Source organism: Bradyrhizobium sp. 41S5 (genome assembly GCF_011516665.3).
GTDB classification, from domain to species: Bacteria; Pseudomonadota; Alphaproteobacteria; order Rhizobiales; family Xanthobacteraceae; genus Bradyrhizobium; species Bradyrhizobium quebecense.
The window spans coordinates 5,994,255-6,224,940 of the sequence record NZ_CP083721.1; the positions used below are offsets into that span (position 1 = coordinate 5,994,255).

General features: G+C 64.7%; 203 protein-coding genes and 1 pseudogene (2 of these 204 only partly in view). 89 read left to right on the forward strand and 115 right to left on the reverse strand.

The window, feature by feature from the left end; all coding sequences use genetic code 11:
* The 3 genes from HAP47_RS28915 to HAP47_RS28925 all read left to right on the forward strand — a co-directional run.
* Positions 1–444, forward strand: the 3' portion of a protein-coding gene (locus HAP47_RS28915; RefSeq protein ID WP_173641673.1) for an acyl-CoA dehydrogenase family protein. 831 nt of this gene lie to the left of the window's left edge; only the last 444 of its 1,275 coding nucleotides appear in the window; the start codon falls outside the window, past its left edge; its stop codon occupies positions 442–444.
* Positions 445–584: 140 nt separating this feature from the next.
* Positions 585–1,202 carry a flavin reductase family protein gene (locus tag HAP47_RS28920; protein WP_173641672.1) on the forward strand — a complete coding sequence of 206 codons (618 nt, stop codon included), beginning with the start codon at positions 585–587 and terminating at the stop codon, positions 1,200–1,202.
* A 9-nt stretch (positions 1,203–1,211) separates the two neighbouring features.
* The gene (locus tag HAP47_RS28925; RefSeq protein WP_173641671.1) at positions 1,212–1,487 is read left to right on the forward strand and encodes a GNAT family N-acetyltransferase; all 276 of its coding nucleotides are present in this window, start codon (positions 1,212–1,214) and stop codon (positions 1,485–1,487) included.
* A 99-nt stretch (positions 1,488–1,586) separates the two neighbouring features.
* Here HAP47_RS28925 and yghU read toward each other — a convergent pair whose 3' ends face one another.
* A complete protein-coding gene (gene yghU / locus HAP47_RS28930; RefSeq protein ID WP_173641670.1) occupies positions 1,587–2,465 on the reverse strand; it encodes a glutathione-dependent disulfide-bond oxidoreductase in 879 nt (292 codons plus the stop codon).
* A gap of 279 nt (positions 2,466–2,744) precedes the next feature.
* Here yghU and HAP47_RS28935 point away from each other — a divergent pair, with 279 nt between their 5' ends.
* Positions 2,745–3,878: a nitronate monooxygenase gene (locus tag HAP47_RS28935; protein WP_173641669.1), complete on the forward strand. Its 1,134-nt coding sequence runs from the start codon at positions 2,745–2,747 to the stop codon at positions 3,876–3,878.
* Between the two features lie 143 nt (positions 3,879–4,021).
* Complete coding sequence (locus HAP47_RS28940) at positions 4,022–5,533, forward strand: acetyl-CoA acetyltransferase (RefSeq protein WP_173641668.1); 1,512 nt, start codon at positions 4,022–4,024, stop codon at positions 5,531–5,533.
* A gap of 116 nt (positions 5,534–5,649) precedes the next feature.
* Here HAP47_RS28940 and HAP47_RS28945 read toward each other — a convergent pair whose 3' ends face one another.
* The 6 genes from HAP47_RS28945 to ltnD all read right to left on the reverse strand — a co-directional run bounded on the left by HAP47_RS28945 (position 5,650) and on the right by ltnD (position 15,236).
* A complete protein-coding gene (locus tag HAP47_RS28945) occupies positions 5,650–6,852 on the reverse strand; it encodes an efflux RND transporter periplasmic adaptor subunit (RefSeq protein ID WP_173641667.1) in 1,203 nt (400 codons plus the stop codon).
* Positions 6,839–10,018, reverse strand: coding sequence for an efflux RND transporter permease subunit (locus HAP47_RS28950; RefSeq protein WP_173641666.1), 3,180 nt, complete (start codon positions 10,016–10,018; stop codon positions 6,839–6,841). Before HAP47_RS28950 ends, HAP47_RS28945 begins: the two co-directional genes overlap by 14 nt.
* A gap of 375 nt (positions 10,019–10,393) precedes the next feature.
* Complete coding sequence (locus HAP47_RS28955; RefSeq protein ID WP_173641665.1) at positions 10,394–12,085, reverse strand: methyl-accepting chemotaxis protein; 1,692 nt, start codon at positions 12,083–12,085, stop codon at positions 10,394–10,396.
* Positions 12,086–12,255: 170 nt separating this feature from the next.
* The gene (otnK, locus tag HAP47_RS28960; RefSeq protein WP_173641664.1) at positions 12,256–13,533 is read right to left on the reverse strand and encodes a 3-oxo-tetronate kinase; all 1,278 of its coding nucleotides are present in this window, start codon (positions 13,531–13,533) and stop codon (positions 12,256–12,258) included.
* A complete protein-coding gene (gene otnI, locus HAP47_RS28965) occupies positions 13,530–14,312 on the reverse strand; it encodes a 2-oxo-tetronate isomerase (RefSeq protein WP_173641663.1) in 783 nt (260 codons plus the stop codon). Before otnI ends, otnK begins: the two co-directional genes overlap by 4 nt.
* Before the next feature lie 12 nt (positions 14,313–14,324).
* Positions 14,325–15,236: an L-threonate dehydrogenase gene (gene ltnD / locus HAP47_RS28970; protein ID WP_173641662.1), complete on the reverse strand. Its 912-nt coding sequence runs from the start codon at positions 15,234–15,236 to the stop codon at positions 14,325–14,327.
* A gap of 168 nt (positions 15,237–15,404) precedes the next feature.
* On the opposite strand from ltnD, the gene otnC reads away from it, so the two are divergent.
* On the forward strand, positions 15,405–16,061 hold the full coding sequence (otnC, locus tag HAP47_RS28975) for a 3-oxo-tetronate 4-phosphate decarboxylase (protein WP_173641661.1): 657 nt from the start codon (positions 15,405–15,407) through the stop codon (positions 16,059–16,061).
* A gap of 33 nt (positions 16,062–16,094) precedes the next feature.
* Positions 16,095–16,361 carry a hypothetical protein gene (locus HAP47_RS28980; RefSeq protein ID WP_173641660.1) on the forward strand — a complete coding sequence of 89 codons (267 nt, stop codon included), beginning with the start codon at positions 16,095–16,097 and terminating at the stop codon, positions 16,359–16,361.
* 172 nt (positions 16,362–16,533) lie between these two features.
* On the opposite strand, the gene HAP47_RS28985 is transcribed toward HAP47_RS28980, so the two are convergent.
* From HAP47_RS28985 to HAP47_RS29010, 6 genes are all read right to left on the reverse strand, one after another.
* A complete protein-coding gene (locus tag HAP47_RS28985; RefSeq protein ID WP_092125049.1) occupies positions 16,534–17,238 on the reverse strand; it encodes an ABC transporter ATP-binding protein in 705 nt (234 codons plus the stop codon).
* Positions 17,222–17,968 carry an ABC transporter ATP-binding protein gene (locus HAP47_RS28990; RefSeq protein ID WP_173641659.1) on the reverse strand — a complete coding sequence of 249 codons (747 nt, stop codon included), beginning with the start codon at positions 17,966–17,968 and terminating at the stop codon, positions 17,222–17,224. Before HAP47_RS28990 ends, HAP47_RS28985 begins: the two co-directional genes overlap by 17 nt.
* On the reverse strand, positions 17,965–18,951 hold the full coding sequence (locus tag HAP47_RS28995) for a branched-chain amino acid ABC transporter permease (protein ID WP_173641658.1): 987 nt from the start codon (positions 18,949–18,951) through the stop codon (positions 17,965–17,967). The genes HAP47_RS28990 and HAP47_RS28995 overlap by 4 nt, the downstream gene beginning before the upstream one ends.
* Positions 18,951–19,784 carry a branched-chain amino acid ABC transporter permease gene (locus tag HAP47_RS29000; protein ID WP_231169009.1) on the reverse strand — a complete coding sequence of 278 codons (834 nt, stop codon included), beginning with the start codon at positions 19,782–19,784 and terminating at the stop codon, positions 18,951–18,953. The genes HAP47_RS28995 and HAP47_RS29000 overlap by 1 nt, the downstream gene beginning before the upstream one ends.
* Positions 19,785–19,926: 142 nt before the next feature.
* Positions 19,927–21,174 carry an ABC transporter substrate-binding protein gene (locus HAP47_RS29005; protein WP_173641656.1) on the reverse strand — a complete coding sequence of 416 codons (1,248 nt, stop codon included), beginning with the start codon at positions 21,172–21,174 and terminating at the stop codon, positions 19,927–19,929.
* 87 nt (positions 21,175–21,261) lie between these two features.
* Positions 21,262–22,080: a putative hydro-lyase gene (locus HAP47_RS29010; protein ID WP_173641655.1), complete on the reverse strand. Its 819-nt coding sequence runs from the start codon at positions 22,078–22,080 to the stop codon at positions 21,262–21,264.
* Positions 22,081–22,200: 120 nt separating this feature from the next.
* Between HAP47_RS29010 and HAP47_RS29015 the strand changes: the two genes are divergently transcribed.
* Genes HAP47_RS29015 through HAP47_RS29025 form a run of 3 tightly spaced genes read left to right on the forward strand, consistent with a single transcriptional unit; the run spans position 22,201 to position 25,340 of the window.
* On the forward strand, positions 22,201–23,133 hold the full coding sequence (locus tag HAP47_RS29015; protein ID WP_173641654.1) for a LysR family transcriptional regulator: 933 nt from the start codon (positions 22,201–22,203) through the stop codon (positions 23,131–23,133).
* Between the two features lie 14 nt (positions 23,134–23,147).
* Positions 23,148–24,398 carry a Zn-dependent hydrolase gene (locus HAP47_RS29020; RefSeq protein WP_173641653.1) on the forward strand — a complete coding sequence of 417 codons (1,251 nt, stop codon included), beginning with the start codon at positions 23,148–23,150 and terminating at the stop codon, positions 24,396–24,398.
* A 30-nt stretch (positions 24,399–24,428) separates the two neighbouring features.
* The gene (locus HAP47_RS29025) at positions 24,429–25,340 is read left to right on the forward strand and encodes an NAD(P)-dependent oxidoreductase (RefSeq protein WP_173641652.1); all 912 of its coding nucleotides are present in this window, start codon (positions 24,429–24,431) and stop codon (positions 25,338–25,340) included.
* Positions 25,341–25,573: 233 nt separating this feature from the next.
* On the opposite strand, the gene HAP47_RS29030 is transcribed toward HAP47_RS29025, so the two are convergent.
* Positions 25,574–26,650: a tartrate dehydrogenase gene (locus tag HAP47_RS29030; RefSeq protein ID WP_173641651.1), complete on the reverse strand. Its 1,077-nt coding sequence runs from the start codon at positions 26,648–26,650 to the stop codon at positions 25,574–25,576.
* Positions 26,651–26,820: 170 nt separating this feature from the next.
* On the opposite strand from HAP47_RS29030, the gene HAP47_RS29035 reads away from it, so the two are divergent.
* Positions 26,821–27,597 (forward strand): SDR family oxidoreductase, encoded by a 777-nt coding sequence (locus tag HAP47_RS29035; RefSeq protein WP_173641650.1) that lies wholly within the window; start codon positions 26,821–26,823, stop codon positions 27,595–27,597.
* 141 nt (positions 27,598–27,738) lie between these two features.
* Here the strand turns inward: HAP47_RS29035 and HAP47_RS29040 are convergent, their stop codons facing one another.
* Positions 27,739–28,590: an alpha/beta hydrolase gene (locus HAP47_RS29040; RefSeq protein WP_173641649.1), complete on the reverse strand. Its 852-nt coding sequence runs from the start codon at positions 28,588–28,590 to the stop codon at positions 27,739–27,741.
* Between the two features lie 88 nt (positions 28,591–28,678).
* On the opposite strand from HAP47_RS29040, the gene HAP47_RS29045 reads away from it, so the two are divergent.
* Positions 28,679–30,100 (forward strand): amidase, encoded by a 1,422-nt coding sequence (locus HAP47_RS29045; protein WP_173641648.1) that lies wholly within the window; start codon positions 28,679–28,681, stop codon positions 30,098–30,100.
* Positions 30,101–30,107: 7 nt separating this feature from the next.
* Here HAP47_RS29045 and HAP47_RS29050 read toward each other — a convergent pair whose 3' ends face one another.
* Positions 30,108–30,740, reverse strand: a complete 633-nt coding sequence (locus tag HAP47_RS29050; RefSeq protein WP_092125037.1) for a TetR/AcrR family transcriptional regulator — start codon at positions 30,738–30,740, stop codon at positions 30,108–30,110.
* Between the two features lie 177 nt (positions 30,741–30,917).
* On the opposite strand from HAP47_RS29050, the gene HAP47_RS29055 reads away from it, so the two are divergent.
* The 5 genes from HAP47_RS29055 (at position 30,918) to HAP47_RS29075 (ending at position 35,754) form a co-directional block, all read left to right on the forward strand.
* The gene (locus HAP47_RS29055) at positions 30,918–31,124 is read left to right on the forward strand and encodes a ferredoxin (protein ID WP_016842874.1); all 207 of its coding nucleotides are present in this window, start codon (positions 30,918–30,920) and stop codon (positions 31,122–31,124) included.
* A 74-nt stretch (positions 31,125–31,198) separates the two neighbouring features.
* Positions 31,199–32,425: a cytochrome P450 gene (locus HAP47_RS29060; protein WP_173641647.1), complete on the forward strand. Its 1,227-nt coding sequence runs from the start codon at positions 31,199–31,201 to the stop codon at positions 32,423–32,425.
* A gap of 85 nt (positions 32,426–32,510) precedes the next feature.
* Positions 32,511–33,833, forward strand: a complete 1,323-nt coding sequence (locus tag HAP47_RS29065) for an MFS transporter (RefSeq protein WP_173641646.1) — start codon at positions 32,511–32,513, stop codon at positions 33,831–33,833.
* 13 nt (positions 33,834–33,846) lie between these two features.
* Complete coding sequence (locus HAP47_RS29070) at positions 33,847–34,509, forward strand: sulfite oxidase-like oxidoreductase (protein ID WP_173641645.1); 663 nt, start codon at positions 33,847–33,849, stop codon at positions 34,507–34,509.
* Between the two features lie 24 nt (positions 34,510–34,533).
* A complete protein-coding gene (locus tag HAP47_RS29075; RefSeq protein ID WP_173641644.1) occupies positions 34,534–35,754 on the forward strand; it encodes a bifunctional alpha/beta hydrolase/OsmC family protein in 1,221 nt (406 codons plus the stop codon).
* A gap of 208 nt (positions 35,755–35,962) precedes the next feature.
* On the opposite strand, the gene pdxR is transcribed toward HAP47_RS29075, so the two are convergent.
* Entirely contained in the window at positions 35,963–37,420 is a 1,458-nt protein-coding gene (gene pdxR, locus HAP47_RS29080; protein ID WP_173641643.1) for a MocR-like pyridoxine biosynthesis transcription factor PdxR, read from the reverse strand.
* Between the two features lie 81 nt (positions 37,421–37,501).
* Between pdxR and HAP47_RS29085 the strand changes: the two genes are divergently transcribed.
* Complete coding sequence (locus HAP47_RS29085) at positions 37,502–38,410, forward strand: DMT family transporter (RefSeq protein ID WP_173641642.1); 909 nt, start codon at positions 37,502–37,504, stop codon at positions 38,408–38,410.
* A gap of 488 nt (positions 38,411–38,898) precedes the next feature.
* On the opposite strand, the gene HAP47_RS29090 is transcribed toward HAP47_RS29085, so the two are convergent.
* Genes HAP47_RS29090 through HAP47_RS29100 form a run of 3 tightly spaced genes read right to left on the reverse strand, consistent with a single transcriptional unit; the run spans position 38,899 to position 41,130 of the window.
* A complete protein-coding gene (locus tag HAP47_RS29090; RefSeq protein WP_173641641.1) occupies positions 38,899–39,840 on the reverse strand; it encodes an HlyD family secretion protein in 942 nt (313 codons plus the stop codon).
* Entirely contained in the window at positions 39,837–40,082 is a 246-nt protein-coding gene (locus HAP47_RS29095; protein ID WP_173641640.1) for a DUF3302 domain-containing protein, read from the reverse strand. The genes HAP47_RS29090 and HAP47_RS29095 overlap by 4 nt, the downstream gene beginning before the upstream one ends.
* Positions 40,083–40,092: 10 nt before the next feature.
* Entirely contained in the window at positions 40,093–41,130 is a 1,038-nt protein-coding gene (locus HAP47_RS29100) for a DUF1254 domain-containing protein (RefSeq protein ID WP_173641639.1), read from the reverse strand.
* 101 nt (positions 41,131–41,231) lie between these two features.
* On the opposite strand from HAP47_RS29100, the gene HAP47_RS29105 reads away from it, so the two are divergent.
* Entirely contained in the window at positions 41,232–42,746 is a 1,515-nt protein-coding gene (locus HAP47_RS29105; protein WP_173641638.1) for a DUF1254 domain-containing protein, read from the forward strand.
* 244 nt (positions 42,747–42,990) lie between these two features.
* Here the strand turns inward: HAP47_RS29105 and HAP47_RS29110 are convergent, their stop codons facing one another.
* The 16 genes from HAP47_RS29110 to HAP47_RS29185 form a co-directional block, all read right to left on the reverse strand.
* Entirely contained in the window at positions 42,991–44,046 is a 1,056-nt protein-coding gene (locus HAP47_RS29110) for a YeeE/YedE family protein (RefSeq protein WP_173641637.1), read from the reverse strand.
* A gap of 240 nt (positions 44,047–44,286) precedes the next feature.
* On the reverse strand, positions 44,287–45,717 hold the full coding sequence (iaaH, locus tag HAP47_RS29115) for an indoleacetamide hydrolase (protein WP_173641636.1): 1,431 nt from the start codon (positions 45,715–45,717) through the stop codon (positions 44,287–44,289).
* A 36-nt stretch (positions 45,718–45,753) separates the two neighbouring features.
* The gene (gene paaK / locus HAP47_RS29120) at positions 45,754–47,085 is read right to left on the reverse strand and encodes a phenylacetate--CoA ligase PaaK (RefSeq protein WP_173641635.1); all 1,332 of its coding nucleotides are present in this window, start codon (positions 47,083–47,085) and stop codon (positions 45,754–45,756) included.
* Positions 47,086–47,104: 19 nt separating this feature from the next.
* A complete protein-coding gene (gene paaI, locus HAP47_RS29125) occupies positions 47,105–47,560 on the reverse strand; it encodes a hydroxyphenylacetyl-CoA thioesterase PaaI (protein ID WP_173641634.1) in 456 nt (151 codons plus the stop codon).
* A gap of 94 nt (positions 47,561–47,654) precedes the next feature.
* Positions 47,655–48,731: a 1,2-phenylacetyl-CoA epoxidase subunit PaaE gene (gene paaE, locus HAP47_RS29130; RefSeq protein ID WP_173641633.1), complete on the reverse strand. Its 1,077-nt coding sequence runs from the start codon at positions 48,729–48,731 to the stop codon at positions 47,655–47,657.
* Positions 48,732–48,733: 2 nt separating this feature from the next.
* Positions 48,734–49,237, reverse strand: coding sequence for a 1,2-phenylacetyl-CoA epoxidase subunit PaaD (gene paaD, locus HAP47_RS29135; protein WP_173641632.1), 504 nt, complete (start codon positions 49,235–49,237; stop codon positions 48,734–48,736).
* Positions 49,231–50,007 carry a 1,2-phenylacetyl-CoA epoxidase subunit PaaC gene (paaC, locus tag HAP47_RS29140; protein ID WP_173641631.1) on the reverse strand — a complete coding sequence of 259 codons (777 nt, stop codon included), beginning with the start codon at positions 50,005–50,007 and terminating at the stop codon, positions 49,231–49,233. The genes paaD and paaC overlap by 7 nt, the downstream gene beginning before the upstream one ends.
* Positions 50,008–50,153: 146 nt before the next feature.
* Positions 50,154–50,441: a 1,2-phenylacetyl-CoA epoxidase subunit PaaB gene (gene paaB / locus HAP47_RS29145; RefSeq protein WP_024579339.1), complete on the reverse strand. Its 288-nt coding sequence runs from the start codon at positions 50,439–50,441 to the stop codon at positions 50,154–50,156.
* A gap of 14 nt (positions 50,442–50,455) precedes the next feature.
* Positions 50,456–51,448 carry a 1,2-phenylacetyl-CoA epoxidase subunit PaaA gene (gene paaA, locus HAP47_RS29150; protein ID WP_173641630.1) on the reverse strand — a complete coding sequence of 331 codons (993 nt, stop codon included), beginning with the start codon at positions 51,446–51,448 and terminating at the stop codon, positions 50,456–50,458.
* A gap of 76 nt (positions 51,449–51,524) precedes the next feature.
* Positions 51,525–52,394, reverse strand: coding sequence for a phenylacetic acid degradation operon negative regulatory protein PaaX (paaX, locus tag HAP47_RS29155; RefSeq protein WP_173641629.1), 870 nt, complete (start codon positions 52,392–52,394; stop codon positions 51,525–51,527).
* 102 nt (positions 52,395–52,496) lie between these two features.
* Entirely contained in the window at positions 52,497–53,267 is a 771-nt protein-coding gene (locus tag HAP47_RS29160; protein ID WP_173641628.1) for an esterase/lipase family protein, read from the reverse strand.
* A gap of 202 nt (positions 53,268–53,469) precedes the next feature.
* Positions 53,470–54,753 carry a DUF445 domain-containing protein gene (locus HAP47_RS29165; RefSeq protein ID WP_173641627.1) on the reverse strand — a complete coding sequence of 428 codons (1,284 nt, stop codon included), beginning with the start codon at positions 54,751–54,753 and terminating at the stop codon, positions 53,470–53,472.
* Positions 54,754–54,969: 216 nt separating this feature from the next.
* A complete protein-coding gene (locus HAP47_RS29170) occupies positions 54,970–55,446 on the reverse strand; it encodes a phasin (RefSeq protein WP_173641626.1) in 477 nt (158 codons plus the stop codon).
* 181 nt (positions 55,447–55,627) lie between these two features.
* Positions 55,628–56,224, reverse strand: a complete 597-nt coding sequence (locus tag HAP47_RS29175; protein ID WP_173641625.1) for a GNAT family N-acetyltransferase — start codon at positions 56,222–56,224, stop codon at positions 55,628–55,630.
* The gene (locus HAP47_RS29180; RefSeq protein ID WP_173641624.1) at positions 56,221–57,303 is read right to left on the reverse strand and encodes a PHA/PHB synthase family protein; all 1,083 of its coding nucleotides are present in this window, start codon (positions 57,301–57,303) and stop codon (positions 56,221–56,223) included. The genes HAP47_RS29175 and HAP47_RS29180 overlap by 4 nt, the downstream gene beginning before the upstream one ends.
* Entirely contained in the window at positions 57,300–57,683 is a 384-nt protein-coding gene (locus HAP47_RS29185; protein WP_173641623.1) for a hypothetical protein, read from the reverse strand. Before HAP47_RS29185 ends, HAP47_RS29180 begins: the two co-directional genes overlap by 4 nt.
* Positions 57,684–57,856: 173 nt before the next feature.
* Between HAP47_RS29185 and HAP47_RS29190 the strand changes: the two genes are divergently transcribed.
* On the forward strand, positions 57,857–58,783 hold the full coding sequence (locus HAP47_RS29190) for an alpha/beta fold hydrolase (protein ID WP_173641622.1): 927 nt from the start codon (positions 57,857–57,859) through the stop codon (positions 58,781–58,783).
* Positions 58,784–59,071: 288 nt separating this feature from the next.
* A complete protein-coding gene (locus HAP47_RS29195; protein ID WP_371821824.1) occupies positions 59,072–59,467 on the forward strand; it encodes a nuclear transport factor 2 family protein in 396 nt (131 codons plus the stop codon).
* Positions 59,468–59,539: 72 nt separating this feature from the next.
* On the opposite strand, the gene HAP47_RS29200 is transcribed toward HAP47_RS29195, so the two are convergent.
* The 6 genes from HAP47_RS29200 to HAP47_RS29225 form a co-directional block, all read right to left on the reverse strand.
* The gene (locus tag HAP47_RS29200) at positions 59,540–60,214 is read right to left on the reverse strand and encodes a spermidine synthase (RefSeq protein WP_173641620.1); all 675 of its coding nucleotides are present in this window, start codon (positions 60,212–60,214) and stop codon (positions 59,540–59,542) included.
* 42 nt (positions 60,215–60,256) lie between these two features.
* Complete coding sequence (locus HAP47_RS29205) at positions 60,257–63,490, reverse strand: bifunctional cytochrome P450/NADPH--P450 reductase (RefSeq protein WP_173641619.1); 3,234 nt, start codon at positions 63,488–63,490, stop codon at positions 60,257–60,259.
* 133 nt (positions 63,491–63,623) lie between these two features.
* Complete coding sequence (locus HAP47_RS29210; protein ID WP_173641618.1) at positions 63,624–64,619, reverse strand: alpha/beta fold hydrolase; 996 nt, start codon at positions 64,617–64,619, stop codon at positions 63,624–63,626.
* Positions 64,620–64,630: 11 nt separating this feature from the next.
* On the reverse strand, positions 64,631–66,181 hold the full coding sequence (locus tag HAP47_RS29215) for a WS/DGAT/MGAT family O-acyltransferase (RefSeq protein ID WP_173641617.1): 1,551 nt from the start codon (positions 66,179–66,181) through the stop codon (positions 64,631–64,633).
* Between the two features lie 58 nt (positions 66,182–66,239).
* Positions 66,240–66,974: an alpha/beta hydrolase gene (locus tag HAP47_RS29220; protein ID WP_231169011.1), complete on the reverse strand. Its 735-nt coding sequence runs from the start codon at positions 66,972–66,974 to the stop codon at positions 66,240–66,242.
* Between the two features lie 65 nt (positions 66,975–67,039).
* Positions 67,040–67,297 carry a DUF6489 family protein gene (locus tag HAP47_RS29225; protein ID WP_173641616.1) on the reverse strand — a complete coding sequence of 86 codons (258 nt, stop codon included), beginning with the start codon at positions 67,295–67,297 and terminating at the stop codon, positions 67,040–67,042.
* A gap of 421 nt (positions 67,298–67,718) precedes the next feature.
* Between HAP47_RS29225 and HAP47_RS29230 the strand changes: the two genes are divergently transcribed.
* The 13 genes from HAP47_RS29230 (at position 67,719) to HAP47_RS29290 (ending at position 82,512) form a co-directional block, all read left to right on the forward strand.
* Entirely contained in the window at positions 67,719–69,317 is a 1,599-nt protein-coding gene (locus HAP47_RS29230; protein WP_173641615.1) for an ABC transporter substrate-binding protein, read from the forward strand.
* Between the two features lie 105 nt (positions 69,318–69,422).
* Positions 69,423–70,403: an ABC transporter permease gene (locus tag HAP47_RS29235; protein ID WP_173641614.1), complete on the forward strand. Its 981-nt coding sequence runs from the start codon at positions 69,423–69,425 to the stop codon at positions 70,401–70,403.
* 11 nt (positions 70,404–70,414) lie between these two features.
* Positions 70,415–71,377 (forward strand): ABC transporter permease, encoded by a 963-nt coding sequence (locus HAP47_RS29240; RefSeq protein WP_173641613.1) that lies wholly within the window; start codon positions 70,415–70,417, stop codon positions 71,375–71,377.
* Positions 71,374–72,357, forward strand: coding sequence for an ABC transporter ATP-binding protein (locus tag HAP47_RS29245; protein ID WP_173641612.1), 984 nt, complete (start codon positions 71,374–71,376; stop codon positions 72,355–72,357). Before HAP47_RS29240 ends, HAP47_RS29245 begins: the two co-directional genes overlap by 4 nt.
* The gene (locus HAP47_RS29250; protein ID WP_173641611.1) at positions 72,354–73,349 is read left to right on the forward strand and encodes an ABC transporter ATP-binding protein; all 996 of its coding nucleotides are present in this window, start codon (positions 72,354–72,356) and stop codon (positions 73,347–73,349) included. The genes HAP47_RS29245 and HAP47_RS29250 overlap by 4 nt, the downstream gene beginning before the upstream one ends.
* 100 nt (positions 73,350–73,449) lie before the next feature.
* Entirely contained in the window at positions 73,450–75,255 is a 1,806-nt protein-coding gene (locus HAP47_RS29255) for a gamma-glutamyltransferase family protein (RefSeq protein WP_173641610.1), read from the forward strand.
* 9 nt (positions 75,256–75,264) lie between these two features.
* Positions 75,265–75,975, forward strand: coding sequence for a DUF1028 domain-containing protein (locus HAP47_RS29260; protein ID WP_173641609.1), 711 nt, complete (start codon positions 75,265–75,267; stop codon positions 75,973–75,975).
* The gene (locus HAP47_RS29265; protein ID WP_173641608.1) at positions 75,972–76,961 is read left to right on the forward strand and encodes an ABC transporter ATP-binding protein; all 990 of its coding nucleotides are present in this window, start codon (positions 75,972–75,974) and stop codon (positions 76,959–76,961) included. The genes HAP47_RS29260 and HAP47_RS29265 overlap by 4 nt, the downstream gene beginning before the upstream one ends.
* Positions 76,958–78,076, forward strand: a complete 1,119-nt coding sequence (locus HAP47_RS29270; protein ID WP_173641607.1) for an ABC transporter ATP-binding protein — start codon at positions 76,958–76,960, stop codon at positions 78,074–78,076. The genes HAP47_RS29265 and HAP47_RS29270 overlap by 4 nt, the downstream gene beginning before the upstream one ends.
* Entirely contained in the window at positions 78,073–79,584 is a 1,512-nt protein-coding gene (locus tag HAP47_RS29275; RefSeq protein WP_173641606.1) for an ABC transporter substrate-binding protein, read from the forward strand. The genes HAP47_RS29270 and HAP47_RS29275 overlap by 4 nt, the downstream gene beginning before the upstream one ends.
* A gap of 31 nt (positions 79,585–79,615) precedes the next feature.
* Positions 79,616–80,557 (forward strand): ABC transporter permease, encoded by a 942-nt coding sequence (locus tag HAP47_RS29280; protein WP_173641605.1) that lies wholly within the window; start codon positions 79,616–79,618, stop codon positions 80,555–80,557.
* Positions 80,558–80,561: 4 nt separating this feature from the next.
* Positions 80,562–81,452: an ABC transporter permease gene (locus HAP47_RS29285; protein ID WP_173641604.1), complete on the forward strand. Its 891-nt coding sequence runs from the start codon at positions 80,562–80,564 to the stop codon at positions 81,450–81,452.
* Positions 81,453–81,546: 94 nt separating this feature from the next.
* Entirely contained in the window at positions 81,547–82,512 is a 966-nt protein-coding gene (locus HAP47_RS29290) for a hypothetical protein (protein ID WP_176396280.1), read from the forward strand.
* Positions 82,513–82,534: 22 nt separating this feature from the next.
* Here the strand turns inward: HAP47_RS29290 and cnbZ are convergent, their stop codons facing one another.
* The 6 genes and pseudogenes from cnbZ to HAP47_RS29320 all read right to left on the reverse strand — a co-directional run bounded on the left by cnbZ (position 82,535) and on the right by HAP47_RS29320 (position 89,825).
* The gene (cnbZ, locus tag HAP47_RS29295; protein ID WP_173641601.1) at positions 82,535–83,278 is read right to left on the reverse strand and encodes a 2-amino-5-chloromuconate deaminase CnbZ; all 744 of its coding nucleotides are present in this window, start codon (positions 83,276–83,278) and stop codon (positions 82,535–82,537) included.
* Between the two features lie 190 nt (positions 83,279–83,468).
* A complete protein-coding gene (locus HAP47_RS29300; RefSeq protein WP_173641600.1) occupies positions 83,469–86,570 on the reverse strand; it encodes a multidrug efflux RND transporter permease subunit in 3,102 nt (1,033 codons plus the stop codon).
* Between the two features lie 174 nt (positions 86,571–86,744).
* Entirely contained in the window at positions 86,745–87,938 is a 1,194-nt protein-coding gene (locus HAP47_RS29305; protein ID WP_173641599.1) for an efflux RND transporter periplasmic adaptor subunit, read from the reverse strand.
* 1 nt (position 87,939) lies between these two features.
* The gene (locus HAP47_RS29310) at positions 87,940–88,641 is read right to left on the reverse strand and encodes a TetR/AcrR family transcriptional regulator (RefSeq protein WP_173641598.1); all 702 of its coding nucleotides are present in this window, start codon (positions 88,639–88,641) and stop codon (positions 87,940–87,942) included.
* 64 nt (positions 88,642–88,705) lie between these two features.
* Positions 88,706–89,295 (reverse strand): annotated as a pseudogene (locus HAP47_RS29315) (thiamine pyrophosphate-dependent enzyme).
* Positions 89,292–89,825, reverse strand: coding sequence for a thiamine pyrophosphate-binding protein (locus tag HAP47_RS29320; RefSeq protein ID WP_092124983.1), 534 nt, complete (start codon positions 89,823–89,825; stop codon positions 89,292–89,294). The pseudogene HAP47_RS29315 and the gene HAP47_RS29320 overlap by 4 nt, the downstream one beginning before the upstream one ends.
* A 205-nt stretch (positions 89,826–90,030) precedes the next feature.
* Between HAP47_RS29320 and HAP47_RS29325 the strand changes: the two genes are divergently transcribed.
* The 3 genes from HAP47_RS29325 (at position 90,031) to rocD (ending at position 93,278) form a co-directional block, all read left to right on the forward strand.
* The gene (locus HAP47_RS29325) at positions 90,031–91,254 is read left to right on the forward strand and encodes a cytochrome P450 (protein WP_173641597.1); all 1,224 of its coding nucleotides are present in this window, start codon (positions 90,031–90,033) and stop codon (positions 91,252–91,254) included.
* 4 nt (positions 91,255–91,258) lie between these two features.
* Entirely contained in the window at positions 91,259–91,936 is a 678-nt protein-coding gene (locus HAP47_RS29330; protein ID WP_173641596.1) for a potassium channel family protein, read from the forward strand.
* 127 nt (positions 91,937–92,063) lie between these two features.
* Positions 92,064–93,278, forward strand: coding sequence for an ornithine--oxo-acid transaminase (gene rocD / locus HAP47_RS29335; RefSeq protein ID WP_173641595.1), 1,215 nt, complete (start codon positions 92,064–92,066; stop codon positions 93,276–93,278).
* Between the two features lie 33 nt (positions 93,279–93,311).
* Here rocD and HAP47_RS29340 read toward each other — a convergent pair whose 3' ends face one another.
* From HAP47_RS29340 to HAP47_RS29385, 10 genes are all read right to left on the reverse strand, one after another.
* Entirely contained in the window at positions 93,312–94,457 is a 1,146-nt protein-coding gene (locus HAP47_RS29340; RefSeq protein ID WP_173641594.1) for an alpha-hydroxy acid oxidase, read from the reverse strand.
* A 112-nt stretch (positions 94,458–94,569) separates the two neighbouring features.
* Positions 94,570–95,433: a sugar phosphate isomerase/epimerase family protein gene (locus HAP47_RS29345; RefSeq protein WP_173641593.1), complete on the reverse strand. Its 864-nt coding sequence runs from the start codon at positions 95,431–95,433 to the stop codon at positions 94,570–94,572.
* Positions 95,433–96,626: a dihydrodipicolinate synthase family protein gene (locus HAP47_RS29350; RefSeq protein ID WP_173641592.1), complete on the reverse strand. Its 1,194-nt coding sequence runs from the start codon at positions 96,624–96,626 to the stop codon at positions 95,433–95,435. The genes HAP47_RS29345 and HAP47_RS29350 overlap by 1 nt, the downstream gene beginning before the upstream one ends.
* Before the next feature lie 14 nt (positions 96,627–96,640).
* Positions 96,641–97,792 (reverse strand): Gfo/Idh/MocA family protein, encoded by a 1,152-nt coding sequence (locus HAP47_RS29355; RefSeq protein ID WP_173641591.1) that lies wholly within the window; start codon positions 97,790–97,792, stop codon positions 96,641–96,643.
* Positions 97,789–99,192, reverse strand: coding sequence for a hypothetical protein (locus tag HAP47_RS29360; RefSeq protein ID WP_173641590.1), 1,404 nt, complete (start codon positions 99,190–99,192; stop codon positions 97,789–97,791). Before HAP47_RS29360 ends, HAP47_RS29355 begins: the two co-directional genes overlap by 4 nt.
* Positions 99,193–99,206: 14 nt before the next feature.
* The gene (locus HAP47_RS29365) at positions 99,207–100,055 is read right to left on the reverse strand and encodes an ABC transporter ATP-binding protein (RefSeq protein WP_173641589.1); all 849 of its coding nucleotides are present in this window, start codon (positions 100,053–100,055) and stop codon (positions 99,207–99,209) included.
* 151 nt (positions 100,056–100,206) lie between these two features.
* On the reverse strand, positions 100,207–101,205 hold the full coding sequence (locus HAP47_RS29370) for an ABC transporter substrate-binding protein (RefSeq protein WP_173641588.1): 999 nt from the start codon (positions 101,203–101,205) through the stop codon (positions 100,207–100,209).
* Between the two features lie 60 nt (positions 101,206–101,265).
* On the reverse strand, positions 101,266–102,075 hold the full coding sequence (locus HAP47_RS29375) for an ABC transporter permease (RefSeq protein ID WP_092124973.1): 810 nt from the start codon (positions 102,073–102,075) through the stop codon (positions 101,266–101,268).
* A 299-nt stretch (positions 102,076–102,374) separates the two neighbouring features.
* Positions 102,375–103,031, reverse strand: a complete 657-nt coding sequence (locus HAP47_RS29380) for a TetR/AcrR family transcriptional regulator (RefSeq protein WP_231168459.1) — start codon at positions 103,029–103,031, stop codon at positions 102,375–102,377.
* 334 nt (positions 103,032–103,365) lie between these two features.
* On the reverse strand, positions 103,366–104,223 hold the full coding sequence (locus HAP47_RS29385; RefSeq protein ID WP_173641586.1) for a VOC family protein: 858 nt from the start codon (positions 104,221–104,223) through the stop codon (positions 103,366–103,368).
* 222 nt (positions 104,224–104,445) lie between these two features.
* Here HAP47_RS29385 and HAP47_RS29390 point away from each other — a divergent pair, with 222 nt between their 5' ends.
* Both HAP47_RS29390 and HAP47_RS29395 read left to right on the forward strand, forming a co-directional pair.
* On the forward strand, positions 104,446–105,339 hold the full coding sequence (locus HAP47_RS29390) for a sugar kinase (protein ID WP_173641585.1): 894 nt from the start codon (positions 104,446–104,448) through the stop codon (positions 105,337–105,339).
* A 21-nt stretch (positions 105,340–105,360) separates the two neighbouring features.
* Entirely contained in the window at positions 105,361–106,350 is a 990-nt protein-coding gene (locus HAP47_RS29395; RefSeq protein ID WP_173641584.1) for a ribokinase, read from the forward strand.
* Here HAP47_RS29395 and HAP47_RS29400 read toward each other — a convergent pair.
* Positions 106,295–107,512 (reverse strand): NAD(P)/FAD-dependent oxidoreductase, encoded by a 1,218-nt coding sequence (locus HAP47_RS29400; RefSeq protein ID WP_173641583.1) that lies wholly within the window; start codon positions 107,510–107,512, stop codon positions 106,295–106,297. The two genes, HAP47_RS29395 and HAP47_RS29400, sit on opposite strands and share 56 nt — an antisense overlap.
* A 258-nt stretch (positions 107,513–107,770) precedes the next feature.
* On the opposite strand from HAP47_RS29400, the gene HAP47_RS29405 reads away from it, so the two are divergent.
* A complete protein-coding gene (locus HAP47_RS29405) occupies positions 107,771–108,562 on the forward strand; it encodes an enoyl-CoA hydratase/isomerase family protein (protein WP_173643064.1) in 792 nt (263 codons plus the stop codon).
* A gap of 8 nt (positions 108,563–108,570) precedes the next feature.
* On the opposite strand, the gene HAP47_RS29410 is transcribed toward HAP47_RS29405, so the two are convergent.
* The 4 genes from HAP47_RS29410 to HAP47_RS29425 all read right to left on the reverse strand — a co-directional run bounded on the left by HAP47_RS29410 (position 108,571) and on the right by HAP47_RS29425 (position 113,522).
* Positions 108,571–109,911: a TRAP transporter large permease gene (locus HAP47_RS29410; protein WP_173641582.1), complete on the reverse strand. Its 1,341-nt coding sequence runs from the start codon at positions 109,909–109,911 to the stop codon at positions 108,571–108,573.
* Positions 109,908–110,492, reverse strand: a complete 585-nt coding sequence (locus HAP47_RS29415) for a TRAP transporter small permease (protein ID WP_173641581.1) — start codon at positions 110,490–110,492, stop codon at positions 109,908–109,910. The genes HAP47_RS29410 and HAP47_RS29415 overlap by 4 nt, the downstream gene beginning before the upstream one ends.
* A gap of 160 nt (positions 110,493–110,652) precedes the next feature.
* A complete protein-coding gene (locus tag HAP47_RS29420) occupies positions 110,653–111,654 on the reverse strand; it encodes a TRAP transporter substrate-binding protein (RefSeq protein WP_173641580.1) in 1,002 nt (333 codons plus the stop codon).
* A 164-nt stretch (positions 111,655–111,818) separates the two neighbouring features.
* Entirely contained in the window at positions 111,819–113,522 is a 1,704-nt protein-coding gene (locus HAP47_RS29425) for an IlvD/Edd family dehydratase (protein ID WP_173641579.1), read from the reverse strand.
* 172 nt (positions 113,523–113,694) lie between these two features.
* On the opposite strand from HAP47_RS29425, the gene HAP47_RS29430 reads away from it, so the two are divergent.
* Together HAP47_RS29430 and HAP47_RS29435 are read left to right on the forward strand one after the other, a co-directional pair.
* A complete protein-coding gene (locus HAP47_RS29430; protein WP_173641578.1) occupies positions 113,695–114,387 on the forward strand; it encodes a GntR family transcriptional regulator in 693 nt (230 codons plus the stop codon).
* A gap of 34 nt (positions 114,388–114,421) precedes the next feature.
* A complete protein-coding gene (locus tag HAP47_RS29435; protein WP_173641577.1) occupies positions 114,422–114,991 on the forward strand; it encodes an invasion associated locus B family protein in 570 nt (189 codons plus the stop codon).
* On the opposite strand, the gene HAP47_RS29440 is transcribed toward HAP47_RS29435, so the two are convergent.
* Positions 114,992–115,813: an NAD-dependent epimerase/dehydratase family protein gene (locus HAP47_RS29440; RefSeq protein ID WP_173641576.1), complete on the reverse strand. Its 822-nt coding sequence runs from the start codon at positions 115,811–115,813 to the stop codon at positions 114,992–114,994.
* Positions 115,814–115,938: 125 nt separating this feature from the next.
* Between HAP47_RS29440 and HAP47_RS29445 the strand changes: the two genes are divergently transcribed.
* Complete coding sequence (locus HAP47_RS29445) at positions 115,939–116,901, forward strand: SMP-30/gluconolactonase/LRE family protein (RefSeq protein WP_173641575.1); 963 nt, start codon at positions 115,939–115,941, stop codon at positions 116,899–116,901.
* Positions 116,902–117,129: 228 nt separating this feature from the next.
* Here the strand turns inward: HAP47_RS29445 and HAP47_RS29450 are convergent, their stop codons facing one another.
* Both HAP47_RS29450 and HAP47_RS29455 read right to left on the reverse strand, forming a co-directional pair.
* Entirely contained in the window at positions 117,130–118,563 is a 1,434-nt protein-coding gene (locus tag HAP47_RS29450; protein WP_173641574.1) for an aldehyde dehydrogenase family protein, read from the reverse strand.
* Positions 118,564–118,892: 329 nt separating this feature from the next.
* A complete protein-coding gene (locus HAP47_RS29455) occupies positions 118,893–121,259 on the reverse strand; it encodes a transketolase (RefSeq protein ID WP_173641573.1) in 2,367 nt (788 codons plus the stop codon).
* A gap of 131 nt (positions 121,260–121,390) precedes the next feature.
* Here HAP47_RS29455 and HAP47_RS29460 point away from each other — a divergent pair, with 131 nt between their 5' ends.
* The 3 genes from HAP47_RS29460 (at position 121,391) to HAP47_RS29470 (ending at position 124,252) form a co-directional block, all read left to right on the forward strand.
* A complete protein-coding gene (locus HAP47_RS29460) occupies positions 121,391–121,852 on the forward strand; it encodes an Lrp/AsnC family transcriptional regulator (RefSeq protein WP_024579268.1) in 462 nt (153 codons plus the stop codon).
* 880 nt (positions 121,853–122,732) lie between these two features.
* Complete coding sequence (locus HAP47_RS29465; protein WP_173643063.1) at positions 122,733–123,473, forward strand: carboxymuconolactone decarboxylase family protein; 741 nt, start codon at positions 122,733–122,735, stop codon at positions 123,471–123,473.
* Between the two features lie 17 nt (positions 123,474–123,490).
* Complete coding sequence (locus tag HAP47_RS29470; protein WP_173641572.1) at positions 123,491–124,252, forward strand: glucose 1-dehydrogenase; 762 nt, start codon at positions 123,491–123,493, stop codon at positions 124,250–124,252.
* Positions 124,253–124,319: 67 nt separating this feature from the next.
* Here the strand turns inward: HAP47_RS29470 and HAP47_RS29475 are convergent, their stop codons facing one another.
* The gene (locus HAP47_RS29475) at positions 124,320–125,213 is read right to left on the reverse strand and encodes a LysR family transcriptional regulator (protein ID WP_173641571.1); all 894 of its coding nucleotides are present in this window, start codon (positions 125,211–125,213) and stop codon (positions 124,320–124,322) included.
* Between the two features lie 283 nt (positions 125,214–125,496).
* On the opposite strand from HAP47_RS29475, the gene HAP47_RS29480 reads away from it, so the two are divergent.
* From HAP47_RS29480 to HAP47_RS29490, 3 genes are all read left to right on the forward strand, one after another.
* Complete coding sequence (locus tag HAP47_RS29480) at positions 125,497–125,892, forward strand: (R)-mandelonitrile lyase (protein ID WP_210285341.1); 396 nt, start codon at positions 125,497–125,499, stop codon at positions 125,890–125,892.
* Between the two features lie 13 nt (positions 125,893–125,905).
* Positions 125,906–126,664 (forward strand): SDR family NAD(P)-dependent oxidoreductase, encoded by a 759-nt coding sequence (locus tag HAP47_RS29485; protein WP_173641569.1) that lies wholly within the window; start codon positions 125,906–125,908, stop codon positions 126,662–126,664.
* 307 nt (positions 126,665–126,971) lie between these two features.
* The gene (locus tag HAP47_RS29490; protein ID WP_305879362.1) at positions 126,972–128,627 is read left to right on the forward strand and encodes a Spy/CpxP family protein refolding chaperone; all 1,656 of its coding nucleotides are present in this window, start codon (positions 126,972–126,974) and stop codon (positions 128,625–128,627) included.
* Positions 128,628–128,705: 78 nt separating this feature from the next.
* Here the strand turns inward: HAP47_RS29490 and HAP47_RS29495 are convergent, their stop codons facing one another.
* Complete coding sequence (locus HAP47_RS29495) at positions 128,706–129,101, reverse strand: hypothetical protein (RefSeq protein WP_231168460.1); 396 nt, start codon at positions 129,099–129,101, stop codon at positions 128,706–128,708.
* A gap of 166 nt (positions 129,102–129,267) precedes the next feature.
* Positions 129,268–130,440: a fumarylacetoacetate hydrolase family protein gene (locus HAP47_RS29500; RefSeq protein ID WP_173641567.1), complete on the reverse strand. Its 1,173-nt coding sequence runs from the start codon at positions 130,438–130,440 to the stop codon at positions 129,268–129,270.
* A 147-nt stretch (positions 130,441–130,587) separates the two neighbouring features.
* On the opposite strand from HAP47_RS29500, the gene ppk2 reads away from it, so the two are divergent.
* Together ppk2 and HAP47_RS29510 are read left to right on the forward strand one after the other, a co-directional pair.
* Positions 130,588–131,535, forward strand: coding sequence for a polyphosphate kinase 2 (ppk2, locus tag HAP47_RS29505; protein WP_173641566.1), 948 nt, complete (start codon positions 130,588–130,590; stop codon positions 131,533–131,535).
* Positions 131,536–131,689: 154 nt separating this feature from the next.
* Positions 131,690–132,568 carry a transporter substrate-binding domain-containing protein gene (locus HAP47_RS29510; RefSeq protein WP_173641565.1) on the forward strand — a complete coding sequence of 293 codons (879 nt, stop codon included), beginning with the start codon at positions 131,690–131,692 and terminating at the stop codon, positions 132,566–132,568.
* Between the two features lie 128 nt (positions 132,569–132,696).
* On the opposite strand, the gene HAP47_RS29515 is transcribed toward HAP47_RS29510, so the two are convergent.
* From HAP47_RS29515 to HAP47_RS29550, 8 genes are all read right to left on the reverse strand, one after another.
* Positions 132,697–133,365 carry an amino acid ABC transporter permease gene (locus HAP47_RS29515; protein ID WP_097670409.1) on the reverse strand — a complete coding sequence of 223 codons (669 nt, stop codon included), beginning with the start codon at positions 133,363–133,365 and terminating at the stop codon, positions 132,697–132,699.
* A 70-nt stretch (positions 133,366–133,435) separates the two neighbouring features.
* Positions 133,436–134,695 (reverse strand): NAD(P)/FAD-dependent oxidoreductase, encoded by a 1,260-nt coding sequence (locus tag HAP47_RS29520; protein WP_173641564.1) that lies wholly within the window; start codon positions 134,693–134,695, stop codon positions 133,436–133,438.
* A 4-nt stretch (positions 134,696–134,699) separates the two neighbouring features.
* Positions 134,700–135,458, reverse strand: a complete 759-nt coding sequence (locus tag HAP47_RS29525; protein WP_173641563.1) for an SDR family NAD(P)-dependent oxidoreductase — start codon at positions 135,456–135,458, stop codon at positions 134,700–134,702.
* A gap of 85 nt (positions 135,459–135,543) precedes the next feature.
* The gene (locus tag HAP47_RS29530; protein ID WP_173641562.1) at positions 135,544–136,626 is read right to left on the reverse strand and encodes a zinc-binding dehydrogenase; all 1,083 of its coding nucleotides are present in this window, start codon (positions 136,624–136,626) and stop codon (positions 135,544–135,546) included.
* An 88-nt stretch (positions 136,627–136,714) separates the two neighbouring features.
* Positions 136,715–137,668 carry a DMT family transporter gene (locus tag HAP47_RS29535; protein ID WP_173643062.1) on the reverse strand — a complete coding sequence of 318 codons (954 nt, stop codon included), beginning with the start codon at positions 137,666–137,668 and terminating at the stop codon, positions 136,715–136,717.
* Between the two features lie 244 nt (positions 137,669–137,912).
* Complete coding sequence (locus tag HAP47_RS29540; RefSeq protein WP_173643061.1) at positions 137,913–138,710, reverse strand: aldo/keto reductase; 798 nt, start codon at positions 138,708–138,710, stop codon at positions 137,913–137,915.
* A gap of 297 nt (positions 138,711–139,007) precedes the next feature.
* Positions 139,008–139,910 (reverse strand): SMP-30/gluconolactonase/LRE family protein, encoded by a 903-nt coding sequence (locus HAP47_RS29545; RefSeq protein WP_173641561.1) that lies wholly within the window; start codon positions 139,908–139,910, stop codon positions 139,008–139,010.
* 232 nt (positions 139,911–140,142) lie between these two features.
* Complete coding sequence (locus HAP47_RS29550) at positions 140,143–141,057, reverse strand: dioxygenase family protein (RefSeq protein WP_173641560.1); 915 nt, start codon at positions 141,055–141,057, stop codon at positions 140,143–140,145.
* A 143-nt stretch (positions 141,058–141,200) separates the two neighbouring features.
* Between HAP47_RS29550 and HAP47_RS29555 the strand changes: the two genes are divergently transcribed.
* The 3 genes from HAP47_RS29555 to HAP47_RS29565 all read left to right on the forward strand — a co-directional run bounded on the left by HAP47_RS29555 (position 141,201) and on the right by HAP47_RS29565 (position 145,530).
* Positions 141,201–142,475 (forward strand): serine hydrolase domain-containing protein, encoded by a 1,275-nt coding sequence (locus tag HAP47_RS29555; RefSeq protein WP_173641559.1) that lies wholly within the window; start codon positions 141,201–141,203, stop codon positions 142,473–142,475.
* Positions 142,476–142,651: 176 nt separating this feature from the next.
* A complete protein-coding gene (locus tag HAP47_RS29560) occupies positions 142,652–144,109 on the forward strand; it encodes a sensor histidine kinase (protein ID WP_173643060.1) in 1,458 nt (485 codons plus the stop codon).
* A 101-nt stretch (positions 144,110–144,210) separates the two neighbouring features.
* Entirely contained in the window at positions 144,211–145,530 is a 1,320-nt protein-coding gene (locus HAP47_RS29565; RefSeq protein ID WP_173641558.1) for a dicarboxylate/amino acid:cation symporter, read from the forward strand.
* A 51-nt stretch (positions 145,531–145,581) separates the two neighbouring features.
* Here HAP47_RS29565 and HAP47_RS29570 read toward each other — a convergent pair whose 3' ends face one another.
* On the reverse strand, positions 145,582–145,836 hold the full coding sequence (locus HAP47_RS29570) for a hypothetical protein (protein WP_050629647.1): 255 nt from the start codon (positions 145,834–145,836) through the stop codon (positions 145,582–145,584).
* Positions 145,837–146,462: 626 nt separating this feature from the next.
* On the opposite strand from HAP47_RS29570, the gene HAP47_RS29575 reads away from it, so the two are divergent.
* On the forward strand, positions 146,463–146,858 hold the full coding sequence (locus HAP47_RS29575; protein ID WP_094194089.1) for a helix-turn-helix domain-containing protein: 396 nt from the start codon (positions 146,463–146,465) through the stop codon (positions 146,856–146,858).
* Between the two features lie 434 nt (positions 146,859–147,292).
* Positions 147,293–147,604 (forward strand): hypothetical protein, encoded by a 312-nt coding sequence (locus HAP47_RS29580; RefSeq protein ID WP_173641557.1) that lies wholly within the window; start codon positions 147,293–147,295, stop codon positions 147,602–147,604.
* A 49-nt stretch (positions 147,605–147,653) separates the two neighbouring features.
* Here HAP47_RS29580 and HAP47_RS29585 read toward each other — a convergent pair whose 3' ends face one another.
* Entirely contained in the window at positions 147,654–149,420 is a 1,767-nt protein-coding gene (locus HAP47_RS29585; RefSeq protein WP_173641556.1) for a carbamoyltransferase family protein, read from the reverse strand.
* A gap of 247 nt (positions 149,421–149,667) precedes the next feature.
* Between HAP47_RS29585 and HAP47_RS29590 the strand changes: the two genes are divergently transcribed.
* Genes HAP47_RS29590 through HAP47_RS29605 form a run of 4 tightly spaced genes read left to right on the forward strand, consistent with a single transcriptional unit; the run spans position 149,668 to position 153,935 of the window.
* Entirely contained in the window at positions 149,668–150,744 is a 1,077-nt protein-coding gene (locus HAP47_RS29590) for an LLM class flavin-dependent oxidoreductase (RefSeq protein WP_173641555.1), read from the forward strand.
* 11 nt (positions 150,745–150,755) lie between these two features.
* Positions 150,756–152,363: an amino acid adenylation domain-containing protein gene (locus tag HAP47_RS29595; RefSeq protein WP_173641554.1), complete on the forward strand. Its 1,608-nt coding sequence runs from the start codon at positions 150,756–150,758 to the stop codon at positions 152,361–152,363.
* Positions 152,360–152,638: an acyl carrier protein gene (locus tag HAP47_RS29600; protein ID WP_173641553.1), complete on the forward strand. Its 279-nt coding sequence runs from the start codon at positions 152,360–152,362 to the stop codon at positions 152,636–152,638. Before HAP47_RS29595 ends, HAP47_RS29600 begins: the two co-directional genes overlap by 4 nt.
* Before the next feature lie 49 nt (positions 152,639–152,687).
* Positions 152,688–153,935 (forward strand): hypothetical protein, encoded by a 1,248-nt coding sequence (locus tag HAP47_RS29605; protein ID WP_173641552.1) that lies wholly within the window; start codon positions 152,688–152,690, stop codon positions 153,933–153,935.
* Between the two features lie 103 nt (positions 153,936–154,038).
* On the opposite strand, the gene HAP47_RS29610 is transcribed toward HAP47_RS29605, so the two are convergent.
* From HAP47_RS29610 to HAP47_RS29645, 8 genes are all read right to left on the reverse strand, one after another.
* A complete protein-coding gene (locus tag HAP47_RS29610) occupies positions 154,039–155,121 on the reverse strand; it encodes an isocitrate/isopropylmalate dehydrogenase family protein (RefSeq protein WP_173641551.1) in 1,083 nt (360 codons plus the stop codon).
* A 119-nt stretch (positions 155,122–155,240) separates the two neighbouring features.
* On the reverse strand, positions 155,241–156,311 hold the full coding sequence (locus HAP47_RS29615; RefSeq protein ID WP_173641550.1) for an alcohol dehydrogenase: 1,071 nt from the start codon (positions 156,309–156,311) through the stop codon (positions 155,241–155,243).
* A 122-nt stretch (positions 156,312–156,433) separates the two neighbouring features.
* Positions 156,434–157,402 (reverse strand): ABC transporter ATP-binding protein, encoded by a 969-nt coding sequence (locus tag HAP47_RS29620; RefSeq protein ID WP_173641549.1) that lies wholly within the window; start codon positions 157,400–157,402, stop codon positions 156,434–156,436.
* Positions 157,399–158,385, reverse strand: coding sequence for an ABC transporter ATP-binding protein (locus HAP47_RS29625; protein ID WP_173641548.1), 987 nt, complete (start codon positions 158,383–158,385; stop codon positions 157,399–157,401). Before HAP47_RS29625 ends, HAP47_RS29620 begins: the two co-directional genes overlap by 4 nt.
* On the reverse strand, positions 158,382–159,251 hold the full coding sequence (locus HAP47_RS29630; protein ID WP_173641547.1) for an ABC transporter permease: 870 nt from the start codon (positions 159,249–159,251) through the stop codon (positions 158,382–158,384). The genes HAP47_RS29625 and HAP47_RS29630 overlap by 4 nt, the downstream gene beginning before the upstream one ends.
* Positions 159,238–160,188 carry an ABC transporter permease gene (locus HAP47_RS29635; protein ID WP_173641546.1) on the reverse strand — a complete coding sequence of 317 codons (951 nt, stop codon included), beginning with the start codon at positions 160,186–160,188 and terminating at the stop codon, positions 159,238–159,240. Before HAP47_RS29635 ends, HAP47_RS29630 begins: the two co-directional genes overlap by 14 nt.
* A gap of 6 nt (positions 160,189–160,194) precedes the next feature.
* Positions 160,195–161,736 (reverse strand): ABC transporter substrate-binding protein, encoded by a 1,542-nt coding sequence (locus HAP47_RS29640; protein WP_173641545.1) that lies wholly within the window; start codon positions 161,734–161,736, stop codon positions 160,195–160,197.
* A 177-nt stretch (positions 161,737–161,913) separates the two neighbouring features.
* The gene (locus HAP47_RS29645; protein ID WP_210285340.1) at positions 161,914–163,125 is read right to left on the reverse strand and encodes a CaiB/BaiF CoA transferase family protein; all 1,212 of its coding nucleotides are present in this window, start codon (positions 163,123–163,125) and stop codon (positions 161,914–161,916) included.
* Positions 163,126–163,329: 204 nt separating this feature from the next.
* Here HAP47_RS29645 and glgA point away from each other — a divergent pair, with 204 nt between their 5' ends.
* Positions 163,330–164,730: a glycogen synthase GlgA gene (gene glgA / locus HAP47_RS29650; RefSeq protein ID WP_371821825.1), complete on the forward strand. Its 1,401-nt coding sequence runs from the start codon at positions 163,330–163,332 to the stop codon at positions 164,728–164,730.
* 190 nt (positions 164,731–164,920) lie between these two features.
* The gene (locus tag HAP47_RS29655; protein WP_173641543.1) at positions 164,921–165,979 is read left to right on the forward strand and encodes a class I SAM-dependent methyltransferase; all 1,059 of its coding nucleotides are present in this window, start codon (positions 164,921–164,923) and stop codon (positions 165,977–165,979) included.
* An 80-nt stretch (positions 165,980–166,059) separates the two neighbouring features.
* Here the strand turns inward: HAP47_RS29655 and HAP47_RS29660 are convergent, their stop codons facing one another.
* The 5 genes from HAP47_RS29660 to HAP47_RS29680 all read right to left on the reverse strand — a co-directional run bounded on the left by HAP47_RS29660 (position 166,060) and on the right by HAP47_RS29680 (position 173,798).
* The gene (locus tag HAP47_RS29660; protein ID WP_231168461.1) at positions 166,060–167,604 is read right to left on the reverse strand and encodes a L,D-transpeptidase; all 1,545 of its coding nucleotides are present in this window, start codon (positions 167,602–167,604) and stop codon (positions 166,060–166,062) included.
* 245 nt (positions 167,605–167,849) lie between these two features.
* Positions 167,850–169,079, reverse strand: a complete 1,230-nt coding sequence (locus tag HAP47_RS29665) for an MFS transporter (RefSeq protein ID WP_371821677.1) — start codon at positions 169,077–169,079, stop codon at positions 167,850–167,852.
* A 97-nt stretch (positions 169,080–169,176) separates the two neighbouring features.
* Positions 169,177–169,692: a PRC-barrel domain-containing protein gene (locus HAP47_RS29670; protein ID WP_210285339.1), complete on the reverse strand. Its 516-nt coding sequence runs from the start codon at positions 169,690–169,692 to the stop codon at positions 169,177–169,179.
* 45 nt (positions 169,693–169,737) lie between these two features.
* Positions 169,738–171,939: an amylo-alpha-1,6-glucosidase gene (locus tag HAP47_RS29675; protein WP_173641540.1), complete on the reverse strand. Its 2,202-nt coding sequence runs from the start codon at positions 171,937–171,939 to the stop codon at positions 169,738–169,740.
* Between the two features lie 95 nt (positions 171,940–172,034).
* Positions 172,035–173,798 (reverse strand): ABC transporter ATP-binding protein, encoded by a 1,764-nt coding sequence (locus tag HAP47_RS29680; RefSeq protein WP_173641539.1) that lies wholly within the window; start codon positions 173,796–173,798, stop codon positions 172,035–172,037.
* Between HAP47_RS29680 and HAP47_RS29685 the strand changes: the two genes are divergently transcribed.
* From HAP47_RS29685 to HAP47_RS29715, 7 genes are all read left to right on the forward strand, one after another.
* Positions 173,790–173,978: a hypothetical protein gene (locus HAP47_RS29685; RefSeq protein WP_173641538.1), complete on the forward strand. Its 189-nt coding sequence runs from the start codon at positions 173,790–173,792 to the stop codon at positions 173,976–173,978. The two genes, HAP47_RS29680 and HAP47_RS29685, sit on opposite strands and share 9 nt — an antisense overlap.
* Positions 173,979–174,107: 129 nt before the next feature.
* Positions 174,108–175,175: a glycosyltransferase family 4 protein gene (locus tag HAP47_RS29690; RefSeq protein ID WP_173641537.1), complete on the forward strand. Its 1,068-nt coding sequence runs from the start codon at positions 174,108–174,110 to the stop codon at positions 175,173–175,175.
* A 289-nt stretch (positions 175,176–175,464) separates the two neighbouring features.
* On the forward strand, positions 175,465–176,718 hold the full coding sequence (locus HAP47_RS29695; RefSeq protein WP_173641536.1) for an ABC transporter substrate-binding protein: 1,254 nt from the start codon (positions 175,465–175,467) through the stop codon (positions 176,716–176,718).
* A 16-nt stretch (positions 176,719–176,734) separates the two neighbouring features.
* Positions 176,735–177,604, forward strand: a complete 870-nt coding sequence (locus HAP47_RS29700; protein ID WP_173641535.1) for a branched-chain amino acid ABC transporter permease — start codon at positions 176,735–176,737, stop codon at positions 177,602–177,604.
* The gene (locus HAP47_RS29705) at positions 177,604–178,590 is read left to right on the forward strand and encodes a branched-chain amino acid ABC transporter permease (RefSeq protein ID WP_173641534.1); all 987 of its coding nucleotides are present in this window, start codon (positions 177,604–177,606) and stop codon (positions 178,588–178,590) included. Before HAP47_RS29700 ends, HAP47_RS29705 begins: the two co-directional genes overlap by 1 nt.
* A 10-nt stretch (positions 178,591–178,600) precedes the next feature.
* Complete coding sequence (locus HAP47_RS29710) at positions 178,601–179,350, forward strand: ABC transporter ATP-binding protein (RefSeq protein WP_173641533.1); 750 nt, start codon at positions 178,601–178,603, stop codon at positions 179,348–179,350.
* Positions 179,343–180,047 (forward strand): ABC transporter ATP-binding protein, encoded by a 705-nt coding sequence (locus HAP47_RS29715; protein WP_173641532.1) that lies wholly within the window; start codon positions 179,343–179,345, stop codon positions 180,045–180,047. Before HAP47_RS29710 ends, HAP47_RS29715 begins: the two co-directional genes overlap by 8 nt.
* Positions 180,048–180,187: 140 nt before the next feature.
* On the opposite strand, the gene HAP47_RS29720 is transcribed toward HAP47_RS29715, so the two are convergent.
* From HAP47_RS29720 to HAP47_RS29730, 3 genes are read right to left on the reverse strand one after another with little or no spacing between them, the layout of a single operon-like run.
* The gene (locus HAP47_RS29720; protein WP_173641531.1) at positions 180,188–182,131 is read right to left on the reverse strand and encodes an alkyl/aryl-sulfatase; all 1,944 of its coding nucleotides are present in this window, start codon (positions 182,129–182,131) and stop codon (positions 180,188–180,190) included.
* Positions 182,132–182,181: 50 nt separating this feature from the next.
* A complete protein-coding gene (locus HAP47_RS29725) occupies positions 182,182–184,002 on the reverse strand; it encodes a flavin-containing monooxygenase (protein ID WP_173641530.1) in 1,821 nt (606 codons plus the stop codon).
* Between the two features lie 49 nt (positions 184,003–184,051).
* On the reverse strand, positions 184,052–185,296 hold the full coding sequence (locus tag HAP47_RS29730; RefSeq protein ID WP_173641529.1) for an acyl-CoA dehydrogenase family protein: 1,245 nt from the start codon (positions 185,294–185,296) through the stop codon (positions 184,052–184,054).
* Between the two features lie 103 nt (positions 185,297–185,399).
* Between HAP47_RS29730 and HAP47_RS29735 the strand changes: the two genes are divergently transcribed.
* The 10 genes from HAP47_RS29735 to soxA all read left to right on the forward strand — a co-directional run bounded on the left by HAP47_RS29735 (position 185,400) and on the right by soxA (position 195,222).
* A complete protein-coding gene (locus HAP47_RS29735; RefSeq protein ID WP_173641528.1) occupies positions 185,400–186,188 on the forward strand; it encodes an IclR family transcriptional regulator in 789 nt (262 codons plus the stop codon).
* 96 nt (positions 186,189–186,284) lie between these two features.
* Entirely contained in the window at positions 186,285–187,265 is a 981-nt protein-coding gene (locus tag HAP47_RS29740; protein ID WP_173641527.1) for a Bug family tripartite tricarboxylate transporter substrate binding protein, read from the forward strand.
* A 403-nt stretch (positions 187,266–187,668) separates the two neighbouring features.
* A complete protein-coding gene (locus HAP47_RS29745; protein WP_173641526.1) occupies positions 187,669–189,081 on the forward strand; it encodes an MFS transporter in 1,413 nt (470 codons plus the stop codon).
* A gap of 153 nt (positions 189,082–189,234) precedes the next feature.
* Positions 189,235–189,684: a (2Fe-2S)-binding protein gene (locus HAP47_RS29750; RefSeq protein ID WP_092124908.1), complete on the forward strand. Its 450-nt coding sequence runs from the start codon at positions 189,235–189,237 to the stop codon at positions 189,682–189,684.
* 10 nt (positions 189,685–189,694) lie between these two features.
* On the forward strand, positions 189,695–191,893 hold the full coding sequence (locus HAP47_RS29755) for a xanthine dehydrogenase family protein molybdopterin-binding subunit (RefSeq protein ID WP_173641525.1): 2,199 nt from the start codon (positions 189,695–189,697) through the stop codon (positions 191,891–191,893).
* A gap of 52 nt (positions 191,894–191,945) precedes the next feature.
* A complete protein-coding gene (locus tag HAP47_RS29760) occupies positions 191,946–193,217 on the forward strand; it encodes an NAD(P)/FAD-dependent oxidoreductase (protein WP_173641524.1) in 1,272 nt (423 codons plus the stop codon).
* A 13-nt stretch (positions 193,218–193,230) separates the two neighbouring features.
* The gene (gene soxX, locus HAP47_RS29765; protein WP_173643057.1) at positions 193,231–193,659 is read left to right on the forward strand and encodes a sulfur oxidation c-type cytochrome SoxX; all 429 of its coding nucleotides are present in this window, start codon (positions 193,231–193,233) and stop codon (positions 193,657–193,659) included.
* Between the two features lie 8 nt (positions 193,660–193,667).
* Positions 193,668–194,132: a SoxY-related AACIE arm protein gene (locus HAP47_RS29770; protein ID WP_173641523.1), complete on the forward strand. Its 465-nt coding sequence runs from the start codon at positions 193,668–193,670 to the stop codon at positions 194,130–194,132.
* A complete protein-coding gene (gene soxZ / locus HAP47_RS29775) occupies positions 194,132–194,452 on the forward strand; it encodes a thiosulfate oxidation carrier complex protein SoxZ (protein ID WP_173641522.1) in 321 nt (106 codons plus the stop codon). The genes HAP47_RS29770 and soxZ overlap by 1 nt, the downstream gene beginning before the upstream one ends.
* Positions 194,449–195,222, forward strand: coding sequence for a sulfur oxidation c-type cytochrome SoxA (gene soxA / locus HAP47_RS29780; RefSeq protein WP_173641521.1), 774 nt, complete (start codon positions 194,449–194,451; stop codon positions 195,220–195,222). The genes soxZ and soxA overlap by 4 nt, the downstream gene beginning before the upstream one ends.
* Positions 195,223–195,376: 154 nt before the next feature.
* Here soxA and HAP47_RS29785 read toward each other — a convergent pair whose 3' ends face one another.
* On the reverse strand, positions 195,377–196,150 hold the full coding sequence (locus tag HAP47_RS29785; protein ID WP_173641520.1) for a ferredoxin--NADP reductase: 774 nt from the start codon (positions 196,148–196,150) through the stop codon (positions 195,377–195,379).
* Positions 196,151–196,323: 173 nt separating this feature from the next.
* Here HAP47_RS29785 and HAP47_RS29790 point away from each other — a divergent pair, with 173 nt between their 5' ends.
* From HAP47_RS29790 to HAP47_RS29800, 3 genes are all read left to right on the forward strand, one after another.
* Positions 196,324–197,520, forward strand: a complete 1,197-nt coding sequence (locus HAP47_RS29790; RefSeq protein ID WP_173641519.1) for an amidohydrolase family protein — start codon at positions 196,324–196,326, stop codon at positions 197,518–197,520.
* A 235-nt stretch (positions 197,521–197,755) separates the two neighbouring features.
* Entirely contained in the window at positions 197,756–199,156 is a 1,401-nt protein-coding gene (locus HAP47_RS29795; RefSeq protein ID WP_173641518.1) for a selenium-binding protein SBP56-related protein, read from the forward strand.
* A 2-nt stretch (positions 199,157–199,158) separates the two neighbouring features.
* Positions 199,159–199,827, forward strand: a complete 669-nt coding sequence (locus HAP47_RS29800; protein WP_173641517.1) for a hypothetical protein — start codon at positions 199,159–199,161, stop codon at positions 199,825–199,827.
* Positions 199,828–200,019: 192 nt separating this feature from the next.
* Here the strand turns inward: HAP47_RS29800 and HAP47_RS29805 are convergent, their stop codons facing one another.
* The 8 genes from HAP47_RS29805 to HAP47_RS29840 all read right to left on the reverse strand — a co-directional run bounded on the left by HAP47_RS29805 (position 200,020) and on the right by HAP47_RS29840 (position 208,398).
* Positions 200,020–200,475, reverse strand: a complete 456-nt coding sequence (locus HAP47_RS29805) for a MarR family winged helix-turn-helix transcriptional regulator (RefSeq protein WP_173641516.1) — start codon at positions 200,473–200,475, stop codon at positions 200,020–200,022.
* 16 nt (positions 200,476–200,491) lie between these two features.
* Positions 200,492–201,196 (reverse strand): ABC transporter ATP-binding protein, encoded by a 705-nt coding sequence (locus HAP47_RS29810; protein WP_173641515.1) that lies wholly within the window; start codon positions 201,194–201,196, stop codon positions 200,492–200,494.
* Complete coding sequence (locus HAP47_RS29815) at positions 201,193–201,984, reverse strand: ABC transporter ATP-binding protein (RefSeq protein WP_173641514.1); 792 nt, start codon at positions 201,982–201,984, stop codon at positions 201,193–201,195. The genes HAP47_RS29810 and HAP47_RS29815 overlap by 4 nt, the downstream gene beginning before the upstream one ends.
* Positions 201,981–203,870 carry an ABC transporter permease gene (locus tag HAP47_RS29820; RefSeq protein WP_173641513.1) on the reverse strand — a complete coding sequence of 630 codons (1,890 nt, stop codon included), beginning with the start codon at positions 203,868–203,870 and terminating at the stop codon, positions 201,981–201,983. Before HAP47_RS29820 ends, HAP47_RS29815 begins: the two co-directional genes overlap by 4 nt.
* A 228-nt stretch (positions 203,871–204,098) precedes the next feature.
* Positions 204,099–205,313 carry an ABC transporter substrate-binding protein gene (locus HAP47_RS29825; RefSeq protein ID WP_173641512.1) on the reverse strand — a complete coding sequence of 405 codons (1,215 nt, stop codon included), beginning with the start codon at positions 205,311–205,313 and terminating at the stop codon, positions 204,099–204,101.
* 28 nt (positions 205,314–205,341) lie between these two features.
* The gene (locus HAP47_RS29830; protein ID WP_029078203.1) at positions 205,342–205,926 is read right to left on the reverse strand and encodes an amino acid synthesis family protein; all 585 of its coding nucleotides are present in this window, start codon (positions 205,924–205,926) and stop codon (positions 205,342–205,344) included.
* A 16-nt stretch (positions 205,927–205,942) separates the two neighbouring features.
* A complete protein-coding gene (locus HAP47_RS29835; protein WP_231168462.1) occupies positions 205,943–206,953 on the reverse strand; it encodes a UPF0280 family protein in 1,011 nt (336 codons plus the stop codon).
* Positions 206,950–208,398 (reverse strand): 6-hydroxynicotinate reductase, encoded by a 1,449-nt coding sequence (locus HAP47_RS29840; RefSeq protein WP_173641511.1) that lies wholly within the window; start codon positions 208,396–208,398, stop codon positions 206,950–206,952. Before HAP47_RS29840 ends, HAP47_RS29835 begins: the two co-directional genes overlap by 4 nt.
* A 276-nt stretch (positions 208,399–208,674) precedes the next feature.
* On the opposite strand from HAP47_RS29840, the gene HAP47_RS29845 reads away from it, so the two are divergent.
* The 5 genes from HAP47_RS29845 to HAP47_RS29865 all read left to right on the forward strand — a co-directional run bounded on the left by HAP47_RS29845 (position 208,675) and on the right by HAP47_RS29865 (position 216,166).
* A complete protein-coding gene (locus HAP47_RS29845; protein ID WP_173641510.1) occupies positions 208,675–209,142 on the forward strand; it encodes a (2Fe-2S)-binding protein in 468 nt (155 codons plus the stop codon).
* Positions 209,142–212,675, forward strand: a complete 3,534-nt coding sequence (locus HAP47_RS29850; RefSeq protein WP_173641509.1) for a molybdopterin cofactor-binding domain-containing protein — start codon at positions 209,142–209,144, stop codon at positions 212,673–212,675. Before HAP47_RS29845 ends, HAP47_RS29850 begins: the two co-directional genes overlap by 1 nt.
* A gap of 61 nt (positions 212,676–212,736) precedes the next feature.
* Positions 212,737–214,041: a nicotinate phosphoribosyltransferase gene (gene pncB, locus HAP47_RS29855; RefSeq protein WP_173641508.1), complete on the forward strand. Its 1,305-nt coding sequence runs from the start codon at positions 212,737–212,739 to the stop codon at positions 214,039–214,041.
* Between the two features lie 45 nt (positions 214,042–214,086).
* Positions 214,087–215,382 carry an O-acetylhomoserine aminocarboxypropyltransferase gene (locus HAP47_RS29860; RefSeq protein ID WP_173641507.1) on the forward strand — a complete coding sequence of 432 codons (1,296 nt, stop codon included), beginning with the start codon at positions 214,087–214,089 and terminating at the stop codon, positions 215,380–215,382.
* Between the two features lie 4 nt (positions 215,383–215,386).
* A complete protein-coding gene (locus tag HAP47_RS29865) occupies positions 215,387–216,166 on the forward strand; it encodes an alpha/beta fold hydrolase (protein ID WP_173641506.1) in 780 nt (259 codons plus the stop codon).
* 718 nt (positions 216,167–216,884) lie between these two features.
* Here HAP47_RS29865 and HAP47_RS29870 read toward each other — a convergent pair.
* Positions 216,885–217,391 (reverse strand): hypothetical protein, encoded by a 507-nt coding sequence (locus HAP47_RS29870; RefSeq protein ID WP_173641505.1) that lies wholly within the window; start codon positions 217,389–217,391, stop codon positions 216,885–216,887.
* Positions 217,392–217,712: 321 nt separating this feature from the next.
* Between HAP47_RS29870 and HAP47_RS29875 the strand changes: the two genes are divergently transcribed.
* The gene (locus HAP47_RS29875) at positions 217,713–218,114 is read left to right on the forward strand and encodes a hypothetical protein (RefSeq protein ID WP_173641504.1); all 402 of its coding nucleotides are present in this window, start codon (positions 217,713–217,715) and stop codon (positions 218,112–218,114) included.
* A 179-nt stretch (positions 218,115–218,293) separates the two neighbouring features.
* Here the strand turns inward: HAP47_RS29875 and HAP47_RS29880 are convergent, their stop codons facing one another.
* The 9 genes from HAP47_RS29880 to HAP47_RS29920 all read right to left on the reverse strand — a co-directional run bounded on the left by HAP47_RS29880 (position 218,294) and on the right by HAP47_RS29920 (position 227,871).
* Positions 218,294–219,088, reverse strand: coding sequence for a hypothetical protein (locus HAP47_RS29880; RefSeq protein WP_173641503.1), 795 nt, complete (start codon positions 219,086–219,088; stop codon positions 218,294–218,296).
* A gap of 235 nt (positions 219,089–219,323) precedes the next feature.
* Entirely contained in the window at positions 219,324–219,608 is a 285-nt protein-coding gene (locus HAP47_RS29885) for a hypothetical protein (RefSeq protein ID WP_173641502.1), read from the reverse strand.
* Between the two features lie 16 nt (positions 219,609–219,624).
* Positions 219,625–220,413, reverse strand: a complete 789-nt coding sequence (locus HAP47_RS29890) for a Crp/Fnr family transcriptional regulator (RefSeq protein WP_173643056.1) — start codon at positions 220,411–220,413, stop codon at positions 219,625–219,627.
* Positions 220,414–220,645: 232 nt separating this feature from the next.
* A complete protein-coding gene (locus HAP47_RS29895) occupies positions 220,646–221,185 on the reverse strand; it encodes a hypothetical protein (protein WP_173641501.1) in 540 nt (179 codons plus the stop codon).
* Positions 221,186–221,390: 205 nt separating this feature from the next.
* Positions 221,391–222,083: a hypothetical protein gene (locus HAP47_RS29900; protein ID WP_173641500.1), complete on the reverse strand. Its 693-nt coding sequence runs from the start codon at positions 222,081–222,083 to the stop codon at positions 221,391–221,393.
* 1,103 nt (positions 222,084–223,186) lie between these two features.
* Positions 223,187–224,221, reverse strand: a complete 1,035-nt coding sequence (locus tag HAP47_RS29905; RefSeq protein ID WP_173641499.1) for a S1C family serine protease — start codon at positions 224,219–224,221, stop codon at positions 223,187–223,189.
* A 293-nt stretch (positions 224,222–224,514) separates the two neighbouring features.
* Positions 224,515–224,964: a hypothetical protein gene (locus HAP47_RS29910; RefSeq protein WP_173641498.1), complete on the reverse strand. Its 450-nt coding sequence runs from the start codon at positions 224,962–224,964 to the stop codon at positions 224,515–224,517.
* A 17-nt stretch (positions 224,965–224,981) separates the two neighbouring features.
* Complete coding sequence (locus tag HAP47_RS29915; protein ID WP_173641497.1) at positions 224,982–226,583, reverse strand: GMC family oxidoreductase; 1,602 nt, start codon at positions 226,581–226,583, stop codon at positions 224,982–224,984.
* A 64-nt stretch (positions 226,584–226,647) separates the two neighbouring features.
* Positions 226,648–227,871 carry a cytochrome P450 gene (locus tag HAP47_RS29920; protein WP_173641496.1) on the reverse strand — a complete coding sequence of 408 codons (1,224 nt, stop codon included), beginning with the start codon at positions 227,869–227,871 and terminating at the stop codon, positions 226,648–226,650.
* Positions 227,872–228,105: 234 nt separating this feature from the next.
* Here HAP47_RS29920 and HAP47_RS29925 point away from each other — a divergent pair, with 234 nt between their 5' ends.
* Positions 228,106–229,740 carry a flavin-containing monooxygenase gene (locus HAP47_RS29925; RefSeq protein ID WP_173641495.1) on the forward strand — a complete coding sequence of 545 codons (1,635 nt, stop codon included), beginning with the start codon at positions 228,106–228,108 and terminating at the stop codon, positions 229,738–229,740.
* A gap of 202 nt (positions 229,741–229,942) precedes the next feature.
* Here HAP47_RS29925 and HAP47_RS29930 read toward each other — a convergent pair whose 3' ends face one another.
* Positions 229,943–230,686: the 3' portion of an acetyl-CoA carboxylase family protein gene (locus HAP47_RS29930; protein WP_173641494.1), read on the reverse strand. It continues 2,571 nt past the right edge of the window; 744 of the gene's 3,315 nt are visible here — the last part of the coding sequence; its start codon lies off the right edge, out of view — the gene reads right to left on this strand; the stop codon is at positions 229,943–229,945.

Here is a 230,686-nt window from a genome sequence, read left to right on the forward strand (position 1 = left end):
GTCCGCCTCGGCCCGGGCCGCATCCATCATTGCATGCGCACCATCGGCAAGGCCGAGAAGGCGCTCGACATGATGGTGCAGCGCGGCCTCACCCGCGAAGCGTTCGGCAAGAAGATCGCCCATCTCGGCGGCAACATGCAGATCATCGCCCAGGCGCGCTGCGAGATCGAGGCGATGCGGCTGATGGTGTTGAAGGCCGCCAAGGCGATGGACGTGCTCGGCAACAAGGAAGCCCGCGTCTGGGTTTCGATGGTCAAGGCCATGGTCCCCGAGCGCGCCTGCAAGGTGATCGACCAGGCGATCCAGATGCACGGCGCCACCGGCATCTCGCAATGGTCCCCGCTCGGCGAAATGTACCAGGACGTCCGCCATCTTCGCTTCGCCGACGGTCCGGACGAGGTCCACTGGATGGTGGTCGGCCGCCACGAGCTGAGCATGACGTAAGCTTGTCGTCTCCTGCCCGCGTGCAGGGAGACGAACAAAATCGTAAGGCGGGTTAGCGCAAGCGTAACCCGCCTTTTGCTTTCTTGTCCGCTCGCGGCGGGTTACGCTTCGCTAACCCGCCCTACGTTTTCGGACATCCCATGGAATATTCCCCAAGCGACCTCAGCCAGCGCGAACGCTACAAGGTGCTGACCTCCTTCGTGCTGCCGCGGCCGATCGCCTGGGTGACGAGCCTCAGCGCCGACGGCGTGGTCAACGCAGCGCCGTTCTCGTTCTTCAACGTGTTCTGCGAGGATCCGCCGCTCTGCATGTTCGCGGTCAACCGCAGGCCCGACGGCCGCGAGAAGGACACGCTGGTCAATATCCAGCGCCTGGGCGAGTTCGTGGTCAACCTGACCGACGAGGCCTTGGCGCGCGCGATGCACGAGACTTCGGGCGACTTCCCGCCGGAAATCGGCGAACCCGAATATCTCGGCCTCAAGCTCGCGCCCGCCAGCAAGATCGCGGTGCCCTGGCTGGCCGACGCGCCGTTCGCGATGGAGTGCAAGACCTGGAAGCTGATCGACGTCAATGGCGACCGCCAGCTGATCATGGGCGAAGGCATCCACTTCCATATCCGCGACGATTTGTGGGATCGTGACGCGATGCGCGTCCACATGGAGCGCTACCACCCGATCGGCCGCATGTTCGCCGATCGCTACTGCCGCACCGACGACCGCGTGGTGTTTCCCGCAGCTGAGGGCGCAAAGAAGAAATAGGACAAGACAATGACCGACGCATTCCGCGACAACCCGGCACAGAGCCGGTTCGAACTCACCGTCGATGGCGCAATCGCCTTCGTGGTCTACCGCAAGACGCCGGATACGATCACGCTGGTTCATACCGAGGTGCCGCCGGAGCTCGGCGGCCGCGGCATCGGCTCCGAGCTCGCCCGTGCGGCACTCGACGCCGTCCGCGCGCAGGGCATCAAGCTCGTCGTGAAATGCGAGTTCATCCAGGGCTTCATGAAGAAGCATCCGGAGTACGACGATTTGTTGAGGTGAAGCGGCAATGCGCAGAGCGGGTTTGCGCAGCGTAACCCGCCGATCTGCCGGGCATGAGGGCGGATTACGCTTCGGTAATCCGCCCTACAAGCTGCGGAGCTACGACGCCGCCAGTTCGCCGATCTTGTCCTGCGTCCTGGTGTCGAAATCGCCGGCGTCATGGCGCTCGTGGAGCTGGCTCGACGGCTCGCCCCAGGTGCGGTTGACCATGCGGCCGCGCTTCACCGCGGGCCGTGCCGCGATCGCGTCGGTCCAGCGTTGCACGTTCTTGTAATCCTGCACCGAGAGGAATTCGCCGCCGCCGTAGAGCAGGCCCTTGGCAAGGCTGCCGTACCACGGCCACACCGCCATGTCGGCGATGGTGTAAACGTTGCCCGCGAGATACTCGTTGTCGGCGAGCCTGCGGTCGAGCACGTCGAGCTGGCGCTTCACCTCCATCGCAAAGCGATCGATGGCGTATTCGATCTTGGTCGGCGCATAGGCATAGAAGTGCCCGAAGCCGCCGCCGAGATAAGGCGCCGAGCCCATCTGCCAGAACAACCACGAGAAGGTTTCCGCGCGGGTCTTCACATCGGTCGGCAGGAACACGCCGAACTTTTCCGCGAGGTAGACCAGGATCGAGCCCGACTCGAACACCCGGATCGGCTCCGGCCCGCTGCGGTCCATCAGGGCCGGGATCTTCGAATTCGGATTGACCGCAACGAAGCCGCTGCCGAACTGGTTGCCGTCGATCTTGATCAGCCAGGCGTCGTATTCCGCGTCCTTGTGGCCGGCCGCGAGCAGCTCTTCCAGCATCACGGTGACCTTGACGCCGTTCGGCGTCGCCAACGAGTAGAGCTGCAGCGGATGACGGCCGACCGGCAATTCCTTGTCATGGGTCGGACCGGCGATCGGCCGGTTGATGCTGGCGAAGCGTCCGCCGCTCTCCTTGTTCCAGGTCCACACTTTCGGCGGCTCGTAGGCAGAGGTGTCAGTCACGTCGTTGGCTCCCGGTTTACGTTTTTCCAAAGGCTGGGCCGGCGACCGTCGTGCCCACCCGCATGCTCGCACTAGATGGTGGGCGCGCTCCGCTTTGCCCAGCCTTGCCGTTGCTTTTTCTACCCTGCGGAATGCACAGCAGGGGCAACGGCTGAGCAGCGCCTGCACGCAAGATCGCTATCGCCGAAACCCGCTTGGCTTCGCTGACTGTCATGCGCTAGCGTCGCAGGGGCTGATGCCAACAAGCACAAGAAGCAGCCGCCGGGAGAAAACCAACCCATGAAATCACCGATCTGCGACATGCTGGGAATCGACTTCCCCCTGCTCGCCTTCAGCCATTGCCGCGACGTGGTGGCGGCGGTCAGCCGCGCCGGCGGCTTCGGCGTGCTTGGCGCGACCGCGCATTCGCCGGAGACGCTGGAGCAGGAGCTGAAATGGATCGACGCGCATGTCGACGGCAAGCCCTACGGCATCGACGTACTAATCCCGGAAAACATCTCGACCGCGGGCGAGAAGAACGTTACCTGGAAGAGCCTCGAGGCGCGCGTCTCGCAGGAGCATCGCGACTTCACCCGCAATCTGCTGAAGAAGTACGACATCGAGTTGACCAGCCGAAACGTCGCCGACAACCAGCCGCAGCCATTCGACGCCGAGACTGCGCTGCAATTGCTCGAAGTCTCGTTCCGCCATCCGATCCGGCTGATCGCCAACGCGCTCGGCGTGCCGCCGAAGACGATGATCGAAATGGGCCGAAGGCACGGCGTGCCGGTCGCGGCGCTGGTCGGCTCCAAGGAGCATGCGCTGCGCCAGGTCGCGGCCGGCGTCGACATTCTGGTTGCGCAGGGCACCGAGGCCGGCGGCCATTGCGGCGAGGTCTCGACCATGGTGCTGGTGCCCGAGGTGATCAAGGCGATCAGGAAGGTCCGCGACGTGCCGGTGCTCGCCGCCGGCGGCATCATGACCGGAAGCCAGATGGCGGCCTGCATGGCGATGGGTGCGGCCGGCGCGTGGACCGGCTCGGTGTGGCTTGCCACGGTGGAATCGGAGACCTCGGAGATCTTCCGCGAGAAGATGATCGCGGCATCCTCGCGCGACGCGATCCGCTCGAAGGGGCGCACCGGCAAGCCGGCGCGGCAGCTCCGCTCGGTCTGGACCGACGCCTGGGACCGCTCGCCGGACAGCCCCGGCGCGCTGCCGATGCCGCTGCAAAGCATCATCAGCCGCGACGCCTTCAACGCGATCGACCGCGCGGCTGCGGCCGGTAACGAGAAGGCCCGCGATCTGGTCAGCTATTTCGTCGGCCAGGGCGTCGGCCTGGTCGATAGCGTGAAGTCGGCGGGCGCCGTGGTGCAGGAATTCAAGGAAGACTTTGTCGAGGCCGTCGAGCACATGAACGCGCTGGTGGCGGAGTGATAGCCCTTCCCGCCGTCATTGCGAGCGAAGCGAAGCAATCCATCTCGCCCCGGCGGAGGGATGGATTGCTTCGTCACTTCGTTCCTCGCAATGACGCCTAGAACAACCATCGAGCCCAATACTGCAGAGAGTGCACAACAAGAATGTCAAACAGCGTCCCCGAAGACCGCATTCCCGTCATCGTCGGCGTCGGCGAGATCGTCGATCGTCCAAAGGACATCGCCGCCGGCCTCGAGCCGCTTACCCTGCTGGAAGAGGCGCTGAAGCGCGCCGAGGCGGATAGCGGCGCCAAGCTGCTCTCCGACGTGCAATCGCTCGACGTCGTCAACTTCCTGAGCTGGCGTTACCGCGATCCCGAGAAGCAGCTGGCGCAGCGGCTCGGCATCGCGCCCGCGCACCTCTACTACGGCCCGGTCGGCGGCGAGAGCCCGATCCGCTATCTGCACGAGGCGGCGCAGCGCATCGCGCGCGGCGAATGCAGCGTCGCCGCGGTCTGCGGCGCGGAGGCGCAGTCAACGGCGACCAAGGCGCAGCGCGCCGGCGTCGAATTGCCGTGGACGCCGTTCGCGCACGACGTGGAGGAGCCGAAGCGCGGCGCCGCATTCCAGAAGCCGCTTGCCGTTGCGCTCGGCGTGTTCCGGCCGATCACGGTCTATCCGCTCTACGAGTCCGCAACCTCGGCGCATTGGGGCCAGACGCCGCGCGAGGCGCTGAAGGAATCCGGCGAGCTGTGGTCGACCTATGCGCGCGTCGCCGCCGACAATCCGAACTCCTGGCTGAAGAAGCGCTTCACCGGCGACGAGATCACGACTGCGACGCCCGACAACCGGATGATCGCCTGGCCATACACCAAGCTGATGGTGGCGAACCCGACGGTGAACATGGGCGGCGCGCTGATCCTGACCAGCCTGGCGAAAGCGCGCGCGGCCGGCGTGCCGGAAGATAGGCTGATCTATCCGCTCGGCGGCGCCTCGGCCGAAGAGCCGCGCGACTACCTCATCCGCGACCAGTTCGTCGAGAGCCACGCGCAGAATGCGGTGCTGAGGGCGGTGATGGATCTCGTCGGCGGTGACGGCCGGAAGTTCGACGCGATCGAGCTCTATAGCTGCTTCCCCTGCGTGCCGAAGATGGCGCGCCGGACGCTCGGCTTGGGTGCCGACGTGCAGCCGACCGTGACGGGTGGGCTGACGTTCTTCGGCGCGCCGCTCAACACCTACATGACGCATTCGGCCTGCGCGATGGTGCGCAAGCTGCGCGGCGGCGGCACGCTCGGCCTGCTCTACGGCCAGGGCGGCTTCGTCACCAAGCATCATGGCCTCGTGCTGTCGCGCGCCGCGCCGACGGCCGCGCTCGATCAGGACACCAGCGTGCAGGCGGAGGCCGACCGCAACCGCCGCAACGTGCCTGATTTCACCGCGGAGGCGACGGGGAAAGGCAAGCTCGAGGCCTTCACCGTGATCTATCGCGCCAACGGCGAGGTCGAGCACGGCGTCACCATGCTGCGCACCGAGGACGGCCGCCGCACGCTCGGCCGCATCCCGGCGAGCGACACGGCAACGCTGACGTATCTGCAGAACCTCGACCGCACGCCGGTCGGCACCACGGGCGACATCGTCACGGCCAGTGACGGCGTGCGGGAATGGCGGGTAGCTTGAACCACCAACACCGTCATGGCCGGGCTTGACCCGGCCATCCACGTCTTTGCGCAACAAGAGGAAGTCGTGGATGCCCGGGACAAGCCCGGGCATGGCGTGATGAGCGGGGCTACGGCCTACCCCTTCACATCCTGCTTTTCGGAGGCCGTTGTCGGCTTGCTCTTGGCACCCGCACCGGTGACGCGGACTTGATCGCCGTCGGCGAGGCCGTCCGGCGGGGCGGTGATGATGCGGTCGTCGGGGGCGAGGCCCGAGGCGATCTCGATCTCCTTGCCGAGGTCGCGGCCGATCTTCACGGTCTTGAACAACACCTTGTCATCGGGGCTGACGGTTGCGACCCGCAGGCCGTTGCTGTTGAAGATCAGCGCGCTGGCGGGAATGCTGAGCGGCGCGGCCTCGCGCTGCAAATTGAGCTTCACGCTGGCATAGCTGCCCGGCATCAGCTCGCCGGAGGAGTTGTCGAGCCCGAGTTGCATCCGCGTGGTGCCGGAGGCGACATCGACCGCCTGCGAGGAGGCTTCCACCGTCGCCTGGAACGTGCGGTTCGGGTAATCCGGCATCACCAAGGAGGCCTTGGCGCCGATCTTGATCGCCGGAACGTAGTTCTGCGGCACGTTGACGTAGACGCGCAGCTTGGTGATGTCCGAGATCGTGAACATCGCGGGACCCGAGTTGCCGCCGGCATTGATCAGCGCGCCGACGTCGGTGTCGCGCGAGGTCACCACGCCGTCGAACGGCGCCGTGATCTTCTTGTAACCGGCGAGCGCTTCCAGCCGCTCGACATTGGCCTGGCCCGACCTGACCGCACCGTTCTTGTTGGAGAGGTCGGCGGTGCGCTCGTCGATCTCCTGGGCGGAGACGAAGTTCGAGGCGACCAGCGTCTTGCGCCGGGTCAGCGTCGCCTCGGAGAGCTTGGCTGAGGCCTGGGCGCTGGCGAGATCGGCGCGCGCCTGCAGCAATTGCTGGTCAAGGTCGGGCGCCTCGATCTCGGCAATCACCTCGCCGGCCTTGACGCGGGCACCGATGTCGGCGTCCCAGTTCTTGAGATAGCCGGACACCCGGGCGAAGATCGGCGCACGGGAATAGGCCTCGAGCCGGCCCGGCAGGTCGATCGTGGGGCTCAGCGCCTTGGCATTCGGCAGCGCCACGGCGACCGTCGGAATGGCCTGGTCGTCGGTCCATTCCTTCAGCCTTGTGCCCTGCTCCTCGCGGGCGCGGATGCCGGTGCCGACGATCAGCCCCGCGCCGACCAGTGCAACCACGCCGAATATGCCCAATCTCCGGCTGGACACCGGTGGGCGCTGTTCAGTGGGCTGCATGCGGAATCTCCGATGAGGCGGCGGCTTTGCCGCCTTGTTTCTTGTGTACCATACTGAATACCACGGGAACAAACATCAGCGTCGCGAAGGTTGCAAAGATCAGGCCGCCGATCACGGCGCGGCCCAGCGGAGCGTTCTGCTCGCCGCCCTCGCCGAGCCCCAGCGCCATCGGCGCCATGCCGATGATCATGGCGAGCGCGGTCATCAGCACCGGGCGGAAGCGGACAAATCCGGCCTCCAGCGCGGCCGCGACGGGATCGCCAAGTTCCTCATAGCGCTCGCGGGCAAAGCTGATCACGAGCACGCTGTTGGCGGTCGCAACGCCCATGCACATGATGGCGCCGGTGAGCGCCGGAACCGACAGCGTGGTCTGGGTCGTGAACAGCATCCAGACGATGCCGGCGAGCGCTGCGGGCAGCGCCGTGATGATCACGAACGGGTCCGACCAGGACTGGAAGTTCACCACGATCAGGAAGTAGATCAGCACGACCGCGCCGAGCAGGCCGAACAGCAGGCCGGTGAAGGCCGAGTTCATCGTCTGCACCTGGCCGAGCAGCACCACCGAAGAGCCCTTCGGCACTTCCTTTGCGGTGTCGGCAATGAGCTGGCGCACGTCGGTCGCGACGCCGCCGAGATCGCGGCCTTGCGTCGTGGCGTAGATCTGCACCAGCGACTGGATGTCGTATTGCGACACCACCGCGCTCGAGGTCGCGCGCTTGATGTCTGCGATGCCGCCGAGGATCGGCGCTTGGGTGTTCCCGGTCGCGGTGATCGGCAGCGTCTGCAGCGCGCTCAGCGAGTCGATCTGATATTGCGGCGTCTGCATCACGATCGAGTAGGACACGCCGTTGTCGGGATTGAGATAGTAGGTCGGCGCGACCTGCGAGGAGCCGGCAAGGTTGACGACGAGCGAGTTGGTGACGTCGCGCTCGGTCAGGCCGACAAATTGCGCGCGGGTGCGATCGACATCGATGTTGAAGGTCGGATTGTTCGGCGACTGCTGGATCCGCGCGTCGGCAATGCCGGGGATGCGCTTGATCTTCGCCAATAGCTTGTTGGCGTAGGCGAAATTGGCATCGAGGTTGGCGCCACGGATCTGCAAATCGATCGGCGCCGGCGCGCCGAAGTTCAGGATCTGGCTGACGATGTCGGCCGGCAGGAACGCGAAGCTGGTGCCCGGAAACAGCCGCGGCAACTGCTCACGCAGCGTGCGGACATGCTGCTCGGTCGGCTTGTGGCCTTCCTTGAGGCGGATCTGGATGTCGCCGTCCTGCGGACCGATCACGCCGGTGTTGTTGTAGGTCATGTTGATGCCGGAGATCGGCATGCCGATGTTGTCGGTCATGGTCTCGATCTCGCCGGGGACCAGCTTGCGGATGGCCTTCTGGATGTCGGCGAGTTGGTTGGCGGTCTCCTCGACACGGGTACCGACCTGGGTGCGGACATGCATCAGGATGTTGCCGGCATCGACCGACGGGAAGAAGTTGCGTCCCAGAAACGGCACCAGCACGAACGACGCGGCAACTACTGCGAGGAACCCGCCGACGAACACCTTGCGGTGGCCGAGCGCCATCTCGAGCAGGCCGCGATAGCCGCCGCGGATGCGCTCGAACCGCGCCTCGAAGCCGCGCTGGAACCAGACCAGCGGATTGCGCGACTTCGGCGGCGCGCCCTCGTGATGGACATGCGCCTGCAGCAAATAGTTCGCCATGGTCGGCACCAAAGTACGCGACAGGATGAACGACCAGATCATCGCGAACATGACCGCTTCGGCCATCGGCACGAACAGGAAGCGCGCGACGCCGGTCAGGAAGAACATCGGCACGAACACGATGCAGATACAGAGCAGCGAGACGAAGGCCGGCGTCACGATCTGGTTGGCGCCGTCCAGGATCGATTGCTCGACCGGTTTGCCCTGCTCGAGATGGTAGTTGATGTTCTCGATCGTCACCGTGGCGTCGTCGACCAGGATGCCGACCGCGAGCGCAAGGCCGCCGAGCGTCATGATGTTCAGCGTCTCGCCGATCAGGGACAGCATGATGATGGCCCCGAGCACCGACAGCGGGATCGACACCGCGATGATGACGGTCGAGCGCCAGCTGCCGAGAAACAGCAGGATCATCACACTGGTTAGCAGCGCGGCGATCACGCCCTCGAAGGCGACGCCGGTGATCGCACCGCGGACGAACACCGACTGGTCGCCGATGAAGCCGATCTTCAGCGCGTCCGGCATCTGGTCCTTGACGTCGATCACCTTCTGCTTGATGCCGGAGATGATATCGAGCGTCGAGGTGGCGCCGGCTTTCAGCACCATCATCAGCACCGAGCGGTTGCCGTCGACATGGACGATGTTGGTCTGCGGTGGATTGCCGTCGCGGACGGTGGCGACGTCACGCACATAGACCATTGCGCCGTTGACCTGCTTGATCGGCAGGTCGCCGAGTTCCTCCATCCGGAGCGGCGAGTTGTTCAGGTTTACGGTGTATTCGAAATTGCCGATCTTCTGCGTGCCGACCGGCGTGATCAGGTTTTGTGCCGCGAGCGTGTTGGCGACGTCCTGGCCGGACAGGCCACGCGCCTGCAGCGCGGTCGAATTGAGATCGATCTGGACCTGGCGCTGCTTGCCGCCGAACGGATACGGGATCGCAGCGCCAGGCACCGTGACCAGCGGCGTGCGCAGCTGATTGATGCCGATGTCGGCGAGGTTCTGCTCGGTCAGGCCGTCGCCCGACAATGCGACCTGGATGATCGGAACTGTCGAGGCGCTGTAGTTCAGGATCAGCGGCGGCGTCGCGCCCGGCGGCATCTGCTTGAGCAGGGTCTGCGAGATCGCGGTGACCTGCGCGTTGGCGGTGCGGATGTCGACATTGGGCTGGAAGAATATCTTGATGATGCCGAACCCGTTATACGAGTTGGCCGTGATGTGCTCGATGTCGTTGACCGTCGTGGTCAGCGCGCGCTGGAACGGCGAAGTGATGCGGCCGGCCATCTGGTCGGGCGGCAGGCCGGTGTACTGCCAGACCACGCCGATCACGGGGATACGGATGTCGGGAAAGATGTCGGTCGGCGTGCGCAGTGCGGCCAGCGGTCCGATAATCAAGAGCAGGATCGCGAGCACGACGAAAGTATATGGCCGGCTCAGCGCGATACGGACCAGTGCGATCATAAAAGCAGCATTCCCGAAATAAAGCCCGCCCAGGCAGAGGAATCGACATTGCAAAAGCCGTTCCGGTAGCGGCGGATTTACCCGATGCCGGGCAAAACGCCAACCTGCGGAGCCACGGCAGACTTCACTTCCTTGGCATAGTTCGTGAGGCTGCGTGCTCAGGCCGGCCGCGCCGGGCGCAGCGTGGCCGATCAACGTCGCGTCTTCATCAAAAAGAGACAGCCCAACTCCGAAACCGAGCCGGCCGAGGACGCCATTTCCGCCGATGGAAGGCTAACGCAACGCTGCTCTGCAAAAATGCAAAACGTGGTGAGCCGGTCGGCCCACCACGTTTGTGTTTCGCTGCCCGATGCAGGCCGTCCGGGCGCCGCCGGATCAGGCCGCGCGGACGGCGTCGAGGAATTTGCCGACCTCGAGCTTGAGGCGGTTGCTGTCACCCGAGAGCGACTGCGCCGCCGACAGCACCTGGGTCGAAGCCGAGCCGGTTTCGTTGGCGCCGTGCTGCACGTCGGTGATGTTGGCCGAGACCTGCTGGGTACCCTGCGCCGCCTGCTGCACGTTGCGGGAAATCTCCTGCGTCGCCGCGCCCTGCTCTTCGACTGCAGCGGCGATGGTGGAGGAGATCTCCGACAGCCGCTCGATGGTTGACGAGATTTCCTTGATCGCGCCGACCGATTCCTGGGTCGCGGTCTGGATGCCGGCGATCTGCTGGCCGATCTCGCCGGTCGCCTTCGCGGTCTGCTCCGCCAGCGCCTTCACCTCGGACGCCACGACCGCGAAGCCGCGGCCGGCTTCACCGGCGCGCGCCGCCTCGATGGTGGCGTTCAGCGCCAGCAGATTGGTCTGGCCGGCAATCGTGTTGATCAGTTCGACGACGTCGCCGATGCGCGCGGCGGCCTTCGACAACTCGCTGACGCGATCGTTGGTGGTGCGCGCCTGGCCGACGGCGTCGCCCGCCATCCGCGCCGACTCCTGGACCTGGCGGCTGATCTCGGTCACCGACGACGACAGCTCTTCGGTCGCCGACGCCACCGACTGCACGTTGGTCGATGCCTCCTCGGACGCTGCGGCAACCGAGGTGGTCAGTTCCTGCGACCGCCGTGCGGTCGATGACAGCGTGCTGGCCGAGGCTTCGAGCTGAGTCGAGGCCGACGACACGGTCTGCACGATCTCACCGATCATCTGTTCGAAATTGCGGGTGATGGTATCGACCCGGCGGCCGCGCTCGATCTTGGCCTCAGCATCGGCGGCCGCGGCCTCATCGGCGGCCTTCTTGGCGACCAGGGCTTCCTTGAACACCTGCAGCGTGTCGGCCATCGCGCCGATCTCGGTCTTCTCGCCCTGGTGCGGCACGATTGCGGTGAGGTCACCGCGGCCGAGCGCCTGCATCGGGCTCACGATCGAGGCGATGCCGGAAGTCACGTCGCGGATCATCAGGAAGCCAATACCGGCGCCCACGATGATGACGGCGCCGAGCATGATCGCAAGCAGCATGAATGCTGATGCGTAGCTGTTCGCAGCGTCCTGCGCCGCCTTGTCGGCACCGGCGTTGTTGAGGTCGATATCCTTGCGCAGGATCTCGTCCGCCTCGAGGCCGATCTTGTTCACGGTCTTGGCGTTCAGCTCATGCGCTTCGTGCGGGACCTTGCCGACCTCCTTGCGCGACAGCGCCATCACCTCCTCGGTGCCCTTCTTGTAGCGGGTCCAGGTGTCGACCCATTGATTGTAGAGCGTCCGCTCTTCCGGCGAGGTGATCATCGGCTCGTAGATCGCGCGGACCTTGGTGTTGGCTTCGACCACCGACGCCAGGGTCTTCTCCTGCGCGAGCTTCTCCTCCAGCGTCTCGACCAGCATGTGCTCGCGGATCACGTTGCGGTAGGTGATGACGCCGGCGCGCAGATCCCCAAGCGCACGCACGCTCGGCAGCCAGTTCTTCGTGATATCCACCGTGTTGGCATTGATCGACCGCATGCTCGTGACCGACAGCAGGCCCATGCCCGCCATTGCGACAAGCAGGAAGGACACCACGGCAATGATCTTGGCGCGGATCGAGAATTTGGCGAACATCTTGAGGTCTCTTGGATATCGGGCTCGCGAGGCCCGATCGAATGGCTGGGGGCGCGGCGGAACGCCGTAGACATCAAAGCCAGCCCCCCTCCTTAAGTAGGGTTAATTTGGTTCACCGTTGAACTACGGAGATATCAGTCATCAGACTGACATGGTGCGCGAGAGGCGCATCAAGGCATCAATGCCAGCGCGTCCGAGAAGAACTCCGGCCCGCCGAAATTGCCTGATTTCAGGGCAAGCACCATCTCGCCCTTTCCAGCGCCGACCGCGCGCAGAACCGGCACGCCCGCAGCGATTTCCGCCCCGACCAGGAATCCCGGGATACCCAGGCGATCGACCACGGCGCCTGAAGTTTCACCACCGGCGACCACCAGCCTGTGCACACCCGACCGCACCAGCCCCTCCGCGAGGTCGGCCATCGCCTGCTCGATCGCATGTCCGGCTGCATCACGGCCATGACGGGATTGCAGAGCAGCCACCTCCTCCGGGGTAGAGCTGCTGGCGATCAGGATCGGCCCCGTGCCGAGCCGCTGTTTGGCCCAGGCGAGCGCGCGCTGCGCCGCGTCCCTGCCGGCGATCGCCTGCTCGGGGTCGAGGTGCAGGACCGGCATCACCTTCTCGGCGCAGGCGATCTGGCGCAGGGTCGCCTGCGAGCAACTGCCGGCGAGGCAGGCGGCCGGCCCGCCGATCGCAGCGCTGGTCACGGCATTCACGGCAGCCGATTTGGCCTTGCCTGCGGCGACCAGCGTCCGCGCCAGTCCAAGCCCGATGCCGGAGGCGCCGACCGAGAGACCGTGATCCAGCGCGACCTGCCCGATGGTTTCGAGGTCGCGGTCGAACACCGCGTCGACGATCGCAGCACCGATGCCGCTGCGCGCAAGCTCGGCGAGCTTTGCCCGAACGGCCTCGGTGCCGCGGCTCAGCGTCGCCAGATCGACCAGGCCGACCTTGGTGGTGCTCTGGCGCGCCAGCACGCGGACCAGATTGGAATCATGCATCGGGTTGAGCGGATGGTCCTTCAACGGGCTCTCGTTCAGCGGCACCGAGCCGACGAACAGATTGCCCTGGTAGACGGTGCGGCCGGTTTCCGGGAAGGCCGGCGTTACCAGCACGATGCTGTCCCCGGAATCGGCACGCAGCGCGTCCATCACCGGGCCGATATTGCCGGCATCGGTGGAATCGAAGGTCGAGCAGATCTTGAACAGGATATGCTGAGCGCCGCGGTCGCGCAGCCAGGTCTCCGCGGCGCGCGAACGCGTCACCGCAAGGCCGGCCTCGATCGAACGGCTCTTCAGCGACACCACGACGGCATCGACCTCCGGCAGCGCGAGATCGTCGGCGGGCACGCCGATGGTCTGCACCGTGCGCAGGCCGGCACGGGTCAGCGTGTTGGCGAGGTCGGAGGCTCCGGTATAGTCGTCGGCGATGCAACCGAGTGCGAGTGTCACGGCTTCACTCCGGCATAGGGCTTGAACCAGGCGAGACCGTCGGTGGTCTTGCCGCGCGGATTATATTCGCAGCCGACAAAGCCGCCGTAACCGAGCCGGTCGAGCTCATCGAACAGGAACGGATAATTCAGCTCCTCGCCGTCGGGCTCGTTGCGCGAGGGGATCGAGGCGATCTGGATGTGGCCAATGATCGGCATCATCTCGCGCAGCCGCATCGTGACGTCGCCATGGATGATCTGGCAGTGATAGATGTCGAACTGCAATTTCAGGTTCGGGATCTTCAGCTCGCTGATCAGGTCGTACGCGAAGTTGAAATCATTGAGGAAGTAGCCGGGCACGTTGCGCGGATTGATCGGCTCGATCACGACGTCGAGGTCGTGCGGCGCGAAGAACTCCGCGGCGTTCGCGACGGATTTGTAGAAGGCTTCCACTGCGCGTCGATCACTGCGATCGGCGATCCCGGCCATCAGATGCACGCGCTTGACGCCGGTCGCTTGCGCATAAGGCAGCGCGGTCTTCAGGCTCTGCTGCAAATCGGCGAAGCGATCCGGCAGCGCGGCAAAGCCCTTCTCGCCGGCGTTCCAGTCGCCCGGCGGCAGGTTGAACAGCGCCTGTGTCAGCCCGGCAGCCTTCAGCCGCTTGCCGACCTCCTCGGCCGGATGGTCGTACGGAAACAGGAACTCGACCGCGGTGAAGCCCGCTTTCGCCGCCGCCTCGAAGCGGTCGAGGAACGGGACCTCGTTGAACATCATGGTGAGGTTGGCGGCAAAGCGGGGCATTGCAATATCCTCTTATTTCGCTCCGGGAAGCTTGGTGCCGGTGACCTGCGCATACATCCGCGCCACCGACGCATCGTCGTCGCGGCCCATGCCGGCGGCCGATGTCATCAGGAACATCTGCAGCGCCGCGGCCGAGACCGGCACCGGGAAGCGCGCATTGCGCGCCATGTCCTGGATGATGCCGAGGTCCTTGACGAAAATCTCGACCGCGCTGCGCGGCGCGTAGTCGCCGTCGAGCACATGCGGGATGCGGTTCTCGAACATCCAGGAATTGCCGGCGGAGGCCGTGATCACCTCATAGACCTTCCTGATGTCGAGGCCCTGCTTGGCGGCAAAGGCGATCGCCTCCGAGGCGGCCGCGATATGCACGCCGGCCAGTAGCTGATTGATCATCTTGAACGCGGCGCCCTGCCCTGCGGCGTCGCCGAGCTCGTAGAGCTTTGCCGCCATCGCATCCAGCGCCGGCCGCGCCTTCGCGAACGCCGCCGGGGTGCCCGAGGCGAGGATCGTCAATTCACCCTGCGCCGCGCGCTGCGCGCCGCCGGAGATCGGAGCATCGAGATAATGCCGGCCGGTCGCCTCGAGCTGTTTCGCAAGGCGCCGCGCGATATCGGGGTCCATGGTCGCCGAGGAGATGAAGACCGCGCCCTTCGCCAGGGTCTCGGCTGCGCCGTCCTTGCCGAACAGGATGGCTTCGGTCTGCGCCGCATTGACGACGACGCTGACGACGATGTCGGCATCCCTGGCCGCTTCGGCCGGCGAGGCGGCACCCTTGCCGCCGTCGGCCACGAAGCGCGCGACGGCATCGGCCGAGACGTCGCAGCCGGTCACCACAAGGCCGGCGCGCTTGAGCGAGGTCGCCATGCCGTAACCCATCGAGCCCAGTCCGATGACGGCGACCTGCGGTGTTGCGGAACTGGACATGCGGCGATCCTCAAATTCTTACTTGATTGCACATGAAACGGTTTCCACTCTTCCGGATCACGCGCGTTGCTGCTTGCCTATCACGGCTTGGCCGTGCTGCCAAAGCATGAGACAAAGCGGAAAACGGATAGCGCCAAACAGACGGACGAACCGGGTGGGCAAGAGCGGATGAGCGAAACAAGGCTTCGTGAGGATATCTGCCGCTTCGGCCGCTCACTGTTCGAGCGTGGGCTGACGCCGGGCTCCTCGGGCAATATCAGCGTCCGGCTCGACGACGGCGGCTGGCTGGTGACGCCGACCAACGCCTCGCTCGGTTTCCTCGATCCGGCGAAAATGTCGCGGCTCGACGCCGACGGCCGCCTGATCTCCGGCGATGCCCCGACCAAGGAAGTGCCGCTGCACACCGCGCTCTACCAGACGCGGACCAACGCCGGCGCTGTGGTGCATCTGCACTCGACCCATTCGGTCGCGCTCTCGATGCTGCCCGGGATCGACCCGCGGGCCGTGCTGCCGCCGATGACGGCCTACTACGTCATGAAATGCGGCCAGACCGCGCTGGTCCCCTATTATCGCCCCGGCGACCCCGCGGTGACCGATGCGATCCGGGGGCTGGCCGGGAAATATTCATCGGTGCTGCTCGCCAATCACGGACCGGTGGTCTCCGGCAACACGCTGGAAGCGGCGGTGTTCGCAACCGAGGAGCTGGAGGAAACCGCCAAACTCTATCTGCTGCTGCGCGGGCTGAATCCGCGCTATCTCTCACCCGAACAGGTGGCGGATTTGACCAGGACGTTCGGGCTCGTGCTGCCGGATCACCCTCACTAGATGGAGCAAAGGTGAGATATGCGGAGGACGGTCATGATGAAGTTCACCGGATTGGCATTCACTGCACTACTCGTCAGCGGCTTGGCGGGATCGACTGCACAGGCCGACCAGACCTTGCCCGACCTGCTGGCGGTGCAGCTGCGCGCGCAGGGCTACGCCTGCGACAAGCCGCTCAAGGCCGAACGGGACGACAAGCTCTCGAAGCCCGACAACGAGGCCTGGACGCTGACATGCAGCAACGCGACTTACCGCGTCACCCGCGTACCGGACCTTGCTGCAAAGGTCGAGGTCATCAAGTAGGCGGCAGGACTGCACGGGCTGACTCGATTGTAGCCCGCATGAGCGAAGCGATATGCGGGACTTGCCGGTTCCCGGTCATCGCTTCTCTCATCCGGGCTATAAGCCGGATGCGCTCGCCGCACGCGCCGACGTTATCCGGACGTGCGGATGCGTGCGTGGAGACATCTTGCCGCTACAGCCCCAGATACGCCTTGCGCACGTCGGGATTGCCGGTGATTTCGGCGGCGGTGCCCTGCATCAGCACGCGACCGGTCTGCAGGATGTAGGCGCGGTCGGCGATCTCGAGGCACTCGGCCATGCGCTGCTCGACGATCAGGACCGTCATGCCGGCGTCGCGGATGCGCTTCACGGCCTGGAAGATCTCGTCGACCAGCTTCGGCATGATGCCCTGCGACGGCTCGTCGAGCATCAGAAGCCGCGGCCGCGTCATCAGCGCGCGGCCGATCGCGAGCATCTGCTGCTCGCCGCCGGACAAGGTCTCCGCGCGCTGCTCCAACCGCTCGCCGAGCCGCGGGAACAGATTGAACACCAGATCGAGCGGCGCGTCGCGGTCGGATTGGCTGCGATAGAGATAGCTGCCGAGCCGCAGATTGTCGCGCACCGAGAGCCGTGGGAACAGCCGGCGGTTCTCCGGCACGAAAGCAATACCGCCCGCCGTGATGACGTGCTGCGGCTGGCCGTCGATCCGCTTGCCGTCGAAGGTGACGGTGCCTGCGCGCGGCCGCTCGGCACCCGCGATCGATTTCAGCAGCGTCGACTTGCCCGCGCCGTTGGCGCCGGCGACGCAGACGATCTCGCCCTTGGTGACGTCGATCGACACCGAGGAGATCGCAACCAGGCCCTGATAGGCGGTGGTGACTTCACGCACCGACAGCATGACGATCCCCGAGATAGGCAGAAATGACTTCTGGATTGCGGACGACCTCGGTCGGCTCGCCCTCGACCAGCACCTTACCAAGATTGAGCACGATAGCGCGGTCGACCAGCGGCATCACGATCTCCATCACGTGCTCGACCATCAGCACGGTGACGCCGGTCGCCCGCACCTTGCGCACCAGCTCGACGCCAGTCTGCGCCTCGACCGGCGTCAGCCCGGTGAGGACTTCGTCGAGCAGCAACAGCTTCGGTTCGGTGGCCAGCGCACGGGCGACTTCGAGCCGGCGCTTCTCGGACGGGACGAGATCGGCGGCAAGCTTGTCGGCGCGCGCGGCAAGTCCGCAGAACTCCAGGACCTCATAGGCCTTCTGCCGCGCGACACGCATCTTCGTGTTGCGGATCAGCGCGCCGACGATGACGTTGTCGATCACCGTCATGGTCTCGAAGCTCTTGACCACCTGGAAGGTGCGCCCGACGCCGCGCTGGCAGCGCTCCGCCGCCGGCAGCTTTGTCACGTCCTCGCCGTCGAACATGATCGAGCCTTGCGTGGGCGGCAGCACGCCCGCGATCAAATTGAACAGCGTCGATTTGCCAGCGCCGTTCGGGCCGATCAGGCCGACGATCTCGCCGCGCCCGACCGAGATCGAGACGTCGCTGTTGGCGACGAGGCCGCCGAAGCGCTGCCAGACGCCACGGGTTTCCAGGAGTGGGGTCTCCAGGAGTGCCGTCATCGCGTGGCCTCCTTGCGCCCGGAGAGTATGCTGAATACGCTGACGAGCCCCTTCGGCAGTGCCAGCGAGATCGCGACGATCAGCGCGCCATAGACGATCAGGTCGACGCCGCGGCCGGAGCCGCCGACAAAGGACCGCGTCAGCTCGGTCAGCGGGATCAGGATCACGGCACCGAGCACCGGCCCCCACAACGTGCCGATGCCCCCTAGCACCGCGGGCAGCGCCATCAACAGCGAGAACTGGAAGCCCATCACGCTCTCGGGGTCGATGTAGGAGACGAACTGGGCGTAGAAGCTGCCGCCGACGGCAACGAGGAAGGCCGAGACCGCCGCCGCGCCCATCTTGGAATTGAACACGACGACGCCGAGGCTTTCGGCAGCATCCGGATTGTCCTTCACCGCGCGCCACCAATAGCCCCATTTGGAATCCTCAAGCCACCAGGTGACGAGCCAGGCGACGCAGGCCAGCGCCAGCGCGAAATAAAAGTACGGCAGCTTGGAGCGGGTGAACTGGAACTTCAGCCAGCTGTCGCCGCGTACCGGGATATCGATGCCGAGGGCTGCGCCCGCCCAATCCCAGTTCTGGATCAGGAGCAGCGCGATCTCGGCGATCACGATGGTGGCGATCACGAAATAATGCCCGCGCAGGCGGAAGCAGGGATAGCCGAGCGCCATCGCGATCACGGCGGAGATCGCCCCGCCCGCCAGCATGCCGAACCACGGCAGCACGCCGAACTTGGTGAACAGCAGCGCGGTGGTGTAGGCGCCGAGCCCGAAATACAGCGCATGGCCGAGCGAGATCTGTCCGCAATAGCCGGACAGGATGTTCCAGCTCTGCGACAGCGCGGCATACATCAGGGTCAGGACCATGATGTTCTGGACGTAGACGTCCTTGACGAACAGCGGCACCAGCGCGGCGATCACCGCAAGGCAGGCCGCCACGATCAGGTCACGCCTGCGGCGTTGGGCGAAGTGGGTGTCCATCACATCGATCCGAACAGGCCACGCGGGCGGATGAAGACGACCAGGAGATAGACGGCGTAGATGCCGACCGATTTCAGCGACGGCGGCAGGATCAGCGCGGTGGTCGCCTCGACCAGGCCGACGATGATGCCGCCGGCAAAGGCGCCGAACACGCTGCCGAAGCCGCCGAGCGCCACGGTGACGTAGGCGATCAGCGCAAACGACGCGCCGACGTCGGGATAGACGTAGAAGAAGATCGCCATGATAGCGCCGGCAAGTCCGACCAGCGCGGCACCAAGGCCCCAGCCGAGCGCGAACACCCGGTTCTTGTCGATGCCGACCAGTGCGACCGCGCCGGCGTCCTCGCGCGTCGCCTCGAGCGCGCGGCCGAAATCGGTGCGATTGATGAAGAAGTAGAGCGCGACGAAGGCCGCGATCGACAGCATCGCGCCGATCAGCTGCGGCTCCGGCAGATAGATGCCGGCGATCGAGATCGTCTTGCCGCCGACCCAGGAGTTGGTGACGCTGCGGTAGTCGGGCGTGAAGAAGAACTGGGCGAGGCCCCGCATCACGATCGCAAGGCCGAAGGTGGAGAAGATCTGCACCATGCCGGCATTGGCCTTGGCGCGCATCGCGAAGCGGACCACCAAGAGGTAGACCACCGCGCCGAACACGAACAATGCCGCGGCGACCAACGGCGCCGCAAGCAAGGGGTCGATCGCGAAGAACGCGAACAGGAAGAAGGTCGCGTACATCGCGATCATCAGGAACTCGCCGTGCGCGAAATTCACGACGTCCATCAATCCGAAGATCAATGCGAGGCCGGCGGCGATCAGTCCGTAGAGCAGCCCCATCAGGAGGCCGCTCGCCAAACTCTGGATAATGGTCTCGGCTGTCACCGCTGCGCCCCAATCATCGCAAAACGCCTGCCTGTGCTAATGGGTCCCGGGTTGCGCTTCGCTTGCCCGGGACGACGGAGAGAAAGCGCCCGACCGATCAGCTGTTCATCGGCCAGATCGCCTCGGAGACGGCGGCCTGTTCCGGGAAGATCGTCACGAAGTTCTTCGCGGTATATTGCAGCAGCACCGGATCGGCGAAGTTGTTCTGCCCCATCTCGTCGAACTTGACGCGCCGCCACGGCATGATGGTCACGTCGCCCGGCATGTCGGTGGCGACCAGCGCCTCGCGGATCTTCTCGCCGTCGGTCGACTTGGCGCGGTTGATGGCGTCGGCCATCACGATCAGGCCCATGAACTGGCGCGAGGTGTAGTCGTTGAAGTCCTTGCCCGACTTGGCGCGGTACATCTCGTTGATGAGACCGACCATAGGCCGCTTCTTGGCCAGGTCGAGCGAGAAGCTGCCGCGCGAGATCACGCCCTCGAGCTTGTCGCCGACCGCGTCATAGGTCGCCTTCTCCGAGAAGCCGGCATCCTGCGCCATGATGTTCTTCGGCTTGTAGCCGAGCTCGGCCATGGTCTTGACCAGCAGGATCGAGTCGGTGGTGTAGCTCGACGGCATCAGGACGTCGGCATTCGCGGCCTTGAGCTGCTGCACCTCGGCGGTCAGCGACGGCGAGTTGGCTCGGTACTTGATGTCGGCCACGATCTTGTAGCCGCGCTCGCCGGCGAGCTTGGTCTGCGCGTTCGCCGAATCGGTGCCGAAGATGGTGTCCTCGTGGAACAGCGCCAGCGTCTCGATCTTCTGGCCCTTCTTCTTCATCGCATCGAAGAAGTCGAACATCGCGGCCGAGAACATCTCGTCGTGCGGCGAGGCGCGGAAATAGTATTTCAAACCGCGGCGATGCAGGCTCGGCGAGGAGTTGTCGGCCGAGATGAACGGGACGCCGTACCGCTCGCAGGTCTGGCTGACCGTGACGGCGACCGCGCTCTGATAGGTGCCGACGACGGCACAGACCTTCTCCTGCGTGATCAGGCGCTCGGTCTCGGCGCGGCCCTTCTGCGGATCGGCCTGGTGGTCGGCGAACACGAGGCGAACCTTGGCGCCGCCGAGGCCGGACAAGCCCTCGCCCTTGGCGAGCGGCAGCGCGAAATCATAATTCTTGTTGATGATCTCGGCCGCGGTATTGAAGGCATGCTGCGCGTCGACGCCGATCGCGGCGCTGGAGCCGGACAGCGGATAGATCACGCCGATTGCAACTTCGCTTGTCTGCGCGCGCGCGGCCATCGGACCGAGCGCAGCGGCGGCAGTGGCACCCAGCAACACGTTACGGCGAGAGATCGTCATCGAAATTCCCCTTAGGTCAGCTTGTTATTATCGATGTGATGCTTGTAGCGCGCAGTAAAGCCTCAATGAATTGCACGAATTGCCTATTCAGAGCACAGCGAGCTGCTTGTTCCTGAGATCGGTCACCAGCATCAGGCCCGGCGAATGCGTGATCGCGAACGGCAGCTTCGCACTTGCGATCACCGATTGCGGCGTGACGCCACAGGCCCAGAACACCGGGATCTCGTCATCGGCCACCGGCACCGGATCGCCATAGTCGGGCTTGGCGATATCCTTGATGCCGATCGCATGCGGATGACCGAGATGAACCGGTGCGCCATGCACCGACGGGAAACGCGATGTGATCTGCACCGCGCGGATCGCATCCGCCGGCTTGAATGGGCGCATCGACACCACCATCGGTCCGGCGAACGGCCCCGACGGCTGGCAGGCGATGTTGGTCCGGTACATTGGCACACGCAGGTTGCGTTCGATGTGACGGATCGGCAGTCCGTCCTCCAGCAGCGCCTCCTCGAACGAATAGGAGCAGCCGAGCACGAAGGTGACGAGATCGTCGCGCCAGTATTTGGTGATGTCGGTCGGCTCGTCGGCCACCTCGCCGTCGCGCCAGACCCGGTAGCGCGGCACGTCGGTGCGGATGTCGAGGTCGAGGCCGAGCGCGGGGATCCTGACATCGCCGACGTCGGACATGCCGATGATCGGGCACGGCTTGGGATTGAGCTGGCAGAACCGGTGGAAGGCGCCGGCGAGCTTCTCCGGCAGGATCGCGAGGTTGCCCTGGACGAAACCATTGGCGAGCCCGGCCGTGGTGGCCGAGGCCATGCCGTTGCGGCAGGCGCGCCGCGCTTCGACGCTCGCCAGCACGGGTTCCCCCTGAGATCGCTGCACTGCCGTAAAAACAGTCATGGGGTTCTCCTGCCCATAATCTCGACAAGGACAAACCAACACCAAGCGTGATATAATGTCTAATCGTCCTTTCTAATCAAAATCGATAAATATGATTTATCGATCGAGGATATGCTTCCAATGACGGACTTCCGCTCGATCGAAACGTTCCTCTGGGTCGTCAAGCTCGGCAGCTTCCGCGGCGCCGCCCAGCGGCTCAACACCACCCAGCCGGCGATCTCGCAGCGCATTGCCCAGCTCGAGCGCGAGATGGGCGTCAAACTGTTGAACCGCGATCACCGGGTGGCCTCACCGACGCCGAGCGGGCGGCTGATGATGACCTACGCCGAGAAGCTGATCGGCCTGCGCTCGGAGATGATGGCGGAGGTCGGCGACCGTTCGGCGATGCGCGGCGCGCTGCGGCTCGGTGTCGCGGAGACCATCGTGCACACCTGGCTGCCGCGGCTGGTCAAGAGCGTCAACGAGATCTACCCGAACCTGTCGCTGGAGATCGAGGTCGACATCACGCCGAACCTGACCCCGCGACTGCTGGCGCAGGAGATCGAGCTCGCCTTCGTGCTCGGACCGGTCTCGGCGTCCGGCGCGCACAATCATGTGCTGTGCGATTACCCGATCGGCTTCCTGGCGAGTCCGTCGCTCGGCCTCGCCTCCGGCCCGGTGGCGCGGCGGGATCTGGCGCGGTTTCCGATCATCACATTTCCGCGCAAGACCCAGCCCTATGAGACCGTGCGCGCGCTGTTCAACGCCCCCGACCTGCCGCCGATCCGGCTGCACGCCTCGACCTCGCTCGCGACCGTGATCCACATGGCCAATGAGGGCCTTGGCATTGCGGTGATTCCGTCGGCGATCGTCGAGAACGAGCTCGCCGACGGCCGCTTGCAACTGCTCGACACCGACCTGAAGCTGCCGCCCCTCACCTTCACCGCGAGCTGGCTCGCCTCCCCCGATGCGGTCGCCATCGAGCGCGTCGCCCATCTCGCCAGGCAGATCGCGCAGGCGAGCGTGGCAGTTGACGCGATGGAAGCGGCGCGTCATGAAAAAACGGTCGCGTAAAGGGAAGAGCCGCAATGAGCCGAGCCGCCACCAACCTGCAGATCGATTCCGCCCGCCTCTGGGGCACCATCCACGAAACCGCGCAGTTCGGTGCAACGCCAAAGGGCGGCGTGCGGCGGCTGACCCTCAGCGCCGAGGACAAGCAGGTGCGCGACTGGTTCCGCAAGGCGTGCGAGAGCGCCGGCCTCGAGGTGCAGGTCGATGCGCTCGGCTCGATGTTCGGCTTGCGGAAAGGACGGGACATGTCGAAGCCGCCGATCGGCGTCGGCTCGCATCTCGACACCCAGCCGACCGGCGGCAAATATGATGGCATCCTCGGCACACTGGCCGCCCTCGAAATGGTGCGCACGCTCAACGATGCCGGCATCGAGACCGAGTTGCCGATCTGCATCTGCAACTGGACCAACGAAGAAGGCTCGCGCTTCGCGCCGGCGATGATGGCCTCGGCCGCTTATGTCGGCGACTTCACCACCGACGACATTCTGTCCCGCAAGGATGCCGAGGGCGTCACGGTAGCGCAGGCGCTGGACTCGATCGGCTATCGCGGCGATGCCCCGGTCGGTCGCCAGAAGTTCACCAGCTTCGTCGAGCTGCATATCGAGCAGGGCCCGATCCTGGAGGCCGAGGGCAAGACCATCGGTGTGGTCGATTCCGGCCAGGGCGTGTTGTGGTACGACGGCAAGATCACGGGCTTCGAGAGTCACGCGGGATCCACTCCGATGCCGCTGCGCCGCGATGCGCTGGCAACGTTGTCGGAGATCGTGCTGGCGATGGAAAGCATTGCGAAGAAACGCGGCCCGAAGGCGGTCGGCACCATCGGCGAGGCCGTGATCGCTGCGCCCTCGCGCAACGTCATCCCTGGCGAGATCGCCTTCACGGTGGATTGCCGCAGCGCCGACGCCGCGATCATGGACGCGCTGGATCGCGACCTGCGTGCAGCCGTCACCGAGATCGCCGCGCGGCGCAAGGTCGAGGTCCAGCTCGACCTGGTCTGGCGCAAGGCGCCAACGCATTTCGACCCGAAGCTCGTCGACGCGGTCGAGAAGGCGGCTCAACAGCTCGGCTATTCGCATCGCCGCATCACCTCCGGCGCCGGCCACGACGCCTGCAACCTCAACACGGTGATGCCGGCCGCGATGGTGTTCGTGCCCTGCAAGGACGGCATCAGCCATAACGAGCTGGAAGACGCCACGCAGACCGATTGCGCCGCCGGCGCCAACGTCCTGATGCATACGGTGCTGGCGCTCGCCGGCGTTGCATCCTGATCATCACATCATCCTTCGATGGAGGCTCTCGTGCGCGCAGTGTTTGTCGACGCCAATGAATCGCTCGCTGTCATCACGGAGCGATTGGAGAAGTCAGGCGATCCCAAGATGCGGATCAACCGCAACCCCGACATCAAGTCCGAGGACTATCCGGCGGTGCTCGACGGCGCCGAGATCGCGGTCGTCGATCACACCGCGTTGCCGACCGACGTCGCAAGGAAATGCGCCGGCCTGAAGCATGTCGTGTTCCTCGGCACCGGCGCGCGCAGCTACATGAATCCGGAAGAGCTCGCCGAGCTCGGCATCTCCGTGCATCTGATCAAGGGCTATGGCGACACCGCGGTCGCGGAGTCCGCGATCGCGCTGATGTGGTCGTCGGCGCGGGTGATCGCGCAGATGGACCGCGAGATGCGCGCCGGCAACTGGCTGCGCGAAGACGGCATGCAGCTCACCGGCAAGACGCTTGGCCTGGTCGGCTTCGGCGGAATCGCCGCCGAGGTCGCCCGCATCGCGCTCGGCAGCGGCATGAAGGTGATCGCCTGGAACCGGTCGCCGAAGAGCCATCCGGGCGTCGAATTCACCGAACTCGACACCGTGCTGGCGAACAGCGACGTGGTCTCGATCCATCTGCTATTGAACGACGAGACCCGCGGCCTGATCACGCGTGACAAGATGGCCAAGATGAAAAAGGGCGTGGTGCTGATCAACACCGCGCGCGGCGCGATCGTCGACGAGCAGGCGATGATCGATGCGCTCAACTCCGGCCACATCCGCCACGCCGGCCTCGACGTCTACAACATCGAGCCGCTGCCGAAGGACCATCCGCTGACCAGGATCCCGAACGTGACGCTGTCGGCGCACTCCGCCTTCCGCACGCCCGAGGCAAGCGAGAACCTGATCCACGCGGCATGGGAGCATTGCCGGCGGATCGTGAAGGGGTAATCTCACCGTCGTCCCGGCCAAGCCAACGGGTCGGCGCAAAGCGCCGCCCGATGACAGGCTCCGCGCGAGCCGGGCCCCATAATCACCGCTCCACATTGTCACGAAGGCTGGGGGCACAGCGAGCCCCAACAACAAGACCCTGTGGTTAGGGGTCCCTGCTTCCGCAGGGACGACAGCACGGGGTTAGGCGACGAGCCACCCTCTCCCACAAGGGAAGAGGGTGACAGCGCAGCCTAATCCACCATCTCCGCCACCGCCTTGCCGCAGGCCGTCGTGTCGGCATTGCCGCCGAGGTCGCGGGTGCGCAGCGTGCGTTCGCCGAGCGTGCGCTCGATCGCACCAACGATGGCGCTGGCTGCCTGCTTCTCGCCGAGGTGCTCCAGCATCATCGCGCCCGACCAGATCATGCCGATCGGATTGGCGATGCCCTGCCCGGCGATGTCAGGCGCCGAGCCATGTACCGGCTCGAACACCGAGGGGAAATCGCCTTCCGGATTGATGTTGCCCGACGGCGCGATGCCGATGGTGCCGGTGCAGGCCGGACCAAGGTCGGAGAGGATATCCCCGAACAGATTGGAGCCGACCACGACGTCGAACCAGTCCGGATGCAGCACGAAGTTCGCGGTGAGAATGTCGATGTGGTACTTGTCCCACTTCACGCCGGGATACTTCTTGGCCATCGCCTCCACGCGCTCGTCCCAGTAGGGCATGGTGATGGAGATGCCGTTCGACTTGGTCGCCGAGGTCAGATGCTTCTTCGGCCGCGACTGCGCGAGATCGAATGCGAATTTCAGGATGCGGTCGACGCCAATGCGGGTCATCACCGTCTGCTGCGTGACGAATTCGCGGTCGGTGTCCGGGAACATACGGCCGCCGACCGAGGAGTATTCACCTTCGGTGTTCTCGCGCACCACCCAGAAATCGATATCGCCGGGCTTGCGGCCTGCCAGCGGCGACGGCACCCCGGGCATCAGCCGCACCGGGCGCAGATTGACGTACTGGTCGAACTCGCGGCGGAATTTGATGAGCGAACCCCACAACGAGATGTGATCCGGGATCTTGGCCGGCCAGCCGACCGCACCAAAGTAGGTCGCGTCATGCTTGCCGATCTTGTCCTTCCAGTCGGCCGGCATCATCTCGCCGTGCTTCTCATAATAGTCGTAGGAGGCGAAGTCGAAATGATCGAACTTCACGTCGACGCCGTGCTTCTTCGCCGCCGCCTCGATGACGCGCAGGCCCTCCGGCATCACTTCCTTGCCGATGCCGTCGCCGGGAATGACCGCAATCCGATACTGCTTTTTGCTGCTCATCGAGAACACCCTTGTGATTTGCCCGGCCCGCAATGCCGCCTATCCTGATGGTCCTGCAATGAACCAAACTTCGCGCGAGCGCAACGCTGCAGTGCAGTGTTGACCGCGGCGCGACCCTGCCCCACCAATTTCTCGGACATCCCACTCCTCATACCAAAGCGAGACATCCCATGGATCTCCATCTGCGCGGCAAGCGTGTCCTGATCACCGGCGCCTCCAAGGGTATTGGCGCGGCCGCCGCCGAAGCCTTTGCCGAGGAAGGCGCCAATCTGCTGCTCGCCGCCCGCAACGGCGAGCAATTGAAGGCGCTGGCCGAACGTCTCCGCTCCGCGCACCAGATCGATGCCGCGATCAGCGTCGTCGACCTGCGCAAATCCGAAGATCTGGCGCGGTTGGCAAAAGAGGCGGCCGACATCGACATCCTGGTCAACAATGCCGGCGACATCCCGGGCGGCTCGATCGACAAGATCGACGAAGCCACCTGGCGGCATGCCTGGGAGCTCAAGGTGTTCGGCTATGTCAATTTGACGCGCGCGGTCTATGCCCAGATGAAGGCTCGCGGCGGTGGTGTGATCGTCAACGACATCGGCGCGGCCGGCGAGAAGTTCGACGCCAATTACATCTGCGGCAGCGCCGGCAATGCGGCGCTGATGTCGTTCACCCGCGCGCTCGGCGGCAAGAGCCTCGCCGACAACATCCGGGTCGTCGGCATCAACCCCGGCCCGGTCGGCACCGACCGCCACGTCACTCTGCTCAAGACCCGCGCCAAGAACCAATTCGGCGACGAGAGCCGCTACACGGAATTCCAGAAGGGCCTGCCGCTCGGCCGCCCCGCGCATGCGCGCGAGATCGGCGACCTGATGGCGTTCCTGGCCTCCGATCGTGCAGGCTATACGTCGGGCGTGATCTACACGGTGGATGGCGGGCTGACGTCGGGATGGGGTTAGGTACGCTCGCTCCCCGTCATTGCGAGCCACCCGGTCGGCGCGAAGCGCCGCCGGATGACAGGCTCCGCGAAGCAATCCATGCATCGGCATATGCGGAGCGCATGGATTTTGCTTCGTCGCTTCGCTCCTCGCAATGACGAGTTACGCCGCCGTCCGCTCAAACAACTGCCGGATCAGCGTGGTGATGCGCCCCTGCGGCGCCAGCATCTGGTTCATGATCGAGAAGTGGTCGGCGCCGGCGATCTCCTCATAGGTCACTGGCAAGCCGTAGCGGGCACGATGGCCGGCGAAATCGGCGGTCTGCTTGCGCAGCAGCGGCAGTTCGGCGCTGCCGACCACCAGCGACAGCGGTTTTGCCGTGCCGCCTTGCTGCATCATGGGCGAATTGCGCCGTGAGGCGGTTTCGTCGAGCTTGAGCTTCTCGTCGAGATAGGAGTGCCTGATCGGCTCGAGGTCATAGATGCCCGAGATCGCCATGCCGGCCCGCACATGGGCGTTCGACAACGCCATCGATGTCAAATGGCCGCCGGCCGACCAGCCCGATACGACGATGCCTTCGACAGCGGCGCCGAGCGCGGGCAACTGCCCGGCCAGAAAATCGATGCCTGCGTGAATCTCGGCGACGATGTCGTCGAGCGTCGCATCCGGCGCCAGCGTGTAGCCGATCAGCGCCACATTGAAGCCGTGCGCCATCGGTCCCTCGGCAAAGATCGTGAACACCTCCTTGGCGCGGGTCTGCCAATAGCCGCCGTGGACGAACAAAAGCGTCGGCGCGCCGTCGCGCGCCTTCAGGAAATCGATCCGGTTGCGTTCACGCGGGCCGTATCGGAGGTCGAGATGCTCGGGATGCTTCTGCCGCATCGCCGCGGAGCGCTGCTCCCAGCCGGCGGCGATCTCGGCGCTGCCCTTGACGGCAACGCCATTGTTCAAGCCGAGGTCCCGCTCATGCTGGCTCATCGCGCGCCAGTCCAGCGCGGAAAACAACGCTGCCATCACTGCCTCTTCGGTTCTCGTCGCATTGCCACGACGGCAGGAAATGTTCTACAGCACAAGCAAACGGAAGACATAGGAGCAACGGCGCATGGCTGATCAGGGCTTGGTGAAGGAAACGGCGTGTGCCGTCGTCGAGAAACTGAAAGCCGGAGACGTCACGCCGCTCGACCTGCTCGATGTGCTGGAAAGGCGCATCGCCGAGGTTGACGGCAAGGTCAACGCGCTGCCGACACTCTGCTTCGACCGCGCCCGCACCCACGCCAAGGCCCTGATGCAGAAGCCGGCCAGCGAACGCGGCTTGCTTGCGGGCCTTCCGGTCCCGATCAAGGACCTCACGGCCGTCTCCGGCGTGCTGACCACGCTGGGCTCGCCGATCTTCAAGGACAATGTCCCGGCGAAGTCGGACATCCTGGTCGAGCGCCTCGAACAGAACGGCGGCGTGATCTACGCCAAGTCGAACACGCCGGAATTCGGCGCCGGCGCCAACACCTTCAACGAGGTGTTCGGCCCGACGCGCAATCCCTGGGACACATCGCGCTCGGCTGCCGGCTCCTCCGGCGGCGCCGCGGCGGCACTCGCCAGCGGCACCGCGTGGCTCGCCCACGGCTCCGACATGGGCGGCAGCTTGCGCAACCCGGCGAGCTTCTGCGGCGTCGTAGGCCTCCGGCCGTCGATCGGCCGCGTCGCGCAGACGCCGAAATTCAGTGTCGACCGCACACTCGGCCAGCAGGGACCGATGGCGCGCAATGTCGAGGACCTCGCGCTGCTGCTCGACGCGATGAGCGGCGAGCATGCTGCCGATCCGCTGTCGCTTCCGGTGCTGCCGACATCGTTCCTGTCCGCGGCGCGCTCGAACCAGAAGCCGAAGCGCATCGCCTACTCGCCCGATCTCGGCATCACGCCTGTTGATCCCGAGGTCAAGGCCGTGACCCGCAAGGCGGCGGAGCGTTTCGCGGAGGCCGGCGCGATCGTCGAGGAGGCGCATCCCGACTTCCGCGAGGCCCATGAATGCTTCCACGTGCTGCGCGCATTCGATTTCGCGATCAGCAAGGCCGAATTGCTGCGCACCAAGCGCGACCTGCTCAAGCCCGAAGTGATCTGGAACATCGAGGAAGGGCTGAAGCTCACCGTCGAGAAGCTCGAGCGCGCCGAGGCGCAGCGCGTCGCGATGACCGCGCGCGCGCTCGAATTCTTCGAGAGATACGATTTGCTGCTGGCGCCCGCGACCATCGTGCCGCCATTCCCGGTCGAAAATCGCTATGTCGCCGAATGCGACGGCAAGAAGTTCGACAATTACGTCGAATGGCTCGGCATCGTCTATGCAATCACGCTGGCCTGCTGCCCGGCGTTGTCGCTGCCCTGCGGCTTCACCGCGTCGGGCCTGCCGGTCGGCCTGCAGATGGTGGCCAAACCCCGCGCCGAGGCGCAGCTTCTGGCCGGTGCGAAAGTGCTGGAGGACATTCTCGGCGTGCGCGGTACCACCCCGATCGACCCGCGGTCGCCGAGGTAAAGGCGTCCTACGCCTTCTCTTCCGTCGCATGCAGCGCGACGGTGAGTGCGAGCTTGGTCTGCTCGACGATCTCGTCCATCAGTTCCTCGCGGCTGATCTGGCCGACCTCGCCGGTGAGCAGGCCCTGTTCGGCGAGCATCACGATGCCGTGCAGCCCGGCCCAGATCTTCAGCGCCTGCCGTTCGCGCAACAGCCCGACGGCCGGCGCCTCGAACGACTCGATCAGCAGCGCCAGCGTTTCCATCGCCGCGACGTGCAACTCGCTGCCGACGGGCGCGCAGGCCATGGTTCTGGACGCGAACATCAACCGGTAGATGCCGTGGCGCTCGAGCCCGAAGGCCAGCGCAGCCTGCGCGAAGCGCGACAGTTTCGAGCCCTTGCCGGGCTGCTCGATCGCCTCGCGCATGATCACATTGAACTGCCGGAATGCTTCCGCGGTCACCGCCTCCAGTAACGCCTCGCGGTCGGCGAAATGCCGGTACGGCGCCGGCTGCGAGACGCCGAGCTGCCTGGCCAGCGCCTTGATGCTGATCGCTTCGGGGCCACCGAGCTCGACCTCGCGCAACGCCGCCTGAATCAGGGCTTCGCGGAGGTCGCCATGGTGGTAGGTTTTCAACGGCTTACGAACGATTTGTCCCATTGCGGCAATGATCGCTGAATTTTCGCTTGACGCGCAAGCACGACGATAATGTAATATGCTATAACTTGGCGATCCGGTTAAGAGGCCGGCCGCCTAAGCAAGCTGGAACTTGCATAAACTAAAATGAGGAAACCCGGCGCGCCCACCTGTGCGCCAGAGCCGAGGGAGAGTGCTTGCATGTCCAAGCTCAGAATCCGCGTCGACCAGGACAAGTGCCAGGGTCACGCCCGCTGCAAATCGCTCGCCCCTGAACTTTTCGAGCTCGACGAATACGGCAACGCCCATGAAGTTGGCGACGGGACCGTTCCGGCCGGGCTTGAGGACAAGGCCTGGCTCGCGCAAACCAACTGCCCGGAAATCGCGATCGAAGTCACCGAGGAATAGCGCCGGCCAAGGGACGGCCGCGCGCCGCCCGCTGTGCCGAACTGCGTTTGATCGAACGAGAAGGAAACGAGCCGATGTCCGATTCCCCGTCCGCAAGCTATCTGCCCGCACATCCCCCGGTCACCGACTGGGTCCATGATTTCGACCATACCGATCCGGTCTGGACCGACGACCCGTTCCCGATCTGGGAGACGCTGCGCGCGGCCTCGCCGGTCGTCCATACCGAGCGCTTCCTCGGCTGCTACATGCCGACCACCTATCAGGCGGTGAAGGAGATCGCCTACGACACCGAGCACTTCTCCTCGCGCCGCGTCATCGTGCGCGACGTCCGCCCGGAGATCTCGGCCCGCGCGCCACCGATCACCTCCGATCCGCCGGAGCACAAGCCCGCCAAGCAGGTGCTGCTGCCGCCGTTCACGCCGGACGCGATGAAGCGGCTGGAGCCGCGGGTGCGCGCGATCTGCAACGAGCTGATCGACGAATTCATCGCCGACGGCCGTTGCGACGCCGCGGCGCGCTACACCAAGCACATCCCGGTGCGCGCCATCGCCCACATGCTGGGAATTCCCGAGAAGGACGGCGACCTCTTCATCAAGTGGATCCACCAGATCCTCGAGCTCGGCATCAGGAACGAAGACGAGCTGATGAACGGCGTGCGCGAGATGACCGGCTACTTCATGGCCCATCTCGAGCAGCGCAAGCTTGAGCCGGGCGACGATCTGATCTCGCAGTTGCTGCGGGCCAAGGGCCCCGGCGGCCAGCCGCTGACCGACGAGCACGTGCTCGGCTCGCTGCGGCTGCTCCTGATCGCCGGCATCGACACCACCTGGAGCGCGCTCGGCTCCTCGCTCTGGCACCTCGCCAAGACGCCTGCCGATCGTGAACGCCTGGTCGCGGAGCCGACGCTGATCCCGACCGCGATCGAGGAATTCCTGCGCGCCTATTCGCCGGTGACGATGGCGCGCGAGGTGATGAAGGAGACCACGATCTCCGGCTGCCCGGTCAAGGCGGGCAACATGGTGCTGCTGTCCTTCCCCGCGGCCAACCGCGACCCCGCGATGTTCCCCGACGCGGACAAGGTCGTGATCGACCGCAAGGAGAACCGTCACGCCGCCTTCGGCCTCGGCATCCACCGCTGCGTCGGTTCCAACCTGGCGCGGATGGAGATGCAGGTGGCGATCGAGGAATGGCTGAAGCGCATTCCGGATTTCCGCCTCGACCCGGCCGGCAAGGTCACCTGGTCGGAAGGCACGGTGCGCGGCCCGCGTCAACTGCCCGTTCTGTTCGGCAAGAACGCCTGAAGCAACAGGACAGCAGTTACACCGCACCACGCAAATGAGATAGGTTGCCCCGGAATCGCGCCAGAGAATCCGGGGAGGCTTGCCAATGTCCGAACAAACTGCTCGATCCGCGAGCGACCGTCTCGACATCCATGACGTCGAGCGGCGGGTCAAGGCGATCTTCATCGGCTCGGTCGGCAATCTCGTCGAGTGGTACGATTTCTACGCCTACACCGCGTTCGCGCTGTATTTCGCGCCGGCGTTCTTCCCGAACAGCGATCCGGTGGTGCAGCAGCTCAATGCGGCCGTGCTGTTTGCCGCGACCTTCCTGATGCGCCCGCTCGGCGGCTGGCTGTTCGGCTACATCGCCGACCGCTATGGCCGACGGCTGTCGCTGACGCTGTCCGTCGTCTGCATGTGCTTCGGCTCGCTGATCATCGCGGTGACGCCGACCTATGCCACCATCGGCATTGCCGCACCCGCGATCCTGGCGCTCGCCCGCGTCATCGAGGGCCTCAGCCTCGGCGGCGAATACGGCGCCAGCGCCACCTATCTCAGCGAGGTCGCCGATCCCAAGCATCGCGGCTTCTATTCGAGCTTCCAGTACGTCACGCTGATCGGCGGCCAGCTCACCGCAATCATCGTGCTGCTGTTGCTGCAGAAGGTGTTCCTGACGCCGGACGAACTGAAGGCCTGGGGCTGGCGGATTCCGTTCGTGATCGGCGCCATGCTCGCGATCTTCGCGGCGGTGATGCGGCGCGGCCTGCACGAGACCGAGGCGTTCGAGGAGGCCAAGAAGGTCTCCAAGCCGACCGGCTCGATCGTCGGTCTCCTGAACTATCCGCGCGAACTGCTGCTGGTGGTCGGCCTCACCGCCGGCGGCACCGCGGCGTTCTACACCTTCACCACCTACATGCAGACCTTCGTGAAGCTGTCGGTCGGCCTCACCGAGGACCAGACCACCTTCGTGATCTTCGGCTCGCTGATCTTCGCGACCTTCCTGCAGCCGATCTATGGCGCGCTGTCCGACCGTATCGGCCGCAAGCCGCTCTTGATCTTCTTCGGCGTCGTCGGCACGCTGGCGACGATCCCGATCCTGACCGCCCTGAAGGAGACCAAGTCGCCCTTCATCGCTTTCCTCCTGATCTGCGGCGCCTGGATCTTCGTCGCCGGCTACACCTCGATCAATGCGATCGTGAAAGCCGAGCTGTTCCCGACCAATGTCCGTGCGCTCGGCGTCGGCCTGCCCTACGCCATCACGGTGTCGATCTTCGGCGGCACGGCGCCTGCGGTCGCGCTCTATTTCAAGAGCATCGGGCACGAGGACTGGTTCTACTATTATCTCAGTGGCATGATCTTCCTGTCGCTCCTGATCTATTCGACCATGCGCGACACCAAGCACGACTCCGCAATGCACCGCCACGAATGATGGCACAACGCCGATGACCGACGACGCCGAGTCACCCGAGAGCAAGTTGACGCGCAGCAAGCAGCGCTGGGCGCGCGAGGGCAAATTCCTCACCGGCAAGATCACCCGCCCTGAGGCGCAGCGCCTGCCGCCGGGCCAGCATCTGACGGCGGACTGGCCGGTGCTCGATCTCGGGCTGATGCCGAACGTGACGCGGGAGCGCTGGCGGCTCGACGTCCACGGCGCGGTCGAGCAGACGATCTACTGGACCTTCACGCAATTCATGGCGCAGCCGCAGACCCAATTCGTCTCCGACATCCACTGCGTCACCACCTGGTCGCGCTACGACAATCAGTGGGAGGGGCTCTCGACCCGCGACCTGCTCGCCGCCTGCCAGCCGCGCGAGGACGCGCGGTTCGTCGCGCTGCATTCGTATGACGGCTATACGACAAACCTGGCGCTCGAGGATTTTGCCGCCGAGGACGCGCTGCTCGCCCATAGCTGGTCGGGCAAGCCGCTGGAGCAGGAGCATGGCGGCCCGGTGCGGCTGGTCGTGCCGCATCTCTATTTCTGGAAAAGCGCGAAGTGGCTGCAGCGCATCGAATTTTTACCTGCGGATGCGCCCGGCTTCTGGGAGGTGCGCGGCTATCACAATCGCGGTGATCCTTGGGCCGAACAGCGCTATTCTGGCGACTGACAGATCAACACAAGGAGCCTGCCCGTGCCGCACGAACGCTTTCAATTCACCGGTGTGGGCGGCCATCAGCTTGCCGCCGCGCTTGATACGCCGGACGGCCCGATCAAGGCCTATGCGCTGTTCGCGCACTGCTTCACCTGCGGCAAGGACGTGCTGGCGGCCAAGCGTATCGCGGTTGCGCTCGCCGCCAAGGGCATCGCTACGCTCCGGTTCGACTTCACCGGCCTCGGCTCCAGCGAGGGCGATTTCGCCAATTCGACGTTCACGTCGAATGTCGCCGATCTCGTCCGCGCCGCCGACCATCTGCGCGAGACGCGCAAGGCGCCCGCGATCCTGATCGGCCACAGCCTCGGCGGCGCCGCGATCCTCGCGGCAGCTGGCCGGATACCCGAGGCGAAGGCGGTCGTTACCATCGCGGCGCCGTCCGATCCCGTCCATGTCACGCACTTTTTCAGGGACCGCATCGAGGACATCCGCGCGCAGGGTGAAGGCGAAGTGTCGCTCGCCGGCCGCCCCTTCCGCATCAAGCGCGAATTCCTCGACGACGTCGCCGAGCAAAACCTGATGGCGCAGGTAAAGCAGCTGCACAAGGCGCTACTGGTCATGCACTCGCCGACCGACGACACCGTCGGCATCGACAACGCCACGCACATCTTCACCTCGGCCAAGCATCCCAAAAGCTTCGTCTCGCTTGCGGGCGCGGATCATCTCCTGAGCGGCAAGCAGGATGCCGCCTATGTCGCCGACGTGATCGGCGCCTGGGCCGAGCGCTACGTCGACCTCGCGCCGCAGCCGGTGGCCGACACTGGCAGCGCGCCGCGCAACGTCGTGGTGCAGGAGACCCGTGCCAGCAAATTCCAGCAGACCGTCACGACGGGTCCGCATCGGATGCTGGCCGACGAGCCGGTTGCCGTCGGCGGCCAGGATTCCGGCCCCGGGCCTTACGATTTCCTGCTCACGGGTCTCGGCGCCTGCACTTCGATGACGATGCGAATGTATGCCGACCGCAAGTCGCTGCCGGTCGATCGCATCACCGTAACGCTCCAGCACAACAAGATTTATGCGAAGGATTGCGAGGAGTGCGAGACGCGCGACGGCATGCTCGACCAGATCGACCGCGTGATCAGTATCGAGGGCGACCTCGACGCCGATCAGCGCAAGCGGCTGATGGAGATCGCCGACAAGTGCCCGGTGCACAAGACGCTGACGTCGGAGGTGCGGATCGTCACCAAGGCAGCGGATTGAGCCCTCGACGCGGCGAGACAGGCCGAACCGTAGCCGCATGTCGGCTGCATCCGCCTCCCGCTTGCGGGCCGTCGCAGGGGCGCGCTGAAAAATATCGAAAACAACCCCATGCAAAGGTGCCGGCCGCGCGTGCCTGCACCATGGCAGCTTGACACGTCGGGCAACTCAGGGATATTCTTCCAATATTCCGAAATCGTGAGCGCGCCCCTTAGCCACGCGCCGGCCGCTGCCCCGTCAGACAGTTCGCCATGATGCGGACCGCGGCGCCGATCTCGTTCTCGCGCCAGGCCGCGAAGCCGAGCAACAGGCCGTGGTCGTGCGGCCGCTCCAGTGCGAGGCTCGACAGCGCGCGCACCTCCACCCCGGCCGCGACCAGCCGCGTCACGGCGCTCTGGTCCGCGGCGCCATTCCTGAAACGCGCGATCAGCTGCATGCCGCCCGGCGGGACTTCGGCCGTGAGCACCGGCTCGAGCTGCCTTGCCAGCGCCGCCGCGAGGTGGTCGCGGCGCGCGCGATAGATCCGCCGCATCCGCCTGACATGCGCCAGGAAATGCCCGTCGGCCATGAAGCCGGCCAGCGCGTCCTGGACGTGCACGGAGGCGACCAGACCGAGATGGCGCTGCGCGATCTCCATCGTCCGAGCCAATGACGGCGGCACCACCAGATAACCGATGCGGATATCGGCGGTCATCGCCTTGGCGAAGGTGCCGAGATAGAGCACGCGTCCCTCGCGATCGAGCCCTTGCAGCGCCGGCATCGGGCGACTGTCATAGTGAAACTCGCCGTCGTAATCGTCCTCGACGATCCAGGTCTTGCCGGGCTCGGCCGCCGCGAGCAGCTCGGTGCGGCGCGCAACCGGCATCACCCGCCCGGTCGGATGCTGATGCGAGGGCGTCGTGAAGATGAGCTTCGGCGCGCGCGCTTCGCGCGTCCGCATCATGCCCCATTGATCGAGCCTGACGCCGACGACGTCGGCGCCGGCGGCGCGAAACGCCGCCGCGGCGCCGGGATAGCCGGGATCCTCGGTCCACACCGCATCACCAGTCACGATGGTGGTCGCGGCGATCAGCGTCAGCGCCGCCTGCGCCGTCGGCAGGATCAGGATCTGATCGGCCTCGGCGCGCACGCCGCGGCTGATTTCGAGGTAGTCGCGCAAGGCCTCGCGCAGGCTTGACCGGTTGATGACAGTCTGGTCGTTGAAGCGACGGCGCAACGCGCTGCGGCGCAAGCAGCGCGCCCAGATCTCGTGCGGAAACTCGCGCGCATCCGCAAGCCCGGGACGAAGCGGCCGGAAATCGGCCTGGTAGGACAGCGGCCAATCCGTGTCGGAGAGCTGCAAGGCCCAAGGCGACAGCTGCGGCTTGCGGGCGGCATCGCGCCGCGGGGCCGGCACGGCCCTTGCGAAGCGCGCCTCGATATCGTCGGTGACCACCGGCCGCCGCCGCGCGGCGACGCGCAGATACCCCTCGGCCGCGAGCTGCTCATAGGCGTGCGTGACCGTGTTGCGCGACACGTCGAGCTCGGCCGCAAGCGTGCGGCTCGACGGCAGTACGGCCCCGCTCCTGATCCGGCCGCCCGCCATCAGCCCACGCAGCTGCTGCGTCAGCTGCGCGGTCAGCCCGGCATCATCGGCATGCTTCAGCGCGAGCAATTCGGCGAGGATCAATCTGGCTCTCTCGGTCTGACAAATCTGGCTCTTTCTATAGAGCCAGCGCGATCCTATTCACAACCGGTATCGCCTGCAAGGATGCCGCCCGTGAACTCATCGCTCTCCCCTGCCAAAGCCGCCGCCTTGTTCATCGTCGTGGTGCTGGCCTGGGGCATCAACTGGTCGGTGACGAAATCGCTGGTCGAGGCGGTACCGCCGCTGTGGACCGCATCGATCCGCAGCGGGGTCGCCCTGATCGCCCTGCTGGTGATCCTGCGCGCCAGCGGCAATTTGATCATTCCGCGGATCGCCGACGTCCCGGTGGTACTCAGCGTCGCGCTCTTGCACATGACGTTCTTCTCGACACTGGTCGCCGCCGGCCTGCGCTATCTGCCGGCCAGCAAGGGCGTCGTGCTCGGCTACACCACGCCGCTCTGGGTCGCGCTGGCCGCGGGCGCGGCGCGAACCGAACGGCTCGGCGCGCTCAAGCTCGTCGGCGTCGCGTTGGGACTCGCCGGGCTCTGCGTGATCCTCAACCCGGCATCGCTCGACTGGAGCAATCTGCATGTCATCGCCGGCGCCGGCATGATCATCATCGCCGCGATCTGCTGGGCCGCTAACATCATCTATATCCGCTCGCACCGCTGGATCGCGACGCCGCTGCAGCTGTTGCTGTGGCAGGTGCTGGTCGCGACGCTGGTGCTGACCACGACGGCGCTGGTCACCGAGGGCGTGCCCACGGTGACCTGGTCGCCGCACCTCGTGCTGCTGTTCCTCTATTCCGGCTTCATCGGCACGGCGCTGGCCTATTGGGCGATGTCGATGGTCAACAAGAGCCTGCCGGCGCTGACGACCTCGCTCGGCACCACCGCGACGCCGATCGTCGGCATCGTGACCGCGGCGCTGCTGCTCGGCGAACCGATCGATCTTTCGCTGGCGATTGCCGCGGCGCTGATCGTCGGCGGGATTGCGCTGAGCTCGCTCGCCGACGCGCCGTCGCGCGCCTGAAGCGGAATGAGTTTTTGGTTGAATCGGCTTGCGGCGGTTTCGTTTCACCTCTTCCCATCGGGGAGAGGTGAACCTTCGACGCCGTTCCGGGCAGGCCCCGATTAGACGCTTACAGGGTGGAAGCGGACGTCAGCCAGCCGACAATCTCCGCTAAGACCGTCGAAAATGACCCATCTCGGACCTTCTGCCATTCGCTATCGGCGCGGCACGCCCATACTTGGCGATGCGCCGAACGACAGAAACGCTATTTCGTGACCAGATGCTTGGTCGGTGTCACGGTGCTGTCGGCCGGAGCCGATGAAATTGAGAACGTCAACCAGGTATTCCAGCCCGACGTATGATTTATGATTTACGGGTCATCGCGTGACCTTCGGTCAGCAGGCCATAGCCAGTGCAGCAAGTCCGTGTCACATCGGTAACAGCTCGAAATTATTGGTGGTTACGACGCGCGGCTAGGAAATGGTACGCGAGTCAGCATCACACCGCGGTCAAAACGGATTGACGTAATTCGTGATCGCGATCTGGCGCAATAATACCTTTCGGATCACATGCGCGGCCTTCACGTGATCCGTGAATATTGCAGCCGTTCCGGTGCTGCCGGCCGGCAGGCGATCCGCAAGCGCGGCATCGTCGAGCCTGACGCGCGCGACAAACGGCGCGGCCTCAATGCCCTTCGACTGAACGGCCAGACCGGAGGTCTGCACCTGGCCGGTCGCGATCGCCTGCAGCACGGTCTCCACCCTGCCGGTAAATACCTGGCCGGGAAGATATTTGAAGGTGACCTCAACATCCTGCCCCGGCGCGACATAGCGGGCATCGATCTGGGCGAGTTCGACGCCAATCAGGGTGTTCGACGTATCAATGAACGCCATCACCGGTGCCAGCGGCAGATTAGCGACGCGCGCGCCCTTGCGCAGCGCGAGGTTGGTGACGTAGCCATCGGCCGGCGCACGTATTGTGGTCTTGTCCAGATTCCACTGCGCGCCTTCAAGCTGCGCCTTGAGCTGATCGACTTCGGATTGTCGCTGCTCGACGTCAAAGCCGCGGCCCGAATCGCGTTCGAATAATTGCGTCATCTGCGCCAGGCGCGTCGCCGAAAGCTTCAACTGCGCCTGGATCGCCTTGACCTGCGCGTCATAAGGGACGGGATCGATACGGAACAGGATGGCGCCGGCCTTGAGCGGCGCGTTGGCCGTGACGGGTACATCGATCACCTCGCCGGCGACATCGGGGACGATCGCCACGGAGTTGCGCACCACCACGGCGGATCCCTGCGGCGCGCCCCATCCCATCGGAATGAACAACCCGACCAGCAAAAGCAGGAGCACGATGACCGGCGAACTCTTCCAGAACAGATTGAAGCGGACGACGTTCAGCTTCACCAGCAGGAAAAGAATGACGAGATAGACGTTGAGCAGGACCACGATCATCGCGCGGTCTCCCGTTGCCGCGGGGCGGGCACATCGACATAGGCCCAGATCAGCGCAACCGGCCACAGCGCAAAGCCGCAGATCAAAGTGATCCAGCCTGCCGCTCTCACCGCGTCGGCCCAGGGATGTCCACGCGTCCTGGCGATATGGCCGGGAAACCAGCCGGCGATGCAGAACATGGCGATCGCGCTGGCGGCCAGAACGATCAGGACGATCCAGGCGAAGATATCGAGGCCGTTCATCGCCGTCCCCTTAACTCACCGGCTGCGGTTCGGGAAATTTCCACTTGCCATTCAGGATTTCGGGGCGCGGACGATAGAGCCGTACGGTGTAATTCCAGCCTTTTGTGACAGGCAAACAATTCGGCACTTTGCCATCGCAACCGCCAAACTGGATGGCGATGGCACCGTCGCCGCTCTTCTCGGCTGTCAGATTGTTAAGCGTGTAGGCATCATACGAGTTCTTTTCGAAGTACCCCGCCTCGTTGTACACGCTGACCGACCAGAACGCGTCAACCGGCACATCTTTGACGTTGAGCTTGTAGACTGTCGTTCCATCGTTCCGGGCGGGTGTGATATTGAGATACGTCGCGTCCTTGTCGGGATTGCCGCCCCAAGCCGCGGCCGTCGCGACCAAGTGTCGCACTGGATCAACCTGCTCCTTCGTTCCGAAAGCTCTCTTAAAGTCTGGTATCGTCGAACCGAGCACCAGAAGCGCGTCGCGAACCTTCTTCTGGCTTGCGGCATCCCACTTCGGTGTCTCAAATTTGCCGATGCTCTTTTGGCTTACCTTGATCGCGTCCTGCAAAGCGTGAACCTGCTTAACATCTTTTGGGTCAGCAGGATTCACCAGGGTGCGAATGGCGAACACGACATACCGTGTACCGATTTTTTCCTTTGTGACGGTATGGGAGCCTCCTCCGTAGAACACTGGCGGTGCATAATGATCTTCATTGATGACCAGCAACGACATGAAACGCTTGCCTGCATCGGGAAGCGTAATGGTCACGGGACCGCCGTCTAGATCGAAAACGCCCGACGAATACAGCGTGTCTCGATTGAGACGAACTACAGTCTGGCTATCTATCGACGCGGGTTCGCGGCGGTGAATGAGCTTTCCAAAGCCTCCATCTTTGACGATATTGCCCATATATAAGTCAGTCTCGGCGCGGATGAAGTTATCGACCGTGACCGGCATCTCGCCCATCGACGACTGCTCAGCAGATTGTGCATGACCTATGCTGATAGCGAACGATAAGATCACAGCGCGAACGACGGATTTGACTTTCATTTTCCTCGTTCCTTTTTATTCTTCTCAAGGTGGCAGCCTCACAACTATACTCGAAAATGGTGACCTAGCTATCCGAACTTCATCAGTCATGAGGATACGACATGCGTAAGTTGCTGTTTGGGGCCCTTTCGTTGCTGACTGCCGCAACCTTGATACCCGCCTACGCACAAAGCCAATCGGATCCGAAGTACTCCGCCAAAGTCCCGCCCTACATAACGACGCCCGACAAGGTTGAGACCAGCATCGGCACTCTCAAATTCTTCGACGGCCTGCCTGATGCCGAGACTGCGCAGAAAGTCTACGACAACCTGGACCGCGCTCGCGGAATGGAGGCGTTTCTATCTGGTATGCCGGCCGCCTCGATTTACGCGATGTGCGAAGGTCTCAGTCAAATCGGCGTGAAGCGCAACGAGGTAATTGGTATCTTCGCAGACCTGATGGACGCTCGTTCGCTCTTTCTGACCGCGAACACCACCACGATCTACGTCAGCGCGTGCATGGACCTCAAGGATGGGCCAATGGTCCTGGAAGTACCGCCGGGCGTTCTGGGTCCAGTTGACGACGCCTATTTCCGCTGGGTCACGGACGTTGGATTGACCGGCCCCGACAAGGGACAGGGTGGCAAATATCTATTCGTTCCGCCGGGCTACAGCGGCAATCTGCCATCCCAAGGATATTTTGTTATCAAGTCCCCTACCTACAGCAATTGGTTGCTATCCCGCGCCTTCGTCGAGGGCGGGGATATGGCCGCCGCCTCAAACGGCGTCAAGGCAAGGGCCAAAATCTATCCGCTAAGCGCTGCCGGCAATCCACCGCAGCAAAAGTTCGTCGATCTGTCGGGAATGCAATTCAATACGATCCACGCCAACGACTTCCATTTCTACGAAGAACTAAACGAAGTGATCCAACACGAACCGGCAGATGCTTTTGACCCGGAGATAGTTGGCTTGTTCGCGGCGATTGGCATCAAGAAAGATAAACCGTTCGCGCCAGATGCTCGGTTGAAGAGCATTCTTGTTGATGCTGTCGCAATTGGTAATGCGACCGCACGCGCAATATTGTTCGCTCCACGAGATCAGGAAGTAAAATTCTATTCAGATCGGGAATGGGGCAACGGGTTCGTGGGCGGCAGCTACGAGTTCTTGAACAATGGAGAGCGCATGCTCGATGTTCGGACGCGATTCCATTACTATGCGACGGGCATCACACCCGCGATGGCATTCGCAAAGCCGGGAACCGGGTCAGCGTATGCGTTTGCTGGTCGGGACGCGAAGGGCGAGTATCTGGACGGTGGAAAGACCTACAAGGTCACGCTGCCCGCTCCAATACCTGCGGCGCAGTTCTGGTCGTTTACTGTCTACGACGGACAAACCCGTTCGATGCTGGAAACCGACCAAAAGCTCGCCGGCCTCGATAGTACCCAGAAGGACATAAAGAAAAATTCCGATGGCTCCGTGACGGTGTGGTTTGCTCCAAAGCCACCAGCCGGACATGAAACTAATTGGGTTCAGACCATGCCAGGAAAAGGTTGGAACACTCTCTTGCGCCTATACGCGCCGCTGGAGCCTTGGTTCGATAAAACTTGGAAGCCGGGAGATTTTGAACGGGTTGATTGATGTTGGAAAGAGCGTGCAGCGATGTCCCTTAATGGCCCATCGCGACATACTGCGCTGCCGCACGAACCTGGTCGCCATAGGAGCAAAGCGGACGTAGTCACCAGTCACATGACGCCGCCGGGTTTATAGGCACACGGCCTAATCTCATCACGCTTTAGACCATGATTCGGAAAAGCGTGAAGCGACTTTCCGTCGCGACAAACGCGGAATGGCTTTGCGCGGAGATCATGCTCAAACAAGAGCTTCAGGCCGTCGCAAGCGGCCTGACCCGCAGCGCGCCGCGCAGGCCGGCGCCGGTGCCGAGCATGATGCCGGCGATCGCGATGAAGGATGACAGCGACAGTGTCGACAGTCCGGTGAGCCCCTGCCCGACCGAGCAGCCGAACGCCATCACGCCGCCCGCGCCCATCAGCGCGGCGCCGCCTGCCGAGCGCAGCATGTGCTGCGGCGACCGGTAGCCTTCGAGCTGGAAGCGCCCGGTGGCGAGCGCCGTGACCGCGCTGCCGGCAAACACGCCGAACACGGTGACGATGCCGAAATTGAGCGTCGAGCCGGTCGACAGCATCACATATTGCAACGCGTCGGCGATCGGCGCGATGAAGGTGAGCGACGTCACCGGCACCGGATTGAAATCATCGGCACCGAGATAGCCGGTCGAGTACCAGCCGCCCGCCACCAGCACGCCGACAATCAGGCCGGCCGCGATCTGGCCGGGCGACTTGCGGAACGGCGCATGAGCAAAGGCGAAGATGATCAGGACGGCTGATAGCACCGAGGCCGCCACCATCCGCGCCGGCACAGGGCCGAGGCCGATGCTTGCCAATAGCGCCGGCGCCGAATTGGCTGATACCGTGGCCTGCGATGCCTGCACCATCGCGATCCGCATGGGCGCGATCAGGCCCTTCAGTGTCATCTCGGCAAAGATGCCGAGCACGATCACGACCACGAAGGAACGCAGATTGCCGCGCCCGAGCAGCACCAGCGCCCGCGAGCCGCAGCCATTCGACAGCACCATGCCGTAGCCGAACAACAGCCCGCCGAGGAACATCACCGGCGCCGAGAACGACGGTTGCAGATAGATCGACTTGCCGAGATCGACGAGACCGGCCGCTGCCAGGACCTGCGATGCCGCGATCGCAACCCCCATCGCCAGCGCGTAGGTGCGCACCAGCCGGCCATCGCCGTCCGCCCACCAGCCGCGCAGGCCGCTCATCATGCAGAAGCCGCTGACCAGCCCGACCGAGCCATAGATCAGGCCGATGACCAGGGCGGCGAGGATGACGATCGTGGCGGGGTCCATGACAATCCTTCAATTGCCTTCGTCATTGCGAGCGAAGCGAAAAGCGCGCCGCAAGGCCCGCGGATCGTGGCGGCCAAGTGGCCTCAGGCCATGACTAGTCGACTGGCCGATCAATTCAAGGGGCTTGTTGCGGGAGGCCTAGAGCCCCGTTCCGATCGAATCGGAACGGGGCTCTGGATTCTTGTTTCGACGCGTTTTCTTCACGCGAACCGGTAGCCACTTCGCTTGAAAACGCTCTACTCAGAGCTGCGGCGGCGGGGCCGTACCCAGAAGCGCTTCGATCGACAGGCCAAGCCCGAGCAATCTGGCATCGCTGCCGACCGGACCGTCGAGCTCGAGCCCGACCGGCAGGCCATCGGGCGTCATGCCGGCATAGAGCGACAGCCCGGGAAGGCCGGCATTGCTGCCGGGATCGGTGTTGCGGATCATGGTGCCGAAGGTCAGCACCGGCTCGCCGCCATTGACCGACATCTCGCCGGACCCGGTCTTCTCGTCGATGACAGGCGCAGGCGCGATCGTGGTCGGAAACAGGATGGCGTCCAGTTTGTTGTCCCTGAGATACGCCGCATAGATCGCCTGCAGCGCCGGCCGCTGCACCTTGATCGCATCGTCATAGGCGGCACCGAAGGCGTCCGCCGTGATGGCGCCGAAAGCGCCGACGACGTCGGGACTGGCGACGCGGGCCGCGATATCGGACAGCGTGATCCCCTCGATCCCGGAGGCCTTGAGCCAGGCCGGGATATCGGCGATCGGTTCATGCAGCGCGACCACGAACGACACCTTGCCGTTCTGCTCGAACAGCTCAGGCATATCGACATCCACCAGCACCGCGCCGGCCGCAATGAGCCGCGCGCAGGCGGTGCGGGCAACAGCTTCGACATCGCGATCGAGGCCGCTCCAGAAACAGCCGGGAATGCCGAGACGCACGCCGTGTAGCGGAATGGCTGACGCCAGCGGCGTGCCTGTGATCACGGCATCGAGCAGCGCGACATCGGCGACCGTGCGTCCCATCGGGCCGACCGTGTCGCGGGTATGGCTGATCGGAACCACCTGGTTGTCGTCGTGATAGCGCCGCTCGGCACCGCCATTGCCGACCGAAGGCCTGAGGCCCACGGTCCCGGTCAGCGCGGCCGGCACGCGGGTCGAGCCGCCGGTGTCCGACCCGAGGCCGCAGCTGGCGATACGCGCAGCGATCGCCGCCGACGTTCCGCCGGACGACCCGCCCGGGATCCTGTTGGTGTCGTAGGGATTGCGCACCGGTCCCGCGAACGGCGCGAGGTTGGTGCTGGTGATGCCGAAGGCGAGCTCGTGCAGATTGGTCTTACCGATGACGACGGCACCGGCATCGAGCAGCTTCTGCAGCGACGGCGCATTGCGCGCAGGCCGCGCGTGTTGCAGCGCCGGGGTGCCGCCCGATGTCGGCAGGTCTGATGTGTTGATGTTGTCCTTCACGACGATCGGAAGCCCGGCCAGCACGCCCGTGCGCGTGCCGGCATCGACCTGGCGCGCCGCAGCCAGCGCGCCGTCGCGGTTCAGCAAAATGAAGGCGTTGAGGTGCTTGAGCCGCTCCGCGCGATCGAGCGCCGCCTCGACGACGCTGACCGCCGTCACCCTGCCGTCGCGGATATCAGCCACGATTTTCGCAGCGGTTGCTTCGTTGGTATCGGCCATGGAAACCCCGCGCCCTTTTGGATTGCGGGCGAGAGGCTATTCTTTCGGCCGCTTGTCGTAAACACGTTTCGCCTTGCCGAGCGAACGTTCCAATGTCTCGGGCGCGACGACGCGGACGCGGGTCGAAATGCCGATCGTGTTCTTGATGAAGGCGGAGACTTTCTCGGCGTGCGCGGTGAGCCCCTCGCCGTCCCAGCTCTCGGGCCGGGCTTCGGCGAGCACCGTCATCTCGTCCATGCGGCCCTCGCGGGTGAGTTCTATAACAAAGTGGCCGCCGCACCAGTCGGTCGCAAGCAGCGCTTCCTCGATCTGGGTCGGGAACACGTTGACGCCGCGCAGGATGATCATGTCGTCGGAGCGGCCGGTCACCTTCTCCATCCGCCGCATGCCGGGCCGCGCCGTGCCGGGCAGCAGCCGCGTCAGGTCGCGGGTGCGGTAGCGGATGATCGGGAAGGCTTCCTTGGTCAGCGAGGTGAACACCAGTTCGCCCCTCTCGCCGTCGGGCAGCACCTTGCCGGTCAGCGGATCGATCACTTCAGGATAGAAGTGATCCTCCCAGATGTGCAGGCCGTCCTTGGTCTCCACGCATTCCTGCGCGACACCGGGGCCGATCACCTCCGACAGGCCGTAGATATCCGTCGCATCCATGTCGAAGGCCTGCTCGATCTCGACGCGCATCGCGTTGGTCCACGGCTCGGCGCCGAAGATGCCGAACTTCAGCGACGACTTGCGCGGGTCGAGCCCTTGCCGCTTGAACTCGTCGAGGATCGCCAGCATGTAGCTCGGCGTCACCGTGATGATGTCGGGCCGGAAGTCGTTGATGAGCTGCACCTGCCGCTCGGTCATGCCGCCGGAGATCGGGATCACCGTGCAGCCGAGCCGCTCGGCGCCGTAATGCGCGCCGAGGCCGCCGGTGAACAGGCCATAGCCATAGGCGTTATGCATTAACATGCCCTTGCGGCCGCCGGCGGCGCGGATCGAGCGCGCCATCACGTCCGCCCAGGTATCGATGTCGGCCCTGGTGTAGCCGACCACGATCGGCTTGCCGGTCGTGCCGGAGGAGGCATGGACGCGCACCAGCTGCTCGCGCGGCACCGCGAACATGTTGAAGGGATAATTGTCGCGCAGATCCGTCTTCACCGTGAAGGGAAATCTTGCGAGATCGGAAAGCTGCCTGAAGTCGGAAGGATGCACGCCAGCGGAGTCGAACGCCTTCCTGTAGTGCGCGACATTGTCATAGGCGTGCTTGAGCGACCAGGCCAGCCGCCTGGTCTGCAGCGCCATGATCTCGTCGCGCGAGGCGCGTTCGGCCGCATCGAGCTCGGCGTGATAACCGCCGTCCTTGACCTTGAGCTTTGCCGTTGCCATCGACGTTTCCCCTGAAGCCTTATGCCTTGATGTCCGTGTCCGGCAGCCAGCTGCCTTGTATCACGCGCGAATGCCCACGAAACTCGGCGATCACGCTGTCGCCGGCGGTGACGCGCACGTCGTAAATTCCCGAGCGGCCGCTGCGCGAGATCTCGCGCGCGGTCGCCACCAGACGGTCGCCGAGCTTGCCGGGCCGGATGAAGGTGACGTTGCCCTGCGCCGCCACCGCGCGATCGTTGCGGCTGTTGCAGGCAAAGGCGAAGGCTGAGTCAGCGAGCGTGAAGATGTAGCCGCCATGGCAGATGCGCTGGCCATTGACCATGTGCGGCTGCACCGTCATCGCCATCACCGCCTGCCCCGGCTTGATCTCGACCAGCTCCATGCCGAGACCCTTGCTGGCGTCGTCTTCCTTCCACATCGCATCCGCGCAGGCGCGGGCGACATCCTGGGGCGATAGCGTGGCCTTCACATTCACCTCGAACTCCCTCTGCGCGGGCCCGTTGCGACGGGCTTCTTGCTGTCACGTCAGTGTTGGGCGCGACACCGGAGGTGTCAACGCGCGAATAGAACTAGACGTGGTCGTAGTCGACCACGACCTTACCGGAGCACGGCTTGGCCTGGCAGGTGAGGATGAACCCCGCCTTCAGCTCCCACGGCTCCAGCGAATAGTTCAGATCCATCGGTGCCTCGCCTTCGACGAGCTTGGCGCGGCAAGTCGAGCACATGCCGCCCTTGCAGGCGAACGGCAAATCCATGCCGGCGCGCAGCGCGGCATCGAGGATCGACTCGCCGTCGGCCACCGGGACCTCGCGGCGCTTGCCGTCGATGATCAGTCCGGCGATCGCCTTCGGCGGCGCGCCGGCCGGCACGACCACTTTCGCTCGCGGCTTGCCGCCGAATTCCGACACGAAGCGCTCGACATGAATGCGGTCGGCGGCGATGCCGATCTCGCGGCAGGTCGCCTCGATCGTCTCGCTCATCGCGGCCGGGCCGCAGACGAAGACATGATCGACCGTCGCGGCCGGCACCAGCGAGCGCAGCAGCACCCGCACCTTCTCGCCGTCGAGCCGGCCGTGCAGGATCGGGATGTCCTGCTCCTCGCCCGAGATGACGTGGAACACCGACAGCCGCTGCATGAAGCGGTCCTTCAGCTCCTCCAGCGCCTCCCGGAACAACATGCCCTCGGTGGAGCGGTTGCCGTAGAACAGGAAGAAGCGGCTGTCCGGCTCGCGCGCCAGCACGCCCTTGATGATCGAGAGGATCGGCGTGATGCCGCTGCCGGCGGCGAAGCCGACATAGGTCCGCGCCTCGCCGGGCGCATGCGCGACGCCGAAACGGCCGGTCGGCGTCATCACGTCGAGCTCGTCGCCGGCCTTCAGCTCGTCGGCGGCCCAGTTCGAGAAGGCGCCGCCATCGACCTTCTTCACCGCGATGCGCAATTCGCCGTCGTCGGGGCCGGAGCAGATCGAGTAGGAACGGCGGACTTCCTCGCCGTCCATCGTGGTGCGCAGCGTCAGATACTGGCCCGGCGTGAAGCGGTAGTCGTCTTGCAGATCGTCAGGGATCGCAAAGGTCATCGAGATGGCATCCGACGCCTCGCGGCGCAGATCGCTGACGGACAGACGGTGGAATCGCGGGGTCGACATGGTCAATGACACTTGAAGTAGTCGAAGGGTTCACGGCAGCACTTGCAACGCCACAGCGCCTTGCAGGAGGTCGAGCCGAATTCTGACAGCAGTTCGGTATCGCCTGATCCGCATTGCGGGCACGCCACCCGCTGCTCGCCGAACAGCGCGCGGCGGGAGGAGCCCGGCAGCGGCGGCGCGATGCCATACTCCTTCAGCTTGCGGCGGCCGTCCTCGCTCATCCAGTCGGTGGTCCAGGCCGGCGACAGCACGGTGCGGACCTTCGGCTGATGAATGCCCTCGCGTTCCAGCGCAAGCTCGATCTCGAGCGCGATCATGTTCATCGCGGGACAGCCGGAATAGGTCGGCGTGATCGCGACCTCGACATGGCCGTCGTGGACCGCGACATCGCGCAGCACGCCGAGATCAGCGATCGTCAGCACCGGGATTTCGGGATCGACCACCTGCGCAGCCGCGCTCCAGGCGCGCCGGCGCAGATCGGCATCGCTGAGCGCAGCCGTCACCATGTTGCCCCCGGGAAGGTCCGCTGCATCGACTGCAGCTCGCTGAGGAGATGGCCGAGATGCTCGCTGTGGCTGCCGCTGCGGCCGCCCTGCTGCATCCAGTTGCCCGATGGCAGCGCCAGCGTCGCCTCGTTGACGATGCCGGTGACCGTCTTCAGCCAGCGCGACTTGAGCGCCGCTGGATCGATCGCGATGCCGGCATCGATCAAGCTGCGCTCGCTGTCGTCGACCGCGAACATCTCGCCGGTATAGGCCCAGAGATCGTCGATCGCATCCTGCGCGCGGTGGTGGCTCTCCTCGGTGCCGTCGCCGAGGCGGACGATCCATTCCGACGAATGCCGCAAATGATAGGCGCTCTCCTTCTCCGACTTCGCCGCGATCGCAGCGAGCGTCGGATCGGAGGAGGCCATCATCGCGCGCCAGTAGAGATCGGCGAATGCCGCGTAGAAGAACTGCCGCACCATGGTGCGGGCAAAGTCGCCGTTCGGCTGCTCGACCAGCAGCAGATTGCGGTACTGCCTGACGTCGCGCAGATAGGCGAACTTGTCTTCGTCGTTATCCTTGCCTTCGACCTTGGCCGCGTAGGTGTAGAGCTCGCGGGCCTGGCCGAGCAGGTCGAGACCCATATTGGCGAGCGCCATGTCCTCTTCCAGCGCGGGCGCATGGCCGCACCATTCGGACAGCCGATGACCGAGGATCAGCGCGTCGTCGGCGCGGCGCAGCGCATAGAGCACCAGCGGCGTTTCTGAGACTGCGATATTGGCGGTTGCCATGTTCTCTATTCCACCTGCATCCACTTGCTCGACGTCATCCTGAGGAGCCTGCACAGCAGGCGTCTCGAAGGATGGCCGCGGTTACGATCGGGGCGTCATGGTTCTCCTGGCGATGCGAAACGTCGTCCAGCCATGACGGGTGAAAGTCACATATGCCCGACTTCGTCGGGGACGTCGTAGAAGGTTGGGTGACGGTAGATCTTGGATTCCGCCGGCTCGAACATCATGCCCTTCTCGGACGGGTCGGACGCGGTGATCGCGTTCGAGGGCACCACCCAGATCGACAAGCCCTCGCCGCGGCGGGTGTAGATGTCGCGCGCGGCCTGCAGCGCCAGCGTCGAGTCCGCCGCATGCAGCGAGCCGACATGCTTGTGCGCAAGGCCATTGCGGCTGCGGATGAAGACTTCCCAGAGCGGAACGTTCGGCGTGGCCATCTCTAGCGCTCCCTCTATTCTGCGGCTTGCGCGAGCTGGCGGCTCTTGCGCTTCTCGGCATAGGCCATCGCGGCCTCGCGTACCCAGGCGCCTTCCTCATGCGCCTTGCGGCGCGCGGCGAGGCGATCGCGGTTGCAGGGGCCGTTGCCGGCGAGCACCTGCTTGAACTCGTCCCAGTCGATCGGGCTGTGCACCCAATTGCCGTTCTCGTTCTGCTTCATGCCGGGATCAGGAATCGTGAGCCCGAGAAACTCGGCCTGCGGCACGGTGGCGTCGATGAATTTCTGGCGCAGCTCGTCGTTGGAGAAGCGCTTGATCTTCCACTTGGTCGAGGTGTCGCTGTGCTGACTGACCTGGTCCGCCGGGCCGAACATCATCAGCACCGGCCACCACCAGCGATCGAGCGCGTTCTGCGCCATCGCCTTCTGTTCCGCGGTGCCGCGGCACAGCGTCACCATGATCTCGAAACCCTGGCGCTGGTGGAACGACTCTTCCTTGCAGACGCGGATCATGGCGCGCGCATAGGGGCCGTAGGAGCAGCGGCACAACGGGATCTGGTTCATGATCGCGGCGCCGTCGACCAGCCAGCCGATGGTGCCGATGTCGGCCCAGGTCAGGGTCGGATAATTGAAGATCGAGGAATATTTCGCCTTGCCCGAGAGCATCGCGTCGACGAGCTCCTCGCGCGAGGTGCCGAGCGTCTCGGCGGCGGCGTAGAGATAGAGCCCGTGACCGCATTCGTCCTGCACCTTGGCGAGCAGCGCGGCCTTGCGGCGCAGCGACGGCGCACGGGTGATCCAGTTGCCCTCGGGGAGCATGCCGACGATTTCGGAATGGGCGTGCTGGGAAATCTGCCGGGTCAGCGTCTTGCGGTAAGCCGCCGGCATCCAGTCGTTCGGCTCGATGCGCTCGTCGGCATCGATACGGGCCTGGAACTGATTGGCACGGGCGACATCCTCGACGGCGCGATCGTCGCCGTCGGATGAGTTTAGCGCCTGCGTATACATGGCCAACCTCCCAGTGTGTTGTTGGGAAGGAATATATAACACAAATTTCTAAATGCAATATATTTCTGTAATATGTTCAGACGCCCTCGAAGCGACGCGCCACGGCCCCGTTGGGCTTCGGCAGCGGCCCGTCCTCGTTGGTTGCACGGTCGTCAAGCCATTGTTCCGACGGCGAAAGCAACCCGCGATAGATCTCACCGCAGAGTTTCCGGGCTGCCCGGCCCGGCCAATCCTTCGGCAACAACTGATACGGCAACAGCGGATCGCGCAGCACGACCCGGCGGTAGTGATGGATCAGCAGAATGCGTGCGGTGAAGGCGTCGGCGTCGCTCAGCTTCTCGCCTCTGACGATCCAGCCGTGCAGCGGCTCGAACGTCTTCATGAACTTCAGATAGGCGTCCGCGGTCCGATCGAGCGGCCAGCTCTCGCTGAGCAACCTGCGCCCGCTGTCATCCTCCGCGGAGACTTCCAGACGGATCGCGCGCGATGCCTCGCCGGGGATAGGCACGCCCGACGGCGCAACCCATACGCCGGGCAGCGGGCTGCCAAAGCCGGCATTCTTCAACGCCTCGCGCGCGGCATCGCGATCCTCGGCATTGCCGATCAACAGCAGCTCGAAGCGGCCGGTCCAGTCCGACGGCGGCGGATCGTAGATGTGCCTGGTCGCGGTGTCGAAGGTCTGCCGCCCCTTCGCATTCAAGCGATAAAAACTGTTGCGGCCGACCTTGCTGCGCTCGAGCCAGCCATCGGCGGCGAGCCGCGACATCGCGGTGCGCACCACATTGCCGTCGATGTCGAGCGACTTGAAGAATTCGAGCAGCGTGCCGAGCCAAACCGAGCCGCCGCGCGGCACGATGGAATCGCCGAACACGGTGATGATGATCGAGCCCGTGCGTGACGGCTCGCGCTTCAGCTGATCGACGATGCGGGCAAGCGGCTGTGGCATGCGCAACGCATAGCGCGTTTTATCGATTCACGACAATGCGGGCGCTCTCGCTTCTGCCTCTCCCCGCAAGCGGGGCGAGGTGAACAGAGATCTTCGCAACGCCTATCGATTGGGATCCGGATAGACCAAGCTGCGCCAGCCGCTGCGATCGAACGGCGCCCACTCGCTGTCCTTCTGCGCGAGGCGATCGGCGACCGCATAGACCACGGCCGGATGATGGCCCATGCCGCAATGGCTGCTCTCGACCTCGATGCTGTCGGTCATTGACGAGGCCTGCTCACGGCAACCCTGCCAGGCGCAGACGCCGTCGGTGCGGCTGAAGATCGCGGTGGTCGGCACCGGCGGTGCGCTGGCGAGCGAGCCGCCGAAACGCTGGTCCTCTTCGTCGGCACGGCGCCCGCTGGCCATCTCGTAGACGCGCCAGGCATTGGTCGACTTCGGGCCGGCGGCAAACGGGCTGCCGAGGGTGATCACCTGGCGCACGCGCTCCGGCATCATCTTGGCGAGCTGGCGCGCATAGAGACCACCGAGGCTCCAGCCGATCACCGAGACCTTGCTTCCGCTGGTCTCATTCATCTCCTGCAGCAGATCGACCATCCCGTCCTGCACGCCGGCGCGAAGCCCGAGGTTGCGGCCCTGGCGCCAGCCGCTGACGCCATAGCCCTTGCTCTTGAGGAAGTCGCGCAGCGGGCGCGTGGACATGTCGGAGGCAATCAGCCCGGGCAGCACCAGCACCGGATGCCCATCGCCGCGCGGCGCGAGGCTCAGCAGCGGCAACGCGCCAAGAAAGGCACCGAGCTCGTGAATGGCGCGGCCTTCCAGAAACATCAATGTCCTGGACGGCGGGCTTAGCGTCTGCGCAGCAATGGACATTTCAACTCCTCTTCGGCACGGCCTTTGACGTCTCGGCGGCCGGCAACGGATCAACAGGATGGGTCAGTAGAGTTGACGCAAACCCGGCGGAATCGTTCCGCAACGCAACAATCAATCTTGAAAAGTTAGGGAACCGATCACTTTCGCGCAAGCGGTCCACGTCACACTTGCAACAACTAAACTGATCTCCGTGCCCAATCGGTCACAGCAGCCGCAGCACATATTCGAGCGTGTAAAGCGCGAGCCCGGCAAGCCCGCCGATCAGCGAGCCGTTGAAGCGGATGTATTGCAGGTCCTTGCCGACATTGACCTCGATCAACGAGATCAGTTGCTCCATGTCCCAGCTCTTCATCTGGTCGGCGATGAAGGTCGAGACGCCGCTCTTCTGCTCGGCAACGACCGTGCGCAGAACCGCGACCAGGCCCTGGTTGATTTCGCCGCGCAGCTCGGCGTCGCCGTCCAGCGCGTCGCCGGCCTCGACGAGCATTCGCGCCAGCTGATGCTGCAGTACCTGCGACTCGCCCGAGGCGCTGCGCTCGATGAAATCCTTGACGTTGGCCCAGATCGTGCGCCCGAGATTGGCGAGCTCCGGCCGCGCCATCAGATCGCGCTTGAGACCGTCGATGCGATCGGCGAACGCCTTGTCGCTGCCGAGCCGGTCGACGAACGACAGCAGCATCCGGTCGAACTCGCCGCGGAACGGATGTTGCGGGTCGTTGCGCACTTCCTCGAAGAATTTCGTGGCCGAGGCGATGATCCGGTTCACCACGAACTTGTCGGCGCGATAGAGCCTCAACAGCGTCGGCATCTCCGCGCGGACCTTGTCGCGGATCACGGCCATGGTCTCCTGCTGCGTCAGCGTCTGGTGCAGCACGCGCAGGATGTCGTCGAGCAGGCCGCCATGCTTGCCCTCCTGCACGAAGCCGCGCAGCGCGCCGGCCGCAATCGGCGCAAGATCGATCGAAAGCACCTGCGTCGTGACGCGGCGGCTGATGAACTGCATCAGGCCCGAGCTCTCGGTCGCCGCAAACGCTTCGGGCAGCATCCGCAGCACGAAGCGGGCGAGATCCTCGGAACGTTTGCGGTCGCGCAGCCAGTCGGCGATGAAGCTGCCGAAATCGATCTCGCGCAGCTTGGCCTCGACCGGCCCGGATTCCAGGAAATTGTTCTCGATGAATTCGCCGAGCTTCTCGGCGATGCGTTCCTGATTGCTCTGGATGATCGCGGTGTGCGGAATCGGCAGCCCCAGCGGCCGCTTGAACAGGGCGACGACGGCATACCAATCGGCCAGCCCACCGATGGTCGCGGCCTCGGCAAATGCCGCAATGAAGCCGAAGGCGGGATGCACCGGCAGCAGCGCCTTCGCTGCGATGAAGATGATGAGGGTTGCCGCCAGCACGCCGGTCGCCAGCCACTTCACGCGCCGCAGCTCGGCCGCGCGTTCGGCATCGACGGGCGTTGCAATGAGGGCGGCGGGAAGGGTCATGGGGATAGAGCAAGCTTTCGCACTGGCCGCACACTAGCCGTCATCGCGAGCGAAGCGAAGCAATCCATTTCGCCGCTCGCGCAGAGGTGGATTGCTTCGTTTCGCTCCTCGCACTGACGGCAGGCGCGACGTCAACGATGTATGAGAAGCACCGCAAAAAAGAAGGCCCGCAAAATGGCGGGCCTTCGAAAAGGGCAGTGGTCAGCGCAAGCGCGATCAGGCGGTCTTGCTGTAGACCTTGGCGAAGTTGTCCTGCGCGGTCTTCGCACCGTCGGTGACGAGCTTGCCGAGATACTCGGTGGTGGCCTTCGCCCGCGAGACGAACAGTTCGCCACGCGCACGGACCAGGTCCGACTGGATCTGGGCGGCTTCGCTCAGCGACTTGGCGGAAGCGAGCTTGTCGATACCGGCGAAGAACGCCTCGGCGTCCTGGTAGAGCGCCTGCTGGATGTTGCGGCTGATCTTGGCGGCTTCGGTCACCGAACCGGCAACGGCGGTCTCGATCACGTTGGTCACCTTCTCGGAGCCGGCATACGCGTCGGCGGCGCGGGTCTTGGCGGCCTCGGCCTGCTTCTTCACGAACTCACGGGCGGCTTCCGGAACTTCCATGTTCTGGAGCTTGGTGAACGCCTCGGTGACGGGCGCGAAAGCATCCTTGACGTTGTTCAGCACGGAATTGGTTTCGGTGGTCATTGGGGTCTCTCCATCCTCACGTTTGAGCTATGGGCTCACCCCGTCCGGATTGGCCCGGGGCGAGGCTGTTGTGTCACAATTCATGGTGCGCCGCAACATCAATGTTGCAGCGCGATATCACGAGCCTGTGAAGAAGATGAATATCCGGCCGATTGCCTAAGGAACCAGCGATTTACGGTTGCTAATTACCGCCAACTGCCTCGGACACCCCGTATGCCTCCATCTGCGCCCGGACTTGCGCCACGTTGTGCCCGAGCACGACGATGTCGTGGGTCTTGCCCTCGACGTCGCGGACATGGTCGCGCAGCAGGGCCTCCGCCTTGAAGCCGAGGCTTTCGAACAGCGCGATCGCCGCCCGCTGGTCGACTGTCATCTGCACCGAGAACTTCTCCAGCCCGGCGCCGAGCGCGATGGCGAAAGTCTCCTGCGACAGCGCCCGGCCGACGCCCTGCCCGCGCACGTCGAGCGACACCACCATCCGGATCTCGCCGACATGCGGCGACCAGGAGTGCGGATCGCGCACCAGGGTGCCGCAGCCGACCACCTTGCCGTCCTTGATCGCGAGCAGGCTCGTGATATCGCCGCGCTCGATCTCGTTGATCCAGGCCGACAGCACCTTCGGCTGGCTGATGTTGCGCGGCAGGAACAGCAGATCGTGCGTCGGCAGCTGCTGCGCAAAGGCCAGCACCGCGGCCTCGTCGGCCCGCTTCATCAGGCGAAACTCGATGTCGCCCGCCTCGGTCTTGACGTGGCGCGGATAGGAACGTTGTTCGGTCATGTCGATCTCTTGCTCAACCAGGAGTCCAGTTTCGGCCACAGCCGCTTGATTGCATTGGCGCCGGCGACCAGCGAGACGTGACCGCCCTTCAGCATCACCTCCTCCTTGTCCTCGGAGCCGATCTTGGTGATCAGGTGCTTTGCCGCGTCATACGGCACGATGTGGTCGTGCTCGGCGACCGCGTGCAGGATCGGCACCTTGATGTCGGCGAGCTTGGCCGCGCGGCCGCCGACCGTCATAGTGTCGTTGTAGAGCTTGTTGTCCCACATCAGGTCCTTGGTGATGGCACGGAAATATTCGCCCGCCAGCGGCAGCGTGTCGGTCGCCCAGCGGTCGAACATCCGGTACGACTTGACGAACTCGTCGTTCCAGATGTTGTCCCAGAGCTGGATCTGGCCGACGACGCGCGCGGCCGGCCGCAACATGTCGAACGATTGCAGGATCAGTTCGGGCGGCATGTTGCCGGTGCTGTCGATCAGACGGTCGACGTCGAAATAGCGGCGGTCGGCGAAATTCGAGAACAGCTTCATCTCGCGAAAATCGATCGGCGTGGTGAAGCAGATCAAATTCTTCATCGGCCCGTCGTTGAAGATCGACCCATAAAGCAGCGACAATACGCCGCCGAAGCAATAGCCGATCACGGAGAGGTCCTTCTCACCGGAGTCCTGCTGCACGCGGCGGACCGATTCCGGAATGAAGTCGAGGACGTAGTCCTCCATCCGCAGCGATTTCTCCTCGGGCTTCGGCGCGGTCCAGTCCAGCATGTAGACGTCGAAGCCGCGCTTGAGCAGGAACTCGATGAAGCTCTGCCCGGGTACGAGGTCGAGGATGTAGCCGCGGTTGGTGGTCGCCATCACGATCAGGACCGGCACGCGATAGACCTCACTGGTCTGCGGCCGGTAGTGATAGAGGTTCATGGTGCCGCGCGAATACAGCACGTCCTTTGGCGTCGAGCCGAGCTCGGGGCCGGAGCTCGAGAAATACTCGACGCCCTTGATGCTGCGCTGGATCGCGCGCTGCACCTCGGACTGGACTCGCTCGGAGATCGAGGCGAAATCAAACCCGGTGGGAGCATTCATTTGCTGTCTCCCTCCGATGGCGGGCGCCTGGTGCGCGGCGGCCGTGGCGTTGCGCCGTAGCCGTCGTTCGGCGCCAGCGAATTGTGGTGCACCTGCTGCAGCAGCGTCTTGATCTCGTTGAGCTGGGTCTCCATCGACTGCAGGCGCTCGGCCATGCCGACGAGCTGGGCCCGGCTCGGCAGGTTCATCGCCAGCAGATATTTCTCCATCAGCTCGCCGAGCTGCTTCTGCGCGCCCGCCGCGGCGCTGCCGGCCTGATTCATCACCTTGGAGAATTCAGGCGAGGTCATCAACTGGTTGCCGAAGGAGTTGAACCCCTTCTCCATCTCGCCAATCATCGTCTGCCAGATCACGGCAGGGTCGTTGCCCTTGTCGGCCATGCGGCCCTCCTCCACGTCAATTCCGAGCGCTTGTCGCGCTTCCGTTTGTTTGTGCCATACGACACTGTTGCCGCTGATCGGTCAACAGTGCGGCGTCCGGCGACGTTGACGCTCTTCTGCGCTGCGTCAATCTATGGCAGCGTGGAGGTTCCTGACCGCGAATCCAGGAGAGGATGCCCGTGACCACGACCGCCCATCAGCCGCCGCAGCTCGCCCGCGCCAACGGCATCGACATCTGCTACGAGATTTTTGGCGATGCGAATGCGAAGCCGCTGCTTCTGATCATGGGCCTCGGCGCCCAGATGATCCATTGGGACGACGAATTCTGCTGCCGGCTTGCTGCGCGCGGGTTTCGCGTGATCCGGTTCGACAACAGGGATATCGGCAAATCCTCCCGGATGAGCGGCGGCAACCGGCTGACCGCGCTGGAGCTGCTGAAGCTGCGCTTCCTGAAGATTCCGGTCGCAGCGCCCTACCGGCTGGCCGACATGGCGCGGGACACGATCGGTCTGATGGACACGCTCGGCATCCGCACCGCGCATCTGGTCGGCGCGTCGATGGGCGGCATGATCGCGCAGGAGGTTGCGATCACCTTTCCCGAGCGCGTGCGCTCGCTGACCTCGATCATGTCGACCACGGGCAATCCAAAGGTGCCGGGACCGACCCGCGCGGCGACCGCGGTGCTGATGGCGCCGCCGCCGAAGAGCAAGGAGGAGTACTTCGTGCGTTTCGGCCAGACCTGGAAGGTGCTGCGCAACGGCTCGTTCCCTGAGGATGAGGCACTGGACCCGGAACGTGCGCGGCGCAGCTTTGAGCGCGGCCTCAATCCGGAAGGCGTCGGCCGCCAGCTCCGCGCCATCCTCGCCTCCGGCAGCCGCAAGGAGCGTCTGGGCAGCGTCAAGGCGCCGACGCTGGTGATCCACGGCACCGTCGATCCGCTGGTGCATCCCGAAGGCGGCAAGGACACTGCGGTCTCGATTCCGGGCGCAAAGCTCCTGATGATCGAGGGCATGGGCCATGCGCTGCCGATCCCGATGTGGCCGCAGATCATCGACGCCATCGACAAGCACGCGCATGGGGCGGCGGTGAAGGCGGCGTGAGGCTAGAGCGTTTTCAAGCGAAGTGGATACCGGTTCGCGTCAAGAAGACGCGTCAAAACAAGAATCCAGAGCCCCGTTCCGGTTCAATCGGAACGGAGCTCTGGTATCTCCCGGTAACCATGTGAGCCGGGAGTGCGTTCTTCCGGGCACGGCATGGAGGCTGTAGAGAGCGCAATGCACCGCGCAGATCGCGCGCCATTAGCCTCCGGGAGTCACCAGATGAAGACCATCCTCCGGCCGCGGACAGCCGTCGCCGCTCTCTTCCTCGCGCTCGCATCTTCCGCCGCGATGGCCGCCACCAGCGACGCGCAGCAGGAAGCCAACCGCAAGGCGGTGCTGGCCTTCTACGAGAAGGGGCTGAACCAGAAGGACGCCGACGCGGCGCTCGCCTATGTCGGCAACCGCTATGTGCAGCACAATCCCGGCGCGGCCGACGGTCCCGAAGGCTTCCGCAAGTTCATCGGCTTCCTGCGCGAGAAGTTTCCGAACTCGCACAGCGAGATCAAGCGTTCGTTCGTCGACGGCGACTACGTGATCCTGCACGTCCACGCGGTGCGCGAGCCCGGCACCCGCGGCAATGCGATCATCGACATCTTCAAGCTCGAGGACGGCAAGATCGTCGAGCATTGGGACGTGGTGCAGCCGGTTCCGGAGAATCCGGCGAATAACAACACGATGTTCTGAAAGTACCCACATGCCCCGGCCTTGCGCCGGACATGGCACACAGTCAGGTTCGCGAGCTCGCCGAGATGCCTGCTACTCCTTGACCGCGATCCAGATCACGTGGCGCACGCCGCGGCCACGGCCCGTGGCACGGATGGCGACTTCGTTGACCGCGAATCCGGCGTGGGACAGCGATTTCGGGAACTTGGCGTTCGGACCGGACGACCAGACGGCGAGCACGCCGCCGCGCCGCAGCGCCGTGTGGGCGATCTTGAGTCCAGAGATGTCATACAGTGCGTCATTGGCCTTGCGGGTCAGGCCTTCCGGGCCGTTATCGACATCGAGGAGAATGGCATCGTAGGTGCGCGGATTGCGCTCGATCACATCGGCGACATCCATCTCCTGGATGCTGACGCGCGGATCGTTCAGGCTGTCGCCGAAGATCTCGGCCATCGGGCCCCTCGCCCAGGCGACCACGGCCGGCACCAACTCGGCCACCACGATCTGCGCCTCGGGTCCAAGCACGGTGAGCGCCGCCCGCAGCGTGAAGCCCATGCCGAGGCCGCCGATCAGAAAACGCGGCCGTTCGACCTTATCGATCTTCTTCGCCGCGAGTGTCGCCAGCGCGGCTTCCGAGCCCGACAGGCGGCTGTTCATCAGCTCATTGGTGCCGAGCATGATCGAGAATTCGCGGCCTCGCCGCATCAGACGCAGTTCACCCTCAGTGCCGGGAATGCGCGCGGTCTCGATCTTCTCCCATGGAATCATGGGATGGCTTGTAACATGGCCGGCACCTTTGCCGAAGGCAGGCTAGCCGCCGGCCCAGACGTCGAGCACGTAGCGGTTCCTGGTTCCCATGTCCTCGATCCAGCGCGCGGTGGCGCCAGTGTCGGCACCGGTGCGGTCGCGATAGATCGACATCAACGTCGCCTTGACGTCGGGCTCCATCTTGCCGCCATCGCCGCAGACATAGACGATCGCGCCCTGCTCGATCAGTTCCCAGACCCGATCCTTCTGCGCGGCGACGAGATGCTGCACGTAGGTCTTGGGCCCGTCGGCGCGCGAGAAGGCGGTGTAGAGTTCACTGATGCCACCGGCTGCGAACGCCTTCAGCTCATCCGCATAGATGAAATCCTGCTCCGGATGCCGGCAGCCGAAGAACAGCATCGCGGGGCCCAGCGTCGCGCCTTTTGCCTTGCGCGCGGCGCGCTCCTGCAGAAAGCCGCGGAACGGTGCGAGCCCGGTTCCCGGCCCGATCATGATAATCGGCACGGCGTTGTCGTCGGGCAGGCGGAAACCGGCCTTGGTCTCCTTGATCGTGGCATGGATGGTGTCGCCCGCCCGGCGGCGCGCCAGATAGTTCGAGCAGACGCCCTTGTATGTGCCGCGGCCCGAGCTTGCAGGCGCTTCCACCACGCCGACGGTGACGCTGCAGCGCAGCGCATCGCCTGCAGGAGACGACGAGATCGAGTAATAGCGCGGCGCCAGCAGCGACAGCATTTCAAGGTAGAGGTGGAACGGCAGCTCGCAGGCCGGATATTCCTCGAGCAGATCGAACACCGATTTGCGCCTGGCCAGCACGTCGGTGCGATAGCGCTCGGCCGCAGCATCGTCGTCGCCGACATAGGCCATAAGCTTCGGCTTGGTCACCGGGCAGCGGGTGTGCTCGGCCATGATCTGGATCTGCTTGCGGGTTGCAACCTGCTGCAGCTCGACGAACTCGGTGAGCAGCCGGCCGACCGACACGGCGTTGCCGACCGGCAGCTGCGCGCGGCGGCCTTCCGAGACCTGCAGGCGGATCTGGTCGGCCGGCAGGAAGCCGAACCGGCGCGCAACGGAATCGACCAATGTAGGATCGTTGCGCGGCACCACGCTGAGATGATCGCCGACGCGATATCCGAGACTGGCCGGCAGCTCGACCTCGATATGGCGGGTCGAGCGCTCCGACGGATGGGCGCCTTCCCTGGTCTGCAGCTCGTTGTTGGCAAGCACCTTCATCGGCACCGCGCCGCCCTGCGTCACGATGGTGTTGACCGCGCCCTGCGCCACCGGCTCGATCGCGTAGAGCGGCTCGTCCTCGGCGGTGCGGGTGAAATTCCAGTCGATGCCGAATTCCTTGGTCGCGACCTTCGCGGCCTCCGGGAACCATTTCTGGAACTGGCCGTCGAGATCGCTGCGCGCATCGCCCTCGCCGCGCGGATAGACCGCGCGGGCGCCGTGCTTGGTCAGCTGCTCGTCGATGAAGCGCGGCACCGACTGATAGGTCGCCGCCCAATCGCTGTTGCCGCAGCCGAACACAGCATAGCGCACCTTGGCGAAGGCGTCCTTCGGCAGGTCGCTTTCGAGCCATTTGACGAATTGCGTCGCATTGTCGGGCGCCGCGCCATTGTAGGAGGCGCAGATGATCAGGACGCCGCCCTCCTCCGGCAGCTTGCCGACATAGTCGTCCAGCGGGCCAAGCCGGGTGGCAAAACCATTGATCTCGGACAGATCGGCCATGCGGGTCGCCAGCTCCTCGGCCGAGCCGAGGTTGGAGCCGTAGAGCACCAGCATCGGCGTGTTGTGGCCGGGGCGCGTGGTCGGCGCGCGCGGTGCCTTCGGCGCGGCCGCAACGGCGCCGGTGCTGCCGGCGAACGCGCCGCGATCCCTGTCGTCGCGCGGCCGCACCTTGATCCTGAAGCCGTCGGGCTTGACGGTCAGCGTCTCCTTTAGGTGCATCTGGTAGCGATGCACGTCGAGCAGCCTGAAGCGTTGCAGGATCATGCCGATCGCGAGCGCCGCCTCGTGCATGGCAAAGCCGCGGCCGATGCAGGCGCGCTGGCCGTTGCCGAACGGCTTCCAGGCGTTGATCGGGCGCTTGGCCTCCGCCTCGCGGCTGAAATTCTCGGGATCGAACACGTCGGGGTTCGGGCCCCAGACGGAGGGATCGCGATGCAGCGCCATCACCAAGATGGTGATGAAGGTGTTCTTCTTGAGCTTGTACTTGCCGCCGATCGTCTCGTCGTTGAGCGGCGCGATGCCATAGGCCGGCGCCGGCGGCCACAGCCGCAGCGCTTCCTTCAGGCATTGGGTGATATAGGTGAGCTGCGTCACCTGCTGATAGGTCGGTCTCGCGTTGACGTCGGGACCAAGGACGCGATCGACCTCCTCATAGGCCTTCTTCAGCACCTCGGGATGCTTCAACAGCGCATAGATCGTGCACGACAGCAGGCCAGAGGTGGTCTCGTGGCCGGCAATCAGGAACGTGTTGATCTGGTAGCGGATGTTGACGTCGTCGAGCTGCTCGCCGGTGGCGCGATCGACGCCGGTCATCATCGCGGCCAGCATGTCCTTCTTGTCGCTGGTCACGTCGGTATTGCCGCGACGTTCGGCGATGATCTCGTCGACCATCTTGTTCATGAAGGCGACGTCGTCGGCCAGCGTCTTCCGCCGCTTCTGCATCCAAAGACCCTCGAGCGGCAGGCCGCGGGTCATCATGATGGTCTCGAGCGAGCGCACCAGCGATTCCACGAAGGGGTGGTAATCGCGACGGTAGAACGAATTGAAGCGGTAGTCGAAGCCGCACAGCCCGATGGTGTCGAGGGTCAGCGCCGTCATGTCGTGGACGACCTCGATCTCCTCGTCGGCGTTGAGGCGCTCCCATTTCTTGACCAACTGCTCGGCGATATCGACCATGCTCGGGTGATACGACTGCATGGCGCGGTTGCCGAACGGCTGCATCAGGATGTTGTGCGCCTTGCTCCAGTTCGGCTCCTTGGTGTCGGCGGTGAACAGCCCGTCGCCGCCGACCGCACGCACCCGACGCAGCGAGCCGCGCACCGCCTTGTCGAAGCGCTTTTCGTCGGAGAGCTCGTCGACCAGATCGTGACCGGAGACGATCACGATCGGCGCACCCATCATGTCGAGCCAGAAGATCGGCCCGAGCTCCTTGGAGAGCTTCACCAGATGCTGCACCGGCGCGGTCGAATCCAGCGACAGCATGTTGCCGACCACCGGCTTCGTCGGCGGATGCGGAATCGGACTCAGTCTGTTCCCGGACGCCATCTTCGAAGTGCCCCCTCACTACGTCGTCATCCTGAGGAGCGCGCACCGCGCGCGTCTCGGAGGATGGCCGCTTGCTCCAGTCCCTCTCATCCTTCGAGGCGCGCCGAAGCCGGCGCGCACCTCAGGATGACGCCTAGCCGAATCTTCGCCTACGCCACTCAATCAGCTTGGCGCTGACCTCGTCCGGCTTTTCCTGCTGCGTCCAATGGCCGCTGTCTCGGACCAGATACTTTTCGAGGTCCGGTACCAGCTTCTCCATGCCGTCGGCGGCCGAGGGCGGCAGCACCGCATCGTTCTCGGCCATGATCATCAGCGACGGCACGCGCACGTGATGGTCGAGCCCCGCCGAGCGTTCCCAGTTGCGGGTGAAGTTGCGATACCAGTTGATACCGCCGGTGAACCCGGTCTTGCTGAAGGTGTCGACGAACACCTTCTTCTCCTCCGCCGACAGGATCGGCGTCCGCGGATCGTGCTTGGCGTCGTAGTTCGCGATCATCTGCGGGAACGCCAGGTTGAGCCGCGCCGAGGCGCCGACGCCGGCGATCGGCTGCTCCTCCGGCGTGCCCGGCGGGCGCGCCGCCGGCTTGCGCATGAAAGCGTCGAAGGTCTGCTCCACGCGGCTGCCGAAGATCCGGTCGGGCTCGCGCGCCGGATCCTGGAACTGGACGATGTACATCTGGTCGCCGAAACGCTGGCGGAACAGCGCGATCGGGTCCATCGGCGCGCGGTCCCAATGCGGCGTGTTGACGCCAACGACGCCGGCGACCCGCGACGGATGCCTGAGCGGCATCTGCCAGACGACAAAGCCACCCCAGTCGTGACCGACGAAGATCGCCTTGTCGATCTTGAGATGGTCGAGCAGGCCGACCAGGTCGCCCGTCAGGTGCTCCATGTCGTAGGCCTCAACCGGCTCCGGCCGGTCGGTCGCGCCATAGCCGCGCTGATCCGGGGCGATCACCCGGATGCCGGCCTCGCCCAGCGCCTTGATCTGATGGCGCCAGGAGAATGCCAGTTCAGGCCAGCCGTGGCACAGCACCACGGGCGGCGCGTCGGTCCTGGGGCCAGCTTCGTAAAACCCCATGCGGATGCCGTTTGTCTCGGCGAACTGCAGCGATGGCATATCGATCATTGACAGGATTCCTATTCGGCCGCGCCCTTGATGTCGGCAGGCGGCGGCGCGAACGCCGCCTCAAGTGCATCGAATTCGAGCGGCAGCATGTCGCACATCACCTGCACATGGGGGATGATGTTGGCACCGACGATGAAACCGAAATCGAGCTGATCGCGGTAGCTCTGCACGGTGATGTTGAGTGCGATCCCGTGGGTCGAGATCGAGACCGGGAAGATGTGCAGCAGTTCCGCGCCAGCCGCGTACAGCGTCTGCCGCGGACCCGGCACGTTCGACACCGTGATGTTGGTGGCCGGCGGCAGCACATTGGACAGGTCGGATCGGCTGTAGAGCAGCGCCATGACCTGCACCAGGATCGGCGCGCCGAGCAGCGAGATATTGGAAACCTGCGGCACCAGGGCGCGCAGCGGATGCGACATCTCCTTGGACTTGGTGGACTGCGCGATGATGGTCTCCAGCCGCTTCTTCGGGTCCTCGACGTCGGTCGCGATCGAGCAAATCATGCCGAACACCTGGTTGTTGGATTCGGCGTTGCCTTCCTCGCGCAGCGAGATCGGCACGCCTGCCGTCAGCGACTTGTTCGGCAGCGCGCCCTGGCTGATCAGATAGCGCCGCACCACGCCGGAGGCGAGCGCCAGCACGACGTCGTTGAGCTTGCCGCCCGAGGCTTTCGCCAGCGCCTTGGCGCGCGACAGCGAGATCGAGGTGCCGGCAAAGCTGCGCTCCGACGAGATCGCCTTGTTGAGGATGGTCGGCGGCGAGGACATCGCCTGCAGACTCTCGCGCGACCTGGGATCGGCGATCTTGGCGACGACGTCGGACAGGCTCTTGAGCACGGTCGGCATGGAGCCCGCGAACTTCACCGCGCTCTCGATCTGGAACATGGCATTGTCGAACAGGATCGAGCCGAGGTCGCTCTTGCCGGAGCGCGGCAGTTCCAGGCTCTTTTGCGCGGTGGCGGCCGCCTCGAACGGCTGGGTCCAGAGCTGCTGATAGGCGTCGATCAAATTGGCCGCGATGTCGCGCGGCTCCTGCGCGACCTTTTTCGCGCTCGGCGGATCGATCTGCCGCGGCACCGGCGTGAGGTCGTAGATCATGCTGGTGAGCGCCGCGCCGGCGCCGCCGTCGATGCAGGCGTGGTGCATCTTGGAATAGAGCCCGATCTCGTTGTCCTTCATGCCCTCGAAGACGTAGAACTCCCAGAGCGGGCGGGCGCGGTTCAACAGCTTGGCGTGCATCCAGCCGACGATGCGTTCCAGCGTCGCGCGGTCGTGCGGCGCAGGCAGGCTGGCGCGAAAGATGTGGCGGTCGATGTCGAACTGGTCGTCCTCGACCCAGGACGGGTGATCGATGTCGAGCGGCGCCTTCTGCAGGCGCGCCTTGAGGATCGGCGCGATGTGCAGCCGCGAGGCGATCATCGCCTTGAACTCCTCGAAGAAGTCGCCCTTGTAGCCGTCGGGCAGCCGGAAGATCGCCATGCTGCCGACATGCATCGGCATTTCCGGCGTTTCCAGATACAGAAACGATGCGTCCAGCGAGGACAGCTTTTTGGCGTCGCTCATGGTCTCCTCCCGAGAGCCAACTTACGCGGGCGCCTTGGCGGCGCTTCTCGTCGTCTGGTTAGGATAGTGCCTGTTCTGCCGGCCCATAGGCAATGGCAAAGGGGCCCGAGCGGTCAAAATGCCGGAACTCCCCTTCCGGCTGTGCCAGCCGGTCCGCGATCGCCCACAGCGCCGCGGGGTTGACGCCGAGGCCGAGATGGCTGGCGAGATGCACCTCGATGTTCTCCGCGCTCGCCGACGGCCGCACCCGTGAGGTCCGCCAGTTCACGATGCCGTCGGTGCGGGAATAGATCGAGGTTGCCGGCACCGGCATGTCGCCGGCGATCGCCACGCGAATCTCGGGAATATCGTCCACCCCCTCGCCGGACAGCAGCTCGTACAGCCGGGTCGCGTTGGTGGCGCGAATATCGTCGGCGAACGGGCTGCCCAGCGTGACGATGGAGCGCACCAGCTCAGGCATCTGCGACGCGAGGTCGCGCGCATAGACGCCGCCCAGGCTCCAGCCGATGATCGAGACCTTGCGCCCCGACGCCTCATGGACCCGCTTCAGCAGGTCGCGCAGCGCACTCCGCCTGCTGGAGATCCCGCCGAAATTGCGGCCCATGTTCCAGGCGTAGGCGTCATAGCCGAGCTCCTTCAGATAGCGCCGCATCGGCGCCATCGAAAGGTCGCTGGCGAGGAAGCCGGGCAGCGCCAGCACCGGATGACCGTCGCCCTTCGGCGCCTGCATCAGCAGGGGCGACAGCAGCAGGCTCGAATTCAGCTCGAGCACGCCGCGCGCTTCCGCCAGCATCAGGAACAGGCTGGGCGGACGCAACCGGCGTTCGGCCCCATCGACGCTCCCTTTCGCGGCCGCCACTATTTCTTGTCCTTCTTGCCCGCGCCGCCGCCGAAGCCGGCCATCGCCACGAACATGTCCTGGAAGCGCTCGGCGAGCTTGGGATCGAAGGTGAACCAGCTTTGCAGCAACGCTTCCGGCGAAACCTTCTCGATGTTCGACAGCATCTGCTGTTGCAGCCTGTCCATCACCGCGTTCTGCATCGGTGCTACGTCCGGCAGGCCGAAGAACTGCCGCGCTTCAAGGGGCGTACAATCTATCTCGACGTTGACCTTCATATCCGCCTCCTCAAATGCGCCTGGCCCGCCTCAGTATCGCCGGGACGGGGTCGGTCACGCAAGCGAGCCGTACCTGCCCCGATGTATGGTCGGCCTCAATCATCCGTTATGGTCAACCAAACCGCTTGGAACGACGGCTCCAAACTGTTTGGAGCGACCGCTCCAAACCACTTGGCGGGACCGATATCAGCCGGCTCGCCGGCGATCATTCCGGTGATCGGCAAGCAGCACTCCGAAAGTCGAATGTCACGCGCCCGCACCAACCGCCTACTCTCCTATCGCGTTCATTGCGCTGCACCCGCGCGAACCGATTAACCCTTTGGCAAATCGCGCTTGCGCGGCCGGTAAACTCTGGCAACATGCATCAATAATACCAGCCGGACAAAGCAGCCGGCGGACAAAAACGGGGACGCTGGATCACATGTCGGTACGTTGGAGTTTGTTTGCGGCGACTGCCGTCGCGCTGGTCGCCCTTGCCTTGCCGGCATCGGCGCAAACACTGAAATATGCCAACCAGGGCGAGCTGAAGTCGCTGGATCCGTACACGCTAAAGGAAACCACGACGATCGCGCACCACGCCCACGTCTACGAAGGCCTCACCGCGCGCGACAAGGACCTCAAGATCATCCCGGCGCTGGCGGAAAGCTGGGAGACGCTGAACCCGACCAAATGGCGCTTCCATCTGCGCAAGGGCGTGAAATTCCACAATGGCGATCCTTTCACCGCCGACGACGTGCTGTTCTCCGCCGACCGCGTCCGCGCCAAGGGCTCCAATTTCCTCAGCAACGTCCCGGCCGACGCCAAGTTCACCAAGGTCGACGACTACACCGTCGACGTGACGCTGGACTCGCCCAATCCCATCCTGACCTCGCAGTGGGATAGCTGGTACATCATGGACAAGAAGTGGTGCGAGGAGAACAACGCCGTCGCACCGACGCCGGCCTCCGCGACCACGCCGAGCTACGCGGCGCTGCACGAGAACGGCACCGGTCCCTTCACGATCGAGAGCCACCAGCCCGGCGTGAAGACCGTGTTCAAGGCGTTTCCAGGCTATTGGCGCAAGCCCGAGCATAATCTCAAGGAGATCATCTTCACCCCGATCGGCTCCGACGCCACCCGCGTTGCGGCGCTGCTGTCGGGCGAAGTCGATGTCATCGAACCGGTTCCGCTGCAGGACATCCAGCGCGTCAATTCCAGCGGCGTCGCCACCGTCATGACCGCGCCGGAGATCCGCACCATCTTCATCGGCATGGACATGGCGCGCGATGAGCTGCTGTACTCCAACGTCAAGGGCAAGAATCCGTTCAAGGACATCAAGGTCCGCGAAGCTTTCTACAAGACGATCGACGTCGACCTGATCAAGACCCGCGTCATGCGCGGCATGTCGACGCCCTCGACGCTGATGATCGCGCCCGAACTCTATCCGCTGTCGAAGGAGTTCACCCGGCCGAAGCTCGATCCCGATGGCGCCAAGAAGCTCCTGGCCGAGGCGGGCTATCCGAACGGCTTCGAGGTCACGATGGATTGCCCGAACGACCGCTACGTCAACGACGCCGCAATCTGCCAGGCGGTGGTTGGCATGCTGGCCCGCATCGGCGTCAAGGTGAACCTGCTGGCGCAGCCGAAGGCACAGTATTTCGCCAAGGTGCTGAAGCCCGGCGGCTACCAGACCTCGTTGTTCATGCTGGGCTGGACGCCTGCGACCTCGGATTCCCACAACGTGCTGCACGATATCCTCGGTTGCCGTGACGATCCGAAGGACTCCACCCGGGGTGAAGCCAATCTCGGCGGCTACTGCAACAAGGAAGTCGACGCGCTCGCCGACAAGGTCCTGGTCGAGACTGACACTGCGAAGCGCGACCAGTTGATCAAGCAAGCCTACGAGATCGTCATCAAGGATTACGGCTACATTCCGCTGCATCAGCAACCGCTGGTGTGGGGCGTGTCGAAAAAGGTCAAATTGACCCAGCGCGCGGACAATCAGGTGTTGCTCTACTGGGCGACCAAGCAAGGTGAATAGTGGTTGCAGCGAATTGGGTCCCGGAAGCGCAGGCTTCCGGGACCTCTCGTTTTCCGGCCGCGCAAAGCCGCGCGCGCCAAACGTCAAAAGCAGTCAAAGGTAGAGATGCTCGCTTTCACTCTTCGCCGCGTGCTGCAGGCGATCGGCGTGATGCTCGCCGTAGGCGTCATTGCGTTCGCGATGTTCCGCTTCGCCGGCGATCCGGTGAGTCAGATCGTCTCGATCGATACCTCGGCCGCGCAGCGCGCTGAAATCCGGCGCTCACTCGGCCTTGACGATCCCGTGCTGGTGCAGTTCGGCCGCTACTTCATCAATGCGCTGCAATTCAAATTCGGCGTGTCCTACCAATTCCGCCTGCCGGTCTCATCGCTGCTGGCCGAACGGCTGCCGGCGACGCTGGAGCTTGCGATCTGCGCCACGGTGTTCGCCATGGTCGCCGGCATCCTGATGGGGGTCTACTCGGCGCTGCGCCGCGACACCGTGCTCGCCAAATTATTCCAGGCGGTATCGCTGATCGGCATTTCGCTGCCGACCTTCCTGATCGGCATCCTCCTGATCTATCTGTTCGCGGTGACGCTGGGCTGGCTGCCCTCCTTCGGCCGCGGCGAGGTGGTGAGGCTCGGCTGGTGGTCGACCGGGCTGCTCACCATCTCCGGCCTGAAGGCGCTGATCATGCCGGCGATCACGCTCGGATTGTTCCAGATGACCCTGATCATGCGGCTGGTGCGCGCCGAAATGCTGGAAGTGCTGCGGACCGACTATATCCGCTTCGCCCGCGCCCGCGGACTGACCACGCGCGCGATCCATTTCGGCCATGCGCTGAAGAACACCCTGGTTCCGGTGATCACGGTCGCCGGCCTGCAGTTTGGTTCGGTTATTGCTTTCTCGATCATCACCGAAACCGTGTTCCAATGGCCGGGCATGGGACTTCTGTTCGTGCAGGCCGTGCAAAACGTCGATATCCCGATCATGGCCGCGTATCTGTTGATGGTCTCGCTGATCTTCGTCACCATCAATCTCGTGGTCGACATCCTCTACACCGTGGTCGATCCGCGCTTGCGCTCGACCATCGGCCGCGCGGCGTGAGGGGGCAACCGATGTCCAACGCCGTCGTCCCCCATCGCTCCGAAGATCACCCGCAGGCACCCGCCGGCTGGTTCGGGTGCACGCTCGACAGTGACATCCTCTATTCGTTCCGCCGTTCCAGGCTGACGATGGTCGCCGCCGTGGTCACGCTATTGTTCTTCCTGCTGGCGATCTTTGCGTCATGGCTTGCGGTGCAGAACCCGTTCGATCCGGCGCAGCTGCAGCTGATCAACTCGCGGATCGCGCCGCTGTGGACCGCCGACGGCCAGAGTCCGTTCCTGCTCGGCACCGACGAGCAGGGCCGCGACGTGCTCTCGGCGATCCTCTACGGCCTGCGCATCTCGCTCGCGGTCGGCGTTGCCGGCGTGGTGTTCGCCGGCGCGCTCGGCATCGCCCTCGGGCTGGTCGCCGGATATTTCGGCGGCGTGGTCGACAGCGTGATCATGCGGATCGCCGACGTCCAGCTCACCTTCCCGGCGATCCTGATCGCGCTCCTGGTCAACGGCGTCGCCAAATCGCTGCTCGGCAACCGGCTCGACGAGATGAGCACGTTCGGCGTGCTGATCGTCGCGATCGGCCTCAGTTTCTGGGTGCAATATGCCCGCACCGTGCGCGGCTCGGTCATGGTCGAGAAGAACAAGGATTATGTGGCGGCGGCGCAGCTGATCGGCCTGCCGGCGCCGACGATCATGCTGCGGCACGTGCTGCCGAACACGATGGGCCCGATCCTGGTCATCGCCACCATCAACCTCGCACTCGCGATCATCACCGAGGCGACGCTGTCGTTCCTCGGCGCCGGCATGCCCGACACCATGCCCTCGCTCGGCACTCTGATCCGGATCGGCAACAACTATCTGTTCGCTGGCGAATGGTGGATCGTCGCCTTCCCGGGCATTGCGCTGGCGGGCCTGATCCTCTCCATCAACCTGCTCGGCGACTGGCTGCGCGACGCATTGAACCCAAGGCTCCGATGACCCAGCCTGTTCTCTCCGTGCGTAATCTCGAGGTGGAATTCGTCACCCGCCGTGCGACGCTGCGCGCCATCAACGGCGTGTCGTTCGACATCGCCAAGGGCGAGGTGCTCGGTGTGGTCGGCGAGTCCGGCGCCGGCAAATCGGTCACCGGCCTTGCGGTGATCGGGCTGATCGATCCGCCCGGCCGCATCTCCGGCGGCCAGATCGAGCTGTCGGGCACGCGGATCGACCATCTTCCGCCCGAAGAGATCCGCCGCGTCAGGGGCAAGCGGATCGGCATGATCTTCCAGGATCCGCTGACCAGCCTCAATCCGCTCTACCGGATCGGCGACCAGATCATCGAGACCATTCGCACCCACACCAATCTGAGCGAAAGCGCCGCGCGCCGGCGCGCCATCGATCTGCTCGCCGAGGTCGGCATCCCCGCGCCGGAGAAGCGCATCGACGGCTACCCGCACGAATTCTCCGGCGGCATGCGCCAGCGCGTCGTGATCGCGCTTGCGATCTGCGCCGAGCCCGAGCTGATCATCGCCGACGAGCCGACCACCGCGCTCGACGTCTCGGTGCAGGCGCAGATCATCGCGCTGATCAAGCGGCTCGGCCGCGACCACGGCACCGCCGTGATGCTGGTGACCCACGACATGGGCGTGATCGCCGAGACCTGCGACCGCGTCGCGGTGATGTATTCCGGCCGCATCGCGGAGATCGGCCCGGTGCAGGAGGTGGTGCGCAACCCGCTGCATCCTTACGCCAGGGGCTTGATGGGCGCGATCCCGACGCTCGCAGGGGAGGACAAGCGCCTGGTTCAGATCCCGGGCTCGATGCCGCGGCTGTCGGCAATTCCGCCCGGCTGCCCGTTCAATCCGCGCTGCGCGTTTGTGTTCGATCGCTGCCGCGTCGAACGCCCCGAGCCGATCCAGCAAGGCACCCAATCCGTCGCCTGCCATCTGTTCGAGCCGGCGAAGGAGACGGCGGCATGAGCGGGACTTTGATCGAGGTCAAGAACCTGCGCCGCGTCTTCGACGTCTCGAAGCCGTGGCTCAACCGCGTGATCGAGGGCGGTCATCTCGAATTCCTGAAGGCCGTCGACGGCGTCAGCTTCGACATCAAGCGCGGCGAGACGTTTGCGCTGGTCGGCGAATCCGGCTCCGGCAAGACCACGGTTGCACGCATGGTCGTCGGCCTGTTGCCGCCGAGCTCGGGCGAAGTCGTCATTGACGGCGTCTCGATGACCGATCCGCGGCAGGGCCAGGCACGCCGCCGCTTGCGCCGGCGCATCCAGATGGTTTTCCAGGACCCCTATGCCAGCCTCAATCCGCGCTACCGGGTCGCCGCCATCGTGGCCGAGCCGATCCGCGCCTTCGACCTGATCGCGGGCGAACGCGACATCAAGGCCCGGGTCGGCGAACTGCTTTCGCTGGTCGGCCTGCACCCCGACGACGGCCAGAAATTCCCGCACGAATTTTCCGGCGGCCAACGCCAGCGCATCGCGATCGCCCGCGCACTGGCGTCGGAAGCCGAGTTCATCGTCTGCGACGAGCCGACCTCGGCGCTCGACGTCTCGGTGCAGGCGCAGATCCTCAATCTGATGCGCGACCTGCAGGACAAGTTCGGCCTGACCTATCTCTTCATCAGCCACAATCTGGCGGTCGTCCGCCACATGGCGACCAGGATCGGCGTGATGTATCTCGGCCGCATCGTCGAGATCGCCGAGGGCCGGAAATTGTTCGAGAACCCGCGGATGCCCTACACCAAGATGCTGCTCGGCGCGGTTCCGGACCTTGCGATGTCCGGCCGCCAGCGCATCCCGGTCAAGGGCGAGATCCCCAACCCGATCGATCCGCCGCGGGGCTGCTCGTTCAACCCGCGCTGTCCCCTTGCCTTCGATCTCTGCCGCGAGAAGGCGCCGGAACTGATCGACGGCGTCGCCTGCCACGCCGTCAACAGCCCTGCCGCCGCCGTTCCGGCATGATCACGCGGATGGGAGCGGCCATGTCCACCAAGCGGTTGGCATGCCAGCCCGCCTGTGATCAAGTGCGCGCGCCACAAGACCTAGCCGGAAGCGCAGCCCCATGAGCAACGTCAACCCCGATCCATTCACCACAAGGCCCGAGATCGAAGGCACCTTCGGCGTCGTCACCTCGACCCACTGGATCGCGACCGCGGTCGGCATGGCAGCGCTGGAGAAAGGCGGCAACGCCTTTGACGCCGGCGTTGCGGCGGCGTTCACGTTGCAGGTGGTCGAGCCGCATCTGAACGGCCCCGGCGGCGACGTCCCGCTCATCGTGCACGACGTCAAGCGCGGCAAAACCGAAGTGATCTGCGGACAGGGACCGGCGCCGGCGAAGGCGACGATCGCGCATTATCGCAGCGAAGGCCTCGAAATGGTGCCCGGCACCGGCCTGCTCGCGGCCTGTGTGCCCGGCACGTTCGAAACCTGGATGCTGCTGCTGCGCGACTACGGCACGATGAAGCTGCGCGACGTGCTGGAGCCGGCGATCGCCTATGCCCGCGACGGCCATCCGCTGGTCGAGCGCGCCTCGGCCACCATCAAGACCGTCGAGCAGCTGTTCCGGAAATACTGGCCCACGTCGGCCGAGGTCTACCTGCCTGATGGCGAGGTGCCGAAACCCGGCACCATCTTCACCAACAAGAAGCTCGCGGAGACCTACGCACGCATCCTGACCGAGGCGGAGAGCGCAGGCGGCGACCGCGTCGCGCAGATCGAGCGCGCGCGGCAGGCCTGGTCGAAGGGCTTCGTCGCCGAAGCGATCGACAGATTTTGCGGCACCCAGGAGGTGATGGACGTCTCCGGCTCGCCGCATCGCGGCGTGCTGTCGGCCGACGATATGGCGCGCTGGCAGCCGACCATCGAGGCGCCGCTGACCTACGATTACGGCCGCTACACCGTGCAGAAGTGCGGCGTCTGGAGTCAGGGTCCGGTGATGTTGCAGCAGCTCGCGCTGCTGAAGGGTTTTGAGCTCGACGGGCTCGATCCCGCGGGCCCCGACTTCATCCATCTGCAGATCGAAGCCGCCAAGCTTGCCTATGCCGATCGCGAGACGTTCTACGGCGATCCCAAGTTCGCCGACATCCCGATCGAAACGCTGCTGTCCGATGCCTACAACGACGAACGGCGCAAGCTGATCTCGAAAGACAAGGCGTCGCTCGATTTCCGCCCCGGCTCGGTCACAGGCTTCGGCGGCGTCGTGAAGCTGCGCCACGCCGAAGGGCATCGCGAGGCGGTCGGCGCCATGGGCGCGGGCGAACCGACGGTCGGCCGGTTCGGCGAGGTGCGCGGTGACACCGTGCATTTCGACATCATCGACAAGGCCGGCAACATGATCTCGGCGACGCCGTCCGGCGGCTGGCTGCAATCCTCGCCGGTGATTCCCGAGATCGGCTTCTGCCTCGGCAGCCGCGCCCAGATGTTCTGGCTGGAGGAGAACCACCCTGCCTCGCTGGCACCAGGCAAGCGGCCGCGCACCACGCTGTCGCCGACCATGGCGCTGCGCGACGGCGAGCCGTATCTCTCCTGGGGCTCGCCGGGCGGCGACCAGCAGGATCAGTGGATCACGCAGTTCTTCCTGCGCCATGTCCACGCCAAGCTCAATTTGCAGGAGGCGATCGACGCGCCGGCCTGGCACTCCGAGCATTTCCCGATCTCGTTCTGGCCGCGCACCTCGCGCCCCGGCGTGCTGGTGCTGGAGAATCGCGTGCCGAAGTCGACTATCGACGAGTTGAAGCGCCGCGGCCATGTGGTGGAGATTGGCCCCGATTGGTCGGAAGGCCGCCTCACCGCGGCCTCAAAGGTCGGCCCGCGCCGCCGCGCCGCCGCCAACCCGCGCGGCATGCAGGGTTACGCCGCGGGCCGTTAGAGGTTTGGGATGACCTGGTCGATCATCGCCCGCGACAGCGCCACCGGCCAGCTCGGCATCGCCGTCGCAACGCGGTTCTTCGCGGTCGGCGCCCTCGTGCCGCACATTGCACCGGGGATCGGCGCCATTGCGACGCAGGCGCTAGTCAATCCCTATTACGGCATCGACGGCCTCACGCTGCTGCGCGACGGCAAGAGCCCGCACGAGGCGATCACGGCGCTGCTCGCGCCCGACGGCGGCCGCGAGAGCCGGCAGGTGCATGTCATGGACAGCAAGGGCCGGATCGCCGCCCATTCGGGCAAGGATTGCATCGACTGGTTCGGTCATATCGCCGGCGACGGCTTCTCGATCGCCGGCAATATGCTGGCCGGGCCCGCCGTACTCGACGAGACCGCGCGCGTCTATGCCGCGAACGAGAAGCTGCCGTTCGCGGAGCGGCTGATCAAGGCGATGTTCGCCGGCGAAGCGGCCGGCGGCGACAAGCGCGGCAAGCAATCGGCGGCCCTTCTGATCCACGGAACCGAGCAATGGCCGTTGCTCGACCTGCGGGTCGACGACAACGCCGATCCCTTGCGCGAGCTGGAACGGCTGGAAGCGGTCAGCGGCGAACACTGGGTGCCGTTCCGGAGCTTCATGCCGACCCGCGACAACCCGGCCGGAATCAGCGACCGCGCCAAGATCGACGCCGGCATCGCAGCGGCATCGAACAGCCGCAAATGACCGCCGGTCCGCTGATCGAAATCGAGGGCCTGCGCGTCACCTTCCACGGCGACGACGGCCGCGTGACGCATGCCGTGGACAGCGTGGACCTTTCCGTCGCCAACGGCGCCACGCTCGGCCTGGTTGGCGAGTCCGGCTGCGGCAAGAGCGTGACCTCACTTGCGATCATGGGGCTGTTGCCGAAGCAGTCGGCCGCGGTCTCCGGCGCGATCCGCTTCGACGGCTTCGACCTGCTCGACGTGCCGGACGCGACCCTGCGCGACCTGCGCGGCAATCGCCTCGCGATGATCTTCCAGGAGCCGATGACCTCGCTCAACCCGAGCTTCACCATCGGCGACCAGATCGCCGAAACCATTTTGCGTCACCGTGGCGGTTCACGGCGCGCGGCGCGCGAGCGCACCATCGAGCTGCTGCGCCGCGTGCATATCTCCTCGCCCGAGAAGCGCATCGACGAGTTTCCGCACAAGCTCTCCGGCGGCATGCGCCAGCGCGTGATGATCGCGATGGCGCTGGCCTGCGATCCCCAGCTGCTGATCGCCGACGAACCGACCACCGCGCTCGACGTCACGTTGCAGGCCCAGATCCTCGATTTGATGCGCGAGCTGAAGGCCGCGAGCGGGGCGGCGATCATCCTGATCACCCACGATCTCGGCGTCGTCGCCGAGGTCTGCGACGAGGTCGCGGTGATGTATGCGGGCGAGATCGTCGAGCGCGCGCCGGTCGACGAGCTGTTTGCCAATCCGCAGCATCCCTACACGGTCGGCCTGCTCGGCTCGATCCCGCGGCTCGACCGCCGCACCAGCCATCTCGCCACCATCGAAGGCATGGTCCCGAACATGGCGAACCCGCCGGTGGGCTGCCGCTTTGCCGCGCGCTGTCCGTTCGTGGAAGATGCCTGCAACCGGTCGCCGCCGCCGCTCGCGCTGCTGAGCGCGACCCACGCCTCGCGCTGCATCCGCGCGCCCTTGGAGCGGCTGGTATCATGACTGCGCTGCTCGAGGTCGAAGGGCTGGTGAAGCATTTCGTCGCCGAGCGCTCGGTGTTCGGCCGGCCGACGGCTCATGTGAAGGCGGTCGACGGCGTCAGCTTCACGGTCGACGCCGGCAAGACGCTGGCGCTGGTCGGCGAATCCGGCTGCGGCAAATCCACCGTCAGCCGCCTGGTGCTGCGGCTGATCGAGCCGGACGCCGGACGTATCCACTTCGAAGGCCGCGACCTCGGCGCGCTCAATTCCGAGCAATTGCGCGCGTTCCGCCGCGACGCGCAGCTGATCTTCCAGGACCCCTACGCCTCGCTCAACCCGCGCATGACGGTGAGCCAGATCCTGACCGAGCCGCTGGCGCTGCACAATCTCGTGCCGGCGGCGCGCCGCCGTGAGCGGGTCGAGGAGCTGTTGCGCCTGGTCGGGCTCGAGCCGCGCTTCGCGCGCCGCTATCCGCATGAATTCTCCGGCGGCCAGCGCCAGCGCATCGCGATTGCGCGCGCCCTTGCGGTCGAGCCGAAGCTGATCATCTGCGACGAGCCGGTGTCGGCGCTCGACGTCTCGATCCGCTCGCAGATCCTGAATCTGCTGCGCGACCTGCAGGACCGGCTGAAGCTCGCCTACATCTTCGTCTCGCACGATCTCGCCGTGGTGAAGCACATCGCCGACCGCGTCGCCGTGATGAATCTCGGCACCATCGTCGAGACGGCCGAGGCGCAGGCGCTGTTCGCCGCGCCGCGCCATCCCTACAGCCGCGCGCTGTTGTCGGCGATCCCGGTGCCGAAGCCGCGCGCCAGGCGCAGCCGCATCGTGCTGGAGGGTGAGCTGCCGAGCGCGCTCAATCCGCCCTCCGGCTGTCGCTTCCATACCCGCTGTCCCTACGTGATCGCGCGCTGCCGCAGCGAAGTGCCGCAGTTGCGCGAAGATGGCACCGGATATGCAACGGCCTGTCACCGGACGGGCGAGCTGCCCGGCGCGGAGGCGATCGTGCCGTCCGATGGCGGGTTCTCGCCGACACTGGAAAAGCTGGTGGCTGCGTTCAATGCGACGGAAGCCTCGGGGCGGCCCGGGTTATTTCGTAGGGAACAAATGCGTAGGGAATTAAGGGGTAGGCGATGAGATTTTGGCGCTTGGCGATCCTGATGGCGGCCCTCGTGACCTGGTGCGGAACGAGCGCGCGTGCCGAGACCACACTTCGCATCGGGCTCGCCGAGGATCCCGACATCCTCGATCCTTCAATCGGACGCACCTATGTCGGCCGCATCGTCTTTTCGGCCTTCTGCGACAAGCTGTTCGACATTGACGAGAAGCTGAATATCGTTCCGCAACTCGCGCTGTCCTACGAGAACTCGGCTGACGGCAAGGAGATGACGATCAAGCTCCGTCCGGGCGTCAAGTTCCACGACGGTGCGCCGTTCGACGCCGAAGCCGCCAAATTCTCGCTGGAGCGCCATCTCACGCTGCCGACCTCGTTTCGCAAACCCGAACTGGCCGCGCTCGACCATGTCGACGTCGTCGATCCCCTGACCATCAAACTGGTACTCAAGACGCCCTACTCGCCGCTGATCGCCCAGTTGACCGACCGCGCCGGCATGATGGTCTCGCCGAAGGCGGTCAAGGAGGCGGGCGACAAATTCGGGCTGCATCCCGTCTGCGCCGGTCCCTACAAGTTCGTCGAACGCGTGCAGCAGGACCGCATGGTGTTCGAGAAATTTGCCGATTACTGGAACAAGGACAACGTCTTCATCGATCGCATCGTGTTCCTTCCTATCGTCGACGCCACGGTGCGGCTCGCCAATCTGAAATCCGGCGGGCTCGATCTGATCGAGCGCGTGCTCGCCACCGACATCAAGGACGTCCGCGCCGACAAGCGGCTTGTGCTGTCGACCGCGCCCGAACTCGGCTATCTCGGCCTCACCATCAACATCGGCAACGACAAGAGCAAGGGGCCACTCAGCCAGTCGGAAAAGGTGCGCCAGGCGCTCGACCTGTCGATTGACCGCGAGGCGCTGAATCAGGTCGTCTTCAACGGAGAGTTCACGCCCGGCAATCAATGGGTCAGCCCGACGCATCCCTACTATCAGAAAGCTTTTCCGGTTCGGGGACGCGACGTTGCCAAGGCCAAGGCGCTGCTGAAGGAGGCCGGTGTCACGTTGCCTGTCGCCATCGACTACATGGTCCCCAAAGGGGCCGAGAACGAAGCCGTGGCCCAGGTCGTGCAGTCGATGGCGGCCGAAGCGGGCTTCGACATCAAGATCCGCGTGGTCGAATTTGCGACGACTTTCAAGCAGGCCCAGGCCGGCGAATTTCAGGTGTTTCAGATCAACTGGAGCGGCCGGATCGATCCCGACGGCAATTCCTATGTCTTCCTGCACACCAAGGCGCCGCAGAACGACGGCGGCTATTCCAACGCGGAAGCCGACAAGTTGATGGAAGATGCGCGGCTGATCAACGATCCCGCCCAGCGCAAGGCGATCTACGAGAAGATGACCAGGATCGTGCTCAATGACGAGCCCATCATCTACATCTATCACCGCACGCTTTTGATCGCGCACACCGCCAAGGTCGAGGGTTATCGGCAGATGCCGGATGGATTGGTGCGCGTGGTCGGGCTGAAATTGAAATGATCGCGACAGCGCTGGGCATGCGGGGCCGACCATGCTGAACTTCCTCGCCAAGCGGCTGGTTCAACTGGTCCCGACGCTGTTCTTCGTCTCGCTCCTGATCTTCTCGCTGCAACATTTGCTGCCCGGCGATCCGGCACTCGTGATGGCCGGCGAGGAGCGCGATCCGGCCGTGATCGAACAGATCCGGCAGCAATACCACCTGGATCAACCGATCCCGGTGCAATACGCCTATTGGGTCAAGGGCGTGCTCATGGGCGACCTCGGCGAATCCCTGCGCAACAAGATGCCGGTGTCGAGCCTGATCGCGCAGAAGCTGCCGGTTACGATGCAGATCGCCGGCATGGCGATCGTGGTCGCCTTCCTGATCGGCATTCCCGCCGGCATCATCTCGGCGGTGAAGAAAGGCACCGCCTGGGATTACGGCGCCAATCTGTTCGCGCTGTGGGGCATCTCGACGCCGAATTTCTGGCTCGGCATCATGCTGATCTTCCTGTTCTCCGTCGAACTTGGCTGGCTGCCGGCCTCCGGCTACGTGCCGCTCAGCGAAAACTGGCGCGCGAGCCTCGCCGCATCCGTCATGCCGGCCTTCGTGCTCGGCAATGCGATCGCCGCGATCCTGATGCGGCACACCCGAAGCGCGATGCTGCAGGTGCTCGATAGCGACTATGTCCGCACCGCGCGCGCCAAGGGCCTGTCCGAGCGCACGGTGATCCTCAAGCATGCGATGCGCAACGCGCTGACGCCGATCATCACACTCGGCGCGCTCGAGCTCGGCACGCTGCTGTCGGGTGCGGTCCTCACCGAGCAGATCTTCTCGATCCCGGGCTTCGGCAAGCTGATCGTCGATGCCGTGTTCAACCGCGACTACGCGGTCGTACAGGGCGTGGTGCTGACAACGGCGACGATCTACATCACGCTCAACCTGATCGCCGACATCGCCTACATCCTGGTCAACCCGCGGCTGAGGGGCTGACCGGATGACCGACGCTGCACTCAGCCCCCTCGCTCCGCTTGCCGCCGACGAAACGCTGGAGAGCCCGGCACGGCGCGCCGGGCGACGGCTGATCCGGCGCAAGGGTGCCGTGCTCGGGCTCGCCGTGATCGTGCTCTTCATCCTGCTTGCCGTGTTCGCGCCGCTGATCGTGCCCTACGATCCGATCGCGACCAGCTGGTCGCTGGTCCGCAAGGCGCCGTCGCTGCAGCACTGGTTCGGCACCGACGAGCTCGGCCGCGACGTGCTCGCGCGCGTCGTGTTCGGCGCCCGCGCTTCGCTGCTTGCCGGCGTCATCTCGGTCAGCATCGCGCTTGCGATCGGCGTGCCGCTCGGGCTGCTCTCCGGATATCGCGGCGGATTCATCGACGCGCTGATCAGCCGCATCACCGATGCGATGCTGGCCTGCCCGTTCCTGATCCTGGCGATCGCGCTCGCCGCCTTTCTCGGGCCGAGCCTCGGCAATGCGATGATCGCGATCGGCGTCTCGGCGACCCCGATCTTCATCCGCCTGACCCGTGGCCAGGTGATGAGCGTCAAGGTCGAGGACTATGTCGAGGCCGCGCGCGCCATGGGCAATCCACGCTGGCGCATCGCGCTGGTCCACATCCTGCCCAACATCATGCCGGCTCTCTTGGTGCAGGCAACGCTGTCGATCGCGGCTGCGATCATCGCCGAGGCCGCGCTGTCCTTCCTCGGCCTCGGCCAGCAGCCGCCGGCGCCGTCCTGGGGCAGCATGCTCAACGCCGCGCAACGCTTCCTGACCAGCGCGCCATGGATGGCGATCTGGCCGGGGCTTGCGATCTTCCTGGTCGTGCTGTCGTTCAACCTGGTCGGCGACGGCCTGCGCGACGCGCTCGATCCGAAGGCGCGGTGACATATCGGCTAAATCTCAACTCTGGGATGCACGGTTTGTTTACGCGATGCGCCGACCTTCGATGCGCCGACCGGCAATTCCGTTCGAGGCGTCCATGCGGTTGTTCTTTGCATTGCTCTTGATCTGTGGATCGGTCCCGCTGGCGCGCGGGGCCTCGCTCGACCTTCCGAAGAGCGACCAGGTCGAGCGAGACGGGCCGTGCCGGGTGCAGGCGACCAGCGCTGGGCCCACCAAGCCTGCAGCACCCATCCGGATCAGCCGTCGTAGCGCACTCTACATCATTCGTCATGTTAACAAGGCTTGCCGAATCCTCGCGGGCGCAGACGCAGATCGCTCGCGATCGGACTCAATTCGCGCCGATCTCTACGACAGCATTGTCCGCCCGATCTATCGCGTTCACCCGGATGTCGCAGTCGCTTCGTTGAAGCCACCCACGCCAAAGGTATTGCATGCGACGCCGCATGATATGGGACGAACAACCGCGCAACGCCTGGACAACGAGTTCAAGCGCTTACGACAAGGCATATCCAAGATCAGCCAGGATGCGGTGGGGCAATCCGCAGATGAGCGCACGGCCAAGGCAGCGCTTGAGGTATTCCTCGATGCCACGGCCGAACTCGCGTTCGCCGGCCATATCGCATTCGACGCATACCCCGACCTGTTCGCAAAGTCGTTCGATGATGTTCCGGCTCAACCCCGTACGGCCGAGTCCGACGCTGGCTTTCGCAAGGGGGCTCCCCCCATCGGCTCGGTCAAGCTGAGCGATTCTGCGTTGGCGCTGATACAATCGTTCATGCGGGAGGTTCATCGCTCGTCGAGACACGATCAGGTCGTGGTCATCTTCTGGGCACGTGATCGGCAGTCAAAGGGCCCCGGCGACGTGGCATGGTCCAGTCAAGGTTCCGGCTGGACGCTGGGCGCGTACGAGAGAACACAGATTCCACCTGACGTCATCGACACTGTTCGAGACGTCGAAATCGTGTTCAGCGCCGAAGCCCCCTCGGCGCTCGCAGGCAAGACAATTGATGCGACGAAGCAGAAGCTGTTCGTTCGCGATTGAACTTAGGCGAGCGTGCATCCGCCTAAATCACCACCTCGCGCAGCACGCGCCGGCAATCCATCTCGTATTCGAGATCGACCACCGGCGGGCGGCAGAAGTGCCAGGTCAGGCCGGAGCGCGTGGCACCGCGGCGGACCAGCTCGTCGACGAGCACGGGATGGATGTCGTGCACGGTGTAGGCTTGCACCGCTGTCGTCTCCGCCCAGCCGAAGCTGAACTCCGCAAGACGGCGCTCCATCTCGCCGGTGGTGAAGCGGACCTTCTCCCGCCACGCGCCGGGGCTGAGATCGCGGTAGCAAACGATACGGTCGGGATAGCTGGCGGTGCCACCGCGGGCTTCGGCGCCGCCCGCGATCACGAAGGACGGCGACCTGCTCGTGCTCGGCCGCGTGAACGAGAACGCGTAAAACGACGGCTCGGCCGGCGGATCGATCTCGGGACAGACATTGCTGCGCGCCACCGGATTGATGGTGCCGTCGAACACGCCCCATTCTGCGAGCGTCTTGACATAGTGCTGGTTGAAGGCGCGGAAGCCGTCCTCGGTAAAGGCGGCCGGCGAACGCAGTTCGCAGGCGCAGAACGAGGTCAGCGGCCGGCCGGCCTCCTTGATGTAGGCCGCAATGCGCGCAAAACCTTCCGCAAGCGGCACCAGACGATCGAAGCGCACCCGCTCGATCTCATAGCCGGCGTTCGCCTGCGCACCGCTTGAATATTGGAACACGGCCGGAATGAACCGGTAATTGCCCGCCGCAAATTCGCTCGCCATGCCTGTTTCCTCCAGATCTTGTGAGGAGCATAGCGCTTTCGAGCGAATTGGTCTCCCGGTTCGGGTCAAGAAAACGCGTCAAGCCAAGCAGTGTTCGGCACGCCCATCGGCAAGGCGTTCGCGGGACAAAGAAAAGGCGGCAGTGGCTGTCGCCAGTGCCGCCCTTCCTGCGAGCATGAGCTTGGAGGGCTCAGGTCGGTTTCAGTGCGCCGCCGCGGCCTTCGAGTTCGTAGTCGGCGATCTGCTTGGCACGCTCGGACCGTGCCGCGGCCTGGTGGTCGGTCGCAATCACCGTGTAGACCATCGGCAGCACGAACAGCGTGAACAGCGTGCCGATCGTCATGCCGGTGACGACGACAAGCCCGATCGAGAAGCGGCTGGCGGCACCGGCGCCCGAGGCGGTGAGCAGCGGCAGCAGGCCAGTGACCATGGCCGCCGTCGTCATCAGGATCGGCCGCAGACGAATCCGGGCCGACATCTCGATCGCCGAACGGCGGTCCAGTCCCTCCTTGAGCTGCAGCTCATTGGCGAACTCCACCATCAGGATGCCGTGCTTGGTGATCAGTCCGACCAGCGTCAGCAGGCCCACCTGGGTGTAGATGTTCATCGTGGCGACGCCGAAGAACAGTGGGATCAGGGCACCGACGATCGCCATCGGCACGCTGATCATGATCACGAACGGATCGCGCAGGCTCTCGAACTGCGCCGCCAGCACCAGGAAGATGATGATGATGGCGAACGCAAAGGTGACCAGCAGCTGGTTGCCTTCATGGACGTACTGCCGGGAGTCGGCCAGGAAGTCGTAGCTGAAACCGGACGGCAGCTTCTTGGCTTCACCCTGCAGGAACTCGACCGCCTGCCCCATCGAGACGCCGGGCATCGGCACGGCCTGGAAGGTCGACGAGTTGAGCTGGTTGTAGTGGGTCAGCGCATTCGGATCGACGCCGGTCTCGACCGTAACCACGGTCGACAGCCGCACCAGCTGCCCGGTCGTGGTCGGGACGTAGTAGTTGTCGAACGATTCCGGCGCGAGCCGGCTGGCGCGCGGCACCTGCGGGATCACCTGATAGGAGCGTCCTTCGAGGTTGAAGCGGTTGACATAGTTGCCGCCAAGCAGCGTCGCCAGCGCGCCGCCGATCGACTGCATGGTGATGCCGAGGTCGCTCGCCTTGGAGCGATCGACCTTCACTCGGACCACCGGCTGGTTGAAGTCGAGGTCGCTGTCGGTGACGATGAACAGGCCGCTCTTGCGCGCTGCATCCTTCAGCTTGTTCATCTGGTCGAACACCTGCTGGAATCCGGCCGTCGATGAGATCACCATCTGCACCGGCAGACCGCCGGGACCGCCGGGCAACGGCGGCAGGCTGAACGCGAACGCGCTGATGCCCTCGATCTTCGACAGCTCGGCCTGCACCAGCGGCTGCAGCGCCTGTGCGCTGCGCTTGCGCTCGTCCCACGGCTTGAGCAGCATGCCGGCGAAGCCACCCTGCGGACCGGTGATGCCGTTCAGGATGAACCGCAGGTCGGTCTCGGGAAACTTCTGGAACTCCTTGTCCATCTTGTCGCCGTAGAAATCGATGTAGTCGATGTTGGCGTATTTCGGCGCCTTGGTCACCGCGAATACGATGCCCTGGTCCTCCTGCGGCGCCAGCTCCTTCTGGATGTGCATATAGAGGAAGCCGACCAGGCCCAGGATGGTCACGGCGAACAGGGCCGTGATCGGGCGGTAGTCGAGCGAACGGTCGAGCTGGCGGCCATAGGCGCGGGTCACCGCGCCGAACACGCGATTGACCAGTTTGGCGAAACGCCCCTCTTCCGCGCTCTTGAGGAACACCGAGCACATCATCGGCGACAGCGTCAACGCGATCACGCCCGACACGATCACCGAGCCCGCCAGCGTGAAGGCGAATTCGCGGAACAGCGTGCCGGTGACGCCGCCGAGGAAGCCGATCGGCGCGTACACCGCCGCCAGCGTGATCGTCATCGAGACGACCGGGCCCACGATCTCGCGCGCACCTTTCAATGATGCCTGCACCGGTGGCAGGCCCTCCTCGAGATGTCGATGGATGTTCTCCACCACGACGATGGCGTCGTCGACCACGAGGCCGATCGCCAGGACCATCGCCAGCAGCGTCAGCAGGTTGAAGCTGAAGCCTGCGGCCAGCATCAGGATGCAGACGCCGATCAGCGACAGCGGAATGGTGACGACGGGGATGATCACCGAGCGGAGCGACGCCAGGAACAGGAAGATGACGACGACGACAATCAGGACCGCTTCGGTCAGCGTCTTCTGGACCTCGTCGATCGACGATTGGATGAACTTGGTGGAGTCGTAGGCCACCTTCATCTTCATCGACGGCGGCAGGTTGCGCTCGAGATCGGGGAACAGCGCGCGCACGCCCTTCACCAGGGTCAGCGGGTTGCCTTGCGGCGTCGCCTTGATGCCGATGAAGATCGCATGCTCGCCGTTGAACGCGACGCTGGCGTCGGTCGACTGCGCCGCGAGCTCCACCGTCGCGATGTCCTCGATGCGCACGAAGCCGCCATCCTTCGCCTTCACGATCATTCGCTTGAACTGATCGATGTTCTGAAGGTCGGTATTGGCCGAGACGTTCGAGACGATGAAGAAGCCCTTGGTCTGGCCGGCGGCCGCCTGGAAGTTGTTGGCGGCGATCGCAGCCGCAACGTCGTTCGGCGACACGCCGCGTCCGGCCATCCGGTTCGGATCGAGCCAGACGCGCATCGCAAAGGTCTGGCCACCCAAAATGTCGGCCGAAGCGACGCCGTCGACCGTCGAGAGCACCGGCTGCACGACGCGGGTCAGATAGTCCGAGATCGCCGATCCGGTCAGCTCTTCGCTGGAGAAGCCGAGATACATCACGGCGATGGTGTCGCCGGTCGCCTTGCTCACGACCGGATCGAAGGCTTCCTTCGGGATCAAATATTTGACCGAATTGACCTTGGCGAGCACTTCGGTCAGCGCCTGGTTCGGATCGTGATTGAGCTTGACGTAGACCTGGATCGTCGAGGTGCCGAGCACCGAGTTCGACGTCATGTAATCGACGCCTTCGGCCGAAGCGACGGCCTGCTCGATCGGGGTGGTGATGAAGCCGTTGATCAGCTCGGGCGACGCGCCGGGATATGACGTCGTGATCGTCACGACGGTATTCGACAGGTTCGGATATTGCCGGATCGGCAGCACCATCGCCGCGCGCAAGCCGATCAAGAGGATCAGCAGGCTGACGACGACCGACAGCACCGGGCGCTTGATGAAAATATCAGTGAAGGCCATCGCCAACTCGATTCGTGTTGTCTGCCGGTTGCGGCAACATGTGGCGGAGGGCCAACCGGCCCTCCGGGTTTCATGATCGGGATCAGAGCTTCGGCTTGAATTGCCGAAGCTCTAGCTTCTTATCTCGACGCGTTTTCTTCGCGCGAAGCGGCGTCCACTTCGCTCGAATACGCTTCAGTAGCGCGGCGGCTCGGCCGGAACCGGCGGCTGCGGATCGTTCGAGATCGCAACAGCCATGCCCGATTGCAGCTTGATCTGGCCGACGGCCACGACCCTGTCCCCGGCCTTCAGGCCCTTGAGGATTTCAACGCGGCCTTGGACACGATTGCCCGTCTTCACGAAGGTGCGGTCCGCGGCCAGGCTGGTCTTGCCGTCCTCACCCTTCTTCTCGGTGATCAGGAACACCGAGTCGCCGTACAGCGTGTAGTCGACCGCGGTTTCGGGAATGGTCACGACCGGCGGCTTCTCGGGCAGCACGATCGTGGTGGTCGCGAACATGCCGGGCTTGAGGATGCTGTCGGGATTCTGGATCGTGGCCTGCACCCGTATGTTGCGGGTCTCGGTCGCGATCTGCGGCTCGATGGTGGTGATCTTGCCCTCGAAGGTGCGGCCCGGATAGGCGTCGACCGCGACCCGCACGGCCTGGCCGACCTTGATCTGCGAGCTCTGCTTCTCGGTCACGGTCAGGTTGGCGTACAGCACCGACAGATCCGTCAGCGACACGATCTGCGTGCCGGCCGTCAGATACTGGCCGACTTCGACCTGGCGAACGCCGAGATCGCCTTCGAACGGCGCGCGCACCAGCTTCTGCGAGATCAGCGCTTCGGTCTTGGCAATGCCCGCCTTGGCCTGGTCGTAGGCCGCCTGTGCCGTGTCGACGGTCGACTGCGGCCCGAACTGGCGCGACGCAAGCTGCTTGGCGCGGTCGAGCTGCTGCTCGCCCACGGTCGCCTGCGCCTTGAAGCTGGCGAGATCGCCCTGCTCCGGTGCGTCGAACAACTGCACCAGCGGCGTGCCCGCCTTCACATGGCTACCGGCGGTGAACATGATCTGGGTGATGCGGCCCGGTACGTCAGTCGTGACATTGACCTGGTGCACGGCGACGAGATCGCCGACGGCGGTCAGGAGATTCGGAATCACTTCGGTCTTCGCCTCGGCGACCGAGACGTTCGACGGCGGCGGCTTATTGTTGGCGAAGAATTGCGCGATCATGTGGCTGCGGAAGGCGTTGAAGCCGACCAGCGCGCCGACCAGCAGGGCCAGCAACAGGCCTACGATGATGAACCAACGCACCAGGCGGACGGGGCGCTTGGCTTGCTTTTCCTTGAGCGGTTGCCCCGAGATGTGGCTTTCGGTCTGGATATTCATATCATGCACTTTCTGCAGTTACCGACGGTCCTGCGCTCGGCGACGGCTGGCGGCCCAAATGAGTTGAAATTGCGGCTTCGGTAAGTCCGATACCGCGAAGAATGAACTGACAAAGCTGCCGTTCGGCCGCGGCGGCATCCCCATAGGGGAGACAAGGTGTCGCAGGCAGCTGCGTCAGCGCGCCCATAAGCACGGTATGGTGCGCAAACCAGAACAGGTTGAGCGGCTCGTCACCGATCCGCGTCGCTTCGCCGGCGGCGATCGCGCGCTCGAGTGAAGCGGCGAAAGTCGGACCGATCAGCTTGCCCACCTTGTCGTAGAGCAAGCGCGCAAACTCGCCGTCGTCGAGATGGCTCGTCACCATCAGCCGCATCCGCTGCGCCTCTTCCTGGTCGGGCGCGTCGCGCAGCTGCATGAAATGGCCGACCATGCCTTGCACCAGTTCGATCAGCGTCGCGGTGGAGGGCTCCTGGCCGAGCAAATGCGCGAGATCGGGATCCGCCTCGCACTCTTCGGCAAGGATTTCGGCGTAGAGCGCCGCCTTCGACGGGAAGTGCTTGAACAGCAGCCCTTCCGAAATGGCAGCCGCGGCCGCCACGCTCTTTGTCGTGGTGCCGGCAAAGCCGTTGCGGGCGAAACACCGCTTGGCGGCGCTCAGGATCAACTGACGCCGCAAGTCACTCGTCATGCGTAAGGTAGACATTTGGGTCGTGAGTAATCACTCACTTTACCAAAAGTCAAGGTTCTATTGCACCGCGAAAGTCACTTTATATCGGAGTGTGTCCGATCGACCCTCTGATGCGGTTGACGATGAAGGTGCCGTCGCGGCTGGACAGCACGCGTTCCAGATTGGCCCGTCGATCTTCACACTGGCGAACCGCGGCCCTGCCGTAACGTCTTGCAACGACGAAGCAAAAGCCTCGACCTCAGCCATCGCGGAGATAGCCCGGCTATCTCCGATTCCGCAGGCATTGGCAACACCCACGAGGTCGGCGGGCCCGCCGGTATGGCTGGCCTGGCCGCCGGTCTCGCCATAGGCCTCGTTGTCGAGCACGATGATCGAGAGGTTTTTCGGCTGCTGCAGCGCGACGGTCGCGAGGCTCCCCATCCCCATCAGCATCTCGCCGTCGCCGGTGATCACGACGACCGGCAGCGTCGGCTGGGCCAGCGCGAGACCGAGCCCGATCATGACAGCGCCGCCCATGCCGCCCCAGAGATAGAAATTGCGGTCGTGGTCGCCGGCCGCGGCGATGTCATAGGTCGAGGCGCCGAGGCCGCCGATGGCGAAGGCGCCCTTGCGATCCCTCAGCAGTTCGGAAACCACGGCGCGGCGGTCGAGAAGATTGGCTTTGCTCATTTTGTGAAGACCTTTGCCCCGATCAGGCGCTGCGACAGCAGCACGGCGGTTGGCGTGCAGGCGTTGTAGGCTTGCGCCGCGCCGGCTTCGACGACTTCGCGCACCTCGTCCGGACGCGAGGCGCGGAGCACCTTGATCCCCGCCAGTTCGAGAATGCCCTGGGTGTTCGAGCCCATCGGCACCTGCCAGGGATTGAACTCGCCCCATTCGCCGCGCATCGTCACCAACGTCAGGAACGGCAAGCGGAAGATCTGCACCAGCGACAGCATGTTGATGCAATTGCCGACCCCGCTCGACTGCATCAGCAGCACGCCGCGCTGGCCGCCGGCCCAGGCGCCTGCGAGCAGCGCCACGCCTTCCTCCTCGGTGGTCAGCGCAATGCCGCGCATCGAGGACGATCCCAGCACGCGCTCGATCAGCTCAGAATGCCCGGCGTCTGGCACGTAGGGCACCTGACGCACCTCGAAGCGCTGCAGAATCGAAAAAATCTCCTCGGGCCAGGAGGCCGCGGTGTCGGCTCGGGCATGCATCGGCGTTTCCGGTCTCTATTATTTGGCCGCGACTGTAGAGGCGCGCGCGCACTTCATCAAAGCGCAAAACCGCATATGGCTCTGCGATTTACTCGCATCGCGCGGCGTGCGCCGCGCCATTCCCGGTACGCAAATTCTGTTGCGCAGCCGCCGCCCGCGGCCTACGATAGTTGCAAATGAAACTAATGTGGGTTGGATATCCGCCATGGACGGGCACGCGCGAGAGCTGGCTGACGGCTTCGACCTGGAAAAGCTGACGGCCGACTTCTACGCGGACCCCTACCCGACCTACCGCGCGCTGCGCGAGCACGCGCCGGTCAAGCGGCTGCCGAACGGCTGCTATTTTCTCACCCGCTACGACGACCTCATCGTCGCCTACAAGAACACCAAGACCTTCTCCTCCGACAAGAAGAAGGAGTTCTTGCCGAAATACGGCAACTCGCTGCTCTACGAGCATCACACGACCAGCCTCGTGTTCAACGACCCGCCGGCGCATACCCGCGTGCGGCGGTTGATCATGGGCGCCTTGTCGCCGCGGGCGATCGCCGGCATGGAGCCGGACCTGATCGCGCTGGTCGACGGCCTGCTCGACCGGATCGCCGCGAAAGACCGCTTCGAGCTGATCGGCGACTTCGCCTCCGCAATCCCGGTCGAGGTGATCGGCAATCTGCTTGACGTGCCGCACGACGAGCGCGAGCCGCTGCGCGACTGGTCGCTGGCGATCCTGGGCGCGCTGGAGCCGGTGATCGGCAAGGACGCGTTCGACCGCGGCAACGATGCGGTGAAGGATTTCCTCGCCTATCTCGAAACCCTGGTCGAAAGGCGCCGCGCCAGGCCGGGCAATCCCGAACGCGACGTGCTCACCCGATTGATCCAGGGTGAGGACAATGGCGAGCGGCTGACCGCGAAGGAATTGCTGCACAATTGCATCTTCCTGCTCAACGCCGGCCACGAGACCACGACCAACCTGATCGGCAACGGGCTGGTGACGCTCACCCAACATCCCGAAGAGAAGCAGCGGCTGATCGCGCAGCCCGACCTGATCAAGACCGCTGTCGAGGAGATGCTGCGCTACGAGAGTTCGAACCAGCTCGGCAACCGGATGATCGTGGAGGAGACCGAGCTCGGCGGCATCACGATGCCCCCCGGCACACTGGTCACGCTGTGCATCGGCGCCGCCAACCGCGACCCTGCGCAATTCCCCAACCCTGAAGGCTTCGACGTCGCGCGCACGCCGAACCGCCACCTCGCCTTCGGGACCGGCGCGCATCAATGCGCCGGCATGGCGCTGGCGCGCCTCGAAGGCGCCATCGCGATTTCGCGCTTCCTGGCGCGCTTCCCGAACTATGCGCTCGACGGCGAGCCGGTGCGCGGTGGCCGGGTGCGCTTCCGCGGCTTCCTCAGCGTGCCGTGCCGGCGCGGCGCGTGATCCGATGACGACAGAGCAACTGCGCGAGCGCTGGGGCGATTCGCTGCTGACGGTGCTGACCGTGGTGCTCCTGGTCATGATGTTCGTGGTGGCGCCGTTGCAGGCGCTTGGCCTGTTCGAATTTCAGGTGTTCGAGCTGTTGCTCGCCATCTTCCTGGTCGGCGGCGTGTTCGTGATGTCGGGCAGCGCGATCGCCGTCGTCACCATGCTGGTCGCGCTCGCGATGATCGTGACCGGCGCCATCCTGCGGCTGCGCTCCCCCTCGATCCTCGACCTCAATTTGTTCGCCGGCTCCTGGCTCTTGGTCGGCCTCACGATGGCGGTGACGGTCGCGCGCGCGACCTTCGCGCCGGGACGCGTCACCTATCACCGGGTGATCGGCGCGGTCCTGCTCTACCTCACGGTGGCGGTGATCTTCTCGGCACTCTACACCTTCATCGGAACGCTGGTGCCGAATGCGTTCGCCGGCATGAAGGTCGAGGACCGCCCCTCGCTCGCAAGCCAACTGATCTATTTCTCCTTCGCCACGCTCACGACGACAGGTTATGGCGACGTCGCGCCGCTGCATCCGATTGCGCGCAGCCTGTGCAATGTCGAGGCAATCTTCGGCCAGCTCTATCCGGCGACACTGCTCGCCCGGCTCGTCACGCTCGAGATCGCGCACCGCGATCAGGATTCGTAGCGCAGCGCCACCAGAATGGACCGAATTTGGTCCACCGCAATCCTTTAAGCCGCGCGAGCCGATACCCAAATCAGTGATAATGTGCAGGATGGCACCCTTGGTGCCGGCACAGCTGGAGTGACGAGACATGCGTCCGCCAGTCACCGATTTCATCGCAAGGGAAGCGCGGTTCGGCGCCCAAAACTACGCGCCGCTCGGCGTCGTGCTGTCGCGCGGCCAAGGCGTCTGGGTTTGGGATACCGACGGCAAACGCTACCTCGATTGCCTGTCCGCCTATTCGGCGGTCAACCAGGGCCACTGCCATCCAAAAATCCTCGCCGCCATGGTGGCGCAGGCTGGCCGGTTGACGCTGACCTCGCGAGCCTTCCACAACGACCAGCTCGCCCCATTCTACGAGGAACTCGCCGAGTTGACCGGATCGCACAAGGTGCTGCCGATGAACAGCGGCGCGGAAGCGGTGGAGAGCGCGATCAAGTCGGTGCGCAAATGGGGTTACGAGGTCAAGGGCGTGCCTGACGGTGAGGCCGAAATCATCGTATGCGCCGACAATTTTCACGGGCGCACGCTTGCGATCGTCGGCTTCAGCACTGACCCGGACACCCGCGCGCATTTCGGGCCGTTCGCGCCGGGCTTCAAGATCATCCCGTTCGGCGACGCCAGGGCGCTGGTGGACGCGATCACGCCCAATACCGTTGCCTTCCTGGTCGAGCCGATCCAGGGCGAGGCCGGGGTCATGATTCCGCCTGCGGGTTATTTTGCAGAGGTCCGCGAGCTCTGTACCCGCAATAACATCATGCTGGTCCTCGACGAGATCCAGACCGGCCTCGGCCGCACCGGCAAACTGCTGGGGGAGCAGCACGAAGGCATCGAGGCCGACGTGACGCTGCTCGGCAAGGCATTGTCCGGCGGCTTCTATCCGGTTTCGGCGGTGCTTTCCAACAACGAGGTCCTCGGCACGCTGAAGCCCGGCCAGCACGGCTCGACCTTCGGCGGCAATCCGCTCGCCTGCGCGGTCGCACGCGCGGCGCTGCGCGCGCTGGTCGACGAAGGCATGATCGAGAACGCCGCCGTCGAAGGCGCGCACTTCCTCGACGGCTTGCGCAGCATCCGCGCCAACACGGTTCGCGAAGTCCGCGGACGCGGGCTGATGCTGGCGGTCGAGCTTCACCCCGAGGCCGGGCCTGCGCGCCGCTATTGCGAAGTGCTGCGCGAGAAAGGCATCCTCGCCAAGGACACCCATGACCACACCATCCGGATCGCCCCGCCGCTGGTGATTACGCGCGAGCAGGTCGATTGGGCGCTGGAGCAGATCGGCGCTGCGCTGACGCAGGACCTTTCGTGACGGCGGGATAGTTAAGCTCGCCGGCCGGGGCGGCTATCTGAACCGCAGGTTTGCGCGAGAGAGCTGGCTGATCGAAGAACACCCCATCAGCCGCATGTCCCGCACCAGCTCCGCCTGCAGCAGGCCAAGCGCCCGCTCCACTCCGGCCTGGCCGGCCGACGCCAGCGGATAGAGATAGAGGCGTCCTAGGCCGACGGCCTTGGCGCCGAGCGACAGTGCTTTCAGCACATGGCTGCCCCGCTTGATGCCGCCGTCCATCATCACATCGATCCGATCGCCCACGGCATCGACGATCTCGGCCAGCTGATCGAACGCCGCCCGCGAGCCGTCGAGCTGCCGGCCGCCATGGTTGGACAGGATGACTCCGGTGCAGCCGATCTCGGCCGCACGCTTGGCATCCTCAACCGACATGATGCCCTTCAGACAAAACTGGCCGTTCCACTGCCGGACCATTTGCGCGACGTCGTCCCATGTCATGGCCGGATCGAGCATTTCCGTGAAATAACGCCCGATCGACATCGCGCCGCCGCTCATATCGACATGCTCGTCGAGCTGCGGCAGCTTGAAGCTCTCATGCGTGACGTAGTTGATGGCCCACGCAGGCTTGATGGCGAACTGCAGCATGCCGCCGAGCGTGAGCCTGAAGGGAATCGAAAACCCGGTCCGCAGGTCGCGCTCGCGGTTGCCACCGGTGATGCTGTCGACGGTCAACATCATCACGTTGACGCCGGCCTGCTTGGCGCGCTGCATCATGGCGAAATTCAGGCCCCGGTCCCGGTGGAAATAGAACTGATAGACCTGCGGCGTATCGTAGGCCTTGCGCAATTCCTCCAGGCTCACGGTACCGAGCGAGGACACGCCAAACATCGTTCCGTATTTCGCCGCGGCGGCAGCGACGGCCCGTTCGCCCTGATGATGGAACAGGCGCTGCAGCGCGGTTGGCGAACAATAGAATGGCGTTGCCAGCTTCTGGCCCATCACGGTGACCGAGAGGTCCACGTTCTCCACGCCGCGCAGGACGTTGGGCACCAGGTCGCAGCGCTCGAAGCTCGCGGTGTTCTGCCGAAGCGTCGCCTCATCGTCTGCCCCGCCGTCGATATAGTCGAAGATCGGCCCCGGAAGCCGGCGCCTTGCCAGTTCGCGGAAGTCATGGAAATTGTGGCAATCGCTCACGCGCATGTCGTGCTCCGAAGGTCCGGACCGCGGAGTTCAACGGCCTCCAGTGCCGTTCACACCGACAGCTCCGGAATAACGGGCCCGCTTCGCCTTGTCCACCGAACCGGTGGTTGGGTCAGACCACCGAGCGGTGCCGCTCTATGCAGGTCGTCAGGACCGCATCCATCGGCTTCGTCCACCAGTCATTCGAGAATATCTCGATCTCCGAATAACCGGCAAAGCCCTGCGCTTCGACCATCGCGCGGACGGATTTGATGTCGATGACGCCGTCGCCCATCATGCCGCGATCGTTGAGGATATCCTTGGTCGGCACCAGCCAGTCGCAGACGTGGAACGCGAGCAGGCGATCCTTGCCGGCGCGCGCGATCTGGCTCTTGAGTTCGGGATCCCACCAGATGTGATAGACGTCGAGCGCAACGCCGATCGCGCCGGTGCGGCCGGGATCGAGCGCATCGCAGATGTCAAGCGCATGTTTCGTGGTGTTCACGCAGGCGCGGTCGGCGGCATAGGCCGGGTGCAGCGGCTCGATCGCGAGCGGCAGTTTTGCCTGTCTTGCATAGTCCAGCATCTCGGCGATGCCGTCATGCACCTGGTTGCGCGCTGCCGTGATGTCCTTCGAGGCCGCGCTGCCCGGCCGCGAATATTGCGGCAGGCCGCCGACCACAAGCACGATACAGGACGCGCCGAGCGCGGCCGCCTCGTCGACCGCCCGTCGGTTGTCGTCGCGCGTCTCGCTGCGATGCGCGCTGTCCGCCGTGAACATGCCGCCGCGGCAATAGCCTGAGAGATCGAGACCGGCGTCCTTCACCGCGCGCACCGCGCGATCGATGCCGACGCTAGCGACCTGGTCGCGCCAGGGATCGATGGCGCGGATGCCGTGGCGTGCGCAGGCCTCGATGATGGCGATGAGGTCGCCCTGCTTGCGGACGGTCGCCGTGTTCAGCGACAGCCAGCGATGGTCGTCGGAAAAATCACGCATCAAGCGTCAACGCCCCGCGTGGCCATGATCGCCGCCATTCGACGCGTCGCGAGCTCCGGATTGGCAAGCAGCCCCGCCTGGTCGGCGAGCCGGAACAGCTCGGCGAGATGCAATGTCGAGCGCGCGCTCTCCTGCCCGCCGACCATCGTGAAGTGGTCCTGGTGACCATTGAGGTAGGCCATGAACACGATGCCGGTCTTGTAGAAGCGGGTCGGCGCCTTAAAGATGTGGCGCGACAGCGGCACCGTCGGTCCCAGCACGTCGTGGAAGCCGGCCTCGTCGCCATCGGCCAGCCGCGACAGCGCATACGATGCGGCGGGCGCGATGGCGTCGAAGATGCCAAGCAGCGCGTGCGAGAAGCCCTTGTCGTCGCCGGCGATCAGCTCCGCATAGTTGAAATCGTCGCCGGTGTACATCTTGACGCGCGGATCGAGCCGCCGCCGCATGTCGATCTCGCGCTGCTTGTCGAGCAGCGAGACCTTGACGCCATCGACCTTGGCGGCATTGGCGTTGATGATCGCAACCGCAATGTCCATCGCCTCGTCGAGATCGGCCGTGCCCCAGTAGTCCGACAGCGCCGGATCGAACATGTCGCCAAGCCAGTGGATGATCACGGGCTCGCGGACCTGCGACAGCACGCGGTCGTAGACCTTCGCGTAATCCTCCGCATTCCTGCCGAGCTTTGCCAGCGCGCGAGAGGCCATCAGGATGATGCGCCCGCCCGCCTTCTCGACCGCCGCGATCTGCTCCTCATAGGCACGGATCACGTCGTCGATTGACTTGGCGTCCTCCACCGCGAGGTGATCGGTGCCGGCACCGGAAAAAACCAGCGCATTGCCTCTTGCTTTCGCCGCTTTCACCGAGCGCTGGATCAATTCGAGCGACGTCGCCCAGTCCAGCCCCATGCCACGCTGCGCGGTGTCCATCGCCTCGGCAACGCCGAGGCCGAGGTCCCAGACGTGTTCGCGGAACGCGATCGTCTTGTCCCAGTCGATCGCGGCCGTCAGCCAGGGATCGACGTCGGCGCGCGAATCCGCGACCACATGGGCGGCCGAGAAAGCAACGCGGTTCAACGTGCCCGCGAGCTTCGCCGGAAAGGTCCGCGACGCCGCCAGGCGATAGGCCCCTAGGCCGCCATCGGCGGTCGGCAGCTTCAGCGATAGCGGCGATATCGGCAGGACCGGCTTGTTCATGACAACGTCCTTTCTCAGACCACGATCGGCGCGACGTCGACCCAGCGCCGCTCCTTCCAGCTCTGCAGCGCACATTCGGCGAGCTGCACGCCCTTGGCACCTTCGAGCAGGGTGTATTTGTAGGGCGCATCCTCGCAGACATGGCGGATGAACACCTCCCACTGTTCCTTGAAGCCGTTGTCGTAGACGAAGTTCTCGGGGAGCTTCTGCCAGTCGGCATAGAAATCGTGCATGCGCTTCTCGTCCGGATTCCACACCGGCCGCGGCGTCGCCTGGCGCGCCTGGATCATGCAGTCGGTCAGGCCCGCCACCGCCGAGCCATGGGTGCCGTCGACCTGGAAGGTGACGAGATCGTCGCGGTAGACGCGCGTCACCCAGCTCATGTTGATATGCGCGATCACGCCGCCCTTCAGCTTGAAGGTGGCGTAGGCGGAATCATCAGCCGTCGCCTGGTACTTCTTGCCCTTCTCGTCATAGCGCTCGGGGATGTCGGTCGTGCCGATGCAGACCACGCTCTCGACTTCGCCGAACAGATTGTCGAGCACGTAACGCCAGTGGCAGACCATATCCAGAATGATGCCGCCGCCGTCCTCGGCGCGGTAGTTCCACGACGGCCGTTGTGCCTCCTGCCAGCCGCCCTCGAACACCCAATAGCCGAATTCGCCGCGCACCGAGAGCATGCGGCCGAAGAAGCCGGAGTCGCGCAGGAAGGCGAGCTTCTTCAGGCCCGGCAGGAACAGCTTGTCCTGCACCGTGCCGTGCTTGAGCCCCCTGGCATTGGCGAGTTTCACCACCGCAACGGCTTCCTCGAGATTGGTCGCGATCGGCTTCTCGCAATAGACGTGCTTGCCAGCGTTGATCGCCTTGGTCAGCAACGAAGGCCGCGCCTGCGTCGTGGCCGCGTCGAAGAACACGGTATCGCCGTTGTCGGCCAGCGCGCGATCGAGATCGGTGGTGTGGCGCTCGATGTTGAAGCGCTTGGCCAGGCCGGCGACCTTCTCGGCATCGCGGCCGACCAGAATCGGATCGGGCATGATGCGGTCGCCATTCGCGAGTAGCACGCCGCCCTGCTCGCGGATCGCAACGATCGAGCGGATCAGATGCTGGTTGAGCCCCATCCGGCCCGTAATGCCGTTCATGATCAGGCCGAGGCGTTTGGTCGTCATACTGTCTGCTCCTGCGAAACGCGTGGTGTGGGCCGCTTGAGCGGCTGCATGGTGGACCAGTCCGGATGGACCGAACTGGCAAAGCCCGGTACGGCGGCGATCGACCCCGTCAGCAGATCGCCGTCATGGATCGCGAGGCGGACCTTGCCGCCGGCGCGCGTGTAGAGATCGGGATGCGCGGCGAGAAAGGCGTCGGCCTCATCGGCCGGGGTGTCGGCAAAGCCGTCGACGTAATGATGTCCATTACGTTCGGCATGGGTGACGCCGATCAGCGCGCCGAGCGCGAGATCCTGCTGCACGCCGAGCCCGGCCTGGCAGGTCAGGTCCTCACCGCTGATGAAATGCCGGCCATCGGCACTCCACGCCGCCGCACGCGTCGCATTGATGATAGACTTGTAAATGCCCTTGCACGATTTCGAGGAGATGCCGCGATAGCCGAGCGCCCGCGCCTGCGGGAATGCATCGTAGGAATCGTCGGCCTCGTCGATGATGAAGTTCCGCGCGGCCAATCCCCCGAGCGGCGAGGCTTTCGTGATATCGCGCGGCATCGGCTGCTCGATGTAGAGCAAGCTTGCCGCGATCGATTCAAGCGCCGCATCGTGGTCGAGCCGGTCGACCAGCGCGCCCAGTGCGGCAAGGTCGGCATACTGCTCGTTGGCATCGAGCGTGACTTTAGTGGCGTAAGGCAGCCTTGCGAGCTCGCTGCCGATCCGCGCCAGCCGCGCCGCGTCATGGGCGGGATCGCCGTTCAGCTTGAGCTTGAAATAGCGCGCACCAGCATTCTCGCCTGCGTCGGCGACGCCGCCCTCGCCTTCAACCTTGTCGTCCATCCCGACCGTATGCCGGACGGCGACACGATCGAGCCGCTTGCGGGTCGCTAGGAACCGCGCGATAGCCGCGTCGTCGAGATCCGGCGTCAGCCGCGCGTCGATATCGGCGATATTCCCGGTCATGCCGTCGAACAAGTTCGCGCCGGCCGCGCGCAACAGCGCATCCAGGATCGCCTTGTCGATCTCGGCCGGGCCAAAGCCGGCGGCGAGCGGTGGAATGTCCTCCGCTGCGCAGGCCGCAACCTGCGGGCCGATACAGCTGGCGTGCAGCCCGAACGCGGTCTCAAAACTCCGGTTCGCCAGATAGAACTCGCGGGCAATCGCAAGCGAACGGCGCAGGCCGTCGAGCGACTGCGCCTCCGTCATATGCGGCCGCTTGTCGAACCATTTCGGTGCCAGCATTTCGGCGCTCGCGCCGGTGGCGCGGCCCTTGCCCTCCACCTCGATCTCGACCCGCACGAACAGCTGCGTCGACGCCGTGATCGTCACGGCGCCGAAGCGGAACGGCCGGGCGAACACCAGCGGCCGTTCAAAGAAGGCGATATCATTGACTTTGAGACGAAGCGGCATTGGAGACTCGGGTGTTAGTCCAGCGACCCCTGCGTGAAGAAATGCTTGCGGATCCGCTGCACCAGCTCGGTGAAGACCGGATCGGACATCGTCTCCAGCGAGCGCGGCCGCGGCATCGGCACGTCGTAGATCGCGGCGATCGCGCCGGGCCGCTCGGTCATCACGAGAACGCGGTCGGCGAGGAACACGGCTTCCGGAATCGAGTGCGTGATCAGGAGCACGGTCTTGCCGGTCTCGCGCTGGATCCGCATCAGCTCCACATTCATCCGCTCACGCGTCATGGCGTCGAGCGCGCCGAACGGCTCGTCCATCAGCATGATCTTGGGATCGTGCACCAGCGCGCGGCAGATCGAGGCGCGCTGCTGCATGCCGCCGGACAGTTGCCAGGGCAGCTTCTTCTCGAAACCCTCGAGCCCGACCAGCTTCAGCAGCGCCTTGGCGCGGGCAAGATATTTGTCCCGCGGCAGCTGCTTCATGTCGATCGGCAGCATCACGTTGGAGAGGATGTTGCGCCACGGCAGCAGCAGCGCGTTCTGGAACACGATGCCGACATTGCCGTGCGGCCTGGTCACCGGCTCGCCGTCGACCAGCACCTCGCCGGTCGTTGGCGGCAACAGGCCCGAGATCATCTTCAGCAGCGTGGACTTGCCGCAGCCGGAAGGCCCGACCACGACAAAGAACTCGCCGTCATTGATGGTGAAGTCGAGCGGCCGCAGCGACGGCACGTCGCCGTCGCGCGACCGGTAGGTCTTCGACACGCCCGACAGCTTGATGCCCGGCGTGGCGCCGGCCGCGCGGTCCGACACCAGGCGCAGATGCGCGGCGGGCTGGTCGATATGGATTGGCTTGATCGCCGGGTTCATCGCAGGCCTCTCGACGCGTCGTCCCTGCGCAAGCAGGGACCCATACGCCGTGCCCTCGCCTTCGGGCACGCGGGTCGAGACCTTCCGCAACAATTGAAGCTGGTGGTTATGGGTCCCTGCTTGCGCAGGGACGACCGGGGATATTTGTGGCTCACGAATTACCCTTCGGCAGATAGTCGTTAGTGTAGAACGCCTTCGGATTGGCCTTGGCCTTGGCGTCGAGGCCGCCATATTCGACCATCAGGTTGACCGACTCGGTCATGTTCTGGTCGGTGACCTGGAACGGCCGCTTGGCCTTGGTCTCCGCCGTGCGATAGAGCGGGATCGTCAGCTCGAAACCCTGCGTCAGCGTGTCGATCTTGCCGCCCTTCGGGTTGGCGTCGAGGATCGACTGCGCGGCCGCCTTCGGCTCTTTCTCCGCGGCTTCCACCGCCTTGGTGGTCGCCGACATGAAGCGGCGGACCAGGTCGGCATTGGCCTTGACATAGTCGGAGTTCGCGATGATGCCCGACGACACCATGTTGATGCCGTAGTCGGCGAACTTGATCGGATAGACGTCCTTGCCGGTGGCGTCCTTGATCTTCATCGACTGGTCCATGACGTAGCCGAGCAGCAGATCGGCCTGGCCGTTGATCACGGCGTTGAGTTTGGTCTGGCCGTCGCCGGCGACGGTCTGGAAGTCGCTTTCCTTCAGCCCGGTCTTCTTCAGGAACAGCGGCCAGATCTGCGTCATCGAATCCGCCGGCGTGATCGCGACCGTCTTGCCCTTGATGTCTTCGGGCTTCCTGATGTTCTTGTCGACAAAGCCCATCGCCGACATCGGGCTGGTCTGCAGCAGCACGCCGGTGGCGATGACCGGCGCGCCCTTCACCGCCGCGCGCATCATGGTGGGCACGTCGACATAGCCGAAATCGGCGGTCTTGGCCGCCACCGCCTGCGTGGTCGCGGCCGAGCCGCGGCCTTCCTGGATCTCGAGGTCGATGCCTTCGGCGGCATAGATGCCCTTGGCCTTGCCGTAATAGAACGGCGCGTGCTCGCCATAGACGTACCAGTTCAGCATCAGCACGACCTTGTCGGCCGCGGACACGGGCGCCACCGCAAGCGCAGTCCAGGCCAGTGCGGCGCCGGCGACCGCAATCAAACGCTTCATGGTTGTTCTCCCTCTTATTGTACCGCGGCCCTTGTCTGGGCCGCTTGTCCGGTTGCTGCGCTAGGACGCGAAGATGATGTCGTCGCGTTGACTGACGTGCCAGGGGATCACCAGCCTCTCGATGCGGTCGACGATCCAGAACAGGATGACGCCGAGCAGCGCCAGGATCACCAGCGCCGCGAACATCGTCGGCAGGTCGAAGGTGCCGATCGAGCGCTGCATCACGTAGCCGATGCCCGAATTGGAGCCGACGAACTCGCCGACCACCGCGCCGACCACGGCGAGCGTCACCGAGACCTTCAGGCCGGAGAAGATCGCGGGCATCGCATGCGGCAGGTTGACCGCGCAGAACACCTTGAATCGGCTGCCCTGCATCGCGCGCGCCAGATCGACCATGTCGGGATCGACCGACTTGAAGCCCTGCACCGCCGAGACCACGACGGGGAAGAAGCCGAGCAGGAACGCGGAAATCACTTTGGGGATGATGCCGAAGCCGAACCACACCACGAACAACGGCGCGATCGCGATCTTCGGCACCGATTGGGAGAACACCAGGAGCGGATAGACGTAGCTCTCGACCGTCTTCGAGCCCGCGATCAGCATCGCTGTGGGAATGCCGAACAGTGCCGAGAGCAGGAAACCGCAGATCGTCGCATAGGTGGTCGGCCAGGACTGCCGCAGCAACTCCGGCCAGTCGCTCCACAGCACCGCGACGACGTCGCCGGGCGACGGGATCTGATAGGCCGGGATATGGAACAGGCGGATCGCGAGGTCCCAGGCCACCACGATGACCACCAGGAACAGGAACGGACGCACCCACGCCGCATTCAGCACCTTCGACACGCCCGAAGGGCTCTTTGCCTCCGCCACCTCACGCTCCCTTCCAGTCTCTCTCGTTCGAGTAGAAATTAACCCGTTGGATAAATACTGTCCAGCCCCCGGCACGCGGCAAAATCGCGCCGAAGCACGCTACTTTCGTCAGGCGAGATTTTTGATGGTCGGTAGCCCGGATGAAGCCAACGGGTCGCGCGAACGCGCGCCCGATGGCTCCGTCCGGGCTACGGCGTCATTGCGAGGGGAACGAAGCAATCCATTTCCTCCGCGTGTTGCGGCATGGATCGCTTCGTGGCTCTGCTCCTCGCAATGAAGGTCGTGGTCAACTCGGCAACTTAAACTACCCGGTGTTCCGCTGCGCGCAGCGGCGGCATCGCGCTGCCAAACGCTGCGGTGGACTTGCCGGTCAGCGCCGCCAGCACCAGCGCGGTCATGTGCTCGAGCCGCTCGTCGCGGGCGTCCTTCTTGAGCAGGTCGCGGCCGAAGATCACGCTCAGCGTGGCGCTGTTGGAGAGATAAAAGAACGCCATCCCGGCGATCGAGATATAGAGTTGCACCGGATCGACCGCGACGCGGAAATCGCCGCTTTCGACCCCGCGCGTCACCACGGTGCGGATCATCTCGACAAAGGGCGAGTGCATCGACTTGACCTTGCTCGAGCGCTTCAGGTGCTTTGCCTTGGCGAGGTTTTCCGTGTTCAGCAGCGCCAGGAACTCGGGATTGCGCAGAAAATAGTTCCATGTGAAGTGGATCAGGCGCGCGATCGCCTCGGGCGGGTCGAGATGCTCGAGATCGAGCGTGCGCTCCTCGGCGCGGATCTTCTCATAGGCGCCCTCAAGCACCTCGAGATAGAGATCCTCCTTATTGCCGACGTGGTAATACAGCATGCGCTTGTTGGCGTCGGCATTGGCCGCGATGCGATCGACCCGCGCGCCGGCGAGGCCATGGGCGGCGAATTCCTGCTTGGCCGCCTCGAGAATCCGCAGCCGCATCCCCTGGGGGTCACGCTGCCATCTCTGTATCCGCTTTGCCTTCGCCAAATCGATTGCCCGTGATGCTGGGCTGATGAATGTAGCATGACGCGCGGCGTTTGAGAACGAATGTTGTCGTGACGGCCATGCGGGAATATTCATCGCAAGCGCGACGGCCCTTTCGTCATTCCGGGGCGCGCCCCTGGGTGCGAGCCCGGAATCCATTTATCCGCAGAACATGTGGCTTGATGGATTCCGGGCTCGTGCTGCGCACGCCCCGGAATGACGAAGGAAATAGCTACTCATTTGCCCGTCGCACGCACGTTGCCGGGACGACGCGCGCATGAAACGCGGCCTAGTCTGGCTTTCCCTGTGAGGGCTGCACCAGAAGCGTCGGCACGCCGCACGTGCCGTTGCGCACCGTCATCACGCGCGTGCCGGGCTTGCGGCCGGTGCGAATCTCCGAGACATCGGCGCCGGCGGCAACCAGCCGCGCGCGGGTGGCCTCGATATCGGCGACGCGCCAGCAGATGCCGCGCAACCGGTCCGGCGCGTCCGTGTCCGCCTTGTTTTCCTTGCTCGGCCGATGCGTGACCTCGACCACGAGGTCACCGCAGCGGAAGAACATCAACCGGCCCCACTCGGGATGCGACCGGTCGAGCGCCATGTCGAGCCCGAGCCGCGCGCCGTAGAGCGCTGCGGCGCGCTCCGGGTCGGCAGTCGAGACCACCACATGATCCATCGCGGTGATCGAGGCCGGCGTGGTGCGCACCGATAGCGGCCGCTCCTGCGCCCGCTCCAGGAAGAACATGCGCACACCCCGCGTCGCATCGGTGGCCGCGCGCGTCCGCTTCCACGACAGCGTGGCGCCGCTGGTCTCGTCGCGGCTCTCGACCTCGGCGACGGGCTCGGGCTTCAGGGTCAACCGATCGAGCCTGCGGTGTGTCCTGGCGATATCGCTGGTGCGGAAGCAGAGGCTCGCAAGCCCCTCGCCCTGCGTGACGAGCGCGCTGCGGACGCGCTGGGCGGCATCGTCATCGCCGCGCGGCGCCATCAATTCCAGCGTCGTGTTGTCGAGCGTGAACAGCACGCGGTCGGCGCCGTCGCCGCTGTTGCGCCAGGCCGGCGCCCGCGCGAACAGCGTCTCGTAGGCGGCACTGGCGGCAGCAATGTCGCCGGTGAGGACGACGACATGATCGAGACCGGTAATCATGGCTTTGGCCTCCCCGAATCTGCCGTCATTGTGCTTCTCCTTGCGAATCTCGGAACCGCGGCCTGCCACCGGCCGTTATGCCGCATACCAGAACGTCCCGGCACATCCATCATCTCTACCTGTAAACCAAGCAGGGTTGCGAATAATTTCAGCGATATCGGCCGATCAGCGGTGCTAGTCTCATCTTCGGCCGGGACCACACCAAGCGATCACGGGAAGCGAATGCAGGCTCTCTTCATCGGACAGACCTATATCGACGTCACCTTCATCACGGATCACATGCCTGTCGGCGACGAGAAGCACGTTGCGGACGCCTATGCGGTGTCGTTCGGCGGCAACGCGGTGACCGCGGCGTTCTGCTGCGCCAAGCTCGGCATCGAGCCGGACCTGATCGCCACCATGGCCAATGACTGGCTGGGCCGGATGTTCTGGGACATGGCCGACAGGTACGGCATCTCGTTCCATCCCCGCAAGGTGAACTCGTCCTCGCTGTCCTTCATCATGCCCAACGACGGCAAGCGCGCGATCGTCCGCTGCCGTGACGACCAGCACATCCATCCCTTTCCGCTGCTGAACATCAAAGGCTGCCGCGCGCTGCACATCGACGGCCACCAGCCGGACGCCGCGATCCATTACGCAAAGCTCTGCCGTGAGGACGGTATCCTGACCTCGCTCGACGGCGGTGGCCTGCGCACCAACACCCACGAGCTGCTCGCATTCATCGACGTCGCGATCGTCGCCGAACGACTGTGCGAGCAGATGGACAAGACGCCGGAGCAGATGCTCGACTATCTCAAGAGCCGCGGCTGCCGGGTCGGCGGCATCACGATGGGTGAGCGCGGCCTGCTCTGGTACGACGAGGCGGGCACGGTGCAGACGCTGCCGGCACTGCCGATTCCGCGCAAGCGCGTGATCGACACCAACGGCGCCGGCGACGTCTTCCATGGCGCCTACATCTATTCCTACCTCGCCAATCCCGGCAAAGCCTGGCATGACCACTTTGAGTTCGCGCGCGCTGCGTCGACCTACAAGATCCAGAAGCTCGGCAACGAGGCCGGCCTGCCGACGCTCGCCGACATCGCCGCGGTCAAGCAGGAGTTCGGCGCCGCAGTCTGACAGGACGGAGTGGGGTTGGGCATGGGGCGCGTCTTCGTCGCCGGCAGCATCAATATGGACGTGGTGGCGACCGCCGAGCGCCATCCGAAGGTAGGCGAGACCGTCGCCGGCGAGGCCGTGCTGTATTTTCCGGGCGGCAAGGGCGCAAACCAGGCGGTGGCATCGGCCAAGCAGGGCGTGCCGACCACGCTGATCGGCCGGCTCGGCACCGATGCGTTCGGCAAGGAGTTGAGAACCTTCCTCGCCGCGCAAGGCGTCGATCTCAGCTTCCTCAAGGACACCAGCGGCACGCATTCGGGCACGGCGATCATCACGCTTGCCAATGCCGACAACACGATCGTCGTCGTGCCGGGCGCCAACGGGCTGGTCGATGCCGATGATGTCGCAGCCCCCGTGCTTGCGGAGGGTGACGTCGCGGTCAGCCAGTTCGAGATCCCGTTGCCGACGATCGCCGCATTCTTCGGCCGCGCCCGGGCCGCCGGCGCCACCACGATCCTCAATCCGGCACCGGCGAAAAAGATTGACAAGGCGCTGCTCGATCTCGTCGACGTCCTGATCCTCAACGAGACCGAGCTTGGCCTGCTCACGGGAGCGGAGCTGCGCGACAGCGACGACCCCGCCAGCATCGCCGAGGCGGCACGAACCTTGGGGCGTGGCAAGACCGTCTGCGTCACGCTCGGCAGGCGCGGCGTGCTGGCGCTGGTCGAGGATCAACCGCTGCTCGTGCCCGGACGCGAGGTCAGGGCCGTCGACACCACAGGCGCCGGCGATTGCTTCGTCGGCGCCCTCGCCTCGCAGCTCGCCATCGGCAAGCAGCTTGGCGACGCGCTGGCTTACGCCAACATTGCCGCCTCGATCTGCGTGCAACGGATGGGGGCCGCGCCGTCGATGCCGACGGCGCAGGAGGTGGCCGCTATTCTCTCCCCGAGTCGTCCCGGCCGGGACGACGAGGCTGTTAGGAAAGCGCACTCTTCAAATCAAAGCTCGCATCCGCCGCCTGCTCCGGTGTGATCGAGCCGCCCGCGCCGAGCAGCCGGCGGCCGAACATGTGATCGCCGGCGCGATTGACGGACTCGATGCCGAGTAGCCTGTCGCCCCGGTAGCAGAACGCAGAGAACGCCCCCTGCGCGCGGTCGCCGCGCACCACGACGCGGTCGTAGCCGGTGGTGAGACCCGCCATCTGCAGCTTGTCGGGGCCCTGGTCGCTCCAGAACCACGGCAGGCCGTCATAGATCTCGGTCTTGCCGGTCAGCCGCGACGCCACGCAGCGCGCATGGTCGGTCGCGTTCTGCACCGACTCCAGCCGCAGCGATCCGCCGAAGCGCTTGCTGGTGTAGAGCGCGCAATCGCCGATCGCGGAGATATGCGGATCGGCGGTCGAAAGATGCTCGTCGACGATGATGCCCGATGCGACCGGCAGGCCTGCCTCCGCGGCGAGCTCGACGTTCGGCAGCACGCCGACGCCGACCACGACGAGATCGGCAGGGATGTGCGTCCCGTTGCTCAGGCTGACGCCGGTGACCTTGGCGCCATCGGCCTCGATCGCCGTGACCTGGACGCCGAGATGAATCCGGATGCCGGCCGCGCTGTGGCGCGACTGCGAGAACTCGGAGATCTCCGCAGTCACCGCGCGCGCCATCACGCGCGAGGCGAGTTCGACCACGTCGACCTCGAGGCCCTTGGCCCGCGCGGTGGCCGCGAATTCGAGCCCGATGAAGCCCGCGCCGATCACGACGACGCGCATGCCGGGTGCGATCAAGTCCCGCAGCGCCTGGCTCTCGTCGAGGTTACGCAGGTAGCGGACGGCGTCGAGCTTTGCGTTGGGAATATCGAGCAGCCGGTTCCGCGCGCCGGTCGCGAACACCAGGTGGCCGTAGTCGAGCGACGCGCCGGAGGCGAGTGCCACTTTCCGCGCATTGCGGTCGACCGCATGGGCACGGTCGGTGATCAGCTCGATCTTGTTGTCCTGGTAGAACTTGTCGGGCCGAAACATCAGGGTCTCGGGCCCGCCGGTCCCCTTCAGATAGGCCTTCGACAAAGGCGGCCGCTGGTACGGCAAATGGCCTTCGTCATTGATCAGCGCGATGCGCTCGGCGAAGCCGGCCTGGCGCAGCGACGCCGCGAGCTGGAAGCCGGCATGTCCGGCGCCGACGATGATGACCGAGCCTGTCATCGGAACAACCCAAATACGCGCGAGCAGGAGTGACCCATGCCGTTTCCTCTTGTCGATGTTAGCTTGCGTGCCCCGTCACCACAGCGCTCGTGTCTGCGTACCGAAGGCGCACGCCATTTGGCCCCATGGCTCGCGCTGATGCAAGGGGGTCTCCGGCAAATCTGGACACCCGAAAGCCGCCTCCGAGCCCCTGCCGGATTGCCACAGCTCCCGCCAAGGCCTTAAATGTCCGGAAATAACAAGCCCAAGGTCCTCAAAATGCCCGATCCCACCTCCCCCAACGACCCCGCTTTGCTCCGCATCGACGGCGCCATCGCGACCATCACGCTGAACCGGCCGGCCGCGTTCAACGCGATCGACATGACGATCGCCAAAAAGCTCGAGCAGCTCGGCGCCGAGGTCGAAGCCAACAAGGACATCCGCGTGCTGGTCATCGAGGGCGAAGGCCGCGCCTTCTGCGCCGGCGGCGACCTGCAAACCATCGGTGCTGCGACCGAAGCCAACAACGTCGCGCCCGTGGTCGGCGAGATGCTGCACCACTATCACGCCTTCATCGAGACGGTTCGGCGGATGCCGAAGATCGTCCTGTCCAGCGTGCACGGGTCGGCGGCCGGCGCCGGCATGGGCCTCGCCTTCGTGACCGACCTGTGCATCGCCGCGGAGGATGCCCGCTTCACGCCCGCCTATGCCAAGATTGGCGTATCGCCCGACGGCGGCAGCACGGTCGGCATCGTCGGTACGGTCGGAACCCGTCGTGCGCTGCAGATTTTCCTTGCCGAGGACGGCTTCACCGCGCAGCAGGCCTACGAATGGGGGCTGGTCGTCAAGACCGTCCCCGCGACCGAATTGAAGGCCGCCACCCGGCAGCTCGCCGAGCGCCTGGCGAAAAATCCGCCCGCCGCGATCGCGGGGACCAAGTTGCTGGTCTATCAGGCGGCCACCACGCCGATCAAGCAGCAGCTCGATGCCGAGGAACACAAGATCATCACATCGATGCACACCGAGGATTTCCGCGTCGCCGTGAAGAAGTTCACCAGCAAGTCGAAATAGAGGTTGGGCTAGTTCGGGCAGATGTATCCGCTGCCGCCGGGTGCCTTGAAGCAGCCGACCGATTCCGGGATCACCTGCTTGGGCAGCCACAGCACGACCTTCGGAAAATAGATCGTGAAGCAGATCGTGACCAGGAACACGACGTAGATCGGCAGCGCCGCCCGCAGCGCTTTTGCAAAGCTGACGCCGACGAATTTCGAGGCCATCAGCAACACGAGCCCGTAGGGCGGCGTGATCAGGCCGAAAGCGAGTGTCGCGATCAGTACGACGCCCATATGCACGCCGTTGATGTCCCCCGCCTGGGTCAGCGCGTTGACCAGCGGCATGAAGATGATGATGGTCGGCACCGGCTCGATGAAGTCGCCGACCACGGTGAACAGCAGCACCATCAGCAGCATGATGAGATGCGGATCGTTGCCCGCAATCGAGGTGATCCAGTCGGCGATGTAGATGGCGCCGCGCAGATAGGCCAGCATCCAGCCAAATGCGTTCGCCGCGCCGATCGTGATCAGCGGCAGCGAGAAGATCAGGCCGGCCAGGCAGAAGTCATACGGGATCTTCTTCAGGTGCCCGCGGTTGAGCGCCGGGATCACGACGAGGATGATGTAGGCGACCGCCACCACGCCGGCCTCGGTCGGCGTGAACCAGCCGGTCAGGATGCCGCCGAGCAGGATCACCGGGATCATCAGCGGCAGCGCAGCGTCGCCGGCGGCGAACGCGATCTGGCGCAGCGGCGCCCGCGGCTTGCGCAGGCCTGACGGCCCGAAGAAATAGCAATAGATCATCAGCCCGAAGCCGATCATCAGCCCCGGCACCACGCCCGCCATGAACAGGCCGGCGATCGAGACATTGCCGACCGCGCCATAGACCACGGCCGTGATGCTGGGCGGCACCAGCGCCGCGATTGTCGAGGCCGAGGCGATGATCGCGGCGATGAAGGCCGGCTCATAGCCCTCCCGCCGCATCGGCCCGCCGAGCGCGCGGCTCATGACAGCGACATCGGCGGTGGTCGAGCCCGACATCTCCGAGAAGAACATGCTGAACACGACGACGACCTGCGACAGCCCGCCCCTGATGTGACCGACCAGCGAGACCGACAGGTTGGCAATGCGGACCACGACATTCGCCGAGCTCATGAGCTCGCCGACCAGCAGGAAGAACGGGATCGCAAGCAGCGCCTCGGAATCGACGCCGTCAAAGATCTTCTGGATGATCGCGGCGAGCGACACATCGGACAGCATCGCGCCGACGAACACGCCCGCCATCAGGGAGAACGGCACCGGCACGCCGAGATAACCGAAGAACAGGAAGCAGGACGACATCAACACCAGCACGACCGGTGCGCTCACGGCTTCACTCCCGTGGTGGTGCTGGTGTTGATCGCGGGAATCGCAAAATCCTCGTCCGGCGGCTCCGGATGCTCAAATCCGTTGCGGATGCCGTTGACGAGCTGCTCGACCGTGAACAGGCCGATCAGGATGCCGGACAGCGGGATCACCGCATAGAGCGACGCGATCGGCGTGCCGGACGGCAGCCGGAAACTGCCGAAGCCGCGAAGGTAATTTTGATAGCCGTACCAGACCAGGCAAAAGGCGACGCCCAGCACCACCAGCCTGATGACGATCTCGACGACCAGCCGCGACCTGCCATGCATCGCCTCCGAAAGCGCGGTAAGATAGAGATGATCGTTGCGCCTGGTCGCGACCGCGGCGCCGATGAAGATTGCGTAAATGAACAGCGTCGAAGTCACCTCCTGCAGCCACAGCCAGGGATGACCGATGGTGCGGGTGACGATGTCGGCGGTCACCGAGAGCGAGAAGCCGAAGCACAACAGGCCGCACAGCATCATCAAGATCAGCTCGAGCCGATCCAGCGCCCGCCATTTCAGATGCCGCTGCCGTTGCAGCACCAGTCTGTCGGCGATGGCCATGGCTCGAAATTCCTCGTCGTCCCGGCGAAAGCCGGGACCTATAACCCCCGGCTCAAGTTGTTTGCAGAAAGTCGGCGACCTAATCGCTCAACTGAAACGCCGCGGCGTATGGGTCCCGGCCCCCGTGCGCAATCGCGCACTCGGCCGAGACGACGCAGGTCTAATTGATCGCGCGGATCAGGTTCTTGATCTTCTCCGCGTGCGGGCCGAGCTCCTTGGCGAGCTTGTCGAGATAGGGATCGGCGATCGCGGTGAAGCTCTTCTTGTCCACGTCATCGACCACCTTGACGCCGAACGACTTCAGCTTGGTCAGCGCATTCCGCTCCAGCTCGAAGGCCTTCTGCGGCTCCTTGGCGCTGACCTCGTTGGCGGCGGCCTGCACCCATTGCTTCTGCTCGGCGGAGAGGCTCTGCCACAGCTTGTCGGAGACGAACAGCAGGGCATTGTTGGCCTCGTGCTCGGTGATCGACAACACGGGCGCGACCTCATAGTGCTTGTTGACGAGATAGACGTTGATGCTGTTCTCGGCGGCGTCGACCACGCCGGTCTGCAGCGAGGTGTAGACGCTGCCGAACGGCATGTGCACCGTCTGCGCGCCATAGGCCGGGAACATGGTGTCCTCGGTCGCGGTCGCCTGCACCCGGACCTTCACGCCCTTGAGGTCGCCGACGTTGTGGATTTCCCTCTTGCTGTAGATGTGACGCACGCCCTGCGAACCGGTGCCGATCACATGCAGGCCCTGTGCGGTCTCGTCGATCATCGTCCTGATGGCGTCGAACACCTGTGGGTCCGCCAGCGCCTTGATCACATGGGCGTCGTTGCGGAACAGGAAGTGCAGCGACATCACGCCGGCCTGCGGAGAGATCGTCGCCGTGTTGGCGGAGGAGACAATCGCGAACTCGATATCGCCCGATTTCACGAGCTGCAGCAGCTGCGGCTCCTGGCCGAGCTGCGCGCCGGGATATTGGTCGACGATCATCGTCCCCTTGCTCAATTCCTTGAGCTTCTCGGCGAAGAGATCGCCGGCCACCGAATAGCCGGTGTTGCGCGGCTGGTCGTAGGCGAAGCGGAAGTGCTTGACCTCCTGCGCGCCGGCGCGCGCGGACAGCAGCAGCGCTGCCGCGGCCATGGCGATCCCGACGATCCTGGCTGAATAGCCCATCGCGACGTTCCCCCTGTTTTTGATTGGCGCGATCATCCCACCAGTCCGGCAGGATTGTCAATAAAACAGAGGCAGTTGGACGACTGCGGGCGCTATCGCGCATTGCGTCGCTGGAATTATCGATAATTCGACAACTTCGCCGAACGACGCGCGCTACTTGCCAGTTACTTCCCCTTGGCGCGCATGAAGTCGAAATCGCAGCCCTCGTCGGCCTGCAGGATCGTTTCATTGAAGAGATGCGCGTAACCGCGCTTGGCCCAATCCGGCGTGCCGGCAGGGGCGAGCGCGGCGCGGCGCTTCTGCAGTTCGGCTTCGTCGACCAGGAGGTCGATGCTGCGCTTGGCAACATCGAGCTGGATCATGTCGCCGTTGCGCACCAGCCCGAGCGGACCGCCGACGGCGCACTCCGGCGTGATGTGCAGCACGATGGTGCCGAACGCCGTGCCGCTCATCCGCGCATCGGAGATGCGGACCATGTCCTTCACGCCGGTGCGCGCAAGCTTCTTCGGGATCGGCAGGTAGCCCGCCTCCGGCATGCCCGGCGCGCCCTTCGGCCCGGCGTTGCGCAGCACCAGCACGTCGTCGGCGGTCACGTCGAGCTCGGGGTCGTCGACCCGCAGCGTCATGTCCTCGACCGACTCGAACACCACGGCACGGCCGGTGTGCTGCAGGAGCTTTGGGCTCGCCGCCGACTGCTTGATGACAGCACCGCGCGGCGCGAGATTGCCGTGCAAGATCGCCATCGCGCCCTCGGATTTGATCGGATTCGCCTTGGAGCGGATTGCATCCTGCCCCGGCACGTCCTCCGCGTTGGCGACGACCTCGCGCAGGGTCTGGCCGGTGATCGTCCTGGCATCGAGATCGATGAGGTCGCCGAGTTGCGCCATCAGCTTCGGCACGCCGCCGGCATGATGGAAGTGCTCCATGTAGTGTTCACCCGACGGCTTGAGGTCGACCAGCACGGGCACCTCGCGACCGAGCTTGTCGAACGCCTCGAGGTCGATCTTGTGCGGCGAGCGGTTGGCAATCGCCGTGAGATGGATGAGCCCGTTGGTCGAGCCGCCGATCGCCTGCATGACGACCTGGGCGTTGCGGAACGACGACGGCGTCAGGATCTCGCTCGGCTTCGGCCCCTTGGCCTTCGCCATTTCGGCGGCGACGCGTCCGCTGGCCTCCGCAGAGCGGAAGCGTTCGGCATGCGGCGCCGGGATCGTCGCGCTCATCGGCAGCGACAGGCCGAGCGCCTCGGTGATGCAGGCCATCGTGGAGGCGGTGCCCATCACCATGCAGGTGCCGACCGACGGCGCGAGGCGGCCGTTCACCGCCTCGATCTCGACATCGTCGATCTCGCCGGCGCGATACTTGCCCCACAGCCGGCGGCAGTCGGTGCAGGCTCCCAGCACCTCGCCCTTGTGATGACCGACCACCATCGGGCCGACCGGAATCACGACCGTGGGCAGATCGGCGCTGATGGCGGCCATGAGCTGCGCCGGCAGGGTCTTGTCGCAGCCGCCGATCACGATCACCGCGTCCATCGGCTGGGCGCGGATCATCTCCTCGGTATCCATCGCCATCAGATTGCGCAGGTACATCGAGGTCGGATGCGCAAAACTCTCGGCGATCGAGATGGTCGGGAACACGAACGGCATCGCACCCGACAGCATCACGCCGCGCTTCACCGCTTCGATGATCTGCGGCACGTTGCCGTGGCAGGGATTGTAGTCGCTGTAGGTGTTGGTGATGCCGACGATCGGGCGATTGAGCGCATCGTCCGAATAACCCATCGCCTTGATGAAAGCCTTGCGCAGGAACAGCGAGAAGCCGGCGTCACCATAGCTGGTCAGTCCCTTGCGAAGTCCGTCGGCCATTTTCTTCTCTTCCCGTGGTTGTTCGGCCGCACTTAAGGAGCGGCAGGAATTATTGTCAATATGAGATAATCTGGCGGAGCAGCGCAGCTGGTCTGCGGCAAAATCGCCCCCATTATTGACAATAGCCATGGCGTCATGCTGACTTCAGGTACCGCCCCGAAGCCGAGAGCGCATGAAAGCCGAGCCCACCTTGCCCGATATCCAGGCCCCCTCGCGGGAGGAGGAACAGGCGGAAGTGATCCGCCGGCTGGAGGAGGACATCATCTTCGGCCGCTTCGCGCCCGGCCTGCGGCTGGTCGAGGATACCCTGATGCAGCGCTACGGCGCGAGCCGGCATTTCGTCCGCCAGGCGCTGTTCCAGCTCGAACGCCAGGGCATCGTGCTGCGCGAGAAGAATGTCGGCGCCACGGTGCGGTTCTATTCGGCCGAGGAAGTGCGGCAGATCTACGAGGTGCGCGAGATGCTGACGCGCCAGGCCGCGCTGATGATTGCGCTGCCCGCGCCTGACAGCCTGATCGAGCAATTGAGCGAGCTGCAACGGCACTACTGCCTCAAGGCCGACGCGCAGGACATGCGCGGCATTCACGAAACCAACGATGCATTCCACCTCGCGCTGTTCTCCGCCTGCGGCAATCCCTATCTGGTCCGCTCGCTGCAGGACTACATGAACCTGACGTTGCCGATGCGCGCCAAGAACCTCGCCGACAGCGAAGGCCTCGCATTGTCGCGCCGCCAGCACGAACTGATGATCGAGCTCTTGAGGGGCCGCGACAGCTGGGCGCTGGCGCAGCTCTGCGTCGATCACATGCAGTACAGCAAGGCGGACTATCTCGTCCGCATCTCCAACGACAAAAAGCCGCAATAGCGCGATACGCGGCCTCCTCATGAAGGAGACGGCGATGCGCTACGTGGCCTTGTTGATGGGATCGATCGCCGTGCAGCTTGCGCTGGGCGGAATCGCCGACGCGGCCGACCCGCGTGCAACCGAGCTCACCTATGAGCCCTGGACCAAGACCTGCCTGACCGAGGCGAGTTGCTTCGTCGCCGCCGCCGCGCGCGGCCAGTGTGCGCCGTCTGGCGGCACCATCAGCATCTCGCCACAGACCAGCACGCGCGCGCTGCTCACCGCCAATGTCGGAACGCGGACCATGCTGGAAGGCACGATCAGCCTCCGCATCGATCAGGACGAACCGATGCAGATCGCCAGGACGCACTGCTACACGCTCGGTTGCGGCGGAACGCTGGAAGCCAATGGCGAGCTGATCGAGCGGCTGAAACACGCGCAAGCGATCGTGCTGGAAGCGAAGAACCTGACCGGGCAGAAGATCAGCCTCAACTTCCCGCTCGCGCACTTTTCGCAGACCTATGACGGGCCCGGCAGCGCGCCCAAGGCATCGGGACAAAGCTCGAATGAGCCGCAGCGCCAGCACACCGAGACTGTGAAGCAACTGCCGCAGTGCGACGACTGATCATTTCTTCCAGTCGATCACCCTCGTCCTGTCGCCGTCGAACTCCATGCTGCAGAACGTGCCGCCCTGGTAGAAGTCGCCGACGGGATCCGGCGGCAACTTGGCCTGCTCGGCCATCGCATGCTCGCGGAAGTCTTCGCCACGGCCGCTCGGACGATAACCGAGATCGTAGGCGCGGTGATTGTCCCACCACGAGCGCTCGTTGTAGGACGCGCCATACAGCATCTCGAAATGAATGTCGGGATGTTCGAGCCCGATCCGGCAGAGCTGAACCAGATCCTCGGGCTTGAGCCAGATCGACAGCCTGCGGTGATCGAGCGGCGCCTCGCCGAAATTGCCGATCCGGATACAGGTCACCTTGATGCCGTGCTTGTCGGCATAGAGCGCGCCAACACCTTCGCCGAACACCTTGCTCACCCCATAACGGCTGTCCGGCCGCGCGGTGACGTCGGTGCCGATGCGGTGATGGCGCGGGTAGAAGCCGACCGCATGATTGGATGAGGCGAAGATCACGCGCTTGACGCCCTGCTTGCGCGCCGCCTCGAACAGATTGTAGCCGCCGATGATGTTGGCCTGCAGGATCGCATCCCAGGAACCTTCGACCGAATAGCCACCGAAATGCAGGATGCCGTCGACGCCCTCGCAGATCGCCTCGACCTCTGCGAGGTCGGCGAGATCGGCCGCCTTGAACTTTTCGTTGCTGCCGAGATCGGAGGGCTTCTTGATGTCGCTCAGCAGGAGATCCGGATAGATCGGCGGCAGCAGCTTGCGCAGGCTCGTGCCGATTCCACCCGATGCGCCGGTCATCAATATGCGTGGCATGCCGTCCCTCGTCTTTCCTGTTTGCTCAAGGGGATCATTGGACCGAATTGCGGTCGCAGGCCGACGATGATAGCAAACCATGCGCTCAAGGAAACACCATCGAAACACAACAACGAGAACAGCAAATGTCCGATGTTCATTCCGCCGGCTGGCGTCCCGCGACCTGCTATCCCGATCCCGCGATCCACGCGCTCGACCCGCGCTTCGAAAAATACTGGCTGAAGCTCTCCGCCGTGGAGCGCATCGCCACCGGCCTGCGCTGGGCCGAAGGCCCGGTGTGGTTCGGCGACGGCCGGTATCTGTTGTGCAGCGACATCCCGAACCAGCGCATCCTCAAATGGGAAGAAGAGACCGGCGCGCTCAGCATCTTCCGCAAGCCGTCGAACTTCGCCAACGGCAACACCCGCGACCGCCGGGGCCGGCTGATCACCTGCGAGCATGGCGGCCGCCGCGTGGTGCGCACCGAATATGACGGATCGATCACGGTGCTGATCGATTGCTTCGGCGGCAAGCGGCTGAACTCGCCGAACGACGTCGTGGTGAAATCCGACGGCGCGATCTGGTTCACCGATCCAATCTTCGGCCTGCTCGGCAATTACGAAGGCTACAAGGCCGATCCGGAGATCGAGCCCAACGTCTACCGGCTCGACCCCGAAACCGGCAAGGCCAGCATCGTCGCCGAGGGCGTGCTCGGCCCGAACGGGTTGTGCTTCTCGCCGGATGAGAAAATCCTCTACGTCGTGGAATCCCGCGGCGAGCCGAACCGCAAGATCCTGGCCTATGACGTTTCCGCCGACGGTAAGACAATCTCGAACAAGCGCGTGTTCATCGATGCCGGCCCCGGCACGCCCGACGGCATGCGCTGCGATATCGACGGCAATCTGTGGTGCGGCTGGGGCATGGGCGATCCCGAGCTCGACGGCGTCGTCGTGTTCGCGCCCGACGGCGCCATGATCGGCCGCATCGCACTGCCGGAGCGCTGCGCCAACCTCTGCTTCGGCGGACTGAAGCGCAACCGCCTGTTCATGGCGGCCAGCCAGTCGATCTATGCGCTCTACGTCAACACCCAAGGCGTGCTCGGCGGTTAGTTTGTCGTCCCGGCCTTAGTGCGCAATTGCGCACTTGGGGCCGGGACCCATAACCACCGATGGATCTTGGCTTGGCACGCTGGGGCCGCATTGTTCGCAAAACGAGGCCCTGTGGTAATCGGTCCCGGCTTTCGCCGGGGCGACGATAAGAACTTCTACCTTCCAAAACGTCTGACGCCGGAGCGGTGATCCGCCCCGGCGTCAAAATCGTGTCTCTCTTAGCTCGGCTTACGCGGCGTTGTAGCCAGCGACCGCCTTGGCCTCGAGATATTCTTCCAGACCGTAGCGGCCCCACTCGCGGCCGTTGCCGGACTGCTTGTAGCCGCCGAACGGCGCGCTGCGTTCGTTCGGCACGCCCTGCAGGTTGACGTTGCCGGCGCGGATCTGGCGGCCGACGCGGCGCGCGGTTTCCACGGTGTCGGCCGAGACGTAACCGGCGAGGCCATAGGGCGTGTCGTTGGCGATCTTCACCGCCTCAGCCTCGTCCTTGGCGCCGAGGATGGTCAGCACCGGTCCGAAGATTTCCTCGCGGGCGATAGTCATGTCGTTGGTGACGTCGGCGAAGATGGTCGGACGGACATAGAAGCCCTTGTTGACGCCCTCGGGCAGGCCCGGGCCACCGGCGACGAGCGTTGCGCCCTCGTCGATGCCCTTCTGGATCAGCGCCTGGATCTTGTCCCACTGGCCGCGGTTGACGACCGGACCGATCGTGATGCCGTCGGCGCGCGGATCGCCGGCCTTGGTCTTGTCGGCGACGCCCTTCGCGATCGCGGCCACTTCCTTCATCTTGGAGAGTGGCACGATCATGCGCGACGGCGCGTTGCAGGACTGGCCCGAGTTGTTGAACATGTGCATCACGCCGCCGGTCACCGCCTTGACGAGGTCAGCACCCTCGAGGATCACGTTCGGCGACTTGCCGCCGAGTTCCTGGCTGACGCGTTTCACGGTCGGCGCCGCACGCTTGGCGACATCGACGCCGGCGCGGGTCGAGCCGGTGAACGAGATCATGTCGATGTCCGGGTGCTCGCTCATCGCGGCGCCCACCTCCGGGCCGAGGCCGTTGAGGAGGTTGAACACGCCCTTCGGCACGCCGGCTTCATGGAGGATTTCCGCGAAGATCAGCGCCGAGGTCGGGGTGAACTCGGAGGGCTTCAGGATCATGGTGCAGCCGGCGGCGAGCGCGGGCGCGACCTTGCAGGCGATCTGGTTGAGCGGCCAGTTCCAGGGCGTGATCATGCCGACGACGCCGACCGGCTCGCGCACGATCACGGCGGTGCCCATGGTCTCCTCGAACTCGTACTTCTTGAGCACTTCGAGGGTGTTCATGAGATGGCCGAGGCCGGCACCGGCCTGGAGCTTTTCGGCCATCGGCAGCGGAGCACCCATCTCGTCGGAGACGGCGGCGCCGATCTCCTTCATGCGGCCCTTGTAGACCTCGACGATCTTGGTGAGCAGCGCGATGCGCTCCTCGCGGCTGGTCCGGGAATAGGTCTCGAACGCGCGCTTGGCGGCGGCGACTGCCTTGTCGACATCGGCCTTGGAGCCGAGTGCAACCTCATACATCGCTTCTTCGGTCGCCGGATTGACGACGGGGGTGGACTTGCCTTTGACGACCGGATCGACCCAGGCGCCATCGATGTAGAATTGCATACGATTGACCATCGGAAACCTCTTGTAGGGGGCGTATGGATAAGGGGAACGGAAAGCGTTCGGCAGGCATCCTTGCACGAAAGCAGGGCGAATTGAACCCGCCATATGCGGGGCGCGGCTCGTGCACGCCCACGGCATATAATGTCGCAGGCAAGCGAGTGACAAGACTACTTCACCCTCCCCTGGAGGGGGAGGGTCGACGCGAATGAAATGAGCGGCGGGGTGGGATGACGGTCTCTCCACATCCGACAGTACCCGAGTGGAGAGAGATCACCCCACCCCGCTGCGCATTCCGCTACGCTTCATGCGCAACGACCCTCCCCCTCCAGGGGAAGGTGAAACTACACCGCCATCTTGCGATGCCGCACCGGGGCGCCGACCGAGAGGCTTTCCGCCGCATCGATGATGGCGTTGGCGTCGATGCCATAGTGGCGGTAGAGGTCGCCGATCGTCCCGGTCTGGCCGAAATGCTCGACACCGAGCGCCTCGACCCGGTGGCCGCGCACGCTGCCGAGCCAGCCGAGCGAGGCCGGATGGCCGTCGATCACGGTCACGATGCCGCAGTCGCGGTCGAGCGGCGCCAGCATGCGCTCGATATGACTCAAATGCTGCGTGCCTCGGCGGTCGCGGCGGAAATTCCGCGCGGCGGACCAACCCGCATAGAGCCGGTCGGCAGAGGTTACCGCCAGGAGACCGACATCGCGGTGGCTCTCGCCGATCAGGCCGACCGCCTCGATCGCTTCCGGCGCGACGGTGCCGGTATAGGCAACGACGATGTCGCAGTTCGGGCCCGGCTTGCGCATCCAGTAGGCGCCATCGGTGATGGCGCGCTGCAGGTCCGGTGTCATGATCCGCTGCGGTTGCTCCAGCGTCCGGGTCGAGAGTCGCAAGTAAACCGAACCGCCCTCGGCGCCCTCGCGCTGCATGTGGCCAAACCCCCAGCCCATGATCACGGCAAGTTCATCGACGAAGGCCGGATCGAACGAGGCTAGCCCGTCCTGCCCGATCCCGATCAGCGGCGTCTTGATCGACTGATGCGCGCCGCCTTCCGGCGCCAGCGAGATGCCCGACGGCGTCGCCGCCACCATGAAGCGGGCGTCCTGGTAGCAGGCGTAGTTCAGCGCATCGAGCCCGCGCTCGATGAAGGGATCGTACAGCGTGCCGACCGGCAGCAGCCGCGCGCCGTTGATCTGGTGCGACAGGCCGAGCGCCGAGAGCATGATGAACAGGTTCATCTCGGCGATGCCGAGCTCGAGATGCTGGCCCTTCGGCGAATATTCCCAGGTGTAGGCGGACGGGATCTTCTCCTGCCGGAACAGGTCGTGGTTCTCCGCCTTTGCGAACAGGCCGCGGCGGTTGACCCAGGCGCCGAGGTTGGTCGACACCGTAACGTCGGGCGAAACGGTGACGATGCGCGACGCAAGCTCGCTGTCGCCGCGTGCCAGCTCATGCAGCACGAGGCCAAATCCCTGCTGCGTCGACATCTGCGCGGAGGCCTTGAAGGCCAGCCGCTCCGGCACGTCGATTTCAGGCGCCGAGAGACGGCGGCGTCCCTCGCGGTTGAACGGCGCCTCCGCCAGGAACGCCTCGAGCTTCGCGGGCTCCTGAGACAGGCCCTCGAACTTGTCCCACTCGTGGCCGGTGCGGATGTTCTGCGCGGCGCGCCACTTCTCCATCTGCGCCACCGTCATCAGGCCGGCGTGGTTGTCCTTGTGGCCCTGCATCGGCAGACCGACGCCCTTGATGGTGTAGGCGATGAAGCACACCGGACGATCATGGTCGATCGCCTCGAAGGCCTCGATCATACTCGCCATGTCGTGGCCGCCGAGGTTCGACATCAGCGCCAGCAGCTCCTCGTCGTTGCGGCGATCGATCAGGGCCGACACCTCGCCCTGGTCGCCGATATCGTCACGCAGATGCTTGCGGAACGCCGCGCCGCCCTGGAAGCAGAGCGCCGCGTACATCTGGTTCGGGCAATTGTCGATCCAGCGCCGCAGCGCCTCGCCGCCCGGCTCGGCAAACGCCTCGAGCATCAGCTTGCCGTACTTCACGATCACCACGTCCCAGCCAAAATTACGGAACATGGTCTCGAACTTGGCCCACAGCCCCTCGCGTACCACGGCGTCGAGCGACTGCCTGTTGTAGTCGACCACCCACCAGGTGTTGCGCAGGCCGTGCTTCCAGCCCTCGAGCAGCGCCTCAAAGATGTTGCCCTCGTCCATCTCGGCGTCGCCGACCAGCGCGATCATGCGGCCCTCGGGCCGGTCCTTCATCCAGCCATGCGCCTTGACGTAGTCCTGCACCAGCGAGGCGAACAGCGTCTGCGCCACGCCGAGACCGACTGAGCCAGTGGAGAAGTCGACGTCGTCGGTGTCCTTGGTGCGCGACGGATAGGACTGCGCGCCCTTGTAGCCGCGGAAATTCTCCAGCTTGTCGCGGGTCTGGTGGCCGAACAGATACTGGATCGCATGGAACACCGGACTCGCATGCGGCTTCACCGCGACGCGGTCCTGCGGTCGCAGCACCGAGAAATAAAGCGCCGACATGATGTTGGCGAGCGAGGCCGACGAGGCCTGATGGCCGCCGACTTTCAGTCCGTCGGTCGAGGGCCGCACATGGTTGGCGTGATGGATGGTCCACGACGACAGCCACAGCACCTTGCGGGCCAGGGCGGACAGCATGTCGAGGCGTTCAGGCGCGATTCCCATGGCGATGCTCCGGGCGGATATGCCCGATGTTACTGCCGCGGCGGCCGCCGAAAATCTCAATTCCGCGCGACAGCACAGGAAAAATTGGGATAAATTCCCACGATCCCGCCTCAACTAACGAGTTCATCCCAATGCCTGCCCTCGACGCCATCGACCGCAAGATCCTGAGTCTGCTCCAGACCGACAGCCGCATGACCATGCAGGAACTCGCCGACAAGGTCGGGCTGTCGGTGTCGCCCTGCCACCGCCGGGTCAAGTTGCTCGAGGAGCGCGGCGTGATCTCTCGCTACATCGCAACCGTCGACCAGAAATCGCTCGGGCTGCATGTCTCGGTCTTCATCTCGATCAAGCTGGCGCGGCAGAAGGAGGAAGACCTCAACCGCTTCGCGCGCGCGATCTCGAAATGGGACGAGGTGCTCGAGTGCTATTTGATGACCGGCAACCGCGACTATCTCTTGCGCGTCGTCGCCGCCGACCTCTCCTCCTATGAGGCGTTCCTGAAGAACAAGCTGACCCGGCTCGACGGCATCGCCTCGATCGAGTCGAGTTTCGCGCTGAGCCAGGTGAAGTATTCGACGGCGTTGCCTGTGTGAGGGCGTTGGTTGGGAGCTTCCTTCGCCGGGACGACAGCGAGCGTGTGGCGCGGCTTGTCAGTCAAACATCCACATTTCAGTCAAACATCCACATTTCAGTCAAACATCCACATTCTCGCGACATAATCTGTCCGAGTTTTGCATTTCGTTTCGTCCTCTCCTCGAAGAGGGCGCAGGGAAAGCCGGGTGCCGATCGCACCCATGGGCCCCGAGCAATGGGTAGAAAGCTCGGGGGGTAGGACCACAGGTGTAACCGGAGCATTCCGGCTTTCCCTGCGCGATGGGTTACGGCTTACTTCGTGCTCTCCCCGGCGAGACTGGGCTTGCTTGTCACCGCCTCCGCAAAAACGCTTGCGCGTCTTGCGGGGAGACACCGGCCGCTAGGGCGTCAGGACCACACGACTTCACCGTCCGCCTCGTGCGCACTCGTCAGTTGCGCAATCAGCGTCCACCGCATCTCAACCCACGTTCGTGACGACCGCGAAGCGCCCCTCGTGTCGGGTGAGACGGGCGAACCATACACCGAGTTGCAGTTCGGATAAAGCGAAATATTTTCGCGACGGTGACTTGCGTCGTCGGGCAACTCAGTGATTGGCGTGCGGCCAGACACCGCTGCAGCATGGGCATGGCGCGACAATTCATAAGCCGCTTTCATAAGTCCATACGAATTCACCCATCTAATCGCATGACGGGCCACTCAATATAACAGTGCTGACAGACAGTGATCGCCTCGATCGGTCGGCAGGACAAATCCTCTCGCGACAGCGGGAACTTGGTTTGTCGCAGGTGAGCCCGAGCGGACCGATACTCGGGATGTCCGTCACAGGAGATTCCCGTGAAGCCTTACATCGCCGCTTTCGCATTGCTGTCGCTGGCGTCGATGGCGCCCGCAACCACAACGGAGACCGCGATGACCGGATCGAAGCCGATGCTGACCTCTGACGAATTGCGCAAGGTCGCTCCCGCGCTCGACGCCTACACCCATAACCGTCTTCTCGGCGATGTCTGGAAGCGCCCCGGGCTCGCGCCGCGCGATCGCAGCATCGTCACGCTGGCAGCGTTGATTGCGCGCAACCAGACCATCGAGCTAGCGTATCATTTAAATTTGGCGCTCGATAACGGCGTCAAGCCGCGCGAGATTTCGGAGATCATCACCCATCTCGCCTTCTATGCCGGCTGGGCCAATGCGATGTCGGCGGTCGCTGTTGCAAAAGACGTCTTCGCTGCCCGCAATTTCGGCGCCGAAGAGCTGCCCGCTGTCGCCGTGACGTTGCTGCCGATCAACGAAGCGGCCGAGGCACAACGCGCCACTTTCGTCGAGGAACAGTTCGGCGCGACGTTTCCGGGGGTCGTGCAATACACCACCGATGTGTTGTTCCGTGATCTGTGGCTACGCCCGGATCTCGCACCGAGAGATCGCAGCCTGGTCACCGTCAGCGCCTTGATCGCCAATGGGCAGACCGCGCAGCTGACGCCGCACCTCAACCGGGCGATGGATAACGGCCTGACCCAGACCGAGGCCTCGGAGGCAATCACGCAACTGGCGTTCTATGTCGGCTGGCCGAACGTGTTTTCGGCGATGCCCGTCGCGAAAGATGTCTTTGCAAGACGTCCCCACTGAGGCCAAAGGCACTCGTCATGAACATATCGTTTGACAACCAGGTTGCCCTCGTCACCGGCGCGGGATCGGGCCTCGGCCTTGCGGCAGCGAAGGCCTTTGCGGAGGCGGGTGCAGCGGTGGTGCTGGCCGACACCAACGAAATGGCGGTGGCGTCCGCCGCCGCGGAATTATCCGCCCTGGGGCACAAGACCCTCGCCATCCGATGCGACGTCGCCAACGATGCGCAGGTCGAAGCGATGGTGGAACGCACCGTCGCCACCTTCGGGCGGCTCGATGCGGCCTACAACAACGCCGGCATTCAGAACGTGGTCGCGGAAGCCGCGGAGGCGTCCCGGGAGGATTTTGACCGCGTCATGAGTGTCAATCTCCGCGGCGTCTGGAGCTGCATGAAGTTCGAGCTACGCCAGATGCTGAGGCAAGGCAGCGGCGCCATCGTCAACTGCTCGTCGATCGGAGGATTGGTCGGCGGCGCGAAACGCGGAAGCTACCAGGCCTCCAAGCACGGGGTGCTTGGCCTGACCAAGAGTGCGGCGCTGGACTATGCGGCGAAAGGCATCCGGATCAACGCCGTTTGTCCGGGTATCATCCATACGGCGATGCTCGACAGGATGATGCAAACCCAGGCCGACGCTCTTGGCGCGATGCTGAAGGACGTCCCGATCGGCCGGCTCGGCCGGCCGGAGGAGATCGCGAACGCCGTGCTCTGGCTGTGCAGTTCCGCCGCCAGCTTTATGGTCGGTCATGCACTGACAGTGGATGGCGGGTATACGATCCGATGAGAGCAGACATCGGAGCTTTACCTCGCCCTTGAGGTGAACAAATTCCCCAGCAAGCGAAACCATCGCGCTAGGCGCGATGCCGCAGCGCTTCGACAAGCAGCGCGAATGCCGCAGATGGCTGGCGCCTGCTGGGGTAATAGAGGTGGTAGCCCGGATAAGGAGCGCACCAGTCCTCGAGCACCCGCTTGAGACGGCCCTTGTTGATGTACGGTTGAACCAGGCCTTCCGGCAGGTACGTCAAACCGAGACCCGCGAGCGCGGCTTCGAGCATCTGGCTCGTGGTGTTGAAGAACAGCTGGCCCTCGACCCTCACCTTGAGTTCCCGCGCGCCCTTCTCGAATTCCCAGGCGTATAGCCCGCCATGGGTGGGCAGGCGAAGATTGACGCAATTGTGCTCGACCAGCTCCTGCGGCGTCTTCGGCTCGCGTCGGTTCCGGAAATAGGACGGTGAGCCGACCACCGCCATGCGCGCATCGGGTCCGATGCGCACCGCAATCATGTCCTTGGCGACCTGCTCGCCATCGCGCACGCCGGCGTCGAAACGCTCAGTGACGATGTCGGTCAGGCCGTAGTCGCAGATGATCTCGACCTTGATGTCCGGATACGAGCGCAGAAGCTTGGCAAGTTTCGGCAGCAACACGGCGTTGGTGGCGTATTCGGTGGCGGTGATGCGGATGGTGCCGGAGGGCCTTTCGCTCATCTCGCTCAGGGCAGCGAGCTCTGCCTCGATTTCCGCGAGGCGCGGACCGATGCTGCGCAGCAGCCGCTCCCCGGCCGCGGTCGGCGAGACACTGCGCGTGGTGCGGGTCAGGAGACGCAGCTTCAGGCGCGCCTCGAGCTGCTTGATGGTGTAGCTGAGCGCGGATTGCGAAACGCCGAGCTTGGCGGCGGCCTTGGTGAAGCTGCCCTTGCGGGCGACGATCACGAAAGCCGAGAGATCATCGAGAGGGCCGCGCTTCATTCATCGAGCCTGTTTCTAAGTCTATGCCGATTATAGCGGCTAGTCGTTATAGCCGCATGCATTAAATCCAGTGCAGGCGGTGACCTCGATAGCGTCGCCTTGTGAGCAGACGGAACCATGGTCAATGGATCGATCGGACGTGCGGCTCCTGCGCGGAAAAAGCGCGGCAGTCACGCGAAGGCAAATGCTGGCGGTTGCAGGCGGCCTCGTGTTTGGGGCCTCGCACAGCGACCTTGCCGCCCCTCCGGCCGCACCGGACCTGACAGAGAAAAGGATGAGAGCGATGGATATCAAACGCAGCGGCTCACGTCCCTCAGGCAAGGGGCTTGAGGCCTGGTTCACCGGCGCGGTCCGCGTCGATCCGCTGTTCCAGGTCGGCGATCCCGCTCGTATCAACGGCGGCCACGTCACCTTCGAGCCCGGCGCCCGCACCATGTGGCACACCCATCCGCTCGGCCAGACCCTGATCGTCACGTCAGGTCTCGGCTGGGTGCAAAGCGCGGGTGGACCCGTCGAGGAGATTCGTCCCGGCGACGTCGTCTGGTTTCCGCCTGGCGAGAAGCACTGGCATGGCGCGACGACGACGACCGCAATGACGCATATCGCCGTCACGGAATCACGCGACGGCAAGAATGTCGACTGGCTGGAAAAGGTCAGCGACGAGCAATACCGCAAGTGAAAGGAAATCCACCATGAACCCCACCTACGACTTTGCCGGCCAGGTCGCCCTCGTCACAGGCGCGAGCTCCGGCTTGGGTGCGGCGACCGCCAAGGCGTTCGCCAAGGCCGGGGCTGCCGTGGTCCTGGTCGACCGAAGCGAGGAGAGACTGAACGCAGTCGCTCGAGAACTGACTTCCGCCGGCGCCAAAGCGATCGCCATTGTTGGCGACGTGTCGGACGAGACGCTGGCCAAGACTGCGGTCGATCGCGCGGTCGCGCAGTTCGGCCGGCTCGACATGGCCTACAACAATGCCGGCATTCTCGGCCCAATGTGCCCGATGAGCGAGGAGACCGGCGACGGGTATGACGACGTGCAGCAAGTGAACCTGCGTGGCGTCTGGACCTTCATGAAGCACGAGCTGCTTCAGATGAAGCGACAGCGCAGCGGCGCCATCGTGAATTGTTCGTCGCTCGGAGGGCTGGTGGGTTTACCCGGCCGCGCCGCCTATCACGCCAGCAAACATGGCGTGATCGGCCTGACCAAGAGCGCCGCGCTCGATGTCGCCGCCGAAGGCATCCGGGTCAATGCGATTTGCCCGGGCTGCATCGAGACGCCGATGGGCGACGCCATTGATCCCGACGCGATGAAGGAATTCCTGAAGCAGCAGCCGATCGGCCGGATGGGCAAGCCCGACGAGGTTGCCGCCGCCGTGCTGTGGCTATGCAGTCCCGCCGCGAGCCTGATCCTTGGCGTTGCGTTGCCCGTCGACGGGGGTTTCGTTGCACACTGACCCAGGAGCGCTGATAGGTAAAACCGTGGGGTCCAGGGCTCGCATTCGTCGCTGGTACGCATGCGGCTGACGGGCCGTGGCCCGGTAATAGTGACGATCTCGTCGCTTGTGGGTGAAGCTCTCACCCTTGACGTCGCGATTCTCCACCGGAGCGGACGCCCTCGCCGCAGGTCCCGCGCTGCAAACTAAATCGTCGCGACCGGATCGTCGCGGGAACCCGGCAGCGGCCTTCGATGTTGATGTCAGGCATCACTGAGTATCCGAAGGCTGAGAACAGATGCTGAGGGCTGCCCGCTGCAGACACACCGTGTTGGCGCTCGCCGCGATCCTCGCGGTCGCGGCATCGGCCGCGCTGTTCGCAGGCAGCGCCTATGCTCGCGGCGGCGGTGGCGGCCACGGCGGTGGAGGCCATGGCGGTGGCGGTTTCCATGGCGGCGGCGGTGGATTTCACGGTGGTAGCGGTGGTTTCCGCGGCGGTGCGCCGGGCGGCTTCCATGGCGGTGGTGGCGGCTTCCACGGCGGCGGACTTCACGCCGGCGGCTTTCACGGCGCAGGCGGTCACGGCGGCGGTTTTCATACCATTCATGCTGCTCCCCATGCCGTGACAAGAATGGGAGGCGGCGCCGGCGCGCGGCAATTCCATGCCACCCACAATCCGGCCGTCACGCATAACCCGGCCGTCACCCGCAACCCGGCCGTCTCGCATGGCGTAGCTGCGGGCCGCCATGCGCCCTCGGCCACCGCGATGCGGCGCAACGCCAGCGCTGTCGGCCGCACCCTGTCCTCGCGTCCGATCACAGCCGCCCTGCACAGGCAGGGCGGCTTGCGGAACCCGATGGCGCGCGCCGCGATCATGACGGCCGCCGCCGGGGCAGCCTGGGGGTATCACAACCACACTGGCGGCTGGTGGTGGCGCCATCCGCATGGCGGTTTCGGCTGGGTCGGCCCGGTATTCTGGCCCTACGCCTATTACGATCTCTATGACTATGCGTGGTGGGGCGATGACTACGATCCGTACTTCTGGGATTATGGCTATGGCGACATCTATACCGGCCTGTTCGGCCCGTATGATTACGATGCGCTGAGCGGCTATGCCGAGTATCTGCCGAGTCATAGGGCTTCGCGACAGCCGGCACCGTCCAGCAGTTCAGCCCAGGCCGAGACGACGACGCTTGCCGACATGTGCGGCAGCGACAGAAGCGATATCGCGGGCTTCCCGATCGAGCAATTCCGCAGCGCCATTGAGCCCAATGCGGAGCAGAGTGCTGCGCTCGACGACCTCGCGAGCGCGTCGCAGAAGGCGTCCGAGACCATTCTCAATTCATGTCCCAAGGACGTACCGTTGACGGCGCCGAGCCGCCTCGCCGCAATGCAGCAGCGGCTCCGGGCCATGCGCGACGCGGTCGGTATTCTTCAGCCGGCGCTGGAGAAGTTTTACGGGCTGCTCAGTGACGACCAGAAAGCCAAGGTGACGGCGCTGGCAGCGGATCAGCGCCGCACCAGGCGTCAGGCGACGTCAGGCAACGGCGATTGCGGCGCGGCGCAGCCTGCCGCCATCCAATGGCCGGGCGAGGTCATCGAACGCGACGTCAAGCCAACCGACGCGCAGCGGGCGAGCCTCGATGCCTTGCGGGACGCTGCGACAAAGGCCGAGGACACATTGAAATCGTCCTGTCCGCCCACCGATGCACGCACGCCACCGGCACGCCTTGCGGCGGTCGGAACGAGACTCGATTCCCTGCTTCAGGCGATCGGCACGGTGCGTCCGGCCGTGGACACTTTCTACAACGCGCTCAGCGACGAGCAGAAGGCCGCGTTCGACGCTGTCGGCTCCGAGCGGGACGGCGGCAGGAGCGCGATGGCCGCCGCAGGCGGTGACGAACCGCCGCGAAGCCATCATCGCCGTCACCACCATCATGGGCCGAATATCGGCGGCATGATTTTCCGGATGATCGGTTTGTGAGGCGCGCGATCGCCTCGCGCCTATGGCGGTGGCATATCCCGCGGTATCTCAACGGGACAACCAGCCGGAGCGTCCAAGCTACGGCGCGATCCATATGCCAATCACGATGATCGCCAGTGAGACGGCAATCACCAGCATATCGGTCGTGAGCCAATCAGGCATTCCGTTCGATGGCTGCTCGCTCATGTCCGCGACTCCTTCTGTTCGCGTCGAGCCAGTATGGTGAAGCGGAGCAGCGCGAACGAGGATGAACTGGATCACATAAGGGCGCGACAAGCGGTCGCTCCGAATTTCATGCATCAGCGCGCCCTCAAGTTGCAGCACGCGATTGATCTGCAGCGCAGGTTTCTGAACATGTTCGACAACGGCGGCGGCGACGGCAAGCACAATAGCACGTCTTGGCCGGACGTGGAGCCGCGCCTCGTATGGCAGAACGACGTGCACCGTCATTGCGAGCGAAGCGAAGCAATCCATGGTGCCGCAAGGAGGGATGGGATTGCTTCGTCGCTTCGCTCCTCGCAATGACAAGGAGCGGGGTGCGTAGGGTGGGTTAGCGGAAGCGTAACCCACCATGACGCGCGGCAAGATGGTGGGTTACGCTTTGCTGACCCACCCTACGTGCAACGTGCTGCGCTCCTCCTCACAGCACCTTGCGCTGCGCGAGGTTCTTCATCAGCGCGCCAACGCCGAAGGTCCAGGGCTCGCACTCGTCGCTGCCCCGCATGCGGTTGACGAGCTTGCCGAGCTGCGGCGCTTCGATGGTGACGATGTCGTCGCGCTTGTGGGTGAAGCCTTCGCCCTTGGCGTCGCGGTCCTTGACCGGCGCGAACATCGTGCCGAGGAACAGCGCAAAGCCGTCGGGATATTGATGCACGGGGCCGATGGTCTGGGCAACCAGATCGGTCGGGTCGCGGCTGATCTTGGAGATCGAGGAATGGCCCTCGAGCACGAAGCCGTCGGCGCCCTTCACGGTGAGGCCGACATCCATCTTCCTGACGTCGTCAAGCGAGAACGTCCCGTCGAACAGCCGCAGCAACGGGCCGATCGCGCAGGAGGCGTTGTTGTCCTTGGCCTTCGACAGCAAGAGCGCCGAGCGGCCCTCGAAATCGCGCAGGTTGACGTCGTTGCCGAGCGCGGCGCCGACGATCTTGCCGGCGGCGGAGACGACAAGCACGACCTCCGGCTCCGGATTGTTCCAGGTCGATTTCGGATGCAGACCGGCATCCATGCCGGTGCCGACCGAGGACAGCGTCGGCGCCTTGGTGAACACTTCGGCGTCGGGACCGATGCCGACCTCCAGATACTGGCTCCAGGCGTTCTGGTCGATCAGCACCTGCTTCAACCGCATCGCCGGCTCGGAGCCCGGCTTCAGCTTGGAGAGATCGTCGCCGACCAGGCGCACCACCTCGTTGCGGATTGCCTCCGCCGACGACGGATTGCCGCGTGCCCGCTCCTCGATCACGCGCTCCAGCATCGAGATCGCGAAGGTGACGCCGGCGGCCTTCAGCACTTGCAGGTCGACCGGCGCGAGCAGATGCGGTCTTGTCGCGTCGCGGCCGTCGGGCGGCGTGTTGGCGAGGATCGCCCCGAAATCGCCGATCCGCTCGCCGCGTGTGCCACGCAAGGCGGCCGCGGGATCGGCTTCCTCGCACAGCGCGCTCACGGTGGGGAAGCGCGCGGTGACGTCGAACACGCCGTCACCCCGCACCGCGACCACGGCGGGCCCGCCCGCCTGCGGCAGCCAGACCCGTCCGACCAGCGTGCCGGCGGTGCCGTCCTCGGGCAGGACGTCTTGTGGCGTGAGCGAAATCATCGGCGTCTCCTTTTTTGATCTTGTCATTGCTTGTTAGCACAGTCCCGCCGGCTGCGTGAAACAGCGGTCATGCCAATGTCATAGAGGGGTAACATCGCCCGTCAATGCTCCCGCCGATCGATCTAACACGCTGAAAGACGGACCTTCATGACCGCCTCCGACCTCACCGACGAAGCCGCCCGAGATGAAGCCTTGCGCGAGGAAGCCCTGCGCGCCCGCATCCACCAGGAGATGGCCGACAGCTTCGACGAGGAACTCGAGCTGGAGCTCGACGACATGAGGCTCGACGAGCTCGACCACGACGGGGCCGCCGCAAGGCCGTCGATCGACCGCAAGCTCTACTTCCGCGAATTGCTGCGGCTGCAGGGCGAGCTGGTCAAGCTGCAGGACTGGGTGCAGCACGAGAAGCAGAAGATCGTCGTGCTGTTCGAGGGCCGCGATTCCGCCGGCAAAGGCGGCGTCATCAAGCGCATCACCCAGCGGCTCAACCCGCGCATCTGCCGCGTCGCGGCGTTGCCGGCGCCGAACGAGCGCGAACGCACGCAATGGTACTTCCAGCGCTATGTCTCGCATCTTCCGGCTGGCGGCGAGATCGTGCTGTTCGACCGCAGCTGGTACAACCGCGCCGGCGTCGAGAAGGTGATGGGGTTCTGCAACGACGAGCAGTATGAGGAGTTCTTCAGGTCGGTGCCGGAGTTCGAACGCATGCTGATCCGCTCCGGCATCATCCTGCTGAAATACTGGTTCTCGATCACCGACGAGGAACAGGCGTTCCGCTTCTCGATGCGGATCCACGATCCGCTGAAGCAGTGGAAGCTGAGCCCGATGGATGTCGAGGCGCGGACCCGCTGGGAGCTTTACACCAAGGCCAAGGAAACGATGCTGGAGCGCACGCATCTGCAGGACTCGCCGTGGTGGATCGTCGATGCCGTCGACAAGAAGCGCGCCCGGCTGAACTGCATCTCGCACCTGTTGAGCCAGATCCCCTATCAGCAGGTCACCTACCAACCGGTGGTGCTACCGCCGCGGGTGCGCAACCCCGACTATCACCGCGGCCCGATCCCGCCGGAGATGTATGTGCCGGGAACGTATTGATGGTGGTCGTTTCCCCTCTCCCCGCAAAGCGCGGGGAGAGGTGAAAAGCTAGGCATCTCTCCTTCCCCTCGCCTACCAATGGCGCAGGCGCGCGCACTTGCTGGCACCGGATACCGACGCTAGGCTTCCCCCGATCTGGTGCAGGGAGGCTTGCTTGACTCAATCCGACGACGTCACAATTTCCGAAGATCGCCGCGACGCGCTGCGCTATGCGCTCGGGATCGGCAGCGGCGCGGCGCTCGCGGCCGCCATGGCCACCCCGGCCGCGGCGCAGACCCAGGCCGACAACACCCTGGATCGCATCAGGGGCAACAAGGTGCTGCGGATCGCGGTGCTGCCGGGCGAGCTGCCCTATTTCAACAAGGACCTCGCCACCGGCACCTGGTCCGGCTTCTCGATCGAGATGGCCAACGACCTCGCCAAGCTGCTCGACGTCAAGCTGGAATATGTCGAGTCGACCTATGGCAATTCAATTCTCGATCTGCAGGCCAACAAGATCGACCTCGGCTTTGCGCTCAACCCGACGCCGCAGCGGGCGCTGGTGGTGGATTTTACCAATCTGGTGTTCCCGCATCCGTTCGGCGCGATGCTGAAGAAGGGGCTGGAGGCCAAGACCTGGGCCGACATCAACAAGCCCGAGGTCAAGATCGCGGTCGACGTCGGCTCGGCCAACGAGGCGGTGGCCCGGCGCTTCGCGCCGAACGCCACCATCAAGTCGCTGAAGTCGCGCGACGAGGTGATGCTGGAAATGTCGTCGGGCCGCGTCGATTGCGTGGTCAACGCGCTGGTGCTCGGGCTGACCGCGATCGCCAAAAATCCGAACCTCGGCACCTACAAGATCCTGGCCTCGCCCTCGGTGACGATTGCGAGCGGCATGGCGGTGCGGCGCGAACAGGACAAGCGCTGGCGCGATTTCCTGTCGGTGTGGGTCGACTACAACCGCGGCATCGGCCAGATGCGCGAATGGTTCGTCAAGGGCCTCGGCCTCGCCGGCGTCAAGGCTGAGGACGTGCCGGTGGAGCTGAATATCTAGCGAGTGATGCTCTGCCTCCATCAACTCGTCATGCCCGGGCTTGACCCAGGCATCCACGCCTTCGTTTCCACAAAAAGAAAGACGTGGATGGCCGGGCCGAGCCCGGCCATGACGGTGCCGCGAGAGCTTCACACCTTGTCGTAGGTCAGCCCGCGCTCCAGCCGGCGCGCCACCAGCGTCGAGGGAAACAGGATCGCAAAATAGATCAGCGCCACGATGGTGTAGACCTCCAGCGGCCGGTAGGTGTCGGCGTTGATCAGCGTCGCATTGTAGACGAGATCGGGCACCGCGATGATCGAGACCAGCGAGGTGTTCTTCAGCTGCGTCACCGACTGGTTGACATAGGGCGCCATCATCGGCTTCAGCGCCTGCGGCAGGATCACGAGCCGCATCAGGCGCCAGCCGCGGAAGCCGAGCGCCTTCGCGGCGTCCCACTGCCCGACCGGCACGCTCTCGATCGAGCCGCGCACGATCTCGGCATAGAACGCGCCGCCATAGAGCGACAGCACGCTGACCGCTGCGACATGCGCCGGGATGTTGACGCCGATCACGACCGGAAAGGCGTAGTAGAACCAGATGATCTGCACCAACAGCGGCGTGCAACGGAACAGCTCGATATAGGCGATCAGGAGCCAGTCGATCACCGGAATCCGCCGTAGCCGCAGCATGCCGACGATCAGGCCGATCAGGGTCCCCAGGATGATGGTGCCGATCGTGTAGGCCATGGTCCAGCCGAGCCCGAGCCAGAACAGATGGCTGTACTTGGCGAGGATCCCGAAATCCCAGACGTAGTTCATCCTGCCCCTCGGTTGCGACGCGCCTTGCGCTCGCCTTGCGTTCCCAGCATCGCAGGCGGCCTCGCGCGAGTCACGCGATATACCGGCCCGGCGAAAAGGCCTTCACCTCGAACGGCGGCGCGGCGCCCGCGATCATTGCCGCGACCGCGGCGCCCGTTCCGGGACCGGTGGTGAAGCCGATATGCTGGTTGCCGAACGCGAGCCAGAGACCGCGATGCCGCGGCGCTGGTCCGATCATCGGCAGGCTGTCGGGCAGCGTCGGCCGCGCGCCGCGCCAGCGCTCGCCGACCGCATCGCCGAATTCGACCACGCTGCGCGCCATCGGCACCACCGCCTCGAGCTGCGCATAGTTCGACGGCGCGTCGCGCGCGGTCAGCTCGACGCCGCTGGTGACGCGAACGCCCTGCTCCATCGGCGTCATCAGAAAGCTGCCCTCCGCATCATGGATCGGCCGCAGCAATTTGCGTGCCGGGTTCGGCACGAAATGCTGGTGATAGCCGCGCTCGAACGCCAGCGGCACGCGATAGCCGAGCGGCCGCAACAGCTCGGCCGACCACGGCCCGAGCGCGACCACGACATGGCGCGCGGCGATCTCGCCGTCGGCAAGCTGCACGCGCCAGCCTTCGTCCTGTTGCTCGATCCGCCGGATCTCGGATTGCCGCACCGTGCCGCCGCTCGCGGCGAGCATCTGCGCATAGGCCTTGACCACCGCGCCCGGCGAATCGACCGATGCCGTCTGGGTGTGCAGCAGGCCGACACTGTAGGCAGGAATGATGTTCGGCTCGAGCGCGGAGATCGCCTGGCGATCGAGCACCTCGCTCTTGATGCCGAATTCGGCGAGCGCCGCCTGCTCGGCCTTGGCGGTCGCAAGCCCGTCGCCGCGCCAGGCCTTCAGCCAGCCGGTCTCACGGATGCGATGGCCGGCACCCGCCTCCACGATCCAGTCGCGATGCAGCGCCAGCGACGTCCCGATCAGGCCGTGCAGCGCGGCGGCGCGCGGTTTGGTCTGCGACGGCGTCGCCGCAGCGAGGAAGCGCATCACCCAGCCGGCGTTGGCGACCGCCCACGGAAGATTCCAGCGTAGCGCCGGATGCGTGTTGGTGAGGTATTTCGGCAGGTTCCTTAGGAGCGACGGCGTGTTGAGCGGCAGGATCGAGCCCGACGAAATGATGCCGGCATTGCCGTAGGAGGTCTCGCTGCCTGGCTCGCGGCGGTCGACGATGACGACGGAGAGACCGCGCTGCCGTGCGGCCAGGCCAGCCGAGACGCCGACCATGCCGGCGCCGAGGACGACGACGTCAGCCTGCTGTGCCGTCGCGCCCTCGCTCATGCCGTCACATCAAGGTCAGGCCGCCATCGACCGGCAGCGTTGCGCCGGTGATGTGGCTCGCTTCCGGCGACAGCAGGAAAGCGACGACGGCGGCGACCTCGTCGGGCTCGGCCAGCCGCTGCATCGGATTGGCTTTCGCCACCCGCTCCCAGGTCGCGGTGTCCAGCGCACCGAACAGGCCGGGATCCTTGCGCGTGTAACCGGGCATCACGGCATTTGAGGTAGCGCCTGATGCTGCGAGCTCGATTGCGAGCGACTTCACCAGCACTTCGAGCGCGGCCTTCGCGGCGGCCGATCCCGGATAAGTGGCGCCGGGCACGAAGCGATGCGGTCCGAAACTCGAGACCGCGACGACACGACCCTGCGCGCTGCGCGCGAGATCGGACAGTACAGCCGCCGCTATTTCATGGAATGCCGCCGCCATCACCGCAAAGGCGCGCTCCAGCGCCGCGCGCGGCAGACTGGCGAAATCGCGGCGATCGGCAAAGCCCGCGGCGTGCACGATGCTGTCGATCGGCCCGAATGCGGCGCGCGCAGCCTCGACCAGCGACGCGCCGGCGCCGACCACGGCGAGATCGCCGGTAGAGACCGCGACCTTGGCGCCCATGCTGCGGCATTCCTCCGCGACCGAATTCAGCCGCGCGAGCCCGCTGGCCTCGGCGCCCTGGCCATGCAGCATCAGCCCCTGATCGGGGCCGGCCAGCCGGCGCGCAACCGCGGCGCCGATGCCGGAGCCGCCTCCCGTGATGATTGAAACGCGCATGAGATGGGTGCTGTCGGTGCGATAAGAGACGGCGAACTATAGGTTCAGCGTCGTGAAATGCAAACCGCGCGACGCCGTCAGCAACTCAACGCCACGGCTCGACCAGGATCTTGGTGTGCGCCTCGGGATTGGCGAGATCGGCAAAGGCCTGCGCGACGCCGTCGATGCCGACGCGGCCGGTGACCAGCGATGCGGCATCGACCTGGCCTTCCGCGATCAGACGCAGCGAATAGGCGAACTCCTCCGGCGTGTAGCCGAGCACGTACTGGACGTTGAGCTCCTTGATGATGCCGAGCATCGGCTCGGATTTGTCGGTCTCCATGCAGACCCCGACCACGACGACACGGGCGTTGCGCGGGGCGCTCTCGAATACCTGCTGCAACACGCCGGGCACGCCGACGCATTCGAAGATCAGCGCGGGCTTCAGCGGCGGCAGCAGCGCCTGCATCGGCGGCCGCGCCGCCTTCTCGGCGTCGGTCATCTGGGCGTGCTCGGCCCAGCTCGCATAAGGCTGCGTCTTGGCGGGATCGACCACGACATCGGCGCCCATCTTCTCGGCGAGCAGCCGCCGCGCCGGCGAGTAGTCGGCGGCAACGATCGGGCCGAGTCCCTTGATCTTCAGCGCCGCGATCACCGCAAGACCCACCGGCCCGCAACCGATCACCAGCGGTACCTCGCCGCCCCTGATGTTGGCCATCGCCACCGCATGGACACCGACCGCAAGCGGCTCGGTGAGCGCGGCGTGCTCGGCCGAAAGGCCGTTCGGCACTTCGAGCAGCAGCGGCTCGCTGAGCAGCATCTGCTCGGCATAGCCGCCGAGATAGTCGTTGGAATAGCCGATGCCCTTCGGGCCCTCCGGCGTCAGCAGCGCCGGCAGCGAGCAGACGCGTGTGCCGGGCTTCAGCTTGCGCGTAGTGCCCGGGCCGTAATCGAGGATCTCGCAGCAGAACTCGTGGCCGAACACGACGTCGCGCGACAGATCCATCGGCGTGCGGCCGGGCAGGAACTTGCTCAGCTCCACCATGCGGTGGGCATGCTTGCGCGCGTGCAGATCGGAGCCGCAGATGCCGCAGGCGAGCGATTTGACCAGCACCTGGCCGGCGCCCGGCTTCGGTTCCGGCATCTGGTCGACGACGATCTCGCCGTTTCTGAAGATCGCTGCGCGCATGTTTCCTCCCGCGTGGGTTTCTTCCCACATTTTGCTGCATTTTCTAACGGAAGGGATAGCCGCTTCGTCCGAAAACGCAAGTACACCCTCAGGCGTTTGGCGACGGCTCGCTGGCCACGGCCAGCAATTGCGAGCGGCGCATGCGCTCGCGATGCGCGGTGTAGAGGCCGGAGGCGACGATGAAGCCGGCGCCGAGGATGGTCCAGCGATCGGGCACTTCGCCGAAGATCAGGAAGCCGAGGATGCTGACCCACAGCAGCTGCGTATAGGAGAACGGCGCCAGCACCGAGGCATCGCCGTAGCGGAACGCCAGCACCACGATCCACTGTCCGACGGTGGACGCAACGCCGATCAGGATGCCGAACATGATGTCGTGCCAGCTCGGCGTGACCCAGACGAACGGCACCAGCGCGCTGACAATGGCGACGCCGACGATGGACGAATAGGTCATCACGGTGATCGGACGTTCGCTGCCGCTCATCATGCGCGTCAGGATCAGGGTGCCGGCCCAGGCCAGCGCCGAGACGATCGGGAAGATCGCGGCGGGATGGAACGCGCTGGTGCCCGGCCGCAGGATGATGAACACGCCGGCGAGGCCCACCGCGGTTGCGATCCAGCGCCGCATGCCGACCTTCTCGCCGAGGAATGCGATCGACAGCGCGGTGACAAAAAGCGGCGAGACGAAGCTGGTGGCCGAGGCCTCGGCGATCGGCAGGAAACCCAGCCCCGTGATGAAGATCAAGGAGGAGCCGAGCAGCGCGGCGCCGCGCAGCACATGCAGGCCGGGACGGCTGCTGCGCAGCGCAAACAGCGGCGTGCCCGGCAGCATCGCCGGCGTCATGATCAGCGCGAACACCAGGAAGCGGATCCAGGCGATCTCGATCGAAGGCAGCGAGGACGAGAGATATTTTGCGGTGACGTCGGAGGTGCCCAAAAACACTGTCGACAGCAGGATCAGCGCAATGCCCTTGAATGGACTGTCGGTGCGGGCCGGCGCCTTGCGTGCAACAGACGTCTTCGCGGGCAATGCATTCGCGGGCAATGAAAGAGGAACGCTGTCCAGCCTGGCGGCTACGGCGGGGGGCGGTGTCACGGCAATCTCGAAGGCAAAATAAGGGGAATCTGCTGTTCGTACAAAATGCCAATTCCGCCGCAAGAACAATGCCCGAAAACGGGACTCCGATATGCACCAGCGCGCGCGACCGCCCGCCGCAGCCTGTGTGCGGCCGCAACTGCAACAGTTTGTTAAGAACTGTGTGGAGCGGAGCTTGAGTGAATCCCGCGAACTAGAGCATCGGCAGCGAGCGCGGCTTCGGCCCGCGCGGGAACGCCGCGTCGAGCGCGGCGATCTCGTCGCCGCTGAGCTTGAGCGCTCCCGCCGCGGCATTCTCCGCTGCGTGGTCCGCGTTCGACGCCTTCGGGATCGCGAGCACCGACGGCAGCCGCGTGAGAAAGCTCAGCGCGACCTGGCGCGGTGTCGCCTGGTGCGTTTGCGCGATCGATTGCAGCACCGCTCCGGATTTGCTCGATGCGGAAGGAAAATCATTGTGGCCGAACGGCGAATAGGCGACCACGGCCACGCCATGGCGCTCGCACCACGGGATCACGGCGTGCTCGATGGCGCGCTCGCGCAGATGGTAGAGCACCTGGTTGCAGGCGATCTTGCCCTCGCCCGCGACATCAAGCAGTTCATCGAGATCGGCTGCGTCGAAATTGCTGACACCCCAGGAACGGATCTTGCCGGCCGCGATCAATTCGTCGAACGCCGCGACGGTCTCGGCGAGCGGAGTGGTTCCGCGCCAGTGCAGCAGATAGCAATCGAGGCGATCGGTCTTCAGCCGCTTCAGCGAGCGCTCGCAGGCGGTGATGGTGCCGCGCCGCGAGGCGTTGCTCGGCAGGACCTTCGAGACCAGGAACAGCTCGTCGCGGCGGCCGGCAATCGCGTCCGCAATCACAAGCTCGGCGTCGCCATACATCTCGGCGGTGTCGATATGCGTCATGCCGGCGTCGATCCCGCGCTTCAGCGCAGCGATCGCCGCCTTGCGGTCACCGCGATCGAGATACCAGGTACCCTGCCCGATCATCGAGACCTGCGGGCCGTTGTTGCCGAATTTTCTTTTCTGCACGATCGCCTCGTTCTGCGTGGGTCGCCTCTCGCCCCGCGCAACGATAGAGGAAACAAGAGATCATGTCTCCACATCGTCGTCCCGGCGAAAGCAGGGACGACAGCGGTCGGTTGCGCCGTCTCACGTAATCGCAACGGCGCGGATCCTCCGATTCGCACCCGCAATGCCCGCATTACGCGCGGTCACACTTTGAAATTCATCCACACCGCCATCGCGCCAAGCGACAGCGTGCTTCGTTCGAGCGCCGGTGCGTGACTATCCGTTGAGCCCGCTGATATCGGCGACCAGCACCGTGCCCGTCGCCGATTCCGTGATGTAGAGAAGGTCACGGTTGGCGCCGCCGATCGCGACATTGGTGCAGCTCTGGCCGGCGCAGGACTTGATCCGCGCGATGCACTCGCCGTTCGGCGCGAACACGAAGACATGGCCGAGCGAGGCGTGCGCGACGAACAGCCGCCCGGCCCTGTCCATCGTCATGCCGTCGGGTCCGCTCGGGCCGAACAGCGAGCAGAACCGTCCGACCTTGGACACGCTGCCGTCCTTCATGAACGGCGCGCGCCACACCGCATTGTCGCGGGTCATGGCGGCGAACAGCACCGCCTCGTGCGGATCGAGCACCAGCCCGTTCGGGCTGATGCCGGTGTCGATCAGGCAGTCGAGCTGCCCGCTGGATTTCAAACGATAGACCCGTCCGGTCGGATCGTGCAGCCCGGTCTGGCCCTGGTCGGTGAAATAGATGTCGCCGTTCGTGGCGATGTGCAGATCGTTGCAGCCGCGGAACGATTCCGAATTGCGCGAGCGCAGCAGCGGCGTGACCTCGCCCGATTTGGCGTCGACCTCCATCAGCCCGTGGCGGTAGTCGGCGATCAGGATGCGGCCCATCGGATCGATCTTCAGCCCGTTCGGCCAGCCGTCATATTCGGCAACCTGCGTCCATGACTTGTCCGGCGCAATCCTGAAGATGCGGCCGAACGGAATGTCGACGATGTAGAGGTTGCCAGCGGCATCGAACGACGGTCCCTCGATGAAGCAGTCGGTCACCGCGCCCGGCCGGTTGGCGTCGGCCCATTCGCTCGCCACCTTGCGGCGGAGTTCGGCCGGTACGGCGGAGAAGACCTCGGTCGGGATCAGTTTCGGCGGCGATTCCAGGAACATCATTATTGGTTCACCCGTTGGCGGAGCGGGTGGACCCTAAATCGTTCCGTACGTCATTGCGAGGAGCGACAGCGACGAAGCAATCCACATCTCGGCGAACGGAGGTATGGATTGCTTCGCTTCGCTCGCGCGCATCGCGCGCGGAGTCTCCGCGCGCTGCCAAGAAATGCGATTCGCCCAATTCTTGTGCGCCGCACATGAATTGACAGAGCGCTCGGACATCGGACAAGAGTGATCAGGCGTCCTCGGCGACCTTGGTGCCGAGCGGCGCGGGCGCCATTCCGCCGCCGGGCTTCACGTGGAATTCGTAGGTCATCAGGCTCCACGGGCGATCCGAGCGCTGGCCGTCGGGCATCACGGGATCGGTGCGCCGCTCGACCTTGGCGATCAGTTCGTCCTTCACGCCGAACACGACATCGGAATCGATATACTTGTCGCCTTCGACGAACACATGCGTGATCAGCGGCTCATGGCCCTTGGCGTTGACCAGGAAGTGCACATGCGCCGGCCGCATCGGATGCCGGTTGGTCTGCGTGATCATCTGCCCGACCGGACCATCGGTCGGGATCGGATAGCTGCACGGCACGATGGTGCGGAAGAAGAAGCGGCCGTCGGCATCGGTGATGAAGCGCGCCCGCGAGGACGGGCCTTCGGTGGCATAGCTCGGCTTCTGCGAGTCATAGAACCCGTCGTCGTCCGCGTGCCAGATATCGACCGGCACATTGGCCAGCGGCTTGCCGTCGAGGTCGGTGACGCGGCTTTGCACGAACATGCGCTCGCCGGGCAGGCTTGCCGAGATGTCGGTGCCGTGCGGCGTGACCTTGTGCTCGCCGACATAGAACGGACCGAGCACGGTGGTCTCGGTCGCGCCGTCGCGATCCCTGTGGTTGACCGCATCGACCAGCATCGACACGCCGAGCACGTCGGACAGCAGGATGAATTCCTGGCGGATGTCGGTGCACTTCTGCCCGGTGCGGGTCAGGAAGCCGATGGCGTGGTCCCATTCCTCGAAGGTGAGATCGGTCTTGCGCACATAGTCGTGCAGCGACTTCACGAGTTCCTGCAGCAGGAACTTGGCCCGCGGATCGGGCGTCTGGTCGAAGCTGCGGATGACGGCTGTGGTGAGCTCGGTTTCGTTGAACTGGGTCATCTCGGCGTTTCCCGTATCCCTTGAGGGCGCGATTGCAGGGGCGAGCGTACACTACCGGCCCCGTGCCGGTAAGCGGCGGCCGATTGCTGCAGCGGACACTTTTCGGCTATCTAGGCTGCCTCGCCAGCCGGAGAAAATGCCCTATGTTAGCTCCTACGCCTGCCTCGCCCGAATCCGCGGGAATGTCGACCGCCGCCCTCAACCGCCTCGAAGCGCATCTGAAGAGCCGCTACATCGATTCCGGCCGCTTTCCCGGCACCCAGGTCCTGATCTACCGCCGCGGCAAGATCGTGCATTCCACCGTCCAGGGCTTTGCCGATCTCGAGCGCAAGGTGCCTGTGAAGGACGACACCATCTTCCGCATCTATTCGATGACCAAGCCGATCACCTCGGTCGCCTTCATGATGCTCGTCGAAGAAGGCAAGGTCGCACTCGATGAGCCGGTCGCAAAGTACATCCCGGAATGGAAGAACCTCGGCGTGTTCGTCGCCGGCACCGCGCCGGCATTCCTGACCCGCCCGCCCACGCGGCCGATGCAGATCGTCGACCTGCTGCGCCACACCTCGGGTCTCACCTACGGCTTCCAGCAGCGCTCCAATGTCGACGCGGCCTATCGCGAAAAGAAGATCGGCGAGGTCATCAAGGCCGGCACGCTCGACAGCATGATCGAGGACCTGGCGAAGATCCCGCTGGAGTTCTCGCCGGGTGAAGCCTGGAATTACTCGGTCTCCACCGACGTGCTCGGCTATCTCGTCGGCAAGATCTCGGGCATGCCGTTCGAGCAGTTCCTCATGGAGCGGATATTCAAGCCGCTCGGCATGAACGACACCGACTTCTTCGTGCCGGCCGACAAGGCGCACCGCTTTGCCGCCTGCTATTCCGCCGACCCGCAGGGCGGCTTCAACCCGCTCGCGGCCGAGCGCAAGGGCACGCTGACGCTGCAGGACGATCCGGCCACCAGCGCGTTCCTGACGCCGCCCTCGCTGGTCTCCGGTGGCGGCGGGCTGTGCTCGACCGCGGCCGACTATCTGACCTTCTGCCGCGCGCTGCTCAACGGCGGCGAGCTCGGCGGCGTCCGCCTGCTCGGCCCGAAGACGCTGACGCTGATGGCCACCAACCATTTGCCCGGCGGCGGCGACTTGCCGGCGATGTCGCGCTCGATGTTCGCCGAAGCTGCCTATAGCGGCATCGGCTTCGGCCTCGGCTTCGCCGTCACCATGCACCCGGCGCAAACCCTGATCGCCGGCAGCCCGGGCGAATTCAACTGGGGCGGCGCAGCGACGACGTCGTTCTTCATCGATCCGGCCGAGGAGCTGATCACGATCTTCATGACCCAGGTGCTGCCGTCGAGTGCCTATCCGCTGCGGCGCGAGCTGCGCACCATGGTCTACGCCGCGATCACCGAGAGCAATCTCTGACCAAGAGCTCTTTCGCGGCGCACGGTGTGCGCCGCGGAATCTTTCAAATTGCCGGTCATTTCCTTTGGCGGACTTTTCCCGCTTCCCCTAAGCTCACTGCAAACGGGCGCCGACCCGGGGACATCGTGCCGAAACTGACATTGCCAGTGCGTCTCGCGCTTCTGGTCGCGGGGACGATGTTGCCGCTGATCGTTTTCGCGGTCGGGATCGTCTTCCACAATTACCAGCGGGATCGCCAGGCGGCCACGCAGCGCGTGCTGGAGACGGCGCGCAGCATCCACCTGCTGCTCGATGCGGAAATGCAGCGCATGACCGGCGGGCTGCAGGTGCTGGCGCTGACCAACTCGCTGCGCAACGGCGACTTCGACAATTTCCGCCGCGTCGCGGCCGGCTTTCTCGACCAGTACGGCAAGGACGGCGTGGTGCTGGTGGCCGACCGCAGGGGACGTCAGGCGTTCTCCTCGCTGACGCCCGACACCGCGAGCCTGCCGCCGCGCAACAATCTCGAGATCGTCGAGAAGGTGTTTGCGACGCGGCAGCCGCAGTACTCCAACCTGTTCTTCGGCGAGGTGAAGCAGCAACTGATCATCACCGTCGAGGTGCCGATAATACGCGACGGCGAAGTGCTCTACGACATCTCCTTCAGCCCGCCGATCGAGGTCTTCCAGGCCATGATCGAGCGGCAGCGCCTGAACCAGGACTGGACCATCTCGATCTTCGACGGCGACGGCATCAACCTCGCCCGCGTGCCGAATCCGCAGGCGACCATCGGGCAGCACGCCTCGCCAACGTTGTTTGCCGAGATGTTCCGCCGCAGCGAGGCGACACTGCCGACCGTCTCGCTCGAAGGCGTGGCGCTGATCACGGGCTTCACGCGATCGCGCGTCACCGGCTGGACCGTCGCCGCTGGGATCGCCGAGAACTCGCTGGTGGCGCCGCTGTGGCGCTCGCTCGCGATCACCAGCGTGATCGGCGGCGTCCTGCTCTTGGTCGGCCTCGGCTTTGCGGTGCGGATGGCGACCACGATCGCGCGCGGCGAGATGCTGCACGACCTTCTGATCGAGGAGCTCAACCACCGCGTCAAGAACACGCTGGCGATCCTGCAATCGATCGCCACGCAGACCTTCCGCAGCGCGAGCCGCGCCGAGCGCGACAAGTTCGAGGGACGGCTCGGCGCACTCGCCGAGGCGCACAACCTGCTCTCGACCGACAAATGGCAGGGCTCCGACCTGCAGGACGTGGTCAGCCGCGTGCTGCAGCCCTATCTGCTGAACGCCTCCGAACGGGTCAGGATGTTCGGACCGCGCGTGCCGCTGTCGCCCCGGCTTGCTTTGGTGCTGTCGATGCTCCTGCACGAGATGGCGACCAACGCCGCCAAATATGGCGCGCTGTCCAACGACACCGGCACGGTGACGCTGGACTGGGAAATCCTTGAGGAGAGCCCCGGACCGAAGCTCCGGATGATCTGGACGGAGGCCGGCGGCCCACCGGTGACGGCGCCGGTGCAGCGCGGCTTCGGCTCCCGGCTGATCGAGCGTAGCGCCCGCGACCAGCTCGGCGGCGAGGCCACGGTGGATTTCTTGCCCCACGGCGTCGTCTACACGGTGACCAGCACCCTCGAAACCGGCGAATGACCGGGTAAATGGCGCCCAATCCTGCGACATCTTGGCACGCAAGTTGCTAAGATGGGGTGGGATCGGCCGGCAAGAACACCGGCCAAAAACAGGGGGAGTTCATGTCGACCATCGCAGCGGAAGCCACAGTTGCACGCAAGCCGCTCTACACATCGCTGTTCGTGCAGGTGCTCGTTGCGCTGCTGCTCGGCATCATCATCGGCATGGCCGCGCCCGATTTCGCGATCGGGTTGAAGATCTTCAGCGATGCCTTCCTGAAGCTGATCTCGATGATCGTGGCGCCGATCGTGTTCTGCGTGGTGGTGCATGGCATCGCGGGCGCCGGCGACCTGAAGAAGGTCGGACGCGTCGGCGTCAAGGCGCTGGTGTATTTCGAGGCGATGACGACGGTCGCGCTCGTGGTCGGTTTGATCCTGGCCTACCTGTTCGGGCCCGGTCACGGCATGAACATCGATACCTCGACGCTGGACGCCAAGGCGCTCGGCAACTATGCCAGCAACGCCCAGAAGCTGAAAGGCGAAGGCATCGGCAGCTTCCTGCTCAACATCATCCCGACCACCTCGTTCGACGCGCTGTCGCGCAACGACGTGCTGCAGGTCCTGTTCTTCGCCATCATCTTCGGCGTCAGCCTGGCGCTGGTCGGCGGCGAGAAGGGCGAGAAGATCACCTCGTTCATCGACGCGGTCTCGACCGTGCTGTTCCGCGCCATGGGCCTGATCGTGCGCTTCGCGCCGATCGGCGTGCTCGGCGCCGTCGCCTACACGGTCGGCAAGTACGGCGTCGGCTCGCTGAAGCAGTTGCTGTCGCTGGTGGCGCTGTTCTACGTCTCGGTCGCAATCTTCGTGCTCGGCGTGCTCGGCGCGGTGATGGCGCTGGCCGGCATCAACATCCTCAAGTTCCTCAGCTACCTGCGCGAGGAGCTGATGATCGTGGTCGCCACCGCATCCTCCGACGCGGTGCTGCCCCAGGTGATGCGCAAGCTGGAGCATTTCGGCGTCAAGGATTCGGTGGTCGGCCTCGTGATCCCGACCGGCTATTCGTTCAACCTCGATGCGTTCTCGATCTATCTGACGTTGGCGGTCGTCTTCATCGCGCAGGCGACCAACACGCCGCTGTCGTTCGGCGACCTGCTGCTCGTGCTCGGCGTGTCGCTGATCACGTCGAAGGGCGCGCACGGTGTGCCCGGCTCGGCGATCGTCATCCTGGCCGCGACGCTCAATGCGGTGCCGAGCATTCCGGCGATCGGCCTCGTGCTGGTGCTCTCGGTTGACTGGTTCATCGGCATGGCGCGCGCCGTCGGCAATCTGATCGGCAACTGCGTCGCCACCGTCGTGGTCGCGGCATGGGAAGGTGACCTGGACCGGGACAAGGCCCGTCGTGTGCTCGAAGGCACCGATGCGGTCGACGTCACCGCGGGCTGAGCCGTGCGACACCGGGCCGGCGGCGTTCCGCGCATGGCGCGGGGCGCTGGCTTACTTGATCAGCCGCAGATACGGCGGCAACTGCCTGGTCGCCGGTTCCTGCACCGGCTCGTCCGACGCGATCATGTCGCACAGCGCCTTCAACTCGGAATCCGTCACCTTGTGCAGTTCCATCCGAAGCTCGAGGATGGCAAGGGACAACAGCCGCGCCGTCTCCGTGTTCGCCCGGTCAGTCAGAAATGCCTGACATTCTTCCAGGGTAGCCAGCAGCGCCAGCAACCGTTCTTCCGTATTTGCGACCGGCATATCTTCCACTCCCGAAGCCGCGAGGTAGAGTCGAGGTGTACCCCTCTTCCGCTTCATTTGGCCTCTCCTGCCAGAGTTCGCCGGCTTTCCGTAGGCGCACAATTGTTCCCGATGATTCAGAACTTTTGGGCAATTGTCCAGCAACATTCCGAAAGCCTGACTTGGACTTACGTCAAACTTTTCGTTCTCGCGGCGATTCAGTCAAGCAACCGCAGACCCTCGCCGCGACCTCAGGATGCACTAGCTGGGGTTGCATCCATTCTAAGACGCTCGTACAATATTGGTTGCCCGTAGAACTACGGGAGCAGTGCAATGCCGCCCAGTAAGCATGCGCGCAAAATCTGTGTCGATCAAACTCGCGCTAGTTGTGGTTTGGTCAATATTTTGCCAAATGTAGCGGGCGGGGTGTCGACAGACACCTTGGTGCGGTCGACTACAGGTAGTCGACCGATTCGGTACTTGGGTGCTTCCAATCCGCATGTGCGTTTGGATACCATCCCGCGATCTTCTTGGATTTCGTCGTTCGGACGAACTGACGATCCACTCGAGCTTAACGCGGTACATCATGAACGTGTCCCTGACCCGACCGGGCCAGGGATTCTCGATTTGAAGGACGGGTCACAAGAATGAACAGATCAGCAGCAAAGAAGATGAAGCAGCGCAGTGCCGGCAAGCCGGACATTGAGTTGGGCAAGCGGATTCGTCTGCGCCGTGTCGAGCAGAAGATCTCGCAGGCGGAACTCGGCGACAAGCTGGGCGTCAGCTTCCAGCAGGTTCAGAAGTACGAGAAGGGCGTGAACCGTGTCGGCGCCGCCCGCCTTCAGCAGATTGCGAGCGCGCTGGACGTGCCGGTGACCTTCTTCTACGACGGCGACAACAAGGCCCGCGAAGTCGAGAGCCTGCTGTTCCTCGACAGCGCGTTCAGCCTCCGGTTGCTGCGCGCCTACAGCAAGATCAAGGATCAGACCGTGCAGCGCCAATTGGTCTCGCTGATGGAATCGATCGCCGCCAACGAAGACTGAACGGCAGCACAGGTACGATCGCAACACCGCGAACGCGATCGACCAGGGCGAGCGGATCGGCCGCGACCGGTCATTGGGATCGCCACGCGCCGGTCGGACCGGGAAGATATCGAAGCGCTGCCATCGGCGATGGCAGCGCTTCTTCTTTGGCCGCGGCAGGCTCCAGGTTTCGTGATCCAGGCGCCCGGCTGCGCATGTGCGCCGGCCGATCCAGTTCGTGCTCCGGCTGCACATCTCATGCAGCGCATGCGAGCGCGATCCGTCACCATTCTGTCGCGCGGCCAATTGTCGCCCGCGCATGGGGCGACCTCACAACTCCCGCATTTGCTGCGTTGAACCGGCATCGCCAGAACCAAGTGCACGTGCCTGGCTTTTTTGTCGCAGCAACGAAGCGGCCACATGGACGTTTTCAGGCTTCAACCAAGGAGATCTCAATGAATATCAAGCTTGCCGTTATTGGACTGGCCGCGCTCGGAAGCGCAGCGTTGATGTCCGGTACGGCATCGGCGATGCCGAACGGGCTTCCGCAGGCCAGCCACATCGCAGGCGAAACGTCCAATGTCGACAAGGTGCGCCAGGTCTGCGATCGCTGGGGCCGCTGCACCTGGCAACCGGGCTACGGCTACGGACCGCGCCATCACGGATGGCATCATCGTCCGCACTTCTACCCCCACCATCATCATCACGGGCACCGTCATCACGGCGGCCATCACGGCGGCGGCCATCACGGCGGACACCGGCGCTAATCGTCAGCGAGGGGGCTTCGGCCCCCTCACCTTCTTCGGCCAGTACCGGCTACGTCTGTCCCGCGCGGCGGACGAGCACGTTCTCGAGAAAGAGATACTCGATGCCGGTGCCGAGGAAGGTGTCGATGGCTTCGCGCGGGGTGTTGACGATCGGCTGCCCCTTCACGTTGAAGCTCGTGTTCAGCACCATTTCTCGGCCGGTCGCTCGGCCGACCGCCCGCAGCAACGCGTGGAATTCGGGATTGTCCCTGACGCCGACCGTCTGCACGCGGGCCGAGCCGTTGACATGCGTGATCGCCGGCAGCGCGGCGCGGTGCTCGGGACGCACGTCGGCAGTCATGATCATGTAGGGAAGCTCGAACCCCTTCGGCACCTCGAACCAGTCATGCACCTGCTCGAGGCTCACCGCCGGCGCGAACGGGCGGAAGGCTTCGCGCATCTTGACCATCGCGTTGATGCGGTCACGCATGTCAGGATGACCGGGATCGGCCAGGATGCTGCGGTGTCCGAGGGCGCGGGGGCCGAACTCCATGCGCCCGCGGTACCAGCCGAGTACGCTTCCAGCCGCGATGAGCCTGGCCGCCGCCGCGCAGGTCTCGTCGAGATCCGGAAAGCGCGTGATCTCGATGCGGCCGGCGGTGTCGGCCAGCGCCCTGTCGATCTCGGTCTGCGCGTGTGCGGGGCCAAGGAAGGGCACCGGCATCCGGACGTTCTTCACACCACTGTCGCGCGATGCCGACCAGAGCGCGGCGCCGAGCGCGGAGCCATCGTCGCCGGCGGCCGGCTGGACGTAGATCTCGTCGAACAGGCCGGACTGCAGCAGGCGGCCGTTGGCGGTGCAGTTGAGCGCGACGCCGCCCGCCATCGCGAGCCTGCGCAGGCCGGTGCTGCGGCCGAAATGACCGCAGATGTGGAGCATGACGCTGTCGAGACATTCCTGCAGCGCCGCGGCGACGTCGCGATGATCGTCGGTGACGTCGCCTTCGGGCGCGCGTGCCGGGATCAGATACTCGCCGAGATGGCGTCGCGTCGCGCCGTAGGTTTCGCGATTGCGGCGCTCGGTATTGAGGCGGAGCAGAGGAATCCTGATCAGGCCGTCGTCGCGCAGCTCGACGGTCCGCTCGAAAAAAACACGATGGCGGGAGGGATCGCCGTAGGGAGCAAGGCCCATGATCTTGTATTCGTCGGAGTTGAAATCGAAGCCGAGATGCAGCGTCAGCGTGGAATAGAGGATGCCGATCGAATCCTGGGCGGTGATTTCCGCGAGCTTGTCGATCGCGTTGTCGTGCGCGTGATAGACGGTGACGGCGTGGACCTCGCCCATGCCGTCGAGGACCACCACCAGGCATTCCTCCCAACCGGAGGTGTAGTAGGCGCTGGCGGCGTGGGACAGATGATGGTTGACGTGGTGGACCTTGCCGGACGGAAATCCGGGCAGGTGCGCATCCACTTGCGAGAGCAGTTTTTCGCGTGAGAAGACCTCCCTGTATTGCTGGGCGGAGGTCGGATCAAGCATGAACGCGGCCTTGTAGGGCGCATAGTCGAAGCCGTGGGAGATCACGTCGATGTCGGATGGCTTCAGGCCAGCGGTCTCCAGGCAGTAGCTGACAGCGCCGATCGGAAAATCACCGGTGTGTTTCCTGCGGTTGAAGCGCTCTTCGGCGGCACCGGCGACGATACTGCCGTCGACCACCAACACCGCGGCGGAATCGTGGCCCTGCGAGATCCGATATTCGCGCTCCTCTAGGCCCGGCCAGTGCTTCCTCTTGAAAGGGATCGAGTTCTCGAATCCACTGATGCCGATTACTTTTGTCATATTTTTCACCCCAGGACCGATGGCGCGCACGGGAAGTCGAGCGGGTTCCAAGGTATGGTTGCAGACAAAGTGAGGAAATCAAGGTCCGCAAAAGTGCCGTGCCGCCGCCCCCGAATAGTTGCCGATCATCCGTCCCCATCACTTGACGAAGTACCTCCTTTGCATCGGGAACCTGCCTAATGCATTTGCTACCGTGCGTTCTCCGCCAAATCACGGCGTTCCGACGCCGCTCCGATAGAGGTGGAAGATGGATGCATGGTCCGATTTCCGATTTGAAGTCTTCAGCACCTGCCCGCAATCCAGCGTGGTCCCGGCGGCGCGTTATGTCGAACGAGTGCAGGCTGTCGCCCGCTGGAGTGAAGAGGCTGGCTGCAAGGGGATCTTGGTCTACACCGAGAATTCCCTGGTCGACCCCTGGCTCGTCTCGCAGATCATCTTGCAGAGCACGAGGGAACTCTGTCCGCTGGTGGCGGTGCAGCCGGTCTACATGCACCCGTACAGCGTCGCCAAGATGGTGAGTTCGCTCGCGCATATGTACGGACGCCGGCTCTATCTGAACATGGTCGCAGGTGGCTACACGACCGAGCTTGCGGCGCTCGGTGATGCGACGGCGCACGACAAGCGCTACGCGAGGCTCATCGAATACACCGGCATCATCAAGCTGCTACTGGAGAACGCCGAACCGGTGACGCTCGAAGGGCAATTCCATGCCGTCCGCAATCTGCGGATGACCCCACCGCTGCCGCGGGAATTGCTGCCCGGCGTATTCGTGTCCGGCTCCTCGGAAGCCGGCCTCGCGGCTGCCAAGGCGCTGGGCGCGACGCCGGTGAAGTACCCCAAGCCGGCCGCAGAGTACAGGCAGGCGGACGCCGACTGCACAGGCTCGGGCGTGCGCGTCGGCATCATCGCCCGCGCGAACGCCGAGGAAGCCTGGCGGGTCGCGCACGAGCGCTTCCCGACCGACAAGAAGGGGCAATTGGCGCACAAGTTGGCCATGAAGGTCTCGGATTCGGCGTGGCACAAGCAGATGTCCGATCTCGCGGCCGAGACGGCCGTCACCCAGGACACGCCTTATTGGCTGGTGCCGTTCGAAAACTATAAGACCTTCTGCCCGTATCTGGTTGGTGACTACGAGGTCGTCTCCGACGAACTCGCGCGCTACGCCGCGGCCGGTTACGGGACGTTCATCCTGGACATTCCACCCAGCCGCGACGAACTGGCCCATACGGGCGAGGTCTTCGGACAGGCGCTGACGAAGGCCCGGCGTCTGAAATCATCAGCGCTTCGCGATCCCGCGGAGTTAGGGCCTCGCAGGCTAGGTTAGGCAATTGTTCGATGGAGTTGCGCGCGGACGGATCACGGCGGGGATTGTGGACGGGCTTCCTGTGCTCGGCGAAACTGTTTCCCGACCGTCCTGCCGTTGTCGCACAGGGCACGTCGCTGTCGTATCGACGGCTTCGCGAGGTCGCCGTCCGCATCGCGGCCTGCATCCAGGCGCGTCGCGAAGGATCATGGACGCCTCTCACAGCCGTGTTCGCGCATCGCAGCGCGACGGCGTTCGCCGGCGTGCTCGGATCGCTTCTGGCCGGAAACGGCTACGTGCCGCTGAACCGCACCTTCCCGGTCGAGCGCACCAGGTCGATGTTCGTCCGCTCGGAGTGCCGATCGATCATCGTCGACGCGGAATCCTTGCCCCAGATGGACGCGCTGATGGCGGACGTGAACGAACCGCTGCTCCTGATCGCGCCCTGTCTCGAGGACCCGCGCCCCTATCGCAAACGATGGCCTTTACACATCATCGTCGGAGCTGCCGATCTCGAAGGATACGGCGACTGGCGCGAGCCGGACGCGCGCGAGGACGCGATCGCCTATCTGCTGTTCACCTCCGGCAGCACCGGCGTGCCGAAGGGAGTAATGGTCGGGCACCGCAACGTCGCAGCCTACGTCGACCATGCTGCGGAGCGCTTCGCCATCACGGAGCTTGACATCGTCTCGCAGACGTTCGACATGACGTTCGACCTATCGGCATCCGACATGTTCGTGGCATGGGAACGCGGCGCCTCCGTGTGCTGTCCCTCGCAGAAGACGCTGATCAATCCTGGGCGGTTCATCCGCGACCAGGGGCTGACGGTCTGGTTCTCGGTGCCCTCGATGGTCGCGCTGATGAAACAGTCCGGCCTATTGAAGCCGGGAGGGTTTCCCTCCCTGAGGCTGAGCCTGTTCTGCGGCGAGCCGCTGCCCGTCAGCTGCGTCGCGGCCTGGGCGATGGCCGCGCCGAACAGCGTCGTGGAGAACCTCTACGGGCCGACCGAGTTGACCATCGCGTGCACCGGCTACCGTTGGGATCCGAAGCGGACGCCGGCCGAAGCGGAGATGGGTATCGTGCCGATCGGCGCGCCGTTCCCGGGAATGGACGTGCTCGTCGTCGACGAGCACCTGAACGAGGTCGGCCCGGGCGCGGACGGCGAACTGCTGATGAGCGGTCCGCAGATGTCGCTCGGCTACTGGAAGGATCCCGAGAGGACCGCCGCAGCCTTCGTCGTCCCGCCTCGACGGAAGGAAATGTTCTACCGCACCGGCGACCGCGTGCGCCGGCCCGCCGGCGATGGTCCCCTGACCCATCTCGGCCGCATGGATTCGCAAGTGAAGATCCTCGGCCACAGGGTGGAACTCGGTGAGGTCGAAGCCGTGGTGCGCGAGGCCTCGGGCGTCGACGGCGTCGTGGCGATCGGCTGGCCCGTCACGTCGAGCGGCTATGGCGGCATCGAAGTGCTCATCGAAGGCGGGCCGGTTGATCTCTACCGGCTTCGCGCGGCGGTCGCCGCCCGGCTGCCGGACTACATGGTCCCGAGACGATGGCACGTCCGCAACCGGTTGCCACGCAACGCCAACGGAAAATACGACCGGAAGGCCATGCCGGCGGTTTTGGGAGACAGCCAATGAGCGGTCCGACCACGGATGACGTCCGCGCCTTCTTCGGAGCCTTCCTCAACCAGAAGCTCCATGACCGCGGACGACGTCCGCTGCGCGATCTCCCTGACGACTACGACCTGCTGCTGTCGGGAGCGCTCGATTCGCTCGCCTTCGTGGAGATGATGATGGCGGCGGGCGAGCACTTCCACGGGGAGATCGATTTCGAGAACCTCGATCCAGAACAGATGACGCTGATCGGCCCCCTGTGCCTGTTTGTGTCCGAGCAACTGACGCAGCCTCGGTGACGAAATGGGGCCACCGGGTCGTCGCGGTCATTCGGCTAGGGAGGGATTGATGGCGGGGATCCGTGCGCCGGCGCAAAATCAGGCACGCTCCAAGTATCACGCCGCCGATATCCTGCTCCGACTTCTGAAAAGCCGGCGCCGTCCTGCGTCCGCTCGAGCCGATACGGCGTCGCTCTCCGGAATCGCGTTGGCGCCGGCGAAGCAGCGGGAGGTCCGGTTTGCGGATTTCGAATGTGTCGCGAGGCTGAAGGAACGCGGGGGACTTGCGAAAGACAGCCCGGAGAACTGGGACCGGCTCTGGCGACAAAATCCCGCGATGGCCGCCGCCAAATCGCAACCAAGCATGGGGTGGGTCTTAGAGACCGCGCAGGGAATTGTCGGGTACCAGGGAAACATTCCCGTGCTCTACCAGCTCGAAAGCCGAACGATATTCGCCGCGACAGCCGCTGGCTTGGTGATCGACCCGGCGTACCGCACCCGCTGCATCGGCCTGCTGGCGTCGTTCTTTCGGCAGCGCGATGTCGATCTCCTTGTCATCACGCACTCGACAGCATCGGTAGTCAATCAATCAAAAGCCCTTCGTGCGAGGTCGTTGCCTGACCCCGACTACGACAAGATCTTGTTCTGGATCCTGGATTTCCATCAGTTCGCGCGGGTGCTCGCAGCGAAGCTCGACGTCGGGAGCGGATTGGAGTCTGTCGGAGCCTTCCTTGCATCGTCGGCCATGCGTTTGGATTCGCTCCGCCGCGGACCACGGGGCCGTCCGACCAGCAAAGTGACGGAAATCGATGTGAAGGACATCGGGGACGAATTCGAAGCGCTGTGGCGACGCAAATTGGGCGAGGCCCCTCGGTTGCTGGCCGACCGAAGTTCCGCCTCTCTCAGGTGGCACTTCACGCTCCCTGGGAGCTCTTCGACGGTTGCCGTGCTTTGCTGCCATCGATTCCAGCGCTTGGCGGGGTATGCCGTCGTGCTGCATGCGGTCGACCGCGAGACGGGTTTGCGACGGTCGATGCTCGCCGACATCCTGGTGGAGCAGGATGACTCAGACGTGAGCGAAGCGCTGCTCGAAGCGGCCTATGCGAACGCGGTCGCTTCGGGCGATCATCTCTTCGAGCTGGTCGGCGTGCCCGGACATATCCGGCAGATCCTGATGAGATGGAATCCCTACGTCAGGACTTATCCGACCGATCCGCTCGTCTACAAGACGACGGACGAAGGCCTGGCTCGCGTCCTCGAAGACGGGAGCGCCTGGTACGCCGGCCCGTTCGACGGCGACGCAACGCTGCTGCCGTGACGCGTCTTGAGCAGCACGCGCGACACGTCGCCATTTTGTCGCGCAGCCAATTGTCGCCCGCGCACAGAGGCGACCTCACAACTCCCGCATTTCCTGCGTTGAACTAGAGCGCCGCCAGCACGGCCTTCGCGACATCAGCGGTGCCGTTGCTGCCGCCGAACTCGAACGGCTTGATACCGCCGGCATAGACCTTGTCGACCGCGCGCTCGATGCTTGCGGCAGCTTCAGCAGCGCGCTCGAGGCCATGCTTGTCGGCGAGCCAGTCCAGCATCATCGCAGCCGACAGGATCATCGCAGTCGGGTTGGCCTTGCCCTGCCCCATGATGTCGGGCGCCGTGCCGTGACACGGCTGGAACACCGCGTAGCGGTCGCCGATGTCGGCCGACGGCGCCATGCCCATGCCGCCGATCAGACCGGCGGTGAGATCGGACAGGATGTCGCCGAACATGTTCTCGGTCACCATGACGTCGAAGTCCCAGGGGCCCTTCACCAGCGCAGCCGCAGCCGCGTCGATGTAGAGATGGTCAGCCCTGACGTCAGGATGACGCTTCGCGGTCTCGTCGAAGATGCTCCGGAAGAATGCGAACGCCTTGAACACGTTCGCCTTGTCGACGCAGGTCAGCCCGCCGCCGACGCGACCGCGCGCCTTGCGGCGTTCGGCAAGCCGGAACGAGAACTCGAACAGTCGCTCGGAAGTCCGGCGCGTGATCACCATGGTCTCGCGCGCCTCGCTGTCGGTGACGACGCCCTTGCCCATCGAGGCGAACAGGCCCTCGGTCGATTCCCGGATCACGACGAGGTCGATGCCCTTCTGATCGGCACCGACGATCGTGCTCGGCACGCCCGGGATCAACCGCGCGGGCCGCACGCCGGCATAGAGATCGAAGATCATCCGCAACTCGATCTGCGGCGCGATCTCGGTGTTGTCGGGGTAGCGCACCGACGGCAGGCCGCAGGCCCCGAGCAGGATCGCATCAGCCTCCTCGCACAGCCGGACCGTGCTCTCCGGCATCGACTTGCCGGTCTCCTTGTAATGGCCAGCGCCGGCCGGCGCCTCGGTGAAGCGGAATTTGAGGCCGGCCGAGGCCTCGATCTTGCGCAGCACTTCGAGCGCCGGCGCCATCACCTCGGGACCGATGCCGTCGCCACCGAGAACTGCGATGTGGAGTGCGTCGTTGGCGGACATGCGGATTCCTCAAGACGTCCGGGGAAAGAGCCACCTGTTATTGCGAGGAGCGAAGCGACGAAGCAATTCATGTCTCAGCAAGCGGAGGGGTGGATTGCTTCGCTTCGCTCGCAATGAGATTACGGCGTCAGCACGGCGCGGCCGACCAGCTGGCCCTTCTGCAGATTGGTCAGCGCCTCGTTCGCCTTCGCCAGCGGCATCGGCGTGACCGGGATCGCCGGAATCTTCTTGGTCCGCACCAAGTCGAGCAGCTCCTGCGTCTCGCGCAGATTACCGACATAGCTGCCCTGGATGGTGACCGCCTTGATCGGGATCAGCGGCAGCGCCCAGGGTGCGCCACCGCCGAACAGGCCGACCATCACGAGCTTGCCGCCCTTGGTCAGGCAGTCGAAGCCGAGCTGCGCGGTCTGGGCGTTGCCGACCAGATCGATCGCGGCGCGGATCGGCTGACCCGCCTTCTTGATGAGCTGCTCCAGCGCGTCGGGCGCCTTGCCGTCGACGGTGGCGAGTGCACCGGCGGCCTCGGCCGCCTCGCGCTTCCTGGCGTCGATATCGACCACGATCGCGCCCTTGCCGCCCATCGCCTTCAACAGCGAGAGCGCCATCAGGCCGAGGCCGCCGGCGCCGAAGATCACGATCGGCGTGTCGAGATCCTTCTCGACCTTCTTCAGCGCACTGTAGGTCGTGACTCCAGAGCAGGCGTAAGGCGCCGCCGTAACCGGATCGAGCCCCTTGAGGTTGAGCAGATATTTCGGATGCGGCACCGTCATGTGATCGGCATAGCCGCCGTCGCAATAGACGCCGAGCGCATTCGGCTTGATCGCGCACATGTTCTCGTCGCCGCCGAGGCAGGTCGGGCATTTGCCGCAGCCGAGCCACGGATAGGCCAGCGTGACATCGCCGACCTTGAGGCCGCCCTTGTCGGCGTCCTTCACATCCGGCCCGAAGGCTATGATCTCGCCGACCGTCTCGTGGCCCATCGTGCGCGGCAGCGAGACGCCGCGGTCCTTCAGCGACAGCGGCTTGCGGCCATGGCCGAGATCATAACCGCCCTCCCAGATGTGCAGGTCGCTGTGGCAGACGCCGGCGGCCTTCACCTTGATCAGCACCTGCGTACCGGACGGCTGCGGCGTCGGCTGATCGACCTCTTTCAAGGGGGCATTGAAATCGACGACCTGGAAACTCTTCATCGCTGTTCTCCCGAAGCTTGTTCTTGACGCTGACCTTGCCACGCCTGCCCGCCCGGGACAAACGCTCACGACCCCACTTTCGAGCAAGCCGCCATGCAGCCCGCTCGAAAGGGAAGGCCTATTCAGATCAGCGGATGATGGCAAGCCGCGAACTGGCCCGGCGCAACCAGACGCAGTTCCGGCACCTCGCCGGCACAGCGCGCATCGGCCCGCGGGCAGCGGGTGCGAAAGCGGCAGCCCGAGGGCGGCGCGATCGGCGACGGCGGCTCGCCGACCGGCACGCTCTGGGTCGGGCGGACATCCGGATCGGGCACCGGGATCGCTTCGATGAGCAGCGCGGTATAAGGATGCGCCGGCTGTGCAAACAGCTGCTCCGACGGACCAACCTCGCAGAGCCGGCCGAGATACATCACCGCGACGCGATCCGAGACCGCCTTCACCACGGCGAGGTCGTGGGCGATGAACAGCAGGGTCAGGCCGTAACGTGCCTTCATCTCCTCCAGCAGATTGAGGATCTGCGCACGGATCGAGACGTCGAGCGCGGACACCGGCTCGTCGCAGATCACAAATTCCGGATTGAGCACCAGCGAGCGGGCGATGCAGATGCGCTGGCATTGTCCGCCGGAGAATTCGTGCGGCAGGCGCCCGCTTACCAGCGCGGGATCGAGGCCGACCGCCGACAGCGCCTCGCTGACGCGCCGCCGGCGTTCCTCGGGATCCTTGACGCCCGCGATCACCAGCGGCTCGGCGACGATGTCGCCGATCCGCCGCCGGGGATTGAGCGAGGCAATCGGGTCCTGAAAGATCAGCTGCACGCGGCGGCGCATCTTGCGCAGCGCCTCGCCCTTCAGGGTGGTGAGATCGTGGCCGTCGAACAGCACCTTGCCGGAGACGGCCTGGCGCAATTGCAGCACGGCGCGGCCGAGCGTGGACTTGCCGCAACCGGATTCACCGACCAGCCCCAGCGTCTCGCCGCGCGCGATCTCGAGGCTGACATCGGAGACGGCATGGATGGTCTTGCCCCCCACCGAATATTCGACGACGAGGTTTTCCACTTTCATCAGCGGATTGGATGCGGCCTGCAACATCATGCGCCACGCCCCGCCGCGATCGGATGGAAGCAGGCATAGAGATGCTCTAATGTCTCCGCCGGACTGAGCCGCGGCTTCTCCGTGCTGCAGCGCCCGGCGGAATAGCGGCAGCGCGGCGAGAACGAGCAGCCCTTCAGCGGCCGGGTTGGATCGGGCGGCCGTCCCGAAATCGCCGGCAGCGGCGTATGCGGCGGTACGTCGAGCTTCGGCAGCGCGGCGAGCAGCGCCTCGGTGTAGGGCATCCGCATCTGCTTGAACAGGGCCGGCGTCGGCGCGCGCTCGACGACACGCCCCGCATACATCACCGCGACCTCGTCGGTGCGGCCGGCGACCACGCCGAGGTCATGCGTGATGATGATCATCGCCATATGACGGCGCTGCTGCTCGCGTGCCAAGAGATCGAGGATCTGTGCCTGGATCGTGACGTCGAGCGCGGTGGTCGGCTCGTCCGCGATCAGGAGCTTCGGCTCGCAGGACAGCGCTACCGCGATCGCGACGCGCTGGCGCATGCCGCCGGACAGCTGGTGCGGATATTGCGTCAACCGCTGCTCGGGCGCGGGAATGCCGACCCCCGTCAGCAGTTCGATGCTGCGCTGCCTGGCCTGGGCCAGATCGAGCTCGAGATGCTCCTGGATAGTCTCGATCAGCTGGGTGCCGATGGTCAGCACCGGATTGAGCGAGGTCATGGGATCCTGGAACACGACGGCGAGCGAGCGGCCGCGTAGCTTGCGCAATTTCTCCGCCGGCAGCTTTGTCAGATCCTGCCCTTCGAACATCACGCGGCCGGACAGCTTGGCCTTCTTGGGTAGCAGTTGCAGGACGGCCCGCGACAGCATGGTCTTGCCGCAGCCGGATTCTCCGACAATGCCGAGCGTCCTGCCGGCGCCGACGGCGAGATCGACATGATCGACCGCCCGCAGATTGCCGCGCGGCGTCGGCAGGTCGACCACCGCGTTCTCGACCGAAAGCAGCGCTCCGCTCATAGCGCACCTTGCCTCGGGTCGGTCAGCGCGCGGATGGTGTCGCCGATCAGGTTGAAGGAGAGCACGGTCAGGAACATCGCAATCGCCGGAATGAAGGCGAGCTGCGGCGCCACATCGAGACTTTCGCGCCCCTCCCCAATCATGCTGCCCCAGCTCGAGATCGGCGGCGGCACGCCGAGGCCGAGGAAGGACAGCGAGCCCTCGACCACGATGGTGACGGCGACGCCGAGCAGGAAGAAGGCGAGCAACGGCAGCATTACGTTGGGCAGCAGCTCGCGCAGCAGGATTCGTGCATGCGTGGCGCCGAGCGCCTGCGCCGCGATGACGAATTCGCGCCGTGCCAGCGTCAGCGTCGACGCCCGCGCCACCCGCATGAAGGCCGGAATGCCAAGCACACCGAGGATGCAGGTCAGGTTGAAGATCGACTGGCCGAGAAAGGCGGTGACCGCAAGCGCCAGGATCAGCGGCGGGAATGCCAGCAGCACGTCCATGCCGCCGACCACGAAGGATTCGAAACGGCCGCGGAAATAGCCGGCGAGGATGCCGAGCGCGCCGCCGATGGTGACACCGATCATGGGTGCGCAAAGGCCGACGATCAGCGAGATGCGGGCGCCATAGATCAGCCGCGACAATTCATCCCGGCCGAGGCCGTCGGTGCCAAGCCAGTGCTCGGCCGAAGCCGGCGCCCGCCGCTCCAGCATGTCCATGTCGGTCGGGCTCGGCAGCGGCAGCAGGTCGGCGAAGATCGCGACCGCGAACACCAGCACCATCCAGCCGATCGCGCACCAGAACAGCATGCCGAGCCGGCGCCTGCGCCGCACCGGCGTCGCTTCGGTCTCGTCGAGGCTGAGCTCAAGCGTGGCCATGGCGGATCCTCGGGTCGAGCACGGCGTAAAGCAAGTCGACGATGAAGTTCATGATCACGAAGCCCGCCGCGACCAGCAGCACCACGCCCTGCAGGATGATGAGGTCGCGGGTATAGATCGCGCCGACCAGGAGACGGCCGATCCCGGGCAAGGCGAAGATCGTCTCGACGATCACGGCGCCGCCGATCAGGCGGCCGATATTGATGCCGGTGATGGTGACGAGCGTCAGCGACGACGGCTTCAGCGCATGCACGAACAGGATACGCGACGGCTTCAGGCCCTTGGCCTTGGCGAGCGCGATATAGTCCTCCTGAAGCGCCGCGATCATGTCGGAACGCAGCACGCGCATGATGCCCGGCCATTCCGCAAGCCCGAGCGTCAACGCCGGCAGCACCATGAAGCGCAGATTGGCGACCGGGTCCTCGGTAAACGGCACGTAGCCGGTCGCCGGCAGCCAGCGCAGCTCGACCGCAAACAAATAGATCAGCAGGATCGCGGACAGGAAGGTCGGCACCGACAGCAGTCCGAAGGCCGAGCCGGTCATGAAGCGGTCGAACGCGGAGCCCGCCTTGGCGGCGCAGGCGATCGCCAGCGGCACGCCGATCGCAAGCCCGATCAGCTCGGCGAAGATCATCAGCTCGAACGAGACCGGCACGCGCTCGCTGACCGCCTGCCACACGGTCTGCCCGGTGCGGAACGACCGTCCGAAATCGCCCTGCAGGATGTGCCACAGCCAGCCGAGATAGCGCAGCCAGATCGGCTGATCGAGACCCATGTCGTGACGCAGCGCCGCGACGTTTTCGGGCGTCGCCTGGTCGCCGAGGATCACATAAGCGAGATCGCCCGGCAGCAGCGACGCGATCACGAAGGTCAGCACCGAGACGGCGATCAGCACCGGCACCAGATAGAGGAGCCTGCGCGCGACGAAGAACAGCATGAAACGCTATTCCTTCCAGGCGTAGGAGACGTCGAGCACCCCGTTGAACATCTTCGGCACGCCCCTCACCTTCGCGCTCGAGATCGCGTAGTAGGTGTTCTGGAAGGTCCAGAACCAGATCGCCTCCTTGTTGATGAGACGGCTGATCGCGCAATAATCCTCGGTGCGCTTGGCAACATCGGCCGTGGTTCGCGCATGCTCGAGCAGCCGGTCGAGCTCCGGATCGGAGAAGTTCGCCAGTGCCACCGGGCTGCCGGTGTGGAAGTTGGCGTACATCTGCGGATCGGGATCGGCGAGATCGACGATGCGCCACGGCGTGAGCTGGAACTGGCGCATGAAGGCGCGCGGCACGATCGTGGCCTGGTCGATCTGCTCGATCTCCATGTTGGCGCCGACCCGCTTCCAGAGCTGCTGCAGCACTTGGCCGACGGTGCGGCCGCGCGGCGTTGCCGATACGATCATCTTGAAATCGACCGGCTTGCCGTAGTCCTTGAGCAAGGCCTTGGCCTTGTTGACGTCCTCCGGCAGCGCGCCGTCGTCCTTGCACTTGACCCAGGAGCCGTCGCCATAGGGATTGGTGGCCGGCCGCGCCAGGCCGTTGGTGATCGCCTGCGATATCTTCTTGCGGTCGAGTGCCATCACCAGCGCCTGGCGCACGCGGACATCGTCGAACGGCGCGGCCTTGGTATTGAACGCATAGACCTGCGCGCCGGAGCCCGCATAGGAATGCACGGTCAGGCTCTTGTCCTTCTGCGCCTTGACGATGTTGTCGGCGTCGTATTCATCGTCCCAGATGACGTCGGCCTCACCCGATTGCAGCGAGGCAAAGCGCGACTGCGCGTCCGGCAGCGGCTTGAGGATGATGCGGTCGAGATACGGCTTGCCCTTGTCCCAGTAGTCCGGGTTCTTCTCCAGCACCATACGGTCGCCGGCGTTCCAGGATTTCAGGATGTAGGGACCGGTGCCGACCGGGTTGCGATTGTAATCGTCGCCCTTGGTCTTCCACGCGGTCGGCGACTGCATCACGTTGTTGGAGCTCTGGATCGATTGCGTCGCCGGGAAGTTCACCGCCGGGTCGCTGAAATTGTAGCGCACCGTGAGGTCATCGACGACGTCCACGCTCTTGATGCTGGTAATGTAGAACGCGCAGCGGCACTTGTTGGCCGGATCCTTCTGGCGGTCGAAATTCTCCTTCACCGCCTGCGCATTGAACGGCGCGCCGTCGTGGAATTTGACGCCCGGCCGCAGCTTGATGGTCCAGGTCTTGAAGTCCTCGGAATGCTCCCACGACAGCGCGAGCTTCGGCTTCGGCTCGCCCTTCTCGTCGAGCGTCATCAGCGTGTCGAAGATCGCGGCTGCCGCGGTGTTGGCCGATGTATCGTAGACGCCGACCTTGAGCGGGTCGAAGCCCGGTATGTCCAGCTCCTGGCCGACGGTGAGCGTCCCGCCCTGCTTCTGCGCATGGGCCGGTGCAGCGAACGCCGCCGCACCCAATCCCGCCACAAGAAATATGCGCGCAACTGCGTGCGCGCGCCCGGCCAGCTTCATTGATGCTCCCTCCCGAATGGGCGACGTCCGGTGTTCCGGATCATCGTGTGTCGGAAGGCAGCTTGTCCGGAATCGCCGCGCGCGACAAGACCGTAAAACGGATGAAAAGCCGCAGGGCGATCACGATGCGATCTCGCAAGCTCGCATCACAATCTCATCGACCGCTCGAGCACAGACCTAGCTGCGCGCGGTCTTTGCCGGTTGCGCTGCGAAGCCCGCGATCTGGTCGTCGGACAGGCCGATCTCCTTCAGATAGGATAATGTGTGCTCGCCGAGCGTCGACATCCGCCTGGCCGCGCCGACCGCAGCACCGGACATCCGGAACGGCAGATTGAGCACCTTGAAGCTGCCACCGCCGTCCTCGACCTCGGCCAGTGCACCGCGATGGGCGATTTGCGGATCGGCGAGCGCCTCGCGCACGGTGCGATAGGCGGACGACGGCACGCCATATTCATTGAGCGCGGCAAGACAGGCCTGCGTGCTGACCGAGCGCGACCACGCCTCGACGCCTTCCATCAGATCCGCCCAGTTCTCCCGCCGATCGGAATATTTGGCGAAGCGCGGATCGGACACCCATTCGGGTCGGCCGATCACCTGCATCAGGTTCTGGAACGTCTTCTCGCTGGCGATCGCCACCATCACGTAACCGTCGGTGGTTTCGATCGGGCCGAACATCGGACGCTGGGTCTGCTTCACCTCGAATTGCGACCACTGCAACTCGTTCAGGGTCAGGCTCAGCATCGATTCCAGCATCGAGACATCGATATGCTGGCCCTTGCCGCTGGCGGTGCGCTGATAGAGCGCAGCCGAGATCGCGCCGAAGGCATAGACCCCGGTCAACACGTCGGCGTGATAGATGCCGCAATAATCCGGCCGGCTGCGGCCCGGCTGGTAGGCGAGATGCGCCATCTCGTAGCCTGAAGCGGCATGGATCACCGGCGCGTAGGCCGGCAATTCCGCCGACGGGCCGGTCTGGCCGTAGCCGGAGATCGAGCAGAAGATCAGCTTCGGATTGATGTCGCGGATCGAGGCATAGTCGAGCTTGAGCCGCCGCATCACGCCCGGGCGGAAATTCTCCACCAGCACGTCGGCGGTCGCGATCAGCCGGCGCACGGCTTCGACGCCGGCCGGCGACTTCAGGTCGAGCACGAGGCTGTTCTTGCCGATATTGAGCTGGCCGAACGCCGTCGAGCAATGGTTGCGCACCGGCGGCCGCGTCCGCATCGTCTCGCCCTCGGCGGGCTCGATCTTGATCACCTCTGCGCCCATGTCGGCGAGCATCCGCGTGCAATGAGGTCCGGCGATCGTGGTCGAAAAATCGAGCACGCGAAGGCCGTCAAAGCCCCGTGTCAAATTCCCCTCATCGTCGGCGGCTATTGTCGTTGCCAAGGCTTCCTCCAGCTTCGTCGTTGCCGTTGTTCGGCGTCGCGAGACCCTAAAGTGAGCCGCCCTGACAGGAAAGCGTCTCGTCCAGACCGGGACCGCGGGCCGTCTTGCATTTTACTCAAAGGCAGATTGGACCCGATCTTGCATAAGCCCTGTCACGGGCTGGAACGAGGGCGCTTGTTGAAGGTCTTATTCGTCACGACGGAGATGGACGATTTCGTCCGCGTGGGCGGGCTCGGTGCCGTTTCCGCCGCACTTCCCCGGGCGCTCCGCTCCTGGAGCGACGTCAGGATCATGCTTCCAGGCTATCGGGACGTCGTCGAACAGTTCACTCACATTGAAATCGTTGGACAATGCGCAGCCCTCGCCGAGATGCCGGCCTGCACGCTCGGGCGCGCATCGACCAAAGACGGGCTGCCGGTGTACGTGCTGCTATGTCCGCAGCTCTATGACCGGCCGGGCAATCCCTATGGCGATGAGTCCGGCCGCGACTGGCCCGACAACGACATTCGCTTCGGCCGCTTTGCCTCCGCCGCTGCCGAACTTGCAGCCGGAACGCTGGACAAGAATTGGGCAGCGGACCTCGTTCACGCCAACGACTGGCAGGCGGCGCTCACACCCGCCTACCTCGCATGGCGCGAGGCGCGGATTCCGTCGATCCTGACCATCCACAATCTCGCCTATCAGGGCCTGTTTCCGCGGGACTCGCTGCGGCGGATCGGCGCACCGGAAAGCTCATTCCACATCGACGGGCTGGAGTTCTACGACAAGCTGTCCTTCCTCAAAGGCGGCCTCGTCTACGCCTCGCATCTGACCACGGTCAGCGCGACCTATGCGAGGGAGATCACGACCGCGGAGCTCGGCTGCGGGCTGGAGGGCCTGCTGCGCGTGCGCTCTGACGCCGACCAGCTGACCGGCATCCTCAACGGCATCGACGAGAGCTGGGACCCCCGCCACTGCGCGCAGCTCGCCCAGCCGTTCGGCGCCGGCGACTGGAAGGGCAAGCAGGCCAACGCCGACTATGTCCGCCGGCAGTTCGGCCTTGCGGTCTCGCGCGGGCCGATCTTCGGCCTGGTCGCGCGGCTCGTGCATCAGAAGGGCGTCGACCTCGTGCTGTCGGCCGCCGACGAGATCATCAGGGACGGCGGACAGATCGTCGTCACCGGCAGCGGCGAGCCCGCGATCGAGGACGCGCTGGTGGCCGCGCATCGGCGCCGGCCCGACGCGATCGGCGTCATCATCGGCTTCAATGATGCGCAGGCGCGCCGGATCTTCGCCGGCAGTGATTTTACCTTGATGCCGTCGCGCTTCGAACCCTGCGGCCTCAGCCAGATGTATGCGCAGCGCTTCGGCTCGTTGCCGATCGGCCACCAGACCGGCGGGCTTGCGGAGACCATCGCCGACGGCGAGACCGGCTTCCTGTTCACACAGCCATCGGCGGAATCCTTCCTCGGCGGTGTCAGGCGCGCGTTCGACGCCTATCGCGCCAAGGATCGCCTCAACGCCATGCGCGCCAGCGCGATGGCCAAGTCCTACAGCTGGGACCTGTCAGCCGCCTGCTACGGCGCGCTGTACAAGAAACTGATCATGCCGCGGGCGTCGGCGTAGGGCACCCGCCTCGCAGGCTTGTGAAGTCACCACGCTGGCATCCCAGCCGCTTTGTGACATTCGGCCTGCGCCACCGAACCCATTCGTGCGATCATGTCCGCGCCCATGGCCTTCTGCCTGGACGATCGCGCACACATAAAATTGGCAATGATGGACTTTTTGCAAAACCCAATTGCGATGGAGGAACATCATGGACGTCAACGAGGAGCGTCTTAATTCATTCATGGGAAAGATGATTGGCGATGTCGGCGCGGCGATGAACGCCTCGCTGATGCTGCTGGGCGACAAGCTCGGGCTCTACAAGGCCCTCGCGCAGCAAGGACCGATGAATGCGGCGGCGCTGGCCAAGGCGACAGGAACGGCCGGACGTTACGTTCAGGAATGGCTCTCCGCGCAGGCCGCTTCCGGTTACGTCGAGTACGACAGCGCCACCGGAAAGTTCTCGATGCTGCCCGAGCAGGCGCTCGCGCTCGCCGACGAGGACAGCCCGGTCTTCCTCGGCGCCGTCGGGAGTCTTGTCGGCGCGACGTTTCTCGACGAGCCGAAAATTACCGACGCGTTCAAGACCGGCAAGGGCGTCGGCTGGAACAAGCGCAGCGAGTGCCTATTCTGCGGCACGGCCCGGTTCTTCCGCACCAGCTACAGGCACTATCTGGTGCAGGAATGGCTGCCGGCGCTCGAAGGCGTCGTCGACAAGCTGAAGAAGGGTGCGGTTGTCGCTGACGTCGGCTGCGGCCACGGCGTCTCGACGCGGTTGATGGCGGAAGCGTTTCCGAAATCAACCTTCTACGGCTTCGACTATCATGAAGGCTCGATCCAGGCGGCGCGGATGGCTGCGAAGGAGGCGGGATTGTCGGACCGCGTCCATTTCCAGACGCATTCGGCCAAGGACTTCCCTGCCAACAAGTATGACCTGGTGTGCTTCTTCGATTGCCTGCACGACATGGGCGACCCGGTCGGCGCGCTCAAGCACACCCGCTCCACCCTCGCCGACGACGGCACCTGCCTGCTGATCGAGCCGTTCGCCAACGACCGGCTGGAGAACAACCTCAATCCGATCGGGCGCGTCTACTACGCAGCGTCGACCATGATCTGCACGCCGGCATCGCTGGACCAGGAGGTCGGGCTTGCACTCGGTGCGCAGGCCGGCGAGACCCGGCTGCGCGAGGTGGCGCGCCAGGGTGGCTTCTCACGCTTCCGCCGCGCGGCGGAAACGCCGTTCAACCTGATCCTGGAAGCTCGTCCGTAACAGCGCTCACGCGATCGGGCGGCGGTATCACACCGCCGTCCGACGCTCAGAGTGCGGTCTGATCCTTTGGCCGCGTCCTGCTACCAGTCCTGTTGCGATTGCCAGTAGTACTGGCCGCCGCGCCGGCGCGGATTGGCGGACTGAGGATTGCCATAATACGGGGAGCCGTACTGGGTCGGCGCCTGAGGATTGCCGTATTGGGGATAGCCGTACTGGGTGCCAGACTGGGGATTCCAGCTGCGCTGAGAAAAGAAGCCGAAACCGTCCCCGTCCCCGCTCGCAACCATGTCGTCGGTTTCCATCGGCCGGGTCGGCTTGCGTGTGATGAAACCGCCCTGGGGCTGGTTGCTCAGCACGGCAACGAACTCGGTGCGGTAGTTGGTCTCGGCGCTCAGCGGCTCGTCCGAGATGATGATCGACGAGCGCGGCACGGCGGTCGGCGCGATGCGATCCAGCACATCCTGCGGGATGGTGACGCGGTCGAGCGCGTCCTTGGCGTTGTCACCGTCGTCGATCGTCACCTCGGTCCAGCGCAGGCCGGTATCGTTGCGCGCCATCGCCGTGAAGATATGCGTGCCGATCGGCTGGTCCGGATCGCGAATCGTGACGGGAACCTCGATGCTTGAATCGAACACCTCGCCGCCATCCGCCCATGGTTTATGGGTGTTGCGCCGGACATAGAGCTTCTGCGTCGCGCGGCTGATGTAGACAGAGACCGGCTCGAGCGCGAGCTTCGCCTCGGTCGCCGCCTTCTGGGTGTCGGCCTTCTTGGTCTCGGCCGCCTTGGCGGCGTCCTTCGCCGCTGCCGCGGCGTCGAGCTTCGGCTTGGCGTCGCTCTGGGCCGCCTCGAACTGCGTCGTCGCTTCCGCGGCCTTGGCGGCGGCCTTCTGCTTCAAATCCTCGGCGCGCGCCTTGGCCTGGTCGGTCTTGGCATTGGCGAGCGTCTTGTCGGCGAACGCAAGCTCGGCGTCGGCACGGGTCTTGGCCCTTTCCAGCTTGCGCAATGATGCCGGCGTGAACTGTGCAGCTTCCTTGGTCGCGGCCGCGGAAGCCTTCTTGGCCTCGTCGGCCAGCCTGGCGGCATCCGCGGCTTCGCGGGACAGCGTTTCGGCACGTGCCGGAGCAGCCGCGATGGCCTGGGCGTTCGGCACGAACAGCGCGGGGTGGGTGAAATCGACCGGCGCCGGGTCGTTCGGCGCGATGATCACCCGCATCCCGATTCGCGTCCTGTCGAACAGCTTCTCGGCGAAGTCATAGGGCATCCGCACGCAGCCGTGCGAGGCCGCATAGCCGGGCAGCGGGCCGCCATGCAGCGCGATGCCGTTCCAGGTGATGCGCTGCATGTTCGGCATCCAGGCATCGTCATAGAGGGTCGAGTGGTGGTCCTTGTCCTTCTCGATCAGCGCAAAGACGCCGGCCGGGGTCTCCCGTCCCTTGACGCCGCTCGACACCGGCGCGCGGTAGATCCAGCCGTCGGCGTCGTAGAAGGTCACCTTCTGGGCCTTGATCGACACGATCGCCATGATCGGCTCGCCCGCGGCACGCGGCGCGGTCGCCTCGACCGGTGCCGCAGGGCGCTGCTGCTTTGCCGCGACGCCGCCGGTCAATGACGCAAGTGTGACCATCGCAGCGAAGGTCACAAAGGCGGGAGGCCCCCAACGCCGCATCGCTCGGGTGATTTGCGCCGTCGTCGTTCGATTTATCATGCCATTCCTCGGTCGAAATGCCTGCCCGCGCTGCGTCGATCCCTACCAGATCACGATTTTGGATTGATTAATCCACGGGACTATCGGCTCGTTCCGCCAGCAAATCACTCATATATGACGGCGCATGCATGAGGAAGGGTGCCGCGGGGCCAAACCTGCCTGCGTCATGCCGTCCGCCGCGTCTCCGGCATCACCAGCCAGATCACGAACAGCCCCAGCGCGGCGACGCCAGCCAGGCCCATGAAGGCGGTGCTGCTGCCGAGCTTGTCGCTGACATAGCCGGCCAGCACCGTGCTGAGCGACGCGCCGATACCGACCGCGGTTCCGACGATGCCCTGCGCCAGGTTGAAATGGCCGCTGCCGAACGCCACGTCGGCCACGATCAGCGGCACCATGACGCTGAAGATCGCCGCGGTGATGCCGTCGAAGACCTGCACCATGACCAGCAGATAGGGATCCCGCACCGTTGCGAACAACAGGCCGCGGATCACCAGCGAGGCGAATGCGATCAAGAGCAGCGGCCGCCGGCCCCAGGCCTGGGCCTTGCGGCCGACCGACGGCGAGCACAGCGCGACGATCGCCTGCGGCACGATGATGCAGGCCGCGATCAGAACCGGCGCCCATTGACTCGACCGTGACGTCACCACGCCCGCCATCAGCGGCAGCATCGCGGCATTGGCGAGCTGGAACAGCATCATCGCGCCGGCAAAGATCAAGAGCGACCGCTGTCGCACCAGACCGACGATACTGGTCGCTCGTTTGTCGGGAACCTCGCGCTTCACCTCACCATGGGCCTGCGCGATGTCGATCTCCCGCTCGCGGATCCGCGCCAGCGACAGCAACGTCGGGATCGCGAGCATGAAGGTCACGAGAAACACCGAACGGCTCGACAAGAAATAGCCGCAGGCGCCCATCAGCGCCGCGGCCGAGCCGCTGCCGAGCGAAGCGAAGCGCGCATTGCGGCCGAGCCGCTCGCCGATCGCCGCCGGCCCGACCAGGCCGAGGCTGATCGCGGCGATCGCCGGACCCAGCACGCAGCTTGCGAGCGCGTGTAGTGTCGCGGCGAGCGTCACCACCGGAAAGATTGGCCAGAGCGCGTAGGCCAGCGCGGCGGCGCCGATGGCGGCCACCGCCCAGCCCGCGACGACCCGCTCCGAGCGCGCCGCATCGACGATCGCGCCGCCGGGCACCTGGCCCAAGAGGCCGATGATGCCGCCGATCGAGAGCACGAAGCCGATCTCGACCTGGGTCCATTTCTGCGTCGTCAGGTAGACCGCGATGAACGGGCCGAAGCCGGTTTGCACGTCGGCCAGGAAGAAGATGAACCAGTCGAGCCCGCGCTGGCTTTCGAGCGACGGCGCTCGTGGTTCCTCCGGACCGGGCCGATCAGGCACGAGCGGCACAATTTTGGTGCCGCCGGCTGATCGCTCGCCACGACCGTCGCCAACCGTCTCGAAAGAAGAGTTCGGACGCGCGACCAGCTTGAGCCCCCTAATGCTCGTAATCCCATGGATGGAGATTGCCGGCCGCGCCCAGCACGATCAGCGGCGTATCTTCCTTGTATTCCGGCGCAGCGCTGACCTGCTGCTTGTTCAGGTCCAACGTGATGCTATCGCTCTTGCTGGAAACGCCGGCGAAACGCAGTGCGTTCCAGTCGACCACGATCTTGCGGCTGCCGACGCCGAGGAAGCCGCCGAAATCGATCACGGCGGCACGGACCTTGCCGTCGCGGTCGACGATGACGTCGACGATGCGGCCCATGTCCTCATTGGCGGAACTGCGCACGTCGCGCCCGAGAATGCCGTGCGCATCGCGCGCGCCGATCACGGTCACCGAAGGCGGCGGCGACTGCTCCTTGGACGGTTCCTTGGCCTGCTCCTTCGGTGCAGCGGCTGCTGGCGGCGCAGGAGTTGCTGGCGGCGCCTGGGCTTCGTCGTCGGCGGCGCGAACCCCCGCGCATGTCAGCAGCACCGCTCCAACCAGCATCACCATGATCCTCGGACGCATATACCTCTCCCCGCGATTTCGCGCGCGCGTGCCGTGCGACAACGCTCAATGCGTCAGCACGATCGACACCTGGATCTGGCCGCGCGTGCGCAACACTTCGAGTGACACCTCGCCGTCGTGGCGGCGCAGCCGCAAATCGACGCTGGACGCGCCGAGCCTGAGGTCGCGCAGCACCACGTCGTTGAGGAATTCCGGCAGCCGCGGATCGCGCAAGCGGATCTCGCCGCGCCCGATGTCGAACTCAAGCCCGAGCGCGGCCTCCAGCAGCGTGAACGGCGTCGCGCTGGCCCAGGCCTGCGGTGCGCAGGCCACCGGATAAAGCACCGGGCCGCGCCGGCGCTCGCGGCGGAAGCCGCAGAAAAGTTCGGGCAGCCGCCGCAGTTCCATATAGCTCGCGGCATCGAACAGGCCCTTGAACAGATGCGCGACCGAATGCTTCAGGCCGTAGCGGGCAAATCCGAGTGCGATCAGCGCATTGTCATGCGGCCAGATTGAGCCGTCGTGATAGGACATCGGGTTGTAGCGCGCTTCGCCTACGGCGACGGTGCGGATGCCCCAGCCCGAGAAGAATTTCGGGCTCATCAGGTCGGCGGCAACCCGCCGCGCACGGTCTTCCCGCACTATGCCGGAAAACAAGGTTTGTCCGGCATTCGATGTACGCACCTTGCACGGCTGCTTGGCGCCATCGAGCGCGAGCGCATAGGTGCCGAGCTCCTCGCACCAGAACGCCGCCTCAAACCGCTCGCGCAGCCGCTCGGCCTCGGCATCGAGCCTCAAAGCCTTGTCCGCGAAGCCGAGCTTGCGCGCCGCACGGGCGGCAAGCTGCTTGCCGGCGAACACATAGCCCTGCACTTCAGCCAGCGCGATATTGCCCTCGGCGAGTGTGCCGTCGGCGTGGAAGATGGCGTCAAAGGAGTCTTTCCAGCCCTGGTTCCGCAGCCCTTCCTCGGTGGCGCGCTGATACTCGACGAAACCGTCGCGATCGGGATCGCCCGGGCCGTCGATCCATTGCAACCCCGCCTCCACCGCCGGCCACAACTCACGCAACGTCTCAACGTCGCCGGTGCGCTCCAGATAGAGCCCGGCCAGCAGCACGAACAGCGGGGTCGAATCGACGCTGCCGTAGTAATGCGCGAACGGCACCTCGCGCAGCGCGGCCATCTCGCCGCCGCGCATCTCGTGCAGGATCTTGCCCGGCGCGGCATCGGACAGCGGATCGACCGCCTTGGCCTGGAACAGCGCGAGCCGCTTCAACACGCCCTTGGCGATCCGCGGATCGACCCACAGCATCTGCAGCGCCGTGATCAGCCCGTCGCGGCCGAACGTCGTCGAATACCAGGGGATGCCGGCATAGGGATAACGGCCCTGCGGCGTCTCCGTCATCAGCATGTTGAGGTCGGCCATCGCCTGGCACAGCACCTCGTTGAAGATGTTGTTCGAGGTCTCGATGCAGGCCGCACCGGCCGTCGAATTTCGCATCTCCCGGCGATGCGCCAGCAGCCCGCGGAAGAACGGCACCGGCTTCTGCATGATCGGCTTGTTGCAGGACACCGCCACGAACAGCGACGTCACCTGCCCCGGCTCAAGCTCGAAATGATAGGTCGCGGCGTTGACCGCCAGCCGCGTCGGCCGCGGATCGAAATGCAGCGCCGTGATCCGCGTCTGCTCGTCGAGGCCGCAATATTCCAGCACGACGTCGGTCGGGCCCAGCAGCTTGCTCGAGCCGATGCCACGCCGCGGCCGCCGCTCGCCGCGCACCTCGAACAGGTCAGCAAAATCATTGTCGAACAGCAACGTGAGATCGAAGCTCGCGGCATCATCGCCGTGGTTCTGCAGGCCGATGCGCTGATAGGCGGTGCCCCGCCACAGGAAGATCGAGCGCACGATGTGCAGCGTGTCCTTCTGCAAGGTCAAGCGGCCGTCGCGATAGACGTCGGAATTGGTGAGATCGACCGTCAGTGCCGAATTGTCGTCGCGCATGTTGGAGCCGAGCAGGAGCGGCTGTACGTCCTCCAGTACCATTTCCAGCCGCGCGAGGTAGCGCGTATCGGCATTGAACAGGCCGTCCGGGCCGCCGGCCGAGGCGCCGATATCGCCATGGCTGTCGAGCACGATGAAGGTGTCGTCATGCTTGAGCGAGCGCCGCGGCCGCGCCGCGGGCCCGGTCATCGGAATGTAGAACGGCGATTCGGCGACGTGCTCAGTGATGCGAGCAGTGATGATCTGCGTGACGACGTCAGCTGCCATCTGAACCTCTGGCGACTTTGCTAGCTTGAAGCTTGGCCCGTATCTCGGCTCGAACGAACGCACCGGAACGCAACAACGCGCTTGATGACGCGGAGTCAGGCCGCGCTGGTGGAGAGGCGGCCCATTTCGCGCGCGATCAGGTCGCGGTAGGGACCCCTTCCCTTCACGAGGATATCGGGCGGACCGTCCTCGACGATCCGGCCGCCCTGCAGCACGAGCACGCGGTCGAAGCTGCGCAGCGTCGCGAGGCGGTGCGCGATCGCCACCACCGTACGCCCGCGCATCAGCCGCGACAATGCCTCGCGAATCGCCTCCTCGGAGTCCGCATCGAGCGCCGCCGTGGCCTCGTCGAGCAGCAGGATCGGGGCGTCCTTCAGGAAGGCGCGCGCGATCGCGATCCGCTGGCGCTGGCCGCCCGAGACCTTGACGCCGCGGTCGCCGACGATGGTGTTCATGCCCTCGGGCAAGGTCTCGATGAAGTCGCAGCGCGCCGCGATCGCCGCCCGCCGCACCTCGTCGTCGGTGGCATCCGGCCGGCCGTAACGGATGTTCTCCAGGATCGAACGGTGGAACAAGGAAATATCCTGCGGCACCACCGAGATCGCCGCGCGCAGGCTCTGCTGGGTGACGCGGGAGATGTCCTGGCCGTCGACCGTGATGTTGCCCTGCTCGACGTCGTAGAAGCGCTGCAGAAGGGTAAACAGTGTTGACTTGCCGCCGCCGGACTGGCCGACCAGGCCGACCCGCTGTCCGGGCTGGATGCGCAGGCTGAAACGCTCGAACACCTGCAAGCCGCCGGGATAGCGGAACGAGACATTGTTGAAGGCGATCGCCGCGCCGCTCTTCACCAGCACCTCGGCTTCCGGATGATCCTTCAGCTCGTGCGGCTGCAACAGCGTCGCCAACGCCTCGGTGAGGCGGGCAACATGCTGGGTGACGTCGACCAGCGCAACGGCAAGATCGCGGGTGGCGCTGAGGATCGAGATGCCGAGGGTGCAGACCAGCACGACGTCGCCGGTGGTCGCTGCGCCCTGCTGCCAGAGATTGAGAGCCCAGGCCAGCATCGCGATCGTCAGAATGACGGTCACGGCAGCGTGAACGAGGCGGAGCTTTTCGAGATAGCGCAGGGAACGGCCGCGCGCGACGAGTTCTCGATTGACTGTCGCGTCGAAGCGGTCGTGCTCATAGCCGAGGCCACAGAACGCGCGGACCAGCGGCAGATTGTTGATGACGTCGACCATTTCGCCATCAACGGCCGCCGCCCTGTTGGCGAAATCGTCATGCAGCGGCCTGCCGGCGGCCGCCATGCGGAACATGGCCACCACCATGGTTCCCGCGATCAGGATCAGCACTGCTGACATTGTCACGCTAACGGTTCCAACCAGGGTGATCGCCGCGAAGGTCGCGATGCAAGGCGGCAACACATTCCATACGAACATGTTCTCGACGGTGTAGACCGCGTTCGACGTCGCCGTGATCCGGCTGGTCAGCATGCCCGGCAGCCGGTCCGTGAAATAGCTCGGCGCGTGGCCGGTGAGATGGCGGAACATATCGCGGCGAAGATCGCCGCTGACGCTGACGAAGGTGTAGCTCGCGGTCCAGCTCGCGATCCGCCACAGGAAGTTGTCGGCTGCGATCAGCGACATGAGCAGGGCGAATGCCAGCCATACGCCATTCGCGGACGATGGTCCGGCCGACAAGGCATCGACCAGGTTCTTCACGCCGTATTGCGTGCCTACCGAGCAGGCAACCGCCGCGACGACGGCCGACAAGATGACGACATGCGACGGAAGCCGCCGACGCAGATAGCGCAGCACGAAGGGAAGGGGGCGGTGCGCATAACCTGACAGATGGTCCATGACGTCCTGCAAAACCTGTTGAAGGTGAACGAGAAAGTTTTAGTCGAAGCTCTCGCGCACGATGACGTGAAGGGCGGCGGTGGGATCCATGATGCAGCCATCACTGCGCGACAATTTTGCAACGCTGGCGTCGGCAAAACCGTGTTGGAGCGAGATGGCATCAGCAAGACCACAGTGTGATGGAAGAAAGAAGCGGCAGATCTCCCACACCTAAGGAACCTCGCACGTGCGAGAACGTTCCCGTCCTTGGCATGTCGGTGCCATCAGAGGGCTGAGGGTTCATCCACATCGCAAACAGGAGACGGAGAAATGCGCATCGCGCAGGTTGCCCCGCTGACAGAGGCTGTTCCCCCCAAGCTCTACGGCGGCACCGAACGGGTCGTGCACTGGCTGACCGAAGAACTTGTAACACTTGGACATGACGTGACGTTGTTCGCCAGTGGCGATTCCCAGACCTCCGCGAAACTCGATGCGACCTGGCCGAAGGCACTGCGGCTCGACGGCTCCGTCCGCGACCCCAATGCGCTGCACATGGTGATGCTGGAGCGTGTGCGGCAAAAGGCCGACGACGACGAATTCGACTTCCTGCATTTCCATCTCGACTACTATCCGTGGTCGGCATTCGCGCGGCAGCCGACGCCGTTCGTGACCACGCTACACGGACGGCTCGACCTGCCGGAGCACCAGCCCGTCTTCAACACCTTCTCCAAGATGCCGGTGATCTCGATCTCCAACGCTCAGCGGCGGCCGGTGCCGCAGGCGCACTGGGTGCGCACCATCCATCACGGCCTGCCGGAGAACTTGCTGACGCCGCAACCGGCCAAGCAATCCTATCTCGCCGTACTCGGGCGCATCGCGCCGGAGAAAGGCGTCGATCGCGCGATCAAGATCGCAACCCGCTGCGGTATCCCGCTGAAGATCGCAGCCAAAGTCGATCGCGCCGACCAGGAATATTACGACGAGTTGATCAAGCCGCTGATCACCAACAATCCGCTGATCGAGTTCATCGGCGAGATCAGCGACCGCGAGAAGCCGGATTTTCTCAGCGGCGCAATCGGGCTGCTGGTTCCAATCGACTGGCCGGAGCCGTTCGGCCTCGTGATGATCGAAGCGATGGCCTGCGGCACGCCCGTCATCGCCTATAACCGCGGTTCGGTGCCCGAGATCATCGAGGATGGCCTGACCGGCTTCATCGTCGAGGACGAGATCAGCGCGATCTCCTCGGTCGGCCGGCTTTCGACGCTCAACCGCGAAGCGATCCGCAAGCAGTTCGAGACCCGCTTCACCGCGCGCCGCATGGCGCTCGACTATCTCGCCGCCTATCGCAGCCTGATGGAAGCCAAGCCGCGCTTCAAGCTGGTGGCGAGCGCGGAATAGCCGTTGCAGCGGCCGATCGAATGATCTGGCGGGCCGGCCGGCACCCCTGTGCCGGGCCGGCGGGCCATTCGATTATCAATAATACCGCCGCATCCGGCGACAACTCCCATGCAGCGAACGCGCGTCGCGCGATTGCTGCGACGCACCAGTCGCAACGCGCTTCCCCCGCGACCCCGGCCGATATCGCCTTTGCGATTGCCGAATTACGTGTTCTTATGCGCCCCGCTTGAGCAAAAAATAATAAGCGCGCGGACGGAGCAACCGTGCCGCCGTCGCACAGGGGAACGCCATGACAGGGGACCGCAAGCCGTCGGCCATTAATAATGCCGCACCGACCAAGGCCTTACGGACAAAGCTGACCCGCCGCAAGTTCCTGGTCAAAACCGGCGGCGTGCTCGCGGCTGGCGCATTTGGCGCCATCCCGCTGCGCGGCTGGGCCGCCGACCCGATCAATATCGGCGCGCTCTATCCGAGCACCGGCAGCATGGCGCAGATCGGCGTCGGCTGCGTTGCAGCAGCCAAGCTCGCGGTCGACATGGTCAACGAGTCCGGCGGCATCAAGTCGCTCGGCGGCGCCAAGCTCAACCTCATCGTCTCCGACGTGCAGAGCGACACCACGGTGACGCGCACCGAGACCGACCGGCTCATCACCGGCAACAAGTTGTCGGCGATCCATGGCTGCTACGCCAGCGCGCTGACCTTGATCGCAAGCGAAGTCTGCGAGCGCGCCCGGGTTCCGATCATCACCGGATCGAGCTCCGACCAGCTCAACAAGGGACGCACCTACACGTTCACGCCGTTCGCGCGCGCCTCGCAATTCGCCAAGGCGCAGCTGCAGATGGCCAAGCTGGTCAGCGAGCAGCCCAAGGTCGCCGTCATCTTCGAGAACACCGCATTCGGCACCTCGACCTCGAATGGGCTAAAGGAGCTCGCGCCCGCCGAAGGCGTCGAGATCGTGATGTTCGAGCCCTACTCGGCCGGCTTCACCGACGCGAGCCCGCTGATCAACAAGGTCAAGGCCTCCGGCGCCAACGCGCTCTTCTCGCTGTCCTATCTCAACGACCTCATCCTGATCGTGCGCACGGTGAAGCAGGTCGGGCTCAACATCGCGATCAATGGCGGCTCGGGCGGCTTCGTGATGCCGGACTTCTACAAGAATGTCGGCAAGGCCGCCGAAGGCCTGCAGGGCGTGGCGCACTGGAACCACGACGTCAACGACGATGCGCAGAAGGTCAACGCCGAGTTCAAGAAGCGCACCGGCGAGTTCGCCTTCGAATATGCCGGCGGCCTGGTCGCGCAGACCTTCATGCTGGCCGACGCGCTGGAGCGAGCCGCCTCCGCCGATCCCAAGAAGGTGCGCGAAGCGCTCTCGACGCTCGACGTCTCCTCGGGCTACGCGGCGATGGCCCCGGGCGGCAAGGTGAAGTTCGGCCCCGACGGCAAGAACGTCTATGGCCGTCCGGTCGGCGTGCAGTGGCAGAACGCCGATCTCGCCAGCATCTTCCCCAAGGAAGACGCCCGCGCCCCGCTGATGAAGACCTGAACGGCGGTCGCATCGCATGTGGGAGACACTGGCCCAGGCTGTCATCAACGGCCTGCTCATCGGCGGCATCTACGCGCTGGTCAGCATCGGCGTCACGCTGATCTTCGGCGTGGTCAAGATCGTCAACTTCGCCCAGGGCGAGTTTGTGATGATCGGGATGTATATCTCGTTCTTCCTCGCCACCCAGTTCGGCATCGATCCGCTGGTCTCGCTGGTCGTCTCGATGCCGGTGCTGTTCCTCGCCGGCGTCCTGATCCAGCACTTCCTGATCCGCAGGGTGCTCGGGCCAAACGACATGCCGCAGATCTTCCTGACCTTTGCGCTGTCGCTGCTGCTGCTCAATCTCTCGCTGATGCTGTTCAGCGCCAATTACCGCACCGTCCATACCTCCTATTCGGATGAAGCGTGGCACATCGGCGAGCTGTACATTCCCGTGGCGAAGCTGATCGCCTTTGCGGTCGCGATGGCACTCAGCGGGCTGCTCTGGGTGTTCCTGCACACCACCGATCTCGGCCGCGCTATGCGCGCGGCGTCGCAGAACCGCGACGTCGCGATGCTGATGGGGATCAATCCGAACCGCGTGTTCGCGGTCGCGTTCGGCACCGCGCTGGCGCTCGCCGGTGCCGCCGGCTCGCTCTTGATGCCGTTCTATTCGGCCTATCCGTTCGTCGGCCAGGTGTTCGTGCTGATGGCGTTCGTCGCCGTCGTGATGGGTACGCTCGGCAATGTGATGGGCGCGCTGGTCGCGAGCCTGATGATGGGCGTGGCGGAATCGCTCGGCATCCAGTTCGTCGGCGCGGACTCTGGCTTGATCGTGGTGTTTTCGCTGCTGCTGTTGACGCTTGCCTTCAGGCCGAGCGGCCTCGGCGCCAGGAGGGGCCGCTGATGCAGACCTCAGGCAACATGAAATGGCTGTGGCTGGCGATCGGGGCCGTCGTCATGCTCGTCCTGCCCCAGCTCGTCACCTCGTCGTTCGCGATCGATATCTTCATCCGCATCCTGCTGTTCTCCTTCATCGGCGTCGCCTGGAACCTGATGGGCGGTTATGCCAAGCAGCTGTCGCTCGGGCACGCCGCCTATTTCGGGCTTGGCGCCTACACCTCGACCATCATGCAGGTGAACTACGGCGTCTCGCCCTGGATCGGGATGGTCGCGGGCGGCGGGGTCGCGATGCTGGCGAGCCTGCCGATCGGCTGGCTGTGCTTTCGCCTGCGCGGCCCCTATTTCACCATCGCCACCATCGCGACCGCCCAGGTGCTGATGCTGATCTTCCTCAAATTCCGCGATTTCGCCTGGGGCGCCGAAGGCACCACGATCCCGAACCTCGGCAGCGCCCCGCTGATGATGCAGTTCGAGGAGAAGTCGTCGTACTACTACGTCGTGCTGGGCTTGCTCGTGGTCGGCCTGTGGATCACACACCAAATCGAGAAATCCTGGATCGGCTACTACCTCGTCGCGATCGGCGAGGATGAGGATGCGGCCGAGGCGATCGGCGTCAACGCACCGAAGGTCAAACGCGACATCTACATGATCAGCGCGTTCCTGACCGCGCTCGCCGGCACCTTCTACACCCAGTACATCTACTTCATCGATCCCGCGACCGCGTTCAGCTTCAGCGTCTCAATCGAGGCCGCGCTGGTCTCGATCGTCGGCGGCATCGGCACATTGTGGGGCCCCGTGATCGGCACCGTGCTGCTGGAGACCACCTCCGCGCTGCTGCAAAGCTGGCTCGGCAGCTCGGTCGGCGGTATCCAGCTCACGGTCTACAGCCTGATCCTGATGGCGGTGATCCTGTGGCGGCCGACCGGGCTGATCGGGTTTGCGACCGACATCTACCACCGCACCATCCGGCGCAAGCCGGCACGCGCCTGAGGTCGTTGCGATGGCGGAAGCACTGGTCATCAAGAGTCTCAGCAAGCGCTTCGGCGGCCTGCGCGCGGTGCAGGACGTCAGCTTCACGGTGCAGGAGAACGAGACGGTTGCGCTGATCGGGCCGAACGGCGCGGGCAAGACCACGAGCTTTCATTTGATCACGGGATTTCATCGCCCAGACTCCGGCTCGGTGCTCGCCTTCGGTCACGAGGTCGTGGGCCTCAGGCCGCATGACGTCTGCGCACTCGGCCTTGCCCGCACCTTCCAGGTGGCGAAGCCGTTCGGCGCGATGACGGTGCTGGCCAACGTGATGACCGGCGCCTTTCTGCGCGACCGCCATGTCGCAGCCGCGCGCAACAAGGCGCTCGAGGCGATCGAGTTCGTCGGCCTCGGCGCCAAGGAACAGACGCCGGCCAAGGACCTCACCACCATCGACCAGCGCCGGCTGGAGATGGCCCGCGCGCTGGCGACGCAGCCACGGATCCTGCTGCTCGACGAGGTGATGGCCGGCCTCAACCCGGCCGAAATCGACCAGGCGGTCGCACTGGTTAAGAAACTCTCGGCGCGCGGCCTGACCATCGTGATCGTCGAGCACGTGATGCGCGCGATCATGGCGGTGGCCCGTCACATCGTGGTGCTCGACCACGGCCAGAAGATCGCCGAGGGCACGCCGAAGGAGATCGTGGAGAACCCGGAAGTGATCCGCGCCTATCTCGGCTCCTACGTGCATCCACCGGCGCAGGGCGACGCTCATGCTTGAGCTCTCCAGCGTCAGCGCCAGCTACGGCTCGGTCCCCGCCATCACCGACGTCAGCATTTCCATTGGCGAAGGCGAAGCCGTCGGCCTGCTGGGGGCCAACGGCGCCGGCAAGAGCACCACGCTGCGCGCCGTCTCCGGCCTCGTCAAACTGTTCGCAGGCAAGGTCACTTTCGATGGCGTCGACCTCGCGACGCTGCCGCCCTACCGGATTCCCGAACTCGGCATCGCGCACGTCCCGGAAGGCCGTCAGGTGTTTCCGGAAATGACCGTGCAGGAAAATCTCGAGATCGGCGCCTATACGCCGAAGGCAAAGGCGGATCGCGCACGCACGATGGAGCTCGTCTACAGCATCTTCCCGCGGCTTGCCGACCGCAGGAAGCAGCTCGCCGGCACCATGAGCGGCGGCGAGCAGCAGATGGTCGCCGTCGGCCGCGGCCTGATGCTGAAGCCGCGCCTGCTGATGCTGGACGAACCTTCGCTGGGCCTGGCGCCTGTCATGACCGACGTGACCTTCGAGAAGATCGGTGAGATCCACAAGATGGGCACCGCGATCCTCTTGGTCGAGCAGAATGTCAGCCGCGCGCTGTCGCTGGTGCAGCGCGCCTATGTGCTGGAAAGCGGCAATGTGATCATGCAGGGCTCGAGCGCCGAACTCGCCAACAACAAGCAAGTGCAGGCGGCGTATCTCGGGATTTGAGGCATCGTCCGCCAACCCGTCATCCTGAGGAGCGCGAAGCGCGTCTCGAAGGATGCACGGCCGGACCGTGGCCGTCGACCCTTCGAGACTCGTGCAAGAGCGCGCTTCTCAGAATAGCGGTTGTAATTCGGCACGTGGCTCTACGTCACCACCGTCCGCTTCGGCTCGACGATCGCGAACATCCGCGGGAATTCATCCATCAGCATCATCAACTCACCGAGCCGCGGCGGCTCGCCGGACGCTTTGATCTTGCCGGCGCCGACGGCTTCCGGGAACGTGGTCAGCTTGGCGATCACCTCATCCAGCACGCTGCGCGCCAGAGTGAAGCTCGCATGCGCATCGGCGGCCTGCGCGCCCTTGACGTAAGTCAGCGCCGAGTTCTCGAGATTGAGGATGAAGCTCTCGCCCGTGTCGGTAAAATTCCAGTTCAGCACGATCCGCTTGCCCTCGGCCTTGGGGCCGTTGAGGCGGATGCCGAGCACGTCCCAGAGCTGCTCGGTGCGGAGCGCAGCGAGCGTCTCGCGCGGCATCGGCGAGCGCGGCGGCGTCTTCGGCATGCCCTGCCGCAGCTCCTGGGCACCGAACAGATAAGCGTTGCGCCAGGTCGAGCTCTCGGCGGCATAGCCGAGTTGCTCGAACGTATCGGCCAGCAATGCGCGGGCCGCCTGGTTGTCGGGCTCGGCGAACACGAGGTGGCTGACGGCCTGCGCCACGAAGCGGAATTCACCCTTGGCGAAATCGGCGGTGGCGCGTTTAAGGATCGCGTCGGCGCCGCCCATATATTCCACATACTTCTTGCCGGCCTCGACCGGCGGCAAGGAATCGAGATTGACCGGATTGGCGTCGTACCAGCCGAGATACTTCTGATAGATCGCCTTCACATTGTGCCTGATGTGGCCGTAATAGCCGCGGCCGTGCCAGGCACCTTCGAGGCTCTGCGGCAACCGGATCGTCTCGGCAATCTCGGCCGCGTTCAGGCCGTGGTTCATCAGCCGGATGGTCTGGTCATGCGCGTATTTATACAGGTCCCGCTGCTGGCGGATCATGGTGTCGATCCGCTCCCGCCCCCACACCGGCCAATGATGCTGGCCGCACATCGCCTCGGCCTTGCCGCCCCACATCTGCAGCGCCTCGCCGAGATATTTCGACCAGGCCAGCGCATCACGCACATCGGCGCCGCGGAACGGCAACAGATTGTGGAAGTTGTGCGTGCAGTTCTCCGCGAGGTTCAAGAGCTTGTAGCGCGGAATGAAGAGATGCATCTCCGCCGGCGCTTCGCTGTTCGGCGCCATCTGGAACTCGAACTCGACGCCGTCGATCACGCGCTTGTCGCCAGTTGCGATGATCAGATCGGTCGGCCGCAGCAGCGCCACACCGCCCGCCGCCATGGTCTTGCCGAGACCGCAATCGACCTGGCCGCGCACGCCCTTGGCGAGGAACGGCCCGAACTGGTATTGCGCGCGGCGCAGCATCGCGGGACCTGCGATGATGTTCTCGGAGACGGCGTGCTCCATGAAGAAGTTCGGCGCGATGATCGGAACGCCCGCCGCCAGCATGGCGTCGTCGAGCACGCCGCGCGCGCCGCCCCAATGGTCGGTATGGGTATGGGTGAAGATCACGGCGGCGACCGGCCGTTTGCCGCGATGCTGGAAGTACAGTTCCATCGCGGCGCGCGCGCCCTCGATCGAGGTCAGTGTGTCGACCACGATGACGCCCTTGTCGCCCTCGATCAGTGTCATGTTGGCAATGTCGAGCCCGCGCACCTGGTAGACGCCCGGCACCACCTCGAACAGGCCGTGATGCATGTTGAGCCGCGACTGCCGCCACAGGCTTGGATCGACGGTCGCAGGCGCCTTCTCGTCGGAGAGGAAGCCGTAAGGCTCGAGGCTCCAGACCACCCTGCCCTGGGCCGAGGTGACGCGCGCGTTCTCGATGGTGCCGAGGAAGCCGCGCGCGGCGTCGTCGAAATCCCTGGTGTCGGCGAACGGCAGCGCTTTCAGCGTGGCTTCGTGCTGCGCGATGACCGGCGCGGACGCCGCCTTCGGAAGTTCATGCGACGTCTCACCTGCGGTTGTCTGGGTCATTACTCAAGCACTCCCTCGTTTGGCGAAGATCAGTCCCGGTCGCGGATTACTCAGCGGAATTGCACGCCTTCGAACTGGCCGTTGCGGCGCCAGCCATCGATGTATTTGAAGTAGGCCAACGCGCCCGCCGGATAGCCGACATTGAGCTTGGCGGCAGGCCCGGGCTCGCGTCCTTCATTGTTGTAGTAGCCGGGCGTGCAATCCGGCCCACCGATCATCCGGCCGACCGCGGTCAGCAGCAGCTCGACCCAGCGATCCTCGGCTTCCTTGCTGACTTCGATTTCCTTGAAGTCATTGTCCTGCGCATGAGCGACCATCAAGGCGATGGTCCGCGCCGCTTCCGTCAGGTTGTGCGGCACGTTGGAGATGAGGTTGGCGCCCTGGGTCGGCTGCACGAAGAACACGTTGGGGAAGCCATGCACGTGAATGCCGTGCTTGGTACGCATGCCGCCGGACCAATGCTCCGACAGCTTGATGCCGTCGCGGCCGGTCAGATCGAAGCCCGCGCGCCGGCGATATTCGGTCCCCACCTCGAAGCCAGACGCATAGATGATGCAATCGAGCTTGTATTCCTTGCCCGCGACGACGATCCCGTTCTCGGTGATCTCCTCGACACCCTTGCCGTCGGTATCGATCAAATGGGTGCCCGGCGTGTTGAACGCCTGAAGATAGGCGTCGTGGAAGCATGGTCGCTTGCAGAGTTGGCCGTACCAGGCCTTGAGGTTCTTGGCGGTCTCGCGATCACCGACGATGGTGTCGACCCGGTTGCGGATCTCCTCCATCTTCTCGAAGTCGGAGTCCTCGAACACCGCCCGCATGTTCTCCACGGTCCGCTGCTCGCGCGGCAGCAGCATGACCTTGGCGCGGATCCGTTTCGACAGGTCGGTCCAGCCGTCCTGCACCAGATCTTCCTCGGCCGATCCGCCGGCCTGGTTGGCGGTGAAATTCTCCAGCCAGCGCTGTTGCCAACCCGGCGTCGCGATATCGGCAAACCAGTCCGGATCGATCGGGCCGTTGCCGCGCACGTCGACCGACGATGGCGTGCGCTGGAACACGTAGAGCTCCTTGCAGGCACGCGCGAGGTGCGGAATGCACTGCACCGACGTTGCGCCGGTGCCAATGATGCCGACGCGCTTGTCGGCAAGCTTCGTCATCAACCCGCCCTGAGGGTTTCCACCGGTGTAGTCGTAGTCCCAGCGGCTGGTGTGGAACGAGTGACCCTTGAAGCGCCCGATGCCGGGAATGCCGGGCAATTTCGGCACATGCAGCGGGCCGGTGCCGATGCCGACATATTGCGCGGTGAAGGCGTCACCCCTTGTGGTGCGGACGATCCAGCGCGATTGCGCCGCGTCCCAGTCGAGGCTCGTCACCTCGGTGTGAAACAGCGCGTTGTCGTAGAGATTGAACTGCCGCCCGATCCGCTGGCAGTGCGTCAGGATTTCCGGCGCATGCGCGTATTTCTCCGTCGGCATGTGGCTGGTCTCTTCGAGCAGCGGCATATAGACCATCGACGCGGTGTCGCACTGCGCGCCCGGATACCGGTTCCAGTACCAGGTGCCGCCGAAATCGCCGCCCTTCTCGACGATGCGGACATCCTTCACCCCGGCCTCGGTCAGCCGCGCCGCGGTGGCGAGGCCGGCAAAGCCGCCGCCGATGAAGGCGAAGGTGACGTGGTCGGTCTTCGGCGCGCGCTCCACCACCGGCGTATAGGGATCGTCGAGATAATGCGCGAGCTGACCCTTGATCTGCAGATACTGGTCATTGCCGTCAGGACGCAGCCGCTTGTTGCGCTCCTCCCGATATTTCAGGCGCAGCCGCTCCTTGTCGATCGCGGCGGGCTTTGCGTCTCGGGCTTGCTCGGTCATCGTCATCGGAAGGGCGCCTCGTTTCAGGAAGATTTAGTGGACACTCTAGCGCCGCTCAGGCGGGATGTGCAGCAAGATAGGGCGAATTGGCGATCGACCAGTCCGGCATCGGCTCCATCCGGAAGATCTGCCGCAGATGCACCTCGTCGGGCCCGTCGCCTATCCGCAGCAGCCGTCCCCACGCCAGCGCCTGGTGGATCGGCGTATCGTCGGAGCCGCCCATCGCACCGAACACCTGCATCGCGCGGTCGGCGATCTTTTGCAGCATCGCGGGCACCGCGACCTTGATCAGCGAGACGTCGCGCCAGGCGCCGTGATGGCCGGCCTGATCGAGCCGCCAGGCGCAGCGCCAAGCGAGCAGCCGCGCCTGCTCCAGCTCGACGCGGGCTTCGGCGATCCAGCGCTGGACGGTATCGTACTGGATCACGGTGCGCCCGAATGCGCTGCGCTCCGCGGCGCGCGCCATCATCAACTCGATCATCAGCTCGCAGAGCCCGATCGAGCGCATGCAATGGTGGATGCGCGCCGGTCCGAGCCGGATCTGGGCGACCTTGAAACCCTCGCCCTCGGCACCGAGCAGATTCTCCGCCGGCACGCGCACATTGTCGAACACCAGCTCGCCGATCGGCGCTGTATGATCTTCGCAACCCATCCAGCGCAGCCGCCGCACGAGCCGCACGCCGGGCGTATCCATCGGCACGATGATGCAGGAATGCCGGCTGGTGCGCTCGGCGCCGGCATCGGTCACGCCCATCACGATCAGGAAGCTGCAGCGCGGATGCGCGGCACCGGTGATGAACCATTTGCGGCCGTTGATGATGTAGTGGTCGCCGTCGCGCACCATCCGCGTTGCGATGTTGGTGGCGTCGGACGAGGCGACATCCGGCTCGGTCATGCCGAAGGCGGAGCGCGTCTCGGCGTTGAGCAGCGGCGTCAGCCAGCGCTTCTTCTGCTCAGCGGTCGCGCAGGCCTGCAACGCGATCATGTTCGGCACGTCGGGCGCCTGGCAGTTGAACACCTCCGGCGCCCAGAACAGCCGGCCCATGATCTCCGCCAACGGCGCGTAGTCGAGATTGGAGAGGCGCGTGCCCGGCTCATCGTCCGCCAGTTCGGGCAGACCGAGATTCCACAGGCCCGCCGCGCGCGCCTGTTGCTGCAGCTTGGCCATGAAGGGCGGCGTGTCGCTGTGCACGCGGACATGGTCGAGCCAGTCGCGATGGCGCGGCAGCACCGCCTTCTCGAAGAAGGCCAACAGATCTTTCCGCCACCGCTCCGATCGTTCGGACAGATCGAAATCCATGCCGCCTCCCGTCTCTTGGAGGAGAGATAAACCTATCTCGAAACGATTTGCAAATTCATTTCGATATGTTGACAAATCTGTCTATTTGAGACCATTATTTCGTATGGCGGCATTGTCCTCTCTCGAATCCCAGGCGGATCCCTCCTTTGCGACCACGCTGGCGCACGGGCTCGATCTGTTGGCCGCCTTCCGCAACCACACCGGCCCGCTCTCCAATGCGGAGCTTGCCGAGCACACCGGGCTGTCGCGGCCGACCGTCTCGCGCCTGAGCTACACGCTGGAGCAGCTCGGCTATCTCAGGCGCGACGCCAAGGGCCGCTTCGTGCTCGGACTCGGCGTGCTCGCCGCAGCCTATCCGGTGCTGTCGTCGCTGAAGGTCCGTCAGCTCGCGCGTCCGTTGATGCGCGACTTCGCCGCCTATACCGGCGGCACGGTGTCGATCGCGATGCCGTTCGGGCTCGACTTCATCTATGTCGAAACGCTGCGCACGACGGACGCGGTGCCGCACGTGCCCGATGTCGGCTTTGTCTCGTCGCTGGCGCCGACTGCGGTCGGGCGCGCGCTGCTGTCGCTGTTCACGGAGGACGAACGCGATGCCTATGTCGCACGCGTGAAAGCCGAGCGCCCCGAGGAGCTCGACTATGTCGAACGGCGCACGCTGCCGGACATCGAGCTCTGCAACGAGCGCGGCTTCGCGGTCTCGCTCGGCGAATGGCGGCGCGAGATCTTCGGCGTCGCCGCCCCGCTCTATCGCACGCCCACCGGCGAGTGCCTGTCGGTCAATTGCGGCATCCCCTCGTTCCGCTTCAGCGCCGAGCAGATCGAGCGCGAATGCGGGCCGCGCATGCTCGGGCTCGCCCGCAGCATCCGCTCGCTGGTGGCCAACGACTAGGGCATGATCCGGAAAAGTGTGAAGCGGTTTTTCGGAGAGATCATGCACTAAAAGTACGCATCGCGCAGACGATGCGGCAGATATGGGGAGGGAGACATGCGCGGCATCGCAACCGCCGTTCGACTGCTCGCGACCATCGCATCCGTCCTGCTGGTTAGCGCCGGCGCCAACGCGCAAGACAATTATCCGAACCGGCCGATCCACATCATCGTGCCCTACCCTGCCGGCGGCATCGTCGATATCGTCGCGCGCGCGGTGACCGAGCAGGTCGGCCGCGACTGGAAGCAGACCGTCGTGGTGGAGGCGCGGCCCGGCGGCAACAGCAATATCGGCACCGCGGCCGTCGCGCGGAGCGAGCCGGACGGCTACACCTGGGTCGTCACCGGCCCCGCTCTGCTGGTCAACCCGGATCTCTACAAGGACGCCGGCTGGAACGCGGCAAGGGACTTCAGGTGTGTCGGCCTCGCGGTCTGGAATCAAAGCGTGGCGCTGGTGCACCCGTCGATGCCGGTGAAGAGCATCGGCGAATTCGTCGAGCTGGCCCGCAAGCAGCCCGGACAGTTCAATTTCGGCAATCCCGGCACCGGATCGTCGATCGACCTCAGCGCCCAGAAACTGTTTCAGGCCGCCGGCATCAAGCTGACCAATGTCGGCTACAAGGGCCAGCCGCAGGCGCTGATCGACCTGATCACCAACCTGATGCATTTCGAGATCGTCTCGCTCGAACTTGCGCTGCCGCACATCAAGGCCGGCAGCGTCAAGCCTCTCGCGGTCTTCACCGACAAGCGCGTCCCCGACCTGCCCGACGTCCCGACGATCGCGGAAGCCGGCTTTGCCGAAGCCGCCTACGTTCCCTGGTACGGCATCTACGTGCCGGCCGCGACACCGGCGCCGCTGCTTGCGAAGATCAATGCGGCGATCAACAAGGCATTGCAGAATCCCGACGTGCAGCGCCAGTTGTCGCTCGCCAATATTCCGGGCAAGCCGATGTCGCTCGATGAGCTCGCCGCGCTGATGAAGGCCGATCAGCAGAAGCTGACAACCGTGATCAAGACCTCGGGAATGGCGTTGCAGTAGGTTTCTGATTCAACTGTCAAACTGGTTTGACCGGGCGATCCTGTATTTCAGAGACAGCCGCCGTTGAATCGATAAGCCACAGCGTACTGGATCGCCCGCCTTTGCGGGAGCGGCCCCACAGTTCCCCCAGGCGTCGTCCCGGCGAAGGCCGGGACCCATACGCCGCGGCGGACGTTGCGAGCGGGACTTGTCGTACCGGCGTTGCGCAACAAGCAGTATCGGTGGTTATGGGTTCCGGCCTTCCGGGACGACACTGAATTTGTTGCGCCACTACGCCCACCCTCACCTGCAAACCTACCGACGCGCCTCCCGACAAGGCCGCTTCGCATACGCATCATGCAGCGGCGCGGCTGGGGAACGGGATGGCGGCGTAGTACATGCGGCCCTGGAGACATTTTCAGGCATGCTCGAGAAGACCCCGATATCAGGCGCGGCAGCGGCGCCGATCGCTGATGGATTGCCGGATGGATTGCCTTGGGAACGGCGACGCTGGGCGGTGGCCGCGATCTTCACGGCGCTGGCGATGGCCTCGCTCGATACCGCGATCGCCAACATCGCGCTGCCCGCGATCGCCAGCGATCTGCATGTCAGCCCTGCCGAAGTGGTCTGGGTCGTCAACGTCTACCAGATCGCCCTGGTCGCGACGCTGCTGCCGCTCGGCGCGCTCGGCGAAATCGTCGGCCACCAGCGGATCTACATCGGCGGCCTCCTGCTGTTCACATTGGCGTCACTCGGCTGCGCGCTGGCGTGGTCGCTGCCGAGCCTCTTGGTCGCGCGCACCTTGCAGGGGCTTGGCGCCAGCGGCCTGATGAGCGTCAACACCGCGCTGGTCCGCTTCGTCTATCCGAGCCGGATGCTCGGCCGCGGCTTCGGCCACAATGCGCTCGTGGTCGCGAGCGCCATGTCACTCGGGCCGACCATCGCTTCCGGCATCCTCGCTCTCGGCCCGTGGCCCTGGCTGTTCGCCGTCAACATTCCCTTCGGCATCGTCGCGTTGCTGATCGGCATGAAGACGCTGCCGAAGACGCCGCGCGCCACCCACGCCTTCGACTTCGTCGGTGCGGCGCTGGCCTGCGCCTGCCTCGGGCTCTTCATCATCAGCATCGGCAGCGCCGCCCACAAGGCGGCGCCTGCTCTCGTCATCTCGGAGTTCGCCGGCGCCCTCCTGTTCGGCTGGATCCTGACCCGGCGGCATGCCGATCATCCGGCGCCAATGCTGCCGATCGACCTGTTCCGCCGTCCGATCTTCGCGCTGTCGGCCGCGACCGCCGTCTGCTCATTTGCTGTGCAGGGCCTCGCCTTCGTATCGCTGCCGTTCTACTTCGAGGACATTCTGCACCGCTCGCAGGTCGAGACCGGCTTCTTCATGACGCCCTGGCCGCTGGTGGTCGCCTTCATGGCGCCGATCGGCGGCCGGCTGTCGGATCGCTATCCGGCCGGTATCCTCGGCGGCATCGGCATGCTGCTGCTGGGCCTTGGCATGGTGCTGCTCGCGACCCTGCCGGCCGAGCCTGGCATCGCCAACATCGCCTGGCGCACCATGATCTGCGGCATCGGTTTCGGCTTCTTCCAGACCCCCAACATGAAGGCGATCATGTCGAGCGCGCCGTCGCATCGCAGCGGCAGCGCCAGCAGCATCGTTGCGACCGCACGGCTGACCGGGCAGACCACCGGCGCTGCGCTGGCTGCGCTCTGCTTTGCATTGGCCGATCGCGAGGGCGCCACCGTCGCCCTGGCGCTGGGTGCGGGATTTGCCGCGCTCGGCAGCGTCATGAGCTTCCTGCGGTTAGCCGTCGCTTCGCCGCAAAAGACATGACAGGCATGTTGCGCGCGCGGGGCGCGACCAAACACCGCGCCGTCAACTTTCTTCCGCGCTGCAAACGCGGTTTCTTGATTTGAACCGTTCCAGTTTCAAGGCCAACATCGTCCCGAAGTCCGATCGGAGGATCGGACCATTCAGGGGATCGCGATGGCAAACCTCAAAATCAACGGCAAGACAATCAATGTGGACGTCGAGGACGACACGCCACTGCTGTGGGCTATCAGAGAGAATGTTGGACTGACGGGGACCAAATACGGCTGCGGCATTGCACAATGCGGTGCCTGCACCGTGCATATCGACGGCGTCGCGATGCGCTCCTGCGGCGTGACGGTGCGCGAAGTGGCCGGCAAGGACATCACCACCATCGAGGGCCTCGCGGCGGGCGGCGTGATGCACAAGGTGCAGCTCGCCTGGATCGCGAACGACGTGCCGCAATGTGGCTATTGCCAGAGCGGCATGATCATGGCCGTCGCGGCGTTGTTGAAAGAAAACCCGAAGCCGACCGACGACGACATCAACGACGCCATCACCAATATCTGCCGCTGCGGGACCTTCCAGCAGGTGCGCGAGGCGATCCATGCTGCCGCGAACGCATGAGGAGGCAGCCATGAATCTGCAATTCAACCAGCACGTCATGCCAAAACTTAATCGCCGCGCCTTCGTGATCGGCACGGCAACCGCCGGCGCCGGTCTTGCGCTCGGCCTCGATCTGCCGTTCGGCGGCCCCTCCGTGGTGCGCGCAGCCGACGGCGCGCCTGAAGTTAATGCCTGGGTCGTGATCCGGCCCGACGACACCGTGGTGATCCGCATCGCCCGCTCCGAGATGGGCCAGGGCACGCTCACCGGCCTCGCCCAGCTCGTCGCCGAAGAACTGGAATGCGATTGGTCGAAGGTCACGACCGAATTCCCGACGCCCGGCCAGAGCGTCGCCCGCAAGCGCGCCTGGGGCGATTTCTCCACCGGCGGCAGCCGCGGCATCCGTAGTTCGCAGGACTATGTCCGCAAGGGCGGCGCCGCCGCACGTGTGATGCTGATCCAGGCCGCGGCCAATGAGTGGAAGGTGCCGGCCTCGGAGTGCAAGGCCGCGAACAGCGTCATCACCCACACGCCGTCGGGCAAGACGACGACCTACGGCAAGGTGGCGGAAGCCGCCGCCAGGCTCGAGCCGCCGGCCGACGTCAAGCTGAAGGATCCGAAGGACTGGACCATCGCCGGCAAGGGCCTGAAGCGGCTCGACACCGTCGACAAGACCACCGGCAAGATGACCTATGGCATCGACGTCAAGCTGCCTGGCATGCTGAACGCCGCGATCAAGGACTGCCCGGTGTTCGGCGGCAAGGTGAAGAGCTTTGACGAAGCCAAGATCGCCGGCATGAAGGGCGTCAAGAAGGTGGTGCCGGTCGGCGACAGCGCCGTTGCCGTCGTCGCCGACACCTGGTGGCACGCCAAGACCGCGCTGGATGCACTGCCGATCGTCTGGGATGAAGGCGACAATGCAAAGGTCTCCAGCGAGACGATAGCGAAGTGGCTCGCCGAAGGCCTCGACAATGCGCAGCCGGCCTACATCGGCAACCAGAACGGCGATGCAAAGGCGGCCATCGCCGGCGCGGCCAAGAAGGTGGAGGCGGTCTACAGCTATCCCTACCAGAACCACGCCACGATGGAGCCGATGAACGCCACCGTGCTCTACACGCCTGACAAATGCGAGGTGTGGTGCGGCACGCAGAATGGAGAGGCGGCATTCGCGGCGGCGCTCGAGGCCTCCGGCCTGCCGGCGGAGAAGGTCGACGTGCACAAGCTGATGCTCGGCGGCGGCTTCGGCCGGCGCGGCATGACCGACTATGTGCGGCAGGCGGTCGCGATCGCCAAGCAGATGCCGGGCACGCCGATCAAGCTGTTGTGGTCGCGCGAAGAGGACATGCAACACGGCAAGTACCACCCGATCACGCAGTGCAAGCTGACCGGCGCGTTCGATGCCGACAACAATCTGGTCGCGCTGCATTACCGGCTGTCGGGGCAGTCGATCCTGTTCTCGGTGCGCCCGGAAGCGCTGCAGAACGGCATGGACCCTGCCGCGTTCCAGGGCGTCGCGCAATCCGGCGAGGCCGCGATCGGCTATTCGGTGCCGAATTTGCTGGTCGAGCATGCGATGCGCAACCCGCACGTCCCGCCGGGCTTCTGGCGCGGCGTCAACGTCAATCACAACGCGATCTACCTGGAATGCTTCATGGACGAGCTGGCCCAGGCTGTCGGCCAGGACCCGCTCGAATTCCGCCGCAAGCTGATGGGCAAGCACCCCAAGCATCTCGCCGTGCTCAACGCCGTGGCCGAGAAGATCGGCTGGGGCACGCCGGCGCCGCAGGGCGTCTATCGCGGCATCGCGCAGGTGATGGGCTATGGCAGCTATGTTGCCGGCGCCGCCGAGATCTCGGTGACCGACGGCAGCAAGATCAAGGTGCATCGCATCGTCGCCTCCACCGACCCCGGCTATGTCGTCAATCCGGCGCAGGTGGAGCGGCAGATCGCGGGCTCCTTCGTCTACGGCCTGAGCGCACTGTTCTACGGCGGCTGCACCGTGAAGGACGGCCGCATCGAGCAGACCAATTTCGACACCTACAACTCGATGCGCATCAACGAAATGCCGAAGGTGGAGTCGGTGATGGTGCCGAGCGGCGGGTTCTGGGGCGGCGTCGGCGAGCCGACCATCGGCGTTGCGGCGCCGGCGGTGCTCAACGCCTATTTCGCCGCGACGGGAAAGCGCATCCGCAGCTTCCCCCTGCGCAACCAGAACATCTCCTTCGCCTGATCAAACCGGAAGCGGCGGCCCGACCGCCGCTTCCTTTTTCGGATTCACTTGCATGGCCGTCACGCGTCATCCGACGCGCAGGGAAGTCGTCCGTGGCGCCGCTGCCGTCGCAGCGGCGGCACTGGCGCGTCCGTCGCTGGCACAGGGCACACCGCACATCGCGGTGATCGGCGGCGGTTTTGGCGGCGCGGCCTGCGCGCGGGCGCTGCGGCGGCTCGATGCCAAGCTTCGGATCACGCTGATCGAGCCGAACAAGACCTTCACCGCCTGCCCATTCAGCAACGAGGTGATCGCAGGCCTGCGTGAACTCTCCGCGCAGCAGTTCAGCTACGACAGGGTCGCAGCCGACGGCATCACGGTCGCCGCCCAGGCGGCCATCAAGGTCGATGCGCAGGCGCGCACCATCGCGCTCTCCGATGGCACAACGCTCTCCTATGACCGGCTCGTGCTCGCCCCCGGCATCGACATGCACTTCGATGCCCTGCCCGGCTACGACGAGGCGGCCGCCGAGAAGATGCCGCATGCCTGGAAGGCCGGCGCGCAGACCTTGCTGCTGCGCAAGGAGCTTGAAGCCATGGATGATGGCGGCCTGGTCGTGATCGCGGTGCCGGCCGCGCCCCTACGCTGTCCACCGGCGCCTTACGAGCGCGCAAGCCTGATCGCGCATTACCTCAAGGCCAAGAAGCCGAAGTCGAAGATCCTGGTGCTTGACGCCAAGGACAATTACTCGCAACAGAAGCTGTTCGAGAAGGCGTGGGCGGAACTCTATCCCGGCATGATCGAGCGGATCGCGCTGTCGCAAGGCGGCCGGGTAACGTCGGTCGTTCCGGCGACCAACGAGATCGTCACCGACTTCGGCAACTACACTGCCGCGGTCGCCAATGTGATCCCGCCGCAAAGGGCTGGCCGCATTGCTGAGATCGCTGGTGCCGCCGACCATACCGGCTGGTGCCCGATCGATCCGGTCAGCTTTGCCTCGAAGCTCGTGCCCAATATCCACGTCATCGGCGATGCAGCGATCGCCGGCGGCATTCCGAAATCCGCCTCGGCGGCGGCAGCGCAAGGCCGGGCTTGTGCAGCCGCGATCGTCAACTCGCTTGCAGACAAGGCGCCGCAGACGCCGCGGCTGGACGGCGCTTGCTACAACACCGTGGCGCCGGGCTACGCGTTCTCATTGAAAGGCATCTATCAGCCCAAGGAGGATCAGTACGCCGAGGCCGATGTGACGACGAGCCCGGTCGACGCGCCGCGCGAGGTACGCCAGCGCGAGGCCGACCAGGCGCTCGACTGGTTCAGGACGATTACGGGAAATGCCTTTGGCTAGGCTCGCTCTCACAATGTTTCTCGCTGCGGGGCTGCTCGCAGCCTGCGCGCCTGCCGGCGCCGAGGAACTGTTGCGCTACACCGAGGTCGGCGATGCGATTCCAGCCTCGCTGACCGGAACCAAGGGTGACGCAACGCGCGGCCGCGCGCTGATCGTCGAGCGATCCTCCACTTGCATCCTCTGCCACAGCGGCCCATTTCCCGAGCAGGCATTCCAGGGCGACCTCGCGCCGAACCTCACTGGCAGCGGCAGACGCTGGTCGGAAGGACAGTTGCGGCTCCGGCTTGTCGATGCATCGCATCTCAATGCGGCAACGATCATGCCGTCCTACTATCGTGTCGACGGGCTCGCGCGTGTCGGCGCCTCGTGGCGCGGCAAGCCGATCCTGTCGGCGGAACAGATCGAGGATATCGTGGCGTATCTTGCGACATTGCGGAACTAGGACAAACGATGGCGGATTCCGACCACACCTCTCGCCGGACATTCCTGAGCCTCGCTGGAGGCGCCGCGGCACTGGTGATCGTGCGCCCTGCCGACGCCACGCCGGCGATGGTGCGGGCCGCGATCCGCAATGTCGTCGGCGAGGCCAATATACGCACCGGCAAGGTCAAGCTCGACATCCCGCCGCTGGTCGAGAACGGCAACACGGTGCCGATGACGGTCAGCGTCACCAGTCCGATGACCGCGGAGGCGTATGTGAAGAGCATCCATGTCTTCAACGAGAAGAACCCGCAGCCGAACATCGGCAACTTCTATCTCGGGCCGCGTGCCGGGCGCGCCCAAATATCGACGCGGATACGCCTCGCCGACAGCCAGAAGGTCACCGCGATCGCACGGCTGTCCGACGACACGTTCTGGTCGGCGACAGCGGACGTCGTGGTGACGCTCGCCGCCTGCACCGAGGAGGCGATCTGATGCCATCGGCCCTGATCAACGTGCCGGCCAAGGCCAAGCGCGGCAGCGTCATCGAGATCAAGACGCTGATGTCGCACATCATGGAGACCGGCTATCGTCACACCGCATCGGGCGACGTGGTGCCGCGCGACATCATCACGAGCTTCATTTGCCGCTTCAACGGCACCGAAGTGTTCCGCGCCGATCTGTTTCCTGCGATCGCGGCCAATCCGTTCATCACCTTCTTCACTACCGTGACCGAGAGCGGCAAGTTCGAGTTCGAATGGATCGGCGACAAGGGATTTTCGGAGGCCGCGCAGGCTTCGATCACGGTCGAATGAGGATTGCGGTCTGCATCGCGCTTCTGACGGCGATGGCGGGCGCAGCGCTCGCCACCGAGATTCCGCTAGACCAACGCCGCTCCGGCTATAGCTTCATGAGCCCGGACACCAAGGCGATGCAGAACGAGGACACCGCCAATCCCGGCATGCTGTTCGTGCTCGACGGCGAGGCATTGTGGACGCGCAAGGCCGGCAGCGCGTACAGGGCCTGCGCCGACTGCCACAATGATGCGCGCATCAGCATGAAGGGCGTCGCGGCGCACTACCCCGCCTTCGAGAAGGCGCCGGGAAGACCGATCGACCTCGAAGGGCGGATCAACCTCTGCCGGACCAATCACCAACAGGCGTCGCCGTTCGCCTATGAAAGCCGCGAGTTGCTGGCGCTGACCGCCTATGTCGCACAGCAGTCGCGCGGCATGCCGATCGCAGCCGGCGACGATCCGGAGCTGGTACCCTTCGTCGAAAAGGGCCACGCGCTGTTCATGCAGCGGCAGGGCCAGCTCAATCTCGGCTGCACCAACTGCCACGACGATAATTGGGACAAGAAGCTCGCGGGAAGCGCGATCACGCAGGGACAACCGACCGGCTATCCGCTGTACCGGCTGGAGTGGCAATCGCTGGGATCGTTGCAGCGGCGGCTGCGCGCCTGCATCACCGGCATCCGCGCGCAGGCTTATGACTATGGCTCGCCCGAGCTGGTCGAGCTCGAGCTCTATCTGATGACGCGGGCGCGCGGCATGCCGATCGAGACGCCGGCGGTCAGGCCCTAGCCTCGGCTCGATCCACGTCATTGCAACGACGCGAAGCAATCCATTGCTCCCGGCTGTACCGGAAGATGGATTGCTTCATCGCTTCAGCGCAAAATTGCTTTGCAATCTTGCCCCAAACTCCTCGCAATGACGGGGCTAGAGATCACTGCGAAGATCAGCGTTCGGCGAACGCCTTCTCCACCACGAACTGGGCGGGCTCGCCGTGATTGCCCTCGACGAAGCCGCGGCCGCCCAGCAGCGTGCGGGTGTCGGCGACCAACGCCGGCGAGCCGCAGATCATGACGCGGTCATGCGCGGCATCGAGCGCCGGCAGGCCGATGTCGGCGAACAGCTTGCCCGAGGTGATGAGGTCGGTGATGCGGCCGCGATTGCGGAACGGATCGCGCGTCACGGTCGGGTAATAGATCAGCTGATCGCGCACCAGCTCGCCGATCAGTTCGTCCTGCGGCAGCTTCTCGGTGATCATCTCGCCATAGGCGAGCTCCTTGACCCGACGGCAGCCGTGCAGCAGCACGACCTTCTCGAAGCGGTCATAGGTCTCGGGATCCTTGATCACGCTGAGGAACGGCGCAAGGCCGGTGCCGGTGCCGATCAGATAGAGGTTACGGCCGTCCTCGAGGTTGTCGATGACTAGCGTGCCGGTGGCCTTGCGGCTGACGATGATCTCGTCGCCTTCCTTGAGGTGCTGGAGACGCGAGGTCAACGGGCCGTCCGGAACCTTGATCGAGAAAAACTCGAGCGTGTCCTCGTAATTCGCGCTGGCGACGCTGTAGGCCCGCAGCAGCGGCTTCTGGCCGACCTTGAGCCCGATCATGGTGAACTCGCCGTTGCGGAAACGGAACGACGGATTGCGCGTGGTTTTGAAGGAGAACAGCGTATCGGTCCAGTGATGGACGCTGAGGACGCTTTCCTGGTTGAAATTGCTCATCGCACCAATCCCTGATTTGTGCTGCGGCGGAAAGGGACTTTGAACCCCGTTGACCGGCCGGATCGTTTGTATACGATCATTCGTATACAAACGAATAATCCGGCTTGATCCGAAAGTCAAGCCGGGCTCAAATTCCCGGGCAATTTCGGAAAGAAAACAGAAGGAAAACACCCATGGCTCACGACGCGCCCCAGCCCACCGGCCCCAGCAAGCTGGTGATCCGCAATATCGGGCTATTGCTGTCGGGAGCACTGGAACGGCCGATCCTGGATGCCGATACCATCGTCGCCGAGAACGGCAGGATCACCGCGATCGGCCGCTTCAAGGACGTCGACACCGAAGGCGCCACCACCATCGTCGATGCCAACGGCACGACAGTCGCGCCCGGCCTGATCGACAGCCACGTCCATCCCGTGGCCGGCGACTGGACGCCGCGGCAGAACCAGACCAACTGGATCGACAGCTATCTGCACGGCGGCGTCACCACCATGATCTCCGCCGGCGAGGTGCATATGCCCGGCCGTCCGCGCGACGTGGTCGGCGTGAAGGCAATGGCGATCTTCGCGCAGCGCGCGTTCTGGACGCTGCGGCCGGGCGGCGTGAAGGTCCATGCCGGCGCGCCCGTCATCGAATGCGAGATGGTCGAGGACGATTTCAAGGAAATGGCCGCCGCCGGCGTCAAGCTGCTCGGCGAAGTCGGGCTCGGCGGCGTCAAGGACGGGCCCACCGCGCGCAAGATGGTCGGCTGGGCGCGCAAATACGGCATCCAGAGCACGATTCACACCGGCGGCCCCTCGATCCCCGGCTCCGGCCTGATCGACAAGGACGTGGTGCTGGAAGCCGACACCGACGTGGTCGGCCACATCAATGGCGGCCACACTGCGCTGCCCGACGACCAGATCCGCTGCATCTGCGAGGGCTGCAAGCGCGGGCTCGAGCTGGTGCACAACGGCAATGAGCGTTCGGCGCTGTTCACGCTGCGCACCGCGCGCGAGATGGGTGATTTGCATCGCGTCATCCTCGGCACCGACGCGCCGGCCGGCTCCGGCGTGCAGCCGCTCGGCATCCTGCGCATGGTCTCGCTGTTGTCCTCGCTCGGTGAGCTGCCCGCCGAGCTGGCGTTCTGCCTTGCGACCGGCAACACGGCGCGGATGCGCGAGCTCGATTGCGGCCTGATCGAGGTCGGCCGCTCCGCCGATTTCGTGCTGATGGACAAGGCGCAGCATTCGCCGGGCAAGAACATCCTGGAGAGCGTTCAGCTCGGCGATCTCCCGGGCATCGGCATGACCATCATCGACGGCATCGTCCGCACCCAGCGCAGCCGCAACACGCCGCCCGCGGGCAAGGTGCCGGAGATCGTGGCGAAGTAATCGACATCATTCATTCCGGGTTCGCGACTAGCTCGCGCCCGGAATGACGCGATCCGTACAAGACGCGCCATCTCGCCGCGCCGGAACGTTGCTTTCGCCCGTCATCATTGAGGTGTATCGTGCCGCCCCGCGAACCTAGCCGGCGGCGCTCGCAAGAGCCACGCGACGATACGGAATAGTTCCTGCCGCATGCCGCCGTGCCGTTGGTCCACACCAGCAAACAGGAGGCAGCACGATGACGATGAGGCCAGATCCGACGTTTCACGCCTCGCCGAAGCTTGCGATGGAAGCTCCGGCGGAGAACTTCGCCTACACGGTGCTGCTCAGCCCGGACTTTTCCAAGCCCGACGCGCTCGCCGTCATCGACGTCAAGCCGGGCTCGCCGACCTACAGCAAGATCGTCCACACCGTGACGATGCCCAACAAGGGCGACGAGTTTCACCATTTCGGCTGGAACGCGTGTTCCTCGGCATTGTCCCCGCTTGCGGGACATGCCTTCATCGAGCGCCGCTATCTCATCGTTCCCGGCATGCGGTCGTCGCGGATCTACATCATCGACACCAAGCCGAATCCGACGCAGGCCAAGATCCACAAGATCATCGAGCCCGAGGAGGTCTTCAGGAAGACCGGCTATTCGCGGCCGCATACCATCCACTGCGGCCCGGACGGCATCTACGTATCGACGCTGGGCGGCGGCGGCAAGGACGGCACCGATGGACCGCCCGGCGTTTTCATCATGGACTGCGAGACCTTCGAGGTGCTCGGACGCTGGGAGATCGATCGTGGTCCCCAGACCAAGCACTATGATTTCTGGTGGAACCTGCCGCGCGACTACATGGTGAGCAGCGAATGGGCGCTGCCGCCGCAATTCGAGAACGGGATCGTGCCGGAGGACCTGCTCTCGAACAAATACGGCCATCGCATCCATTTCTGGGATCTGCGCGCGCGACGCAATGTGCAGACCATCGATCTCGGTGCCAACCATCAGATGGCGCTGGAGGTACGTCCCGCCCACGATCCGGTTCGCGAATACGGCTTCGTCGGCGTCGTGGTCGATACCACGAACCTCGAAGGCTCGATCTGGACCTGGTGGCGCGAAGGCGGCAAGTTTCACATCGAGAAGACGGCGACGATCCCGCCAGAGCCCGCGCCGAAGGAGCAATTGCCGCCGCTGCTGCAGGGTTTCGGCGCCGTGCCGCCGCTGGTGACCGACATCGACCTGTCGATGGACGACAGGTTCCTCTACGTCTCCTGCTGGGCCACCGGCGAGATGCGCCAATACGATGTCAGCGATCCGCGCAAGCCGAAGCTCGCCGGATCGGTGCGCATCGGCGGCATCGCCCGCCGCACGCCGCATCCCAACGGACAGGCATTTGCCGGCGGTCCGCAGATGGTCGAGATCAGCCGCGACGGCAAGCGGGTCTATTGGACCAATTCGCTGTACTCGACCTGGGACGACCAGTTCTATCCGCAGGGCATTCCCGGCGCCGAGGTGATGGCGAATGCCAGCCCGGGCGGCGGCCTCGAACTGGCAAAGGACTACTGGGTCAGCTTCCCCGACGGGTACCGCGCGCACCAGATCCGGCTCGACGGCGGTGACTGCTCGACGGATTCGTTCTGCTATCCATCGGCCTGACTGTGAGTGCTGCCGACTGGACACCGGCCTGGCTGTGGCTGGCGGTGATTGCGAGCGGCCTCTACCACGGGATCAACCCGGGCATGGGCTGGCCGCTCGCGGTTTCGGCCGGATTGATGCAAAGGAGTTCGCGTGCGCTGCTGGCCGCGCTTGGCCCGCTCGCAATCGGTCACCTGCTAGCGATGCTGCTCGTGATCCTTCCCTTCGCGCTGCTGATCACCCTCGTCGAATGGCAACGCACGATCCGGATCGGCGCCAGCCTGCTTGTGCTCGCCTTCGGCATCTATCGGCTCATCGACCGGCGCCATCCGCGGGCGTTGGCGCGGATACCGCCGACGCAACTCGCTTTGTGGTCCTTCGCGGTGGCGATCGCCCACGGCGCGGCGCTGATGCTGGTGCCGATCTATCTCGGACTATGCCGCGAGGCCGAGCCGGACCAAGGCCACGCCGCCGCCAACTCCCTGATCGGCAGCAGCCTCACGATGGCCGTACTGGTCTCCATCGTCCATGCCGGCGCGATGATCGCGGCCGGCGGATCTCTGGCGTGGCTGGTCTACCGCTATCTCGGCCTCAAATTCGTGGCCCGGAGCTGGTTCAATCTGGACACGATCTGGGCCGTCAGCCTTGTGCTGGTCGGCGCCGTCGCGCTGGCGCTTGGTGTTGCGACGTAGTCCGGATACCCCACGGTGGCACTTTCTTCATCCTCCCCTGTAGGGGGAGGATCGGTTCGCATGAAATGCGAACCGAGGTTGTATGAACAATCTCTCCATACAGATTCTGCCCGTGTGGAGAGATCACCCCACCCCGGCTCGCATCTCGCTTCGCTCGCTGCGATCCGACCCTGCCCTCCAGGGAGGGTAAGGTCACCGCAGCCTGCCGAGCAGCGCCATCAGCGTCTCGCGCTCCTTGGCGTCGAGCGGCGCCAGCGTCTCCCTGGAGATCACGAGTGCATTCGGCGCGGCCTTTTCGGCCATCTGCTGACCGGCGCGCGTCAGGCTCACCATCAGCCGGCGGCCGTCGTCGGGATCGGGCGAGGTCTCAGTCAGGCCGCGCGCTGTCAAGCGATCGATCACGCCCTTGATGGTCGCAACGTCCATCGAGGTCAGCCGTCCGAGCTGGTTCTGCGAGCACGGACCGACCTCCGACAGCTTCGACAGCGCGGCCCACTGCGTCGGCGTCAGGTTGATGCCGATCTCGCGGGCGAAGATCACCGCGTGGCGCTGCGACACCTGGCGCAGGATGAAGCCGATCTGCTCGTCCAGCACGTAACCGGGCTTGGCGGCCTTGACGCTTCGCTTCTGTGCAGCACTCCTCGCCATCGTTTCACCCCACCCCTTACAGCGACAGATGCGCGTCGCGGACATCGGGACGCGCATCGAGTTCCGCCATGGTGCCGCCAAAACAGATCCGGCCGCGTTCGATGATGTAGGCGCGGTCCGAGATCAGCCGGGCGAAATGCAGATTCTGCTCGGAGACGACGATACTGACGCCCTCTTTCTTCATCGCCAGGATCGCATCGACCATCTGCTCGACGATCTTGGGCGACAGGCCTTCCGACGGCTCGTCGAGCAGCACGAGCGACGGATTGCCCATCAGCGTGCGCGCGATCGTCAGCATCTGCTGCTCGCCGCCGCTCATGCGCCCGCCGGGCCGGCCGCGCATCTCGCCGAGATTGGGGAACAGCTTGAACAGTTTGTCGCGATCCCATTGCGGCGCGCCCGCCCGCTTGGGCTGGCGGCCGACCTCGAGATTCTCCTCGACCGTCAAGTCCGTGAAGATACGCCGTTCCTCGGGCACATAGCCGAGCCCGCCGCGCGCGATCGCATGCGTCGGCAGCTCCGAGACGTCCCTGCCCTCGAACATGACGCGGCCGGAGCGGTTCTCGACCAGGCCGACGATGGAGCGGAACGTGGTCGACTTGCCGGCGCCGTTGCGGCCCAGCAGTGCGACCACTTCGCCCTCGCCGACCTCGAGCGCGATGTCGAACAGGATATGCGCCGGACCGTAGAAGCTGTTGAGATCCTTCACCGTGAGCTTCATGCGGATGCTCCCTCGCGGTGCCGGGCGTCATAGAGGAGGCCTTCGCCGAGATAGATCGCCCGCACCTGGGCATTGCCGCGCACTTCCTCGGGCGAGCCTTCGGCGATCAGGCTGCCGCGGTTGAGCACCAGGATACGGTCGGCATGCTCGAACACCACGTCCATGTCGTGCTCGGTGAACAGCACGCCGATCGACTGCTCGCGCGCGATCCGCGCCGTCAGCCGCATCAGCTCGACGCGCTCGCGCGGCGCCATGCCGGCGGTCGGCTCGTCCATCAGCAGCAACTTCGGCTGATTGGCGAGCGCGATCGCAAGCTCCAGCCGCTTTACGTCGCCATAGGCGAGCTCGCCGCAGGGCCGCTCCGCATAGGCGCCCATGCCGACGAGGTCGAGCAGCCGCCCGGCCTCGTCGCGTGCCTGGCGCGCGGTCGAGGCCCAGAGGTTGAACAATTGCCCGCCATGCGACACTAGCGCGACCTGCACGTTTTCGCGCACCGTCATGGTCGGGAAGGTCGCCGCGATCTGGAAGGTGCGGCCGACACCCATGCGCCAGATCACGCGCGGTTTCTTGCCAGTGGTTTCCGCACCGAGCACGTGGATGCGGCCGCTATCGGGAATGTTCTGGCCGTTGAGCATGTCGAAGCAGGTGCTCTTGCCCGCGCCGTTTGGCCCGATCAGTGCCAAAATCTCGCCGGCGCGCAGTTCGAACGAGACGCCGCGCACGGCATGCACGCCGCCATAGGATTTTGTCAGCCCCTCGACCGACAGCAATGTGGGAACCATGCTCATTCGGCAGTCTCGATGCGGGAGGTGAGCAGAGGCGACGCCGTCGACGACGATTTGCGCCGGCGGTGCATGAGGGCTTCCAGCGTGCCGACGATGCCCTTCGGGAACGCGACCACGATCAGCACGACGAAGCCGCCGAGCACGAGCTTGGAGAGATCGGTCTGGCTGACCAGCCAGATGTTGAGCGCCTTGTAGACGATGGCTCCCACCACCGCCCCGGACACCGTCTCGACGCCGCCGAGCAGCACCATGACCAGCGCATCGACCGACAGCGAGATGCCCATATTGTCAGGGAATACGCTGCCTTTGAGGTAGGCGAACAGCGCGCCGGCAAGGCCGGCGACCGTGCCCGCGATCACGAAGGCGGTCCACTGGATGCGCTTGCCGTCGATGCCGACCGCTTCGCTGCGCAGCGGAGAGTCGCGCGTGGCGCGCAACGCAAAGCCGAACGGCGAGAACACGATAATGCGGAGAATCATGACCGCGAGCGCGGCGATGCCGAGCGACAGCCAGTAGAAGTGAGACGGGCTCGCCACCCATTTCTCCGGCCAGACGCCGAGGATGCCGTTGTCGCCGCCGGTGACCGACACCCACTGGAACGCGATCGACCAGACGATCTGGGCAAAGGCCAGCGTCAGCATCGCGAAATAGACGCCCGAGAGCTGCACCGCGAAGAAGCCGAACACCGCCGCGCCGAGCAGCCCGAGCAACGGGCCGAGCAGCAGGCAGGCGATCATCGGCAAGCCGGCCATCTTGGCGAGCAGCGCCACGCCATAGGCGCCGAGGCCGAAATAGGCCGCGTGGCCGAACGAGGCGAGCCCGCCGACCGACATCAGGAAGTGCAGGCTGACCGCGAAGATCACGAAGATCGCGATCTCCGAGCCGACGGTGAGCACGTAATTGCCGGCGACGAACGGCAGCGCCGCGGCGACCACGAGCATCGCGATCGCGGCTAGCCGTTCATTCATCGTCAGCGGCCGCCACGGATTAACGGTGAGGCCCGGCGTGCGACGCGCCGGCGCTTCCGGCTTGCCGAACAGCCCCCACGGACGGACGATCAGCACCACCGCCATCACCAGGAACACCAGGATGATGGAGATCTTCGGAAAGATCAGGATGCCGAAGGCGTTCAGCTCCGACACCAGCACCGCCGCGACGAAGGCGCCGATGATGCTGCCGAGGCCGCCGATCACGACCACGACGAAGACCTCGACGATGACGCGCAGATCCATCGCATGATTGACCGCGTCGCGCGGGATCTGCAGCGCGCCGCCGAGCGCGGCGAGGAAGACGCCGAGCGCGAACACGCTGGTGAACAGCCATTTCTGATTGACGCCGAGCGCTGCGACCATGTCGCGGTCCTGCGTCGCCGCGCGCACCAGGACGCCCCAGCGGGTGCGCTGGAACAACAGCCAGAGCACACCGAGCACGACCGGTCCGAGCACGATCAGGAACAGATCGTAGCTCGGAATGTTCTGGCCGAAGAAGTCGATCGCGCCCTTGAGGCCGGGCGCGCGGCGGCCGACCAGATCGTCCGGCCCCCAGATCAGCACCACGAGATCCTCGACCATCAGCGTCAGGCCGAAGGTGGCGAGCAACTGGAACAGCTCGGGCGAATGGTAGATCCGGCGCAGCAGCACCATCTCGACCAGCACGCCGATCGCAGCAACCGCCAGCGCCGCGACGACGATGCCGCCCCAGAAACCGAATGCGCCGGCGAAGCGCTCGGTCAGGGTGAAGGCGACGTAGGCGCCGAGCATGTAGAACGCGCCATGCGCGAAATTGACGATCCGCGTCACGCCGAAGATGATCGACAGACCCGAAGCGACCAGGAACAGCGATGCCGCGCTGGCAAGACCGGTCAGGAACTGGACGACATAGAAGGCCATGGGCGGTCCGCGTTGGAGTTTCTGTTCACCTCGCCCCGCTTGCGGGGAGAGGTCGAATTCACGCGCCAGCTTGAATTCGGGTGAGGGGGACTCTCCGCGAGCCCAACTCGTGGAGAAGGCCCCTCACCAGCGCCGATGCTTCGCATCGGCATTCCTTCTAGACGGCGGCCAGAGGCCGCCTACGCCCTCTCTCCGCAAGAGCGGGGCGAGGGAGTACAAGTAGAGGCCTCAATCCTTCGGCCGCAGCTTCTCGATTTCGGCATCGCTGGGCAGATAGTCCGAGCCCTTGCGATAGGCGGTATCGACCATGATGCCCTTACCGTCCTTCAGCGCGGTCTTGCCGGTGAAGGCACCTAACGTCGACTGGTGATCGATCTTGCGGAAGGTGATCTCGCCGAACGGCGACGGCATCGAGATGCCTTCGGCCGCGGCGATCAGCTTCTCCGGATCGGTCGAACCGGCTTTGGCGAGGATCGCCGCTGCCGCCTTGATGGTCTGGTAGCCGACGATCGAGCCGAGCCGCGGATAGTCGTTGTACTTGGCCTGGTAGGCCTTCAGGAACGCGTCGTGCTCGGGCGTCTTGATCGAATACCAGGGATAGCCGGTGACGATCCAACCCTCGGGCGTCTCGTCCTTCAGCGGATCGAGATATTCCGGCTCGCCGGTCAGGAAGCTCACGACTGTGCGGCCCTTGAACAGGCCGCGGGTGTTGCCTTCGCGCACGAGCTTGACGAGGTCCGCACCGAAGGTGACGTTGAGGATCGCTTCCGGGTTCGCCGCAGCAGTCGCCTGCACCACCGGGCCGGCATCGATCTTGCCCTGCGGCGGCCACTGCTCGTCAACCCACTGGATATCGGGCCGCTTTTCCGACATCAGCTTCTTGAACACTGCGACCGCCGACTGGCCGTATTCATAGTTCGGCGCGATCGTCGCCCAGCGTTTTGCGGGAAGCTTCGCCGCTTCCTCCACCAGCATCGCCGCCTGCATGTAGTTGGAGGGACGAAGGCGGAACGTGTAGCGGTTGCCCTTCGACCAGGTGATGGCGTCGGTCAAAGGCTCTGCCGCCAGGAAAAAAACCTTCTTCTGGTTGGCAAAGTCGCTGACGGCAAGCCCGATGTTAGAGAGGAACGTACCGGTGAGCATCGCGACGTTCTCGCTCGACACCAGTTCGTTGGCCGCGGTCTGCGCATCCGCTGGCTTGCCGCCGTCGTCCTTGGAAATGACGACGAGCTTCTTGCCGTCGATACCGCCGGCGACATTGATCTCCTCCACCGCAAGCTGCCAGCCCTTGCGATAGGGTTCGGTGAACGCCGGCAACAAGGAGTAAGAGTTGATCTCGCCGATCTTCATTTCACTCTGCGCCAACGCCTGTGTCGTCATGGCGCTCGTTGCCATGGTCGCGACCGCGATCGCCAATCCCGCCCCTACGAAATAACCACGCATCCCATCCTCCAGTTTTTCTCCAAGGAGATTATCGCAATCCGTCTTCGCCCTTGACCTCATCAACCGTCAGCCCGCCGACGCGCGGCAACGGCCGTCCGCTGTCGGTCACAGCCACCGCGACCATGATCTCGTTGGCCCGCGGCGCGTCATTGATCTGCACCTCCATGCCGTCGAAATGGCTGCGCACGAAGGCAGCGTCCTTGTGCCCGAGCGGAATGTCCAGCGTGGTGCCGGGACCCGAGCGCTTCTTCGACGACGGGATCAGCGCCGCGCCTTTGGAAAGGACCTTGCGCACCGGCGCGCCCATCTTGGGATGCAAGATCGCCGCCGCGTGCTCGAGCTCGCCATTTTCGCCGACGGCAGCCGCCTTGCCGTAACTGTGCGCCTTGGCGCCGTCGATGCCGAGCGCGGCGACTGCCCGCTTGGAAAGTAATTCGCCAAGCTCCTCGCCAATCGCGATCAACGGTGACAGATCCTCGACATAGCGGCCGGCAAACGGGTTCTCGATCACGGCGATCGCGGCGGCGCGCCTTGTCGGCGGTGCGATGGTCTTGCCCATCTCCAGATGGGTCTCCTCGACCACGGTGACGATCTTGCGAATGACGGCGCTCATCTTGCCTCGCTCCCGGTCATGCCTGCAGCGTGTTATCTATCGTTCTTGCCTGAAACGTGCGCGGCACCAGTGTCCCGTTGCCAGTTGCACCGACAAGGCGCGTTTCGCCCAGTAGACGCAATGCCGCGCCTTCGATCAATCCCGACGTCAGGAGCATGCGCGCCCGCGTCGCCCCCGCCTCGAGCGCCCGCTCGATCTCATGTTCCGCCAGCGGCCCGACATCGCGGGTCACCAGCCGCGCCCCGAGATCGCTGTCGGGCTGCAGTTCGCTCGCCGGGACGCGCAGGATCGCGGGATGATTGGGCAGATCGACCGAATTGGCGATCACGGTCGCCGCGGCATCGGCCTGCGACGCCGTCCGCGCCAGCACGGTGACGGCATCGGCGATGCCGAGCGAGAAACTGCGGCCATGACGGCCGCTGGTCGCGATGCCGCGGGCCGGCATGTCGCTATCGACGGTCATGGTGCGCATCACACCATGGCGATCGGGCCGGTCCATCAGACCGACGGTGAATTGTTCGCTGTCCGCGAGATGCAAGGCAATGTCACCGCCATTGTTGATATAGGCACGATCGAGAGTTGCCGCCTCCAGCATCGCGCCGAGGATTTCCTCGGCGACCGAGCCCGCAACCGCCGCCATCGGCGTGATGAAGCAGTCGGCGGCAAAGGGCGCGACCGCCGCATGCATACGCCGCGCAACCACACCTTTCAGCACGCAGCGCTGCGGATCGGCCGCGCTACGCAGCTCGACAAGCTCCGCGCAGAGCTCGTCGAGCAAACCGGTGAAGCGCTCCGCCGCCGCCCGATAGGCGGCACCGACGTCCGCGTCCCCGCCCCTGGCCTCGATCACCAGATCAATCGGGCCGTCCTGCAAATGCAGCCGCTTGCCGTCAGGAAGAAGCGCAATTTGCGGGAGCCTAGAGCCCTTTCCGTTCCGATGGAATCGGAACGGGACTCTAGATTCTTGTCTTGACGCGTTTTCTTTGCGCGAACCGGTATCCACTTCGCTGGAAAACGCTCTAGTCATGCGCGCCGCCCGGGAAGATGGGGTGTCGGCCGAACTTCGGTGCTGTCGCGCAGCGACGACAGCGGCCGGACAAAATCCATATGGCCGCCGAGCGCCGCATAATCCGACAGCTTCATCGTGAATTCGATCGGCGCGACCAGCGCCGGCGTCGGCACATAGCCGAAGGCGCCGGCCGGCATCTGCGTGACATCGACCATGAAGGTGATGCCGCCGCCCGGCCAGACATAGACCGGCGCGCCGCCGCTGGTCACCCGCGTCAGCGCGTCCTTGACCGAGCGGGTCAGCCGCACCGGATTGTCGGTGACGCCGGCGCGCAGCGATCCGCCCGCCCCGCCCATGAACAGCACCGTGCACAGCGCCGGCTCGCAATTCTCCTGGATGCGCTCGACCGAGAATTTCAGATCCGCCGGCATCTCGGTCTCGATCGGCTTCAGCGCTTCGTCGAGCACATAGTAGGACGCATGTTCGCCGGTCGTCGAGACCATCAGCATGGTGAGCCCGGGCCGCGCTTCCTTCGCATTGAAGGGACCGAGGATCGACAGCGGATCGGAGATGTTGGTGCCGCCCCACCCCGTGCCGGGATCGGCGACCTGGAAGTAGCGGCCGGGCGTCGAACGGCGCCCCTTCATCTTGATGCCGGTGTCGGCGATGTCGAGCAGCTTGCCCGCCTGGTGCTCGCTGAGCACGCCGGTGATGTGGTCGTCGACCACCACGACCTCATCGACCTTGCCGTGCCACTGCTTGGCGAACATGCCGATGGTCGCCGAGCCGCAGCCGACCCGCATGCGCTCTTCCGCCGCGCCGTTGACGATCGGCGGCTTGCCCGCCTGCACCACCACGGTGGCGCCGCCGTCGATGGTCAGCTCCACCGCCTTGCAGTTGGAGAGATCCATCAGCGTGTCGCAAGTGACGCGGCCTTCCTTCTTCGAGCCGCCGGTCAGATGATGCACGCCGCCGAGCGAGAGCATCTGCGAGCCATATTCGCTGGTCGTGACGTGGCCGACCGCCTCGCCGTCCGCGCGGACAACAGCGGTTTCCGGACCGAGATAGCGGTCGGTGTCGATCTTCACCTTGACGCCGCAATAGGAGAAAATGCCTTCGGTCACCACGGTGACCATGTCGAGGCCATCGACCTCCGACGACACGATGAACGGCGCCGGCTTGTAGTCCGGATAGGTGGTTCCAGCGCCGATCGCGGTGACGAACAGTTCGGGCTGGCGGACGATCTTGCCGTCCCAGTCGCCGCTCGCCTGGAACGGTACCAGCTTGCCGCCATGCGAGACCGTGCGCTCCAGCACGACATGCGGATCGACGCGCACCAGCGTGCCGTCGTGATTGGCATAACGGTCGCACGCGCCGGCCGCGCCCGGCTTGATGTAGCACATCACTGGACAGGCATCGCAGCGGATCTTGTCGCCGGCGGCGACGGTCATTGTGTCAGCCATCGTGACCAAGCCTGGACTTGTGGCGGCGGTCGATCATACTGCCTTCCGCCTCCCTTGCCTATATCGTTCGTACACGAATGATCCTGCGCGCGAGCCCGGGACCTGTCAAGCGGCCTTTGCAATCAAACGCTGCCATTCGCTTGCGCACCCTGTTCATAAAGCGTGCACTCGCTGCAGCGCGGCATGCCGCCGCTTGCACGTTTGTATACAAACGTTATCCTCGACGGCCATCTGACGCTGACATTGCAGCGCAAACATCAGGGGAGAACCGGGGCAATGCGCCTGACCGTGAACGGCAGGAATCATGATGTCGACGCTGCTCCCGACACCGCATTGCTTTACGTGCTGCGCAACGATCTCGCATTGAACGGACCGAAATATGGCTGCGGGCTCGGCGAGTGCGGCGCCTGCGCGGTGCTGATCGACGGCGTCGCCGCGCGCGCCTGCGTGATTCCGATCGAAGGCTGCGCGGGGCGCAACATCGTCACGCTCGAAGGTCTCGGCAGCCGCGAGCATCCCGATCCCGTGCAGGATGCCTTCATCCGCGAACAGGCCGCGCAGTGCGGCTATTGCCTCAACGGCATGATCATCACCACCAAGGCATTGCTCGCGCGCAATCCCAATCCATCCGAGCACGAGGTGCTGGAAGCGCTCCGCTACAATCTCTGCCGCTGCGGCGCGCATATCGAGATCATCCGCGCGGCGATGCGTGCCGCCGGCCACGCGCTCGAGGCGCGCGATTGATGGCCGGTTCGGAGCAACGCATTCGCGGCTCGCTGTCGATCGTCCGCCCTGCAGTGCTGGGCGCGGAAGGCGCGTTCGAGACCTTCATCACCATCACGGCCGACGGTTCGGTCAACGCCTATAATGGCCATGTCGATCTCGGCACCGGCATCCGCACCGCGCTCGGACAGATCGTTGCCGAAGAGCTCGACGTCTCGTTTGCCCGCGTCGTCGTGATCCTCGGCGACACCGCCGTGGTGCCGAACCAGGGCGCGACGATCGCAAGCGAGACCATCCAGATCACCGCCATTCCCCTGCGCAAGGCCGCCGCGCAAGCGCGGCACTTTTTGCTCGCGCGCGCGGCGGAGCGGCTCGAACTGCCCGCCGACGAGCTCATGATCGAGGACGGCTTGATCCGTGGTCACGACAACCGCAGCGTCAGCTATGGCGAACTGATCGCGGATGAGACCATCCGGCTCGAGCTCGCCGACGACGTTGCAGTCAAGGCGGTGAGCGCCTATTCCGTCGTCGGCAAGTCGGTGCCGCGTGTCGACCTGCCGGCGAAGGCCACCGGCGAGCTCGTCTACGTCCACGATGTGCGCGTGCCCGGCATGCTGCATGGCCGCGTCGTCCGTCCGCCCTATGCCGGCGTCGACGCCGGACCGTTCGTCGGCACCAGCCTGATCGCGGTCGATGAAGCCTCGGTGCGGGATATTCCCGGCCTCGTCGCGGTGGTGCGGATCGGCGACTTTGTCGGTGTCGTCGCCGAGCGCGAGGAGAATGCGATCAAGGCCGCCGCGCAGCTCAAGGTGAGCTGGAAGCCCGGACCGGCGCTGACCGACCTCACCGACATCGAGCAGGCGCTGCGCGCCAACCCCTCGACGCCGCGGCAACTGATCGACAGAGGCGACGTCGATGCCGCGATCAAGGCGGCCGCCAAGCCGATGCAGCGGACATATGTCTGGCCCTACCAGATGCACGGCTCGATCGGCCCGTCCTGCGCGGTCGCCGATTACGGAGACGGAGCGATCCGGGTCTGGTCCGGCACGCAGAACCCGCACATCCTGCGCGGCGATCTGGCGCTGCTAATCCAGCGGCCGGAATCCGAGATCGACGTGATCAGGATGGAGGCAGCCGGCTGCTACGGCCGCAACTGCGCCGACGACGTCACGGCCGATGCGCTGCTGCTGTCGCGCGCGGTCGGCCGCCCGGTGCGCGTCCAGCTGACCCGCGAGCAGGAACACGCGTGGGAGCCGAAGGGCACCGCGCAGCTGATGGACGTCAATGGCGGGCTCAATGCCGACGGCAGTGTTGCCGGCTACGACTTCGTCACGCGCTATCCCTCCAACGGCGCACCGACGCTGGCGCTGCTGCTCACCGGGCGGATCGCGCCTGAAGCGGCCGTGTTCGAGATGGGCGATCGCACCGCGATCCCGCCCTACGACTACGAGAACATGCGCGTGGTTGCCAACGACATGCCGCCGATCGTGCGTGCCTCCTGGGTTCGCGGCGTCTCTGCGCTGCCCAATACGTTCGCACATGAATCCTATATCGACGAGCTTGCCGCCGAGGCCGAGGTCGATCCGATCGAATACCGGCTGCGCTATCTCAGGGATAAGCGCGCGATCGATCTCGTCAACGCGGTCGCCGAGCGCGCCGGCTGGACGCCGCGCCCGAAGCGCGAAGCGCCCCAAACGGACGACGATATCGTCCGTGGCCGCGGCTTTGCCTATGCGCTCTACGTGCACAGCAAGTTTCCCGGCTACGGCGCGGCGTGGTCGGCCTGGATTGCCGATGTCGCCGTCAACAAGGCGACCGGCGATGTCAGTGTGACGCGCGTCGTCGCCGGCCAGGATTCCGGATTGATGATCAATCCGGAGGGCGTGCGGCACCAAATCGAAGGCAACGTCATCCAGTCGACCAGCCGCGCATTGATGGAGGAAGTCTCCTTCGAGCGCGGCGCGGTGACGGCGCGGGAATGGGGCGCCTACCCGATCATCAAGTTCCCCGAGCTGCCTGCGATCGACGTCCTGATGCTGCCGCGGCAGGACCAGCCGCCGCTCGGCGTAGGCGAGTCCGCCTCGGTGCCGAGTGCCGCCGCCATCGCCAATGCGATCTATGATGCGACCGGCGTCCGCTTTCGCGAGCCGCCGTTCACGCCGGAACGCATTTTGAAGGGACTGCGCGGTGAACAGCCCGTGGCGCCCGCGGCGCTTCCCTCACCGGCGCCGCCGGCCGACCTCAACAGGTGGCAAAATCCGTTTGCGAAACGCGGCGGTGTGCTCGCGGGCATTGCGGCGCTCTGCGCCGCGGCGATCGCCATCGGCGCGGCCGTCTTGCCCTGGCGCGCGATTGCGCCGATCGCCCGGCCCGACGCCTCGGTCTATTCCGCCGCGACGATCGCGCGCGGCAAGGAGCTCGCGGCACTTGGCGCTTGCGCCGTCTGCCATACGTCGGAGCACGGCACCCTGAACGCCGGCGGCCGTCCGCTCGAGACGCCGTTCGGCACGATCTACACGACCAACATCACGCCCGATATCGACACCGGCATCGGCGCCTGGTCCTATCCAGCCTTCGAGCGCGCGATGCGCGAAGGCATTCATCGCGACGGCCGCCATCTCTATCCGGCGTTTCCATACACGCATTTTGCGAAGACCACCGATCCCGACCTGCAGGCGCTCTACGCCTATCTGATGGCGCAGGCGCCGGTGCGCGCCGAGACGCCGGCGAACGCGCTGGCCTTTCCGTTCAACCTGCGGCCGCTGCTCGCCGGATGGAATGCGCTGTTCCACCAGCCGAACACGTTCCAGCCCGATCCATCGAAATCGGAGATCTGGAATCGCGGCGCCTATCTGATCGAGGGTCTCGGCCATTGCAGCGCCTGCCACTCGCCGCGCAATGCGCTCGGCGCCGAGCGGCAAGGCGCCTATCTCGCCGGCGGCTTCGCCGAGGGCTGGGAAGCACCGGCGCTGACGTCGCTGTCGAAGGCGCCGGTCCCCTGGAGCGAGGCCGAGCTTTACGCTTATCTGCGCACCGGCGAGTCCCGTCTGCACGGCGTCGCCGCCGGGCCAATGGCGCCCGTCGTGCATGAGCTCGCCGCGCTGCCCGACCAGGACATCCGCGCGATGGCGGTCTACCTCGCCTCGTTCAACGAGGCCACCGATCGGGCGGCCCACGATACGCTCGCAGCCAAGCTCGAGGCCGGCACCGCCGTCACCACCGCCGCGTCGGCAGGCGCGCGGATCTATCAGGGCGCCTGCGCGGTCTGCCATGAGGTCGGCGGCCCGCCGCTGTTCGGCAGCCGACCGTCGCTGGCGCTGAACAGCAATCTGCACAGCGACGCCCCCGACAATCTGATCCAGGTGATCCTGCACGGCATCGCCAAGCCGGCCGTGACCGATCTCGGCTACATGCCGGCCTTCAAGGACAGCATGAGCGACCGCCAGGTCGCCGAGCTCGTCGGCTTCCTGAGGCGGCAGTTTGCCCCGGACAAGCCGGCCTGGAGCGATGTTGCCACGGCCGTCGGCCGTATCCGCCGGAATATAGCCCGCTGACCTGCCATGTTCCGCCGGAAACCCACTGGGCGGGCGCCGTTCGGCAGGCTACAGTTCCGGCATGGCGGTCACAGATATTGCAACCCGGACCTATAATCACGGCTGGCGGCTCGATCCGATCGTGCGCAGCCTGCTGGACACCGATTTCTACAAGCTGTTGATGATGCAGATGATCCGGGAATGCTACCCGGACACGCAGACGACCTTTTCGGTGATCAACCGCTCGACCCATATCCGGCTTGCCGAGGTCATCGACGAGGGCGAGCTGCGCGCCCAGCTCGACCATGCCCGCACCATCCGCTTCACCAAGAAGGAACTGATCTGGCTCGCCGGCAACACGTTCTACGGCAAGACCCAGATGTTCTCGCCCGACTTCATCAACTGGCTCTCGACCTTCCGCCTGCCCGAATACGAGCTGCACAAGGTCGACGGCCAGTATGAGCTGCATTTCCACGGGCCGTGGACCCACACCACGATGTGGGAGATCCCGGCGCTCGCGATCCTCAACGAGCTGCGCTCGCGCGCCGCGACCAAGACCTACGGCCGCTTCGCCCTCGACGTGCTCTACGCCCGCGCCAAGGCCAAGCTGTGGGCCAAGGTGGAGCGGCTGCGCAAGCTGGACGGATTGCGGCTGTCCGATTTCGGCACGCGCCGCCGCCACGGCTTCCTCTGGCAGCGCTGGTGCGTCGAGGCAGTGAAGGAAGGTCTCGGCCCGTCCTTCACCGGAACGTCGAACGTGCTGCTCGCGATGGACAACGACCTCGAGGCGATCGGCACCAACGCGCACGAGCTGCCGATGGTGGCCGCCGCGCTCGCCAACGACGACCAGGAGCTGCGCTGGGCGCCTTACCGGATCCTCGACCAATGGCGCCACGCCTATGGCGGCAACCTCCTGATCGCGCTGCCCGATGCGTTCGGCACCAAGCCGTTCCTGCGCGATGCGCCGGATTGGGTCGCCGACTGGACCGGCTTTCGTCCCGACAGCGCACCGCCGATCACCGCCGGCGAAGAGATCATCAAATGGTGGAAGCAGAAGGGCCGCGACCCCAAGGAGAAGCTGCTGGTGTTCTCGGACGCGATGGATGTCGGCTCGATCGAGGAGACGTTCCATCACTTCAAGGGGCGTGTTCGCGTCAGTTTCGGCTGGGGCACCAACCTCACCAACGATTTCGTCGGCTGCGCGCCTGATGGCACCGCCGAACTCGATCCGATCTCGATCGTGTGCAAGGTGACGTCGGTCGACGGACGACCGGCCGTAAAGCTCTCCGACAATCCGGAGAAGGCGACCGGCATCCCGTCCGAGGTCGAGCGCTATTTGCGCGTGTTCGGCAATGTCGGCCGCGTTCGCACCGCAGTTCACGTTTGAATTCGCGAACCAACCAACCCCATCGACTGACCTGACGAGCTTCGCATGCCCGCACCCAAGCCGCCTGCCTTCGAAACACTGAGCCTGCACGCCGGCCAGCGCCCCGATCCCGCAACCGGCGCGCGCGCGGTTCCGATCTATCAGACCACGTCCTACGTGTTCCAGGACGCCGATCACGCCGCGGCGCTGTTCAACCTCGAACGCGCCGGCCATATCTATACGCGCATCTCCAATCCGACGACGGCGGTTCTGGAAGAGCGCATCGCCGCGCTCGAATGCGGCGTCGGCGCGATCTGCACCGCCAGCGGCATGGCGGCGATGCATCTGGCGATCGCGACACTGCTCAATGCCGGCGACCACATCGTCGCCTCCGCCTCGCTCTATGGCGGCACCATCAACCTCTTGGCGCACACGCTGCCGCGCTTCGGCATCACCACGACCTTCGTGAAGCCGCGCGCGCTCGATGAGTTCCGCGCCGCGATCAAGCCGAACACGCGGCTCGTGATCGGCGAGACCATCGGCAATCCCGGCCTCGAAGTGCTCGATATCCCCGCGGTCGCGCAGATCGCGCATGATGCGAAGATTCCGCTGCTGATCGACAACACCTTCGCGACGCCCTACCTCAGCCAGCCGATCGAGCTGGGCGCCGACATCACGATGAACTCGGCGACCAAGTGGATGGGCGGCCATGGCATCGCGATCGGCGGCGTCATCGTCGATGGCGGCCGGTTCGACTGGCGCGCCTCCGGCAAATTCCCGCAGCTCACCGAGCCCTATGCCGGCTATCACGGCATCGTCTTCGACGAGCAGTTCGGCAAGGCCGCCTTCATCATGCGCGCCCGCACCGAGGGCCTGCGCGATTTCGGCGCCTGCCTGTCGCCGACCAACGCCTTCCAGCTGCTGCAGGGCATCGAGACGCTCGGCGTCCGCATGGACCGTCACGTCGGCAACGCCCATGCGGTGCTGGACGCCCTCGCCACGAACAAGGCGGTCGACTGGGTGCTGCATCCGTCGCTGGAGACGCATCCGGACTACGCGCTGGCGAAGAAGCTGTTGCCGCGCGGCGCCGGCTCGATCATCAGCTTCGGCATCAAGGGCGGCCGCGCGGCCGGCAAGAAGTTCATCGAGCAGCTGAAGCTGATCAGCCATCTCGCCAATGTCGGCGACGCCAAGACGCTGGTGATCCACCCCGCCAGCACCACGCACCAGCAGATGGATGCCGAGCAGCTGAAAGCTGCCGGCATCGGCGAGGAACTGGTGCGGCTCTCGGTCGGCATCGAGACCGCGCAGGACATCATCGATGATCTCGGCCAGGCGCTGCGCGCCTCGCAAAGGACTTAGGGCCATGCAGCTTTCCGTCAACGGGTCAGATACCTTCATCGCGACCGGCGGCAGGCCGTTCGATGCATCGCTGCCGGCTGTCGTGATGATCCACGGCGCCGGCTTCGATTCCACGACCTGGGCGCTGCACAGCCGCTGGTTCGCCCATCACGGCTATTGCGTGCTGGCGCCGGATCTGCCCGGCCATGGCCGCTCCGCCGGCAAGCCGCTGCCGACCATCGCCGAGATGGCCGACTGGATCGCGGCGCTGATCACCGCCGCCGGCGTGTCGAAGGCGCGGCTGATCGGTCATTCCATGGGCTCGCTGATCGCAATCGAGACGTCCGCACGGCACCCCGACAAGGTCTCCGGCCTCGCGCTGATCGGCACTGCCGCGACCATGACGGTCGGCCCTGATCTCCTGAAAGCCGCCGAGGCCAATGACGCCGCCGCGATCGACATGGTCTCGATCTGGGGCCTCGGCTTCAAGGCCGAGCTCGGCGGCAGCCTCGCGCCCGGCCTGTGGATGCACCAGGGCGCGCGGCGGGTGCTGCAGGAGGCGAAGCCCGGCGTGCTGTACAACGACCTCAACGCCTGCAACGCCTACCAGAACGCGCTCGCCGCCGCGGCCGCGGTCAAGGTGCCCGCGACCTTCATCCTCGGCGAGCGCGACATGATGACCCCCGCCAAGGCCGGCAAAGCGCTCGCCGCCGCGACACCGAATGCCCGCACCGTGGTGCTGCCAGGCGCCGGCCATATGATGATGGTCGAGCAGCCCGACGAGCTGCTGGCGGCGCTGCGGTAGCGGAGCTGCGGGCTCCTCTTCCCTTCCTGTGTGGAAGAAGGTGGCGCAGACGCAAGTCCGCGCCGGATGAGACCTCTGCGTCCGCGGATTCAGCCCCCTCAGCCGGCTCCGATGCCCTCGCATTCGAACTGCCCTTTGCCGCCACAACTGCTGGTGACGTTGGAGAACCTCCTTCGACGGCGAGCGCCACCAAAATATCGAAAACAACCCCATGCAAAGCAGCAGGGCGACCGCTGGCGCTTGGACAAGCAACTTGACGCGTCGGGCAAATCAGCGATATCTTCTATTATTCCGAAATCATGCAAACGCCCCGACGTCTCCGCAACAGCGTACGCGTCCGTCGCGATTGCGGTCCGAAAATTCTTACCCACCATGCCATTGCAAGGGCGACTTGGCGGGTAAGCACTCGATCCGTATCAATGACCAATGGCGGGGTCGTTGTTCCGGTGGATCGACGCGGGTCCGGAGGACGCGGAGACAATCGACCGTCACGAGCCAGGGCGTGTATTCATAGATCGAGGCGGCTCGGCTCACGCGCGCTGGGCGTCTGCTATGGCCCGACAAGATCGCGAAAGCGGACATTGCCGTAAATCCGAGAACGGCCAATCGCGTCGTTTAATAAAGTCGGCCAGCTACTTCCGGTCTACCGTCAACTTCGGACATGTCGCTGCACTGCGCCAACCGACGCGATGGGCCAACTGCGGACCTCTGCTCAACACTAGAACTTTCCTTTGCGGCGGCCGATCATATCGTCGAGAACCAATTGCACCTTCAAGCCTTCAGGCTCTGTCAGAGACGGATAGAATGTTCGAACGTAGGCATTAATCTCTTGGGCAACTTCATAGGTGCGGCGACTGTCGTCCCCAAATGCAACATCTTCAAATCGCTTCAATAAGTCTGCGTTGGTTGCAACCTCCGCAGCAAGCGGAGCAAGCTCTTCCAAACTTCGTGTAACTACGCCACGCAACTGCAGGCTATTGCCCGTTACCGGTATTGCCTGCCTATCGGGAATTCCGGCTACATCACCCCGAAATCGCTTTCCTTCCTCGGTCCAACGGGCAAAGCGAGTATTCAGAGCCTCCATGAGCCCGAAGTCCGCGAGGGCTTCGAGGGCATGTTCGCCCGCGCTTTCGGAGATGCTGTCGACTTCGTCGCCGTGTCCGTCAAGATACCGACTTACCATCTTGACGAGTGCGATCAGGAGCTTCTGCTCTCGTTCGGTCATCGGCCGTTACCCCCCACATCGCTCCTTCGCGCTGTACCCGTCGACTATGAGCGGCTTAAGCGTGATTAGGTTGTAAAAGGAGTTGCGGCAACCTTTATCGCACAGAATGCTCAATTTTGAATGAAACGGGCGCGACTTCCGCAACGGGTCAAACTCGGAAGACGGAACGCGCGATCGCGACGTCCGCTTCACTCCCGGCACCGGACCTTCAATCGCCAGCGCGGTACGTCCGAGAAGGGCCAGAAGGCGACATCGCACGCCAGACCTGCTACGATGGCGGCCACTCATTGAAGCTCTCTAATTGGTGGTTGGTGCGCTGCCATGCGCTATGACTTCGTTCTGGTTCATCAGTTATGCCGAGAAATCGGCCTGATAGTGCGATTAAATACCGATCATCGTATAGAGGTCGATCTTGGCCGTGATGCAATTCTGTGCTTTCAGAACGCCGAACGCGAGGAAGACTGCCTTATCGGTTTTCTTGGTATGCCTTGGCATGTGCACGATAATCCTATGTTCGCCGATGCTCGCGGTAACTACATTGAACTCGACTACCTCGACCTACTCACAGGTTTGAAAGAGGGGCGGGTCCTCGTCTGCGAGCGGGAGGTGAAGGGGCGAACGGTCGACATCTGGCCGGTCCACAGCGAGTACAACGACGAGCTAAAGTATCTTGAAGAAGGCGAGCGGATCATCGTGCGTCGCGCAACGGGCCAACTGGCATAATTGAACAGAACCGACCGTTGTGTCCGTTGAGGCTCAAAAGGCGAAATACTCGCTGCGAGTAGATGTTTTCCGCTTTGGTCCCAACAACGGACATCGCTCAATAGGGTCGGGATGTCCGTTCGGGGCCAACAGCGGAAGTCGCCGATCAGCCCAGATCACAAGATAAGGGATGACCCAGCCTAATCTTCGGCGAACGAATCCAAAAGCGAACGAAACCGTTTCCTAATCTCGTCGGCCTGGTAGACGTACTTGCGATTGAAATCCAATGTGAGAACGCCCCATTGAGCTCCGGTCCGATCCGCTATCGTGCAGTCAGATCTCTTGTCCGTGGCCTTTCTGCAAACGAAAATCAAAGGGCCTTCAGGCGTATCTTTTAGGAACAGATCAGAATTAGCCGCCTCACATAATTGGTATCCGGACTCGACCGCGCGAAAAGCGCCCGAGCCTTTCTCCTCGCACCAACGCTGCCATAGAAGCCTCCGTTCGGACCAATTCAGTTCCTCCTGCCCACCGCGGATCGTGGCAACTACCTGATCTCCGTATCCGCCGTCGAACGGACTCTTTACGAACCTGTCAGCGTTATTCGCCGTCCTGGGCTCCAGATTGGGAAGCAGAGCGTAAAGGTCGAACGTCGTCTCTTTTGGATCACCACTTGATTGATTCAGATCCACCAAATAGTTACGCGGAATGTTGTAGATCTTGTCGCCAAAGGCGATCGGAATCGTTCTCCGATCGAGCGACGGATAAATTTGCCGCAGTTCCTCGACAGAGGCATGCCTTTGCAGCTTCTCCGCGAAGGACTCGTGCTTCAGCAGCAGGTCGGCAGGTTGATAAAACATCTTGTAGCTCACGAAGGAGCCTGCGATCAGCGCAATCGCAACGACGCCACCGACAAGCCACTTCATCCGGTGGGAAGTTTGTGCGCCGGAGGAGATGCTGGTCGTGTAATATTGCCTTCGTCCAAACTCAGCCATGTCCCCAGTCCGCTTGCCGATCCTGGCACCCTCTTTTGGGTTGCCGAATTTTCGGTGAACGGGAGCACCTTATCGGCTCGTTCCAAAAGAACGACTTGCCGAGCAAATCGAACTTTATCAATTGCGATGTCGGTTCCGTAACTGGACGCGATGCTGACGACGTCAGCTATGGGTCAAACTGAGACCTCGCACCGACGGGTCGGCACTTCCGGTCTTCATTCGGAAGCGGACATCGTCACGGCCGTCCGGCATGTCTCAAGAGGGCCAACAACAGATTCATGCACTGCAGCAAGACGCTCTCGATTTTGGCTTCGCTTTTATCGGCGATGGCCGCAGGCAGCGTGTAATGATCGGACTTCAAGCCCTCCCGAAGGATGAGCGGGAGGACTGTTGCCAATCCGCTCGCCAATGTGGCGCTCGACCCGCTTGGAAAGGTCCCCGAATTCAAGTTTTGCGCCATGCGCGTGAAGCCAGTGGCAATTAGGACGGCGGCGGCCGAGCAGGCGACGGCCGCGATCAATCGCCCGGGGCCGCTGTCAGTTGGCGAGAGGCGGCTGCGGCGCGATCTTGTTCTGCGCGATGATGGCTTCGGCACGCGCGAGATTTTCCAGCAGGCGCTGGCTGGTCAAGACAAGGAAGTAATAGCCGAACTGCGGGTTTTGGAAGTAGATCTCGAGCAGCTTTTCGTAGCTGATAGTTAGAACGCGGCCATCCTCGATACATTCGATCGTCGCGGTCCGGCGGTTGTCGGGCGTGAGGAAACCAAGCTCGCCCATCAAACGCCCCGGCGGAAGTTCGACGTTGATTTCGACGACCCGGAATTTGCCGGTGACGGTCAGCAGCATTTCGTTGGCCGCGTCACCTTTCCTCATCAAGATATCGCCCTTGCGATACTTGCGGTCAGTCATGAACGGCTTGAGCCACTCCATCGACATGTCGCCCTGCGTTGCGGTACGCGCCTTCTTCACGAGAGCGAGCATTTGACGGAGACGGTAGGCATTGATGGGAATCATCAGGAGATACAGAAGAAAGGTCGTGACGGCTCCGGTGAGCGCACCGAAAATGGCGAAGAACGCGCAACCGATCATGTTCGCGACCCGCAGCGGCACCATCGTGTGTGTCAGCAACGTGGCGACGAAGAAGATCGCGCCGATCAGGGCGAACATATTGGCAAGCGTGATGTTGTGCAGGAAGAGCTCCAGCAGGCGGTTGAAGATGGCGTCCCAGGTCACGTTGTTCGGATCGAGGCCCATTTGGACCAGAATCTTCGCGAACCTGAGGTTGTCCGTTGCTGCATCGAGGATGCGGTCCAGCATGATGGACATATCTCCTTTTGGAGCCGGTGAGGCCAGCTTACCGGAAGTTGTTATTCGCGGCGCAGCAAACTTGACCACCCGACTTCCGAGATGGGTCAAACTCGGAAGTCGCGCGCCTTCCGCCGAAGTCCGCTGGTCCCCGGTGAGCAGTCATCCGTGGGCCGCGCGATGAGGTCCGAAGAGGGCCAATAGCCGACATTTCTTCCGTCTGCTGCTATTCCAGAACGCCTTCGTTTCAAAACTAAGCGCCGCTTTTGGGATAGATGCGGCGAACCTCTAGTTCTTCCCACCGCGTTATAACTTTCGCCTTGAAGCCCGCCTGATCAAATCTGACCTCGCCGTCATCCTCGACCAGAAAAATATCATCTTGGCACGCGACGGCTTCGAGGAAGCGTGGCGACCGAATGCTGAGATCGACTTGCCCGCGAAATTCAAAATGACTATGCAGCATTTCAAAGGAGAACATCGCGACACAATAATTATCGAAGGTCTCGAACCTTGAAAAGTCAGCCACCGCGCATTCGTCCAAGCCAATCACTGGGTAGAAATTCGGTCCCCAGAGACCGGGAGTTGGTTGGAGAAACTTTAGAATGCCGATTTCCTCCAGCGTGCCAGCGGGCCACTCCCAAGTACTCATAAATTCATGGAAGAATGCCTCACGTGGCGTGCCACTTTCATCAGGAAAGGATCGGAGCCGCCCTCCCTTTCGATCGAGTTCCATTTTCCGATAGACCTCGAACAGAAGCTCGTACACGATCGCAGCCACGGTCGCGTTTTGCATTCCTCGACCTCTGAGTACCGCTCCGGTTCAGCCGCTAAGAGTATACGGCAATTCCTTAGAAATTCGTCGAGTTGCTTTGTTTAATGTCTGCGTTAGGTCAGTCGCGTCGTCTTTGCAGTAGGCCAGCTACTTCAGGTCTACCCTCAACTTCATGTCGCTGCACTGCGCCAACTGACGCGATGGGCCAAAGGGGCGCATCCTTACGTCAGTCATTTTGATACCCCTTCAGCACGGCCGACATCTGGCCCTTTTCCTTCAGCCATTGCGGCCAGATTTCCGGGAGCGGCGTCACTGGATCGTCGGTCAATTGCAGGACGACACGTTTGAGCTTGATGCCCGGCCCAAAACTTGCGGCTAGGTCATCGGGCGGAAGATCGAGATACTTGTGCTGACCGTCGATATCGACGAACCGAATTAGCTGTGACAGCGTGACAAATGGCACGTCACGCGGCCCGCGTTGACGAAGCAAGTCTTCAAGCGCCGTCTTCTTCCGCGCATAGTCGGCCGCTCCACCGGATAAGCGATAGGCTGCAAACGGCAGGCATCCGATATCGTCAAACAGGCAGAAAACCTGCTTGTTGCGATCGGCGCGCTGCGCGGGTGTCCTTGTCGCATCCGAGAACGTTAAAAACAGCAAGCCCTTTTCGCCGAGATCGACGGTTGGTGCATATCCGACAGGCAGCGGAAATGAGTTGTACTGGCTGGGAGACCAGCTCGGTTCTATATTGTAAGAGACGTCAATGACGCTCGATCCGGTCTTGATCTGGTCGCCATCCTGTACCTCGACGGTGAGCCGGTAGCGGACGTGAACAGCGTAAAAATTGAGCCACAATAGACCGACCCCAGCGATCACCAGACCTACAGGTATGCCGAGCGCTATCAGGCAGCCCTTCCTCATTCGATATCTCTCAAGCCCAAAACTTCAGGGATCATTGAATCGCCAAACGTTACTGGTTGTATGAACTGTCGTCGTCAACCTTTAACGCTTCCAATGCTCAATTTTGAATGAAGCAGGCGACTTCCGTTCTGGGTCAAACTGAGACCTCGCGCCGGCGGGTCGGCACTTCCGGTCTTCGTTCGGAAGCGGACATCGTCACGGCCGTCCGGCATGTTTCAAGAGGGGCCAAGCGGTCATTCAAGCCGGTCGGGAGCGAATTCGCTTGCCTTGCTTTGAGTCCTTTTGCACTCTCGGGCAAGGAGGCCGATGCATGAAGATAATCACCGTCGCGTGCGCTCTCGGAGCGGCCCTGGTGCTGTGTAACCTCGGGACGTCAGGTGCTGAAGCCCGGGCGCGGAAGGCACAAGTCGTTCATGAACGAACGAGGGTCGTTATCACGACGCCCGTGATAACGCCGACTCCGTGGGATTATTATATTGTTCCACGATATCGCTATCGCCCTGAAGACGACCGGGTCGATCCATACGGACCGCCCGTGGCGTCGTCTTGGGACCTCTATGAGGGCTGGCGGTGGCCATACTGGTGGTGAACAGCGATCACGCCAAACGGATCGCGTTCCGGAAGAAGCGGCGATCGCTGCCTGACGGGCGCGGCGGTGGAGCGTAACGCCGGGACAAGATCACGCATCGTCATGCTGCGTTGTGGCTGCGGACCGCTGTGAGTCAGATGCCGCCATTGGGGGCCCAACCGGGCGGCGTCCGCTCAATAGGCGGCTTCGGGCCCGAGGCGGACCTTCGGAGGGTAGAGATCGTTTTGTGCTTGAGTGGTGCTACGAATGCCGTAGCTAGTCGCGACCCTCGTAGGTCAGCCAACGTCTTTCCGGCGCTGACGGCTTTGTTAACGACACCGTTGCGTCACAACCGATAAAGCTCAGGACGAGCACAAGATTTCCGCTAGCGCCCCAAGGCCCGTTGCAGGTTTATGAGCACACGCTCAGATCTGGTCGGTCCACACGGATAGCGTAGGCCAAGAGCGCGTGCCGGCGCGACCAACGAGCCATCCTCCCAGGAAAGGGTCAGGACAGTTCGCAGATCGCACCTTGCTCACTGCTTCGCCGGCTTCCGCTCGATCGGATGAATGTCGATCGCGCGCAGGCGGCCGAGGCGGAGCACGTCCATCGACAGGGTGCGGTCGATCCGGCTGTGATCGAGCGCGCGGATCAGGTCGTCGACACCGTGGATCTCGATGCCGTCGAGCCCGATCGCGACGTCGCCCGGCAACAGCCCGGCGCGCGCGGCCGGGCTGTCCGGCTCGATCTGCATCAAGAGCGCGCCCATCTTGTTCTCGACGCCGGCGAGCACCGCATGGCGCCGCGGCACCGGCGCGGTCTGCCCGGCGACGCCGATATAGGCGCGGCGGACATAGCCGTGGCGGATGATCTCCGACAGCACGAACTGCGCGGTGTTGCTGGCGACCGCAAAGCAGATGCCCTGCGCGCCGTTGATGATCGCGGTGTTGATGCCGATCACCTCGCCCTTCGACGACACCAGCGGCCCGCCGGAATTGCCGGGATTGAGCGCGGCATCGGTCTGGATCACGTCCTCGATGGTGCGCCCGCTGACCGAGCGGATCGAGCGGCCGAGCGCCGACACCACGCCGGCGGTCACCGTCGATTCGAACCCGAGCGGATTGCCGATCGCGACCACGAGCTGGCCGCGCCGCAAGGACTTGGAGTTGCCGAGCGAGGCATAGGGCAGATCGCGCGCGCCGTCGGCCCGCAGCAGCGCGAGGTCGGTGTCGGGATCGACGCCGAGCACATGGGCGTCGGTGACGAAGCCCTCGGTGTCGCGCAGCCGGATCTGCTTCGACGATCCGACCACATGGCTGTTGGTCAGCACGAACCCGTCGGGCGAGATCACGATGCCCGAGCCGAGCCCACCGCGCTCGCGCGCATTGCGGACCTTCGGCCCGGTCTCGACCCGGACCACGGCGGGACCGACGCGGTCGGTGACGTCGATCACGGCATTGGAATAGGCGTCCAGCAAAGCCCGGTCATCGACCTGGTCATCAACTCGGGCAGCGTCGTCCGTCCGCGATGACAGCGTGTCACCGGCGGTATCTGAGGTAAAATCCAGCATGGCGAGAGTCCTTTGGGCACCTCAGATGGTGACCGGCTCCCACCGCTGCAAGTGGTTACGTCACGCACCTGCCCGGGTGGCTAGGGCAAGATGAGTTTGGATCAAAACGGCTCGGCCGCGCACTAGCTTCACCTCTCCCCGATGGCGAGAGGTCGATTTGCGAAGCAAACCGGGTGAGGGGCCGCAGCACCAATGGGGGACCGTAACCCCTCACCCGGCGCGACGCGCCGACCTCTCCCAAGGGAGAGGTGAAGCTTCGCTGTCGGTGCAGATCAGCCTGATCTCGTCAGGCCCTAGGTCGCCCGCCGCAGCGTGCCGCCCCGCGCCTTGACGGGATCGAGCAGCGACCAGTCGCCGTCCGGCAGCAGGTGGCCTTTCGGGAACGGCGCGCGCAGCTCGAGCCCGAGCGAGCGCAGCACGCGGTCGTCGCGGTAGTAGCATTGCAGCACCACGCGGACGAGCGTGGCCGCGGCAGCGCCGCCATGCTTGCGAAACTCCAGCGCCACCGCATCGCGCCCGGCATCGTCGAGCTCGGCAAGCGGCTTGCCGGCGAGCTTTGCCAGATGATCGAGCGCCTGCGCGACCAGCGTGGTGTCGCGGCCGAGCGTTGCGAGCATGTCGGCCTGGATCGCGGGATCGTCGGCCCCAGGCACCCTGTACTCGGCGCTTTCGGGAACGATCATCGCAGCGATGGTGCGGAGATCGGCGCGCTGGGCTGCGGTCAGTTGTTTGCTATCGGACATGTCGGTCTCTGGCGGTCTCAGTCGAACAGATTGGCGAGGCGCTGCTTCATCTGGTCGGCGATGTAGAGCGCGAGGGCCTGGATGGTGGAGGTCGGGTTCACGCCACCCGAGGTGACGAAGATGCTGCCGTCGACGATGAAGAGGTTCTTCACGTCGTGCGAGCGGCCCCATTCGTTGACCACGGAGCGTGTGGGATCGGTCCCCATTCGCGCGGTGCCGAGCAGATGCCATCCGCCCCACGGAATCGGATCGTTGATGCAGATGTCGGTGGCGCCGGCGGCCTCGAGAATCTCGCGGCCGCGCGCCAGGCCATGGTCCATCATCTTCCGGCTGTTCGCGCTGATCGTGTAGTCGATCTTCGGCGCCGGAATGCCGTGACTGTCCTTCAGGACCGGATCGAGCGTGACGCGGTTGTGCTCCTCCGGCAGATCTTCGCAGATCGCCGACACCGCGAGGCGATGACCGTTGAGCTTGCGGAACACGCGGTGATGATCCTTGCCCCAGGGCAGGATGCCCTTCTGCTCGCTCGCGACCGCCTCGAACACCGGCCCCGCGCCGCGGCCGAACTGGATGCCGTAGCCGCGGACGAAGCCGCGCGACAGGTCGGTGTCGTAGAACTCCTTGCTCCACAGGCAAGTCGGCGGCGCGCGGTTGCTGTCGGTCGGCTCCTTCACGAAGCCGTAGACCTGCGCATAGGGGTGGAACATCAGGTTCTTGCCGACCAGGCCCGACGAGTTGGCGAGGCCGTTCGGGAATTTTCCCGACACCGAGTTGAGCAGCAGCCGCGGCGTGCCGACGCCGTTGCAGGCGATGATGACGACCTCAGCCGGCTGGAATTGCTCGACGCCATCCTTGTCGTAATAGACGACGCCGGAGGCCATGCCGTGTTCGTTGGTCAGGATCTCGCGCACCCGGCAATGGGTCTTGAGCTCGACCCCGGCGCGGATTGCGTGCGGCCAGTAGGTGATGTCGGTCGAGGCCTTGGCGCCCTGCGCGCAGGCCGGCGTGCAGTGGCCGAGATTGATGCAGCGCGCCCTGCCCTCGTAATCCATCGTCGCAACCGTGGTGTCCGACGGCCACCAGTGCCAGCCGAGCTTGTTCATGGCCTTGCCGATCAGCGGACCTGATAGCCCGAGCGGCTGCTGCGGCATCGGCGGATGGCTGAGCGGCGACAGCGGATCGCCCGACAGGCCCGACACGCCCATCATGCGATCGTTCTCCTCGAAGAACGGGGTGAGCGCGTCGTAATCGATCGGCCAGTCGTCGGCGACGCCGTCGAGCGTCTTCACCTTGAAGTCGGAGGGATGCAGCCGCGGCCAGTGCGCGGTGTACATCACGGTCGAGCCGCCGACGGCGTTGAAGTTGACGACTTTGATCGGCGAATTGCCGTCATTGATCGGATAGTCCTCGGGCCGCTTGCGGACATTCGGGCTGGACGACCACTCGCCGTAGAATTTCGCCTCCCAGTCGCGGCCGGTGCTCGGATATTCGGCAGGATTCATCCAGCCGCCCTGGTCGAGGCAGAGGATATGCATCTTGGTATCGGCGAGGCTCCAGGCCACCGCGGCGCCGGAGGCGCCGGCGCCGATGATCAGGACGTCAACGGGATCGTTCTTCATTCTTGTTCCTTGAAGTCTCTTCATCGTCATTGCGAGGAGCGACAGCAATGACGGGTGATGCGGCTCAATTCACGATTCTCACCGGCAAGCTTCGTATACCGCGGATGAAATTGGAATAGAGCCTTTGCGGCGGGCCCGTCAGCTCAAAACGCAGATCGCGCGCCAGAACCTCCTCCCAGAGGATGCGCAATTGCTGCTCGGCGAGGCGGTCGCCGACGCAGCGATGGATGCCGGCGCCGAAGGCCAGATGCTGGCGCGGCTTGGCGCGGTCGATGATGAACTCGTCGGCACGCTCGATCTTGTCCTCGTCGCGGTTGCCGGAGATGTACCACATCACGACCTTGTCGCCCTTTTTGATCTGCTTGCCGGCGAGCTCGACATCGTTGCGCGCGGTGCGGCGCATGTGCAGCACCGGCGTGTGGTAGCGGATGGTCTCGGAGACGAGGTTCGGGATCAGCTCCGGCCTCGCGCGGACCAGCTCGAACTGCTCCGGATTCTCGCACAGCGCCATCAGCCCGGCCGACATCGAGTTGCGCGTGGTGTCGTTGCCGCCGACGATCAGGAGCCCGATGGTGCCGATGAACTCGCGCGGCTCCAGATTCCGCGTCGCTTCCGAATGCGCCAGCATCGAGATCAGGTCGAAGGTCGGCGGCGCGTCGATCCGCGCGTCCCATAGCTTGCGGAAATGTTCTCCCATCTTGACCAGTTCGGCGGTGCGTTCGGCCTCCGACTGCACCACCGCGTCAGGCGAATCGATGTTGGCGATTGCGACATCCGACCACCAGGTCAGCTTGGCGCGGTCCTCTGCGGGAAAATCGAACAGCGTCGCCAGCATCATGTTGGTGAGGTCGACCGAAACCCGCTCGGCCCAATCGAAGGTCTCGTTGCGCGGCAGCGCGTTCAGCACGGCCGAGGTGCGCTTGCGGATCAGCGCATCGAAATTGGCGAGGTTCGACGGCGCCACGATCGGCGCGACCGTGCGGCGCTGCGCGGTGTGGCCGGGCGGGTCCATGCGGATGAAGCTCGGCCGCTCCTGCCCCTTCGGCTGGTCAGCGACCTGGATACCGCCGAGGTCGGAGGCCGAGGAGTAGTTCTGGTGGTCCAGCTCGACCGCAAAGATGTCGTCGTAGCGCGTCACCGACCAGTACGGACCGTAGGCCGAGGCCTCGCAATAATGCACGGGATCGTCGCGGCGGAGCTGCGCGAACAGCGGCCGCCAGGTGTCATCCTGATAAAGCCGGGGGTTGCTGACGTCTGTAGACGTCGGCCTGCGCAGCGCCTCTCCCATCGCTTCACTCCCACTGGTTCCGTCGCCGCTTGGCGGGCGATCGTCTTTGTCAGCCGACGATAGAGGATATCCCGCGGCTGAGTAAAGCTATGGGGCGGACCGTCCGCCGCGCGGAATGCGCGCGGGCCGGCGCACCCGGCAAATCGCGATAGCTGCCCCGCTGCTCGATGTTTGTCGGCAGCGGCAAGACCGGTTAGCCTTGCCGGCAATCAACCCATCAGGGAGCAACGACAGGTGGCCGCAACGCGCCAGGACAACAGCCCCGAGACGGCGGCGCTGGACTACGACGTCATCATCATCGGCGCCGGGTTGTCCGGCATGTACCAGCTCTACCGGCTGCGCGAACTCGGCCTCTCGGCGCGCGTGTTCGAGGCCGGCACCGGCGTCGGCGGCACCTGGTACTGGAACCGCTATCCCGGCGCGCGGTTCGATTCCGAAAGCTATTCCTACGGCTACTCGTTCTCGAAGGAGTTGTTGCAGGAATGGGAATGGTCGGAGCATTTCGCCGGCCAGCCCGAGACCCTGCGCTACTGCAACTACGTCGCCGACAAGTTCGATCTGTGCCGCGACATCCAGTTCGAAAGCCGCGTCGCGTCCGCGATCTACCGGGACGACACGCGAAGCTGGCAGGTCGCGCTGGAGAACGGCGCGCGCCATAGCTGCCGCTTCCTGATCACCGCGATCGGCCCGCTCTCGACCCCGACCCTGCCGCGGATCGAGGGCCGCGACGATTTCAAGGGCCAGTCGTTTCACACCGCGCGCTGGCCGAAAGCGAAAGTGGATTTCGCCGGCAAGCGCGTCGCCGTGATCGGCACCGGCGCGACCGGCATCCAGACCATCCAGACCATTGCCGGCGAGGTCGGCCACCTCACCGTGTTCCAGCGCACCGCCAACTGGGCGGCGCCGCTGCACAACGGCAAGATCGACGCGGAGACGCAACGCAAGATCAAGGCCGGTTATCCCGAGATCTTCGCGCGCTGCAAGGAAACCTTCGCCTGCTTTGTCCATACGCCCGATCCACGCGGCGCGTTCGAGGTCAGCGACGCCGAGCGCGAGGCGTTCTACGAGAAACTCTATGGCGAGCGCGGCTTCGGCATCTGGCAGGGCAATTTCAGGGATATCCTGATCGACCGCGAGGCGAATGCGACGATCAGCGACTTCGTCGCGCGCAAGATCCGCGAGCGCGTGAAGAACCAGGCGGTGGCCGAGAAGCTGATCCCGAAGAACCACGGCTTCGGCACGCGACGGCTGCCGCTCGAGACCTTCTATTACGAGGTCTACAACCGCGACAATGTCGAGCTTGTCGATCTGAAGGAGACGCCGATCGAGCGGATCACGCCCGAGGGTATCCGGACGACCGAGAAGGATTACCACTTCGACATCATCATCTACGCCACCGGCTTCGATGCCATCACCGGCAGCTTCGACAACATCGATCTCCGCGGCGCGCACGGCGCAAGGCTGAAGGAGAAGTGGACGCACGGCCCCGAAACCTATCTCGGGCTGATGGTCGACGGCTTTCCCAACATGATGATGCTGATGGGCCCGCACACCGCGCTCGGCAACATCCCGCGCAGCATCGAATACAGCGTCGACTGGGTCACCGGCCTGCTCCGTTTTGCGAAAGCGAACGGCCTGACCTTCCTCGACGCCACCCCCGAAGGCACCGCCGGCTGGACCGATCACGTCAAGGCGCTTGGGGTCGGGCTGCTGTCCAACGAGGTCGATTCCTGGATGACCGGCATCAACCGCAACGTCGAGGGCAAGCAGAGGCGCATCGTCGCCCGCTACAGCGGCAGCGCGCCGGCGTATCGGGCACGATGCGACGAGGTCGCGGCGAAAGGGTATGCGGAGTTGAGGTTGGGGTAGGTCACGTATTGAAGGAGAACGTGGCCGCACACACTACCGTCGTCCCGGCGCAGGCCGAGACCCATACGCCGCGGCTTGTGTCGTGAAAGGGACTCGTCGTTCCAGCATCGCGCGATGGCTTGCATCGGTGGTTATGGGTCCCGGCCTTCGCCGGGACGACACCGAGTTTGATGCACGACCCGCGAACCCACCCTACGCAGCCTCACCACGCATCGATGCACGGCCGCTTGCGGTGCGTGCGCGGCGCGGGCTTCGGCACCGAGCGCAGGCCGGCCATGATCCAATGCCTGGTGTCGGCGGGGTCGATCACCTCGTCGATCTCGAGCACCGAGGCGATCGAAACTGCCTTGCCGTTGGCGTAGAGCTCGGCGACCTTGGTCTGGAAGTACTTCTCGCGCTCGAGGGGGTCCGCGATCGCCTCCATCTCCTTGCGGAAGCCGAGGCGGACATAGCCCTCCAGGCCCATGCCGCCGAATTCGCCGGTCGGCCACGCCACCGTGAAAAACGAGGCGTGGAAGCCGCCGCCGATCATCGATTGCGCGCCGAGACCATAGCCCTTGCGCAGCACGACGCCGAACAGCGGCACCGTGATGCTGGCGCCGGTAACGAACATCCGCGCGACATGGCGCACGATCGCGGTCTTCTCGGCCTCGGGACCGACCATGAAGCCCGGCGTGTCGCACAGTGAGACGATCGGGATGTCGAAGGCATCGCAGAGCTGCATGAAGCGCGCGGCCTTGTCGCCGGCCGCGGCGTCGATCGCGCCGCCGAGATGCTTTGGATTGTTGGCGATCAGGCCGAACGGCTTGCCCTCGATGCGGATGAAGGCCGTGATCATGCCGACGCCGAAATCGCGCCGGATCTCCAGCACCGAGCCCTCGTCGGCGATCAGATCGATCACGTTGCGGATATCGTACACCCTTAGGCGATTTTCCGGGATCGCGCG

Coding starts and splice junctions, on each gene's coding strand:
- HAP47_RS28920 (WP_173641672.1), top strand. CDS start 585: ATGGAATATTCCCCAAGCGACCTCAGCCAGCGCGAACGCTACAAGGTG.
- HAP47_RS28925 (WP_173641671.1), top strand. CDS start 1,212: ATGACCGACGCATTCCGCGACAACCCGGCACAGAGCCGGTTCGAACTC.
- HAP47_RS28935 (WP_173641669.1), top strand. CDS start 2,745: ATGAAATCACCGATCTGCGACATGCTGGGAATCGACTTCCCCCTGCTC.
- HAP47_RS28940 (WP_173641668.1), top strand. CDS start 4,022: ATGTCAAACAGCGTCCCCGAAGACCGCATTCCCGTCATCGTCGGCGTC.
- HAP47_RS28945 (WP_173641667.1), bottom strand. CDS start 6,852: ATGCAGCCCACTGAACAGCGCCCACCGGTGTCCAGCCGGAGATTGGGC.
- HAP47_RS28950 (WP_173641666.1), bottom strand. CDS start 10,018: ATGATCGCACTGGTCCGTATCGCGCTGAGCCGGCCATATACTTTCGTC.
- HAP47_RS28955 (WP_173641665.1), bottom strand. CDS start 12,085: ATGTTCGCCAAATTCTCGATCCGCGCCAAGATCATTGCCGTGGTGTCC.
- otnI (WP_173641663.1), bottom strand. CDS start 14,312: ATGCCCCGCTTTGCCGCCAACCTCACCATGATGTTCAACGAGGTCCCG.
- ltnD (WP_173641662.1), bottom strand. CDS start 15,236: ATGTCCAGTTCCGCAACACCGCAGGTCGCCGTCATCGGACTGGGCTCG.
- otnC (WP_173641661.1), top strand. CDS start 15,405: ATGAGCGAAACAAGGCTTCGTGAGGATATCTGCCGCTTCGGCCGCTCA.
- HAP47_RS28980 (WP_173641660.1), top strand. CDS start 16,095: ATGATGAAGTTCACCGGATTGGCATTCACTGCACTACTCGTCAGCGGC.
- HAP47_RS28985 (WP_092125049.1), bottom strand. CDS start 17,238: ATGCTGTCGGTGCGTGAAGTCACCACCGCCTATCAGGGCCTGGTTGCG.
- HAP47_RS28990 (WP_173641659.1), bottom strand. CDS start 17,968: ATGACGGCACTCCTGGAGACCCCACTCCTGGAAACCCGTGGCGTCTGG.
- HAP47_RS28995 (WP_173641658.1), bottom strand. CDS start 18,951: ATGGACACCCACTTCGCCCAACGCCGCAGGCGTGACCTGATCGTGGCG.
- HAP47_RS29000 (WP_231169009.1), bottom strand. CDS start 19,784: ATGGGGCTGCTCTACGGACTGATCGCCGCCGGCCTCGCATTGATCTTC.
- HAP47_RS29005 (WP_173641656.1), bottom strand. CDS start 21,174: ATGACGATCTCTCGCCGTAACGTGTTGCTGGGTGCCACTGCCGCCGCT.
- HAP47_RS29010 (WP_173641655.1), bottom strand. CDS start 22,080: ATGACTGTTTTTACGGCAGTGCAGCGATCTCAGGGGGAACCCGTGCTG.
- HAP47_RS29015 (WP_173641654.1), top strand. CDS start 22,201: ATGACGGACTTCCGCTCGATCGAAACGTTCCTCTGGGTCGTCAAGCTC.
- HAP47_RS29020 (WP_173641653.1), top strand. CDS start 23,148: ATGAGCCGAGCCGCCACCAACCTGCAGATCGATTCCGCCCGCCTCTGG.
- HAP47_RS29030 (WP_173641651.1), bottom strand. CDS start 26,650: ATGAGCAGCAAAAAGCAGTATCGGATTGCGGTCATTCCCGGCGACGGC.
- HAP47_RS29035 (WP_173641650.1), top strand. CDS start 26,821: ATGGATCTCCATCTGCGCGGCAAGCGTGTCCTGATCACCGGCGCCTCC.
- HAP47_RS29040 (WP_173641649.1), bottom strand. CDS start 28,590: ATGGCAGCGTTGTTTTCCGCGCTGGACTGGCGCGCGATGAGCCAGCAT.
- HAP47_RS29045 (WP_173641648.1), top strand. CDS start 28,679: ATGGCTGATCAGGGCTTGGTGAAGGAAACGGCGTGTGCCGTCGTCGAG.
- HAP47_RS29050 (WP_092125037.1), bottom strand. CDS start 30,740: ATGGGACAAATCGTTCGTAAGCCGTTGAAAACCTACCACCATGGCGAC.
- HAP47_RS29055 (WP_016842874.1), top strand. CDS start 30,918: ATGTCCAAGCTCAGAATCCGCGTCGACCAGGACAAGTGCCAGGGTCAC.
- HAP47_RS29060 (WP_173641647.1), top strand. CDS start 31,199: ATGTCCGATTCCCCGTCCGCAAGCTATCTGCCCGCACATCCCCCGGTC.
- HAP47_RS29065 (WP_173641646.1), top strand. CDS start 32,511: ATGTCCGAACAAACTGCTCGATCCGCGAGCGACCGTCTCGACATCCAT.
- HAP47_RS29070 (WP_173641645.1), top strand. CDS start 33,847: ATGACCGACGACGCCGAGTCACCCGAGAGCAAGTTGACGCGCAGCAAG.
- HAP47_RS29085 (WP_173641642.1), top strand. CDS start 37,502: ATGCCGCCCGTGAACTCATCGCTCTCCCCTGCCAAAGCCGCCGCCTTG.
- HAP47_RS29090 (WP_173641641.1), bottom strand. CDS start 39,840: ATGATCGTGGTCCTGCTCAACGTCTATCTCGTCATTCTTTTCCTGCTG.
- HAP47_RS29095 (WP_173641640.1), bottom strand. CDS start 40,082: ATGAACGGCCTCGATATCTTCGCCTGGATCGTCCTGATCGTTCTGGCC.
- HAP47_RS29100 (WP_173641639.1), bottom strand. CDS start 41,130: ATGAAAGTCAAATCCGTCGTTCGCGCTGTGATCTTATCGTTCGCTATC.
- HAP47_RS29105 (WP_173641638.1), top strand. CDS start 41,232: ATGCGTAAGTTGCTGTTTGGGGCCCTTTCGTTGCTGACTGCCGCAACC.
- HAP47_RS29110 (WP_173641637.1), bottom strand. CDS start 44,046: ATGGACCCCGCCACGATCGTCATCCTCGCCGCCCTGGTCATCGGCCTG.
- iaaH (WP_173641636.1), bottom strand. CDS start 45,717: ATGGCCGATACCAACGAAGCAACCGCTGCGAAAATCGTGGCTGATATC.
- paaK (WP_173641635.1), bottom strand. CDS start 47,085: ATGGCAACGGCAAAGCTCAAGGTCAAGGACGGCGGTTATCACGCCGAG.
- paaE (WP_173641633.1), bottom strand. CDS start 48,731: ATGTCGACCCCGCGATTCCACCGTCTGTCCGTCAGCGATCTGCGCCGC.
- paaD (WP_173641632.1), bottom strand. CDS start 49,237: ATGGTGACGGCTGCGCTCAGCGATGCCGATCTGCGCCGGCGCGCCTGG.
- paaC (WP_173641631.1), bottom strand. CDS start 50,007: ATGGCAACCGCCAATATCGCAGTCTCAGAAACGCCGCTGGTGCTCTAT.
- paaB (WP_024579339.1), bottom strand. CDS start 50,441: ATGGCCACGCCGAACGTTCCGCTCTGGGAAGTCTTCATCCGCAGCCGC.
- paaA (WP_173641630.1), bottom strand. CDS start 51,448: ATGTATACGCAGGCGCTAAACTCATCCGACGGCGACGATCGCGCCGTC.
- paaX (WP_173641629.1), bottom strand. CDS start 52,394: ATGCCACAGCCGCTTGCCCGCATCGTCGATCAGCTGAAGCGCGAGCCG.
- HAP47_RS29160 (WP_173641628.1), bottom strand. CDS start 53,267: ATGTCCATTGCTGCGCAGACGCTAAGCCCGCCGTCCAGGACATTGATG.
- HAP47_RS29165 (WP_173641627.1), bottom strand. CDS start 54,753: ATGACCCTTCCCGCCGCCCTCATTGCAACGCCCGTCGATGCCGAACGC.
- HAP47_RS29170 (WP_173641626.1), bottom strand. CDS start 55,446: ATGACCACCGAAACCAATTCCGTGCTGAACAACGTCAAGGATGCTTTC.
- HAP47_RS29175 (WP_173641625.1), bottom strand. CDS start 56,224: ATGACCGAACAACGTTCCTATCCGCGCCACGTCAAGACCGAGGCGGGC.
- HAP47_RS29180 (WP_173641624.1), bottom strand. CDS start 57,303: ATGAATGCTCCCACCGGGTTTGATTTCGCCTCGATCTCCGAGCGAGTC.
- HAP47_RS29185 (WP_173641623.1), bottom strand. CDS start 57,683: ATGGCCGACAAGGGCAACGACCCTGCCGTGATCTGGCAGACGATGATT.
- HAP47_RS29190 (WP_173641622.1), top strand. CDS start 57,857: ATGCCCGTGACCACGACCGCCCATCAGCCGCCGCAGCTCGCCCGCGCC.
- HAP47_RS29195 (WP_371821824.1), top strand. CDS start 59,072: ATGGCCGCCACCAGCGACGCGCAGCAGGAAGCCAACCGCAAGGCGGTG.
- HAP47_RS29200 (WP_173641620.1), bottom strand. CDS start 60,214: ATGATTCCATGGGAGAAGATCGAGACCGCGCGCATTCCCGGCACTGAG.
- HAP47_RS29205 (WP_173641619.1), bottom strand. CDS start 63,490: ATGGCGTCCGGGAACAGACTGAGTCCGATTCCGCATCCGCCGACGAAG.
- HAP47_RS29210 (WP_173641618.1), bottom strand. CDS start 64,619: ATGATCGATATGCCATCGCTGCAGTTCGCCGAGACAAACGGCATCCGC.
- HAP47_RS29215 (WP_173641617.1), bottom strand. CDS start 66,181: ATGAGCGACGCCAAAAAGCTGTCCTCGCTGGACGCATCGTTTCTGTAT.
- HAP47_RS29220 (WP_231169011.1), bottom strand. CDS start 66,974: ATGCTGGCGGAAGCGCGCGGCGTGCTCGAGCTGAATTCGAGCCTGCTG.
- HAP47_RS29225 (WP_173641616.1), bottom strand. CDS start 67,297: ATGAAGGTCAACGTCGAGATAGATTGTACGCCCCTTGAAGCGCGGCAG.
- HAP47_RS29230 (WP_173641615.1), top strand. CDS start 67,719: ATGTCGGTACGTTGGAGTTTGTTTGCGGCGACTGCCGTCGCGCTGGTC.
- HAP47_RS29235 (WP_173641614.1), top strand. CDS start 69,423: ATGCTCGCTTTCACTCTTCGCCGCGTGCTGCAGGCGATCGGCGTGATG.
- HAP47_RS29240 (WP_173641613.1), top strand. CDS start 70,415: ATGTCCAACGCCGTCGTCCCCCATCGCTCCGAAGATCACCCGCAGGCA.
- HAP47_RS29245 (WP_173641612.1), top strand. CDS start 71,374: ATGACCCAGCCTGTTCTCTCCGTGCGTAATCTCGAGGTGGAATTCGTC.
- HAP47_RS29250 (WP_173641611.1), top strand. CDS start 72,354: ATGAGCGGGACTTTGATCGAGGTCAAGAACCTGCGCCGCGTCTTCGAC.
- HAP47_RS29255 (WP_173641610.1), top strand. CDS start 73,450: ATGAGCAACGTCAACCCCGATCCATTCACCACAAGGCCCGAGATCGAA.
- HAP47_RS29260 (WP_173641609.1), top strand. CDS start 75,265: ATGACCTGGTCGATCATCGCCCGCGACAGCGCCACCGGCCAGCTCGGC.
- HAP47_RS29265 (WP_173641608.1), top strand. CDS start 75,972: ATGACCGCCGGTCCGCTGATCGAAATCGAGGGCCTGCGCGTCACCTTC.
- HAP47_RS29270 (WP_173641607.1), top strand. CDS start 76,958: ATGACTGCGCTGCTCGAGGTCGAAGGGCTGGTGAAGCATTTCGTCGCC.
- HAP47_RS29275 (WP_173641606.1), top strand. CDS start 78,073: ATGAGATTTTGGCGCTTGGCGATCCTGATGGCGGCCCTCGTGACCTGG.
- HAP47_RS29280 (WP_173641605.1), top strand. CDS start 79,616: ATGCTGAACTTCCTCGCCAAGCGGCTGGTTCAACTGGTCCCGACGCTG.
- HAP47_RS29285 (WP_173641604.1), top strand. CDS start 80,562: ATGACCGACGCTGCACTCAGCCCCCTCGCTCCGCTTGCCGCCGACGAA.
- HAP47_RS29290 (WP_176396280.1), top strand. CDS start 81,547: ATGCGGTTGTTCTTTGCATTGCTCTTGATCTGTGGATCGGTCCCGCTG.
- cnbZ (WP_173641601.1), bottom strand. CDS start 83,278: ATGGCGAGCGAATTTGCGGCGGGCAATTACCGGTTCATTCCGGCCGTG.
- HAP47_RS29300 (WP_173641600.1), bottom strand. CDS start 86,570: ATGGCCTTCACTGATATTTTCATCAAGCGCCCGGTGCTGTCGGTCGTC.
- HAP47_RS29305 (WP_173641599.1), bottom strand. CDS start 87,938: ATGAATATCCAGACCGAAAGCCACATCTCGGGGCAACCGCTCAAGGAA.
- HAP47_RS29310 (WP_173641598.1), bottom strand. CDS start 88,641: ATGTCTACCTTACGCATGACGAGTGACTTGCGGCGTCAGTTGATCCTG.
- HAP47_RS29320 (WP_092124983.1), bottom strand. CDS start 89,825: ATGCATGCCCGAGCCGACACCGCGGCCTCCTGGCCCGAGGAGATTTTT.
- HAP47_RS29325 (WP_173641597.1), top strand. CDS start 90,031: ATGGACGGGCACGCGCGAGAGCTGGCTGACGGCTTCGACCTGGAAAAG.
- HAP47_RS29330 (WP_173641596.1), top strand. CDS start 91,259: ATGACGACAGAGCAACTGCGCGAGCGCTGGGGCGATTCGCTGCTGACG.
- rocD (WP_173641595.1), top strand. CDS start 92,064: ATGCGTCCGCCAGTCACCGATTTCATCGCAAGGGAAGCGCGGTTCGGC.
- HAP47_RS29340 (WP_173641594.1), bottom strand. CDS start 94,457: ATGCGCGTGAGCGATTGCCACAATTTCCATGACTTCCGCGAACTGGCA.
- HAP47_RS29345 (WP_173641593.1), bottom strand. CDS start 95,433: ATGCGTGATTTTTCCGACGACCATCGCTGGCTGTCGCTGAACACGGCG.
- HAP47_RS29350 (WP_173641592.1), bottom strand. CDS start 96,626: ATGAACAAGCCGGTCCTGCCGATATCGCCGCTATCGCTGAAGCTGCCG.
- HAP47_RS29355 (WP_173641591.1), bottom strand. CDS start 97,792: ATGACGACCAAACGCCTCGGCCTGATCATGAACGGCATTACGGGCCGG.
- HAP47_RS29360 (WP_173641590.1), bottom strand. CDS start 99,192: ATGCCGCTTCGTCTCAAAGTCAATGATATCGCCTTCTTTGAACGGCCG.
- HAP47_RS29365 (WP_173641589.1), bottom strand. CDS start 100,055: ATGAACCCGGCGATCAAGCCAATCCATATCGACCAGCCCGCCGCGCAT.
- HAP47_RS29370 (WP_173641588.1), bottom strand. CDS start 101,205: ATGAAGCGTTTGATTGCGGTCGCCGGCGCCGCACTGGCCTGGACTGCG.
- HAP47_RS29380 (WP_231168459.1), bottom strand. CDS start 103,031: ATGCGGCTGCGGATTCTCGAGGCGGCCAAGCAGGAATTCGCCGCCCAT.
- HAP47_RS29385 (WP_173641586.1), bottom strand. CDS start 104,223: ATGATTACCGGTCTCGATCATGTCGTCGTCCTCACCGGCGACATTGCT.
- HAP47_RS29390 (WP_173641585.1), top strand. CDS start 104,446: ATGCAGGCTCTCTTCATCGGACAGACCTATATCGACGTCACCTTCATC.
- HAP47_RS29395 (WP_173641584.1), top strand. CDS start 105,361: ATGGGGCGCGTCTTCGTCGCCGGCAGCATCAATATGGACGTGGTGGCG.
- HAP47_RS29400 (WP_173641583.1), bottom strand. CDS start 107,512: ATGACAGGCTCGGTCATCATCGTCGGCGCCGGACATGCCGGCTTCCAG.
- HAP47_RS29405 (WP_173643064.1), top strand. CDS start 107,771: ATGCCCGATCCCACCTCCCCCAACGACCCCGCTTTGCTCCGCATCGAC.
- HAP47_RS29415 (WP_173641581.1), bottom strand. CDS start 110,492: ATGGCCATCGCCGACAGACTGGTGCTGCAACGGCAGCGGCATCTGAAA.
- HAP47_RS29420 (WP_173641580.1), bottom strand. CDS start 111,654: ATGGGCTATTCAGCCAGGATCGTCGGGATCGCCATGGCCGCGGCAGCG.
- HAP47_RS29425 (WP_173641579.1), bottom strand. CDS start 113,522: ATGGCCGACGGACTTCGCAAGGGACTGACCAGCTATGGTGACGCCGGC.
- HAP47_RS29430 (WP_173641578.1), top strand. CDS start 113,695: ATGAAAGCCGAGCCCACCTTGCCCGATATCCAGGCCCCCTCGCGGGAG.
- HAP47_RS29435 (WP_173641577.1), top strand. CDS start 114,422: ATGCGCTACGTGGCCTTGTTGATGGGATCGATCGCCGTGCAGCTTGCG.
- HAP47_RS29440 (WP_173641576.1), bottom strand. CDS start 115,813: ATGCCACGCATATTGATGACCGGCGCATCGGGTGGAATCGGCACGAGC.
- HAP47_RS29445 (WP_173641575.1), top strand. CDS start 115,939: ATGTCCGATGTTCATTCCGCCGGCTGGCGTCCCGCGACCTGCTATCCC.
- HAP47_RS29450 (WP_173641574.1), bottom strand. CDS start 118,563: ATGGTCAATCGTATGCAATTCTACATCGATGGCGCCTGGGTCGATCCG.
- HAP47_RS29455 (WP_173641573.1), bottom strand. CDS start 121,259: ATGGGAATCGCGCCTGAACGCCTCGACATGCTGTCCGCCCTGGCCCGC.
- HAP47_RS29460 (WP_024579268.1), top strand. CDS start 121,391: ATGCCTGCCCTCGACGCCATCGACCGCAAGATCCTGAGTCTGCTCCAG.
- HAP47_RS29465 (WP_173643063.1), top strand. CDS start 122,733: ATGGCGCCCGCAACCACAACGGAGACCGCGATGACCGGATCGAAGCCG.
- HAP47_RS29470 (WP_173641572.1), top strand. CDS start 123,491: ATGAACATATCGTTTGACAACCAGGTTGCCCTCGTCACCGGCGCGGGA.
- HAP47_RS29475 (WP_173641571.1), bottom strand. CDS start 125,213: ATGAAGCGCGGCCCTCTCGATGATCTCTCGGCTTTCGTGATCGTCGCC.
- HAP47_RS29480 (WP_210285341.1), top strand. CDS start 125,497: ATGGATATCAAACGCAGCGGCTCACGTCCCTCAGGCAAGGGGCTTGAG.
- HAP47_RS29485 (WP_173641569.1), top strand. CDS start 125,906: ATGAACCCCACCTACGACTTTGCCGGCCAGGTCGCCCTCGTCACAGGC.
- HAP47_RS29495 (WP_231168460.1), bottom strand. CDS start 129,101: ATGGATTGCTTCGCTTCGCTCGCAATGACGGTGCACGTCGTTCTGCCA.
- HAP47_RS29500 (WP_173641567.1), bottom strand. CDS start 130,440: ATGATTTCGCTCACGCCACAAGACGTCCTGCCCGAGGACGGCACCGCC.
- ppk2 (WP_173641566.1), top strand. CDS start 130,588: ATGACCGCCTCCGACCTCACCGACGAAGCCGCCCGAGATGAAGCCTTG.
- HAP47_RS29515 (WP_097670409.1), bottom strand. CDS start 133,365: ATGAACTACGTCTGGGATTTCGGGATCCTCGCCAAGTACAGCCATCTG.
- HAP47_RS29520 (WP_173641564.1), bottom strand. CDS start 134,695: ATGAGCGAGGGCGCGACGGCACAGCAGGCTGACGTCGTCGTCCTCGGC.
- HAP47_RS29525 (WP_173641563.1), bottom strand. CDS start 135,458: ATGCGCGTTTCAATCATCACGGGAGGCGGCTCCGGCATCGGCGCCGCG.
- HAP47_RS29530 (WP_173641562.1), bottom strand. CDS start 136,626: ATGCGCGCAGCGATCTTCAGAAACGGCGAGATCGTCGTCGACCAGATG.
- HAP47_RS29540 (WP_173643061.1), bottom strand. CDS start 138,710: ATGATCGGGCAGGGTACCTGGTATCTCGATCGCGGTGACCGCAAGGCG.
- HAP47_RS29545 (WP_173641561.1), bottom strand. CDS start 139,910: ATGATGTTCCTGGAATCGCCGCCGAAACTGATCCCGACCGAGGTCTTC.
- HAP47_RS29550 (WP_173641560.1), bottom strand. CDS start 141,057: ATGACCCAGTTCAACGAAACCGAGCTCACCACAGCCGTCATCCGCAGC.
- HAP47_RS29555 (WP_173641559.1), top strand. CDS start 141,201: ATGTTAGCTCCTACGCCTGCCTCGCCCGAATCCGCGGGAATGTCGACC.
- HAP47_RS29560 (WP_173643060.1), top strand. CDS start 142,652: ATGTTGCCGCTGATCGTTTTCGCGGTCGGGATCGTCTTCCACAATTAC.
- HAP47_RS29565 (WP_173641558.1), top strand. CDS start 144,211: ATGTCGACCATCGCAGCGGAAGCCACAGTTGCACGCAAGCCGCTCTAC.
- HAP47_RS29570 (WP_050629647.1), bottom strand. CDS start 145,836: ATGCCGGTCGCAAATACGGAAGAACGGTTGCTGGCGCTGCTGGCTACC.
- HAP47_RS29575 (WP_094194089.1), top strand. CDS start 146,463: ATGAACAGATCAGCAGCAAAGAAGATGAAGCAGCGCAGTGCCGGCAAG.
- HAP47_RS29580 (WP_173641557.1), top strand. CDS start 147,293: ATGAATATCAAGCTTGCCGTTATTGGACTGGCCGCGCTCGGAAGCGCA.
- HAP47_RS29585 (WP_173641556.1), bottom strand. CDS start 149,420: ATGACAAAAGTAATCGGCATCAGTGGATTCGAGAACTCGATCCCTTTC.
- HAP47_RS29590 (WP_173641555.1), top strand. CDS start 149,668: ATGGATGCATGGTCCGATTTCCGATTTGAAGTCTTCAGCACCTGCCCG.
- HAP47_RS29595 (WP_173641554.1), top strand. CDS start 150,756: ATGGAGTTGCGCGCGGACGGATCACGGCGGGGATTGTGGACGGGCTTC.
- HAP47_RS29600 (WP_173641553.1), top strand. CDS start 152,360: ATGAGCGGTCCGACCACGGATGACGTCCGCGCCTTCTTCGGAGCCTTC.
- HAP47_RS29605 (WP_173641552.1), top strand. CDS start 152,688: ATGGCGGGGATCCGTGCGCCGGCGCAAAATCAGGCACGCTCCAAGTAT.
- HAP47_RS29610 (WP_173641551.1), bottom strand. CDS start 155,121: ATGTCCGCCAACGACGCACTCCACATCGCAGTTCTCGGTGGCGACGGC.
- HAP47_RS29615 (WP_173641550.1), bottom strand. CDS start 156,311: ATGAAGAGTTTCCAGGTCGTCGATTTCAATGCCCCCTTGAAAGAGGTC.
- HAP47_RS29620 (WP_173641549.1), bottom strand. CDS start 157,402: ATGATGTTGCAGGCCGCATCCAATCCGCTGATGAAAGTGGAAAACCTC.
- HAP47_RS29625 (WP_173641548.1), bottom strand. CDS start 158,385: ATGAGCGGAGCGCTGCTTTCGGTCGAGAACGCGGTGGTCGACCTGCCG.
- HAP47_RS29630 (WP_173641547.1), bottom strand. CDS start 159,251: ATGGCCACGCTTGAGCTCAGCCTCGACGAGACCGAAGCGACGCCGGTG.
- HAP47_RS29635 (WP_173641546.1), bottom strand. CDS start 160,188: ATGCTGTTCTTCGTCGCGCGCAGGCTCCTCTATCTGGTGCCGGTGCTG.
- HAP47_RS29640 (WP_173641545.1), bottom strand. CDS start 161,736: ATGAAGCTGGCCGGGCGCGCGCACGCAGTTGCGCGCATATTTCTTGTG.
- glgA (WP_371821825.1), top strand. CDS start 163,330: ATGGACGATTTCGTCCGCGTGGGCGGGCTCGGTGCCGTTTCCGCCGCA.
- HAP47_RS29655 (WP_173641543.1), top strand. CDS start 164,921: ATGGACGTCAACGAGGAGCGTCTTAATTCATTCATGGGAAAGATGATT.
- HAP47_RS29660 (WP_231168461.1), bottom strand. CDS start 167,604: ATGGTCACACTTGCGTCATTGACCGGCGGCGTCGCGGCAAAGCAGCAG.
- HAP47_RS29670 (WP_210285339.1), bottom strand. CDS start 169,692: ATGCGTCCGAGGATCATGGTGATGCTGGTTGGAGCGGTGCTGCTGACA.
- HAP47_RS29675 (WP_173641540.1), bottom strand. CDS start 171,939: ATGGCAGCTGACGTCGTCACGCAGATCATCACTGCTCGCATCACTGAG.
- HAP47_RS29685 (WP_173641538.1), top strand. CDS start 173,790: ATGGTCCATGACGTCCTGCAAAACCTGTTGAAGGTGAACGAGAAAGTT.
- HAP47_RS29680 (WP_173641539.1), bottom strand. CDS start 173,798: ATGGACCATCTGTCAGGTTATGCGCACCGCCCCCTTCCCTTCGTGCTG.
- HAP47_RS29690 (WP_173641537.1), top strand. CDS start 174,108: ATGCGCATCGCGCAGGTTGCCCCGCTGACAGAGGCTGTTCCCCCCAAG.
- HAP47_RS29695 (WP_173641536.1), top strand. CDS start 175,465: ATGACAGGGGACCGCAAGCCGTCGGCCATTAATAATGCCGCACCGACC.
- HAP47_RS29700 (WP_173641535.1), top strand. CDS start 176,735: ATGTGGGAGACACTGGCCCAGGCTGTCATCAACGGCCTGCTCATCGGC.
- HAP47_RS29705 (WP_173641534.1), top strand. CDS start 177,604: ATGCAGACCTCAGGCAACATGAAATGGCTGTGGCTGGCGATCGGGGCC.
- HAP47_RS29710 (WP_173641533.1), top strand. CDS start 178,601: ATGGCGGAAGCACTGGTCATCAAGAGTCTCAGCAAGCGCTTCGGCGGC.
- HAP47_RS29715 (WP_173641532.1), top strand. CDS start 179,343: ATGCTTGAGCTCTCCAGCGTCAGCGCCAGCTACGGCTCGGTCCCCGCC.
- HAP47_RS29720 (WP_173641531.1), bottom strand. CDS start 182,131: ATGACCCAGACAACCGCAGGTGAGACGTCGCATGAACTTCCGAAGGCG.
- HAP47_RS29725 (WP_173641530.1), bottom strand. CDS start 184,002: ATGACGATGACCGAGCAAGCCCGAGACGCAAAGCCCGCCGCGATCGAC.
- HAP47_RS29730 (WP_173641529.1), bottom strand. CDS start 185,296: ATGGATTTCGATCTGTCCGAACGATCGGAGCGGTGGCGGAAAGATCTG.
- HAP47_RS29735 (WP_173641528.1), top strand. CDS start 185,400: ATGGCGGCATTGTCCTCTCTCGAATCCCAGGCGGATCCCTCCTTTGCG.
- HAP47_RS29740 (WP_173641527.1), top strand. CDS start 186,285: ATGCGCGGCATCGCAACCGCCGTTCGACTGCTCGCGACCATCGCATCC.
- HAP47_RS29745 (WP_173641526.1), top strand. CDS start 187,669: ATGCTCGAGAAGACCCCGATATCAGGCGCGGCAGCGGCGCCGATCGCT.
- HAP47_RS29750 (WP_092124908.1), top strand. CDS start 189,235: ATGGCAAACCTCAAAATCAACGGCAAGACAATCAATGTGGACGTCGAG.
- HAP47_RS29755 (WP_173641525.1), top strand. CDS start 189,695: ATGAATCTGCAATTCAACCAGCACGTCATGCCAAAACTTAATCGCCGC.
- HAP47_RS29760 (WP_173641524.1), top strand. CDS start 191,946: ATGGCCGTCACGCGTCATCCGACGCGCAGGGAAGTCGTCCGTGGCGCC.
- soxX (WP_173643057.1), top strand. CDS start 193,231: ATGTTTCTCGCTGCGGGGCTGCTCGCAGCCTGCGCGCCTGCCGGCGCC.
- HAP47_RS29770 (WP_173641523.1), top strand. CDS start 193,668: ATGGCGGATTCCGACCACACCTCTCGCCGGACATTCCTGAGCCTCGCT.
- soxZ (WP_173641522.1), top strand. CDS start 194,132: ATGCCATCGGCCCTGATCAACGTGCCGGCCAAGGCCAAGCGCGGCAGC.
- soxA (WP_173641521.1), top strand. CDS start 194,449: ATGAGGATTGCGGTCTGCATCGCGCTTCTGACGGCGATGGCGGGCGCA.
- HAP47_RS29785 (WP_173641520.1), bottom strand. CDS start 196,150: ATGAGCAATTTCAACCAGGAAAGCGTCCTCAGCGTCCATCACTGGACC.
- HAP47_RS29790 (WP_173641519.1), top strand. CDS start 196,324: ATGGCTCACGACGCGCCCCAGCCCACCGGCCCCAGCAAGCTGGTGATC.
- HAP47_RS29795 (WP_173641518.1), top strand. CDS start 197,756: ATGACGATGAGGCCAGATCCGACGTTTCACGCCTCGCCGAAGCTTGCG.
- HAP47_RS29805 (WP_173641516.1), bottom strand. CDS start 200,475: ATGGCGAGGAGTGCTGCACAGAAGCGAAGCGTCAAGGCCGCCAAGCCC.
- HAP47_RS29810 (WP_173641515.1), bottom strand. CDS start 201,196: ATGAAGCTCACGGTGAAGGATCTCAACAGCTTCTACGGTCCGGCGCAT.
- HAP47_RS29815 (WP_173641514.1), bottom strand. CDS start 201,984: ATGAGCATGGTTCCCACATTGCTGTCGGTCGAGGGGCTGACAAAATCC.
- HAP47_RS29820 (WP_173641513.1), bottom strand. CDS start 203,870: ATGGCCTTCTATGTCGTCCAGTTCCTGACCGGTCTTGCCAGCGCGGCA.
- HAP47_RS29825 (WP_173641512.1), bottom strand. CDS start 205,313: ATGCGTGGTTATTTCGTAGGGGCGGGATTGGCGATCGCGGTCGCGACC.
- HAP47_RS29830 (WP_029078203.1), bottom strand. CDS start 205,926: ATGAGCGCCGTCATTCGCAAGATCGTCACCGTGGTCGAGGAGACCCAT.
- HAP47_RS29835 (WP_231168462.1), bottom strand. CDS start 206,953: ATGACTAGAGCGTTTTCCAGCGAAGTGGATACCGGTTCGCGCAAAGAA.
- HAP47_RS29840 (WP_173641511.1), bottom strand. CDS start 208,398: ATGGCTGACACAATGACCGTCGCCGCCGGCGACAAGATCCGCTGCGAT.
- HAP47_RS29845 (WP_173641510.1), top strand. CDS start 208,675: ATGCGCCTGACCGTGAACGGCAGGAATCATGATGTCGACGCTGCTCCC.
- HAP47_RS29850 (WP_173641509.1), top strand. CDS start 209,142: ATGGCCGGTTCGGAGCAACGCATTCGCGGCTCGCTGTCGATCGTCCGC.
- pncB (WP_173641508.1), top strand. CDS start 212,737: ATGGCGGTCACAGATATTGCAACCCGGACCTATAATCACGGCTGGCGG.
- HAP47_RS29860 (WP_173641507.1), top strand. CDS start 214,087: ATGCCCGCACCCAAGCCGCCTGCCTTCGAAACACTGAGCCTGCACGCC.
- HAP47_RS29865 (WP_173641506.1), top strand. CDS start 215,387: ATGCAGCTTTCCGTCAACGGGTCAGATACCTTCATCGCGACCGGCGGC.
- HAP47_RS29870 (WP_173641505.1), bottom strand. CDS start 217,391: ATGACCGAACGAGAGCAGAAGCTCCTGATCGCACTCGTCAAGATGGTA.
- HAP47_RS29875 (WP_173641504.1), top strand. CDS start 217,713: ATGCGCTATGACTTCGTTCTGGTTCATCAGTTATGCCGAGAAATCGGC.
- HAP47_RS29880 (WP_173641503.1), bottom strand. CDS start 219,088: ATGGCTGAGTTTGGACGAAGGCAATATTACACGACCAGCATCTCCTCC.
- HAP47_RS29890 (WP_173643056.1), bottom strand. CDS start 220,413: ATGTCCATCATGCTGGACCGCATCCTCGATGCAGCAACGGACAACCTC.
- HAP47_RS29895 (WP_173641501.1), bottom strand. CDS start 221,185: ATGCAAAACGCGACCGTGGCTGCGATCGTGTACGAGCTTCTGTTCGAG.
- HAP47_RS29900 (WP_173641500.1), bottom strand. CDS start 222,083: ATGAGGAAGGGCTGCCTGATAGCGCTCGGCATACCTGTAGGTCTGGTG.
- HAP47_RS29905 (WP_173641499.1), bottom strand. CDS start 224,221: ATGCTGGATTTTACCTCAGATACCGCCGGTGACACGCTGTCATCGCGG.
- HAP47_RS29910 (WP_173641498.1), bottom strand. CDS start 224,964: ATGTCCGATAGCAAACAACTGACCGCAGCCCAGCGCGCCGATCTCCGC.
- HAP47_RS29915 (WP_173641497.1), bottom strand. CDS start 226,583: ATGAAGAACGATCCCGTTGACGTCCTGATCATCGGCGCCGGCGCCTCC.
- HAP47_RS29920 (WP_173641496.1), bottom strand. CDS start 227,871: ATGGGAGAGGCGCTGCGCAGGCCGACGTCTACAGACGTCAGCAACCCC.